The sequence below is a fragment of the Amycolatopsis sp. cmx-4-61 genome (genome assembly GCF_046548775.1).
Lineage (GTDB): Bacteria > Actinomycetota > Actinomycetes > Mycobacteriales > Pseudonocardiaceae > Amycolatopsis.
This window is the reverse complement of record NZ_JAEBEI010000007.1, coordinates 1-221,888: the sequence shown is the minus strand read 5'-3', so window position 1 is coordinate 221,888 and position 221,888 is coordinate 1. Positions and strand designations below refer to the sequence as shown.

At 71.8% G+C, this 221,888-nt stretch carries 226 protein-coding genes, 1 tRNA gene, 2 pseudogenes and 1 riboswitch (1 of these 230 running past the window's edge); of the genes and pseudogenes, 132 read left to right on the top strand and 97 right to left on the bottom strand.

Features of this window, described 5'->3' with window-relative positions; translation table 11 throughout:
• The 4 genes from ACLJOU_RS22035 to ACLJOU_RS22020 form a co-directional block, all read left to right on the top strand.
• Positions 1-76: the 3' end of a GH92 family glycosyl hydrolase gene (locus tag ACLJOU_RS22035; protein WP_410569540.1), read on the top strand. It extends 2,267 nt beyond the left edge of the window; only the last 76 of its 2,343 coding nucleotides appear in the window; its start codon lies beyond the left edge, outside the window; its stop codon occupies positions 74-76.
• 104 nt (positions 77-180) lie between these two features.
• Positions 181-375, top strand: coding sequence for a zinc finger protein (locus ACLJOU_RS22030; RefSeq protein ID WP_410569539.1), 195 nt, complete (start codon positions 181-183; stop codon positions 373-375).
• 23 nt (positions 376-398) lie between these two features.
• Complete coding sequence (locus tag ACLJOU_RS22025) at positions 399-815, top strand: hypothetical protein (RefSeq protein WP_410569538.1); 417 nt, start codon at positions 399-401, stop codon at positions 813-815.
• On the top strand, positions 812-1,288 hold the full coding sequence (locus ACLJOU_RS22020) for a DUF2127 domain-containing protein (protein WP_410569537.1): 477 nt from the start codon (positions 812-814) through the stop codon (positions 1,286-1,288). The genes ACLJOU_RS22025 and ACLJOU_RS22020 overlap by 4 nt, the downstream gene beginning before the upstream one ends.
• Here ACLJOU_RS22020 and ACLJOU_RS22015 read toward each other — a convergent pair.
• The 8 genes from ACLJOU_RS22015 to ACLJOU_RS21980 all read right to left on the bottom strand — a co-directional run bounded on the left by ACLJOU_RS22015 (position 1,275) and on the right by ACLJOU_RS21980 (position 8,273).
• The gene (locus ACLJOU_RS22015; protein ID WP_410569536.1) at positions 1,275-1,934 is read right to left on the bottom strand and encodes a class I SAM-dependent methyltransferase; all 660 of its coding nucleotides are present in this window, start codon (positions 1,932-1,934) and stop codon (positions 1,275-1,277) included. The genes ACLJOU_RS22020 and ACLJOU_RS22015 overlap by 14 nt on opposite strands.
• A gap of 52 nt (positions 1,935-1,986) precedes the next feature.
• Complete coding sequence (locus ACLJOU_RS22010; protein ID WP_410569535.1) at positions 1,987-2,697, bottom strand: PP2C family protein-serine/threonine phosphatase; 711 nt, start codon at positions 2,695-2,697, stop codon at positions 1,987-1,989.
• 124 nt (positions 2,698-2,821) lie between these two features.
• Positions 2,822-4,672 (bottom strand): ArnT family glycosyltransferase, encoded by a 1,851-nt coding sequence (locus ACLJOU_RS22005; RefSeq protein WP_410569534.1) that lies wholly within the window; start codon positions 4,670-4,672, stop codon positions 2,822-2,824.
• Complete coding sequence (locus ACLJOU_RS22000) at positions 4,672-5,928, bottom strand: glycosyltransferase (RefSeq protein ID WP_410569533.1); 1,257 nt, start codon at positions 5,926-5,928, stop codon at positions 4,672-4,674. The genes ACLJOU_RS22005 and ACLJOU_RS22000 overlap by 1 nt, the downstream gene beginning before the upstream one ends.
• A 64-nt stretch (positions 5,929-5,992) precedes the next feature.
• Positions 5,993-6,616, bottom strand: coding sequence for a hypothetical protein (locus tag ACLJOU_RS21995; RefSeq protein WP_410569532.1), 624 nt, complete (start codon positions 6,614-6,616; stop codon positions 5,993-5,995).
• Positions 6,613-6,885, bottom strand: a complete 273-nt coding sequence (locus tag ACLJOU_RS21990; protein WP_410569531.1) for a hypothetical protein — start codon at positions 6,883-6,885, stop codon at positions 6,613-6,615. Before ACLJOU_RS21990 ends, ACLJOU_RS21995 begins: the two co-directional genes overlap by 4 nt.
• Before the next feature lie 84 nt (positions 6,886-6,969).
• The gene (locus ACLJOU_RS21985) at positions 6,970-7,632 is read right to left on the bottom strand and encodes a Crp/Fnr family transcriptional regulator (RefSeq protein WP_410569530.1); all 663 of its coding nucleotides are present in this window, start codon (positions 7,630-7,632) and stop codon (positions 6,970-6,972) included.
• Positions 7,633-7,652: 20 nt separating this feature from the next.
• Positions 7,653-8,273: a hypothetical protein gene (locus ACLJOU_RS21980; RefSeq protein WP_410569529.1), complete on the bottom strand. Its 621-nt coding sequence runs from the start codon at positions 8,271-8,273 to the stop codon at positions 7,653-7,655.
• A 235-nt stretch (positions 8,274-8,508) separates the two neighbouring features.
• Between ACLJOU_RS21980 and ACLJOU_RS21975 the strand changes: the two genes are divergently transcribed.
• On the top strand, positions 8,509-9,576 hold the full coding sequence (locus ACLJOU_RS21975; protein ID WP_410569528.1) for a helix-turn-helix domain-containing protein: 1,068 nt from the start codon (positions 8,509-8,511) through the stop codon (positions 9,574-9,576).
• Positions 9,573-10,769, top strand: a complete 1,197-nt coding sequence (locus tag ACLJOU_RS21970) for a hypothetical protein (protein ID WP_410569527.1) — start codon at positions 9,573-9,575, stop codon at positions 10,767-10,769. Before ACLJOU_RS21975 ends, ACLJOU_RS21970 begins: the two co-directional genes overlap by 4 nt.
• Here ACLJOU_RS21970 and ACLJOU_RS21965 read toward each other — a convergent pair.
• The 3 genes from ACLJOU_RS21965 to ACLJOU_RS21955 all read right to left on the bottom strand — a co-directional run bounded on the left by ACLJOU_RS21965 (position 10,696) and on the right by ACLJOU_RS21955 (position 14,773).
• On the bottom strand, positions 10,696-11,253 hold the full coding sequence (locus ACLJOU_RS21965; protein ID WP_410569526.1) for a GNAT family N-acetyltransferase: 558 nt from the start codon (positions 11,251-11,253) through the stop codon (positions 10,696-10,698). The genes ACLJOU_RS21970 and ACLJOU_RS21965 overlap by 74 nt on opposite strands.
• Positions 11,254-11,361: 108 nt before the next feature.
• Complete coding sequence (locus ACLJOU_RS21960; RefSeq protein ID WP_410569525.1) at positions 11,362-13,230, bottom strand: glycosyltransferase family 39 protein; 1,869 nt, start codon at positions 13,228-13,230, stop codon at positions 11,362-11,364.
• A 4-nt stretch (positions 13,231-13,234) separates the two neighbouring features.
• The gene (locus ACLJOU_RS21955) at positions 13,235-14,773 is read right to left on the bottom strand and encodes a sensor histidine kinase (protein ID WP_410569524.1); all 1,539 of its coding nucleotides are present in this window, start codon (positions 14,771-14,773) and stop codon (positions 13,235-13,237) included.
• 166 nt (positions 14,774-14,939) lie between these two features.
• On the opposite strand from ACLJOU_RS21955, the gene ACLJOU_RS21950 reads away from it, so the two are divergent.
• Complete coding sequence (locus ACLJOU_RS21950; protein WP_410569523.1) at positions 14,940-15,452, top strand: hypothetical protein; 513 nt, start codon at positions 14,940-14,942, stop codon at positions 15,450-15,452.
• A gap of 112 nt (positions 15,453-15,564) precedes the next feature.
• Here the strand turns inward: ACLJOU_RS21950 and ACLJOU_RS21945 are convergent, their stop codons facing one another.
• Entirely contained in the window at positions 15,565-17,664 is a 2,100-nt protein-coding gene (locus ACLJOU_RS21945; protein ID WP_410569522.1) for a fatty acid desaturase, read from the bottom strand.
• A gap of 138 nt (positions 17,665-17,802) precedes the next feature.
• Between ACLJOU_RS21945 and ACLJOU_RS21940 the strand changes: the two genes are divergently transcribed.
• The 7 genes from ACLJOU_RS21940 to ACLJOU_RS21910 all read left to right on the top strand — a co-directional run bounded on the left by ACLJOU_RS21940 (position 17,803) and on the right by ACLJOU_RS21910 (position 24,369).
• Entirely contained in the window at positions 17,803-18,393 is a 591-nt protein-coding gene (locus tag ACLJOU_RS21940) for a TetR/AcrR family transcriptional regulator (RefSeq protein ID WP_410569521.1), read from the top strand.
• Between the two features lie 208 nt (positions 18,394-18,601).
• Complete coding sequence (tig, locus tag ACLJOU_RS21935) at positions 18,602-19,981, top strand: trigger factor (RefSeq protein WP_410569520.1); 1,380 nt, start codon at positions 18,602-18,604, stop codon at positions 19,979-19,981.
• A gap of 138 nt (positions 19,982-20,119) precedes the next feature.
• A complete protein-coding gene (locus ACLJOU_RS21930; RefSeq protein WP_013228512.1) occupies positions 20,120-20,725 on the top strand; it encodes a ClpP family protease in 606 nt (201 codons plus the stop codon).
• Positions 20,726-20,750: 25 nt separating this feature from the next.
• Positions 20,751-21,407 carry an ATP-dependent Clp protease proteolytic subunit gene (locus tag ACLJOU_RS21925; protein ID WP_043777576.1) on the top strand — a complete coding sequence of 219 codons (657 nt, stop codon included), beginning with the start codon at positions 20,751-20,753 and terminating at the stop codon, positions 21,405-21,407.
• A gap of 231 nt (positions 21,408-21,638) precedes the next feature.
• A complete protein-coding gene (gene clpX / locus ACLJOU_RS21920) occupies positions 21,639-22,934 on the top strand; it encodes an ATP-dependent Clp protease ATP-binding subunit ClpX (RefSeq protein WP_004562779.1) in 1,296 nt (431 codons plus the stop codon).
• 50 nt (positions 22,935-22,984) lie between these two features.
• Positions 22,985-23,395: a hypothetical protein gene (locus ACLJOU_RS21915; RefSeq protein ID WP_410569519.1), complete on the top strand. Its 411-nt coding sequence runs from the start codon at positions 22,985-22,987 to the stop codon at positions 23,393-23,395.
• Positions 23,396-23,448: 53 nt separating this feature from the next.
• Positions 23,449-24,369: an anti-sigma factor RsbA family regulatory protein gene (locus ACLJOU_RS21910; RefSeq protein ID WP_410569518.1), complete on the top strand. Its 921-nt coding sequence runs from the start codon at positions 23,449-23,451 to the stop codon at positions 24,367-24,369.
• A 21-nt stretch (positions 24,370-24,390) separates the two neighbouring features.
• Here ACLJOU_RS21910 and ACLJOU_RS21905 read toward each other — a convergent pair whose 3' ends face one another.
• Entirely contained in the window at positions 24,391-25,344 is a 954-nt protein-coding gene (locus ACLJOU_RS21905) for an alpha/beta hydrolase (protein WP_410569517.1), read from the bottom strand.
• 78 nt (positions 25,345-25,422) lie between these two features.
• On the bottom strand, positions 25,423-26,130 hold the full coding sequence (locus ACLJOU_RS21900; RefSeq protein ID WP_410569516.1) for a TetR/AcrR family transcriptional regulator: 708 nt from the start codon (positions 26,128-26,130) through the stop codon (positions 25,423-25,425).
• Positions 26,131-26,201: 71 nt separating this feature from the next.
• Between ACLJOU_RS21900 and ACLJOU_RS21895 the strand changes: the two genes are divergently transcribed.
• Positions 26,202-27,641 (top strand): carotenoid oxygenase family protein, encoded by a 1,440-nt coding sequence (locus tag ACLJOU_RS21895; RefSeq protein WP_410569515.1) that lies wholly within the window; start codon positions 26,202-26,204, stop codon positions 27,639-27,641.
• A 35-nt stretch (positions 27,642-27,676) separates the two neighbouring features.
• Here ACLJOU_RS21895 and fdhD read toward each other — a convergent pair whose 3' ends face one another.
• Complete coding sequence (fdhD, locus tag ACLJOU_RS21890) at positions 27,677-28,501, bottom strand: formate dehydrogenase accessory sulfurtransferase FdhD (RefSeq protein ID WP_410569514.1); 825 nt, start codon at positions 28,499-28,501, stop codon at positions 27,677-27,679.
• Between the two features lie 103 nt (positions 28,502-28,604).
• Here fdhD and ACLJOU_RS21885 point away from each other — a divergent pair, with 103 nt between their 5' ends.
• The 5 genes from ACLJOU_RS21885 to ACLJOU_RS21865 all read left to right on the top strand — a co-directional run bounded on the left by ACLJOU_RS21885 (position 28,605) and on the right by ACLJOU_RS21865 (position 33,173).
• Positions 28,605-29,954 carry an OFA family MFS transporter gene (locus tag ACLJOU_RS21885; RefSeq protein ID WP_410569513.1) on the top strand — a complete coding sequence of 450 codons (1,350 nt, stop codon included), beginning with the start codon at positions 28,605-28,607 and terminating at the stop codon, positions 29,952-29,954.
• The gene (locus tag ACLJOU_RS21880; RefSeq protein WP_410569512.1) at positions 29,954-30,079 is read left to right on the top strand and encodes a hypothetical protein; all 126 of its coding nucleotides are present in this window, start codon (positions 29,954-29,956) and stop codon (positions 30,077-30,079) included. Before ACLJOU_RS21885 ends, ACLJOU_RS21880 begins: the two co-directional genes overlap by 1 nt.
• Positions 30,076-30,828 carry an SDR family NAD(P)-dependent oxidoreductase gene (locus ACLJOU_RS21875; RefSeq protein ID WP_410569511.1) on the top strand — a complete coding sequence of 251 codons (753 nt, stop codon included), beginning with the start codon at positions 30,076-30,078 and terminating at the stop codon, positions 30,826-30,828. The genes ACLJOU_RS21880 and ACLJOU_RS21875 overlap by 4 nt, the downstream gene beginning before the upstream one ends.
• A 48-nt stretch (positions 30,829-30,876) precedes the next feature.
• Positions 30,877-32,301: an LCP family protein gene (locus ACLJOU_RS21870; protein WP_410569510.1), complete on the top strand. Its 1,425-nt coding sequence runs from the start codon at positions 30,877-30,879 to the stop codon at positions 32,299-32,301.
• Between the two features lie 257 nt (positions 32,302-32,558).
• Entirely contained in the window at positions 32,559-33,173 is a 615-nt protein-coding gene (locus ACLJOU_RS21865) for a hypothetical protein (RefSeq protein WP_410569509.1), read from the top strand.
• 6 nt (positions 33,174-33,179) lie between these two features.
• On the opposite strand, the gene ACLJOU_RS21860 is transcribed toward ACLJOU_RS21865, so the two are convergent.
• The 5 genes from ACLJOU_RS21860 to ACLJOU_RS21840 all read right to left on the bottom strand — a co-directional run bounded on the left by ACLJOU_RS21860 (position 33,180) and on the right by ACLJOU_RS21840 (position 38,773).
• Positions 33,180-35,486, bottom strand: coding sequence for an FdhF/YdeP family oxidoreductase (locus ACLJOU_RS21860; RefSeq protein WP_410569508.1), 2,307 nt, complete (start codon positions 35,484-35,486; stop codon positions 33,180-33,182).
• Entirely contained in the window at positions 35,483-36,832 is a 1,350-nt protein-coding gene (locus ACLJOU_RS21855) for an MFS transporter (RefSeq protein ID WP_410569507.1), read from the bottom strand. The genes ACLJOU_RS21860 and ACLJOU_RS21855 overlap by 4 nt, the downstream gene beginning before the upstream one ends.
• Before the next feature lie 65 nt (positions 36,833-36,897).
• Complete coding sequence (locus ACLJOU_RS21850) at positions 36,898-37,335, bottom strand: MarR family winged helix-turn-helix transcriptional regulator (RefSeq protein ID WP_410569506.1); 438 nt, start codon at positions 37,333-37,335, stop codon at positions 36,898-36,900.
• Between the two features lie 101 nt (positions 37,336-37,436).
• Complete coding sequence (locus ACLJOU_RS21845; RefSeq protein ID WP_410569505.1) at positions 37,437-38,429, bottom strand: hypothetical protein; 993 nt, start codon at positions 38,427-38,429, stop codon at positions 37,437-37,439.
• A 50-nt stretch (positions 38,430-38,479) separates the two neighbouring features.
• Entirely contained in the window at positions 38,480-38,773 is a 294-nt protein-coding gene (locus ACLJOU_RS21840) for a hypothetical protein (RefSeq protein WP_410569504.1), read from the bottom strand.
• Positions 38,774-38,831: 58 nt separating this feature from the next.
• On the opposite strand from ACLJOU_RS21840, the gene ACLJOU_RS21835 reads away from it, so the two are divergent.
• Complete coding sequence (locus tag ACLJOU_RS21835) at positions 38,832-41,453, top strand: valine--tRNA ligase (protein WP_410569503.1); 2,622 nt, start codon at positions 38,832-38,834, stop codon at positions 41,451-41,453.
• A 310-nt stretch (positions 41,454-41,763) separates the two neighbouring features.
• On the opposite strand, the gene ACLJOU_RS21830 is transcribed toward ACLJOU_RS21835, so the two are convergent.
• Positions 41,764-42,570 (bottom strand): hypothetical protein, encoded by an 807-nt coding sequence (locus ACLJOU_RS21830; RefSeq protein WP_410569502.1) that lies wholly within the window; start codon positions 42,568-42,570, stop codon positions 41,764-41,766.
• A gap of 2 nt (positions 42,571-42,572) precedes the next feature.
• Between ACLJOU_RS21830 and ACLJOU_RS21825 the strand changes: the two genes are divergently transcribed.
• On the top strand, positions 42,573-42,764 hold the full coding sequence (locus ACLJOU_RS21825) for a hypothetical protein (protein ID WP_410569501.1): 192 nt from the start codon (positions 42,573-42,575) through the stop codon (positions 42,762-42,764).
• Between the two features lie 48 nt (positions 42,765-42,812).
• Here the strand turns inward: ACLJOU_RS21825 and ACLJOU_RS21820 are convergent, their stop codons facing one another.
• A complete protein-coding gene (locus ACLJOU_RS21820; protein ID WP_410569500.1) occupies positions 42,813-43,709 on the bottom strand; it encodes a LysR family transcriptional regulator in 897 nt (298 codons plus the stop codon).
• Between the two features lie 70 nt (positions 43,710-43,779).
• On the opposite strand from ACLJOU_RS21820, the gene ACLJOU_RS21815 reads away from it, so the two are divergent.
• Together ACLJOU_RS21815 and ACLJOU_RS21810 are read left to right on the top strand one after the other, a co-directional pair.
• Positions 43,780-44,541, top strand: coding sequence for an alpha/beta fold hydrolase (locus ACLJOU_RS21815; RefSeq protein WP_410569499.1), 762 nt, complete (start codon positions 43,780-43,782; stop codon positions 44,539-44,541).
• Positions 44,542-44,550: 9 nt separating this feature from the next.
• Complete coding sequence (locus tag ACLJOU_RS21810; protein ID WP_410569498.1) at positions 44,551-45,327, top strand: alpha/beta fold hydrolase; 777 nt, start codon at positions 44,551-44,553, stop codon at positions 45,325-45,327.
• Here ACLJOU_RS21810 and ACLJOU_RS21805 read toward each other — a convergent pair.
• Together ACLJOU_RS21805 and ACLJOU_RS21800 are read right to left on the bottom strand one after the other, a co-directional pair.
• A complete protein-coding gene (locus tag ACLJOU_RS21805; RefSeq protein WP_410569497.1) occupies positions 45,311-46,243 on the bottom strand; it encodes an SGNH/GDSL hydrolase family protein in 933 nt (310 codons plus the stop codon). The genes ACLJOU_RS21810 and ACLJOU_RS21805 overlap by 17 nt on opposite strands.
• An 88-nt stretch (positions 46,244-46,331) precedes the next feature.
• Positions 46,332-46,952 (bottom strand): class I SAM-dependent methyltransferase, encoded by a 621-nt coding sequence (locus tag ACLJOU_RS21800; RefSeq protein WP_410569496.1) that lies wholly within the window; start codon positions 46,950-46,952, stop codon positions 46,332-46,334.
• 74 nt (positions 46,953-47,026) lie between these two features.
• Between ACLJOU_RS21800 and folC the strand changes: the two genes are divergently transcribed.
• Positions 47,027-48,682: a bifunctional tetrahydrofolate synthase/dihydrofolate synthase gene (folC, locus tag ACLJOU_RS21795; RefSeq protein ID WP_410569495.1), complete on the top strand. Its 1,656-nt coding sequence runs from the start codon at positions 47,027-47,029 to the stop codon at positions 48,680-48,682.
• Positions 48,683-48,720: 38 nt separating this feature from the next.
• Complete coding sequence (locus ACLJOU_RS21790; protein WP_410569694.1) at positions 48,721-49,077, top strand: DUF4233 domain-containing protein; 357 nt, start codon at positions 48,721-48,723, stop codon at positions 49,075-49,077.
• A gap of 8 nt (positions 49,078-49,085) precedes the next feature.
• Here ACLJOU_RS21790 and ACLJOU_RS21785 read toward each other — a convergent pair whose 3' ends face one another.
• On the bottom strand, positions 49,086-49,979 hold the full coding sequence (locus ACLJOU_RS21785) for an SDR family oxidoreductase (RefSeq protein WP_410569494.1): 894 nt from the start codon (positions 49,977-49,979) through the stop codon (positions 49,086-49,088).
• A gap of 88 nt (positions 49,980-50,067) precedes the next feature.
• Here ACLJOU_RS21785 and ACLJOU_RS21780 point away from each other — a divergent pair, with 88 nt between their 5' ends.
• Positions 50,068-50,637, top strand: a complete 570-nt coding sequence (locus ACLJOU_RS21780) for a TetR family transcriptional regulator (protein WP_410569493.1) — start codon at positions 50,068-50,070, stop codon at positions 50,635-50,637.
• Between the two features lie 22 nt (positions 50,638-50,659).
• Here ACLJOU_RS21780 and ACLJOU_RS21775 read toward each other — a convergent pair.
• A pseudogene (locus ACLJOU_RS21775) lies at positions 50,660-53,016 on the bottom strand (penicillin acylase family protein).
• A 124-nt stretch (positions 53,017-53,140) separates the two neighbouring features.
• Between ACLJOU_RS21775 and ACLJOU_RS21770 the strand changes: the two are divergent.
• The 7 genes from ACLJOU_RS21770 to ACLJOU_RS21740 all read left to right on the top strand — a co-directional run bounded on the left by ACLJOU_RS21770 (position 53,141) and on the right by ACLJOU_RS21740 (position 61,995).
• Entirely contained in the window at positions 53,141-54,706 is a 1,566-nt protein-coding gene (locus ACLJOU_RS21770; protein ID WP_410569492.1) for an alkaline phosphatase D family protein, read from the top strand.
• 59 nt (positions 54,707-54,765) lie between these two features.
• Positions 54,766-55,176 carry a nucleoside-diphosphate kinase gene (gene ndk / locus ACLJOU_RS21765; protein WP_043777641.1) on the top strand — a complete coding sequence of 137 codons (411 nt, stop codon included), beginning with the start codon at positions 54,766-54,768 and terminating at the stop codon, positions 55,174-55,176.
• Positions 55,177-55,246: 70 nt separating this feature from the next.
• Entirely contained in the window at positions 55,247-55,966 is a 720-nt protein-coding gene (locus ACLJOU_RS21760; RefSeq protein ID WP_410569693.1) for a maleylpyruvate isomerase family mycothiol-dependent enzyme, read from the top strand.
• Between the two features lie 111 nt (positions 55,967-56,077).
• The gene (locus ACLJOU_RS21755; RefSeq protein ID WP_410569491.1) at positions 56,078-59,383 is read left to right on the top strand and encodes a phosphodiester glycosidase family protein; all 3,306 of its coding nucleotides are present in this window, start codon (positions 56,078-56,080) and stop codon (positions 59,381-59,383) included.
• The gene (locus ACLJOU_RS21750; RefSeq protein WP_410569490.1) at positions 59,383-60,369 is read left to right on the top strand and encodes an ABC transporter ATP-binding protein; all 987 of its coding nucleotides are present in this window, start codon (positions 59,383-59,385) and stop codon (positions 60,367-60,369) included. Before ACLJOU_RS21755 ends, ACLJOU_RS21750 begins: the two co-directional genes overlap by 1 nt.
• Complete coding sequence (locus tag ACLJOU_RS21745) at positions 60,369-61,172, top strand: ABC transporter permease (RefSeq protein ID WP_410569489.1); 804 nt, start codon at positions 60,369-60,371, stop codon at positions 61,170-61,172. The genes ACLJOU_RS21750 and ACLJOU_RS21745 overlap by 1 nt, the downstream gene beginning before the upstream one ends.
• A 1-nt stretch (position 61,173) precedes the next feature.
• Positions 61,174-61,995, top strand: coding sequence for an ABC transporter permease (locus ACLJOU_RS21740; RefSeq protein WP_410569488.1), 822 nt, complete (start codon positions 61,174-61,176; stop codon positions 61,993-61,995).
• 9 nt (positions 61,996-62,004) lie between these two features.
• Here ACLJOU_RS21740 and ACLJOU_RS21735 read toward each other — a convergent pair whose 3' ends face one another.
• Positions 62,005-63,429 (bottom strand): S8 family peptidase, encoded by a 1,425-nt coding sequence (locus ACLJOU_RS21735; RefSeq protein WP_410569487.1) that lies wholly within the window; start codon positions 63,427-63,429, stop codon positions 62,005-62,007.
• Between the two features lie 550 nt (positions 63,430-63,979).
• Here ACLJOU_RS21735 and ACLJOU_RS21730 point away from each other — a divergent pair.
• From ACLJOU_RS21730 to proB, 5 genes are all read left to right on the top strand, one after another.
• Complete coding sequence (locus ACLJOU_RS21730; protein ID WP_410569486.1) at positions 63,980-66,964, top strand: translation initiation factor IF-2 N-terminal domain-containing protein; 2,985 nt, start codon at positions 63,980-63,982, stop codon at positions 66,962-66,964.
• 165 nt (positions 66,965-67,129) lie between these two features.
• Positions 67,130-67,444 (top strand): 50S ribosomal protein L21, encoded by a 315-nt coding sequence (rplU, locus tag ACLJOU_RS21725; RefSeq protein ID WP_003067132.1) that lies wholly within the window; start codon positions 67,130-67,132, stop codon positions 67,442-67,444.
• Positions 67,445-67,484: 40 nt separating this feature from the next.
• Positions 67,485-67,742 carry a 50S ribosomal protein L27 gene (rpmA, locus tag ACLJOU_RS21720; RefSeq protein WP_086846674.1) on the top strand — a complete coding sequence of 86 codons (258 nt, stop codon included), beginning with the start codon at positions 67,485-67,487 and terminating at the stop codon, positions 67,740-67,742.
• 121 nt (positions 67,743-67,863) lie between these two features.
• Positions 67,864-69,336, top strand: coding sequence for a GTPase ObgE (gene obgE, locus ACLJOU_RS21715; protein ID WP_410569485.1), 1,473 nt, complete (start codon positions 67,864-67,866; stop codon positions 69,334-69,336).
• On the top strand, positions 69,333-70,442 hold the full coding sequence (gene proB / locus ACLJOU_RS21710) for a glutamate 5-kinase (RefSeq protein ID WP_410569484.1): 1,110 nt from the start codon (positions 69,333-69,335) through the stop codon (positions 70,440-70,442). Before obgE ends, proB begins: the two co-directional genes overlap by 4 nt.
• 254 nt (positions 70,443-70,696) lie before the next feature.
• On the opposite strand, the gene ACLJOU_RS21705 is transcribed toward proB, so the two are convergent.
• The gene (locus tag ACLJOU_RS21705) at positions 70,697-71,410 is read right to left on the bottom strand and encodes an SDR family oxidoreductase (RefSeq protein WP_410569483.1); all 714 of its coding nucleotides are present in this window, start codon (positions 71,408-71,410) and stop codon (positions 70,697-70,699) included.
• 59 nt (positions 71,411-71,469) lie between these two features.
• Here ACLJOU_RS21705 and ACLJOU_RS21700 point away from each other — a divergent pair, with 59 nt between their 5' ends.
• Entirely contained in the window at positions 71,470-72,069 is a 600-nt protein-coding gene (locus tag ACLJOU_RS21700; protein WP_410569482.1) for a TetR/AcrR family transcriptional regulator, read from the top strand.
• Here ACLJOU_RS21700 and ACLJOU_RS21695 read toward each other — a convergent pair.
• The 4 genes from ACLJOU_RS21695 to ACLJOU_RS21680 form a co-directional block, all read right to left on the bottom strand.
• Positions 72,039-72,323, bottom strand: a complete 285-nt coding sequence (locus ACLJOU_RS21695) for a putative quinol monooxygenase (protein ID WP_410569481.1) — start codon at positions 72,321-72,323, stop codon at positions 72,039-72,041. The genes ACLJOU_RS21700 and ACLJOU_RS21695 overlap by 31 nt on opposite strands.
• Entirely contained in the window at positions 72,320-72,706 is a 387-nt protein-coding gene (locus tag ACLJOU_RS21690; RefSeq protein WP_410569480.1) for a PPOX class F420-dependent oxidoreductase, read from the bottom strand. Before ACLJOU_RS21690 ends, ACLJOU_RS21695 begins: the two co-directional genes overlap by 4 nt.
• 12 nt (positions 72,707-72,718) lie before the next feature.
• Complete coding sequence (gene argS / locus ACLJOU_RS21685) at positions 72,719-74,440, bottom strand: arginine--tRNA ligase (protein ID WP_410569479.1); 1,722 nt, start codon at positions 74,438-74,440, stop codon at positions 72,719-72,721.
• Positions 74,441-74,582: 142 nt separating this feature from the next.
• Complete coding sequence (locus ACLJOU_RS21680) at positions 74,583-76,694, bottom strand: RecQ family ATP-dependent DNA helicase (RefSeq protein ID WP_410569478.1); 2,112 nt, start codon at positions 76,692-76,694, stop codon at positions 74,583-74,585.
• A 196-nt stretch (positions 76,695-76,890) separates the two neighbouring features.
• On the opposite strand from ACLJOU_RS21680, the gene nadD reads away from it, so the two are divergent.
• From nadD to ACLJOU_RS21645, 7 genes are all read left to right on the top strand, one after another.
• Entirely contained in the window at positions 76,891-77,460 is a 570-nt protein-coding gene (gene nadD / locus ACLJOU_RS21675) for a nicotinate-nucleotide adenylyltransferase (RefSeq protein ID WP_233223333.1), read from the top strand.
• Between the two features lie 60 nt (positions 77,461-77,520).
• The gene (rsfS, locus tag ACLJOU_RS21670; protein WP_410569477.1) at positions 77,521-77,916 is read left to right on the top strand and encodes a ribosome silencing factor; all 396 of its coding nucleotides are present in this window, start codon (positions 77,521-77,523) and stop codon (positions 77,914-77,916) included.
• Positions 77,913-78,527, top strand: coding sequence for a histidine phosphatase family protein (locus ACLJOU_RS21665; protein WP_410569476.1), 615 nt, complete (start codon positions 77,913-77,915; stop codon positions 78,525-78,527). The genes rsfS and ACLJOU_RS21665 overlap by 4 nt, the downstream gene beginning before the upstream one ends.
• A gap of 3 nt (positions 78,528-78,530) precedes the next feature.
• Entirely contained in the window at positions 78,531-79,259 is a 729-nt protein-coding gene (octT, locus tag ACLJOU_RS21660) for a diglucosylglycerate octanoyltransferase (RefSeq protein WP_410569475.1), read from the top strand.
• A gap of 4 nt (positions 79,260-79,263) precedes the next feature.
• Positions 79,264-80,121: a DegV family protein gene (locus tag ACLJOU_RS21655; RefSeq protein ID WP_410569474.1), complete on the top strand. Its 858-nt coding sequence runs from the start codon at positions 79,264-79,266 to the stop codon at positions 80,119-80,121.
• A 140-nt stretch (positions 80,122-80,261) separates the two neighbouring features.
• Entirely contained in the window at positions 80,262-80,978 is a 717-nt protein-coding gene (locus tag ACLJOU_RS21650) for a helix-hairpin-helix domain-containing protein (RefSeq protein ID WP_410569473.1), read from the top strand.
• A 342-nt stretch (positions 80,979-81,320) separates the two neighbouring features.
• Positions 81,321-83,693: a ComEC/Rec2 family competence protein gene (locus ACLJOU_RS21645; RefSeq protein WP_410569472.1), complete on the top strand. Its 2,373-nt coding sequence runs from the start codon at positions 81,321-81,323 to the stop codon at positions 83,691-83,693.
• Positions 83,694-83,764: 71 nt separating this feature from the next.
• On the opposite strand, the gene thrC is transcribed toward ACLJOU_RS21645, so the two are convergent.
• Positions 83,765-85,030: a threonine synthase gene (thrC, locus tag ACLJOU_RS21640; RefSeq protein ID WP_410569471.1), complete on the bottom strand. Its 1,266-nt coding sequence runs from the start codon at positions 85,028-85,030 to the stop codon at positions 83,765-83,767.
• A 12-nt stretch (positions 85,031-85,042) separates the two neighbouring features.
• Positions 85,043-85,176: riboswitch (SAM riboswitch) on the bottom strand.
• A 148-nt stretch (positions 85,177-85,324) separates the two neighbouring features.
• Between thrC and holA the strand changes: the two genes are divergently transcribed.
• Entirely contained in the window at positions 85,325-86,305 is a 981-nt protein-coding gene (gene holA, locus ACLJOU_RS21635; protein WP_410569470.1) for a DNA polymerase III subunit delta, read from the top strand.
• A 183-nt stretch (positions 86,306-86,488) separates the two neighbouring features.
• Here holA and rpsT read toward each other — a convergent pair whose 3' ends face one another.
• Positions 86,489-86,749, bottom strand: coding sequence for a 30S ribosomal protein S20 (gene rpsT / locus ACLJOU_RS21630; RefSeq protein WP_013228460.1), 261 nt, complete (start codon positions 86,747-86,749; stop codon positions 86,489-86,491).
• A gap of 327 nt (positions 86,750-87,076) precedes the next feature.
• Between rpsT and ACLJOU_RS21625 the strand changes: the two genes are divergently transcribed.
• Both ACLJOU_RS21625 and ACLJOU_RS21620 read left to right on the top strand, forming a co-directional pair.
• Positions 87,077-87,940, top strand: coding sequence for a DMT family transporter (locus ACLJOU_RS21625; protein ID WP_410569469.1), 864 nt, complete (start codon positions 87,077-87,079; stop codon positions 87,938-87,940).
• 23 nt (positions 87,941-87,963) lie between these two features.
• Positions 87,964-88,338 carry a VOC family protein gene (locus ACLJOU_RS21620; protein WP_410569468.1) on the top strand — a complete coding sequence of 125 codons (375 nt, stop codon included), beginning with the start codon at positions 87,964-87,966 and terminating at the stop codon, positions 88,336-88,338.
• Here the strand turns inward: ACLJOU_RS21620 and ACLJOU_RS21615 are convergent.
• Positions 88,335-88,955 (bottom strand): class I SAM-dependent methyltransferase, encoded by a 621-nt coding sequence (locus ACLJOU_RS21615; RefSeq protein ID WP_410569467.1) that lies wholly within the window; start codon positions 88,953-88,955, stop codon positions 88,335-88,337. The two genes, ACLJOU_RS21620 and ACLJOU_RS21615, sit on opposite strands and share 4 nt — an antisense overlap.
• Before the next feature lie 115 nt (positions 88,956-89,070).
• On the opposite strand from ACLJOU_RS21615, the gene lepA reads away from it, so the two are divergent.
• Entirely contained in the window at positions 89,071-90,918 is a 1,848-nt protein-coding gene (lepA, locus tag ACLJOU_RS21610; protein ID WP_410569466.1) for a translation elongation factor 4, read from the top strand.
• A 292-nt stretch (positions 90,919-91,210) separates the two neighbouring features.
• Here the strand turns inward: lepA and ACLJOU_RS21605 are convergent, their stop codons facing one another.
• The 4 genes from ACLJOU_RS21605 to ACLJOU_RS21590 all read right to left on the bottom strand — a co-directional run bounded on the left by ACLJOU_RS21605 (position 91,211) and on the right by ACLJOU_RS21590 (position 94,599).
• Entirely contained in the window at positions 91,211-91,792 is a 582-nt protein-coding gene (locus ACLJOU_RS21605) for a hypothetical protein (protein WP_410569465.1), read from the bottom strand.
• A 27-nt stretch (positions 91,793-91,819) separates the two neighbouring features.
• Positions 91,820-92,266, bottom strand: coding sequence for a pyridoxamine 5'-phosphate oxidase family protein (locus ACLJOU_RS21600; protein ID WP_410569464.1), 447 nt, complete (start codon positions 92,264-92,266; stop codon positions 91,820-91,822).
• A 122-nt stretch (positions 92,267-92,388) separates the two neighbouring features.
• Complete coding sequence (locus ACLJOU_RS21595) at positions 92,389-92,739, bottom strand: HIT family protein (protein ID WP_410569463.1); 351 nt, start codon at positions 92,737-92,739, stop codon at positions 92,389-92,391.
• A gap of 99 nt (positions 92,740-92,838) precedes the next feature.
• Positions 92,839-94,599: a family 20 glycosylhydrolase gene (locus tag ACLJOU_RS21590; RefSeq protein WP_410569462.1), complete on the bottom strand. Its 1,761-nt coding sequence runs from the start codon at positions 94,597-94,599 to the stop codon at positions 92,839-92,841.
• Positions 94,600-94,708: 109 nt separating this feature from the next.
• On the opposite strand from ACLJOU_RS21590, the gene ACLJOU_RS21585 reads away from it, so the two are divergent.
• From ACLJOU_RS21585 to ACLJOU_RS21575, 3 genes are read left to right on the top strand one after another with little or no spacing between them, the layout of a single operon-like run.
• Positions 94,709-95,218: a MarR family winged helix-turn-helix transcriptional regulator gene (locus ACLJOU_RS21585; RefSeq protein WP_410569461.1), complete on the top strand. Its 510-nt coding sequence runs from the start codon at positions 94,709-94,711 to the stop codon at positions 95,216-95,218.
• Between the two features lie 51 nt (positions 95,219-95,269).
• Positions 95,270-95,626 carry a nuclear transport factor 2 family protein gene (locus ACLJOU_RS21580; protein ID WP_410569460.1) on the top strand — a complete coding sequence of 119 codons (357 nt, stop codon included), beginning with the start codon at positions 95,270-95,272 and terminating at the stop codon, positions 95,624-95,626.
• A gap of 17 nt (positions 95,627-95,643) precedes the next feature.
• Positions 95,644-96,693, top strand: a complete 1,050-nt coding sequence (locus tag ACLJOU_RS21575) for an NAD(P)H-dependent flavin oxidoreductase (protein WP_410569459.1) — start codon at positions 95,644-95,646, stop codon at positions 96,691-96,693.
• Positions 96,694-96,883: 190 nt separating this feature from the next.
• Here ACLJOU_RS21575 and ACLJOU_RS21570 read toward each other — a convergent pair whose 3' ends face one another.
• From ACLJOU_RS21570 to ACLJOU_RS21560, 3 genes are all read right to left on the bottom strand, one after another.
• Complete coding sequence (locus tag ACLJOU_RS21570) at positions 96,884-98,317, bottom strand: amino acid permease (RefSeq protein ID WP_410569458.1); 1,434 nt, start codon at positions 98,315-98,317, stop codon at positions 96,884-96,886.
• Between the two features lie 89 nt (positions 98,318-98,406).
• Entirely contained in the window at positions 98,407-99,486 is a 1,080-nt protein-coding gene (locus ACLJOU_RS21565; RefSeq protein WP_410569457.1) for an alpha/beta fold hydrolase, read from the bottom strand.
• Between the two features lie 136 nt (positions 99,487-99,622).
• The gene (locus ACLJOU_RS21560; RefSeq protein ID WP_410569456.1) at positions 99,623-100,588 is read right to left on the bottom strand and encodes a quinone oxidoreductase family protein; all 966 of its coding nucleotides are present in this window, start codon (positions 100,586-100,588) and stop codon (positions 99,623-99,625) included.
• Positions 100,589-100,647: 59 nt separating this feature from the next.
• Here ACLJOU_RS21560 and ACLJOU_RS21555 point away from each other — a divergent pair, with 59 nt between their 5' ends.
• From ACLJOU_RS21555 to ACLJOU_RS21545, 3 genes are read left to right on the top strand one after another with little or no spacing between them, the layout of a single operon-like run.
• Positions 100,648-100,851, top strand: a complete 204-nt coding sequence (locus ACLJOU_RS21555) for a hypothetical protein (RefSeq protein ID WP_410569455.1) — start codon at positions 100,648-100,650, stop codon at positions 100,849-100,851.
• Positions 100,852-100,862: 11 nt separating this feature from the next.
• Positions 100,863-101,330, top strand: coding sequence for a ribonuclease domain-containing protein (locus ACLJOU_RS21550; protein ID WP_410569454.1), 468 nt, complete (start codon positions 100,863-100,865; stop codon positions 101,328-101,330).
• Positions 101,327-101,695 carry a barstar family protein gene (locus ACLJOU_RS21545; RefSeq protein WP_410569453.1) on the top strand — a complete coding sequence of 123 codons (369 nt, stop codon included), beginning with the start codon at positions 101,327-101,329 and terminating at the stop codon, positions 101,693-101,695. The genes ACLJOU_RS21550 and ACLJOU_RS21545 overlap by 4 nt, the downstream gene beginning before the upstream one ends.
• Here ACLJOU_RS21545 and ACLJOU_RS21540 read toward each other — a convergent pair.
• Complete coding sequence (locus tag ACLJOU_RS21540) at positions 101,670-102,647, bottom strand: Lrp/AsnC family transcriptional regulator (protein ID WP_410569452.1); 978 nt, start codon at positions 102,645-102,647, stop codon at positions 101,670-101,672. The two genes, ACLJOU_RS21545 and ACLJOU_RS21540, sit on opposite strands and share 26 nt — an antisense overlap.
• A gap of 101 nt (positions 102,648-102,748) precedes the next feature.
• On the opposite strand from ACLJOU_RS21540, the gene ACLJOU_RS21535 reads away from it, so the two are divergent.
• The gene (locus ACLJOU_RS21535) at positions 102,749-104,038 is read left to right on the top strand and encodes an MFS transporter (RefSeq protein WP_410569451.1); all 1,290 of its coding nucleotides are present in this window, start codon (positions 102,749-102,751) and stop codon (positions 104,036-104,038) included.
• On the opposite strand, the gene ACLJOU_RS21530 is transcribed toward ACLJOU_RS21535, so the two are convergent.
• From ACLJOU_RS21530 to ACLJOU_RS21495, 8 genes are all read right to left on the bottom strand, one after another.
• Positions 104,035-104,802: an enoyl-CoA hydratase family protein gene (locus tag ACLJOU_RS21530; protein ID WP_410569450.1), complete on the bottom strand. Its 768-nt coding sequence runs from the start codon at positions 104,800-104,802 to the stop codon at positions 104,035-104,037. The genes ACLJOU_RS21535 and ACLJOU_RS21530 overlap by 4 nt on opposite strands.
• Positions 104,803-104,887: 85 nt before the next feature.
• Complete coding sequence (locus ACLJOU_RS21525) at positions 104,888-105,625, bottom strand: sirohydrochlorin chelatase (protein WP_410569449.1); 738 nt, start codon at positions 105,623-105,625, stop codon at positions 104,888-104,890.
• Positions 105,622-106,884 carry a sulfate adenylyltransferase subunit 1 gene (locus ACLJOU_RS21520; protein WP_410569448.1) on the bottom strand — a complete coding sequence of 421 codons (1,263 nt, stop codon included), beginning with the start codon at positions 106,882-106,884 and terminating at the stop codon, positions 105,622-105,624. The genes ACLJOU_RS21525 and ACLJOU_RS21520 overlap by 4 nt, the downstream gene beginning before the upstream one ends.
• Positions 106,884-107,804, bottom strand: a complete 921-nt coding sequence (gene cysD / locus ACLJOU_RS21515) for a sulfate adenylyltransferase subunit CysD (protein ID WP_410569447.1) — start codon at positions 107,802-107,804, stop codon at positions 106,884-106,886. Before cysD ends, ACLJOU_RS21520 begins: the two co-directional genes overlap by 1 nt.
• A gap of 20 nt (positions 107,805-107,824) precedes the next feature.
• Positions 107,825-108,520 carry a phosphoadenylyl-sulfate reductase gene (locus tag ACLJOU_RS21510; protein ID WP_410569446.1) on the bottom strand — a complete coding sequence of 232 codons (696 nt, stop codon included), beginning with the start codon at positions 108,518-108,520 and terminating at the stop codon, positions 107,825-107,827.
• Positions 108,517-108,672: an Insertion element protein gene (locus ACLJOU_RS21505; protein ID WP_410569445.1), complete on the bottom strand. Its 156-nt coding sequence runs from the start codon at positions 108,670-108,672 to the stop codon at positions 108,517-108,519. The genes ACLJOU_RS21510 and ACLJOU_RS21505 overlap by 4 nt, the downstream gene beginning before the upstream one ends.
• Before the next feature lie 34 nt (positions 108,673-108,706).
• Positions 108,707-110,395, bottom strand: coding sequence for a nitrite/sulfite reductase (locus tag ACLJOU_RS21500; protein WP_410569444.1), 1,689 nt, complete (start codon positions 110,393-110,395; stop codon positions 108,707-108,709).
• A gap of 106 nt (positions 110,396-110,501) precedes the next feature.
• Complete coding sequence (locus ACLJOU_RS21495) at positions 110,502-110,588, bottom strand: putative leader peptide (protein WP_350310667.1); 87 nt, start codon at positions 110,586-110,588, stop codon at positions 110,502-110,504.
• A 172-nt stretch (positions 110,589-110,760) separates the two neighbouring features.
• On the opposite strand from ACLJOU_RS21495, the gene ACLJOU_RS21490 reads away from it, so the two are divergent.
• From ACLJOU_RS21490 to ACLJOU_RS21480, 3 genes are all read left to right on the top strand, one after another.
• Positions 110,761-111,177 carry a VOC family protein gene (locus ACLJOU_RS21490; RefSeq protein ID WP_410569443.1) on the top strand — a complete coding sequence of 139 codons (417 nt, stop codon included), beginning with the start codon at positions 110,761-110,763 and terminating at the stop codon, positions 111,175-111,177.
• A gap of 61 nt (positions 111,178-111,238) precedes the next feature.
• Positions 111,239-112,456 carry a radical SAM family heme chaperone HemW gene (gene hemW / locus ACLJOU_RS21485; RefSeq protein ID WP_410569442.1) on the top strand — a complete coding sequence of 406 codons (1,218 nt, stop codon included), beginning with the start codon at positions 111,239-111,241 and terminating at the stop codon, positions 112,454-112,456.
• 60 nt (positions 112,457-112,516) lie between these two features.
• Entirely contained in the window at positions 112,517-113,437 is a 921-nt protein-coding gene (locus ACLJOU_RS21480) for an NADP-dependent oxidoreductase (protein WP_410569441.1), read from the top strand.
• Here ACLJOU_RS21480 and ACLJOU_RS21475 read toward each other — a convergent pair.
• On the bottom strand, positions 113,434-114,135 hold the full coding sequence (locus ACLJOU_RS21475; RefSeq protein WP_410569440.1) for a TetR/AcrR family transcriptional regulator: 702 nt from the start codon (positions 114,133-114,135) through the stop codon (positions 113,434-113,436). The two genes, ACLJOU_RS21480 and ACLJOU_RS21475, sit on opposite strands and share 4 nt — an antisense overlap.
• Positions 114,136-114,216: 81 nt before the next feature.
• Here ACLJOU_RS21475 and ACLJOU_RS21470 point away from each other — a divergent pair, with 81 nt between their 5' ends.
• From ACLJOU_RS21470 to ACLJOU_RS21455, 4 genes are all read left to right on the top strand, one after another.
• A complete protein-coding gene (locus tag ACLJOU_RS21470) occupies positions 114,217-114,624 on the top strand; it encodes an SgcJ/EcaC family oxidoreductase (protein WP_410569439.1) in 408 nt (135 codons plus the stop codon).
• Complete coding sequence (locus ACLJOU_RS21465; protein ID WP_410569438.1) at positions 114,621-114,956, top strand: hypothetical protein; 336 nt, start codon at positions 114,621-114,623, stop codon at positions 114,954-114,956. Before ACLJOU_RS21470 ends, ACLJOU_RS21465 begins: the two co-directional genes overlap by 4 nt.
• Before the next feature lie 63 nt (positions 114,957-115,019).
• Positions 115,020-115,832: a siderophore-interacting protein gene (locus tag ACLJOU_RS21460; RefSeq protein WP_410569437.1), complete on the top strand. Its 813-nt coding sequence runs from the start codon at positions 115,020-115,022 to the stop codon at positions 115,830-115,832.
• A gap of 98 nt (positions 115,833-115,930) precedes the next feature.
• Positions 115,931-117,160: a serine hydrolase domain-containing protein gene (locus tag ACLJOU_RS21455; protein WP_410569436.1), complete on the top strand. Its 1,230-nt coding sequence runs from the start codon at positions 115,931-115,933 to the stop codon at positions 117,158-117,160.
• A gap of 44 nt (positions 117,161-117,204) precedes the next feature.
• Here the strand turns inward: ACLJOU_RS21455 and ACLJOU_RS21450 are convergent, their stop codons facing one another.
• From ACLJOU_RS21450 to ACLJOU_RS21430, 5 genes are all read right to left on the bottom strand, one after another.
• A complete protein-coding gene (locus ACLJOU_RS21450; RefSeq protein ID WP_410569435.1) occupies positions 117,205-118,611 on the bottom strand; it encodes an alpha/beta hydrolase in 1,407 nt (468 codons plus the stop codon).
• Positions 118,612-118,682: 71 nt separating this feature from the next.
• Positions 118,683-119,681 (bottom strand): TIGR03842 family LLM class F420-dependent oxidoreductase, encoded by a 999-nt coding sequence (locus ACLJOU_RS21445; protein ID WP_410569434.1) that lies wholly within the window; start codon positions 119,679-119,681, stop codon positions 118,683-118,685.
• A 7-nt stretch (positions 119,682-119,688) separates the two neighbouring features.
• Positions 119,689-121,071: a dihydropyrimidinase gene (gene hydA, locus ACLJOU_RS21440; RefSeq protein WP_410569433.1), complete on the bottom strand. Its 1,383-nt coding sequence runs from the start codon at positions 121,069-121,071 to the stop codon at positions 119,689-119,691.
• Complete coding sequence (locus ACLJOU_RS21435; RefSeq protein WP_410569691.1) at positions 121,071-121,853, bottom strand: nitrilase-related carbon-nitrogen hydrolase; 783 nt, start codon at positions 121,851-121,853, stop codon at positions 121,071-121,073. The genes hydA and ACLJOU_RS21435 overlap by 1 nt, the downstream gene beginning before the upstream one ends.
• Positions 121,854-121,863: 10 nt before the next feature.
• Positions 121,864-123,417 carry an NCS1 family nucleobase:cation symporter-1 gene (locus ACLJOU_RS21430; protein ID WP_410569432.1) on the bottom strand — a complete coding sequence of 518 codons (1,554 nt, stop codon included), beginning with the start codon at positions 123,415-123,417 and terminating at the stop codon, positions 121,864-121,866.
• Between the two features lie 241 nt (positions 123,418-123,658).
• Here ACLJOU_RS21430 and ACLJOU_RS21425 point away from each other — a divergent pair, with 241 nt between their 5' ends.
• The 3 genes from ACLJOU_RS21425 to ACLJOU_RS21415 all read left to right on the top strand — a co-directional run bounded on the left by ACLJOU_RS21425 (position 123,659) and on the right by ACLJOU_RS21415 (position 127,138).
• Entirely contained in the window at positions 123,659-124,330 is a 672-nt protein-coding gene (locus tag ACLJOU_RS21425; protein ID WP_410569690.1) for a response regulator transcription factor, read from the top strand.
• Positions 124,327-125,319, top strand: coding sequence for an ATP-binding protein (locus ACLJOU_RS21420; RefSeq protein ID WP_410569431.1), 993 nt, complete (start codon positions 124,327-124,329; stop codon positions 125,317-125,319). The genes ACLJOU_RS21425 and ACLJOU_RS21420 overlap by 4 nt, the downstream gene beginning before the upstream one ends.
• Before the next feature lie 196 nt (positions 125,320-125,515).
• Positions 125,516-127,138, top strand: coding sequence for a DUF4153 domain-containing protein (locus tag ACLJOU_RS21415; protein WP_410569688.1), 1,623 nt, complete (start codon positions 125,516-125,518; stop codon positions 127,136-127,138).
• Between the two features lie 24 nt (positions 127,139-127,162).
• Here ACLJOU_RS21415 and ACLJOU_RS21410 read toward each other — a convergent pair whose 3' ends face one another.
• The 4 genes from ACLJOU_RS21410 to ACLJOU_RS21395 form a co-directional block, all read right to left on the bottom strand.
• A complete protein-coding gene (locus ACLJOU_RS21410; RefSeq protein WP_410569430.1) occupies positions 127,163-127,384 on the bottom strand; it encodes a DUF397 domain-containing protein in 222 nt (73 codons plus the stop codon).
• A 1-nt stretch (position 127,385) separates the two neighbouring features.
• Complete coding sequence (locus ACLJOU_RS21405; protein ID WP_410569429.1) at positions 127,386-128,222, bottom strand: helix-turn-helix domain-containing protein; 837 nt, start codon at positions 128,220-128,222, stop codon at positions 127,386-127,388.
• A gap of 69 nt (positions 128,223-128,291) precedes the next feature.
• Complete coding sequence (locus tag ACLJOU_RS21400; protein WP_410569428.1) at positions 128,292-128,624, bottom strand: SSI family serine proteinase inhibitor; 333 nt, start codon at positions 128,622-128,624, stop codon at positions 128,292-128,294.
• A gap of 58 nt (positions 128,625-128,682) precedes the next feature.
• Entirely contained in the window at positions 128,683-130,320 is a 1,638-nt protein-coding gene (locus ACLJOU_RS21395; protein WP_410569427.1) for a PucR family transcriptional regulator, read from the bottom strand.
• Positions 130,321-130,553: 233 nt separating this feature from the next.
• Between ACLJOU_RS21395 and ACLJOU_RS21390 the strand changes: the two genes are divergently transcribed.
• Positions 130,554-132,044, top strand: coding sequence for a CoA-acylating methylmalonate-semialdehyde dehydrogenase (locus ACLJOU_RS21390; protein ID WP_410569426.1), 1,491 nt, complete (start codon positions 130,554-130,556; stop codon positions 132,042-132,044).
• 40 nt (positions 132,045-132,084) lie between these two features.
• On the opposite strand, the gene ACLJOU_RS21385 is transcribed toward ACLJOU_RS21390, so the two are convergent.
• Entirely contained in the window at positions 132,085-132,852 is a 768-nt protein-coding gene (locus ACLJOU_RS21385; protein WP_410569425.1) for an SAM-dependent methyltransferase, read from the bottom strand.
• 143 nt (positions 132,853-132,995) lie between these two features.
• Here ACLJOU_RS21385 and ACLJOU_RS21380 point away from each other — a divergent pair, with 143 nt between their 5' ends.
• On the top strand, positions 132,996-133,847 hold the full coding sequence (locus tag ACLJOU_RS21380; RefSeq protein WP_410569424.1) for an aldo/keto reductase: 852 nt from the start codon (positions 132,996-132,998) through the stop codon (positions 133,845-133,847).
• Here the strand turns inward: ACLJOU_RS21380 and ACLJOU_RS21375 are convergent.
• Genes ACLJOU_RS21375 through ACLJOU_RS21360 form a run of 4 tightly spaced genes read right to left on the bottom strand, consistent with a single transcriptional unit; the run spans position 133,844 to position 136,219 of the window.
• Positions 133,844-134,338, bottom strand: coding sequence for a hypothetical protein (locus ACLJOU_RS21375; protein ID WP_410569423.1), 495 nt, complete (start codon positions 134,336-134,338; stop codon positions 133,844-133,846). The two genes, ACLJOU_RS21380 and ACLJOU_RS21375, sit on opposite strands and share 4 nt — an antisense overlap.
• Positions 134,335-135,525 (bottom strand): hypothetical protein, encoded by a 1,191-nt coding sequence (locus ACLJOU_RS21370; RefSeq protein ID WP_410569422.1) that lies wholly within the window; start codon positions 135,523-135,525, stop codon positions 134,335-134,337. Before ACLJOU_RS21370 ends, ACLJOU_RS21375 begins: the two co-directional genes overlap by 4 nt.
• Complete coding sequence (locus ACLJOU_RS21365) at positions 135,522-135,833, bottom strand: type VII secretion target (RefSeq protein ID WP_410569421.1); 312 nt, start codon at positions 135,831-135,833, stop codon at positions 135,522-135,524. The genes ACLJOU_RS21370 and ACLJOU_RS21365 overlap by 4 nt, the downstream gene beginning before the upstream one ends.
• Before the next feature lie 5 nt (positions 135,834-135,838).
• Positions 135,839-136,219 (bottom strand): YbaB/EbfC family nucleoid-associated protein, encoded by a 381-nt coding sequence (locus ACLJOU_RS21360; protein WP_410569420.1) that lies wholly within the window; start codon positions 136,217-136,219, stop codon positions 135,839-135,841.
• A gap of 240 nt (positions 136,220-136,459) precedes the next feature.
• Between ACLJOU_RS21360 and hrcA the strand changes: the two genes are divergently transcribed.
• From hrcA to ACLJOU_RS21265, 19 genes are all read left to right on the top strand, one after another.
• Positions 136,460-137,485 (top strand): heat-inducible transcriptional repressor HrcA, encoded by a 1,026-nt coding sequence (gene hrcA, locus ACLJOU_RS21355; RefSeq protein ID WP_410569419.1) that lies wholly within the window; start codon positions 136,460-136,462, stop codon positions 137,483-137,485.
• A 31-nt stretch (positions 137,486-137,516) separates the two neighbouring features.
• Positions 137,517-138,683, top strand: a complete 1,167-nt coding sequence (dnaJ, locus tag ACLJOU_RS21350) for a molecular chaperone DnaJ (RefSeq protein WP_410569418.1) — start codon at positions 137,517-137,519, stop codon at positions 138,681-138,683.
• Positions 138,684-138,685: 2 nt separating this feature from the next.
• Positions 138,686-139,438, top strand: coding sequence for a 16S rRNA (uracil(1498)-N(3))-methyltransferase (locus ACLJOU_RS21345; protein ID WP_410569417.1), 753 nt, complete (start codon positions 138,686-138,688; stop codon positions 139,436-139,438).
• Between the two features lie 468 nt (positions 139,439-139,906).
• Positions 139,907-140,275: a histidine triad nucleotide-binding protein gene (locus ACLJOU_RS21340; RefSeq protein ID WP_410569416.1), complete on the top strand. Its 369-nt coding sequence runs from the start codon at positions 139,907-139,909 to the stop codon at positions 140,273-140,275.
• A gap of 86 nt (positions 140,276-140,361) precedes the next feature.
• Complete coding sequence (locus tag ACLJOU_RS21335) at positions 140,362-141,429, top strand: PhoH family protein (protein ID WP_410569415.1); 1,068 nt, start codon at positions 140,362-140,364, stop codon at positions 141,427-141,429.
• Positions 141,426-141,995: an rRNA maturation RNase YbeY gene (gene ybeY / locus ACLJOU_RS21330; protein ID WP_410569414.1), complete on the top strand. Its 570-nt coding sequence runs from the start codon at positions 141,426-141,428 to the stop codon at positions 141,993-141,995. The genes ACLJOU_RS21335 and ybeY overlap by 4 nt, the downstream gene beginning before the upstream one ends.
• A 9-nt stretch (positions 141,996-142,004) precedes the next feature.
• A complete protein-coding gene (locus ACLJOU_RS21325; RefSeq protein WP_410569413.1) occupies positions 142,005-143,348 on the top strand; it encodes a hemolysin family protein in 1,344 nt (447 codons plus the stop codon).
• Entirely contained in the window at positions 143,341-143,679 is a 339-nt protein-coding gene (locus tag ACLJOU_RS21320; RefSeq protein WP_410569412.1) for a cytidine deaminase, read from the top strand. The genes ACLJOU_RS21325 and ACLJOU_RS21320 overlap by 8 nt, the downstream gene beginning before the upstream one ends.
• Positions 143,676-144,572, top strand: coding sequence for a GTPase Era (gene era / locus ACLJOU_RS21315; protein ID WP_410569411.1), 897 nt, complete (start codon positions 143,676-143,678; stop codon positions 144,570-144,572). The genes ACLJOU_RS21320 and era overlap by 4 nt, the downstream gene beginning before the upstream one ends.
• Before the next feature lie 176 nt (positions 144,573-144,748).
• A complete protein-coding gene (locus tag ACLJOU_RS21310) occupies positions 144,749-145,117 on the top strand; it encodes a CD225/dispanin family protein (protein ID WP_410569410.1) in 369 nt (122 codons plus the stop codon).
• Positions 145,118-145,143: 26 nt separating this feature from the next.
• Positions 145,144-145,485, top strand: a complete 342-nt coding sequence (locus ACLJOU_RS21305) for a CD225/dispanin family protein (protein ID WP_410569409.1) — start codon at positions 145,144-145,146, stop codon at positions 145,483-145,485.
• Positions 145,485-145,940 carry a DUF2752 domain-containing protein gene (locus ACLJOU_RS21300; RefSeq protein WP_410569408.1) on the top strand — a complete coding sequence of 152 codons (456 nt, stop codon included), beginning with the start codon at positions 145,485-145,487 and terminating at the stop codon, positions 145,938-145,940. Before ACLJOU_RS21305 ends, ACLJOU_RS21300 begins: the two co-directional genes overlap by 1 nt.
• A 180-nt stretch (positions 145,941-146,120) precedes the next feature.
• Positions 146,121-147,167 carry an RDD family protein gene (locus tag ACLJOU_RS21295; protein ID WP_410569407.1) on the top strand — a complete coding sequence of 349 codons (1,047 nt, stop codon included), beginning with the start codon at positions 146,121-146,123 and terminating at the stop codon, positions 147,165-147,167.
• A 67-nt stretch (positions 147,168-147,234) separates the two neighbouring features.
• Positions 147,235-147,714 carry a CD225/dispanin family protein gene (locus ACLJOU_RS21290; protein ID WP_410569406.1) on the top strand — a complete coding sequence of 160 codons (480 nt, stop codon included), beginning with the start codon at positions 147,235-147,237 and terminating at the stop codon, positions 147,712-147,714.
• A 49-nt stretch (positions 147,715-147,763) separates the two neighbouring features.
• Complete coding sequence (gene recO / locus ACLJOU_RS21285) at positions 147,764-148,573, top strand: DNA repair protein RecO (RefSeq protein ID WP_410569405.1); 810 nt, start codon at positions 147,764-147,766, stop codon at positions 148,571-148,573.
• Between the two features lie 116 nt (positions 148,574-148,689).
• Complete coding sequence (locus ACLJOU_RS21280; protein ID WP_410569404.1) at positions 148,690-149,505, top strand: isoprenyl transferase; 816 nt, start codon at positions 148,690-148,692, stop codon at positions 149,503-149,505.
• A complete protein-coding gene (locus tag ACLJOU_RS21275) occupies positions 149,502-149,927 on the top strand; it encodes a YbjN domain-containing protein (protein ID WP_410569403.1) in 426 nt (141 codons plus the stop codon). The genes ACLJOU_RS21280 and ACLJOU_RS21275 overlap by 4 nt, the downstream gene beginning before the upstream one ends.
• A 125-nt stretch (positions 149,928-150,052) precedes the next feature.
• Positions 150,053-151,057, top strand: a complete 1,005-nt coding sequence (locus ACLJOU_RS21270) for a permease (RefSeq protein WP_410569686.1) — start codon at positions 150,053-150,055, stop codon at positions 151,055-151,057.
• On the top strand, positions 151,054-151,773 hold the full coding sequence (locus ACLJOU_RS21265) for a TIGR03943 family putative permease subunit (RefSeq protein ID WP_410569402.1): 720 nt from the start codon (positions 151,054-151,056) through the stop codon (positions 151,771-151,773). The genes ACLJOU_RS21270 and ACLJOU_RS21265 overlap by 4 nt, the downstream gene beginning before the upstream one ends.
• A gap of 157 nt (positions 151,774-151,930) precedes the next feature.
• Here the strand turns inward: ACLJOU_RS21265 and ACLJOU_RS21260 are convergent, their stop codons facing one another.
• Together ACLJOU_RS21260 and ACLJOU_RS21255 are read right to left on the bottom strand one after the other, a co-directional pair.
• Positions 151,931-152,344, bottom strand: coding sequence for a Fur family transcriptional regulator (locus ACLJOU_RS21260; RefSeq protein ID WP_410569401.1), 414 nt, complete (start codon positions 152,342-152,344; stop codon positions 151,931-151,933).
• Positions 152,344-152,709: an ArsR/SmtB family transcription factor gene (locus ACLJOU_RS21255; protein ID WP_410569400.1), complete on the bottom strand. Its 366-nt coding sequence runs from the start codon at positions 152,707-152,709 to the stop codon at positions 152,344-152,346. The genes ACLJOU_RS21260 and ACLJOU_RS21255 overlap by 1 nt, the downstream gene beginning before the upstream one ends.
• A gap of 274 nt (positions 152,710-152,983) precedes the next feature.
• Between ACLJOU_RS21255 and ACLJOU_RS21250 the strand changes: the two genes are divergently transcribed.
• The 13 genes from ACLJOU_RS21250 (at position 152,984) to ACLJOU_RS21190 (ending at position 166,243) form a co-directional block, all read left to right on the top strand.
• Positions 152,984-154,072 (top strand): hypothetical protein, encoded by a 1,089-nt coding sequence (locus ACLJOU_RS21250; protein ID WP_410569399.1) that lies wholly within the window; start codon positions 152,984-152,986, stop codon positions 154,070-154,072.
• A complete protein-coding gene (locus ACLJOU_RS21245) occupies positions 154,073-154,714 on the top strand; it encodes a class F sortase (protein ID WP_410569398.1) in 642 nt (213 codons plus the stop codon).
• 80 nt (positions 154,715-154,794) lie between these two features.
• Positions 154,795-155,448 (top strand): class F sortase, encoded by a 654-nt coding sequence (locus ACLJOU_RS21240; RefSeq protein ID WP_410569397.1) that lies wholly within the window; start codon positions 154,795-154,797, stop codon positions 155,446-155,448.
• 89 nt (positions 155,449-155,537) lie between these two features.
• Entirely contained in the window at positions 155,538-156,926 is a 1,389-nt protein-coding gene (locus tag ACLJOU_RS21235; protein WP_410569396.1) for a glycine--tRNA ligase, read from the top strand.
• Positions 156,927-157,113: 187 nt separating this feature from the next.
• A complete protein-coding gene (locus ACLJOU_RS21230; RefSeq protein ID WP_410569395.1) occupies positions 157,114-158,046 on the top strand; it encodes an ABC transporter ATP-binding protein in 933 nt (310 codons plus the stop codon).
• On the top strand, positions 158,043-158,783 hold the full coding sequence (locus ACLJOU_RS21225; RefSeq protein ID WP_410569394.1) for an ABC transporter permease: 741 nt from the start codon (positions 158,043-158,045) through the stop codon (positions 158,781-158,783). The genes ACLJOU_RS21230 and ACLJOU_RS21225 overlap by 4 nt, the downstream gene beginning before the upstream one ends.
• A 23-nt stretch (positions 158,784-158,806) precedes the next feature.
• Positions 158,807-160,015 (top strand): sensor histidine kinase, encoded by a 1,209-nt coding sequence (locus ACLJOU_RS21220; RefSeq protein WP_410569393.1) that lies wholly within the window; start codon positions 158,807-158,809, stop codon positions 160,013-160,015.
• Positions 160,012-160,617, top strand: coding sequence for a response regulator (locus ACLJOU_RS21215; protein WP_410569392.1), 606 nt, complete (start codon positions 160,012-160,014; stop codon positions 160,615-160,617). Before ACLJOU_RS21220 ends, ACLJOU_RS21215 begins: the two co-directional genes overlap by 4 nt.
• A 24-nt stretch (positions 160,618-160,641) precedes the next feature.
• Positions 160,642-161,295 (top strand): YdcF family protein, encoded by a 654-nt coding sequence (locus tag ACLJOU_RS21210; RefSeq protein WP_410569391.1) that lies wholly within the window; start codon positions 160,642-160,644, stop codon positions 161,293-161,295.
• A gap of 92 nt (positions 161,296-161,387) precedes the next feature.
• A complete protein-coding gene (locus ACLJOU_RS21205; protein WP_410569390.1) occupies positions 161,388-162,662 on the top strand; it encodes a deoxyguanosinetriphosphate triphosphohydrolase in 1,275 nt (424 codons plus the stop codon).
• 142 nt (positions 162,663-162,804) lie between these two features.
• Positions 162,805-163,899 carry a serpin family protein gene (locus tag ACLJOU_RS21200; RefSeq protein WP_410569389.1) on the top strand — a complete coding sequence of 365 codons (1,095 nt, stop codon included), beginning with the start codon at positions 162,805-162,807 and terminating at the stop codon, positions 163,897-163,899.
• A complete protein-coding gene (locus ACLJOU_RS21195) occupies positions 163,896-165,707 on the top strand; it encodes a glycosyl transferase (RefSeq protein WP_410569388.1) in 1,812 nt (603 codons plus the stop codon). The genes ACLJOU_RS21200 and ACLJOU_RS21195 overlap by 4 nt, the downstream gene beginning before the upstream one ends.
• The gene (locus ACLJOU_RS21190) at positions 165,704-166,243 is read left to right on the top strand and encodes a DinB family protein (RefSeq protein ID WP_410569387.1); all 540 of its coding nucleotides are present in this window, start codon (positions 165,704-165,706) and stop codon (positions 166,241-166,243) included. The genes ACLJOU_RS21195 and ACLJOU_RS21190 overlap by 4 nt, the downstream gene beginning before the upstream one ends.
• A 106-nt stretch (positions 166,244-166,349) precedes the next feature.
• Here the strand turns inward: ACLJOU_RS21190 and ACLJOU_RS21185 are convergent, their stop codons facing one another.
• Positions 166,350-166,949 (bottom strand): TetR/AcrR family transcriptional regulator, encoded by a 600-nt coding sequence (locus ACLJOU_RS21185; RefSeq protein ID WP_410569386.1) that lies wholly within the window; start codon positions 166,947-166,949, stop codon positions 166,350-166,352.
• Positions 166,950-167,051: 102 nt separating this feature from the next.
• On the opposite strand from ACLJOU_RS21185, the gene ACLJOU_RS21180 reads away from it, so the two are divergent.
• Positions 167,052-167,756 carry a carboxymuconolactone decarboxylase family protein gene (locus ACLJOU_RS21180; RefSeq protein WP_410569385.1) on the top strand — a complete coding sequence of 235 codons (705 nt, stop codon included), beginning with the start codon at positions 167,052-167,054 and terminating at the stop codon, positions 167,754-167,756.
• Here ACLJOU_RS21180 and ACLJOU_RS21175 read toward each other — a convergent pair.
• Positions 167,753-168,202: a MarR family winged helix-turn-helix transcriptional regulator gene (locus ACLJOU_RS21175; RefSeq protein ID WP_410569384.1), complete on the bottom strand. Its 450-nt coding sequence runs from the start codon at positions 168,200-168,202 to the stop codon at positions 167,753-167,755. The genes ACLJOU_RS21180 and ACLJOU_RS21175 overlap by 4 nt on opposite strands.
• Before the next feature lie 24 nt (positions 168,203-168,226).
• Here ACLJOU_RS21175 and ACLJOU_RS21170 point away from each other — a divergent pair, with 24 nt between their 5' ends.
• From ACLJOU_RS21170 to ACLJOU_RS21160, 3 genes are all read left to right on the top strand, one after another.
• Positions 168,227-169,585 (top strand): MFS transporter, encoded by a 1,359-nt coding sequence (locus ACLJOU_RS21170; RefSeq protein WP_410569383.1) that lies wholly within the window; start codon positions 168,227-168,229, stop codon positions 169,583-169,585.
• Positions 169,586-169,607: 22 nt separating this feature from the next.
• Positions 169,608-170,174 carry a carboxymuconolactone decarboxylase family protein gene (locus ACLJOU_RS21165; protein ID WP_410569382.1) on the top strand — a complete coding sequence of 189 codons (567 nt, stop codon included), beginning with the start codon at positions 169,608-169,610 and terminating at the stop codon, positions 170,172-170,174.
• 63 nt (positions 170,175-170,237) lie between these two features.
• Positions 170,238-171,008 carry a hypothetical protein gene (locus tag ACLJOU_RS21160; protein WP_410569381.1) on the top strand — a complete coding sequence of 257 codons (771 nt, stop codon included), beginning with the start codon at positions 170,238-170,240 and terminating at the stop codon, positions 171,006-171,008.
• Here ACLJOU_RS21160 and ACLJOU_RS21155 read toward each other — a convergent pair.
• On the bottom strand, positions 170,980-171,930 hold the full coding sequence (locus tag ACLJOU_RS21155) for a sigma-70 family RNA polymerase sigma factor (RefSeq protein ID WP_410569380.1): 951 nt from the start codon (positions 171,928-171,930) through the stop codon (positions 170,980-170,982). The two genes, ACLJOU_RS21160 and ACLJOU_RS21155, sit on opposite strands and share 29 nt — an antisense overlap.
• 63 nt (positions 171,931-171,993) lie before the next feature.
• On the opposite strand from ACLJOU_RS21155, the gene dnaG reads away from it, so the two are divergent.
• Genes dnaG through ACLJOU_RS21140 form a run of 3 tightly spaced genes read left to right on the top strand, consistent with a single transcriptional unit; the run spans position 171,994 to position 175,237 of the window.
• Positions 171,994-173,898 (top strand): DNA primase, encoded by a 1,905-nt coding sequence (gene dnaG / locus ACLJOU_RS21150; RefSeq protein WP_410569379.1) that lies wholly within the window; start codon positions 171,994-171,996, stop codon positions 173,896-173,898.
• Position 173,899: 1 nt separating this feature from the next.
• Positions 173,900-174,421, top strand: a complete 522-nt coding sequence (locus ACLJOU_RS21145) for a hypothetical protein (protein ID WP_410569378.1) — start codon at positions 173,900-173,902, stop codon at positions 174,419-174,421.
• A gap of 48 nt (positions 174,422-174,469) precedes the next feature.
• Positions 174,470-175,237: a trans-aconitate 2-methyltransferase gene (locus ACLJOU_RS21140; protein WP_410569377.1), complete on the top strand. Its 768-nt coding sequence runs from the start codon at positions 174,470-174,472 to the stop codon at positions 175,235-175,237.
• Here the strand turns inward: ACLJOU_RS21140 and ACLJOU_RS21135 are convergent.
• Positions 175,227-175,397 (bottom strand): hypothetical protein, encoded by a 171-nt coding sequence (locus ACLJOU_RS21135; RefSeq protein ID WP_003097798.1) that lies wholly within the window; start codon positions 175,395-175,397, stop codon positions 175,227-175,229. The two genes, ACLJOU_RS21140 and ACLJOU_RS21135, sit on opposite strands and share 11 nt — an antisense overlap.
• Before the next feature lie 167 nt (positions 175,398-175,564).
• On the opposite strand from ACLJOU_RS21135, the gene ACLJOU_RS21130 reads away from it, so the two are divergent.
• From ACLJOU_RS21130 to ACLJOU_RS21120, 3 genes are all read left to right on the top strand, one after another.
• A tRNA-Asn gene (locus ACLJOU_RS21130) sits at positions 175,565-175,637 on the top strand.
• A gap of 167 nt (positions 175,638-175,804) precedes the next feature.
• Complete coding sequence (locus ACLJOU_RS21125; protein WP_410569376.1) at positions 175,805-176,332, top strand: hypothetical protein; 528 nt, start codon at positions 175,805-175,807, stop codon at positions 176,330-176,332.
• A gap of 15 nt (positions 176,333-176,347) precedes the next feature.
• On the top strand, positions 176,348-176,500 hold the full coding sequence (locus ACLJOU_RS21120) for a hypothetical protein (protein ID WP_410569375.1): 153 nt from the start codon (positions 176,348-176,350) through the stop codon (positions 176,498-176,500).
• Between the two features lie 52 nt (positions 176,501-176,552).
• On the opposite strand, the gene ACLJOU_RS21115 is transcribed toward ACLJOU_RS21120, so the two are convergent.
• Positions 176,553-177,050 carry an STAS domain-containing protein gene (locus tag ACLJOU_RS21115; protein ID WP_410569374.1) on the bottom strand — a complete coding sequence of 166 codons (498 nt, stop codon included), beginning with the start codon at positions 177,048-177,050 and terminating at the stop codon, positions 176,553-176,555.
• On the opposite strand from ACLJOU_RS21115, the gene ACLJOU_RS21110 reads away from it, so the two are divergent.
• The 3 genes from ACLJOU_RS21110 (at position 177,013) to ACLJOU_RS21100 (ending at position 179,434) form a co-directional block, all read left to right on the top strand.
• A complete protein-coding gene (locus tag ACLJOU_RS21110) occupies positions 177,013-178,062 on the top strand; it encodes an STAS domain-containing protein (protein WP_410569373.1) in 1,050 nt (349 codons plus the stop codon). The two genes, ACLJOU_RS21115 and ACLJOU_RS21110, sit on opposite strands and share 38 nt — an antisense overlap.
• Before the next feature lie 231 nt (positions 178,063-178,293).
• Positions 178,294-179,220 (top strand): ectoine hydroxylase, encoded by a 927-nt coding sequence (gene thpD, locus ACLJOU_RS21105; protein ID WP_410569372.1) that lies wholly within the window; start codon positions 178,294-178,296, stop codon positions 179,218-179,220.
• Positions 179,213-179,434, top strand: coding sequence for a DUF2188 domain-containing protein (locus ACLJOU_RS21100; RefSeq protein ID WP_410569371.1), 222 nt, complete (start codon positions 179,213-179,215; stop codon positions 179,432-179,434). Before thpD ends, ACLJOU_RS21100 begins: the two co-directional genes overlap by 8 nt.
• Before the next feature lie 583 nt (positions 179,435-180,017).
• Here the strand turns inward: ACLJOU_RS21100 and ACLJOU_RS21095 are convergent.
• Positions 180,018-181,685, bottom strand: a complete 1,668-nt coding sequence (locus ACLJOU_RS21095; RefSeq protein WP_410569370.1) for a sialidase family protein — start codon at positions 181,683-181,685, stop codon at positions 180,018-180,020.
• A gap of 213 nt (positions 181,686-181,898) precedes the next feature.
• Between ACLJOU_RS21095 and ACLJOU_RS21090 the strand changes: the two genes are divergently transcribed.
• Together ACLJOU_RS21090 and ACLJOU_RS21085 are read left to right on the top strand one after the other, a co-directional pair.
• On the top strand, positions 181,899-183,752 hold the full coding sequence (locus ACLJOU_RS21090; protein WP_410569369.1) for a sialidase family protein: 1,854 nt from the start codon (positions 181,899-181,901) through the stop codon (positions 183,750-183,752).
• A gap of 268 nt (positions 183,753-184,020) precedes the next feature.
• Positions 184,021-184,227, top strand: a pseudogene (locus tag ACLJOU_RS21085) (sigma factor); the annotation flags it as partial.
• 120 nt (positions 184,228-184,347) lie between these two features.
• Here ACLJOU_RS21085 and ACLJOU_RS21080 read toward each other — a convergent pair.
• Positions 184,348-184,818: a MarR family winged helix-turn-helix transcriptional regulator gene (locus ACLJOU_RS21080; protein WP_410569685.1), complete on the bottom strand. Its 471-nt coding sequence runs from the start codon at positions 184,816-184,818 to the stop codon at positions 184,348-184,350.
• Between the two features lie 78 nt (positions 184,819-184,896).
• Between ACLJOU_RS21080 and ACLJOU_RS21075 the strand changes: the two genes are divergently transcribed.
• On the top strand, positions 184,897-185,448 hold the full coding sequence (locus ACLJOU_RS21075; RefSeq protein ID WP_410569684.1) for an NADPH-dependent FMN reductase: 552 nt from the start codon (positions 184,897-184,899) through the stop codon (positions 185,446-185,448).
• A gap of 110 nt (positions 185,449-185,558) precedes the next feature.
• Here ACLJOU_RS21075 and ACLJOU_RS21070 read toward each other — a convergent pair whose 3' ends face one another.
• Together ACLJOU_RS21070 and ACLJOU_RS21065 are read right to left on the bottom strand one after the other, a co-directional pair.
• On the bottom strand, positions 185,559-186,737 hold the full coding sequence (locus ACLJOU_RS21070) for a metalloprotease (RefSeq protein ID WP_410569368.1): 1,179 nt from the start codon (positions 186,735-186,737) through the stop codon (positions 185,559-185,561).
• A gap of 404 nt (positions 186,738-187,141) precedes the next feature.
• The gene (locus tag ACLJOU_RS21065; RefSeq protein WP_410569367.1) at positions 187,142-187,783 is read right to left on the bottom strand and encodes a MarR family winged helix-turn-helix transcriptional regulator; all 642 of its coding nucleotides are present in this window, start codon (positions 187,781-187,783) and stop codon (positions 187,142-187,144) included.
• A gap of 174 nt (positions 187,784-187,957) precedes the next feature.
• Between ACLJOU_RS21065 and ACLJOU_RS21060 the strand changes: the two genes are divergently transcribed.
• Together ACLJOU_RS21060 and ACLJOU_RS21055 are read left to right on the top strand one after the other, a co-directional pair.
• Complete coding sequence (locus ACLJOU_RS21060) at positions 187,958-188,551, top strand: protoglobin domain-containing protein (RefSeq protein ID WP_410569366.1); 594 nt, start codon at positions 187,958-187,960, stop codon at positions 188,549-188,551.
• Between the two features lie 108 nt (positions 188,552-188,659).
• A complete protein-coding gene (locus ACLJOU_RS21055; RefSeq protein WP_410569365.1) occupies positions 188,660-189,199 on the top strand; it encodes a carboxymuconolactone decarboxylase family protein in 540 nt (179 codons plus the stop codon).
• Between the two features lie 1,025 nt (positions 189,200-190,224).
• Here the strand turns inward: ACLJOU_RS21055 and ACLJOU_RS21050 are convergent.
• Genes ACLJOU_RS21050 through ACLJOU_RS21035 form a run of 4 tightly spaced genes read right to left on the bottom strand, consistent with a single transcriptional unit; the run spans position 190,225 to position 196,455 of the window.
• Positions 190,225-190,980, bottom strand: coding sequence for a hypothetical protein (locus tag ACLJOU_RS21050; protein ID WP_410569364.1), 756 nt, complete (start codon positions 190,978-190,980; stop codon positions 190,225-190,227).
• A 25-nt stretch (positions 190,981-191,005) separates the two neighbouring features.
• Positions 191,006-195,574: an RHS repeat-associated core domain-containing protein gene (locus ACLJOU_RS21045; protein WP_410569363.1), complete on the bottom strand. Its 4,569-nt coding sequence runs from the start codon at positions 195,572-195,574 to the stop codon at positions 191,006-191,008.
• Positions 195,571-195,909: a type VII secretion target gene (locus ACLJOU_RS21040; RefSeq protein WP_410569362.1), complete on the bottom strand. Its 339-nt coding sequence runs from the start codon at positions 195,907-195,909 to the stop codon at positions 195,571-195,573. Before ACLJOU_RS21040 ends, ACLJOU_RS21045 begins: the two co-directional genes overlap by 4 nt.
• A gap of 18 nt (positions 195,910-195,927) precedes the next feature.
• Entirely contained in the window at positions 195,928-196,455 is a 528-nt protein-coding gene (locus tag ACLJOU_RS21035; RefSeq protein ID WP_410569361.1) for a YbaB/EbfC family nucleoid-associated protein, read from the bottom strand.
• A 259-nt stretch (positions 196,456-196,714) separates the two neighbouring features.
• Here ACLJOU_RS21035 and ACLJOU_RS21030 point away from each other — a divergent pair, with 259 nt between their 5' ends.
• The 3 genes from ACLJOU_RS21030 to ACLJOU_RS21020 all read left to right on the top strand — a co-directional run bounded on the left by ACLJOU_RS21030 (position 196,715) and on the right by ACLJOU_RS21020 (position 199,255).
• Complete coding sequence (locus ACLJOU_RS21030) at positions 196,715-197,539, top strand: DUF72 domain-containing protein (RefSeq protein WP_410569683.1); 825 nt, start codon at positions 196,715-196,717, stop codon at positions 197,537-197,539.
• Between the two features lie 103 nt (positions 197,540-197,642).
• On the top strand, positions 197,643-198,005 hold the full coding sequence (locus ACLJOU_RS21025; RefSeq protein WP_410569360.1) for a YciI family protein: 363 nt from the start codon (positions 197,643-197,645) through the stop codon (positions 198,003-198,005).
• 11 nt (positions 198,006-198,016) lie between these two features.
• Positions 198,017-199,255, top strand: a complete 1,239-nt coding sequence (locus ACLJOU_RS21020) for an RNA polymerase sigma factor (RefSeq protein ID WP_410569359.1) — start codon at positions 198,017-198,019, stop codon at positions 199,253-199,255.
• A gap of 1 nt (position 199,256) precedes the next feature.
• On the opposite strand, the gene ACLJOU_RS21015 is transcribed toward ACLJOU_RS21020, so the two are convergent.
• The 4 genes from ACLJOU_RS21015 to ACLJOU_RS21000 all read right to left on the bottom strand — a co-directional run bounded on the left by ACLJOU_RS21015 (position 199,257) and on the right by ACLJOU_RS21000 (position 204,094).
• A complete protein-coding gene (locus ACLJOU_RS21015) occupies positions 199,257-200,699 on the bottom strand; it encodes a family 43 glycosylhydrolase (protein WP_410569358.1) in 1,443 nt (480 codons plus the stop codon).
• Positions 200,700-200,752: 53 nt separating this feature from the next.
• Complete coding sequence (locus tag ACLJOU_RS21010; protein ID WP_410569357.1) at positions 200,753-202,513, bottom strand: DUF1996 domain-containing protein; 1,761 nt, start codon at positions 202,511-202,513, stop codon at positions 200,753-200,755.
• A 264-nt stretch (positions 202,514-202,777) separates the two neighbouring features.
• Complete coding sequence (locus tag ACLJOU_RS21005) at positions 202,778-203,506, bottom strand: cupin domain-containing protein (protein WP_410569356.1); 729 nt, start codon at positions 203,504-203,506, stop codon at positions 202,778-202,780.
• Positions 203,507-203,536: 30 nt separating this feature from the next.
• Complete coding sequence (locus ACLJOU_RS21000; protein ID WP_410569355.1) at positions 203,537-204,094, bottom strand: TetR/AcrR family transcriptional regulator; 558 nt, start codon at positions 204,092-204,094, stop codon at positions 203,537-203,539.
• A gap of 177 nt (positions 204,095-204,271) precedes the next feature.
• Here ACLJOU_RS21000 and ACLJOU_RS20995 point away from each other — a divergent pair, with 177 nt between their 5' ends.
• Both ACLJOU_RS20995 and ACLJOU_RS20990 read left to right on the top strand, forming a co-directional pair.
• Positions 204,272-205,153, top strand: a complete 882-nt coding sequence (locus tag ACLJOU_RS20995; RefSeq protein WP_410569354.1) for an RNA polymerase sigma-70 factor — start codon at positions 204,272-204,274, stop codon at positions 205,151-205,153.
• Between the two features lie 138 nt (positions 205,154-205,291).
• A complete protein-coding gene (locus ACLJOU_RS20990; RefSeq protein WP_410569353.1) occupies positions 205,292-206,992 on the top strand; it encodes a post-COAP-1 domain-containing protein in 1,701 nt (566 codons plus the stop codon).
• A 43-nt stretch (positions 206,993-207,035) separates the two neighbouring features.
• Here the strand turns inward: ACLJOU_RS20990 and ACLJOU_RS20985 are convergent, their stop codons facing one another.
• The 7 genes from ACLJOU_RS20985 to ACLJOU_RS20955 all read right to left on the bottom strand — a co-directional run bounded on the left by ACLJOU_RS20985 (position 207,036) and on the right by ACLJOU_RS20955 (position 213,601).
• Positions 207,036-207,839, bottom strand: coding sequence for a hypothetical protein (locus ACLJOU_RS20985; RefSeq protein WP_410569352.1), 804 nt, complete (start codon positions 207,837-207,839; stop codon positions 207,036-207,038).
• Entirely contained in the window at positions 207,836-208,465 is a 630-nt protein-coding gene (locus tag ACLJOU_RS20980) for a hypothetical protein (protein ID WP_410569351.1), read from the bottom strand. The genes ACLJOU_RS20985 and ACLJOU_RS20980 overlap by 4 nt, the downstream gene beginning before the upstream one ends.
• A 38-nt stretch (positions 208,466-208,503) precedes the next feature.
• The gene (locus ACLJOU_RS20975; protein WP_410569350.1) at positions 208,504-209,604 is read right to left on the bottom strand and encodes a hypothetical protein; all 1,101 of its coding nucleotides are present in this window, start codon (positions 209,602-209,604) and stop codon (positions 208,504-208,506) included.
• A gap of 173 nt (positions 209,605-209,777) precedes the next feature.
• The gene (locus ACLJOU_RS20970; RefSeq protein ID WP_410569349.1) at positions 209,778-210,335 is read right to left on the bottom strand and encodes a GTP-binding protein; all 558 of its coding nucleotides are present in this window, start codon (positions 210,333-210,335) and stop codon (positions 209,778-209,780) included.
• Between the two features lie 16 nt (positions 210,336-210,351).
• On the bottom strand, positions 210,352-210,723 hold the full coding sequence (locus ACLJOU_RS20965; RefSeq protein ID WP_410569348.1) for a DUF742 domain-containing protein: 372 nt from the start codon (positions 210,721-210,723) through the stop codon (positions 210,352-210,354).
• Entirely contained in the window at positions 210,720-211,145 is a 426-nt protein-coding gene (locus tag ACLJOU_RS20960; RefSeq protein WP_013228184.1) for a roadblock/LC7 domain-containing protein, read from the bottom strand. Before ACLJOU_RS20960 ends, ACLJOU_RS20965 begins: the two co-directional genes overlap by 4 nt.
• A gap of 53 nt (positions 211,146-211,198) precedes the next feature.
• Positions 211,199-213,601, bottom strand: a complete 2,403-nt coding sequence (locus ACLJOU_RS20955) for a nitrate- and nitrite sensing domain-containing protein (RefSeq protein ID WP_410569347.1) — start codon at positions 213,599-213,601, stop codon at positions 211,199-211,201.
• Between the two features lie 543 nt (positions 213,602-214,144).
• Between ACLJOU_RS20955 and ACLJOU_RS20950 the strand changes: the two genes are divergently transcribed.
• From ACLJOU_RS20950 to ACLJOU_RS20940, 3 genes are read left to right on the top strand one after another with little or no spacing between them, the layout of a single operon-like run.
• The gene (locus ACLJOU_RS20950) at positions 214,145-215,563 is read left to right on the top strand and encodes a fatty acid desaturase (RefSeq protein ID WP_410569346.1); all 1,419 of its coding nucleotides are present in this window, start codon (positions 214,145-214,147) and stop codon (positions 215,561-215,563) included.
• Between the two features lies 1 nt (position 215,564).
• Positions 215,565-216,194, top strand: a complete 630-nt coding sequence (locus tag ACLJOU_RS20945; protein ID WP_410569681.1) for a TetR family transcriptional regulator — start codon at positions 215,565-215,567, stop codon at positions 216,192-216,194.
• A complete protein-coding gene (locus tag ACLJOU_RS20940) occupies positions 216,191-216,370 on the top strand; it encodes a hypothetical protein (RefSeq protein WP_410569345.1) in 180 nt (59 codons plus the stop codon). Before ACLJOU_RS20945 ends, ACLJOU_RS20940 begins: the two co-directional genes overlap by 4 nt.
• A gap of 377 nt (positions 216,371-216,747) precedes the next feature.
• Here ACLJOU_RS20940 and ACLJOU_RS20935 read toward each other — a convergent pair whose 3' ends face one another.
• The 4 genes from ACLJOU_RS20935 to ACLJOU_RS20920 all read right to left on the bottom strand — a co-directional run bounded on the left by ACLJOU_RS20935 (position 216,748) and on the right by ACLJOU_RS20920 (position 219,675).
• Positions 216,748-217,578, bottom strand: coding sequence for a haloalkane dehalogenase (locus ACLJOU_RS20935; RefSeq protein ID WP_410569344.1), 831 nt, complete (start codon positions 217,576-217,578; stop codon positions 216,748-216,750).
• A gap of 10 nt (positions 217,579-217,588) precedes the next feature.
• Positions 217,589-218,026: a MarR family winged helix-turn-helix transcriptional regulator gene (locus ACLJOU_RS20930; RefSeq protein WP_410569343.1), complete on the bottom strand. Its 438-nt coding sequence runs from the start codon at positions 218,024-218,026 to the stop codon at positions 217,589-217,591.
• Positions 218,027-218,104: 78 nt separating this feature from the next.
• Positions 218,105-219,307, bottom strand: a complete 1,203-nt coding sequence (locus ACLJOU_RS20925; protein ID WP_410569680.1) for a kynureninase — start codon at positions 219,305-219,307, stop codon at positions 218,105-218,107.
• Positions 219,304-219,675 (bottom strand): DUF5997 family protein, encoded by a 372-nt coding sequence (locus tag ACLJOU_RS20920; protein WP_410569342.1) that lies wholly within the window; start codon positions 219,673-219,675, stop codon positions 219,304-219,306. Before ACLJOU_RS20920 ends, ACLJOU_RS20925 begins: the two co-directional genes overlap by 4 nt.
• A 42-nt stretch (positions 219,676-219,717) precedes the next feature.
• Here ACLJOU_RS20920 and ACLJOU_RS20915 point away from each other — a divergent pair, with 42 nt between their 5' ends.
• A complete protein-coding gene (locus ACLJOU_RS20915) occupies positions 219,718-220,410 on the top strand; it encodes a LysR substrate-binding domain-containing protein (protein WP_410569341.1) in 693 nt (230 codons plus the stop codon).
• 4 nt (positions 220,411-220,414) lie between these two features.
• On the opposite strand, the gene ACLJOU_RS20910 is transcribed toward ACLJOU_RS20915, so the two are convergent.
• On the bottom strand, positions 220,415-220,696 hold the full coding sequence (locus ACLJOU_RS20910) for an isoamylase (RefSeq protein ID WP_043776227.1): 282 nt from the start codon (positions 220,694-220,696) through the stop codon (positions 220,415-220,417).
• Positions 220,697-220,901: 205 nt separating this feature from the next.
• Here ACLJOU_RS20910 and ACLJOU_RS20905 point away from each other — a divergent pair, with 205 nt between their 5' ends.
• The 3 genes from ACLJOU_RS20905 to ACLJOU_RS20895 all read left to right on the top strand — a co-directional run.
• A complete protein-coding gene (locus tag ACLJOU_RS20905) occupies positions 220,902-221,420 on the top strand; it encodes a hypothetical protein (protein ID WP_410569340.1) in 519 nt (172 codons plus the stop codon).
• Between the two features lie 49 nt (positions 221,421-221,469).
• Positions 221,470-221,637, top strand: a complete 168-nt coding sequence (locus ACLJOU_RS20900) for a hypothetical protein (protein ID WP_410569339.1) — start codon at positions 221,470-221,472, stop codon at positions 221,635-221,637.
• A 40-nt stretch (positions 221,638-221,677) separates the two neighbouring features.
• Positions 221,678-221,888: hypothetical protein (locus tag ACLJOU_RS20895; protein WP_410569338.1), on the top strand; the 211-nt coding region annotated here is incomplete at its 3' end.

Sequence of the window (221,888 nt, the reverse complement as noted above, 5' to 3'; positions counted from 1 at the left end):
CGCGGGGAAGATCCGCTTCTCCCTGAGCGACACCCCCACGGCGTGGGGCACGCAGGCGCCGCCGCCCGCCGTGTAACCCGAGGTGGCCTTGCCGCCGCCCCGCCGCGAAGTCCCGGCCCGGCCGGACACCGACCTTTCGCGTGTTGGTGTCCGCCGGGCGGGACAGTTTCAATGGACATCATGTTGAGGTGGCAGCAAGCGGAGGGAAAGCGGCACGCGCTCGACGGGGTGTTCCCGCCGCGTCCGGAGGAACGGTTCGTGGCTTTGTGCGGGGAAGAGGTGACCGTCGCGGTGCGGGATGTTCCGCAGCTCGGCGGGAACTGGTTCGATCCGACCTGTACCGAATGCGAGGCGGCGTGGCTGGCGCGGTGCTGATCGGTGCCGATCGGGATCTCCGGTTGCTTGAGCGCCTCCGCGACCTGCACGCCTCGCTCGCCCCCGACGTGGCCTGGCTGGCCAGGACCGTCGGGGAGGAGGCGCCGCGGCCCGACATCCTCCGCGATCTCGGGGAGCGGCTCGCCGACCTCGGCGGGGACCTCGTCGCGCGGGCCGACGAGCTCGACGCCCAGGTCCGGGCCGGCCTCCCGGAGGACGGCTGGCTCCCCGAAGCGGGCGCACGGCGGCGCGCCCTCGCCGTCGCCCACCAGGTCGGCCCGCACCCCCTCCGGTGCGGGCCGATCTTCCTCGCCGTCTGCGGCGCGGCCTGTTTCCCCTTTTACGGGACGGACCCGACCGGGCGGACAGCGCGGCACGAACGGTGCGAAAAGTGCCTCCACGTGCGCTGCCCCGCCGTTTCTGCTGAGCTGGGGGTATGACCGAGCAGAAACCGACGGCGACCGAGCGGTTCTTCCGGATCGCGATCGCGATCAAGGGCCTCGACGGCGCCCTGCAGGTCGTCGGGGCCCTGATCCTCGCGTTCGTCCCGGCGGCGGCCGTCAGCGGGTTCACCCACGCCGTGATCACCCGCGACCTGCTCGGCGACCCGTCGGGCACGCTCGCGCGCCACCTCGAATCGGCGACCGAGAACTTCCTCCACGGCGACACGAAGACGTTCGCGGTGGCGTACCTGCTGGCCCACGGGCTGATCAAGCTCGGCCTGGTGTGGGCACTGGCCCGCAAGATCGTCCGCGCCTACCCGGTCGCGGCGGTCATCCTCGCCGCGTTCGTGGCGTACGAGATCTTCCGCGCGGTGCACACCCACTCGATCGCGTTGCCGTTCTTCGCCGCGCTCGACGTCGTGATCATCGTCCTGGTGCTGCGGGAGTACCGGCAGCTCAAGCGCGGTTAGGCCGGGTGCCGAGGACACACGCCACCGGCGGGTCGAGGTCGAGCGACTCGGTCCGGAGCTCCTCGAACCCGGCGTCGGTGAGCAGGCCCGACAGCTCCGCTGCGGCCGCCGCCGAGGTGGCCGCGGACGCCCCGGCACAACGCGGCTGCGACACCAGTGCCATCCGTCCGCCGGGCCGGAGCGCTCCGGCGATTTCGCGGAGCCGCACGGCCGCGTCGGGCCACATGCCGACCGTGTTGACCGCGAGGGCGGCGTCGAACGACTCCGCGTCGAAGGCCAGGTCCTCGACGGACGTGCAGACCAGGCGCACCCGGCCGGCCCGCACGGCGGCCCGGTTGCGGCGGCGGGCCTGGCGGATCATGACCGGAGAGTGATCGACGCCGACCACCGTGCCCCGGGTCGCGCGGGCAGCGAGGGCGGCGACCGCCACCCCCGGGCCGCACCCGACTTCGAGCACGCGGTCGGCCGGGCGGACATCGAGCAGCCCGGCCGCCCACCGGTTGCGCGCCACGTTCGACGAGCGGTGGCCCATGACCCAGCCGGCGACGTGCCCGGCGGCCCCCGCCGGCCGGTGGAACTGCGCGAGCCCGCCGTGCCGGCTCCACCACCGCAGGCCGCGGTCCAGCATTTTCTCCGTGAGTGCCATCAAGGCAGCGAAGCACTTCAAGTCGGCATCAAGTCAATACCCTGGACCGGGTTCACGCGGCGACCGGAAACCGGACCGTGGTGCTGTCGACCTCCAGGGGTTCGACGTAGAGGGCCGTCGCGTTGTCCGAGCCGCCGCGGGACAGCGCTGCTTCGACCAGTTCGGCCGCGCCCGTGCCCGGCTGGGCCAGTACCGCGCGGATGCCGCTGCCGGTGAGCGGTTTGTGGACGCCGTCGCTGGTCAGCAGCAGGCCCGCGCCCGCCGACTCCGCCGTGCCGATCTCGTGGGCACCGGCGGTGCGGACGCTCGTGGTGACGACGTGCTCCATCCGCGGCGTCACCGGCTGGTGGCGGGCGCGGAAGAACTCCGCGAGGGTGTGGTCGGTGGTCAGGCGGTTCAGCGTGGTGCCGTCCCAGCCGTACGCGCGGGCGTCGCCCACCCAGGCGATGCGGTAGCCGCCGCGCTCGCCCGGCATGGCGACGACGAGCACGGCGTCCCCCGCCGTCTGCTCCCGAACAGCCCGCTGGGCGGCGAGCACCGCTTCCACGGGTCCTTTGTGGACCGGAGTGCGCGCGGCGGCCGCGGCGGCGATCCGGGCGGCCCGCGCGGCGGCGGGGTCGTCCCCGACACCGTCGGCCAGCGCGAACGCGATGCCGGGGCCGCCCGCAGCGGCGTACGCCGCGACGGCATCGGCGTTGAGCGAGCGCGGCCCCTGCGCGCTCGCGGTGTGCCAGCGCGGGTAGCCCGAACGTGTCGTGATCATCGCGGCCTCCTCATCCTCTGCTGCCCATGATCCGCGCCGAACCTAAGGGGCGACTGAGACGTCAGCCCCCACCTGCGCACGACGAAGGGGCCGTGAGCGAACCCACGGCCCCTTCGCGGGACGTTCAGCTCTGCAGGTCGTACACCGTCTGCCCGTCCACCGTCGTCGCGGTGAAGGTGGCCGTCACCCACTCCGTGATGTCCGACGACCCGCCACCGGGACCGCCTCCGCGGCCACCCTCGACGTAGTACTTCACCTCACCGGCAGCCACGTACGCCTTGAACTCCGCCAGCGTCGGCGCCGGGTCGGAACCGCTCCAGCCGCCGATGCCGATCACCGCCTTGCCGCTCGCCAGCTCCAGCGATGCCGCGCTCTGCGAGCCCGTGGTCGCCGCGGCCCACTTCGTCGTCGTCTTCGCCAGCAACGCACCGACTGCACTCGAAGCGGAATCACCACCGCCGAAGCCACCACCGAAGCCGCCACCGAAGCCGTCCGACGCCGGGCCCGACGTCGGGATCGAGCCACTGTGCGCCACCGACGCCGTCTCGACGCCGTAAGCTGCGGACGACACGCCGATCGTCAGCACCACCGCCGTCGCCACGACCGCCACCACGCGGCGGGACGCCGGCACGCCCATCACCAACACGGTGCCCACCAGCACCCCGAGCACCGCGATGATCCACCGCAGCGCGGGGAACCACTCCGGGGTCCGGTCCAGCAGGATGAACGACCACACCGCCGTCGCCACCACCATCCCGGCCAGCACCGCCCGCGGCGCCGGGTGCGCCCGGCCCTGCCACAGCGCGCGGCCGGAGATCGCGACCAGCGCGGCGATCGCCGGGGCCAGCGCGACCGAGTAGTACGGGTGCACGGTGCCGCTCATGAAGCTGAACACCAGCGCCGTCACCACCAGCCAGCCACCCCACAGCACCAGCGCCGCCCGGGTGACATCCGTCCGCGGCGCCCGGCGCGTGAACCAGAGCCCGGCGACCAGGCCGATCAACGCCGCCGGGAGCAGCCACGAGATCTCCGTGCCGAAACTGGCGCCGAACATCCGGAACAGGCCGGTCGACCCGCCGAAGCCGGTGTTGCCGCCCATGCCGCCGCCACCCATACCGCCGCCGTTGCCTTCGCCGCCGAAGATGCGGCCCAAGCCGTTGTAGCCCAACGCGAGTTCGAGCAGGCTGTTCCCCTCGGAGCCGCCGATGTACGGCCGCGACGACGCCGGCCACAGGTCCACCAGCGCGACGAACCAGCCCGCCGAGACGACCAGCGCCACCACCGCGCCGCCGAGGTGCAGCAGCCGCTTGCCGACCGGCGCCGGTGCCGCGATCAGGTACACCAGGCCGAACGCCGGCAGCACCAGGAACGCCTGCAGCATCTTCGTCAGGAAGCCGAACCCGATCGCGACCCCGGCCAGCGCCAGCCACCGCGGGCTCGCCTTTTCCGTGGCGCGCACGACGAAGTAGGCGCCGGCGACCATCAGCAGCACCAGCAGCGCGTCCGGGTTGTTGAAGCGGAACATCAGCGCCGCGACCGGAGTGACGGCCAGCACCGCGCCGGCCATCAGCCCGGCGGCCGGACCGGAAGCCCGTTTCACCGTCAGGTACAGGATCCCGACGGACGCGACCCCCATCAGCGCCTGCGGGGCCAGCACGGTGAAGCTCGAGAACCCGAAGATCCGGGCGAACGCCGTGCCGACCCACAGGGCCGCGGGCGGTTTGTCGACGGTCAGCACGTTGCCCGAGTCCAGCGACCCGAACAGCCACGCCTTCCAGCTCTGCGTGCCGGACTGGACGGCCGCGGCGTAGAACGAGTTGCCGTAGCCGGAGGCGGTGAGGTCCCAGAAGTAGAGCACCGCCGTCGCGGCCAGCAGCCCGAACACCGCCGGGCGCACCCAGCGCGGTGGTGCGTGCGCGGCGGACTCCCTGCGGTGCCGGGGTTCGGAAACCGAGGCGGGCAGCACGGCGGTCATCAGTACTCCTTCTGGGTGGTGGCCTGGCGGCGCGGGTGGAACACCCAGCCGCGCAGGAGCAGGAACCGGAGCACCGTGGCGGCGAGGTTCGCCAGCACGAGCACGGTGATCTCCAGGACAAGGCCGGGGGTGGTGGATCCGTTGAGCAGGGCCAGCGATCCGCTGGTGAGCGCGAGCCCGAGGCCGAACACGAGCAGCCCTTCGAACTGGTGGCGCCCGGCGCCGGCGCGGCCGCGGATGCCGAACGTGAGCCGCCGGTTCAGCGCCGTGTTCCCGATCGCCGTCACCAGCAGCGCGGCGAAGTTGGCCGGCTGCGCGCCGACGACCGTGCGCAGCAACAGGAACAGCACGAGGTAGGCGGGCGTGCTGCTGACGCCGATCGCGGCGAACCGCACCAGCTGCGTCACCAGCCGCGGCGGCACGCCCGGCGCGTCCACCCCGATCGGCTGACGGCCGAGCTGCGCGCGCAGCCTGCTGATCGGGATTTCCCCGGTGAAGGTGGCTTTCGTGACGCGGGCGATGCCTTTGAGGTCCTCGGTGGCCGTCTTGACGATGTGGACCGAGGAGTCCGGGTCGTCGACCCAGTCGACCGGCACCTCGTGGATCCGCAGCCCGGCCCGCTGCGCCAGGACGAGCAGTTCGGTGTCGAAGAACCAGCCGGTGTCCACGACGTGGGGCAGCAGCTCGCGGGCGACGTCGGCGCGGATGGCCTTGAAGCCGCACTGCGCGTCGCTGAACTTCGCGGCGAGCGTCGAACGGAGGATCAGGTTGTAGCAGCGGGAAACGAACTCGCGCTTCGGCCCGCGCACCACTCGGGCCCCCCGGGCGAGCCTGCTGCCGATGGCCAGATCGGAGTGCCCGGACAGCAACGGCGCGACGAGCGGCCCCAGCGCGGCGAGATCGGTCGAGAGGTCGACGTCCATGTAGGCGAGGACGGCGGCGTCGGAGGCCTGCCACACGGCGTTGAGCGCGCGGCCGCGGCCCTTCTCGGCGAGGTGGTGGACGGCCACCTCGGGGAACTCGCGGGCGAGCCGTTCGGCCACCTGCAGCGTCGCATCGGTGCTCGCGTTGTCGGCGACGGTGATCCGGTACGGGTAGGAGACGTGCTCGGCCAGGTGCGCGTGCAGCCGGCGGATGCACGGTTCGAGGTCGGTCTCTTCGTTGTAGACCGGGATGACGACGTCGAGAACGGGGTGCGGGCCGGCCAGGTCGACCGGGCCGGTCCCGGGCCGCGATGCGGGGGCGGTGGCTGTCATGCCCCCACGATCGCGGCCGCCGCTTTGGTGATCGTGTGTTCTCTCTGTGCGGTTCCTGTGCGGCTCAGCTGTGCGCGCGCAGCGGGACCACGTTGCTCGGCAGGGAAGCACGGCCCGGCTCGCGCCTCGGAGCGGTCGGGCTGATCGTCAGCGTCACCAGGCTCGCGTACCTCGGGTGGCGGTCGACGTACACCTCGGGGACCGCGCAGGCGGCGGCCAGCACCGTGCGGTGGCGGTGCAGGTGCTCGAACGCTTCCCGGCCGTACAGCGAAACCACGATGTCGCCGCCGCGGGGACGGCTCCACAGGATGGCCGGGAGGCGGCCGCCGGGCAGGCGCAGGTGGGGGAACACCGCCCGCAGCCGGTGCTGCAGCCGGATCGCGTGGATCCGGGCCCGGAGCTGACGGCGTCGCAGCACGGCCAGTCCGAGCCCGGCGGCGACGACCGCCGACGCCCACAGCGGGCCGGCCCACAGTGCGAAGGTCACCACGCCGTAGGGGAGCAGCGTCACGGCCAGGATTTCCCACCGCCAGTGGTAGATCCGCAACGGGAAGGTCGGTGGCGCGCTGGTCATTTCCGAGCTCCTTTCGGTCGGACGGCGGCGCAGGGAGCCGCCGAGGTGGCGCAGCAGACGCCCGGCACCGGCGGCCAGCACGAGGGCGGCGACGATGACCGGCCCGGACGTCATGTCGGGATCCGGGTCTTCGGGGCGGGCTCGGGTTTGACGTCGCGGTCGCGGCCGAGCTGCCAGGTCCACCGCCAAGCGGCCCAGATGGCGACGGCGGAACCGAGCAGCACCAGGACGAAGGCCTGCCCCACGAGCCCGTCGAGCGGGGCGAGCCGCAGCAGCACCAGCAGGGCCCACAGCTGGGACGCGGTGAAGGGGATGACGAGACCGGCCGCGTAGACGCCGCGGCGCCAGCGGCTCGGGCCCGGAGCGGGGGTGTAGGGGTCCATGAATGCCCTCCTCAGTCATGCGGTGGATCCAGGAAACCTCCGGCTCGTCGTGTCCTGTGTGTCAGCTGACACAGAGCGCCGGATTCAGCTCGCCAGTCGGCGAAGTTCGGCCATGCGGTGGATGGTCACCTGTCTTCTGCCGGTGCTGATCACCCCGCGGCGCCGCAGTTCGCGCGTCGCGCGCGCCCAGGATTCGCGGGACATCGCGGCGGTCATCGCGAGTTCGGCCTGAGTGGCGGGGACGGCGATCCGGACGTCGGACCCGAAGGGCACGCCGTGCTGGACGGCCAGCTGCATCAGCTGCGCGGCCACCCGCCGCGCGGCGGCACCGCTGCCGACCTCCAGCCACTGCCGGGCCACCGACCGCAGGCGGTCGGAAAGCACGAGCAGCAGCGCCCAGGAGATCCGCGACCGCGTGCGGCACAGGTCGGCGAACCGGTCGCCGGGAACTTCCAGCACGTCGAGGTCGTCCAAGGCTTCGACGGTCGCCGAGCGGGGCAGGTCGTCGATCGCGGCGAGTTCCCCGATGACGTCCCCGGCTCCCCGCACGCCGACGACGACCTCGCGCCCGTCCGGGGTGCCGTGCACGATCCGCACGTGCCCGGACAGCAGCACCAGCGCGACCCGGGAGAGGTCGCCTTCCCGGCACACGGCCTGCCCGCGCCGGTAGGAGCGCCGCGCGCCGGCTTCGGCCACCTCGCGGCGATCGGCCGGGGTCAGCCCGGCCCAGAAGCCCGTCGGTTCCACCGTCCCCACCTCGTTTCGCGCTACGCGGGCATGTCCTCCTGGCGGCGGGCGGCCTCCGGGACGTGGAGCCAGCCGCGGAGCCGCTGGGTGCCGACCTTGATCGGCACGGTCTGGAAGTACGCCGTGTGGTCGATGCCCGGGTAGCCGTGCCGGACGACCGTCCGGTGCATCTCCGGCGAAATGACGAGCACGAGCGGAGCCACGGTGATACGCAGCTGCCGCCGGAGTTCGTTCGCGTCGACGAAGCGGCAGGTGATGTCGACGTCCTCGCCGTACGGGCCGCGGCTGTCGTAGTGCACCTCGCCGGCGTGCACGGCGACCCGCAGCCGGAAGGCGAGCTCCGGATGGCTCTCGGCGTGCCGTGCGAGCAGCTCCGCCAGGGTCGGGACGACGGTGGTGAGCAGGACCGGCTTCGGCGCCTGGTCGACGGGCCGGACCAGGCACAGCGCGCCGTCACCCCGGTCGACGAAGCCGTCGCGGAACTTCTTGGTGATCCCGCCGGCCAGGAAGGCCTCGTCCAGCAGCTCGAACAGGACGGTGCGGAGCCGGGCCCTGGCCGGGTTGGTCCGCGTCGTCGAGCCTTCGATGTCGACCGCCACCATGGCCCGGTGGAGGGGTACGTGCTGCGCTGGAGTACTCATGGCCCGCTCCTGCCTTCAGATCGAAACTGAAGTTCAGTCAAGGAGACTGTAAGGCGTGAAGTACCCGGGATCAACTGAGATGAATCGGTGTTATCTGTTCGGTGCGAGGAAGTTCCGCTGAGCGTAACGTTTCAGTCCCAGCTTCGGCAGGGCGCCGACTGCGGCGCTAGTGACGGGGAGTAGTATCGGTGCCCACATCGGGACTACTGAAATTTCCTGAAGGGCGGCCCGAGTCGTGTCCCCAGTCCAGTCGCCCCGGCCCGCGCTCGCTCACCGCCTGCGCGCGCTGCGCGAGACACAGTGGCCCGAGGCCGGGATCACCCAGGCTCAGCTCGCCCAGGCGCTCGGCGGGGCCAGGCCGCTCAGCATCTCGCTCATCTCGTCGTGGGAGAACACCGACAAGCCGGTCGCGCCGCCGAACCGGCGGCTCGAGGCCTACGCGACGCTGTTCGCGACCCGGCGGTCCCTGGACGGCGCCGCCCTGCGTGTCCTCCCCGTCGACCAGCTGACGGACGAGGAGCGGGCCCGGCGCGACGAGCTGCTCCAGGAACTGATGTGGCTGCGCGAAGGCGGGGGGTTCGTCCCGCCGGGATCGGCGACGGACATCTGGACCTTCGACGCGGACCAGAACATCACCATCGTCTGCGCCCGGCTACCGGAGAAGTACCGCGCGCACCTGTCCTACGCGGACCCCGACAGCGCCGACTTCGTCTCGCTGTACACCTACGCCGACCCGGACGCGTTGATCGAACTGTTCGGGCACATCCGCTCGCGCAACCCGGAAAACAACGTCAAGTTCTGCACCAGCGACGAACTGGCGGCCGACGACTACACGAGCCACCTGGTCCTGCTCGGCGGCGTCGACTTCAACTCGGTGACCCGGACCGTCATCGAACGGGTGAAGCTTCCGGTGCAGCAGGTCCCCCGGAAGGCGGACGCGGAGCACGGCGGGTTTCTGGTGGAGGAAAACGGCGACTCGAAGCTGTTCGAACCCAAGCTCGACAGCCGGGAGCACCTGTTGGAGGACGTCGCCCACTTCTACCGCGACGAAAGTCCGTTCAACCGAAAGCGCACCGTGACCGTGTGCAATGGTATGTACGGTCGTGGCACGCTCGGCGCGGTTCGCGCGCTGACGGACGTGCGCTTCCGGGACCGGAACACCGCATACGTGCGTGAGCGCTTCGGCGATCTGGAATCCTTCAGCATCATCAGCCGTGTGCCTGTCGTCGGGGGACAGGGGCTGACCCCCGACTGGACCCTCGAGGAGAACCGGTTGCACGAGTGGCCCGAGGCTGCCGGGTGAGCCCGCGGCAGCACGAGTCGCACCAGGATCTGCTGGCGCACTTCGACACCGAGGACGTTCCCGGCGCGGCGATGGACGCGATCATCATGCCCACCGCGCGTCCGGCTCCCTACCTGCGGCAGGCCATCGCGGCGGCCAAAGACCAAGGGGTGTTCCTGCTCTTCCTGTGCAGCAGGTTGTCGACGATCTCCGGCGCGATCCTGGAGGCGAAGAAAGCCGGGGTCCGCGCGCTCGCCATCGACACCGACCTGCTCGACCCGGGGCTGGTGCCCACGTTCGGCGCGGACGAGATCGTGCGCTTCACCCGGTTCCGGCGGCAGACCGACACGAGCTACAAGCGCAACCTGGGGCTGCTCATCGCGGTGCTCGCCGGCTGGCGGCGAATCCTCTTCCTCGACGACGACATCGAACTGCCGGACCCCGCCGACCTCGGGGTCGCGGCCGGCCTGCTCGGCGAATACCCCGTGGTGGGGCTGGCCAACGCGGGCATGCCGGACAACTCCGTCGTCTGCCACGCGATCCGGGACGCCGGGCAGAAGCAGGACACCTTCATCGGCGGCGGTGCCCTGGCAGTCGGTGAAGCCGCGTTCAGTTCGTTCTTCCCGAACATCTACAACGAAGACTGGTTCTTCCTGCTGGACGGCATGAAGTTGCGGCCGTCCGCGACCACGGGCACGGCGATCCAGAAGACCTACGACCCCTACCGGGACGCCCGCCGCGCCCGCGGCGAGGAACTGGGCGACACCCTGGCCGAAGGCGTGTTCGGGCTGTTCGACAGCCACCTGGGGCTGGCGCAGGCCGACCGGGCGTACTGGCAGGACTTCCTCGCCGACCGCCGCCGGATCATCCGGGACACCATCAAGCTGGTGCAGGCCGCGCCGATCGAGGCGGCCCAGCAGGGGCGGATGGTCGACTCGCTCAAGGCCGCGATCGGCCGCAGCGAACTGATCACGCCGGAGCTGTGCGTGCGGTACCTCAAGGCCTGGCAGGAGGACTGCGTGCGCTGGCGGCAGCGGATCACCGACCTCCGGCGCGATCACCACGGCGGTGCGGGCGTCGAGCACGCCGTCGCCGCGCTGGGGATCCCGCTGCTGGCTCAGGCCGGGGCCGACGTCCGGCTCAGCACGGGCGCGAAGCGGCGATCGAGTCCGCCTCGGTCCGCGGCGCCGGTGTGCTCGGCACCAGGTCCCTGACCAGCACGTAACACACTTCCTCCTCGGTCAGGACCGTGCCGTCCGGCGAGGTCGTCCGCGCCAGGCAGATGACCTCGCCGTGGCCCCAGTCGCGGTAGCCGAGGTGCTTGTACAGGCGGGCGGCGTCGTGGTTGTCCGTCTGCACCGCCAGCGCGACGCGGTAGCGGCCCTTCTGGAGGAGGCGGCGTTCGGCGGCGCGGACCAGTGCCGTGCCGACTCCCCGGCGCCGCAGGTCCGGGTGGACCTGCAGGTGCGTGATCAGCGGAACGCCGGGCAGGTGCCGGGCGATGTCGGGCTCCTCGGCCTCCTCCAGCCACAGGTACACGACGCCGGCGGCCCGGCTCCGCAGCCAGCCCAGGAAGAGCACGCCGTCGTTTTTCCGCTGTCGTTCGAAGCGGTCGGCGAAGAAAGCGCGGTCACCGAGCGCCGTGGCGAACGATTCCAGGTCTGCCGAATCGGCCGGCCGTACGTGAGGCTCGGTCATCAGCAGGAACTCCTGTTCGCCTGGGCACCACCAGTGTGCCGGAGTGAGCCGGTGCTTGACCAGGTTGCCCGGGCCCGGACCGGCGTCACACCCTGCTTTCGTCGTGTCTCACCCGGTCGCGGTCAGGTCGTACACCGTTACGCCGTCCACTGTGGACGATGCGAAGTGCGATGCCACCCAGTCGGTGATCTGCCGGGCCGCGTCCGAGCCGCTGGTGCCCGCCATCGCCATGCCTTCGCCCAGGAAGTAGTGGATCCGCCCGCTCGCCACGTACTGCTGGAACTGCTCCAGTGTCGGGTACGGGTCCGTCCCGTTGAAGCCGCCCACCGCCATCACCGGGGCGCCGCTCGCGAGCTGGTAGCCCGCGGCCGCGTTGGACAGCACCGTGGCCGCCGTCCACGTGTACTTCGACGCGTCCTGCTCGAGCAACGCGGTGAGATCGGCGCCCGGGGTCGTCGTGCCCAGGAGGGCGCCCGGGCCGCCGCCGCGGCCGCCGCCGAAGCCGCCCGGACCTCCGAAGCGGCCGCCGAAGCCGGACGAAGGCCCGGCCGACGGGATGGCTCCGCTGTGCGTCGTCGCCGCCGTCGCCAGGGTGTACGCACCGGTGCCCGCGAGCACCACGACCAGCGAAAACGCGGCCACGGACGAAGCCGCCGAGCGGGTCAGGTGCGGGGTGAAGAACAGCGCCACCGCCGCCAGGAGGCCGCCCACCAGGACCGTCGGGGCCAGCCACGGCTGCCACGACGAACCCAGCAGCAGGTACGCCGTCAAGGCCGTCACCGCCACGCCGCCGCTGAGCACGCCCGCCGCGGCCGGGTGGCCGCGCAGGCGCCACAACTGGACCGCCGCCGTGCCGACGAGCGCGGCCACCGCCGGCGCCAGCGCGATCGTGTAGTACGGGTGGATGATCCCGCCCATGTAGCTGAACACCAGCGCCGTCACCAGCAGCCAGCCGCCCCACAGCAGGAGGGCCGCCCGGGAGGCGTCCGTGCGCGGGGCCCGGCGCGTGAACCACAGTCCGGCGCCCAGTGCCAGCAGCGCGGCCGGCAGCAGCCAGGCGATCCCGCCCGCCATCTCGCTGCCGAACAGCCGGGTCAGACCGGTCGACCCCCAGCCGCGGCCCCCACCGCCGCCGACGCTGCCGACCTCGTCGCCGGTGATGCGGCCGAAGCCGTTGTAGCCGACGACCAGCTCCCACAGCGAGTTCGTCTGCGAACCGCCGATGTACGGCCGGTCCGCGGCGGGCCAGCGGGCCACGACGACGAGGTACCACCCCGCGGCGGCGATCGTCGCCGCGAGCGCGCCGAGCAGGTGCAGCAGCCGCTTGCCGAGCGGCGCGGGGGCCGCGACGAGGTAGGCGAGCCCGAACGCGGGCAGCACCAGGAACGCCTGCAGCATCTTCGCCAGGAACCCGAACCCGACCGCGACCCCGGCCAGCGCCAGCCAGCGCGGGCTCGCCTTCTCGCCGGCGCGCACCACGCAGTACGCCGCCGCCACCAGGAGCAGCACGAGCAGGGCGTCCGGGTTGTCGAACCGGAACATCAGCGCCGCGGCGGGCGTGAGCGCCAGCACCAGGCCCGCGACGAGCCCGGCGGCCGGGCCGGAGCTGCGGCGGACGGTCGCGTACAGCAGCCAGACCGAACCCACTCCCATCAGCGCCTGCGGCACCAGGATGCTCCACGCGTTCACGCCGAACAGCCGGGCCGACAGGCCCAGCACCCACAGGGCGGCCGGGGTCTTGTCGACGGTGATCGCGTTGGCCGCGTCGCTGGAGCCGAAGAACAGCGCCTTCCAGCTCTGCGCTCCCGCCTGGGCGGCCGCGGAATAGAAGGCGTTGGCCCAGCCGGAGGCGCCGAGGTCCCAGAGGTAGAGCACGGCGGTGCCCAGCAGGAGGAGGGCCAGGAGCGGCCGGTGCCAGGACCGGCGAGCGGGTGCGGCCGGGGACACGGCGGTTTCGCGGGACGCGAGAACGGTCATGGGCTCAGCTTCCGGTGCCCAGCTGGGGCCGGGTTGTGCCGATGCTGTGCACCCGCTGTGCGGGCACGGCCACCGGCAGGCGCACGGCGAACTCCGTCCGGCCGGGCCTGCTGTGCACCTCGATCGTGCCGTGGTGAGCCACCACGACGGCGGCCGCGATCGCCATCCCCAGCCCGGTGCTGCCGGCGTTCCGCGACCGTGACGAGTCGCCGCGGGCGAACCGCTCGAAGACGTCCGGCAGCAGGTCCGGCGCGATGCCCGGGCCGTCGTCGGTCACCGTGAGCACGGCGCTGCGGGTGTCCTTCGCCCGGGTCAGCGCCGTCACGACCGTGGTACCCGGCGGGGTGTGCGTGCGGGCGTTCGCCAGCAGGTTGGCCAGCACCTGGTGCAGCCGCTGGACGTCGCCGAACACGAGCACCGGGTCCGGCGGCAGCTCCAGCAGCCACCGGTGCTGCCGTCCGGCGACCTGCGCGTCCCCGACGGCGTCGGCGACCAGGCGCGTGAGGTCGACGTCCCGCACGTCCAGCGGCCGCCCCGCGTCGAGGCGGGCGAGCAGCAGCAGGTCCTCGACCAGCGCCGACATCCGGACGGCCTCGGACTGGATCCGGCCCATCGAGTGGGCGACGTCCGGCGGCACCAGCGCGCTGCCGCGGGCGGCCAGCTCGGCGTACCCGCGGATCGCCGCCAGCGGCGTGCGCAGCTCGTGGCTGGCGTCCGCGACGAACTGCCGGGCCCGGATCTCGCTCTCGTGGCGCGCTTCGAGGGCCTGGGCGACGTGACCCAGCATCAGGTTCAGGGCCGAGCCGACCTGGCCGACCTCCGTGCGCGGATCGGTGTCGCCCGCCGGGACGCGGATGGACAGCGCCACCTGGCCGCGGTCGAGCGGCAGCTCGGTGACGCGCCCGGCGGTGGCCGCGACGCGGTCGAGCGGGCGCAGCGTGCGGCGGACCGCGAACGCGCCGAGGAAGGCCGCGCCGAGCACGCCCGCCGCGGCGACGCCGAACAGGATCAGCCCGACGGTGAGCAGCGTGTCCGTCACCGGCTTCAGCGGCAGGCCGGTGACCACGACTTCGGGCGTCCCGGCGACCGGCAGCGCCATCAGGCGGTACTCGCCGAGGTCGGCGAAGGACAGCGTGTGCGGCTTGCCGTCGGCGGGCACCGAGAGCATGACGGCCTGCTGCTCCGCGGTCAGGTCCAGCCGTCCGCCGTGCTCGGAAATGCTGTCGTCGCGGACGAGTGCCCGCCCCGAGAAGGTGGCGCTCACCGTGCCGACGTTCTGCCCGAGCGGGTGCTGGCCCTGGTTCTCCGGCGGCGGACCGCCGTCCGGCGGCGGGGCGTTGCTCGCGAACACCAGCGAGCGGTTCGCCGCGGCCGAGAGCTGCTGGTCGATCTGGCGGGTGAGGAACAGGTCGAGCGCGAATTCGCTGACCACGCCGACGATCAGGCACACCACGGTCAGCAGCACGACCATCGAGCCGGTCAGTTTCGCGCGCAGCGAAAGCCGCCCCCGGCGGGGACGTGACGGGACGGTTCGCGCGGCCATGGACCCAGCGTCCGTCCGCGCCGTGTGTGCCGGTTGTGCGCTGCCTGTGAAGCGGCTGTGGGGGTGCGCCCGCGGTCACAGCGACGGCTGACGGCGGGCACAGTCCGCGCACAGCGTGCGGCTCCACCGTGGACTTCGTCCGAACAGCCACGTCGAGGAGCGACACATGACGACACCGCAGGCATCGTCCACACCGGACCAGACGTGGGGCGCGACGCCGGCGCCCGAGCGGGCTCGGTCGCCGCGTAAGAAGATCGCGGCGGGCGCCGTCGCGGCGATGATCGTGGCCGGCGGGGGAGCGGCGATCTGGGCCGCGTCGTCGTCGGCGGCCACCGACACCCAGGCCGGACCGGGCGCCCCCGGCGGCACGCGGGGCGGCCTTGGCGCGGCGTTGCACGGCGAGTACGTCTCGTTCGACGGCAACGGTGGCTACGTCACGAAGTTCATGCAGACGGGTGAGGTGACCGAGCTCAGCGCGACGTCCCTGACGGCGAAGAGCGACGACGGGTTCTCGAAGACGTACACGATCACGGCGGCACAGGCGACCGGCCTGGCCACGGGCGACACGGTGACGGTGGTGGCGACGGAGTCCGGCAGCACGGCGACGGCGACGTCGGTGACCGACGGCGAAGCAGGCCCGGGCGCCCCGCCGTCCGGCGCGCCCACCCGGACCGGCTGACCCCAGTCCCCAAGCGCCCCAATGTGGCCTTGGTTGCGTCTGACGCACCCAAGGCGGCCTTCGGTGCGTCTGACGCACCGAAGGCCACATTGGGGCGCTTGCGTCCGGGAGGTCAGCGGCGGTCGTAGTCGACCGCGACCTCCGCGGTCGTCGCGCGGGAGCGGCACGTCAGGATCCGGTTCGCCGCGACGTCGTCCTCCGTCAGCGCGTACCGGACGTCCATGTCCACCTGGCCCTGCAGCAGCGTCGCCCGGCACGTGCCGCACGCGCCGCCCGTGCACGAGTACGGCACCTCGTACCCGGCCCGCAACGCCGCGTCCAGGACCGTTTCCCCGGCGTGGGCCGTGACGCACGTCGTCGTGCCGCCCAGCGTCAGCGCCACCCGCGCCGGCGTGCCCGCCGGGTCGCGCAGGGGTGCCGCGCCGCGGAACAGTTCGAAGTGGACGTTCTCCTCCGGGACGTCCGCGTCGGCCAGGGTCCGGCGGGCCAGCTCCAGCAGGCCGCGTGGGCCGCACAGGAACCACTCGTCGACCTTCGCCGGGTGCAGCCGGTTCTGCAGCAGCGCGCGCAGCCGCGTCCCGTCGAGCCGCCCGCGCTGGTAGCGCACGTGCGAGATCGCGAGCGCCTCGCCGACCGTGTCGAAGTGCCGGGGCCGGTGGGCGTGCAGGTCCGGATCGCGCTCGTCGGTGCGGTAGTGGACGACGTGCAGCCGTCCGCCGAACCCCTCGGCGAGCGCGCTCAGCTCCGCCGCGAACAACGTCGTCGCACCCGAAGTGTTGACGTACAGCAGCGTCGCCCGGCTGTGCGGCTCCGCCCGCAGCGTGCTGACCAGGATGGACAGCACCGGCGTGATACCGCTGCCCGCGGCGAGCGCCACGTAGTGCGCGGTCCGCGCGGGATCCGGTGTGAGCGTGAACGCGCCGGACGGCGGCAGGACCTCGAGGTGGTCGCCCGCGGCCAGCGCCGTCGTCGCGAAGCCGGAGAACGCGCCGCCGGGCCGCCGCTTCACCGCGATCCGCAGCTCGCCGGTGTCCGCGGCCGCGCAGATCGAGTACGTCCGCCGCACGGGACGGCCGTCGACCACCGCGCGGACCGCCACGTGCTGGCCGGGCGAGAACCGGAACTCCGGCGCCAGGTGCGGCGGGACGTCGAAGGTGATCGCGACGGCGTCCGCGGTCAGCGGCCGGACTTCCCGCACCCGCAGGCGGTGGAACCGGCTCGGGCGCGGGAGGTCCGGTGGCTTCGGGCCGGGCTCGCGGTCGCCGAGGTCGTCGGCCAGCCGCCGCCACGCGCGGTACTCCGCCGGCGTCAGCTCGCGGCCCCAGGCCGTGATGATCGGGACGTCGCGGGCGAGGTAGGCGTCCCGGTTGTCCCGCCACGCCCGCAGGTAGCGGTAGAACGGCACGGCGGGGTGCAGGTGGTGCACCAGGTGGTAGTTCTGGAACAGCATCATCGGCGTCATCAGCCACTCCAGCCCCACCCGCACCCGTGTGGTGCCGTACTTGTCGCGCGGCTTCGCGGCGGGCAGGCCGTGGTGCGGCAGCCAGTCGAACCACCACGCGAGCACGGCCAGCCCGATCCGCTGCGGCAGCAGGTACCCGAGCAGCAGTTCCCGGCCGTGGCCGCAGGCGATCAGCGTCGCGGCCGCGGCGCACGCCAGTGACAGCAGGACGATCGTCTCCGCCCGCTCCGGCGCCGGGCGGGTGCGCACGCGGGCGGTGTAGAACCGCGCGTACCAGAAGTCGATGGTGAGCCAGCGGAACGGCAGCGACCACCAGGCTCCCTGAGACGTCCAGGCGTCGGGATCGGTGTGCGAGTCCGCATTCGTGTTGCGGTGGTGTTCACTGTGGATGAACCGGAGCAGCGGAAACGACGCGTACGCCGCGACGAACGGCATCGCCAGCCGGCCGAGCAGCTCGTTGACCCATGTCAGCTTTCCTGCGGCGTGGTGCGCGGATTCGTGCACCACGGTGAACATGGTGAAGGTGACGATCGCGTGCAGCGGCACGGTGTACACCGGCGGTGCGATCCCGGCCAGCAGCAGCCACGTCGCGGTGGCCCACAGCGCGGCACCGCCGGCGAACAACAGCAGCGTGGGCACCGAAAGACGCGGCAGCGGGATGCGGGGCGAGGGCACCGAGCGCGGCGCGGGCGCGCCGGCCGGGGTTCCGGACGTCCGGGAGCCACGCGGCGAGGTATCGACGACGGGCATCGAGCGGTCTCCTCGGTCGAGAAGCTCCTGGCGAGGCGGGAGTCACCGTAGACAACCCGGCGGGGTTTGTAAACGTCGCACCACGCTTCGAAAAAAGGTCTGGGCCAGCCGAACGCAAGCGGCAGGTAAGCTGCGCCTGTGAAGGCCGTCACCCCACCCGCGTCGGCGCGCACCCGGGAGAAGCTCCTCGACGCGGCCGCCGAACTCATCGCCGGGGACGGCTGGGCCGCGGTGACGATGGGCAAGCTGGCCGCGCACGTCGGCGTCAGCAGGCAGACCGTCTACAACGAACTCGGGTCCAAGGCCGAGCTGGCCGAGGCGTTGCTGCTGCGGGAAACCGAGCGCTTCGCCGAGCGCGTGGCCGAGGTCGTGGCCGCCCACCCGGGCCGCCCGGTCGACGGCGTCACCGCCGCGTTCCGCGGAACCCTCGAAGCCGCCAGGACCAACCCGCTGCTCCTGCTCGCCCTCGGCTGCCCCAAGGGCGGCCGCGACGACTTCCTCCCGCTGCTGACCACCCGGCCCGAAGGCGTGCTCGGGCGCTCGGTCGACGCGGTGGCGGCCCTGTTCGCGCGGTGCTACCCGGAGGTCGGGCTGACGCCGTCGGAGTGGACGGTGGCGGTCGAGGCGATGGTCCGGCTGCTGCTGTCCCACCTCGTCCAGCCGAGCGGGTCGGTGGCGCAGGCGAGCGGTCGGATGCGGTGGGTGATCGGCCGGATGCTGGGGGCTTGACCGCGCTGGGGCCCTTCGGCTCGGGGACGCGTCAGGGCGGCCGGAGGCGCCGGCGGATCGGTCCGGGGCCGGGCGCCTTGCCCCGCAGGTGGCCCCCGGCCCGGTCACGAACGCCACTGGCCTAGACTCGGATGTCCCGGTCTGCAGGTGACCGGGGGCATTTCCGCAGGATTGCCCACCACCTTCGTTACCGCTCGAGGAGAAGACCTTGAAGAGCACCGTCGAGCAGCTGAGCCCGACGCGAGTCAAGATCAATGTCGAGGTGCCGTTCGACGAGCTCAAGCCGAACTTCGACCGCGCCTACCGCAAGATCGCCCAGCAGGTGCGCATCCCGGGCTTCCGGCCCGGCAAGGCGCCCGCTCGCGTCCTGGAAAGCCGGATCGGGCGCGGCCCGGTGCTCGACGAGGTCGTCAACGAGGCCATCCCGGCGAAGTACATCGAGGCCGTCCGGGAGAACGAGGTCCGCACGCTCGGCAACCCCGAGTTCGACGTGACCAAGCTCGAGGACCGCGACGTGCTCGAGTTCACCGCCGAGGTCGACGTGCGCCCGGAGATCGAGCTGCCCGACCTGGACGGCTTCGCCGTCACCGTCGACGACGTCGAGCTGACCGACGCGGAGGTCGACGAGCAGCTCGACGAGCTGCGCGCCCGCTTCGGCACGCTGACCGGCGTCGAGCGCCCGGCCGAGAACGGCGACTTCGTCTCGATCGACCTGTCCGCCACCGTCGACGGCGAGGCCGTCGAGGAGGCGAGCACCTCCGGGCTGTCCTACGAGATCGGCTCCGGCCAGCTCGTCGACGGCATCGACGAGGCCATCGTCGGCGCCACCGCCGGCGAGACCAAGACGTTCACCACCCAGCTCGTCGCCGGGGAGCACGCCGGCAAGGACGCCGAGGTGACCGTGACCGTCCAGTCGGTCAAGACGCGCGAGCTGCCCGAGGCCGACGACGAGTTCGCCCAGATGGCCAGCGAGTTCGACACGATCGAAGAGCTCAAGAACGACCTGCGCGAGCGGCTCGGCCGCGTCAAGAAGATGCAGCAGGGCGTCCAGGCCCGCGACAAGGTGCTCGACGAGCTGCTGGAGCGCACCGAGGTCCCGATCCCGGAGAAGGTCCTCGACGCCGAGATCGAGAACCGCAAGCACGACGCGATCCACCCGTTCGACCACGACGAGGCCCAGTTCGCCCAGGCGCTCGAGGCCGAGGGCCGCACGCTCGAGGAGTTCGACGCCGAGACCCGCACCGAGTCGGAGAAGGCCGTCCGCACGCAGCTGCTGCTGGACACCATCGCCGACAAGGAAGAGGTGTCGGTCAACGACGGCGAGCTCACCGAGCGGATCATCTACCAGGCCCAGCGCTTCGGGATCAGCCCGGACGAGTACGTCCAGCGCGCCCAGCAGTCCGGCCAGCTGACCGCGATCTACGCCGACGTGCGCCGCGGCAAGGCCCTCGCCTCGGTGGTCCGCAAGACCACCGTCACCGACGGCTCCGGCGCCGAGGTCGACCTTTCGGAGCTGTTCGGCACCGACGAGCCGGCAACCGAGGAGACGCAGGTCACCGACGAGACGGCGAAGACTCCGGCGGAGTGAAGCTGTGAGCGAACTTGGGCGGTGTCAGGCATTCTGCACCGCCCGAGTTCGTTAGGGTCGGATACAAGATCTCAAGCATCTGAAACGACAGCGGCGGCCGTCAGCACGGGGCCGCCGCCGGCGAAAAGGCAGGCAGACGTGACGCAGCACACGCCCGAGGCGCGGACCGGCACCGCAGGGCTCACCCTCACCGACTCGGTGTTCGAGCGGTTGCTCCAGGAGCGCATCGTCGTCCTCGGGTCCGAGGTCAACGACGAGATCGCCAACCGGATCACCGCGCAGCTGTTGCTGCTCGACGCGGACGACGCCGAGTCCGACATCCGCTTCTACATCAACTCGCCGGGTGGGTCGGTCACCGCCGGGTTCGCCATCTACGACACCATGCAGCTGATCCGCCCGGACGTCGCGACCTACGCGATGGGCATGGCGGCCTCGATGGGGCAGTTCCTGCTCTCCTCGGGCACCCCGGGCAAGCGCTACGCGCTCCCGCACGCGCGCATCCTGATGCACCAGCCCTCGGCCGGGGTCGGCGGCACGGCGTCGGACATCGCGATCCAGGCGGACCTGTTCAACAAGTGGAAGCGGGAGCTGGCGCAGATCACCGCGGACCAGACCGGCCAGACGGTCGAGCAGATCATCAAGGACGGCGACCGCGACCGCTGGTTCACCGCGCAGGAGGCGAAGGACTACGGCTTCGTGGACCACGTCCTCACCGCCGACATCGCCCGCCCGGGCTCCCGCTGAGCCCGAAGCACCAAGGAGACTTTCGATGAGCAACTTCAGGCTCCCGGGTGATGACTTCCGGGCTCCGAACCTCCCCCAGTCGCGGTACATCCTGCCGTCCTACGTCGAGCGCACCAGCTACGGCGTCAAGGAGTCGAACCCGTACAACAAGCTGTACGAAGAGCGGGTCATCTTCCTCGGCGTGCAGGTGGACGACGCGTCGGCCAACGACGTGATGGCCCAGCTGCTGCACCTCGAGCACGAGGACCCGGACCGCGACATCCTGGTCTACATCAACTCGCCGGGTGGCTCGTTCACCTCGCTGATGGCGATCTACGACACCATGCAGTTCGTCCGCCCGGACATCCAGACGTACTGCCTCGGCCAGGCCGCCTCGGCCGCCGCGGTGCTGCTGTCGGCCGGCACGCCGGGCAAGCGCTACGCGCTGCCGAACTCACGCGTGCTGATCCACCAGCCGGCCACCGAGGGCACGTACGGCCAGGTCTCGGACCTGGAGATCCAGGCGAACGAGATCCAGCGCGTGCGGCGCCAGATGGAGGTCATCCTGGCCAAGCACACGAACAAGGACCCGGACCAGATCCGGACCGACATCGAGCGCGACAAGATCCTCACGGCCGAGGAGGCCAAGGCGTACGGCATCATCGACGAGGTGCTGCCGTACCGCAAGGCGTCGGCTCTGTAGATCCGCCAGGCCGGTGTGTGTCGAGAAGACGACACACACCGGCATCCTGGTTTAGGGTCGTCCTCTGACGTGCTCCCGACAGCTCGTGGGTGTTCCCGCTCGCGGCATCGGACGGGTACCGTCAGTGGCAATGCGTGAGGCTCCGCTCGGTCACCCCGTGACCGCGGGTCGCACCGTCGCAACACACGTCAGGCGCGGAAACCCGCGCCGGAGGGGACGAGGTCAACGGCCATGGCACGGATCGGTGACGGCGGAGACCTGCTGAAGTGTTCTTTCTGCGGGAAGAGCCAGAAGCAGGTGAAGAAGCTCATTGCCGGCCCCGGGGTCTACATCTGCGATGAGTGCATCGACCTCTGCAACGAGATCATCGAGGAGGAGCTGGCCGAGGCCGGCGACGTCAAGCTCGACGAGCTGCCCAAGCCCGCCGACATCCACGAGTTCCTCGAGCAGTACATCATCGGGCAGGAAGACGCCAAGCGGACGCTCGCGGTGGCGGTGTACAACCACTACAAGCGGATCCAGGCGGACGACAAGGCCGGCCCGAAGGACTCCAAGGAGGAGTCGGTCGAGCTCGCCAAGTCGAACATCCTGATGCTCGGCCCCACCGGGTGCGGCAAGACCTACCTGGCGCAGACGCTCGCGAAGCTGCTGAACGTGCCGTTCGCCATCGCGGACGCCACGGCGCTGACCGAGGCCGGGTACGTCGGCGAGGACGTCGAGAACATCCTGCTCAAGCTGATCCAGGCGGCGGACTACGACGTCAAGCGGGCCGAGACCGGGATCATCTACATCGACGAGGTCGACAAGATCGCCCGCAAGAGCGAGAACCCGTCGATCACCCGGGACGTCTCCGGCGAGGGCGTCCAGCAGGCGCTGCTGAAGATCCTCGAGGGCACCACCGCCTCGGTGCCGCCGCAGGGCGGCCGCAAGCACCCGCACCAGGAGTTCATCCAGATCGACACGACGAACGTGCTGTTCATCGTGGCCGGTGCGTTCGCCGGGCTGGAGAAGATCATCAACGAGCGGGTCGGCAAGCGCGGCCTCGGCTTCGGCGCGGAGATCCGCACGAAGTCCGAGATCGAGGAGAGCGACGTCTTCTCCGACACCATGCCCGAGGACCTGATCAAGTTCGGGCTGATCCCGGAGTTCATCGGCCGCCTTCCGGTCGTGGCGACGGTCAACCACCTGGACAAGGACTCGCTGGTCAACATCCTGACCCAGCCCCGCAACGCCCTGGTGAAGCAGTACAAGAAGCTCTTCGAGATGGACAACGTCGAGCTCGAGTTCACCAAGACCGCGCTCGAGGCCATCGCCGACCAGGCGGTCCTGCGGGGGACCGGGGCCCGCGGGCTGCGGGCCATCATGGAAGAAGTGCTCCAGCCGGTCATGTACGACATCCCGAGCCGCGACGACGTGGCGAAGGTGGTCATCACCGAGCAGACCGTCCGGGAGAACGTGAACCCGACGATCGTCGCCCGGCAGCCGACGCGGCGCGCGCGCAGCGAGCGCGGCGAAAAGTCCGCCTGAGCCGGGCGTCTCCGGGCCGCGCCGGCCCGGAGACCCGACAGGAAAGCTGAATGACTGCTGATTCCCTCCCGGGTTCCGGGGCCGCTCCGGGCGGCGGCGTCCAAGCGCCGCCGCCGCCGGCCCCGGAACCCGCCGGAACTGCCCCGGCCGCGCCGGTCCTGGGGTTCCGCGAGCTGAGCGAACGCGTGATCGCGTCCGTCGCCGGCCGGTACCCGTGGCTGAACCGCGTGCTGATGGGCGTGCTGGCCGTGTTCACCGGCACGTGCGTCGTGGCTGTCGTGGCCCGGCTGTCGCCGTTGCCGCTGATCCCCGTGCCGCTGTTCGTCGTCGCGGCGTACGCGCTGCGGCAGACCCGCGGCGTGACCGAGCGTCGTCAGCTGGTCAACTGGGTGCTGCTGTTCGCCTTGGCGACCGTGGTCGGCTTCTGGCTGATTTCGGTCGTCGGCCGTTGGGTGGAGTGACTTCCCGACGTTCGCAGGGTTTGGCGTGCGGGCGTCTTGGGTATGCGCATCTAGTGGTAGATGCCCTCAGACCGTTCCGGCATCCGGCACTCTTCTATCGCGGTGACACCGAGTACCTCGACGGTGTCATCCCGTTCCTGCTCGAAGGCCTCGACCGGGGCGAACCCGCAGCGGTGGCCGTTCCCGGCCGCAACCTGCTGCTGATCGAGAAGGCCCTGGAAGACCGGGCCGGCGACGTCCGCCTGATCGACATGCAGCGGGCGGGCCGCAATCCCGGTGCCATCCTGCCGTCGGTGCTGCACGCCTTCGCGGCCGAGCACGACGGTCCGGTGCGCATCGTGGGGGAGCCGATCTGGGCCGGGCGCACGGACGCGGAGTACCCGGCGTGCGTGGTGCACGAAGCCCTCATCAACACCGCCTTCGCCGGGCGTGACCTGGCGGTCCTCTGCCCGTACGACGTCGGGGCGCTGGCCCTGCCGGTACTGGCCGACGCCGAGCGCACCCACCCCGAGCTGTGGGGCCTGGCCGGGCCGTTCACCAGCCCGCGGTTCGACCCCGACGGCGTGCGCGCGGACTTCACCCGGCCGCTCGAGCCGCCGCCCGGAGCGGTCGAGCGCGGCTTCGACATCGCGCAGCTGGCCTCGCTGCGCGGCTTCACGGAGATCTGGGCGGCCCGGCACGGCCTGCGCCGCCCCCGCCGCGACGACTTCGCGCTGGCGATCGCCGAACTGACGACGAACAGCGTCCTCTACGGCGGCGGCGCCGGCGTGCTGCGCCTGTGGACGGAAGCGGCGGCGGTGGTCGCCGAGGTCAGCGACGACGGCACGATCGCCGAGCCGCTGGCCGGCCGCATCCCCCCGACGGCCACCACCCTGGGCGGCCGGGGCCTCCTGCTGGTCAACCGCCTGGCCGACCTGGTCCGCACGTACTGGATCCCGGGCCGCACCACCACCCGCATCCACTTCGCCCGCTGAGGGAGCCGCGACCCACCCGAATCAGACGGCGCGGGGGACGTGCTTGCCGAGGAAGCTCACCAGGCTCGGCACCACCGTGCGGTTGAACGGGTCGCCGTGCTTGCCGTGGGCGGTGTGCGCGACCGCCGGGTGGGCCGCCTCGATGTAGCGGCGGACGCCGGTGATGAACGAGTCCTCCGTGCCGCACCAGATGCCGTTGGCGACGCCCTTGGTCTCGTCGACGTGGCGCAGCGGGTCCAGCGCCGTCCAGTCCTGGATGCCGGTGAAGATGTGCCGCTTGGCCATCTCCGGCCACGACGTGATCAGCGCCGGGGCCAGCGTCGCGACGGCGGCGGGCGGCTGGCGCCGCTCGACCCGGCGGCGCGTGTACACCAGGGCGCCGAACCCGCCCATCGACGCGCCCGTGCAGGCGAACGGCAGCCCGGTCGGCCCGGCGAAGCCGCGGGCCCGCAGCCACTGCGGGACCTCCTCCAGCAGCATCGCCATCGGGTCGTCCCCGGGGTGCACCTGGTGCCAGTAGTTGTCGCCGCCGTCGACGGCCACGAAGCCGTACGCCGGCACCGCCTTGCGGGCGACGTCGCTGGCGAGCTGCTTCATCGTGCCGGTCGGGGCCGCGCTGCGGGCGTTGCCGTGCAGGCCGTGCAGCATCAGCGACATCGGCAGCCCCTTCGGCGGGGTCTTCGACGGCAGGATGAACACCAGGTCGACCATCCGGCCGCGCGCCGCGGAGTACACCCGCTCGACGCGCGTGCTGCCCAGCTGGGTCGTCGGGTTCGACGACGTCACGCCAAGCGTCCGCTGCAGGGCCGGGGTGAACGGCAGCTTGCCGGTCGCGGTGCCGACGGCGAGGCCGGTCACGGCCAGCCCGGACGCGCCCGCGATCAGCACCGACCGGCGGCCGATCCACCGCCGGGCACCCTGGACCGCGTCGGCGACCCCGCCGGCCGGCTCCGCGTCCCCGTGTTGCTCGTTCATCCCGTTCTCCGTCCCCCTGCCCCTCTTCAAGGACGCCGCGCACCCGCTCCGCGTTCCCTCGCGTCCCCGCTCACCGGGTTATTCGTTCTCACCCTGCCCGGCGTTTCCGGTCCTCGCCCGCCAAGCCGCCCGCGCGGCCTCGGCCGAGCGACCGGCCTCCTCCACAGTGTCCCCGAGACCCACCGCCATGGTGATCCCGAGGGGGATCAAAATGTGGTCTATGCCCTGTTCACCGGGGCCGAAGTGCCCCGACGCCTCCAGTGTGACGAATCCGTGCAGCGCACTCCAGAGCTGCGCGGCGGCCTGGTACTCGTCGGTGGGCCGGAACCGGCCGGCCGCGATGGCCCGCTCGGTCGCCCGGACGATGTAGGTGAACGCCTCGAGCCCCTCCCGAGCGCCTTCGCGGCCTTCCTCGGTGGTCAGGTCGAACAGGGTCGCCCGCTTGCCGCCGGGCGCGGACTGGCCGAACGTCACGGCGAACAGCTGCGGCTGCTCGGCGACCGCCTGCCGGTAGGAGCGGGCCAGGCTGAAGATGTCCGCCACCGGGTCGCCGGTCTCCCCGACCTCGGCCAGCCGGCCGCTGAGCCGCACGAAGCCGGCCCGCGCGACCTCGTCGACCAGCGCGGCCATGCCCCCGAAGTGGGTGTACACCGCCATCGTCGAGACACCCACCTCCGCGGCCAGCTTGCGGGCCTGCAGGGCCTCGGGACCGTTCTCGTCGAGCAGCCGGATGGCCGCCTCGACGAGCCGGGCCTTCACGTCGGTCGCGCGCGGTTTGGGGCTCATGCTTGCCAGTATTCCATAACCCTGTTATACCTGGTTCTATAACCGAGTTATGGAAACCGTGGAGGGGTCACATGGGCAACAAGTTCCTCGAAGGCAACTTCGCCCCGGTCAGCCGGGAGCACACGATCACCGATCTCGCCGTCACGGGTGCGATCCCGGAGTTCCTCGACGGCCGGTACCTGCGCAACGGCCCCAATCCGCTGTCCGAAGTCGACCCCGCGGCCTACCACTGGTTCATGGGCGACGGCATGGTCCACGGCGTGCGCCTGCGCGACGGGAAGGCCGAGTGGTACCGCAACCGGTGGGTCCGCAACCCCGCCGTCGCCGCGGCGCTGAACGGCGAGGACGCGAGCCGGTTCTGCGGGCTGGACGCGCTCGGCGCCAACACCAACGTCATCGGCCACGCGGGCAAGACGCTCGCCCTGGTCGAGGCGGGTGCGCCGATCTACGAGCTGACCGACGAGCTCGACACCGTCGGCCGCTGCGACTTCGACGGCACGCTGCCGGGCGGCTACACCGCCCACCCCAAGCGCGACCCGCGCACCGGCGAGCTGCACGCGGTCTCGTACTTCTTCGGCATGGGGAACAAGGTCCAGTACTCGGTGATCGACACCGAGGGACGCGCCCGGCGCACGGTCGACGTCGAGGTCACCGGGTCGCCGATGATGCACGACTTCTCGCTGACCGAAACCCACGTCGTGTTCTACGACCTGCCGGTCACGTTCGACGCCGAGATGGCGGTCGCGGCCAGCGTGCCGACCGCCCTGCGGACGCCGGCGAAGCTCGTCGTCTCGGCCATGGTCGGCAAGGTCCGCGTGCCGGACCCGGTGACCGCGATGATGGCCCGCAAGATCGGCGCGAACGGCGGCCTGCCGTACCGCTGGAACCCGAAGTACCCGGCGCGGATCGGCGTCATGCCGCGCGAAGGCGGCAACGGTGACGTCCGCTGGTTCGAGGTGGAGCCGTGCTACGTGTTCCACCCGCTCAACGCCTACGACGACGGTGACAGCATCGTGCTCGACGTCGTGCGCCACCCGAGGATGTTCGACACCGAACTGCACGGCCCGGGCGAAGGCGGCCCGACGCTGGACCGCTGGACGGTCGACCTGGCCGCGGGCAAGGTGCTGGAGGAGCGGCTCGACGACCGCGGCCAGGAGTTCCCGCGCGTCGACGAGCGCCTGGTCGGCCGCCGCCACCGCTACGGCTACGCGATGTCGGCCGACGGCGGCGCGGAACCGGGCGGCGCGCTGTACAAACACGACTTCCACACGGGTTCCCGGGCCGAGCGCGCGTTCGGCGCGGGCAAGCAGCCGGGCGAGTTCGTGTTCGTCCCGCGCCACGAGGACGCGGCCGAAGACGACGGCGTCCTGCTCGGGTTCGTGTTCGACCCGGCGACGCAGCGCAGCGACCTGACGATCCTGGCCGCGGAAACGCTCGAAACGGTGGCGGCGATCCACCTCCCGGACCGCGTGCCGCACGGCTTCCACGGCAACTGGGTCGCCTCTGCTTAGGTGTACTGCTCAGGTGCACGGCCTAGGGGTACGGCCTAGGTCAGGATGCGGTGGTCGCCGGTGTAGAGGTTCATCGAGTCGCCGCGCAGGAACCCGACCAGGGTCATGCCGTTCTCCTCGGCCAGCTCCACCGCCAGCGAGGACGGCGCCGAGACCGCGGCCAGCAGCCCGATGCCCGCCATCGCGGCCTTCTGCACCAGCTCGAACGACGCGCGCCCGGACACCAGGAGGCCGTGGCCGGGTGCCGGGATCCGGCCGTCGAGGACGGCCCAGCCGAGGACCTTGTCGACCGCGTTGTGCCGTCCGACGTCTTCGCGGACGACGTCGAGCTGGCCGTCCGGGGTGAACAACGCGGCCGCGTGCAGGCCGCCGGTGGTGGCGAACACCTTCTGGCGGGCGCGCAGCGCGTCCGGCAGGCCGGCCAGGGTTTCGCTCTTCACGGCGAAGGCGGCCGAAGCGGGGGAGAAGCGGGTGCGGAGCTTGACCGCGTCGAGCGCGGCCTTGCCGCAGACGCCGCACGACGACGTCGTGTAGAAGTTGCGCTCGACGCCGGTGTCCGGCGGCGGCACGCCGTCCGCCAGCGCGATGTCCAGCACGTTGTAGGTGTTGCGGCCCTGGTCGTCGACGCCGTCGCAGTAGCGGGCGACCGCGATGTCCTCGCGGCCCCCGATCACGCCTTCGGACAGCAGGAAGCCGTGCGCCAGTTCGACGTCGTGCCCCGGCGTGCGCATCGTGACGGCCAGCGCCCGGCCGCCGACGCGCAGCTCCAGCGGCTCCTCGGCGGCCAGCGCGTCCGGGCGGCGCCGGTCCCCGGTCGCGGAGATCCGCCGCACCGGCCTGCGCACGGTCACCCTGCCCATCGGCACACCTTTCCCTGCCCGGAAGTTTGACACTCGCATAGTGCAACACCGGCTATTTAGTAATACATTCCCTTCACCACCCCCACTCTAGGAGAGGGTTCCGATGGCTCTCGGCTTCCTGGACCGTTCCCGCATCGTCGCACCCCCCGGCTGGACGCGCTGGCTGGTGCCGCCGGCGGCCCTCTCGGTACACCTGTCGATCGGGCAGGCCTACGCGTGGAGCGTCTTCAAGACCCCGCTCGAGAAGACGATGCACCTGAACGGCACCCAGAGCTCGCTGCCGTTCCAGCTCGGCATCGTCATGCTCGGGCTCTCCGCCGCGTTCGGCGGCACGCTCGTCGAAAAGAACGGCCCGCGCTGGGCGATGTTCGTGTCGATGTGCTGCTTCGCCAGCGGATTCCTCATCTCCGCCCTCGGCGTCGCGACCGGCCAGTTCTGGCTGGTCGTCGCCGGTTACGGCGGGATCGGCGGCATCGGGCTCGGCATCGGCTACATCTCGCCGGTGTCCACGCTGATCAAGTGGTTCCCCGACCGGCCGGGCATGGCCACCGGCATCGCCATCATGGGCTTCGGCGGCGGCGCGCTGATCGCCTCGCCGTGGTCGTCCTCGATGCTCGGCACCGCCCCCACCGCGAGCACCATCGCGACGGCGTTCCTGATCCACGGCCTCGTCTACGCGGTGTTCATGTCGATGGGCTGGCTGTTGATTCGGGTTCCGGCCGACGACTGGAAACCCGCGGGCTGGGAACCGAAGACCGACCACGGCCGGGCGATGATCAGCACGGCGAACGTCTCCGCCGCCAACGCCATCAAGACGCCGCAGTTCTGGTGCCTGTGGGTCGTCCTGTGCTTCAACGTGACGGCGGGCATCGGCATCCTGGAAAAGGCGTCGCCGATGATCCAGGACTTCTTCAAGGGCACGTCGACGCCGGTGGGCGTGGCCGCGGCGGCCGGGTTCGTCGCGCTGCTCTCGCTGTGCAACATGCTCGGCCGGTTCGTCTGGTCGTCCACTTCGGACATCGTCGGCCGCAAGAACATCTACCGCACCTACCTCGGTGTCGGCGCGCTGCTGTACCTGGTGATCGCGCTGACGCAGAACTCGTCGAAGGTGGTGTTCATCCTCTGCGCGATGGTGATCCTGTCCTTCTACGGCGGCGGGTTCTCGACCGTCCCGGCCTACCTGAAGGACCTCTTCGGCACCTACCAGGTCGGCGCGATCCACGGCCGGCTGCTCACCGCGTGGTCGGTCGCCGGTGTGCTCGGCCCGCTGATCGTCAACCGGATCGCGGACAGCGAAAAGGCGGCGGGCAAGTCCGGCCCGGACCTCTACCAGCTGTCCTTCTACATCATGATCGGCCTGCTCGTGGTCGGGTTCGTGGCCAACGAACTGGTCCGCCCGGTCAAGGAGAAGTACCACGAGCCGGTTCCCGAGGCCGTGAGGAGTGAGGCGTGATGACCGAACCGTCGAGCAAGCCCGGCCGGGTGCCGCTGATCGTGCTGGCCTGGGCGTGGGTGGTGATCCCCTTCGGGTACGGCGTCTACCAGCTGTTCCTGAAGCTGGTCCAGCTGTTCGGATGAGCCGCGGGGTGCTCGTCACCGGCGCGTCCCGTGGCATCGGGCGCGCCGTGGCCGAAGCCTTCGCGGCGCGGGGCGACCGGATCGCCGTCCACTATGGACACCGGGCCGCGGACGCCGAAGCCACGCTCGGCGCATTGCCGGGCGAAGGCCACCTGCCGATCGGCGGCGACCTCGCCGACCCGGAGGCCGCGCGGCGCATCGCCGACGCGGCCGAGGCCGGGCTCGGCGGGGTCGACGTGCTGGTCAACAACGCGGCCGTCGCGCCGTCGGCCGACACCGCGCACCGCGTCGCCGACGTGTCCTATGCGGACTGGCAGCGGATCTGGCGGCGCACCGTCGACGTCAACCTCCTGGGCGCCGCGAACCTCAGCTACTGCGTGGCCCGGCACCTCATCGGGCGCGGGGCGCCGGGCCGGATCGTCAACGTCGGCTCGCGCGGGGCGTTCAAGGGCGAGCCGGACCACCCCGCGTACGGCGCCGGCAAGGCCGCGTTGCACGCGCTCGGCCAGTCGCTCGCCGTCGCGCTGGCCCCGCACGGGATCGCCGTGACGTCGGTGGCGCCCGGCTTCACCGCCACCGAGCGGGTGGCGGACCGGATCGACGACACGCTGCGCGCGCAGAGCCCGTTCGGCCGGGTCGGCACGCCGGCGGAGGTCGCCGCGGCCGTCGTCTACCTGGCCTCGGCCGAAGCGACCTGGGCTTCCGGGGCGATCCTCGATCTCAACGGAGCCTCGTACCTGCGGATGTGACCCCGCTCACCCGTGCAGCGGATCCGGGTGCCCGTGCGTCGAGGGAGCGTGCATGTTCTGGGCAGGATCGCCGTCGCCGGGCTGGCCGTGGTCGTCTTCGGCGGCACGGCGTACGGCTACGCGAACCTCCACGCCCTCGACCAGGTCTCGCGCGACAGCGTCATCGACGCCGACGGCGAGACGAAGCCGGGCGAGCAGCCGGCCGACGGCTCGCTCGACATCCTGCTCGTCGGCCGGGACTCGCGTGCCGACCAGCAGGGCAACCCGCTGCCCGCGGACGTGCTGCGCGAACTGCGGGTGGGGGCCAACGGCGACGACCTGACCGACACCCTGATCGTGCTGCGCATCCCGAACGGCACCAAAGAGGTGAAAGCGTTCTCCATCCCGCGCGACAGCTACGTGTCGATGCCGGGCGGGAAGGGAAAGATCAACGCCGCTTTCGGGCGGGCCAAGGCCACCGAAGCACGACGGCTGCGCGAAGCGGGCGAGACCGACAAGACCAAGATCAACCAGAGTGCGGTCACGGCCGGGCGGCGCGCGACGCGGCAGGCGGTCGAGGACCTCACCGGGGTGAAGATCGACCACTTCGCCGAGGTCAACCTGCTCAGCTTCTACGAGATCAGCAAGGCCGTCGGCGGCGTCGACGTCTGCCTGAAGCGAGCCACCAAGGACGAGAACTCGGGCGCCGACTTCCAGGCCGGACCGCAGCGCGTCTCGGGCGCGGACGCGCTCGCCTTCGTCCGGCAGCGCGACGGCCTCCCGGGCACCGACCTCGCGCGCGTCCGCCGCCAGCAGGTGTTCCTGGCCGGCCTGGCCCGGCAGGTGCTCTCGGCGGGCACGCTGGCCGACCCGGGGAAGCTGTCGGACCTGATCGACGCGGTGAAGCGCTCGGTCGTGCTGGACGACTCGTGGAACCTCCTCGACTTCGTCGCGCAGATGCGCGGGGTCAGCGGTGGCGGGATCCGGTTCGCGACGATCCCGGTCGGCAACGTCGACTACCGGTACGACCCGGCGAACCCCAAGGCGACGGCGGTGCAGGTCGATCCGGCCGCGGTGAAGGCCTTCGCGGCGAGCCTGGTCGGGAGCCCGGCCCCGGCCGCACCGACCGCACCGGCCGAGCCGGCCGGCGCGGTCACCGTCGACGTCTCCAACGCGAGCCCGAAGGAAGGCCTCGCGGTCCGCGTGGCCGGGGTCCTGCGGGACAAGGGGTTCACCGCCCGCGCGGCGGGCAACGCGGACCGGCGGCGGACGTCGCTGGTCCGGTTCGGCCCCGACCTGGCCGGGCGCGGCGCCGAGGTGGCGAAGCTGCTGGGCGGCCTGGCCGCGCAGCAGTCGGCGTCGGTGCCGGCCGGGCACATCGAAGTGGTGCTCGGGACGGTCTACTCCGGCCCCGGCGTCGCGGGCGGCGGGGGCGCTCCCGCGGGCGCCGCGGACGACCCGATCACGTCGAACGGCGTCGTCTGCGTGGACTGACCCGCCCGCGAATTGCTCCGCGGCGAAGTGTCGGATTTTCCGCCCGATCCCGGAAATGCGCGGGAATTTCCCGCACGCACCGGCCGGGACCGGACCACGGTGGACCACCAGGGTCATTGGTCTTGACGCTGCCGCACTGGTGAGGCAGGGTGCGGTGACCGTCGGCGGATCAAGACCACGTCGCGGCCGGAAAGTTCACCCGATCGGTGCGCGATCCGGAAACTCAATTTCAGGGAATACGGAAAGTCCGGGAATTTATGCGCAGCAGCGTTGCCCGGGGTGGGTGGATCCTGCCCGTCCTCGCGTCAGCCGTTCTTTGTGCCGGGTGCCAGTCGGCGTCCGCTTCGGTGCACTACCCGGGCGCGATCGACGCCTGCCGGCTGCCCGGGCCGAACGCGCAGGCGCAGCTCGCGCCCGCGACCGTCGAGATCCCGCCCGACTCGGTGAAGACCGCCGAGCCCCGGGTGATCCCCGACGACCACGCCAGCGACGGCAACGAGGTCACCACGTGCCGCCGCCTGTTCGCCCGCGCCCTCGGGGGCGGGAAGCCCGACCTGCAGGACTACCGGCTCGTCACGATCGCCGTCGTGCGGTTCACGCAGTCCGACGCCGACGAGGCCGCCGCCAAGGCCACCCAGCTGATGACCGACGCGCTCGGCGACCACTCGGGCGTCCGGCTCGCCACCGGGGTCGGTGACGAGGCCGGGTTCTCCGAGCAGTGGGCCGCCGTCCGGACCGGGAACGTGGTGCTGGGCCTGGCCATCGCCGACGGCGGGACCGAGGCCGCGCTGATCCCGGCCGCGACGCTGGACAACGTGCAGGCCGTGGTCACCGACATGACCGGCACGCTGCAGCGCGACTACCAGGGCTGAGGTTCCTCAGGCCGGGACTTCGAGCCGCACGACGACGGCCTTCGACACCGGCGTGTTCGACCGGTCCGCCACCGAGTCCAGCGGCACGAGCGCGTTCGCCTCCGGGAAGTACGCCGCCGCGCAGCCGCGCGCGGTCGGGTAGGCCACGACCCGGAACGCCGGGGCCCGGCGGTCGCCGTCGCGCCATTCCGAGACGAGGTCGACCAGGGCCCCGTCGGCCAGGCCGAGCGCGGCGAGGTCGGCCGGGTGCACCAGCACCACGCGGCGGGCGTTCTCGATCCCGCGGTAGCGGTCCGAGAGCCCGTAGATCGTGGTGTTGTACTGGTCGTGGCTGCGCATCGTCTGCAGCAGCAGCCGGCCCTCGGGGGCCTGCGGGTACTCCAGGTCCGACACCGTGAAGTTGCCCTTGCCGTTCGCGGTCCCGGTGAACTCGCGGGAGTCGCGCGGGGCGTGCGGCAGCACGAACCCGTCCGGCTCGCGGACGCGGCGGTTGTAGTCCCGGCAGCCCGGCACCACCCGCGAGATCCGGTCGCGGATCAGGTCGTAGTCGGTCTCGAACGTCCGCCACGGGACGGCGTGGGCCGCGCCGAACAGCTTTTCGGCCAGCCGGCAGACGATGGCCACCTCGGAGAGCAGGTGCTCGCTCGCCGGCTCCAGGCGTCCGCGTGAGGCGTGGACCTGGGACATCGAGTCCTCGACCGTGACGAACTGCTCGCCGCTCGCCTGGACGTCGCGTTCGGTGCGGCCCAGCGTCGGCAGGATCAGGGCGCTGCGGCCGGGCACGACGTGCGACCGGTTCAGCTTCGTGGACACGTGCACGGTCAGCGAGCACGAGCGCAGGGCCTTCCCGGTCAGCTCCGAGTCCGGCGTCGCCGAGGCGAAGTTGCCGCCGACGGCGAAGAACACCTTGCCGCGGCCGTCGCGCATCGCCCGGATCGCGTCGACGGTGTCGAAGCCGTGGTCGCGCGGGACCTCGACGCCGAACTCGGCCGAGAGGGCGTCCAGGAAGGACTGCGGCATCTTCTCCCAGATGCCCATCGTCCGGTCGCCCTGGACGTTCGAGTGCCCGCGCACCGGGCACAGGCCGGCGCCGGGCTTGCCGATCATGCCGCGCATCAGGGCGAGGTTCGCGATCTCGGAGATCGTCGGCACCGCGTGCTTGTGCTGCGTGAGCCCCATCGCCCAGCAGTAGATCGTGCGCTCGGAGGAGGCGATCATCCGAGCGACCCGGTCGATCTGCGGGCGCGGCAGGCCGGTCGCGCGCTCGATCTCGGGCCAGTCGATCTCCCGGAGGTGCCCGGCGTAGTCGGCGAAGCCGTCGGTGAGCCGCTCGACGAAGTCGCGGTCGACGATCGTGCCCGGTGCCTGCGCGTCCCAGGCCAGCAGCAGGTGCCCGACGGCCTGGAACAGCGCGAGGTCCCCGCCGAGGCGGATCTGCGCGAATTCGTCGGCCAGCGGCGTGCCCTTGCCGACGACGCCGCGGACGTTCTGCGGGTTCTTGAACCGCATCAGCCCGGCTTCCGGCAGCGGGTTGACGGCGATGATCTTCGCGCCGTTGCCCTTGGCTTGCTCGAGCGCCGAGAGCATCCGCGGGTGGTTGGTGCCCGGGTTCTGCCCCACGACGACGATGAGGTCGGCCCGGTGGATGTCGGCGAGGCTCACCGAGCCCTTGCCGACACCGGTGGTGGCCGACAGCGCCGCGCCCGAGGACTCGTGGCACATGTTGCTGCAGTCCGGCAGGTTGTTGGTGCCGAAGGAGCGCACCAGCAGCTGGTAGAGGAACGCGGCTTCGTTGCTGGTGCGCCCGGAGGTGTAGAAGATCGCTTCGTTCGGGTCGGTCAGCGCCCTGAGCTCGCCCGCGACGAGCTCGAACGCGTCGTCCCAGGAGATCGGCTCGTAGTGCGACGCGCCCTCGCGCAGGACGAACGGTTCGGTGATCCGGCCCTGCTGGCCCAGCCAGTAGTCGGTCCTGGTCTCGAGCTCGCCGATCGGGTGCTTCGCGAAGAACGCGCGGTCGACCCGCCGTTTCGTGGCTTCCTCGGCGACGGCCTTGGCGCCGTTCTCGCAGAACTCCGCCAGTTTGCGCTTCTCGCCGTCGGCTTCGCGGGGTTCCGGCCACGCGCAGCCGGGGCAGTCGAAGCCTTCCCGCTGGTTCAGCAGCCGCAGCGCCTTGATCGTCCGCCCGGTGCCCAGCTGCTCGACGCTGCGCGCGAGCGACACGGCCACCCCGGGCACCCCGGCGGCCCACCCCTTCGGCTTGCCCACTTCGAGGCGGGTTTCGTCGACGTCCTGCACCGGCGCATCACGGGTCATGCGCCCATCGTGCGCCCTGATGATCGCCGGACGCCACGAGGGGGCCAGGCCGTTTCCGCCCGCAGTCCGCGGTCGGCGACGGTGACCACCAGCAGCAGTCCGCTGATCACCACCAGGGCGACGGCCAGCCGGTGCAGGCCCGCGGAATCCGCGTGCGGGCCGTAGCACAGCGCGATGAGCGTCGAGGCCACGATCGCCCCCAGGTACTGGGCCGTGCGGAACAAACCGCTCGCCGTGCCCATCTGGTCCGCGGGGGCCTCGCGGTAGAGCGTCGTCTGGTTCGCCACGCTGGTCAGGCCCTGGGCCAGGCCGAACAACGCCGCCAACGCGAGCAGCGCGCCCACCCACGTGCCGTCGTGGACCAGCAGCAACAGCGCCGAACCGCCGGTCAGGGCCACCGCCACCGTCACCAGCCGGGCCTTGATGCCGGACGCGCGCCCGGAAAACGCCGCGGCGCAGACGGCCGTGCCCGACATCGGCAGCAGCATCAGCCCGGCCGCTTCCTCGGACAGCTGCCGCGCTGTTTCGAGCCACTGGACGTACCCGAACATGATCGCGTAGATGGCCATGAAGCTCAGCGCCTGCCGCAGGTAGGTCCGCAGGATCGCGCGGTTGGCCGCCAGCATCCGCAGGTCGAGGAACGGCGTGTCGCGCCGCAGCTCCACCAGCGTGAAGGCGGTCCCGAACGCGGCGACGACGGCGAGCAGCCACCCGTCGGCACCGGGGTCCATCAAGAAGAACAGGAGCGCGAGCAGGGTCGCCGAAAACAGCGCGATGCCCAGCACGTCGATCCGGGTGGCGGTGCGTGCGCCGCGGTCGTCCTTCGGCACCCACAGCAGGGCCAGGACCAGCGACAGCCCGGCCAGCGGGATGTTCACCGCGAAGATGGCCGGCCAGCCGAAGAGGCCGATCAGCACGCCGCCCAGCGTCGGCCCGATCACCATCACCGTCTGCGCCGACATCGACAGCACCGACAGCACCCGCGCGGGGACGCCTTGGCCGTGCGCCTCGGCGTGGTGGCGCAGCACGGCCATCGCGGCCGGGAACCCGGCGCACGTGCCCAGGCCGAGGACCACGCGGACGCCGGTCAGCCAGCCGACGGAGAGCGGGAGCATGCCCGCGACGCCGGCCACGATCACCAGCGAAGCCCCGCCGAGCAGGACGCGGCGGGCACCGTGGCGGTCCACCAGCAGGCCGACGACCGGCTGCCCGACCGCGGTGGCCAGGTACAGCGCCGAGATCAGCCAGGCGGTCTGGCCGGGGCCGGCGCCGAAGCTCCGCCCGATGGGCACGAGCGCGACGGCGATGAGCGTGGAGTTGATCGGGTTGAGCACCGCGCCGGCCACCAGCGGGGTGACCAGGCGCGCGCCGAACTTGGCGGGAGCGGTGAGGGTGGTCGTGAGGAGCTCCTTCAGTGTTCTGCGACGCGCTGCAGCAACGGCAGCGCGCGGGTGACGGCGTCGAGCTCGGCCGGGGACAGCTCGTCCAGCAGCGCCTGCGCCAGCCACTCGTCGCGGTTCTGCTGGATCCCGCGCACGGTGTCGCGGCCGGCGTCGGACAGGCTGATCACCACGCGGCGGCGGTCGGCCGGGTCGGGCGTGCGGGCGAGGTAGCCGAGCTCGTCGAGGACGCCGAGGGTGGCGGCCATCGACTGCTGCCGCACGTGCTCGGCGGCGGCGAGCTCACCTTGGGTGGCCGGGCCTTCACGGTGGAGCCGGTGGAGCACGGCGGACTGCGACGGCGTCAGGATCCCGGCGTTGTCGACGTGGCGCAGCCGGCGGTGCAGCTGCCCGACGACCCCGCGGATCCAGCCCGCGCTCTCGGCCACGTGCGGAGGTACTTCGCCCATGCGCACAGTTTAACTGTGCAGTCCAGACTGTGCATCTGGCTGTGATCGAACGAGGCTGTGATCGAACGAGGCTGTGATCGAACGAGGTTGTGATCGAACGATCAGTTGCATCCGTCGAGCGAGGGCATCGGGTACTTCGGGTCGTAGTAGCCCGGCGCGTCCTGGTCGCCGGTCGGCGGTGTGGACGACGACGGGTTCGCGTAGCCGGGGGCCAGGTAGCCTTCCTTGGCGGCGGCGCAGCCCACCGACGAGAGGGCGCTCTGACCGCCGTCGAGCCACAGGCCCAGGCTGGACTTCGCGACCCGGGAGCCGGTGACCACCACGTAGGTCTCGTCGACGCGCAGGAAGCTCACGATCTCGTTCGGGCTGGTCAGCGACCTGGGGTGGGCGTTGTCGAAGGCGTAGGCGACGACGTACTTCGCGTCCACGGCCAGCTCGCCGGGCTTGTCGCCGGCGCGCGCGGTGAGCGTGCCGAACGTGCGGGGGCCCGCGTCGAGCAGGTGGTAGCCGTCGGCGATCTCGGTCACGTAGGCGTCGAAGCCGCCGTCCTTCGAGGGCTTTTCGGCGAGCCTCGGCACGAGCTGATCGCGCTGGTCGGGAGCGAACCCGGCGAGGAAAGCTGCGGTGTCGTGCCGGTAGAGCACGGCCGGGTCCAGGTTGGCGGCGAAGATGGCTTGGCGCACCTTCGCGTAGGCGTCCGCGACCGCGTCGGCCTTGAAGGCCCCGACGGCGGCCGGGGCGGGTGACGTGATGCCGTCGAGGCCCTTCGGCCAGACGTCGGCGGGGGTGTGCGCGTACGGCCGGGCCAGGTCGACCGGAGCGACGTCCGGCACCGACGTCGGGTTCGGCGGGGCGGCGTCCTCGGCGGGCCGCCGGCCGAGCAGGACGATCGCCGTGGTGACCACCGCGAGGACCAGCACGAACACGGCGAAGCCCCACCAGCGGCGGCGTGGGCCGCGCGCGGCACGCCGCTGCTGCCTGCGGAACTGCTTGCGGTCCTGCTTCGAACCCAGCCAGGCGTCGGTCTGCGCGTGCTTGCGCCACTCCGGGTCCATCAGGTCCGGGTGCCTGTCGAGCAGGTTCTCTTCGTCCACGTGCTTCCCCCCAAGGTCGACGCCTGATCATCGACGGGGGCACGCGAGTGTTACCCGAAATACGCGAATTCGTTGACGCCGACGCCCTGGAGCTGGTGCACGATGATCGCCGCGGCGACCAGCCCGACCACGATGAGCAGGGCCAGCACGCCCGGCCAGCGGCTCTGCCCCGGCTGCCGGTAGCCGCCCGCACGGCGCTCGCGCTTGCGGCGCTTCTTGAGGTCCTTCTTCGCGCCCAGCCAGGCGTCCCGTTCGGCGTAGCGCTGCCAGTCCGGGTTCACCAGGTCCGGGTGCGTCTCGATGCGCCGGTCGTCCGGCTCCTGCGGCTGCTGAGGCTCTGCCATCGTCCGAGTGCCTTCCCCCTGGGTGACCCGCCGTGACGGGTTCGTAGACTTGTCCATTGTGACCGAGAACGCTCCGCAGCAGACCACCGACCTTCCGGGTGCCTGGGACCCGGCCGCCGAGGAAGCACCGATGTACGACCGCTGGGTAGCGGCCGGGTACTTCACGGCCGACGCCTCGTCGGGGAAGCCGCCGTTCTCGATCGTACTGCCGCCGCCGAACGTCACCGGCTCGCTGCACATGGGCCACGCCCTCAACCACACCCTGATGGACGCGATGAGCCGCCGCCGTCGCATGCAGGGCTACGAGGTGCTGTGGCTGCCGGGCATGGACCACGCCGGCATCGCGACGCAGAACGTCGTCGAACGGCAGCTGGCCGGCGAGGGCCTTTCGCGCCACGACCTGGGCCGGGAGAAGTTCGTCGAGCGCGTCTGGGAGTGGAAGGCCGAGTACGGCGGCAAGATCCTCGGCCAGATGAAGCGCCTCGGCGACGGCGTCGACTGGTCGCGCGAGCGCTTCACCATGGACGAAAACCTGTCGAAGGCCGTCCAGACGGTGTTCAAGAACTTCTACGACGAGGGCCTGATCTACCGGGCCGAGCGGATCATCAACTGGTGCCCGCGCTGCCAGACGGCGCTGTCGGACATCGAGGTCGACCACAACGACGACGACGGCGAACTCGTCTCGATCCGCTACGGCGACGGCGACGGCGCGATCGTGGTGGCGACGACCCGCGCGGAGACGATGCTGGGCGACACCGCGGTCGCCGTCCACCCCGACGACGAGCGGTACGCGCACCTGGTCGGCACCGAGGTCGAGCTGCCGCTGACCGGCCGCCGCATCCCGATCGTGGCCGACAAGCACGTCGACCCGGAGTTCGGCACGGGTGCGGTGAAGGTCACCCCGGCGCACGACCCGAACGACTTCGAGATCGGCCGCCGCCACGACCTGCCGATGCTGACGATCATGAACGAGCGCGCGGAGATCACCGCGCCGGGCCCGTTCGAGGGCCTCGACCGGTTCGAGGCCCGTCCGGCCGTGGTCGCCGCGTTGCGCGAGGCCGGCCGGATCGTCGCGGAGAAACGGCCGTACGTGCACGCGGTCGGGCACTGCTCCCGGTGCGACACGGTCGTCGAGCCGCGGCTGTCGCTGCAGTGGTGGGTCAAGGTCGAGGAACTGGCCAAGCTGGCCGGCGACGCGGTGCGCGACGGCCGCACCAAGATCCACCCGCCGGAGCTGGGGAAGCGGTACTTCGACTGGGTCGACAACATGCACGACTGGACGATCTCGCGCCAGCTGTGGTGGGGGCACCGCATCCCGGTGTACTACGGCCCGGACGGTGAGGTCGTGTGCGTCGGCCCGGACGAGCAGCCGCCGTCCGGTGAAGGTTGGACGCAGGACCCGGACGTGCTGGACACGTGGTTCTCGTCGGGCCTGTGGCCGATGTCCACGCTGGGCTGGCCGTCGTCTTCGTCGGATCTGGAGAAGTTCTACCCGACGAGCGTGCTGTCGACGGGCTACGACATCCTGTTCTTCTGGGTCGTCCGGATGATGATGTTCGGCGTGCACCAGATGGGCGGCAAGCAGCCGTTCGACCACGTGTACCTGCACGGCCTGATCCGCGACGCGCAGGGCAAGAAGATGTCGAAGTCGCGCGGCAACGTGATCGACCCGCTGGAGTGGATGGACGCGTACGGCGCGGACGCGACCCGCTTCACCCTGGCCCGCGGCGCTAACCCGGGCGCGGACATGGCACTGGCCGACGAGTGGGCGGCGGGCTCCCGCAACTTCTGCACGAAGCTGTGGAACGCGACGAAGTTCGCGATGATGAACGGCGCTTCGGTCGCTGACCCGTTGCCCGCTGCTTCTTCGCTGACCGAAGCCGACCGCTGGATCCTGGGCCGGCTGAGCGCGCTGGTGTCCGAAGTGGACGGCCTGTTCGAGGACTTCCAGTTCGCCAAGGTGGCGGGGGCGCTCTACCAGTTCACGTGGAACGAGCTGTGCGACTGGTACCTGGAGCTGGCGAAGGTCCAGCTTTACCAGGGCGACGAGGCGCGGGTTTCCGCGACCCGGTCGGTCCTGGGGCACGTGCTGGACACGGTGCTGCGGCTGCTGCACCCGTTCATCCCGTTCATCACGGAGAAGCTCTGGACGGCGTTGACGGGCGGTTCTTCGGTGGTGGTCGCGGCCTGGCCGGTCGCGGTCGAGGGTTACGCGGATCCCGCGGCGGACGCCCGGATCGCGGACGTCCAGAAGCTGGTGACGGAGATCCGCCGCTTCCGCGCGGACCAGGGCCTGAAGCCGGGCCAGAAGGTGGCGGCCCGGCTGGCGGGGTACACGGGTGGTCACGAAGAGGCGGTCCGCTCGCTGGTGCGCTTGACGGCGCCCGCTGACGACTTCGCGGCGAGCGCGTCACTGGAGGTGGCCCTGGCGGACGGCGTGGTGACGGTGGAGCTGGACCTGTCGGGCACGGTCGACGTGGCCGCGGAGCGCAAGCGGCTCCAGAAGGACCTCGCGGCGGCGGAGAAGGAGCTGTCGCAGACGGAGGCCAAGCTGGGCAACGAGGCGTTCATCGCGAAGGCCCCCGAGCAGGTGGTGGCGAAGATCAAGACCCGCCGCGAGACGGCGGTGGCGGACATCGACCGGATCACCGCGCGGTTGGCGGCGCTCCCGGCTTCCTGAGGTAGTCCCTGACGAGCCCGGCACTTTCACGTGGAAGGTGCCGGGCTTTGTCGTGAAGGCTGAACCGGATGCGTCGAGGGGTGGGCCGGCATTGCCGCCGTTCGGCGCGTTGACAACTCGCCGCGCACCGGGGGACAGTCGGTCGGTGGTCGATGACCGGCTTCCAGGGGAGTCCGAGCTGCGCGAGAAGCAGTATCGGTGCCCGGTCCCCGGCTGTCGGCAGAAGCGTCGTTCTTTCAGCCGGCCTGATTGTCCCCGGCATGGCTTGCCGATGGAGCCGGTTGGAGGCGGCAAAGGCTGAACAGGTTGCTCAGTCGGCGGGAGTGGAGAAGATAACCTTCAGGGTCGTGCAGTATCCCCGTGCGCTCGTGATCGCGGCCGAGTAGCTCGCGAGCGCGAGCAGCAAGAACACCATGGTGATGACGGCCGTGCCGAGCAACGAATTGCGGGCAGGCGCGAGTAGCGCAACCGTAAGCGCCGCCAGTCCGAGATTGACGAAGATCAAGGTGCAGTACATGTCCAGGCGGGTGCGGAACTGGTCGTGGTGGAGCCTGAGCCGAGCCGGGATCGCATCGCCGCGCCGCAGAACGAGATCTTGTGTTTCCTGACCACGGTTGATCGAGTCTTCCGTCGCCCGAAGGATGTTGCCGAGCTTAGTGGGCAGCGTTCGGTGAGGAGCGGGGTAATCCTCTCTGGCTTGCTTGATCCGCGACAGCTTGCCGACTGCGTCGGGAGGGAGAACCTGCTGCCAGTCGAATGCGGCGGCCTCCCGCTGTTCGCGCGTGGTCGGCCCCTCTTTCTCGCGGCGGGCCTCCACGATCGCGCGGATGAGCGGCCGGGGGAAGTCGCGTAGGAGCATCCTCAAGATCGCCCGCTCGAACGCGTAGTCTTCTTCATGCTTGAGCTTGGCGTCGAGATTGGCTCGTCTCTTCGTCTTGCGTCGCACCATGAGGCGGTAGATGCCCAACCACACGAGCGGGCCCTTCCAATAGCCCTCGAAGAACCGGATCGCCGAGAACGAGAAGGCCTGGCTGACCAACGCGGCCAGGACGAGCGCGAACAACAGCACGACGAGGATGCCCAGCGGCTTCGCGGTCAGCCCCGACCACCGCGGCACCGATGTCGAAGTTGCCCTGGCTCCGTAGCTGGAGCAGGACGGCGCCGCAGCCGACCAGCATGGCGGCCGGCATCCAAGCGCTCAAGCTCAGCTGGTCGAGCACCTTGCCGATGAACTGGGACAAGCCCTCGGGCGGCTTCTGCTCCTTCTCGGCGGGCTTGCTGCCCGGCTCGGCGTCGGCCACCCGGACATGATGGCCCATCGGCGACCTCCGATCCGGGCAACGCGCCGAAACTGGCGACTCAGTCCGCTTCTATCGTCCGGGCCGCCTCGATCAACGCCACCAGTTCCGTGGTCAACCGCCGGTCCGAGAGTGTTGCCAGGTACGTCTGCATCCGTGGTGCCGGCTCCCGCAGCGGGCGGAACACCACCCCCGGCACCGGCAGCAGTTTCGCGTGCGCCCGGTAGAACACCGTCCAGTGTGGACGGCCGAACCCCAGCGTTCCCAGCGTGTCCTGCGCCGTCGTGAAGTCCGCACCCAGCAACGGCTCGAACCCCGCCGAACGGCAGGAGGACACCACCAGTTCGTACAACGGCCGATTGCGCGACGGAGGGCTCAACCGCGCCGGAAGCGATGCCAGTGAAGCGAACGAGACCTCCGGCGCAGCGGCCAACGGGTGGGAAGCCGGCAGCGCGACCCAGACGTCGTCCATCCACAAAGGAGTGAAGTCCAGCCCCGCGGAAGGCCAGGACCCCCGCACGATGGTCGCGTCCAGGGAGCCGTCCCGGACCCGCTGCAGGCGCTGCACAGTCGGGGCGTGGACCAGCTCCAACGACGCCGAAGGCGCCAGCCGGGCGAACGCGCGCAGCAACGCGTCCAGCCGGTCGCCCAGGCCTTCGCTGGTCCCCAGCCGGACCAAACCGCCGGATGGCGCCACCGCTTCGCGGGCGCGCTCGGCCGCCGCCAGCACCGCCCGTGCCTCCGGGAGGAACCGGCGGCCCGCCTCCGTCAGCGCCACCGATCGCGTCGTCCGCGAAAACAGCGGCACGCCCAGCGACCGCTCCAGCCGCCGGACCTGCTGGCTCACCGCCGGCTGGACGATGTGCAGGCGCTCCGCCGCGCGGCCGAAGTGCAGCTCCTCCGCCACCGTCACGAAGTACTTCAGCTGACGCAGCTCCACCGGCCGCCCCCCATTCATCAGGCTTCGTGATCAGTGTAGGAGCGGACTGCTCATCGAAAACAGCGGACCGGAAGGCTTCCATGAACCCATGCCGATCATCGAAGTCAACGGGATCCGCCTCCACTACGAAGACGCCGGGGCCGGTCCCGCCCTGCTGTTCCTGCACGGGTGGGGGACCAGCGGCCGCGTCTGGCAGTCGTGCCTGCCCGATCTCGTGCGCGACCACCGCGTCGTCACCCTCGACTGGCGCGGCTGCGGCCGCTCGGACCACCCCGCCGAGGGCAACACCATCGACGGCGTCACCGAGGACCTCGCGGCCGTCGTCAAGGCGCTGGCCATCAAGCCCACCGTCGTCGGGTCGAGCATCGGCGGCGTCTTCGCCACCGAGCTGGCCCTCGCCCACCCCGATCTCGTCGAACGCGTCGTCGCCGTCGACAGCCCCGGGTACTGGCCCAGCACCGGCATGCGGAAACTCGTGCAGGACCTGCGGGTGCGGCTCGTCGACGACCGGGCCGGCGCGCTGGCGGGCTGGGTGCCGAACTGGTTCGCGCCGGGCGCCTCACGCGAGCTCGTCGACTGGACGGTCCGGCAGCTGCTCGACTCCGGCGTCTACATCGACGCCCTGTTCACCGAGTGCACCACCTACGACCCGCGGCCCCGGCTGGCGGGCCTCGCCGTCCCGATCACCTACCTGCACGGCGAACTCGACGCCGAAATCCCGCTCGAAGTGCCGCGCGCCTGCGCCGCCGAGACGCCCGGCGCCCGCGTGCACGTCCTCGCCGGCTGCGGGCACCTGCCGCACCAGGAAAACCCGCGCGCGTTCACCGCCGCCCTCCGCGAAATCGCCTGAAGGAAGACCATGCCGAAAGTGACAGTGGACGACGCCGTCGTCCACTACGACCGGACCGGTGACGGTCCCGCCCTGCTCCTGCTGCACGGCACCGCCGCCTCCCGCGAGCAGTGGGCACCGCTGACCGCGCAGGCGACCGGCTTCACCGTCCTCGCTCCCGACTTCCCCGGCTCCGGCCTGACCACCGACGACGGCGGCCCGCTCACCGTCGAAGGTCTCGCCGCCCAGGCCGAAGCGGTTCTCGACCACGCCGGCATCGAGAAAGCCCACGTAGTCGGGCACTCGCTGGGCGCGGTCGTGGCGGCCCACCTCGCCGGCACCCGCCCGGACCGCGTCCGGAAAGCCGTCCTGCACGCCGCCTGGCCCGTCACCGACGTCCGGCAGGACGCCGAATTCCGCTACTGGCTGGATCTGCTGGAAACCGGGGCCTTCGCCCGCATGCTCCCGCTGATGGCCTTCGGCCCGCGCTACTGGGAGCAGGCCACCGCGGAGAGCAACGAACAGCTCGTCAAGACGCTGGAGACGGTGATCCAGCCCGGCGCGGACCGCCAGATCGGCACCGACCGGGCCGTCGACCTGCGGCCGGTGCTCGGCCGGATCACCGCGCCGGTGCTGGTGCTCGGCAGCGCGCACGACCGGATCGTCACCGCGGCCCAGCAGGGCGAACTGGTCGCCGCCATCCCGGACGCGCGCGCCGCCGAGATCGACGCGGGGCACGGCGCCCCGGCCGAGCTGCCGGCCGAGTTCGCCCGGCTCGTGCTGGACTTCGTCAGCGCAGCGTTTTGAGCACCACCGTCTTGAGCGCCACCGTCTTGAGCACCACCGCGGCCATGCCGGCCATCCCGGCCTTCAGGGGGTGGTAGGCGGCCGCGGCGAAGACGTTCAGGTCCTTGCCGTTGATCCACGCCGAGCCGCCGCGGGCGCAGGCGTCGTGCCCGCGGGACGGGCCGAACGTGTCGACGTAGTCCGCGTCCCCGCTCGCCGCCGCGTCTTCGAGGGCTGCGTTGAGGTCGCTCTGGACGCGGTTCAGCCAGGCGTAGTCGCCGTCGGCGAACGGGAGGATGTCCGGGCAGTAGCCGCTCTCCGGCGCGATCCGCGGGTAGCCGACGACCAGCACCCGCGCGCCGGGTGAACGCTGGTGGATCGCGGCCAGCACGGCGCCGATCCGCGGCTGGATGGCGGTGATCGCCGTCGTCACCGTGTCGACGCCGTTGGTCGTGAAGTGCTTCTCGCAGGGGTTGCCCGTCGGGTCGCCGGCCCGCAGCCCCGGGCACGTCTTGGTCAGGCTGCCGAACAGGCCGTAGTCGTTGCCGCCGAGACCGAGGGTGACGAGGTCGGTGTCGATCCGGAGGGCGTCCAGCTGCGGGGCGTTGGTGCCGTTGAGCGGGACCTGCTGGGCGCGGGTCATCGAACCCGTGTCGGCGCCGGCGCAGCTGACGTCGGTGAACGCGGCGGGCTTGAGCGCGGCCGCCACGACCGACGGGTAGTTCGCCGTCGACCGCGCGCAGCCCAGCGGGTCGTACCGCTGGGCCGGGATGAACGGCCCCGAGGTGTAGGAGTCGCCGAGCGCGACGTAGTGGTGGAGCTGCCCGGCGGCCGACGCGGCGGTGGTGGCGGCGGCGGTGGTGGAGGTGGCGGTGGTGGTGGCGGTGAGCAGGATGGCTGCCGAGGAGACGGCGACGAGCAGCCGGGTGGTGCGCATGGAGACCCCGATCTCGCTGGTGGAACTGCCGCCACCAGATCTAGCGAGCCGGGGCCGCCGAGGGGACGGACTTCACCCGCCAGTCGGGTCACCGCCGCTCATGCTCACGGTAAGTGATCAACGTGCGCCAGAAGAGCAGCGGCCGGACGGTGCTGCCGGGCAGCAGCCGCGCCGACTCGCGGCGCAGCTCGGCCAGCGTCGGGTAGTCGTCGACGACGGGGGCCTTCGGGCCCTCCTCGGGGCCGCCGTTGAGCCGTTCGCCGGCGTAGACGACCAGCCGCGCGAGCGCGTTGACCGGGAACGCCGCGAGGGCGCGCGCCCAGTCCGCGGGGGTGCTCGGCCGGGCCAGGCCGAGCACCACGAGCACCCCGCCCGGCACCAGCGCGCGGCGGAGCTTGGTGACCGTCTCGAACGGCATGTGGTGCAGCGACGCGAGGCACGAGATGTAGTCGTAGTGCGCCTCGGGCAGCGGGTCGGTGGTGACGTCGGCCTGCCGGTAGACGATTTCGCCGGGGCCCGGCGACCCCAGCCCGGAGGCGGCCTCGACCATCGCCGCCGAGACGTCGACGGCCTCCACCGCCATCCCGGTCGCGGCCAGCCGCCGGGCGAACCGCCCGGTGCCGCAGCCGACGTCCAGCGCGATCCCCGGGCCCGGCGGCAGCAGGTCCAGCAGCAGCGGGTGGTAGTGGTCGTTGTGGTTGAACGGCATGCGTCGAGAGTGCCACCTCCGCACGCACGTAGACTCGGAAGGCAAGTGCGAAACCCCAGGCCGGAGGAGATTCAGTGCCGCAGGATGAGACAGGTCGCAGGCCGGACCTGTCGGATCTGGACAGCTTCGCGGGCGTCGACGAACTGGGGACGTCGGGGTACGAGGAGTCCGACGACCACGACCCGGAGCTGGACGTCCGCGACACCGCGTTCGAAGCCGGCGGCGGCTCGCGCGGCGGCATCGGCGGTGTCGGCCAGCTCGGGGACAACCTCGCCACCGGCCCGGTGCCCGACCTCACCGTGCCCGAGGACACCGAGCTGCACGAGCTCGACGACCAGGGCGAGCAGGCCGAGTACGGCGACCCGGACGGCCCCGAGGCGCGGCGCGAGCTGCTGGCCGTCGAGGCCGAGCTGAACCAGCGGTGGCCGGAGACGAAGATCGAGCCGTCGCTGACCCGGATTTCGGCGCTGACCCAGCTGCTGGGGGAGCCGAACCGCGGTTACCCGGTCCTGCACGTGGCGGGCACGAACGGCAAGGGCTCCACGGCCCGGATGATCGACGCGCTGCTGACCCGGATGGGCCTGCGCGTCGGCCGCTACACGAGCCCGCACCTGCAGCTGGTCACCGAGCGGATCGCGCTCGACGGCCGCCCGATCTCCGCCGCGCGCTACGCCGAGCTGTGGCACGACATCGCGCCGTACGTGTCCATGGTGGACGGTGCGTCCGCGGACGGCGTCGAGCTGAGCAAGTTCGAGATCCTCACCGGGATGGCGTTCGCCGCGTTCGCCGACGCCCCGGTGGAGGCCGCGGTGCTCGAAGCGGGCCTGGGCGGTGCCTGGGACGCCACGAACGTCGCGAACGCCGACGTCGCCGTCATCACCCCGATCGGCCTCGACCACGTCGAGTACCTCGGGCCCGACGCGGTGAGCGCGGCGCGCGAGAAGGCGGGCATCATCAAGCCCGGCTCGGTCGCGGTGATCGCCGAGCAGGACCCCGAGGTGCTGAAGGTGCTGCTGGAGCGCGCGGTCGAGGTCGACGCCGCGGTGGCGCGCGCGGGCAGCGAGTTCGGCGTGCTCGAAAAGGAGATCGCCGTCGGCGGGCAGCTGCTGAAGCTGCAGGGCCTCGGCGGCGTGTACGACGAAATCTTCCTCCCGCTGCACGGCGCCCACCAGGCCGCGAACGCCGCGCTCGCGCTGGCCGCGGTCGAGGCGTTCTTCGGCGCGGGCAAGGACAAGCAGCTGGTCGTCGAGGCCGTGCGCGAGGCGTTCGCCGAGGTCGAGACGCCGGGACGGCTCGAGCGCGTCCGCTCGGCCCCGACGGTCCTGCTCGACGCGGCGCACAACCCGCACGGCGCCCGCGCGCTGGCGGCGACGGTGTCCGAGGAGTTCGCCTTCCGCCGCCTGGTCGCGGTGGTCGGCGTGATGGCCGAGAAGGACGCCCACGGCATCCTCGACGCGCTCGAGCCGGTGGTCTCCGACATCGTCGTGACGCGCAACTCCTCACCGCGGTCGATGCCGCTGGAGGAGCTGAACGAGCTGGCGATCTCGGTGTTCGGCGAGGATCGCGTGGTCGCCGAAACGGACCTGGAGACGGCGATCGAGACGGCGATCGCGCTCGTGGAGACGAACGACGACCCCGAGGAACCCCTGGCGGGTGGCGGCGTGCTGGTCACCGGCTCGGTGGTCACGGCGGGCGAGGCGCGCACGCTGTTCGGGAAGGAGCCGGCGTGACGTCGCAGCCTCCGGAGAAGCCCAAGCCCAAGGACCCGATGAAGGGCTTCCGCGGCGTGATGTCGGGGACGCTGATCATGGAGGCGATCACGGTCGCCCTTGCCCTCCCGGTGGTGAACAAGCTGGGCGGCGGCATCTCGACGGGCACCGGCTGGACGGTCATCGCGGTGGCGGTCCTGCTGGTCGTGACGTGCGGGTTCGTGAAGCGCCCGTGGGCGGTGCCGGTGATCCTGGCGCTGCAGGTGGTGCTCGTCGCGCTGGTGTTCTGGCTGCCGGCGATCGCGGTGCTGGGCGTGATCTTCCTGGCGGTCTGGCTGTGGCTGCTGTGGCTGCGCCGGGACGTCGCCCGCCGGATGGCCGCGGGGACGCTGGCGAGCCAGCAGCCCCAGCCCTGACCTCCTCCTCAGAGGTAGTCGCCGTCGGCCACGTCGTCGAGCAGCGACGGGTGGCGGGGTGACCAGCCCAGCGCTTCCCGCGTCCAGGCGCTGGAAACCGGCGCGTTGAAGCCGTACACCCGGGCCATGAACGGGCTCGCGTAGTGCCCGGCGGCCTCCTCCGGCGTCAGGGAGACCACCGGCAGGTCCAGGCCACGGCCGATCGTCTCGGCGATGCTCCGGAACGGGACGTTCTCCGCGGCTCCGTGCAGGACGCTGCCGGCCGGCGCCTGCTCCAGCGCCAGGCGGAACAGGACGGCCGCGTCGAGCCGGTGCACCGCGGGCCACCGGTTGCCGCCGTCGCCCACGTAGGCGGACTTCCCGGTTTTGCGGGCGGTGTCGACGAGCATGCCGATGAAGCCGTGGTCCCCGGGGCCGTGCACGGTGGGTGCGAGCCGGACGACGCTCGCCCGCACCCCGCGATCGGCGAAGTCCAGGCAGGCCCGCTCGCCGGCGATCCGGAACGCGGCGAGCCCGGACGTATCCGGTTCGTCCCGCTCGGTGCTTTCCCGGCCGGCGGGCATGACCAGCGTGCCGGACGTGCTGACGAAGGGCTTGCCCGTGTGCTCCAGCCCGCCACCGAGGGCTTCGATGGCGGCAGTGTCGCGCCGCATCATGTCGTCGGGGTCGCTGAAGTCGCCGCCGAAGGCCATGTGCAGGACGCCGTCCGCGGCTTCGGCGCCGGCGCGCAGGCTGTCGAGATCGGTGAGCGAGCCGGGGTGCGGGGTGGCGCCGAGCGCGGCCAGCCGGGCAGCGGCCGCGGCCGAACGCGCCAGGCCGGTGACGGTGTGGCCGGCCGCGAGCAGCTCGGCGACGACGGCGGGGCCGGTCAGGCCGGAGCCGCCGGTGACGAACACGTGCATGGGAGTCTCTCCGGGGTAGTGACAGTGACTGACGCTACCGACTCTACCGCGTAGTGTCAGGCGCTGTCGCTACCGGTAGGCTGACGCCGTGCCCCGCAGTGGAGAAGATGCCCGCCGCCGCCTTCAGCAGGCGGCCCTGGAGCTGTACGGCGAACGTGGGTTCGACCGGACGACGACGGCCGAGATCGCCGCCCGGGCCGGCGTCACCGAACGCACGTTCTTCCGGCACTTCCCGGACAAGCGCGAAGTGCTGTTCGACGGCGAAGCCGACCTGCGCGCGGCCCTGACCCGGTCGGTGGCCGACGCGCCCGCGGGCCTGCCGGCGCTCGAAGTGCTGGTCCGCGCTTTCCGGGCGGCCGGGCGGATCCTGGCGGCGAACCGGCCGTTCGCCGAACCGCGGCTGGCGGTCATCGCCGCGACCCCGGCGCTGCGGGAGCGCGATCTGGCCAAGGCCGCGGCGATGGCCGAGGCCCTGGCGGCGGCGCTGCGCGAGCGGGGGGTCGGCGACCGGCCCGCCGCGCTGGCCGCCCACGTCGGCTGGATCACCTTCCACCACGCGGCGGGCGCCTGGATCCGGGAGTCCGCGCGCAGCCTGGACGAGCACCTCGACGAGGCGTTCGCCGAGCTGCGGGCGCTGTCGGCGGAGACGAGCGGCTGAGCGCCCGCCTCCGCCGGGGCCGTCAGCGCAGCACGACGATCCGCAGCGCGGGGGAGCGCACGATGTCGGCCTCGCAGAACCGTTCCTTCACCCAGGCACCACGGCTGAAGAGCTTCGTCTGGTCACTGAAGTACGGCGATGCCGGGTTGGCCGACTGCGAGTACGTCAGCAACGTCGAGGCGTCCGGGCACGCGCGCCCGCCGAACCCGACCACCTGGATGTAGCTGGAGCCGTGCGCCACCTCGGTGTTGCCGCGCGCCGGGTCCCACACCGGCGTGATCACGTTGAGCACGCCGAGCTGGCCCTGGCTGCCGTGGATCGGGATGCGGTCGCCGTTGCGGGTGACGGACTGGCCGTCGCGCAGCGGCGCGTCCGGGGCGAGCCCCGCCGCACGCAGCTCGGCAAGCGCGTTCCCGAACGCCCGCTGAACGTCCGCGTTCCCGACGTTCAGCGTGTTCGGCGTGGTCAACGGTGCTTTCGGGTCGAACGGCACGGTGAACCGGGGCAGGCCGCCGAGCCGCGCGGCGAACCGCTGGAACAGCAGCGAACCCCGGCTGTCGAGCGAATACGTGTGGTCCCAGTTCGCCAGCGCGGTGCACGCCGGGCCGACCGGCACCGGGCCGGACGACGACGGCGCCCGCCCGTCCGGGAACGATGCGCACAGCTTCGCCAGGTCCGCCGCCGCGAGGTCGGCGAACAGGCTGTGGTCGGCGAAGAGCATCGTCTTCACCGACTCCGTGCTGAACCCGCCCTTTTCGGCCGTGAGCAGCGCTTCCCGGGTGCGTGGGCTGCGCTCGGTGGCCTGGTCTCCGACGATGTGCGGGTACCCCGTGATCGGCGCCTTCGCGTTCGCCAGCCAGGCGCTGTCGTTCGTGTTCAGTTCGTAGTCCCGGCGCTGCTGCTGCGGCAGGCGGGCCGGCGCGAAGATGCCCGGTTCCACGGCTCCGGGGTCGGAACCCCACCGGCAGGACGACTTCCCACCGTCCAAAATGGCCAGTTGATCACCGGGGAATGTCTGCTGCCCCAGTGGAGTGCTGCACGCCTTCGCCAGCTCGTCGGTGACGTGGGGGACGACCTGGATGTCGGCGTAGAGCGCGTTGCCCGCCCGGTCGGTGGCGATCGTGTTGACCCACGGCACGCCCTGCGTGCGGCTCAGCGTCTTGACGATGTCGGCCGTGCTGCGGGCCTGGTCGAGCTCGAACCAGGTGTTCAGCCCGCGCAGGTTGGTCGCGTTGGCGTCGCGCAGCGCGTACGCCGACTTCGCCGTCCACGGCACCGAAAAGCCGCCGACGTCGTTCAGCACCGGGCCGTACCGCGTCGCCCAGAAGGTCCGGTGGACCGGCTGCAGTGAGCCGTCCGCTTGGCGGACCTCGACCGTGACCTCGCGGGAGGTCATCTTCTCGGCCTTGCCGTCGACCAGGTACGTCGTCGGGTCGCCGGCCGTCAGCGGCACCTCGAACAGGCCGAACGTGACCGGCGTCGACACCGTGTGCGTCCAGGCCGCGTCGGCGGTGTGCCCGATCATCACGAACGGCATCCCGAGCAGGCTCGCCCCGGCCACGTCCACCCGGCCCGGGACGGTCAGCTGGCTCTGCCAGAACCGCCGCCCGTCGTGCCAGGGTAGTGCGGGTTGCCCAGCAGCACGCTGCCCTGGCCCGCCGCGGTCCCGTCGCTGCCGATGGCGATGCCGTTGCTGCCGAGCCCGCCCTTGCCGAGCCCGTCGCGCAGGCTCGCGGACAGCTGTGCGGCCGTGCCCGGGCTCGCGGTCGCCGTACCGGACGGCGGAGTCGCGAAGAGGCCTTCGGTGACGAAGCCGAGGCCGCCGGTGACGGCGATGGCGTAGAAGTGCCGGTAGAAGTCCTGTTCGGTGATCGGCCGGACCCAGTCCGCGCCGCGGCAGGCCGGATCGGTGATCCCGGTCCGGCCGGTGCGGGCCAGGTAGGCGTTGAAGCCCTTGACGTAACCCGAAACGACCTGCCGGACCTCGGGCCGCGGCCCCTGCGGCGCGGGTTGCGCGGCCAGCCGGTCGGCCACGCCGGAGTCGTTGAGCTGCTGGAAGAACAGGTCGCTGTGCAGGTTGGTCTTCGCTTCGGACAGCGACCGGTAGCCCTCGCCGTCCGGGCCGAAGTACCGCGACCGCTGCGCGCTCACGGTGACGTAGATCTTCGCGAGCTCGCAGACGTTGTCGGTCGCCGCCGCGAAGCCGTACCCGTAGCCGAGGCCCGCGAAGTCCTTGGCGACGATGTGCGGGATGCCGTGTTCGGTGTAGCGCAGAACGGCTTTCGCGCCGTCTTCCCCCGCCGTGGCGACCCCGGTGGAGAGCGTGGTGACGGCCAGCGCGGCCGAGAAAGCAGCCAGCGCCTTGCGGATGTGTCCCATTCGAACCCCCTTGTCGTGATCGCCACGCTACCGACGGCGATGACGTCCGCACATGGGGGAAACCCCCGGTATTCGTTCACCCGCGCGCAAACCGGCGTTGGCCGCGGCGGGATAGAAACCGCGCATGACCGAACCGACCCACCATTCCCGCCGCACGCTCCTGAAGGCCGGGCTCACCGGCGCTTCCGCCGTCGCCGCCGCCGGCGCCGGTCTCGTCGTGCCCTCGGCGGCCTTCGCCGCGGTCCCGCTCGTCCGCCGCGACCGGCCGGTGCTCACCCACGGCGTCCAGTCCGGCGACGTCACGCCGGGCTCGGCCATCGTCTGGTCGCGGGCGGACCGCCCGTCGCGCCTGGTCGTCGAGATTGCGCGGGACCCGTCGTTCCGGCACGCCCGCCGCGTGCCGGGCCCGCTGGTGGGTCCCGACAGCGGCGGCACCGGCCGCGTGCGCGTCCCCGCCCTGCAACCGGGCACCGAGTACCACTACCGCGTGACGGCCGAAGCCCTCGACGGGCGTGCGGCGAGCGAGCCGCTGACCGGCCGGTTCGCCACCGCGCCGGTGGGCCGCCGGGACGCCCGGATCCTGTGGTCGGGTGACGTCGTCGGCCAGAACTGGGGGATCAACCCGGGCCTGGGCGGCATGACGATCTTCTCGGCGATGGCGGCCCGCTGCCCGGACCTGTTCCTGCACAGCGGCGACACGGTGTACTCCGACGGCCCGCTGACCGAAACCGTGCCGCTGCCCGGCGGCCGCACCTGGCGCAACGTCGTCACGCCGGAGAAGTCGAAGGTCGCCGAGACGCTCGACGAATTCCGCGGCCAGCACGCGTACAACCGCCTGGACGACAACTTCAAGCGCTTCGCCGCGCAGGTGCCCGCCTACGTCCAGTGGGATGACCACGAGGTCCTGAACAACTGGTACCCGGGCAAGATCCTGGACAACCCGGCCTACACCGAGAAGCGCGTCGACGTCCTCGCGCCGCGCGCGTACCAGGCGTTCCACGAATGGCATCCGATCGACTCGCGCCGGGCCGTCGACGGCCGCGTCTACCGCAGCTTCACCTACGGCTCCCGCGTCGAGATCTTCGTGCTGGACATGCGGACCTACCGCAACGCCAACACGGCGGACCGGACGAAGCCCGGCTACATCCTCGGTGACGCCCAGGTTCGCTGGCTGGCCGACGCGCTCGGCCGCAGCACGGCGACCTGGAAGATCGTCCAGGCCGACATGCCGCTGGGCTTGGTCGTCCCGGATGGCGCCAACATCGAGGCCGTGGCGAACAACCTGCCGGGCGCGCCGGGCGGCCGCGAGACCGAGCTGGCGTGGGTGCTGCGGGAGATCCAGCGCCGCCGCGTCCGCAACGTCGTCTGGCTGACCGCCGACGTCCACTACACCGCGGCGCACCACTACTCGCCCGATCGGGCGGCCTTCCAGGACTTCGACCCGTTCTGGGAGTTCGTGTCCGGGCCCCTGAACGCGGGTGCGTTCGGGCCCAACACGCTCGACCCGACGTTCGGCCCGCAGGCGGTGTTCGTGCACGCCCCGCCGGCGGCGAACACGGCCCCGATCGACGGCTTCCAGCACTTCGGCGAGCTGAACGTCGACGGCGCGAGCGGCGACCTCACGGTGGACCTGCGCGCCGCCACCGGGGCGTCCCTGTGGTCGAAGACACTGCACCCGCAAGGCCGCTGAGCAGGGTCGGCTAGGCTCGCGCGCACCGAAACCCACCTTAATCAAGGAGAAACACCGTCGTGACTGAACGCACGCTGGTCCTGGTCAAGCCCGATGGCGTCGCGCGCGGCCTCGTCGGCGAAGTCGTCTCGCGGATCGAGCGCAAGGGCCTCAAGCTCGCTGCGCTCGAGCTGCGGACCGTTCCGCAGGCGCTGGCCGAGGAGCACTACGCCGAGCACAAGGAGCGGCCGTTCTTCGGCGACCTGCTGGAGTTCATCACGTCGGGCCCGCTGGTCGCGCTCGCCGTCGAGGGGCCGCGCGCCATCGCCGCGTTCCGCCAGCTCGCCGGCGGCACCGACCCGGTCGAGAAGGCCACCCCGGGCACTATCCGCGGCGACTTCGCGCTGGAGACCCAGTACAACCTGGTCCACGGCTCCGACTCGCCCGAGTCGGCCGAGCGCGAGCTGAAGCTCTGGTTCCCCGACCTGTGATGCCCGTGGACCGGGGCCACGTCCGCGTGGCCCCGGTTCCCTTTTTCCCGGAGCCCGCATGACAGCCCGCATGACGACGATGCCGTTCGCACCGCGCGACTACCTCCCGGTGCTGGCCGAGCTGACCGGCGCCTTCACCGAGGCGCTGCGCACCACCGACCCGGCCGCGCCCGTCCCGGACTGCGGGGACTGGACCGTCGCCGACCTCGCGACGCACCTGGGCAACGTGCACCGCTGGGCCGCGACCGTCGTCCGCACCGGCGAGGTCCAGCCGCAGGACTTCGCCGCCGAGGCGAGCGCCGACCTCGTGGCGTGGTACGCCGAAAGCGCGCAGCTGTTGCTCGGCGAGCTCGAGGTCGCCGACCCCGCAGCGCCGTGCTGGCACTTCGGCGGCACCGGGAAGACCAAGGCGTTCTGGTTCCGCCGTCAGGTCCACGAAACCGCCGTCCACCTGGCCGACTCGGGAAGCGGGCACGCGCTCGACCCGGCCGTCGCCGCGGACGGGGTCGACGAGGTCCTGACCGTCTGGCTCCCGCGGGTCACCCGCTGGCACCCCGCGCCGTCGCTGGCCGCGCCACTCGCGCTGCGCGCCACCGACACCGGCGACGCCTGGACGCTGCACCCGGGGCAGCCGCCCGCCCTCGGCCCGGCCGTCGAGCCCGCCGCGACCGCGGAGGCGCCGGCCCGGGACCTCCTGCTGCGCCTGTGGAAGCGAACGGCCACCCCGCCGCGCCTGTCCGGCGACACCGCGCTGGCCGGACAGTTCCTCCGGGCGCCGGTCACGGCCTGAGCCGGGAGCTGTTCTAGACCATTCAGGCGGCGTTCACCGGGAAGCCTTCCCCCGGCCGTGCCGCTGCGCTGTGCTGGTCCGGTTCACTCTCACGCGATACTGGGGTACCCGGTGAAGAAGTCACGCTCAGCGCTGCCGCTCGTCGCCCTGTTCTCGACCGTGTTCGTCGTCCCCGCCCACGCCGACCCCTTGGCCGCACCGCTCGGCACGCCGCCGGTCGAGGCCGCGCCCGCCGCGTCGTCGGCCCGCGAAGGCGTCACCACCTTCGCCGCCGCGGACCCCGGCGACGGCCTGGTGACCGGCAGCGCGACCACCGAGGTCGCCCCCGGGCTCCGCCTCACCCAGTTCGACCGGTTCGACCCGGCCGGCTGGATCCGCGGCGACACCCTCGCCGTCGACCTCGGCAGCAAGGTGCTCGAACCGACGTACCTGAGCCCCGGGACGGTTTCCGCGCGCACGCCGCTGTCGCAGCAGCTCGCGCGGGCGGGCGCGGTGGCCGGCGTCAACGGCGACTTCTTCGACATCAGCGCCACCGGCGCCCCGATCGGCGTCGGCATCGACCGCGGGCAGCTGCAGACCGCCCCCGCCGCCGGGCACAACCTCACCGCGTCGATCACCGACGCGGGCAAGGCCGCCCTGGCCTCGGTCTTCCTCGAAGCCACCGTGACGCTGCCCGGCGGCACCGTGCCGGCGACGAACTTCAACAGCCCGGTCCTGGGCACGGACGCGATCGGCGTCTACACGCCGTTGTGGGGTGCGTCGAGCCGCCGGACGTCGGTCGCGGGCGCCACCCGGGTGCGCGAGGCCGAACTGCGCGACGGCGTGGTCACCGCCGTGCGGGAGCAGCCCGCCGACGGGCCCATCGCGGCGGGGACGACGGTGCTCCTGGCCCGCGAAGCCGGCGCGGACGCGCTCGCCGCGGTGAAACCGGGTGACAAGGTCGGCGTCACCTACGCACCGCGCTCGGACGCCGGGAAGATCGCGGTCGCGGTGGGTGGCAACGAAGTCCTCCTCCGCGACGGCGTCGTCCAGCCGGTCGACAACGTCGCCATGCACCCGCGGACCGCGGTCGGCTTTTCCGCCGACGGCCGGAAGCTGTGGCTGGCCACGGTGGACGGAAGGCAGGCCGACAGCCGCGGGATGACCGAGCTCGAACTCGCCCGGCACATGAAGAGCCTCGGCGCCGACGACGCGATCAACCTCGACGGCGGTGGGTCGTCGACGCTACTGGCGCGCAACGAAGGCGAAGCGGCGCCGAGCGTCCGGAATTCGCCGTCCGACGGCGGGGAACGCCTGGTGCCCAACGGGATCGGCTTCACGACCGTGCCGGGCAGCGGCCGGCTCACCGGCTTCGCACCCGTGCCGGCCGTGGCGGCCGACGGCGCGGACCGCGTGCTGTCCGGCCTGACCCGGCACCTGGTCCCCGACGGTCACGACGAAACCGGCGCCGCCGTGGCCGCCGAGCCACGCTGGAGCACGTCGGACCTCCGGCGGGCGACCGTGACCCGCGGCGTGGTCACCGGGCACAGCGCGGGTGCCGTCGACGTCGTCGCGCGGTCGGGCCGGGCTTCCGGGAAGACGGCGCTTTCGGTGCTCGGCAAGCCGGTCCGGCTCGGCACGAGCACCGAGCAGGTCGCGCTGTCCGGCGCCGGCGCGCGAAGCACCTTCAAGGTCTACGGCTACGACGCCGACGGCTACGGCACCTGGCTGGAGCCCGACGACGTCAAGCTCGACTACGACCATTCGGTGGTGCGGGTCGAACCGTCCGGCGACGGGTACGCGGTCACGGCGCTGACCTCCTCCGGCGCGTCGGCGATCACCGCGTCGGCGGCCGGCCTGACCACGCACCTGGCTGCTTCGGCCGGCACCGTGGCACAGGTGGCGTCCCCTTTGGACGGTCCGGCGGGCTGGACGGCCACGGTGTTCCCGGCGGTCGTCGGCGCGGCGCTGTCCGCCGCGCCCGGCCGCGACGGCGGCGCGGGCCTGGCGCTGGACTACCGGCTGACCGGCACGACGGCCACCCGCGCGGCGTACGTGACGCCGTCGTCCCCGCTGCCCGTCCCGGAGGGCACGCAGAAGATCGGGCTGTGGGTGAACGGCGACGGCAAGGGCGCCTGGCTGCGGGCGGAACTGCGCGACGCGGCCAACGTGGCGTCCATTGTGGACCTCTCGCTGAGCGTGGACTGGACGGGCTGGCGGTACGTCACGGCGGCGATCCCGGCGGGACTGCCCGCCGGACAGCGCCTGGCGCGCTTCTACGCCGTCGAAAACGTGCCGGACCAGCAGTACGAGGGCCGGCTGGTGTTCGACGACCTGACCTTCGAGGTGGCGCCGACGACGACCGTGCCCGCCGATCCGGCCCCGCACGACCCGGCGCTGGTCACCGACGGCGTCCTGGCCGGCGGCCTGCGGGTCGCGGTGGTCAGCGACGCCCAGTTCACCGCGGACGACCCGGCGGGCCCGCTGGTCGCCCAGGCCCGGCGGGCGCTGCGCGAAGCCGTCGCGGCGAAACCGGACCTGGTGCTGATCAACGGAGACTTCGTCGACCGCGGCACGGCACCGGACTTCGCGCTGGCCCGGCAGGTCATCGCCGACGAGCTCGACGGCAAGGTGCCCTGGTACTACGTCCCGGGCAACCACGAGGCCGAAGCCGGCAACGGCCTCGCGAACTTCCAGGCGGCGTTCGGCGTGCCGTACCAGGTCGTCGACGTCCACGGCATCCGGCTGGTGCTGCTGGACTCCTCGCGCGGCTCGCTGCGGGCCGGCGGCTTCGACCAGGTCCGGATGCTGCGGTCGGCGCTGGACTCCGCCGCGGCCGACCGGTCGGTCCGCGGGGTCGTCGTCGCGATGCACCACCCGGTCAAGGACCCGAGCCCGACCGGGAACTCCCAGCTCGGCGACCGCAAGGAAGCGACCCTGCTGACGCAGTGGCTCACCGGGTTCGAGCAGGCGTCCGGCAAGCCGGCCGCCGCCGTCGCCTCGCACGCCGGGGTGTTCTCGCTGTCCCGGGTCGACGGCGTGCCGTACCTGGTCAACGGCAACTCGGGCAAGGCGCCCGCGGCCGCGCCGGGCGACGGCGGGTTCGTCGGCTGGACGCTGCTGCGCGTCGACCCGGCCGACCGCGCCCAGCCGGTGCGGTTCGAAACGCGCCCGAACGTCGACTCGCTGACGCTGACGCTGACCGGGCCGTCGTCGCTGGCGCCCGGTGACCGGGCGCAGGTGCGCGCGACCCTGCGGCAGGGCACGCGGGACGTGCCGGTGGCCTACCCCGTGAGCGCCGACTGGACGGTCGGCCGGGGGGTCGTTTCGTTCGACCCCGCTTCGGGCGTGCTGACGGCGGTGCGGCCCGGGGTCGCGCGGCTGTCCGTGCTGGTGAACGGCGTCTCGCAGACATTGGTGGTGACGGTCCGCGGCTAATGCGTTCGGTTTTGTCGGTGGTGGGTCCTAGGGTGCGAAGGGTGGACGAATCGGAGGACCGGGAACCGGCACTGGTGCAGGCCAAGGCACTGGTGAAGCGCTTCGGCGGGTTCGAAGCCGTGCGCGGGATCGACGTCGAGGTGCGGCGCGGGGAGGCGTTCGGCTTCCTCGGCCCGAACGGCGCCGGCAAGTCGTCGACCATGCGGATGATCGCGTGCGTGTCGCCCCGCACCGACGGTGACCTCCGCGTGCTGGGGCTGGACCCGGAGGTCGCCGGCCCGCGGATCCGCGCGCGCCTCGGCGTGGTGCCGCAGCAGGACAACCTGGACGTGGAGCTGACGGTCCGGGAAAACCTGCTGATCTACGGCCGCTACTTCGGCCTGTCGCGGGCGGCGGCGCGGCGCAAGGCCGCGGAGCTGCTGGAGTTCGCGCAGCTCACGGACCGGGCCGAAGACAAGGTGGACCCGCTGTCGGGTGGCATGAAGCGGCGGCTGACGATCGCCCGCTCGCTGGTCAACGACCCCGAGCTGCTCCTGTTGGACGAGCCGACGACGGGCCTCGACCCGCAGGCCCGCCACCTGCTGTGGGACCGGTTGTTCCGGCTCAAGGCCCAGGGCACGACGCTGATCGTCACGACGCACTACATGGACGAAGCCGAGCAGCTGTGCGACAGGCTGGTGGTGATGGACCGCGGCCGCATCGCGGCGGAGGGCTCCCCGGCCGACCTGATCCGGCGGTACTCGACGCGCGAGGTGGTCGAGCTGCGGTTCGCGCCGGGGGAGCAGGTCGCGGCGGCCCAGCACGTGCAGGGGCTGGTCGAGCGCGTGGAGGTGCTCCCGGACCGGGTCCTGCTCTACAGCGACGACGGTGAGGACACCTTGGAGCACGTCCATTCCCGCGGGGCCCGGCCGCTGTCGAGCCTGGTGCGGCGGAGTTCGCTGGAGGACGTCTTCCTCCGGTTGACCGGCCGGACGCTGGTGGACTGATGGCGACGATCTCGACCGGCCGGGTGGTCGGCACGTGGCAGGGCGCCTGGCTGCAGGTCGAAGGCCGCTGGACCTGGTACCGCCGCCATTGGGTGTCCACTTTGTACTCCACCGGCCTCCAGCCGGTGCTCTTCCTCGCCGCCATGGGGCTGGGTTTCGGCTCGCAGGTGCGGCCGGGCGCGGTCACCGGCGGCCTGTCGTACCTCCAGTACATCGCGCCCGCCCTGCTGGCCGCGGGGGCCGCGCAGCAGGCCGTCGGCGAGTCGAGCTACCCCGTCCTGTCCGGCTTCAAGTGGCAGAAGGACTACCTGGCCGTCACGGCGACGCCGGTCTCGCCGGGCCAGGTGTTCGGCGGGCACCTGATCTGGTCGGCCCTGCGCCTGACGCTGGCGGGGGCGATCTACGCGTTCGTCGCGCTGTTCTTCGGCGCGTGGACCGGGCCGGGCGTGCTGCTGGTCATCCTGGCCGGCACCGTCACCGGCCTCGCCTGCACCACGCCGATGGCCGCGTTCGCGGCACGCACCTTCGACGAGGGCCAGCGGTTCGGGCTGATCTTCCGGTTCGTCGTGATGCCGATGACGTTGTTCTCCGGCACGTTCTTCCCGATCTCCCAGCTGCCGGCGGCGATCCGCTGGCTGGCCTGGCTCTCCCCGCTGTGGCACGGCACGCAGCTGGCCCGCGGCGTGAGCGTCGGCGGCGTCGGCGGCTGGGCGATGCTCGGCCACTTCGCGGTGCTGGTGGCGCTGTTCGCGGCCGGGTGGGTGCTCGCGCACCGGGCCTTCTACCGGAGGCTGGTGGTCTGAGATGACGACCGTCGAGGCCCGTGCCGGGCTCCTGCTGCGCATCCTCCCGCCGGCGTTGTACGCGGGCCGCGCCCGCATGCTCGTCGAACGCTCGGTCATGGTGTCCCGCGCCAACTGGCTGCTGTTCCTGGCCGGTGCGGTCGAGCCGTTCCTCTACCTGCTGGCGTTCCAGCTCGGGTTCGGCAAGCTGGTCACCGAGGTGGCCGGCCCGGACGGGCACCCGATGAGCTACGTGGCGTTCGTGGCGCCGGCGCTGCTGGCGACGTCGGCGATGAACGGCGCCGTGTTCGAATCGACGTACAACCTCTTCTTCAAACTGCGCTACGCGAAGCTGTACGACGCGATGCTGGCGACCCCGATCGGCCCGCTGGACGTGGCCCTCGGCGAGATCGGCTGGGCGATCACCCGCGGCGGCATCTACGCGGTGGCGTTCCTCGCGATCTCGGGGGCGATGGGACTGCTGGCGTCCTGGTGGGCCCTGCTGATGGTCCCGGCGGCGCTGCTGGTGGGCCTGGCGTTCTCGGCGATCGGCATGGCCATGGTGACGTTCCTGCGGTCGACGGCCCAGTTCGACTACATCCAGCTGATCCTGACCCCGATGTTCCTCTTCGCGACGACGTTCTACCCGCTGTCGGTGTACCCGGAGCCGCTGCAGTGGGTGGTCCGCTGCCTCCCGCTCTACCACGCGATCGAGCTGATGCGCGGATTGGCGACGGGCATCCTGTCGGCCGGCATGCTGGTCAACCTGGCCTACCTGCTGCTGCTGGGCGCGGTGGGCCTGTGGGCCTCGACCCGCCGGATCGCCAAGCTCCTGCTGACGTGACGCCGGGGGTCAGCGGGCCTGGTCGGGCGGCCCCTCCGGCACCGCGGCCGGCACCGGGACGTGCACCATCCCGTGCCCGTAGAACCCGTTGTAGCCCTCGTACCCGGCGCAGTAGGCGTCCTGCAGCCCGTCCCCGGTCAGGTCGTAGTCGGCCGGGCACGCCATCGGCGCGGCCTGCGCCTCGAGCGTCCGCTGCAGCTGCCGGGGCCCGGCCTCCGGAGCCGCGGACGCCAGCAGCGCCAGCACCCCCGTGACGTGCGGAGCCGCCATCGACGTCCCGCACAGCGGCGCGTACCCGCCCGGCACCGTCGACAGCACGCACCCGCCCGCCTCCCCGCCCGGCGCCGTGAGGTCGATCACGCCGAGCCCGTAGGAGCTGTAGCCCGCCTTCACCCGGTCCGGGCCGACGGCCGACACCGCGACGACGTCCCGCAGCCCGGCCGGGAGGGCTTCGCAGCCGCTGCCCGCCCCGCGGGTCCCCGACCGCGCCGACGGCGTCAGGTCCACCGCTTCGTTCGTCGCCGCGGCGACGTTCAGCGTTCCCGCCGAGGTGCTGTACTCGACCGCGCGGGCCAGCGCTTCGCGCACCACTCCGCGGTCGTTGCCGCGGATGCAGGACAGCGTCCACGGGTTGACGAAGAAACTGCTGTTCGTCAGCCGCATGTGCCGGGTGGCGGCCCACATCAGGCCGCACACCGCGGCCTCCGGATCGGCGTACCCGCGGTCGTCGATCACCTTCACCGAAGCCACGCTGACCCCGGGCGCCACACCTGTCACGCCGTGCCCGTCGTCGGCCGCCGCGATGATCCCGGCCACGTGCGTGCCGTGCACCGACGTCGTCGGCGCCCACGCCGACGGGGACCGGTCGGGGGCACCGGTCAGGCAGCCGGCGGAGTCGCCGCGGTCGAGCGCGCCGGTCAGGTCCGGGTGGTCCGGGTCGATCCCGGAGTCGAGGACCCCCACGACGACGTCCCGGCGGCCGGCCGGGGCGTCGGGGCCGTGCGCCGCGCCGATCATCCGCATGTCCCACTGCTGCCCGCCCAGGTCCGCGGTGGGTACCTTCGCGGGGTCGGTCGCGGGCAGCGCGGCCCGCACCGGCTGCGGTTTGACGTCGGCGCGCTGCGCGGCCAGCCGCTCGGCCTGCGCGCTGAACGCCCGGTCGAGCCCGATCCGCCGGCCGAAGCCCGGGTCGCCGGAGGTGGCGACGGCGACGGCGATCTGCGGGTAGTAGACGGTGGTGGTCCCGCAGGCGCCGTCGATCTCCGCCCGGGCCGCGCCCTCCGACGTGCCGCGGTCGAACGTGACGACGTAGCGCAGGGCCCGCCCGTGGGCGCAGCCGGACTCGCCTGCCGCCGCCGGACCGGCGATGACGCACCCGGAAAGCAGCAGGACGGTGCACACGGCCGCCCGCAGCGGCCGCGCCAGCAGGGACACCGGACCTCCCACCGGATGCAGGAACCGCGGGGGCCGGTGCGCGAGATCCCGGTCACCCCGAGCCGCACCGTAGCCACCGCGTGCCCGGCGGACAAGCGCTGCGGCGAAGTTCCCCCGGCCGTGGGGTGGCCGGGGGCGGTACGGCGCGCCCGGGTGCCTGCGGTGAGGTACCGAGTACACCGGAGTGGTCACCCGGTGTGGGATACTCGGGGTGGCCGCTGGGCCGCGGGGCGCACGTGAGAGGTGCTGCCTGCGGCGTTGTGGCCCGGTGATGTGCGTGGACTCCCGCGGCGCGTCGCCGCCCGCGAACCGGGCGGCTGGACGACGTGGCGGGCGGCCCGGGGGCCTCGAGTGCCTTGCGCACGCCGCCGAGCAGACCTTTGACCGGGTTGCGCCCCACCGGAAGCGGTGGTGCGGCGCCCGGTTGCCGGGCAAGGATTCCCGCCGCTGGTGACCACCACGGCGGAACGAACAGAAGAAAGGGGCCCCTGCGCGGCCGCGTCCCTGCCGGTGCGAACCGGCAGACGCGCCCGGGGGCGGAAGGTGCCACATGTCGAACGCGGAAACACCCGCCGAGCACACCGGCGGGAATCCCGCCACACCCACGAGCGGCCCGCTGGCCGACCTGCCCGCCCGGATCCGGGTGCACGCGCTGGCCAAGCTGCTCGAGTCGCACAGCCGGGACATCCTCGCGAAGCTCGCGGAGCTGGGCGAAAGCGTGCGCAGCGCGCAGTCGAGCGTGACCAGGGAAGTGGCGCTCAAGGTCGCCGAGGCCTTCGCACCGGGCGAAGCCGCAGAGCCGGCCGCCGAGCCGGAGCCGGCGCCCCAGCCCGCCGAGACCCGCCCGCCGGTGCCCGAGGTGCCGGTCGCCGAGGCGGAGAAGCCGCGGCCGCGCCAGAAGACCCGCGCCCACCTGCCGGTGTTCGCCGCGCCGTCGCCGGTCTTCCTGCCGCCGGAGCCGGCCGAGCCCGCGGTCAAGCCGGCCCGCAAGCCCGCCGACCCGTTCGCGGAGCCGCCGTCGCGGCCCGAGCCGAAAGCCGTCGAGGAAGCCGAGGAAGAGGCCGAGGACACCGTCCCGGGTCTCGACTCCGGCGTCGACGAAGACGGCGAGGACGCCGGCAGCCGCCGTCGCCGCCGCCGGGGCCGTCGCGGCCGTGGCCGTGGCAAGGGTGCCGAGGGCGGCGACGAGACCGCCGAAACCGAGGACGACCAGGCCGAGGAACCCTTGCCACGCCGCAAGGGCCGCAACGGCGGCGAAAAGCCCGAAGCGGACACCGAAGAAGCCGAGGACGCCGCTGAGTCGTCTGAGTCCGAGTCGTCTGAGTCCGAGTCGTCTTCGGAGTCCGAAAGTGACGCCGACGAGGGCGAAGGCGGCAGCCGCCGTCGTCGCCGCCGTCGCCGCCGCAAGGGCTCGGACGGCGAAGACGCCGAGACGACCGACGACCCGCCCAACACGGTCACGCACGTCCGGCAGGCGAAGGCCGAGCAGCCCGAGCGCCCGGCGCGCGACGAGGTGCGCAGCGTCCGCGGGTCGACCCGCCTGGAGGCCAAGCGCCAGCGCCGCCGTGACGGCCGCGAGGCGGGCCGCCGCCGCGCCCCGATCCTGTCCGAGGCCGAGTTCCTGGCCCGGCGCGAGTCGGTCGAGCGCACGATGGTCGTCGCCGAGCACGGCGACTCCACCCAGATCGCGGTGCTCGAGGACGGCGTCCTCGTGGAGCACTTCGTGACGCAGTCGGGCTCCGGCTCGATCGTCGGCAACGTCTACCTCGGCCGCGTCCAGAACGTGCTGCCGAGCATGGAGGCCGCGTTCATCGACATCGGCCGCGGCCGCAACGCCGTGCTCTACGCCGGCGAGGTGGACTGGGACGCCGCCGGCCTCGAGGGCAAGGCCCGCAAGATCGAGCAGGCGCTGTCCACCGGCGACTCCGTGCTGGTCCAGGTCACGAAGGACCCGGTCGGGCACAAGGGCGCCCGGCTGACCACGCAGATCTCGCTGCCCGGCCGCTTCCTGGTGTACGTCCCCGCGGGCGGCGCCACCGGCATCTCGCGCAAGCTGCCCGAGAACGAGCGCCGGCGGCTCAAGGACATCCTCAAGCGGATCGTCCCGGAGGACGCGGGCGTCATCATCCGCACCGCCTCCGAGGGCATCGGCGAGGAGGAGCTGGGCCGCGACGTCGACCGCCTGAAGGCGCAGTGGGACGTCATCAAGGAGAAGGCCGCCGCCGGTTCCGGCAAGAAGGGCGGCGCCCCGACCATGCTCTACGAAGAGCCCGACCTGCTGGTCAAGGTCGTGCGCGACCTCTTCACCGAGGACTTCACCAAGCTGGAGGTCCAGGGCAACCGGTCCTGGGAGACCATCAACGGCTACGTCAGCCACGTCGCGCCGGAGCTGACCGACCGGCTCAAGCGCTACACCGGCACCGGCGACGCGTTCGCCGACCACCGGATCGACGAGCAGATCACCAAGGCGCTCGACCGGAAGGTCTGGCTGCCCAGCGGCGGTTACCTCGTCATCGACCGCACCGAGGCGATGACGGTCATCGACGTCAACACCGGCAAGTTCACCGGTTCGGGTGGCAACCTCGAGGAGACGGTGACCCGCAACAACCTGGAGTCGGCGGAGGAGATCGTCCGCCAGCTCCGGCTGCGGGACATCGGCGGCATCATCGTCATCGACTTCATCGACATGGTGCTCGAGTCCAACCGCGAGCTGGTGCTGCGCCGCCTCACCGAGTGCCTCGGCCGCGACCGCACGCGCCACCAGGTCGCCGAGGTGACCTCGCTCGGCCTGGTGCAGATGACCCGCAAGAAGATCGGCACCGGCCTGCTGGAGGCGTTCTCCACGCCGTGCGAGCACTGCAAGGGCCGGGGCGTGGTCGTCTCGACCGAGGTGCAGCGCACGGCCGGTAACTCGGCGCAGTCGCACGGTGGGAACGGCAACGGCGGCAACAGCGGTGGCAACAGCGGTGGCAACAGCGGTGGCAACAGCGGCGGCGGGGAGAAGAGTTCCCGCCGGTCGCGCGGCCGCGGCCGGGGTGACGAAGCCGCCAAGGTGGAAACCGAGAGCGCCGCCAAGGCCGAGGTGCACGCGGTCCCGCCGCCCGAGAAGCGCGAGTCGATCGCGTCGGCGGTGGCGGCGATGGCGAACGCCTCGAAGGCCGCCAAGGAGCACGACCACGGCGCGCTGAACGGCAACGGGCCCGCTCCGGAGCCGGCCAGGGAGGTCGCGGGCGTTCCGGCGACCACGGAAGCGGACGAGATGCCGGTGACGGCCGAGGCGCCCGCCGAGCCCGCCCAGGAGGTCGCCGGTACCCCGGTGACCACCGAGGCCGACGCGGTGCCGGTGCCGCAGGACGACGAGGAGCCCGAGGTCGAGCGCTCTTCGGCGCCGGAGCCGGCGGAAGAGCCGGTCACGGTCGCCGACCCCGGGGTCAGCGTGCCCGAACCGGCCGGCCGCTCCACCCGGCGCCGTCCGCGCCGGGCGGCGTCGCGGCCGGCGGGCCCGCCGGTGCACGCCTCCGACCAGAGCCAGTGAACGACTAGGGGGACCCCGGTGGTAACGCACCGGGGCCCCCCACGTAACCTGTAGTACGGCCTGCCACCAGAGCAGGTCGCCTGCGCGAGTCCAGGACCGCCGTTCCCCAAGGTGGGCCGGTCGCGCGGAGCCCCCACCCATTGTCGAGTAATGCAGGAGACTTCCGTGTCGGCGTACGCGATCGTCAAGACCGGCGGCAAGCAGTACAAGGTGGCCGTCGGCGACGTCGTCGAGGTCGAGAAGCTCGAGGGCGAGCCGGGCACCGAGCACATCCTCCCCGCCGTTTTGTACGTCGACGGTGGCGATGTCACCACGGACGCGGACGCGCTGGCGAAGGTCTCGGTCACCGGCAAGGTCGTCGAGCAGACCAAGGGTCCGAAGATCCGGATCCACAAGTTCAAGAACAAGACGGGCTACCACAAGCGCCAGGGTCACCGGCAGAAGCTGACCCGCGTCGAGGTCACCGCCATCTCCCTGTAAGGGCTTCTCCGGATCTTCGTTTCAGAAAGAGGATTGAGCTATGGCTCACAAGAAGGGTGCGTCCAGCTCCCGCAACGGTCGTGACTCGAACGCGCAGCGCCTCGGCGTCAAGCGCTTCGGCGGCCAGGAAGTCAACGCGGGCGAGATCCTGATCCGTCAGCGCGGCACCAAGTTCCACCCCGGCGTGAACGTCGGCCGTGGCGGCGACGACACGCTGTTCGCGCTGGCCGCCGGTGCGGTCCAGTTCGGCGAGAAGCGTGGCCGCAAGACGGTCAACATCGTGCCGTCGGAAGCCTGAGTCTCGGCTTCTGTCTAGACCTCTGACGAGGGGTGGGGCCGGAATATCCGGTGCCACCCCTCGTTTGTTTTGCCCTCGTTTGTTTTGTCAGTACCTTTCCGCGAGTGAAGTGAGGCAAGTCATGGCGTCCCGGTTCGTGGACCGCGCGGTCATCCACCTGACCGCCGGTGACGGGGGCAACGGCTGTGCCTCGGTGCACCGCGAGAAGTTCAAGCCGCTCGGCGGCCCCGACGGCGGCAACGGCGGCAACGGCGGTGACGTCCTGCTGGTCGTCGACCCGAACGTCCACACGCTGCTCGACTTCCACTTCCGCCCGCACGCCAAGGCCGGCAACGGCAAGATGGGCCAGGGCAGCAACCGCGCCGGCGCGGCGGGGGAGACGCTGGTGATGAAGGTGCCGTCCGGCACCGTCGTGTTCACCGAAGACGGCGAGATGGTCGCCGACCTCATCGGCCCCGGCACCACGTTCGTCGCCGCCCAGGGCGGCCGCGGCGGGCTCGGCAACGCCGCGCTCGCGTCGAAGGCCCGCAAGGCCCCCGGGTTCGCCCTGCTGGGCGAGCCGGGCGAGGCCCGCAGCCTGACGCTCGAGCTGCGGTCGGTCGCCGACGTCGGCCTGCTCGGGTTCCCGTCCGCCGGGAAGTCGTCGCTGATCTCGGTGCTCTCCGCGGCCAAGCCGAAGATCGCCGACTACCCGTTCACCACGCTGGTGCCGAACCTCGGCGTGATCACCGGTGGTGACACCGTGTTCACCATGGCTGACGTGCCGGGCCTCATCCCCGGCGCGTCCGAGGGCAAGGGCCTTGGCCTGGACTTCCTCCGCCACATCGAGCGCTGCGCGGTGCTGGTGCACGTCGTCGACTGCGCGACACTGGAGCCCGGCCGGGACCCGGTGTCCGATGTGGACGCGCTGGAGGCGGAGCTCGCCAAGTACACGCCGAGTCTCGGCGGCAAGCTCGAAGAACGTCCGCGCGTGGTCGTCCTGAACAAGATCGACGTCCCGGAGGCGGCCGAGCTCGCCGAGTTCGTCCGCCCCGACTTCGAGGCCCGCGGCCTGCAGGTCTTCGAGGTTTCGACGGCGTCGCGCAAGGGGTTGCGGGAGCTGACGTTCGCGCTGGCCGCCATCGTCGAGAAGTACCGCGAGGCGCAGCCGGTGCTGGAGCCGGAGAAGATCGTCCTGCGGCCGCTGGCCGTCGACGACTCCGGGTTCACCGTCGAGGTCGACCCCGAGGAGGAGGGCGCGTTCATCATCCGCGGCGCGCGCCCGGAGCGGTGGATCCGCCAGACCGACTTCGCCAACGACGAGGCCGTCGGCTACCTCGCCGACCGGCTCAACCGCCTCGGCGTCGAAGAGGAGCTGGCCAAGCTCGGCGCGAGGCCGGGCAGCCCGGTCACGATCGGCGACGTCCAGTTCGAGTGGGAGCCCTCGACGCCCTCGGTGGCGGTGCACCTGTCCGGGCGCGGCACCGACGTCCGGCTGGAGCGCACCGACCGGGTCGGCGCGGCCGAGCGCAAGGAGGCCCGCCGGATCCGGCGGGCGGGCTCCGGCGACGACTTCGAGGACGAGCTCGAGGACGACTTGGACATCGAGGAGTGAGCGGCACCCGGGAAGCCATCGCCGCCGCGCGGCGGCTGGTCGTCAAGGTCGGGTCGTCGGCGCTGACCACCGCGGGCAGCGGGCTGGACGCGGCCCGGCTGGACGCGCTGGTCGACGCGATCGCCGAGCGCGTCGCCCGGGAGACCCAGATCGTCCTGGTGTCCTCGGGCGCGATCGGGGCCGGGCTCGCCCCGCTCTCGCTGGGCAAGCGCCCGCGTGACCTGGCGACGCAGCAGGCGGCGGCGAGCGTCGGGCAGCTCGCGCTCGCGCACGCGTACGCCGAGTCCTTCGGGCGGTACTCGCTGACGGTCGGGCAGGTGCTGCTCACCTCCGACGACGTCGTCCGCCGTTCCCACTACCGCAATGCGCAGCGCACGTTTTCGCGGCTGCTGGCGCTCGGCGCGGTCCCGGTGGTGAACGAGAACGACACGGTGGCGACCGAGGAAATCCGCTTCGGCGACAACGACCGCCTGGCGGCACTGGTGGCGCACCTGATCGGCGCCGACGCGCTGGTCCTGCTGTCCGATGTGGACGGCCTGTACGACGGAGACCCCCGCGGCGGCGCGACCCGCAAGCTGACGGAAGTCCTGTCGGAGTCCGATGTGGACGGGATCTCGGTCGGCATGTCCAGCTCCGGCCTGGGCACGGGCGGCATGGTGTCCAAGCTCGCGGCGGCCCGCACGGCAGCGGGCGCCGGCATCCCGGTGCTGCTGGCGGCGGCCTCGGAGGCTTCGGCGGCGCTGACCTCGGCGTCCCCGGGCACGGCGTTCGCCCCGGCGGACACGCGCCTGTCGGCCCGCCGGTTCTGGCTGGGCTACGCGGCGGACACGACCGGCAAGCTCCGCCTCGACGACGGCGCGGTGACGGCGGTGGTCCGCCGTCGCCGATCGCTGCTGGCGGCGGGCATCACGGGCGTGGACGGCGAGTTCCAGGCCGGCGACGTGGTCGACCTGGTGGACGCCAAGGACCGCCCGGTGGCCCGCGGAGTGGTCGCCTTCGACGCGACGGAACTCCCGGACCTGATCGGCCGCTCGACCCCCGACCTCCCGGCGGAGCACCGCCGCGAGGTCGTCCACGCCGACGACCTGGTCCCCCTCCGCCGCTGACCCACCCGTGATCAGCCGGGCATCACCCGTGCGCCAAGAGGCATCACCGTGTCGTCCCTCCAATCACGAGTGTCGTCCCTCCAATCACGCGAGATGGCCTCCCAATCACGCGAGATGTCCCTCCAATCACGCGAGATGGCCTCCCAATCACGTGTGATGCCCCTTCAATCACACGAGATTCGTCCCCAAGCACGCGAGATCCGCTCTCGATCACGCGAGATCCGGTTCTGATCACGCTGGAGGCCCGGCCGGGTTCAGCCCAGCGAGACCAACCGGGCTCCGCCGTCGGCCTCCAGGACCGTGCCCGTCAGGTTCGGGTTCGTCGCCGCCAGCGTCACCACCTCCGCCACGTCGTCCGCCGTCGCGATGCGGCGGGCCGGGATCGAAGCCGCCGTCTGCGCGAAGAACCCCTCCCGCACCTCCGCCGGGAAGCCGCTCCACCACGCCGTGTCGACGACGCCCGGCGATACCGCGTTCACCCGTCTCGGCGCCAGCTCGACCGCCAACGGCTTGACGAGCGCTTCGATCGCCGCGTTCAGCGCGCCGATGCCGGCCGTGCCGGCCATCGCCGCCCGGGCCGTGATCGCGCTGAGCAGGGTGATCGACCCGTCCGCGGCCAAGTGCGGCAGGACGGCCTGGATCGTCGCGAGGTGCGCCCAGAACTTCGCGTCGAACGCCCGCCGCAGCATCGCCAGGTCCAGCGAATCGATCGGCCCCATCCCTTCGGCGCCGGACAGGCTCACCACCAGCACGTCCACCGTCCCGAGCGAGCCGGCCAGCGCGGCCATCGCCGTGGTGTCGCCGCCGTCGGCCTGGTGCCCGGTCAGTTCCGGATCGCTCGAAGCGACGTCGTCCAGGCGCTCCTTGCCGCGCCCGGTGACGTGCACGTCGTATCCCCGCCGCTGCAGCTGCCGCGCGGTCGCCAGGCCGATGCCGGAGGTGCCGCCGGCCACGAGAGCGATGCTCATCTTGTCCCCATTTCGAACCGGTACGTCTCGTTTCGAATTCGACGCTACCATCGGAACCCATGAGCGACCAGTCCCGTCCCGGCCGCAAGCGCAGCGAACAGAGCCGGCTGGCGATCCTCGCCGCGACGCTCGACCTGGTCGGCGAGGCCGGCTACGGCGCACTGACCATCGAAGGCATCGCCGCGCGCTCGGGCGTCGGCAAGCAGACGATCTACCGCTGGTGGCCGTCGAAGGCCGACGTCCTGCTCGACGCGCTCGCGACGAAGGCGGATTTGCAGATCCCCGTCCCCGACACGGGGTCGTTCCGCGCCGACCTGGCGGACTTCCTCGCCGGCACCTTCGAGCTGGGCGGGAAGTCGCCGGTCGCGGACACCCTCCGGGCGCTGATGGCCCAGGCGCAGATCGACCCGGAGTTCGGCAACCGCTTCCGCGAGGAGTTCCTCTTCCGCCGCCGCGAGGCGCTCGGCGCGCTCGTCGACCGCGCCCGGGAGCGCGGCGAACTCCCGGCCGGCGTGCTGCCCGGCACGGTGATCGACGTCGTGTTCGGGACGCTCTGGTACCGGCTGCTGGCCACACGCGAACCGGTCGACCGCGGCCTGGCGGACGAATTGGTGACGCTACTGGCGGATCACGGCGCTTCGACCGCCGATATCCGGTAGCGCGCCACCGCCGCGTCGACGATTTGCGCCGCCTGCTCGTCCGACGGCCCGGAGCCACGGAAACGCGCCAGGTCTTCGTCGGACTCCCAGCGCTCGTAAACGGTGATCCGCCCGGGGTCCAGCAGGTCGGCACCCAGCGCGTACTCGAGACACCCCGGTGCCTCGCGCGCGAGCCGCACCGCTTCGGCACAGCTGTCGAGGTAGGCGTCACGAGCCTCGGGGGCGACCTCGAGCCAACCGGCGACGATGATCACGACGCGATCCGATCCGCCTCGATCGTGAGCAGCAGCCTCGTCTGGTCACGCCCGCCCCACCACGGGTACGGGCCGCCGAGGTAACGCTGCGCCAGTTTTTCGATGTGCTCGACCGCGCCGTCCTGCGTGGCGGCGACGACCCGTCCGCGGACCGCGTAGTAGCGCGACGGCCGGTCGCGGTCGGCGACGTTGAGCGCCACCCGCGGGTCACGCTCGATGTTGCGCTGCTTCTGGTGGCCCACCACGGTGTTGACGAGGATGTGCGTGCCGTCGGTGTCCACCCAGGTCTGGGTGAGCTGCGGCGAGCCGTCCGGCATCACCGTCGACAGGAAGCAGAGGCTGGGCTCGCGCAGCAGCGCGAGCAGGTCGCCGGGCAGTTCCACAGTGGTCTCCCGCTAGAGCCGGTCGGGCGCTTCGATGCCGAGCAGGGAAAGCCCGAGCGCGAGCGCGGTCGACGTCAGCGTAGTCAACTTCAGCCGCGAGGCTTGCAGCTCCGGCGAAGGCGCCTTCAAAACCGGACATTCCTCGAAGAACCGCGAGAAAGCCACCGCGGTCTCGTACAGGTACGTACAGAGCTTGTGCGGCGCGTAGGCACTGGTCGCCGCCTTCAGTGCATCGCCGAAGCCAAGCAGCTTCAGCGCCAACGCCCGTTCCGCCGGCGCTTCGAGCCGGATTTCGGTGCCGCCGGGGAGACCGCCCGCCTTCCGGAGGATCGACTGCGTCCGCGCGTACGCGTATTGCAGGTACACCGAGGTGTTGCCCTCCTTGGCCAGCATCCGGTCCCAGGCGAAGATGTAGTCGCGCTCGCGGTCGCCGGACAGGTCCGCGTACTTGACCGCGCCGATGCCGACCGCCCGCGCGACCTCGGCCTGCCCGGCCGGGTCGAGCTCACTGCGTTCGGCGACGACCGCCGCGGCCTGCGTCACGGCTTCGGTCAGCAGGTCGGCCAGCTTGACGGTCTCGCCGGCCCGGGTCCGCATGGCCTTGCCGTCCGCGCCCAGTACCGTGCCGAAGCCGATGTGCTCGGCGTGCCCGGTCAGCCAGCCCGCCGCGCGGCAGGTGGCGAACAGCATCGCGAAGTGCTGCGCCTGTGGCGTCCCGACGACGTAGAGCAGGTCGGTCGCGCCGCGCTCGGCCGTCCAGTACCGGACCGTCGCCAGGTCGGTGGCCGCGTACCCGTACCCGCCGTCGCGCTTGCGGACGATCAGCGGCAGCCGGTCGCCTTCGCGGTTGCGGAAGCCTTCGGGGAACACGCAGATCGCGCCGTCGCTGACTTCGGTCAGCCCGGCTTTCTCGAGGTCGTCGACGACCGCGGCGAGGTACGGGTTGTAGAAGCTCTCGCCGTAGATGTCCGTGCCGGTCAGGGAAATCCCGAGGAGCGCGTAGACCTCGTCGAAGTGTCGTGTCGACTCGTCGACGAGCTCCTGCCAGACGGCCAGGGTGTCCTCGTCGCCGCTCTGCAGCTTGACGACGCGCGTGCGCGCCCGCGTCGCGAACGCTTCGTCGCTGTCGAACTTCCGGCGGGCGTCGCGGTAGAAGGCGTCGAGGTCGGCGATCGCGCGCTGCCCGGCGGGGACGTCGAGGAGGTGCTCGATGAGCATGCCGAACGGCGTGCCCCAGTCGCCGAGGTGGTTGTGCGGCAGCACTTCGTGCCCGGCGAACCGGAGCAGGCGGGCGAGCGCGTCACCGATCACGGACGAGCGCAGGTGTCCGACGTGCATTTCCTTGGCCACGTTCGGGCTGCTGTAGTCGAGGGCGATCCGCCGGGGCTCGGTGGTGGCCGGTACGCCGAGACGCGGATCGCCGAGCAGTGCGCCGACGCGCGCTTCGAGCCATCCCTTGCGCAGCACGAAATTCAGGAAGCCGGGCCCGGCGACTTCCGGCGGATCGGCGATCCCGTCGAGTTCGAGCGCCCCGGCGATGCGCCCGGCGACCTCGCGCGGCGGCCGGCCGAGCCGCTTGCCCAGGCTCATCGCGAGGTTGGCCTGGTAGTCGACGCCGTCCCGCGGTGACGCCTGGACCAGCGCCTGCTCCGGCGTCAGTGCCACGTCCAGTGCCCGGCCGGCGGCGGTCACCACGCGGCGCGCCAGCTCCTCGGTAACGTCGGCGGTCTGCACGGTGTCCCTCCTTCGGCTCGGTCACGGCGAGCCCGGAGCGTAGCGATCGTGACCGGCCGATGACGAAGGGTTTACCGCGGTTCGCTTTCCTGCGGCTCGAGGAGCTCGACGCAGCCCAACAGCGCGCCGAGGCCGCCCCTTCTTACGCCGTGCTGGCCAACGCGAACGGCAGGACCGCGGGCGCCCCGGCCCGCCGCAGCAGCCGCGCGGCCAGGGTCATCGTCCAGCCGGTGTCGATGACGTCGTCCACCAGCAGCACCGGTCCGGACGGCAGGATCCCGGCCAGGTCCGCCGGCATGCTCAGGCGCCGCCACAGGTCGGCCAGCCGCTGCGCGCTGTTCGCCTGGCGGGGTGGCGGCCCGTCCGCGTCGAGCGCGCCGAGGAAGTCCAGCCTGCCGATCTCGGCCAGCCGCGTGGCCAGGCTGTACACCAGCTGCGGCCGCGTCGACGACGGCACCGCCACCACCGCCACCGGCCGCTGTGCCCACTGCCACCCGGCGAGCACCTGCACGCAGGCCTTGAACACCGAGTCCGGTACCTCGGCGTCCGCCGCCTGCGGGCCGACGAGCTCCCGCAGCCGGTTGCCCCAGCCGACGTCCGTGAGCCGCCCGAGCACCTGACCCGGCTCGGCCTGGTCCTCGGCCGAGATCCGGCCGGACACCGGAACGTCCAATGAGGACATCCCGGTGGGCCACTGCTTCCGCGGCGCCACCTCGACACCGGGCCGCTGCAGGCGTTCCCGGGTCGCGTCGACGACTTCGTCCGCCACCGTCGTGTCCCAGTACTGCCCGGTGCAGTTGTCGCACCGCCCGCACGGCGCCGCCTCGGGATCGTCGAGCTGACGCCGCAGGTACTCCATCCGGCAGCCCTCGGTGGCGAGGTAGCCGAGCATCGCCTCCTGCTCGCGATCCCGCGCCTCCGCCACCCGCCGGTACCGCCCGCGGTCGTACTGCCACTCCGCACCCGTGCTCGTCCAGCCGCCCTTCACGCGCCGGACCGCGCCGTCGACGTCCAGGACCTTGAGCACCATTTCCAGCCGGGACCGCGAAAGCTCCACCGACGGCTCGAGCGCCGCCGTCGACAGTGGACGGTCGGCGTACTCGAGGGTGTTCAGCACCTGCGTCACCCGCAGTTCGTCGGGGAAGGCCAGCGACCCGAAGTACGCCCAGATCGCCTTGTCCTCCTCGCCGGGCAGCAGCACGACCTCGGCGCGCTCCACCCCGCGCCCGGCGCGGCCGACCTGCTGGTAGTAGGCGATCGGCGACGACGGGGCACCGAGGTGGACGACGAACCCGAGGTCCGGCTTGTCGAACCCCATGCCCAGCGCGGACGTCGCGACCAGCGCCTTGACGCGGTTGCCGAGCAGGTCGTCCTCGGCCGCCTGCCGGTCCGCCGGGTCGGTCTTGCCGGTGTAGGCCGCCACCGGATAACCGCGGTCCTTCAGCAGCGACGCGACGTCGTGCGCCGCCGCCACGGTCAGGCAGTAGATGATCCCCGAACCGGGCAGCTCGGCCAGGTGCTCCGCGAGCCAGGCCAGCCGCGCCTGCGACGTCGGCAGCCGGCACACCGACAGCCGCAGGCTTTCCCGGTCGAGGCTGCCGCGCAGCACCAGCGTGTCCCCGCCGGTGCCGAGGCCCAGCTGCTCGGCGACGTCGGTGACCACGCGGTCGTTCGCGGTCGCCGTCGTCGCCAGCACCGGCACGCCTTCCGGAAGGTCACCCAGCAGGGTGCGCAGCCGCCGGTAGTCCGGCCGGAAGTCGTGGCCCCAGTCCGAAATGCAGTGCGCCTCGTCGACCACCAGCAGCCCGGTGCTCGCGGTCAGCTTCGGCAGCACGGTGTCGCGGAAGTCCGGGTTGTTCAGCCGCTCGGGGCTGACCAGCAGGACGTCCACTTCGCCGGCCGCGACCGACGCCTGGACCTGGTCCCACTCCTGCGGGTTCGCGGAGTTCATCGTCGCCGCGTGGATCCCGGCCCGCGCCGCCGCCGAGATCTGGTTGCGCATCAGCGCCAGCAGGGGCGAGACGATCACCGTCGGCCCGCTGCCCTGCTCCCGCAGCAACGCCGTGGCCAGGAAGTACACCGCCGACTTGCCCCACCCGGTGCGCTGCACGACCAGCGCCCGGCGCCGCTGCGCGACCAGGGCCTCGATGGCGGTCCACTGGTCTTCGCGCAGCCTCGCCGAATCGCCGGCCAGTGCCCGGAGGAGGGTCTCGGCGCGGTCGCGGAGGGCTGAGGTGGTGCTGGTCGTGTCCACGTCCCACGTCTACCCCATGGCACCGACAGATCGGGAATCGGCGGCGTCGCGAACGGACCGTTCGCGACGAATACGGGCCGTTATGTGACCTGAATCACAACCGATGCCCGGTCGAGCGAGGTGTCCCACAGGACCCGGCCGGCGGGCCGCGCGCTGTATAGGCTCTGCGGTCATGTCACCACGGCGGATCGGGGTCATGGGCGGCACCTTCGACCCCGTGCACCACGGCCACCTCGTCGCGGCCAGCGAGGTCCAGTCCCGGTTCGGGCTCGACGAAGTGATCTTCGTCCCCACCGGCCAGCCGTGGCAGAAGACCGGCCGCGAGGTCACCCGGGCCGAAGACCGCTACCTGATGACGGTGATCGCGACCGCGTCCAACCCGGTCTTCTCCGTCAGCCGCGTCGACATCGACCGCGGCGGCCAGACCTACACCGTCGACACCCTGCGCGACCTGCACGCCGAGTACCCCGAAGACGAGCTCTTCTTCATCACCGGCGCCGACGCGCTCGAGCAGATCCTGACCTGGCACAAGGCCGACGAGCTGTTCGACTTCGCGCACTTCATCGGGGTCACCCGGCCCGGCTACCGGCTCAACTCCCACCACCTGCCCAGCGGCAAGGTGAGCCTCGTCGAGGTCACCGCGATGGCCATTTCGTCCACCGGCTGCCGTGATCGGGTCGAGCGGGGGGAGCCGGTCTGGTACCTCGTTCCCGACGGCGTCGTCCGCTACATCGCCAAGAAAGACCTGTACCGGAAGAGCGACTGAACCGCTGTCGGTCCCGGCGGGTACCCTTCTCGGGCGAACCCGATCTGGAAAAGGAGCACCGTGGCAGCCACGTCCGAGGCTCGAGAGCTGGCCGTAGCGGCCGCCCACGCGGCGGCGGACAAGAAGGCCAGCGACGTCGTCGTGCTGGACGTGTCCGAACAGCTCGTCATCACCGACGCCTTCGTCATCGCCTCCGCGTCCAACGAGCGCCTGGTGGGCGCCATCGTCGACAACGTCGAGGAGAAACTGCGGGAGAGCGGCCACAAGCCGGTCCGCCGCGAAGGCGCCCGCGAGGGGCGCTGGGTACTGCTCGACTACGTCGACGTCGTCGTGCACGTCCAGCACGTCGAAGAGCGCACGTTCTACGGCCTCGAACGGCTCTGGAAGGACTGCCCCCGCATCGAGGTGGCGGGTCTCGAGGAGCCACCCGCCGACGAGGACCCGGACGTCTCGTGAGCCCCCGGCGGCTGGTGCTCTGGCGTCACGGCGAGACGGACTACAACGCCGCCGGGCGGATGCAGGGTCACCTCGACTCGGCGCTGACGCCGCGCGGCTGGAACCAGGCCCGGTTCGCGGTGCCCGCACTGGCCCGCTTCTCCCCGGACCTCGTCATCGCCTCCGACCTGCGCCGGGCCACCGACACCGCCACCGTGCTCACCGACGCGATCGGCGTCCCGCTGCGGATCGACAAGCGGCTGCGCGAGACGCACCTCGGCGAGTGGCAGGGCATGACCGGCGCCGAGGTCGACCAGGCCTACCCCGGTGAACGCGACCGCTGGCGCACCGACGCGACCTGGGCCCCGCCGGGTGGCGAGAGCCGCGTCGACGTCGCCGACCGCGCGGGCGAAGTCGTCACGGACCTGCAGCAGGCCAACTCCGCGGCGGGCGACACCGTGCTGCTGGCCGCGCACGGCGGGCTGATCACGGCGTTGACCGCGCGGCTGCTGGCCCTGCCGGTCGAGACCTGGCCCTCGCTGGGCGGGATCTCGAACTGCCACTGGGTCGAGCTGGGCCGGCGCGACGGCAAGTGGCGGCTGCAGGCCTACAACGCGGGGATGCACGGCTAGCCGATGGGGCCCCGCCTGCTGGTGTTCGGCGATTCGCTGAGCTTTCACGGTCCCGAGGGACCCTGCGCCGCGGACGAGCCGCGGCTGTGGCCGAACGTCGCGGCCGCCACGCTGGGTGGCACCGCCGACCTGGTCGCGGGCATCGGCTGGAACGCGCGGGACGCCTGGTGGTCGCTGACCGGCGACCCGCGTGTGTGGGCCGACCTGCACCACGTCGACGCGGTCGTGTTCGCGATCGGCAGCATGGACACCCTGCCCTCGCCGCTGCCGACCTACCTGCGCACCGGGCTGCGGTACCTGCGGCCCGACCCGGTGCGGCGCGTCGTGCGGAAGGCCTATCTCGCGGCGCAACCGCGGCTGGCCGTGGCGCTGCGCGGGCGGCCCGCGGTGCTGCCGGCCAAGCTCACCGTGCACTACCTCGACACGGCCGTGGGCGCGTTGCGCGTCCTGCGGCCCGAGCTGCCGATCTTCGGCTGGCTGCCGTCGGTCCACCGCGCCGCGGCCTACGGCGGCGTGCACACCGCGCGCCCGGCCGCGGCGGCGGCGATGGCGGCCTGGAGCACGCGAGCGGACGTTCCGTTGCTCGACCTCGAAGCCGTCGTGGGGGAGCACGTGCTCAGCGGCGCGGGCAATCCGGACGGCATGCACTGGGGCTGGCCGGGACACGCCGCGGTGGGGGCGGCGATGTCCGTGTTGATGGCTCCGGTGCTGGCCCCGGGCCCCGTAGGCTGAGGGCGTGTCGGTCGCCGTAGTCACGGATTCCACCGCCCACCTGCCGGAGGGCTTCGCCGAACGGCACGCGGTGCGGGTGGTCCCCCTGCACGTCCTGGTCGACGGCGTGGTTTCCCTCGACGGCGTCGAAACCGGACCGGCGGCGGTCGCGGAGGCGATGAAGCAGCGGAAGATCGTCACGACGTCGCGGCCGACCCCCACCGAATTCGTGAAGGAGTACGAAGCGGCCTTCGCCGAGGGCGCCGAAGAAATCGTGTCGGTGCACCTGTCGAGCGAGCTGTCGGGCACCTGGGAAGCGGCGGTGCTCGCGGCCCAGGAAGTGGGGCCGGACCGGGTGCGCGTCGTCGACTCCCGGACCACCGCGATGGGCCTCGGGTTCGCCGCTTTGCACGCTGCTTCGGCCGCTTCCGCGGGAGCTTCCGCCGAAGCCGTCGAGGCCGCGGCGGTGACGGCGGCCGGCTGCTCGTCGACGATGTTCGTCGTGGAAACCCTGGACCACCTGCGCCGCGGCGGCCGGATCGGGCCGGCGGCGGCGTTGCTGGGCACGGCGCTGGCGGTGAAGCCGGTGCTGCACATGTCCGACGGCCGGATCCTGCCGCTGGAGAAGGTCCGCACCATGAACCGGGCGATCGCGCGGCTGGTCGAGCTCGCGGCCCAGGCGGCGGCCGAGGACGACGTCGAGCTCGCCGTCCACCACCTCGCGTCGCCGGAACGGGCGGTCGAGCTGGCGAACCGGCTGGAGGAGGCGGTGCCGCGCTCGGCGGGCTGCGTGGTTTCCGAGCTGGGCGCGGTGATCGGGGCGCACACGGGCCCCGGGGTACTGGGCGTGGTCGTCCAGCGGACGGTCCCGTCCCGGAGCTGACCCACCAGTATGGCACCGGGGTACGACGGAAACGGCTGGTCCCGGGCCCGGCCCGCCAATCCATCCACAACACCCCGGTTGTCCACAGGTCGCGGCGCCACCCCTGTCGGACACTCCCCGTGGGCCCTAACGTCGATCGTGTGTTCGAGCAGACCGCCCGGAACCCGGGCTCACCCGTCAACGACCGGCTCGCGTGGCTGGCCGACCAGCTCTCGCCCGACGCGAGCACGGTCGGCCCCGGCGGCCGGCTGATCCGGCGCTGGCTGCCGGCCGGGCCGGCCGGTCCCGCCCGGCGCCGGTGGGCACTCGCCGGCGTCCTCGCCGCGGTCGTGATGATCCTCCTCGGCGCGGTCGCCCTGCTGGGCGGCGGCCGTCCGGCGCCCGAGCCGCCACCGGCGCTGCCCACGGCCAAACCGGCGGCCGAGGCGCGCGCGGCGCCCCAAGCGGGGCTCGTGGTCAGCGTGATCGGACGCGTCCGCTCGCCGGGCTTGATCACGGTGCCGCAGGGCGCCCGGGTGGCGGACGTGCTGCGCGCGGCCGGCGGTCCCGAGCCGGGAGCGGACCTGAGCACGCTGAACCTCGCCCGCAAGGTGACCGACGGCGAACAGCTCGCGGTCGGCATCCCGGCGGCGGCGCCCGACCCGGGCGCCCCGGCGGCCGGCGGAAAGGTCGACCTGAACACGGCGACCCCGGACCAGCTGGACACGTTGCCCGGGGTCGGCGAGGTGATGGCCAAGCGCATCGTCCAGTGGCGCACGGACCACGGCGGGTTCACCAAGGTCGAGCAGCTGAGGGACGTCGACGGGATCGGGGAGAGCAAGTTCGAGAAGCTGCGGGAGCAGGTGACGGTCGGATGAGCACGTTCCGCCTCGACCAGCGACTCCCCGGCCCGCCGACTCAGGGATACACCGGTCCATCCCGCTCCGCGCGAGTTCCGCCTCCAGTCACGCGAATGACGGATTCCGGACCGGCGCCATCCCGGAGGTTCGCGGCCACAGCCGAGGCGGCGACCAGCGCGGCCACCGCGCGCGTGTCGGGGGTGCAGTGTTCGAACGCGGCCACTCCCGCGGTGGCGGGCTTCAATCGCGTGGCGGTGACGATCGGATGAGCACCTTCGCGGAAAGAGCGGCCCGGCCCGAGACGGCGACCAGCGGGCGTATCCACGACCGCTGGCTAAGCCGGGTGGGGGTGCCGGCCTGATGAGCACTGTCCCTGTTCTCGACACCCGGCAGGACATGCGGCTGGTCCCGGCGGCCGCGGCGTGCTGGCTGGCGGCGTTGGCCGGCCTGCTGCTCGGCTGGTGGACCGCCGTCGCCGCCGGACTCGCCTCGGCGGTGCTCGCCGGGCTGGTGTTGTGGCGAGCCCGCGGCCGTCCCCGGGCGCGGGAGGCAGCCGCAGCCCTGCTGATCCTCGGCCTACTCGCCGCTGGTCCCATTGCCTGGCGGATCCGTGACGCCCAGCGCGACGAGCTTCGTGTCTCCGCCGAGCAAGGCCTCCCGGCGGTGCTGCGGGTCGTCGTCGCGGAACGCCCGAAGCCCGTGCGCAGCGCGGGGTACGCCGATCGCCAAGCCGGTGCCCGGTCGGTGGTCCTCGCGGCCGACGTGCGCACGGCGGCGGTCGACGGGCGGCCCGTCCCGACCTCCGGCCGGGTGCTGCTGCTGGCGCCGGTCGAGCAGTGGGCGTCGCTCCTGCCAGGCCAAGAAGTGGCCGCGGCGGGCCGGTTGATGCCCCCGCGCGGCTCGGACCTGACCGTGGCCGTCCTGTCGGTCCGCGGCCCGCCGGGCGAGCCCAGCCAGGCGCCGTGGTGGCAGCAGGCGGCGGCCGTGCTGCGCACCGGCCTGCACGACCTCTGCCAGGTCCTGCCGGAGGAGCCCGCCGGCCTGCTGCCGGGGCTGGTCCTGGGCGACACGAGCGCCTTGTCACCCCGCGTCGAGCAGGAGTTCGTCGCCGCGGGCCTCACGCACCTCACCGCGGTCAGCGGCGGCAACCTCGCGGTCGTCTGCGGGGCGGTGCTGCTGCTGTTGCGCCTGCTCCGGCTCGGTCCCCGGCTGTCGGCCGCGGCCGCCGGGGCGTGCCTGGCGGGGTTTCTCGTCCTGGTCGGCCCGGAGCCGAGCGTCCTGCGGGCCGGGGTCATGGCGGCCGTGGCGTTGCTGGCCTTGGCGCTGGGACGGCGGGGTTCGGCGCTGCCCGCGCTGGCCTTCGCGGTGTGCGTGCTGGTGGTCGCTGATCCGGCGATGGCCACGGAATTCGGCTTTGCGCTTTCGGTGTGCGCCACCGGCGGGCTGGTCCTGCTCGCACCCCGCTGGGCCGGTGCCCTGGTCCGCCGCGGCATCCCACCGGGGTTCGCGGAAGGGCTGGCGGTCCCGTTGGCGGCCTTCCTGGTGACGGCGCCGGTGCTCGCGGGCATGGCGGGTTCGGTGAGCCTGGTTTCGGTGCTGACCAACGTCCTCGCCGCACCCGTGGTGGCCCCGGCGACCGTGCTGGGCGTGCTGGCGACCGTCACCGGCCCGTGGTGGCCGGGCGCCGGGAACGTCCTGGTGCACCTGGCCGATCCGGAAGCGCGGTGGCTGATCACCGTGGCCCGGTACGGCGCCCGGGCGCCGGGCGCGGTCATCGCGTGGCCCGGTGGCTGGGTGGGCGGTCTGCTGGCCGCCGGCGTCCTCGTGGTGCTGGCGCTGGCGGTGCGGCACCGGCGGGTGCGGGTCCTGATGGCGCTGCTCGTCGTCGGCGGTCTGCTGGTGTTCGTGCCGGTCCGGGTGCTGGCGCCGGCGTGGCCGCCGCGGAACTGGGCGATGGTCGAGTGTGACGTCGGCCAGGGCGACGCGGTCGTGCTGGCGACCGCCGATCCCGGGCGGGCGGTCGTCGTGGACACCGGACCCGAGCCGGGGCCGGTCGACGAGTGCCTGCACCGGCTGGCGGTCGACCGGATCCCGCTGCTGGTGCTGAGCCACCTGCACGCCGACCACATCGGCGGCCTCGCCTCGGTCTTCGACGGCCGCGCGGTCGGCGCGATCGCCGTCGGCCCGGGACGGTCGCCGCCGTGGGCGTGGCGCCAGGTCGCTGCGGAAGCCGCCCGGCAGTCGGTGCCGCTGGTCGAGCTGAACCCGGGCGAGCGGCTGGACTGGCCCGGCCTGGCGCTCGACGTCCTCGGGCCGCGCTACGTCCCGGCCCGGGCGGCCGAGCAGCCGGACGGGACGACGATCAACAACAGTTCGGTGGTGCTGCGCGCGGAAACGCCCGCCGGCCGGATCCTGCTGACCGGCGACGTCGAACTGGCCGCGCAGTCGGACCTGCTGGCCGACGTCGGAGACCTGAGAGCGGAGGTGTTGAAGGTGCCCCACCACGGCAGCCGGTACTCGCTGCCGTCGTTCCTCGCGGCGGTGGCCCCACGGGTGGCCATGGTCAGCGTGGGTGCGGGAAACACGTACGGGCACCCGAGCAAGTCCACAATAGACACTCTGGCGGCGCTGGGCGCGCGGGTCACCCGCACCGACGTGGACGGCGACACCGCGGTGGTCGCCGGACCGGCGATAGTCCGCCGTGGCGAGCCCCGAGGTCCGCCGCGCCGCTGAGGGCCCGGGGCGGGCCGAGCGCCCGCCCCGGGCTGGGTCCCAGTAGCCGAGCGCCCGCCCCGGGCCGGAGCTCAGTAGCCGAGCGCCTCGTTCACGGCCGCGGCCGAGGGCGGCAGGGTGGCCTTCGGACCCACGTGGTTCTCGATCGCGTCGAGGGTCTTGAGGCCGTCGCCGGTGATCAGCAGCACCGTCTCGGCGTCCGGGTCCAGCTTGCCCGTCTCGACCAGCTTCTTCGCCGTGGCGACGGTGACCCCGCCCGCCGTCTCGGTGAAGATGCCCTCGGTGCGGGCCAGCAGGCGGATGCCCTCGACGACCTCTTCGTCGGAGACGTCCTCGATCGCACCGCCGGTGCGGTTGACGATGTCGAGCACGTACGGGCCGTCGGCCGGGTTGCCGATCGCCAGCGAGCGGGCGATCGTGTCCGGCTTCACCGGCTGGACCACGTCCTGGCCCGCGCGGAACGCGGCCGACACCGGCGAGCAGCCGGTGGCCTGTGCGCCGAACACCTTGTACGGGCTGGCGTCCACCAGGCCGAGCTGGCCCAGCTCGCGGAAACCCTTGTCCACCTTGGTCAGCTGCGAACCGGAGGCGATCGGGACGACGATCTGCGGCGGGATGCGCCAGCCGAGCTGCTCGGCGACCTCGAAGGCCAGCGTCTTCGAGCCCTCCGAGTAGTACGGCCGGACGTTCACGTTGACGAACGCCCACTTCGGGTGCTCGCCGGCGAGCTCGGTGGCGAGGCGGTTGACGTCGTCGTAGTTGCCGTCGATGGCGAGGAGGTCGCCGTCGTACACCGCGGTGGTGAGGATCTTGGCGCGCTCGAGGGTCTTGGGGATCAGCACGACCGACCGCCAGCCGGCGCGGGCCGCCGCGGCGGCCGTCGCGTTGGCCAGGTTGCCGGTCGACGGACAGGCGAGCACCTCGAACCCGAACTCGCGGGCCGCGGCCAGCGCGACGGCGACGACGCGGTCCTTGAACGAGTGCGTCGGGTTGCCGGTGTCGTCCTTGACCCACACGCGCTTGAGGCCGAGTTCCTTGGCGAGGCGGTCGGCGCGGACCAGCCGCGTCGCGCCCGGCTCGGTGTTCGGGATCTCTTCGACGTTGGACGGAACGGGAAGGAGCTTCTTGTAGCGCCAGATGTTCTTGGGGCCGGCCTCGATGTCTTCGCGGCGGACGCGGCCGAAGTCGTAAGCGACCTCGAGCGGCGAGAAGTCTTCGGCGGAGACGAATTCGGGGGCGAGCGGCTGCCGGTGGCCCTCTTCCTTCGACACCAGCTCGACGGCGGGACCGAGATCCGGGGTCTTGGTGGTGGAGGTCGTGCCGAGGGTGGCGGTCATCGCGAGGTTCCTTCCTCATCTGCCCCGCCGAAGCGGGCCGGAATTGGCACCGTGGTCGTCAGCTATCCCGCGATCGCGGGATGACAGGCTGTACGCCGGTTGCCGGGGCTTCGTCGGGCCGTTCCCTCTGCCCCTCTGGATGAGCGGTATTCGGTTGTCGGTGCGCGCACGCCGGAAACTTCCGGGGCGGGCTGCCTCGGGTACACCGTACGACATCGCGCGCGCCCCGTGCCACGGTGGCCGCCCGACATCACCGGAGCGGGCGCACGGGAGCGCAAGTGAGAGGATTCCCGGGTGACCGCGCAAGCCACCGCCCCGGCCCCGCTGCAGCTGGTGCTGGGGGAGGAAGAACTGCTGATCGAGCGCGCCGTCCGCGAGACGCTCGCCGCCGCCCGCGCGATGGACGCGACCGCCGAGCTGACCCGCGCCCGGGTGTCCGATCTCACAGCCCCCGAGCTGGCCGAACTGGTCAGCCCGTCGCTGTTCAGCGAGGGCCGGGTGATCGTCCTCGAGTCGGCGCAGGACATCTCGCAGGAGCTGGCCGACGCCGTCGCGGCCTACTTGAAGGACCCGGCGGACGGGGTCGTGCTCGTCGTCGTGCACACCGGCGGTGGCCGCAGCAAGGCGGGCAAGACCCTCCCGGCCGCGCTGAAGAAGGCCGGCGCCGAGGTCACCGAGTGCCCGAAGCTGACCAAGCCGGCCGAGCGGGAGCAGTTCGTGCGCCACGAGGTGCGCCGGGTGGGCGGCAAGATCGACCCGGCGGGCGTGGCGGCCCTGCTCGACGCCGTGGGCTCCGACCTGCGGGAACTGTCGTCGGCGGCGACGCAGCTGGTCGCGGACACGGGCGGGACCGTCGACGCCGACGCGGTCCGCCGCTACCACCGCGGCCGCGCCGACGTGACCGGGTTCGCGGTCGCGGAGAAGGCAGTCGGCGGCGACCGCGCGGCGGCGCTGGAGTCACTGCGCTGGGCGATGCAGCTGGGTGTCCCGCACGTCCTGGTCGCCGACGCGCTGGCCGACGCGGTCCGCACGATCGCCCGGGTCTCCGGCGCGGGCCGCGGCAACCCCAACCAGCTGGCGGGCGAGCTCGGCATGCCGCCGTGGAAGATCCGGAAGGCGCAGGGCCAGTCCCGCGGCTGGAACCCCGACGGCCTGGCCACGGCGATGCGCGTGGTCGCGCGGCTGAACGCCGAGGTCAAGGGCGTGGCGGCGGACCCGGGCTATGCGCTGGAGCGGGCGGTGCTGGAGGTGGCGGCAGCCAAGGGCGACCGCTGATCGCCGTGGTCGACGGTGTGGCGGCGGACCGGGCTACGCGCTGGAGCGCGCGGCGGCTGCGACGCTGATCGCGGCCGACACGACGCACGGGTGTCACCCGCCCGGTCGCACGCCGGACATGAAGCACGCCGGACACGAAGAAGGCCCCGGCCGAAGCCGGGGCCTTCTCGGAAATCAACCAGCTCAGAGCGCGTTGACGCGCTTCGCGAGCGCCGACTTCTTGTTGGCGGCCTGGTTGGCGTGGATGACGCCCTTCGAGACGGCCTTGTCCAGCTTCTGGGCGGCGTCGCGCTGCAGCTCGACGGCCTTGGCCTTGTCGCCGGCCTCGGCGGCTTCGCGGACCTTGCGGATCGCGGTCTTCACCGAGGACCGGATCGCCTGGTTGCGCTGACGCGCCTTCTCGTTCGTCGTGATGCGCTTGATCTGCGACTTGATGTTGGCCATAGGGCAACTCCTGTTTCACTCGGTGAGATCGCCGCCGCGCTGAAGTGGCCCCGCGAGAAGCGGGTTTCCTCCATGACGGAATGCCGCACGGGCAGCGAGCGACCACTCTAACAGCCGGTCCACGAGCGTCCGGAGCCGGGAGTACGGTGGGTGACGGTAGTGCCTAGGGTTCCGTCGCCGGTCCGCGTTCCAGCTCCTCACAACCAGGGCCGGCGGGACTGGTCCGAGCGGCACCGTCGGCGGGCCCGGACGGCCGGTCGTTCATCTGACGGGGCAAAAGCCTGGAGGACCCGGTTCTCGCGCGCGCGAGAACCCCGAAGGGGTCCCGTGAACGCCACCGCCTTGTCCCTCGTCCTCGTCGCCGCCGTCGTGCACGCCGCCTGGAACCTCGCCGCCAAGCGGATCTCCTCCGGGGGCACCCAGTTCGTCTGGCTCTACTACACCGTCTCCGCCGTGTTCCTGCTGCCGGTGACCGTGGTGCTGGTCGTCGTCGAGGACGAGCGTCCACAGTGGAGCTGGCTGCTCGCCGCCGTGGTCACCGCCGTCCTGCACGTCGCCTACGGCGTCGTGCTGCAGCGCGGGTACCGCGTCGGCGACCTCTCCGTCGTCTACCCCGTCGCGCGCGGGACCGGGCCGTTGCTGTCGGTGCTGGCCGCCGTCCTGGTGCTCGGCGAACACCCCGGCCCGCTGGGCCTGCTCGGCGCCTTCCTGGTCGTCGCCGGGGTGCTGGTGATCAGCACCGGCCGCCGGGCGACGGACCCGAAAGCGGTGAAAGCCGGCGTCTTGTACGGCCTGCTGACCGGCGCCGTCATCGCCGGGTACACGCTCTGGGACGCCCACTCGGTGACCGGCCTGGGCGTGCCGCCGGTCGTCTACTTCGGCCTCGGCTCGGTCCTGCAGAGCCTCCTGCTCTTCCCCCGCGCCCTGGCCGATCGGGGCGAAGTGACGCGGATCTGGCGTGACCAGCGCCGCGAGGTCTTCGTCGTCGCGGTCCTGTCGCCGATCGCCTACGTCCTCGTGCTCTTCGCCCTCACCATGGCGCCGGTCAGCCTGGTCGCGCCCGCCCGCGAGCTGAGCATCGTCATCGGCGGGATCGCGGCGTGGCTGGTGCTCGGCGAGCGCGACGCCGTCCGGCGGCTCGTGGGGTCGGTGATCGTGTTGTCCGGCATCGCGGCGATTGCGGCCGCCTGAGCCCGTCCGGTAGGGATGGTCGGATGGAGATCCTGAAGAGCCGGCTGCTGATCCGCCCGCGTGACGCCGCCGCGTCCACGGCGTTCTACCGCGACACGCTCGGCCTGGCCGTGGAGCGGGAGTTCCCGGGCGGCACCGTCTTCTTCCTCGGCCACGGCTCGCTGGAGGTCTCCGGTTCCGGCGAGACCGGTGCGTCGCCCGATCTGGTGCTCTGGCTGCAGGTCCGGGACCTCGCCGGCACCCTCGCCGACCTCAGGGCCAAGGGCCTCGAACCGGTGCGGGACGCGCAGCGCGAGCCGTGGGGCCTCGACGAGGCCTGGATCGCCGATCCGGACGGCACGCGCATCGTGCTGGTCGAGGTGCCCGAGGGCCACCCGATCCGCACGGACACCCGCTAGGCGGGCTTGACGGCGCGCAGCTGCGCGGCGAGGGCGGCGAACCCCGGCGGCTCCCAGGTCCACGTCTGCAGGTCGGCGAACCCCGCGGCGGCGGCTTCGTCGGCGAGCACGTGCCTGCTCACCGGCAGCCACTTCTCGTGCGCGGACAGCAGCAGCCGTCCGCCCGGGCGCAGTACCCGAAACAGCTCGGCGAACGCGGCCGCGCGGTCGTCCCACAGCATGACGTTGTTCACGCTCAGGACGACGTCGACGGAGTCGTCGGGCTCGCCGGTGTGCGCCGCCGAGCCTTCCCGCAGCTCGGCGCGGTCGCCGCAGCGCTCGTGGCAGAGTCCGAGCATCTCGGGCGAGGGGTCGACGCCGACGGCTCGCCCGGCCAGGCGCGCGGCGGCGTCCAGGCCGACGCCGGGGCCGGGCCCGACGACCAGGACGGTCTCGTCCGGCTCGATCTTCGCGAGGTCGACGACGCGGTGTTCGGTCGCGGCGTTGCCGCGGGCCATGGCCCAGCCGCCGAGGCGGCCGAGGACGCCGGAGGGGTGACCGAACGTCCGGTCGAGGACGCGGGCGAACCCGCTGGTCCCGGGCTGGGGAGGGGGTGCCGGCTGGTGCGGAGTGCTCATACTTCGAGGGCACCACGGATCGTGAAAGCCCGCATCGGGGATGACCCCCACCCGCACCCGGAGGGCCATGGGAACATAGAGGTGGCCATCCCCGACTTTCCGAGGACTCATTCGAGTGACAGCGCCCAACAAGTTCGCCGACACCACCTTCACGCCGCCGGAGCTCATCCGGAACTTCTGCATCATCGCGCACATCGACCACGGCAAGTCGACCCTGGCCGACCGCATGCTGCAGCTCACCGGCGTGGTCGAAGAGCGCGCCATGCGGGCCCAGTACCTCGACCGGATGGACATCGAGCGCGAGCGCGGCATCACGATCAAGGCGCAGAACGTCCGGCTGCCCTGGCGGGTCGACGGGCAGGACCACGTCCTGCACATGATCGACACGCCCGGCCACGTCGACTTCACCTACGAGGTCTCCCGCGCCCTGGAGGCGTGCGAAGGCGCGATCCTGCTGGTCGACGCCGCGCAGGGGATCGAGGCCCAGACGCTGGCCAACCTGTACCTCGCGCTGGAGAACAACCTCCAGATCATCCCGGTGCTCAACAAGATCGACCTGCCCTCGGCCGACCCCGACAAGTACGCGGGTGAGCTCGCCCACATCATCGGCTGCGAGCCCGACGACGTGCTGCGGGTCTCGGCCAAGACCGGCATGGGCGTCGGCGAGCTGCTCGACGAGGTCGTGAAGCAGGTGCCCGCGCCGCAGGGCGACGCCGACGCGCCGGCGCGGGCGATGATCTTCGACTCGGTGTACGACACCTACCGCGGTGTGGTCACCTACATCCGGGTGGTCGACGGCAAGATCACCCCGCGCGAGCGGATCCGGATGATGTCGACCGGCGCGACCCACGAGCTCCTCGAGGTCGGGATCATCTCGCCGGAGCCCAAGCCGAGCAAGGGCCTCGGCGTCGGCGAGGTCGGGTACCTGATCACCGGCGTGAAGGACGTCCGCCAGTCCAAGGTCGGCGACACCGTGACGTCGGAACGCCGCGGCGCGAAGGAGCCGCTGGCCGGCTACCGCGAGCCGAAGCCGATGGTCTACTCGGGGCTGTACCCGGTCGACGGCTCCGACTACCCCGAGCTGCGCGAGGCCCTGGACAAGCTCCAGCTGAACGACGCGGCGCTGGCGTACGAGCCGGAGACGTCGGTGGCGCTCGGCTTCGGCTTCCGCTGCGGCTTCCTCGGCCTGCTGCACCTGGAGATCACCCGCGACCGCCTCGAGCGCGAGTTCGGCCTCGACCTGATCTCGACGGCGCCGAACGTCATCTACCGCGTGGTCCTGGAGGACCGCAGCGAGGTGGTCGTGACCAACCCGTCGGACTGGCCGACCGGGCTGAAGATCGCCGAGGTGCACGAGCCGGTGTCGAAGGTGAGCATCCTCGCGCCGTCGGAGTTCGTCGGCACGATCATGGAGCTGTGCCAGACCAAGCGCGGCACCCTGCTCGGCATGGACTACCTGTCCGAGGACCGCGTCGAGCTGCGCTACAACATTCCGCTGGCGGAAATCATCTTCGACTTCTTCGACACGCTGAAGTCGCGTACGCGTGGGTACGCGTCTCTCGATTACGAAGAGGCCGGCGAGCAGATTTCGGATCTCGTCAAGGTGGACATCCTGCTGCAGGGCGAAACCGTGGACGCGTTCTCGGCGATCGTGCACAAGGACGCCGCCTACGGCTACGGCAACCGGATGGCGACGCGGCTGCGCGAGCTGATCCCGCGCCAGCAGTTCGAGGTCCCGATCCAGGCGGCGGTCGGCTCGCGGATCATCGCCCGCGAGACGATTCGCGCCATCCGCAAGGACGTGCTGGCCAAGTGTTACGGCGGTGACATCTCGCGGAAGCGCAAGCTGCTGGAGAAGCAGAAGGAAGGCAAGAAGCGGATGAAGACCGTCGGCCGGGTCGAGGTGCCGCAGGAGGCCTTCGTCGCCGCACTGTCCACTGAGGACACCGGAAAGAAGAAGTAACTGTTCCGTTGATGTGACAGCGGCGCCCATATTCACGCTGGGGTGTGAATATGGGCGCCGAACTCGCGTTCGATCCCGTTTTTGTCGGTGCTCTCTGGTTTCCTCTGGTGCGAAGAGTGAAAGGAGAGCACCATGACAGTCAGAGCAGACATCGAGCACCCCGCCGATTCGGGCCCCCTGACGGTGCACGACCTCGGGGGGATGCCGTATGACAGCCGACGCTACGAGCTCATCGACGGGGATTCCGGTGCGGATCGTGCCCCGCGCGCTGCCGGGCAGGCTGGCCTGCCCCTCAGCGGTCCCGGAGCCGGGGTGCGCCGCGGAGCTGGGCGTGCAGCTGCCGGTGGCGCAGCTCCTTCCGGAGCCGGTCGAGCACCGCGTCGAACAGGGCCGGCGGGAGGATCGCCGTCTGCTCGAACTGCCTCCGCTGCGGCGGCGCCGGCTCGAGTTTGCCTCGCGGCGCATAGCGCTGCACCGAGCTCTCGACGCCGCCGCCGGTGACCAGGTCGACCCAGAGGGCGTCGCGCAGGTAGCCGTCGCCGAAGCGGGCCGAACGGCGGACGGTCACCTCCGCGATCTCCGGCCAGGGGACCAGGCGCGTGCTGAGCGTCCCCGCGGGCAGGCGGATGCCCTCGTCGCCGATGGTGAGGTCGCGCAGGCCCTCGAAGCCGCGCTTGAGGTCGCGGGCGCGGGACACGCGGTAGGCGACGACGGCGGCGAGCACGGTCGCCGCGTAGGCGCCGCCGATCAGCCACGGCGAGAGGCCGCGCACCAGCCCGGTGGCGAGCGCCGCGCCGAACCCGGCGTCGGCGACGACGAGCAAGCCGACGAGGACCTTGACCGGCGTGGTGACGCGGAGGGAGGACTCGGACAACGGGACGACTCCTGGGGCCGGGCGGGGTCAGGGATTGCCGATTATCCGGTCCGCCCGGACGAACACCGCGACCCGCCGCTCTTCGGCCATGACACGGTCGTACTCGGCCCAGTCGTCATGGGTGCCGGTGGCGGCGATGAAGACGTCCCGCAACAGCTGCGGCAGGCCCGCCGGGTCGAAGGCCGGATCGGGATCGTCGGGCCCGATGAGGTGGGTGGCCCCGGTGACGGAGAGCCAGTTCCACCCACGCCGGAAGGTGAGGGTGGCGTGCCCGGTCCGCCGCAGCAGCGCGAGCTTGTGCGCCCGGCCGACGGCGACGTAGGCGACCCCCGGCGCCCCGGTCACCGGATCGTCGAAGACACCGGCGTTGACGACGGAAGCGTGCACGGTCCCGTCGGCCCGCGTCGTGGCCACGGTGGCGAGGCCGTGCTCCTGCAGCGAGAGGGTGCGAACCTGCTCCAGATCAGCGCTCATGGCCCCAACCTAGCCCGCGGCCCCGGCCGGACGCCCGGGTTTCACGGCGCGAAGTACGGCGCTAACCGTCCGCACAGGAGGCCGACGTCGGCTCGAGGAGCTCCCGGCCAGTCGACATCCATCTACCCCAGCTCGGCCGGAGTGCCGCGATGACGCACGAAGACGTGCTGGTGGAAGTGCGCCCGCGCCACTCCGCGCCCGGCAAGGGCGGAGTGCACGGACTCGGGATCGAGTTCGGCCCGCAGCGCGCGAGCGCCGACCCAGGCGGCCCGCGCCACCCCCAGCGCCTCGGCTTCGGTGAGCCCGTCGAGGTTCGCGACGTGCCGCCGCGTCTCGACGAAGAGGTAGCCGGGGAAGGTCCCGGCCCGATGACTGACGACGACGAGGTCGTCGGCCCAGACGACCGGGCTGGCGAGCGGCCCGGCGCCCTGGTGCCCGGCGCCCTGGTGCTTGGCGCAGACCGGGCACGACATGACCGAAGGCTAACGGTGCAGGGCGTCTTTCGGGAACTGCCCGAAGCGACGAACATGGCCGGGCCCGGAGCCCGAAGACGCCGGGCCCGGCCACTCACGTCAGCAGGTGCCGTTGTCGGTCCACACTCCCCACTGGCCCGTCGTTCCCGGCTCCTCGCCCTGGGTCCACCACCTCGCCGTCCACTTGTGAGCGTTGTGGGACACCACGTTCCCGCCCGTGTACACCTGCGTGGCGCTCCACTCCGGGTCCGTGCACGTGCCCGGGTTCGTCGTTCCGCCCGTGTCCCAGGCCACCTGCGCCGACCGGTAGAAGTTGAGGCCCTGGGCCACCCAGCGCGGGGCCTGGGCGCCCAGGCGGGTGCGGAACGCCGTCCAGTCGTGCGTCGACCACGGGGACCAGCCCAGCTCCGCGTGGGCCGTCAGCCGGGGGAACGCCAGGTAGTCCACATCGGACGGCGTCACCACCGTTTCCGACCACAGCGGGGATTCCACGCCGCGGACCGCCGATTCGCCGACGCCCGACAGGTAGGCTCCCGGGTTCCAGTCGTACGCGTCCTGGACCTCGATGTAGCCCGCCCACGACAAGCCGATCGGGGTCGAGCTGTTGTACTTCATGTCCAGGTACGCCTTGTTCGCCGGCGACAGGATCACCTTGCTGCCGCGGGAAACCGCCGTCGAGACACCCGCGTCCGACGTGGACGTCCCCCAGAACTGCGGGGACGCCGAAGCCGGCAACGTCGCCTTCGCGATGTCGTGCCAGCCCACCACCGACTTGCCCGTGGCCGCCACCAGGGGGAGGACCTTGTTGACGAACGTCAGGTAGTCCGCCGCCGACGTCGACGAGGCCTCGTCGCCGCCGATGTGCAGGTACGGGCCCGGGGTCAGCGCCGCCAGCTCGCGCAGGACGTCCGCGATGAACGTGTACGTGATGTCCTTCGAGATGCACAGCGAGCTGTAGCCGACCTCCGTGTCCGTGCGCAACGCCGGGGCCACCCCGTTGCAGTTCAGCTCCGCGTACGACGCCAGGGCCGCGTTCACGTGCCCCGGCATGTCGATCTCCGGGATGATCGTGATGTGCCGCGAAGCCGCGTAGTTCACGATGTCCGTGTACTGCGCCTTCGTGTAGTAACCACCCGCGCCGCCGCCGACCTGGGTGCTGCCGCCGACCGTCGTCAGGCGGGGCCAGCTGTCGATCTGGATGCGCCAGCCCTGGTCGTCCGCCAGGTGCAGGTGCAGGTGGTTGATCTTGTACTGGGCCAGCTGGTCGAGGTACCGCTTGACCGTCGACACCGGGTGGAAGTGCCGGGCGACGTCGAGCATCGCGCCGCGGTAGGCGAAGCGCGGGTAGTCGACGATCGTCGCGCCCGGGATGCTCCACGGCCCGGGCTGCGCGGAAGGACTCTCTACGCGGCCCGGCAGCAGTTGCCGCAGCGTTTGGACGCCCGCGAAGAGCCCGTCCGCGGTGGCCGCCCGGAGGGTGACCGAGGACGCCGTCGACACCAGCTGGTAGCCCTGCGTGCCGACGGACGCGGGTGCGCCGCTCAGCAACAGCGCGATGCTGCCGGACGGCACGGTCGCCGGCGCGTCGGACACCGGCAGCGCGAAGCCGGTGGACGGCCGTAGCACGCCGGCCAGGTAGTCGCCGACCTGCCGCGCCGCGGCCGAACCGGCTTCGGTGACGATCGAAGTCGTCGAGACCAGCGGGAACGCGACACCGGCCGCCGGGGTCACCGAGACCGGCACCGGCACGATCGACTGCACCGCCGGCGTGGCCGCCGCGGCCGGCGTGACCTGGGTACTGGCGCCGGCCAGGGCCAGCACGGCGAGCGCGCGGCCGAGCCTCGCGAACGTTTTCTCCACCGGGGGACCTCCTGGCGTGAAGGGCGCGACCTCGCCGTCGCACCTGCCGGGGATCGTCGCACTTCCGGCGGCCATGGTCTAGACCAGTCTGGGTGGTTAAGCTCGCGCGGTGACGCGGGACTTCGTGCCGGGATCGCCGTTCGCGCTGCTCTCGGAGGCCGAAACGGCCGCCTGGTACGCCTACATGAAGGTGCACCTGCGGCTGGAGTACGAGCTGAACCGGCAGCTGCGCGCCGACAGCGGGATCTCGCTCGCCGACTACCACGTGCTGGTCGCGCTGACGAGCGTGCCCGGCGGCCGGATGCGGGTCACCGACCTCGCGATCCGCATCGGCTGGGAACGCAGCCGGCTGTCGCACCACCTCAAGCGGATGCGGGACCGCGGGCTGGTCGAGACCGGGACCGCCGCCGACGACCGCCGGGTGACCGAGGTCGTGCTGTCGGACGCGGGCTGGGAGACGTTGCGGCAGGCCGCCCCCGACCACGTCGGCTTCGTGCGCGAAGCGTTCCTCGACGCCCTCGGCGTCGACGAGCAGGCGCAGCTGACGACGCTGCTCGAACGCGTCTACGACACGCTCGTCGAAAAAGGCAGCCTGCCCCGGCCGGACGACCACCCCTGACGTTTACGTGACATGTCACGTAATATGGCGGCGGACCCGAGGAGGACGCGCATGGCGACGGTGGCCGAGCTGATGGAAGCCAATCTGCTCAAGGTGTTCAACGAGCGCGACGACGAACGCCGCGCGAAGGCGATCGCCGGGACCTACGCGGCCGACGTCGAGTTCGCCGATCCGGAAGGGGTCGCCAGAGGCCACGAAGAGCTGAACGCCAAGGCCCGCGGGCTGCTCGAACAGGCACCGGGCTTCGTGTTCTCGCCCGACGGCCCGGTGCTCGTCAACCACGACCTTGGCCACCTCGCGTGGCAGTTCGGCCCCGAAGGCGCCCCGCCGGTCGCGCGGGGGATCGACATCGCGCTCGTCGAGGACGGGGTGATCAAGAAGCTCTACACGCTGTTGCTGCCCGCCTGAGTACTACGCTCGGTGGCATGTTCGACGAGCTGACGTTCCCGGTCGTCGCCGCGCCGATGGCCGGCGGTCCCACCACCCCGGAGCTGGTCGCGGCGGTGTCCGAGGCGGGCGGCTTCGGCTTCCTCTCCGCCGGCATGCTCACACCCGCGGCGCTGGCCGCGCAGATCGACCGCACCGCCGAGCTCACCGGCCGGCCGTTCGGCGTCAACCTCTTCGTCCCGCAACCGGACACCGGCGCCGACATCTCGGGCCACCGGACCCGGCTGGAAGCGTTCGCCCGCGAGTACGACGTCGAGCTCGGCGAACCGAAGTGGGACGACGACAACTACCCAGCGAAGCTCGACATCGTGCTCGAGAAGCGGGTCCCCGTGGTGTCGTTCACCTTCGGCCCGCCGACGCCGTCGGACGTGGTGCGCCTGAAGGACGCCGGCAGCGAGATCGTCATCACCGTGACCACGCCGGAGGCCGCCCACCGGGCCGCCGACCTGGGCGCCGACGCGCTCGTCGTCCAGGGTTTCGAAGCCGGCGGGCACCGGAGCCTGTTCACCGACGACCCGAACCTGCCCGGCGGCGGCGCGGAATACGGCGTGCTCGCGCTGCTGAGGCTCGTCGCCGCCCGCGTCGACCTGCCGCTGATCGCGGCCGGCGGGCTGGTGCACGGTGCCGACGTCGCGGCCGTGCTCGCCGCCGGGGCGGTGGCCGCCCAGCTGGGCACCGTCTTCCTGCGTGCGGACGAAGCCGGGACGTCGGAGGCGCACCGCAAGGCCCTCGCTCTCGCCGAGCGCGAGACGGCGTTCACCCGCGCCTTCAGCGGCCGCCCGGCGCGGGGGCTGGTCAACAGGTTCATGGACGCGCTGTCCGAGGGCGCGCCCGCCGCCTACCCGCAGCTCAACCACCTGGCCGGGCCGGTGCGCAAGGCGTCGGCGAAGGCGGGTGACCCCGAGGCGATCTCGCTGTGGGCGGGCCAGACCTACCCGCTCGCGTACGACGCCTCCGCCGCGGTGATCATCGAGCGGCTGAAGGTCGAGGCGCGCGAAGCCGCCGCGCGCCTCGACCGGATCCGCTAGCGCTCGCGCGTCGCAGGTTCGTCGCCCCTCACCGAGCCTGGCGCGGGCGCGGGTGCACGTCCAGAGCGCCCCAAGGCGGCCTTCGGTGCGTCAGACGCACCCAAGGCGGCCTTCGGTGCGTGAGACGCAACCAAGCCCGCCTTGGGGCGCTTGAGCCGGGCCGCTGTCAACGAACCTCGGACGCGCGACCCTAGCGCTCGCGGTTGAGCAGCGAGTGCCGGCGGCTGTACAGGAAGTAGATGACCAGGCCGATGACGAACCAGACGGCGAACCGCAGCCAGGTCGCCGGCTGCAGGAACGTGATCAGCCAGATCGAGAACACGATCCCGATCGCGGGGACCACCGGCATACCCGGCGTCTTGAACGTCCGGGGCAGGTCGGGCTGCTTGTAGCGCAGCACGATCACCGCGACGCAGACGACGACGAACGCCAGCAGGATGCCGATGTTCGTCAGCTCGGCGGCTTCGCCGATCGGCAGCACCCCGGCGATGATCGCCGACGCGCCACCGAGGATCCACGTCATCCGGCTCGGCACCTGGCGCTTCGCGTTCGTCTTGCCGAACCACGGCGGCAGCAGGCCGTCGCGGCTCATCGAGTAGCCGACGCGGGTGGCGCCCATCAGGAACGTGAACAGCACGGTCAGGATGCCGACGATGGCGCCGATCGCGATCACCGTGGCCAGGCCGGACAGGCCGACCGACTTGAACGCCGTGGAGAAGCCGCTCTTCGGGTCGATCTCGGTGTACTTCTGCATGCCGGTCAGCACCAGGCAGGCCAGCACGTACAGCACCATCGAGATGGCCAGCGAGTAGAGGATCGCCTTCGGCATGTGCCGCTGCGCGTCCTTGGATTCTTCCGCCGCGGTCGACATGGCGTCATAACCGAAGACGGCGAAGAACACGGTCGCCGCGCCGGTCACCGCGCCGCCGAAACCGGCGGGCGCGAACGGCGTGTAGTTGCCGGTCTTGACGTAGAAGAAGCCGACCAGGATGACCACCAGCACGATCAGGACCTTGATCCCGACCATCGCCGTCTCGAACCGGGCGGCGCTGCGGATGCCGCGGTTGAGCAGGTACGCGATCAGCAGGCACAGCAGCGCGGCGAACAGGTCGACCTTGTGGCCCGGCCCGGTGCCGGGCGCGCCGAGCATCCACGCGGGCAGGTCGAGGCCGAGCTGGCCGAGCAGGAAGCTGAAGTAGCCGGAGATGCCGATCGCCACCACCGCCACGATCGCGGTGTACTCCAGGAGCAGGTCCCAGCCGATGAACCAGCCGACGATCTCGCCGAGCACCGCGTAGCCGTAGGTGTAGGCCGAGCCGGCCTTCGGGATGAGACCGGCGAACTCGGCGTAGGAGAACGCCGCCGCGGCGCTGGCGACGCCGGCGATGAGGAACGAGATCAGCACGGCCGGGCCGACGCCGGGGATGCCCGCCGCGTCGTCGCCGTGCGCGACGCTGCCGGCGAGGGCGAAGATCCCGGCGCCGATGATGCCGCCGATGCCGATGGCGGTCAGCTGCCACAGGCCCAGGGTGCGTTGCAGGCCGCCGCTTTCCGGCGTGTCCTGGATCTGGTCGATCGGCTTGCGCCGGAAGATGCCGGAGCCGGCACCCACTGGAGCGGACATCATCGTCTCCCGAACGGTCGGTGGAAGGCCCGGATCACGGGCCTTCGCGGAACCTACCGCCATCCGCGCGTGAAGACAGCGTGAGCCGCTCAGCCCGCCGCGGTGTCTTCGCTCACGGCCTGCGGTGCCGTCGCGGCGGCCCGTTTGGCCTGCGTCGTCCGGACCGCGCTCGCCGCGAAGTAGGTGAGCAGCTCGGCGATCTCCACCGGGTCGTCCAGCTGCGGGCAGTGCCCCCAGTCCTCGCGGACCAGCAGCCTGCTGTGGGGGACCAGCGTGTGCAGCTGCCGCCCCGACGCGGCGGTGACGAGCTTGTCCTTGCCGCAGGCGACGACCAGCAGCGGGACCTCGACCGAATCGAGGCGGTAGGCGTCGGCGAGCTCCGCGACGAGCTGCCGGGCCTCTTCGAGCCGGCTCTTGGTCGCCCGGTAGTCCGGGAAGAGCGCGGTGAAGCGCTGCACCTGCACGGCGTCGGCGACACTCGAGTCGGCGTACAGCAGCCGCGGGACGAGCTGCTCGGCGACCTTGCGCACCAGGAACCCCGGCACCGGGACGGGCAGGGACGAGTACAGCCGCAGCGGCAGCGGGTACCGCGCGACCGCGCGGATCAGCCACGAGTCGACGAACCCCGGCGCGGCGATGGACACCACCCCCGAGATCGGCAGGCGGCCCTTCGAGGCACTCTTTCCCGCCGAGGAGGGATTCGCTGCATTCTGCGCCGCGCGCAGGCTCATCGTGCCGCCGAGGGAGTTGCCGGCCAGCACGACCGAGCCGAGCACGGCCTGTTCGCGGACGACGGCGGTGGTGAACGCGTCGAGCTGCGGCAGCATCGGGCCCGGCCGCAGCGGCTGGGCGTCGCCGAACCCGGGCAGATCGACCGCGACCGCCGGGATCCCGGCGGCCGCGAGCTGCTCGAGGGCGGGGCGCCAGGTGTCGGCGCTGTCGCAGTAGCCGTGCAGGAGCACCAGGCGCGGTGCCGACGGCTTCACGTGCGGTGCGGCCGCCCGGCGACGCAGGGACCGCCGGGGAAGCTCCGGCTCGGGGACGGTGTCGCCGACCTCGAGCACGCGGGTGCGGACGCCGGCGTAGCGCCGGAAGGACACCCGGATCGGGTCCTCGTCACTGGGCCGGCCGCCCGGTTCGGCCGGCACGGGCCGCTTCGTCGCGGTCATGACTACAGATTAGCTGGCCGGAGTGGGGTTTTGGTCGAATTTCGGTGCTAACGACCAGGTCTCGAAGTGAACACGTCAAAAATTCACGAGATACCGGAGCTGGGCGGAGCCGGTGATCCGCCCAGCTCAAGCGGGTCTAGTGGGTGAAGACGATCTTGCCGGCGGTGTCCCCTTCGAGCATCGCCCGGAAGCCCTGGGACGCCTCGGAAAACGGCAGTTCCGCGCCGATCTGCGGCCGGACGCCGGTCAGGTCCAGGTAGGCGAGCAGATCCGCGAGCTCGTCGCGGGTGCCCATGGTCGAGCCGGCGACACGCAGCTGGAGGAAGAAGACGCGCTGCAGCTCCGCGTGCGCGTCCGGGCCGCTGGTCGAGCCGGAGACCACGATGATCCCGCCCGGCTTGAGCGACTTGACCGAGTGCGACCAGGTGGCCTTGCCGACGGTCTCGAACACGGCGTCGACGCGCTCGGGCAGCCGCGCGCCCGATTCGAACGCCTGGTGGGCGCCGAGGCTGGTGGCCAGCGCGCGCTTCTCCTCGGTGCGGCCGGTGACCCAGACCCGGAACCCGGCCGCGCGGCCGAGCTGGACCAGCGCGGTCGAGACGCCGCCGGAAGCGCCCTGCACGAGCATCGTCTGCCCGGGGCGCAGCCCGGACTTCACGAACAGCATCCGGTAGGCGGTCAGCCAGGCCGTGCCCATGGTGGCGGCTTCGGCGTAGCTGAGCGCCGCGGGCTTCGGGACGACGTTGCGGGCGGGCACGACGACCTGGTCGGCGAAGGTGCCCTGGTGCTTCTCGGTGAGCAGCGTGCGCTTCGGGTCGAGCGTGTCGTCGCCCTGCCAGCCCGGCGCGTTGATCACGGAGTGGATGACGACTTCGGAGCCGTCGTCGAGGGTGCCGGCGCCGTCGCAGCCGAGGATCATCGGGAACTGGTCCGGCTTGATCCCGACGCCCCGCAGCGTCCAGAGGTCGTGCATGTTGAGGCTGGCCGCCTTGACGTGCACGCGGACCCAGCCGTCGGGCACTTCCGGTTCGGGGCGCTCGCCGACGACGAGCGAGTCCAGCGGGCTGTCGGCGTTGGGTTCCTGCGCGTACACGGCGAACATGTCTCGCAACGTACCGCCCCAGGGGCGCGCAGGCAGCAGAGCGCGCGTAGGCTCACACCGTGTTCAACGGGCTTGCCGACTGGTGGGACGGGGTCGAGCTGTGGCTCGCCCAAGCCTGGTTCCCGGTGCAGTTCGTGCTGGTCATGGTGGTCGTCGTCCCGCTGTGCCTCGCCGCCGCGTGGGTGCTCGACAAGGTGGTCGGGCTGTTCGCCCGCCGGCTGGCTCCGGGGAGTGACGACGAGTCCGCCGACGGGTCGGCATAGGCTCGCGCACCATGTTCAACCGAAGGCGGATCACCGCCGCGCTGATCGGGCTCCTCGTGCTGGTGCTGGGGGGCTGGCTGGTCAAGGACGTCGTCAGCGGCGGCTCGTCGTCGCCCGCCCCGAGCACCTCGTCGAGTGCGAAGAGCAGCACGCCCGCGAAGGGCGGCGCCGCCGTGCCGGGCGCGGACTCCGGGTTGCCGGTGAAGGCGCTTTCCGCGCTGCCGCCGCAGGCGTCGGACACGTGGAAGCTGATCGAGGCGGGCGGCCCGTACCCGTACCCGCGCAACGACGACGTCGTGTTCGAGAACCGCGAGAAGCGCTTGCCCGCCAAGAAATCCGGCTACTACCACGAATACACGGTGAAGACGCCCGGCAGCCCCGACCGCGGTGCGCGGCGGCTGATCACCGGGCAGGCGCACGAGCTGTACTACACCGGCGACCACTACGCGTCGTTCGTCGTCGTGGACCCGGCCCGATGAGCGCCGGCGAGCAGGCGAAAGCGGCCGCGGAGGAGGCTTTCGCCCGGGGCGCGTACCCGCACCTGGTGAACTCCCGGCCCACCGTCGACAAGGCCAGCACGCTCGAGGCCTTCGCCCATGCACTGTCCTTTCCGGACTACTTCGGCCACAACCTCGACGCGCTCTACGACTGCCTGACCGACCTGTCGTGGCTGCCGCCGGGCGAGCACGTGCTGATCTGGCCGGGCTCGGACGCGCTGCGCAAGGCCGAACCCAAGACGTACCTCGCCATCCGCAGCGTCCTTTCGGACGCCCAGCGCGCGCTGGGCCCGAGCGGCCGCAGCGCCGGTTCGTGGCGGCTCACGGTCGTGCTGCCGGACGCCTGATCGGCGTCCCCGCGCGTTTGACCGTGCGGATCACCGGCGCGCTTTCGAGGGTCTGCACGCCGCGGATCCCGGCGACGCGCTCGGTGAGGTAGCGGTAGAGGTCGCCGCCGTCGCGGCAGTTCACCATGGCCGTGAGGTTCGTCGTGCCGGTGGTGGCGACGGCGAACGACGTCTCGGGGTGGCTCGCCAGCGTCTCGCCCGCCTCGGCCAGGTGCGCGGGCGAAACCGTCAGCCACAACCGCGTCTCGGAGCGGAAGCCGAGGCGGGACGGCGAGACGTCGAGGTGGTAGGTCAGCGTGCCGTGCCGCCGCAGCACGTCCATGCGGCGGCGCACGGCGGTGTCGGACCAGCCGGTCGCTTTCGCCAGCGCGGTGTAGCTCGCCCGGCCGTCGAGGGCCAGCGCGTCGAGGAGCGGCTGGTCGGCGGGGTCCGGCGGGAGGCCGGGGCCGGTGGGGTCCGGCGGCCGCAGCCGGTCGACCTGCGCGGGGGAGAGGCAGTGCAGCCCGCCCCACCCGTCCGGGAGCGCGAACGTGTGCAGCAGTTCGTGCGCCGAAACAGCGGTGACGCGGTTGGCTCGCGGCAGTTTGTGCAGCAGCAGGTCGTCGCGGCCCGCGGTGTCCGGCGCGTGGACGGTGCAGGAAAGCTCGGTCCCGCCGGAGAGCAGGTGAACCCAGGAGACGTCGGGGCGGTCGGCGAGCGCGTCCGCGACGGCGGCGCCCGCGTCCGGCGTCGTCCGCAGGCGGAGCGTCCACGTCGTGTAACCGGCTTCGCCGCCGCTCACCGCGCCGGTGACCCGCGCGACGCCGGCGGTCCGCAGCCGCTGGTAGCGGCGGGCCACGGTGTTCTCCGAGACGTCGAGCACCTGGCCGAGCGTGCGCATCGAGGCTCGGCCGTCGAGCTGCAGCGCGTGGAGCAGGCCGCGATCGACGTCGTCGAGCGTGACGGTTTCCATGCTCTCAGCCTAGATGATGACGGTATCCGGCATATTTGTCGACCTACCTGGTGACGATCGGCGCACGGCCCACACCCTTCGGGCAACGAAGGGAGATTTCGATGCGCAAGTGGTGGCCGCTGGCGGTGGTCTGCGCGGGCTCGTTCCTGTTCCTGCTGGACACCACCGTCGTCACGGTGGCACTGCCCCGGATCGGCGCCGACCTGGCGGCGTCGGTCGGGCAGCTGCAGTGGGTGCCGGACGTCTACACGCTCGTCCTGGCGGTGCTGATGCTCGCGGCGGGCTCGCTCGCCGACCGCATCGGCCTGCGGCGGGTGTTCCTCGGCGGCCTCGCGGTGTTCGGCCTGGGTTCCCTGGCGTGCGGGTTGTCCGCGGACATCGGGACGTTGATCGCCGCCCGCGGGGTGCAGGCGGTCGGCGCTGCGGCGCTGGCCGTGACGGGGTTCGCGTTGCTGACCGCGTGCTACGAAGGGCGGGCGCGGGGGACGGCGATCAGCGTCTTCTTCGCGGTGAGCGGGCTCGGCGCGGCGGCGGGCCCGGTGGTCGGCGGGGTGCTGACCGAGTACTTCGGCTGGGCGGCGATCTTCTTCGTCAACGTGCCCTTGGCGGTGGTGACGGCGGTGTGCGCGGTGGGGGCGTTGCGGCCGGGCACGCCCACCCGGCGGGGCCGGTTCGACGTCGCGGGCGCGGTGTGGTTCGCGGTGTTCGCCGCGAGCCTGGTGCACGGCCTGACCCTGGGCGGCTCGGGACCGGTCGCGGGAGGCGCGCTGGCGGTGTCGGCGATCGCACTGGCGGGGTTCGTGGTCGTGGAGCGGCGCCGGGCCGAGCCGATGCTGGACCTGCGGCTGTTGCGCGACGGTGGGTTCTCGACGCTCATCGCCTGCGTGGCGGCATCGACGCTGACGTTCGCGGCGCTGGTCCACATCTCGCTGTGGCTGGGACTTTCGCGGTCACCGGTCGCGGCCGGGTTCGCGCTGGCGCCGCTCGCGGTGACGTCGTTCCTGACTTCGACGCTCCTCGGCAAGGTTCTGCCCCGGGTCCCACCGCGGGTCCTGCTCGGGACCGGGGTGCTGGTCGGCGCGCTCGGCTGCTTGTCGCTGCTGGTCGTGGCGATCCCGCTCGGGCTGGCGGTGACCGGCGTCGGCGTGGGCGTCGCGGGTCCGGCGACGGGCGCGGCGATCGCGGCCGCGGCGCCGCCCGGGCGGGCCGGGATGGCCGCGGGGATCCTCACGACGACCCGGCAGTTCGGGCAGACCCTCGGGGTCGCGGTGCTCGGGATCGCCTACCAGGCCGGCGGGTTGGCGCCGGTGTACGTGGTCGCCGCGGTCTGCGGCGGGGTGACGGGCCTGCTCGCGCTGCTCCCGCGCAGGCAGGCCCGCGTCCCGGCTTAGTCCTGCGGGACCCAGTTCGGCTTGCGCTTCTGGGTGAAGGCCAGGATGCCCTCCTGGCCTTCCTCGCTCGCGAAGAACCTGGCCGACAGGCCGAGCATCTCCTCGAAGCCGTCCGACGGCGTGGCCGGGCGGGGGCGGCTCAGCAGCGCCTTGGTCTCGGCCAGCGCCTTCGGCCCACCCGCGGCCAGCGCCTTGACGTACCGGGCGACCTCGCCGTCGAGGTCCTCGGTCGCCGAGTTCAGCAGGCCGATCTCCACGGCCCGGCGGGCGTCGAACGTGTCACCGGTCAGGAACAGCTCGTGCGCCGCGCGGGGGTTCAGGCGCGGGAGGACGGTCAGCGAGATGATCGCCGGGACCACGCCGATGCGGACCTCGGAGAAGGCGAACGTCGCTTCCGGTACGGCCACGGCGATGTCGCACGCGGCCACCATGCCGATGCCGCCGGCGCGGGCGGGACCGGCCAGGCGCGCGACGACCGGCTTCGGGCTGGTCCACAGCTGGTCGAGGATCTTCGGGAACTCGTTCACGCCCTGGTCGCCCGCGCCGGCCCCGCGGGCCTCCTTGAGGTCCATCCCCGCGCAGAACACCGGCCCGGTGTGGGTCAGCACGATGACGCGCACGGCGTCGTCGGCGGCCGCCCGGGTCAGCGAGTCCGAGAGTTCGCGGCGCAGCTGCGCCGAAAGGGCGTTGCGGTTGTGCGGGGAGTCCAGGGTGATCGTGGCGGTGCCGCCCACCACGTCGTAGTGCACCAGTTCGTCAGCCATGTCCGACACCCTTGCACATCCACCCCGCGCCGCCGGTGTTACGCGGGCCACCCCGCCGGCGCCTCCCGCGGCCGCGGACCGCGGTTCAGGCGTACTGGCGGAGCAGTCCGCTGACCGCGGACGCGTACCGGGCGACCACCACGTCGGCCACCCGCGGGTCGTCCGCCAGCGGCTCCGCGAGGAACGCCTGCGGATCCGCTTCGCGGGCCAAGCGGGCGATCCGGTCCGGCAGCAGGCCCGGGGCCAGGAACCACGACGCCACGACCAGGTGCCGCGCGCCCCGCGAGCGCAGGGCGGCCGCCGCGGTGGGGATGTCCGGCCCGGTGGCGGATGCGAACGCCTCGCTCACCGGGAGCCCCAGCCGCGCTTCCCAGCGCGAGGCCAGCGAGGCGACGACGGCGTTCGCGGCGGCGTTCGACGAGCCGACCGCGCTGACGAGCACGCCCGTGCCCCGGCGCTGGGGTGCCGACGCCAGCCGGTCCAGGGCCACCGCCTCCAGGGCCGGGTCGGCGCCGAGGACGTCGGACGTCCGCACGACGAAACCCGGGCACGACGACACGACGTCCTCGATCAGCGCCGGCAGGTCGACGCGGGCGTGGAACGCGCTGCCCAGCAGCAGCGGCACCACCACCGCCGTCCGGTGGCCCGCCGCGTACAGCGAGCGCAGCACGTCGGTGACGAGCGGCTCCGACAGGTCCAGAAAGGACTCGTGCACCGCGACGCCCGGTGCCCGAGCGCGCACGACGTCGACGAGCGCCCGCACGGTCGCCGCCGAGCGGGGGTCGCGGCTGCCGTGCGCGACGGCGACCAGGGGTGGCGTCACGAGAAGCGCTCACCCACCAGCCCGGCGGCCAGCGTGTCGCCGTCCTTCGGGTCGATCACCAGGAACGCGCCGGTGCGCGGGCTGACGCCGTAGTCGTCGACGCCCAGCTCCTCGGCCAGCCGCAGGGAGACGCGGCCGATGTCGTTGAGCTCCAGTGACGCCGGCGATTCCACACTGGACAGTGTCTGCTCGTCGAACCGCGCGTGCAACTCGTCCACCAGCGCCTGCACCGTGCGGGTGCCGTGCTTGACCAGCACGCGCGCGCCCGGCTTCAGCGGTTTGGCCGACAGCCAGCACAGCGTGCCGGTGATCTCGTCGGTGACCCGCGGCGGCGCGTCCGCGGCGGCGATCAGGTCGCCGCGGGAGATGTCGATGTCGTCGGTGAGCAGCAGCGTCACCGACGTACCGGCGCCGGCTTCCTCGAGCGGGCCGTCCGCGGTGTCGATGCGCTCGACGCGGCTGCGGATGCCCTGCGGCAGCACGACGACCTCGTCGCCGGGCCGCACGGTGCCCGCGGCGATCTGGCCCGCGTAGCCGCGGTAGTCGAGGTACTCCGGCGTCCGCGGGCGGATCACGTACTGCACCGGGAACCGCAGCGCCGAGTCGTGCGGGTCGGGCGCGACCGGCACCTCCTCGAGGTGCTCCAGCAGGCTCGGGCCGGTGTACCACGGCGTCCGCCCGGAGCGCGCGGCCACGTTGTCGCCTTCCAGCGCCGACACCGGGATCGCGAGGACCGAGCCCCGCGCGTACCCCAGCGACTCCGCGTGCGTGGCGAACTCCTCGGCGATCACCGTGAAGGTGGCCTCGTCGTAACCGACCAGGTCGATCTTGTTCACCGCCAGCACCAGCTGCGGCACGCCGAGCAGGGCCAGCACGGCAGCGTGCCGCCGGGTCTGCTCGATCACGCCCTTGCGCGCGTCGACCAGGAGCACGGCCAGCTGCGCGGTGGACGCGCCGGTCACCGTGTTGCGCGTGTACTGCACGTGCCCCGGTGTGTCGGCCAGCACGAACGACCGCTTCGGGGTGGCGAAGTAGCGGTAGGCGACGTCGATGGTGATGCCCTGCTCGCGCTCCGAGCGCAGGCCGTCGACGAGCAGCGACAGGTCCGGAGTGGACAGTCCCTTGTCGACCGACGCCCGGGTGACCGCGTCGAGCTGGTCGGCGAGCACCGACTTCGTGTCGTAGAGCAGCCGGCCGACCAGGGTCGACTTGCCGTCGTCGACGCTGCCGGCGGTGGCCAGGCGAAGCAGCGAACTCATCAGAAGTACCCCTCACGCTTGCGGTCTTCCATGGCCGCCTCGGACATCCGGTCGTCGGCCCGGGTCGCGCCGCGCTCGGTGAGGCGCGAGGCCGACACCTCGGCGATGACCTCCTCGACGGTGGCCGCGGTGGATTCGATCGCGCCGGTGCACGAGCCGTCGCCGACGGTCCGGTAGCGGACGGTCAGCTCCCGGACCTCCTCGCCCGGCCGCGGGCCACCCCACGGGCCCTCGGCCAGCAGCATCCCGTCGCGCAGGTACACCTCGCGCCGGTGGGCGTAGTAGATCGACGGCAGTTCGACCTTCTCGCGGGCGATGTAGTCCCAGACGTCGGCCTCGGTCCAGTTGGACAGCGGGAAGACGCGGACCTGCTCGCCGGGGCGGTGCCTGCCGTTGTAGAGGTTCCACAGCTCGGGCCGCTGGCGCCGCGGCTCCCACTGGCCGAAGGCGTTGCGGAGGCTGAAGATCCGCTCCTTGGCGCGGGCGCGTTCCTCGTCGCGGCGCCCGCCGCCGAACACGGCGTCGAACTTGTGCTCCGCGATCGTGTCGAGCAGCGGGGTGGTCTGCAGCGGGTTGCGCATCCCGTCGGCCCGCTCTTCGAGCCGGCCGTCGTCGATCCAGTCCTGCACCTTCGCGACGACCAGCCGCAGGCCGTGGCGCTCGACGACGCGGTCGCGGAACTCGATGACCTCGTCGAAGTTGTGCCCGGTGTCCACGTGCAGCAGCGGGAACGGCACCGGCGCCGGCCAGAACGCCTTGATCGCCAGGTGCAGCAGCAGGGTCGAGTCCTTGCCGCCGGAGAAGAGGATCACCGGCCGGTCGAACTCGCCCGCCACCTCCCGGAAGATGTGGATGGCCTCGGACTCGAGCGCGGCCAGGTTGTCCTGTGCCGCGTCGGTGGCGGGTTCCAGTGTCGTCATGCGTCCCTCGGTATCTGACATCAGCCGTGCAGTCCGCACTCGGTCTTGCTCTGCCCCGCCCACCGGCCGCTGCGCGGGTCCTGCCCCGGCTCGACGCGGGCCGTGCAGGGCGCGCAGCCGATCGAGAGGTAACCGATGGACACCAGCGGGTTCTCCAGGATCCCGTGCTCGCGGATGTAGCCGTTGAACTCGTCGTCGGTCCACGCCGCGATCGGGTTGACCTTCACCAGGCCGTTGCGGTCGTCCCAGGTGACGATCGGGGTGTTCGCGCGGGTCGGCGCGTCCACCCGGCGGACGCCGGTGACCCACGCGGAGTACTTGGCGAGGGTCTTGCGCAGCGGCACCACCTTGCGCAGGTTGCAGCACAGCGTGGCGTCGCGGGCGTGCAGCTTTTCGCCGTACTCCGCGTCCTGCTCGGCGACGCTCTGCTCGGCCTGGGCGTTGACTATGCGGACGTCCGGGTACACCGTCTGCACGGCGTCCCGGGTGCCGATCGTCTCCGGGAAGTGGTAACCGGTCTCCAGGAACAGGATGTCCACATCGGACTTCACCTTGGTGGCGAGGTCGATGAGCACGGCGTCCTGCATGTTGGACGCGACGATGAAGTCGTCGCCGAACGTGTCGACGGTCCAGCGGATCGCCTCGTCCGCGGTCGCGTCGGCGAGCTCCTTCGAAGCGCGTTCGGCGAGGGGCTTGTAGTCGGCGGTGGCGGTCATCGGGAAACCTCCGGGAGGGACAGGCCGAGGAACTTCACCGAGAAAACCCGGCGACAGGCCGAACACAGCCAGCCGCCGTTCTCTTCCGGCCGCAGGTCCTCGTCTCCGCAGTACGGGCAGTAGAACGGGGTCGCGCGCTCGTCGGTGCTCATCGGCGCCTCCGCGGGAAAGAGTGCGTCGGCGCTGTCACTGCAGGGCGCTTTCCTCGGCGCGCGCGGCCCACTGCGCGAACCGTTCGCCGGGCTGCCGTTCGGCGACGTAGTTGCGCACGACGCGCTCGACGTACCCGGTCAGCTCGCTCGAAGTCACCTTGTGCCCCCGCAGCTTCCGGCCGAACCCGGAGTCGAGGCCGAGGCCACCACCCAGGTGCACCTGGAAGCCTTCGACCTGGCGGCCGTCGGCGTCGGTGACGATCTGGCCCTTCAGCCCGATGTCCGCGGTCTGCACCCGCGCGCAGGAGTTGGGGCAGCCGTTGAGGTGCACGGTGACCGGCACGTCGAGCTGCGCGTTGATGTCGGCGAGCGACTTCTCCAGGTCCGCCACGAGCTCCTGCGCGCGGGCCTTCGTCTCGACGATGGCCAGCTTGCAGAACTCCAGTCCGGTGCACGCCATCACGCTGCGGCGCCACGGCGACGGGTCGACCTGCAGGCCCAGCTCGGCCAGTTCGGCCTTGAGCCGGTCGACCCGGTCGGCGGGCACGTCCAGCACGACCAGCTTCTGCAGCGGGGTGAGCGCGACCCGGCCGGAGCCGGCCCGTTCCGCGGCGTCCGCGACGGCGACCAGGGTGCTGCCGGACACGCGGCCGGCGATCGGTGCGGCGCCGACGTAGAAGCTGCCGTCCTTCTGCGCGTGCACGCCGACGTGGTCGATCGGGGCCGGCGGGTCCACCGGCGGCGGCCCGTCGATCAGCTTGCGCTTGAGGTATTCGTTCTCCAGGACGTCGCGGAACTTCTCCACGCCCCAGTCCTTGACCAGGAACTTCAGCCGGGCCCGCGACCGCAGCCGCCGGTAGCCGTAGTCGCGGAAGATCGAGACGACGGCCTCCCACACGTCGGGCACCTCGTCCAGCGGGATCCACGCGCCCAGCCGTTGCGCGAGCATCGGGTTGGTGGACAGCCCGCCGCCGACCCACAGGTCCAGGCCGGGGCCGTGTTCGGGGTGGTCCACGCCGACGAAGGAGACGTCGTTGAGCTCGTGCACGATGTCGGGCAGCCCGGAGATCGCGGTCTTGAACTTGCGGGGCAGGTTCGCGTACTTCGGATCGCCGATGTACCGGCGGCGGATCTCGGCCAGCGCCCAGGAGGCGTCGAGCACCTCGGCCGCGGCGATCCCGGCGACCGGCGAGCCGAGCATGCCGCGGGGGCTGTCGCCGCACGCCTCCATGGTGGTCAGGCCCACCTCTTCGAGGCGCTGCCAGATCGCCGGCACGTCCTCGATGCGGATCCAGTGGTACTGGATGTTCTGCCGGTCGGTGATGTCGGCGGTGTCGCGGGCGTAGTCCGTCGACAGTTCGCCGAGCAGGCGCAGCTGCGCGGTGGTGAGGCCGCCGCCGTCGGTGCGCACGCGCATCATCAGGTAGCGGTCGTCGAGCTCTTCGGGCTCCAGCGTCGCGGTGCGGCCGCCGTCGATCCCCGGCTTGCGCTGGGTGTAGAGGCCGAACCAGCGGAACCGGCCGCGCAGGTCACCCGGGTCGATCGCGTCGAACCCGCGGTGGGCGTAGATGTTCTCGATGCGCGCCCGCACGTTGAGCGGGTGGTCGTCCTTCTTCGACCGCTCGTTCGGGTTCAGCGGCTCCCGGTAACCGAGTGCCCACTGGCCTTCGCCGCGCTTCTGCTTGGCCCGGGTGGGGCGGGCGGGGGTTTGGGGCGTGGCCATGGCGGCGTCCTCCGGGAGACGGTTCGTGGCGGCGGAGGACCGCCGGCTCGCGGGTGTCCTCCGGCGCCGGCTGTCCAGGTTCGTGGCAGGTGGTGGCGATCGGGAGTCAGCGAACGGGTACGCAGAGGGCGCTGGCGACCCGCAGGAGGTCGACGTGGCGGCGGGCCACGAGGAGAACACCGGCATGAGTCACGGCGTCAGCGTGCCACGCGTCCACAATGTGGTCCAGGCCCGCCCGGATGGTGGGAGAAGGGTCACTTACCTGCGGAAATCGTGTCAACCGCCTTGCGCAGGCCCCTGTTGCGCGACGAAACCACTACGTCTAGAGTACTTCGAACATAGTGGTTTGCGAGAGGGGACTGGGGATGCAGGTCAAGGGTTTCGGGGCGGGTTACCTGGTCGACGACGTCGCGGCCACGACCCGCTTCTACGCGGACGTCGTCGGCCTGCCGGTCACCGTGGAGCTCGACTGGTTCGCCAGCGTCAACGCCGGTGCGCCGGGGTTCGAGATCAGCTTCGTGCAGCGCGGGCACGAGTCGATCCCGCCCGGCCACCGCGGGCAGGAGGTGTCCGGGTTGTCGTTCGGGCTCGTCGTCGACGACGCCCGCGCGGAAGCGAAACGGCTGGAAGAAGCCGGTGTCGAGCTGGTCGCCCCGGTCGTCGACGAGGTCTACGGGCAGCGGCACTTCTACGTCGCCGACCCGAACGGCGTGCTGCTCGACGTCATCGAGATGATCGCGCCCGACCCGGACTGGGCCGCGGCCAACCTCCCGGTGTCGTAACGGGGGTTAACCCGAACCGCCCCTTGAGGCGACCCAGCGTGGCCGGGTGGACAATTCGAGTGTGCCCCAGCTGCGTTCCGACCCCGCCACACCGATCGATCCGGCGTTGCCGGAGAGCGCGCTGGAGGAACTCGGCAGCAGAGCGTTCGGGGTCTACGTGCACGTCCCCTTCTGCGCCACCCGCTGCGGGTACTGCGACTTCAACACCTACACCGCCGGCGAGCTCGACTCGGGTTCCTCGCCGCAGTCCTGGCTCGAAGGGCTGCGCCGCGAGCTGGAGCTCGCCGCGCGCGTGCTCGTCGTGCCCCCCGCCGCCGACACGGTGTTCGTCGGCGGCGGCACGCCGTCGCTGCTGGGCGCGGACGGGCTGCGTTCGGTGCTCGACGCCGTCCGCGACGTCTTCGGGCTGGCGCCCGGCGCCGAGGTGACGACGGAGTCGAACCCCGAGTCGACGTCGCCGGAGTTCTTCGCCGGGATCCGCGAGGCCGGCTACACGCGGGTGTCGCTGGGCATGCAGTCGGCCGCGTCGCACGTGCTGAAGATCCTCGACCGCGTGCACACCCCGGGCCGTCCGGGCCAGGCCGCCGCCGAAGCGCGCGCGGCCGGGTTCGACCACGTGAACCTCGACGTGATCTACGGCACGCCCGGGGAGCGTCCCGACGACCTCCTCGCGACGCTCGACGCCGTGCTGGCCGCCGGCGTCGACCACGTCTCGGCGTACGCGCTGATCGTCGAGGAAGGCACGGCGCTGGCCCGCCGCGTCCGCCGCGGCGAGCTGCCCGCGCCGGACGACGACGTGCTGGCCGCGGACTACGAGATGATCGACGCCGCCCTGTCCGCGGCGGGTCTGCGCTGGTACGAGGTGTCGAACTGGGCGGCGTCCGACGCCGCCCGCTGCCGCCACAACCTCGGCTACTGGCGGGGGGACGACTGGTGGGGCGCGGGTCCGGGCGCGCACAGCCACGTCGGCGGGGTGCGCTGGTGGAACGTCAAGCACCCGGCCCGGTACGCCGCACTGCTCGCCGAGGGCAACTCGCCGGCGGCCGGGCGGGAGGTGCTCACCGACGACGACCAGCACCTCGAGCGGATCATGCTCGAGCTGCGCGTCGCGGACGGCCTCCCGCTCGACGTGCTGGACGAGCCGGGGCTGGCCGAGGCGCGCGCGGCCGCGGCCGAAGGGCTGCTCGATCCGTCCGCCTTGGACTCGCGGGGCCGGGCGGTGCTGACCGACCGGGGCCGGCTGCTGGCCGACGGCGTGGTCCGGCGCCTCGCCGGTTAGGGATTAAAACCGGGGACCGGGCGGTTGCTTGTATTGAGCAACGACTTTCGAGGAGGCCCCATGGCGCGCGCGATCAGGTTCGACGAATACGGCGACGTGGAGGTCCTGCGGGTCGAGGACGTCCCCCGTCCGGTCCCCGGACCGGGTCAGGTGCTCGTCGAGGTGCGGGCCGCGGGGATCAACCCCGGCGAGGCGTCGATCCGGAAGGGACTGCTCCACGACCGGTTCCCGGCGACGTTCCCGTCGGGCCAGGGCAGTGACTTCGCGGGGGTGGTCGCCTCGCTCGGCGAAGGCGTCTCGGACGTCGCGGTCGGCGACGAGGTGATCGGGTTCGTCGACACGCGGTCGAGTCACGCCGACTTCGTCGTCGCGGAGGCCGCGAACCTCACGCCGCGGCCCGAGAGCGTGCCGTGGGAGGTGGCCGGCTCGCTGTTCGTGGCCGGTACCACCGCGTACGCCGCGGTCGAAGCGGTGTGCCCGCGCGAGGGCGAGACCGTCGTCGTCTCGGGGGCGGCGGGCGGGGTGGGTTCGCTCGCGGTGCAGCTGGCGAAACTGGCCGGGGCCACGGTGATCGGCCTGGCCGGCGAGGCGAACCACGAGTGGCTGCGCGAACTCGGCGTCATCCCGGTGTCCTACGGCGACGGCGTGCTGGAGCGGATCCGCGAAGCCGCGCCCTCCGGCGTGCACGCGTTCGTCGACACCTTCGGCTCCGGCTACGTCGAACTGGCTCTGCACCTGGGCATCCACCCGGGGCGGATCGACACGATCATCGATTTCGCCGCGGCGCAGAAGTACAACGTGAAGATCGACGGCAACGCGGCCGCGGCGTCGGCCGACGTGCTGCGCGAGCTGGGCCTGCTGCTGGACAAGGGATTGCTGACGCTGCCGATCGCCCGCGTCTACCCGCTGGCCGAGGTCCGGGACGCCTACCGCGAGCTGGAACAGCGGCACACGCGCGGCAAGATCGTGCTGCGGCCCTAGTTCTTCACCAGCACCTTGAGGCCGGCGAGGTACGTCTCGAGCGCGAACTCGAGGCGTTCCTCCGCCGTCTCGGCGGAGAAGAACTCGCCGACGTGCAGCAGGTTCGGGAACGACTCGGCGGGCAGTGACCGCATGTACGCCACCATCTGCTTGCCGCGTTCGCCGACTTCGGCCTGGTCGATCTCGCCCCAGGTCCAGCCGCTGGCTTCGTAGGCGTACGCCTTGGCGTAGAGCGCCAGTGCGTCGCCCGCGAAGGTCGCCTGCTTGAGGCTCAACCCGCCCGCGCGCAGCAGGGCGAGCGTCGCCTCGCCCAGCTTCAGCGAATTCGGCGTGACCGGCACGGGGATGTCCCACGCGATGCGCGCGATGCCCCGATGCGCGGCCATCACCCGGATCTGGTCGCGGACGAGGTCCTTGACCTGCTCGTCCCAGCGCGCGGGGTCCGGTTCGGGAACCTGGATGTCGGCGAGCACGGCGTCGAGCATCAGCTCCGCCAGTTCGTCCTTGTTGGAGACGTGCGCGTAGAGCGACGCGGGCCCGGTCTCCAGCTCCTGCGCGATCCGCCGCATGGTGACCGCGTCGAACCCCTCGTCGTCCAGGACGATCAGGGCCGCTCGGACGATCGAGGCCTGGGAGAGCGCGGGTTTCGCGGCCCGGCGGCGGGGAGCGCTGCGCCACGGCGGTGGGGGAACGGTCACCCGAACACTGTACTTGACGCGAACAGCGTTCGAGAGTAGAACGGTGTTCGTGAGACGAACGACGTTCGAAGGGGGATTGTCATGACTGCCGAAGTCGAGGTTCGTGCGGTGCTCGAGCGGCTCACCGACGCGTGGAACTCCGGGGATGCCGCCGCGTACGGGCGGCTGTTCACCGAAGACGCGGACTACGTGACGTACTTCGGGCTGAACCTGCCGGGCCGGGAGACGATCGAAAGCTCGCACCGGGCGCTGTTCGAGGGACCGTTGCGGGGGTCCAAGCTGACCGGGCAGCTCGGCGGGGCGGCGAAGGTGCGGTTCGTGCGGCCCGACGTCGCCGTGGCCGTGGTCGGCGGCGGCTCGTCGCTGAGCGGGGCCGACACGACCGATGTGGGGCGCGAGTCGACCGTGTCGTTCGTCCTCGTCCGGGAGGGAGGCGAATGGCTGATCACGGCGTTCCAGAACACGCGGGTTTCGGATCCGCGCGGGTGAAAACGCTTGCGGAAGCGGCCGGGGTGGTCGCGCGGCCGCCTGGCGAGGTGTTCGAACGGCTGTGGCGGCGGCTCGCCGGCGGGGGTCACCCGATGCGGATGGACGTCGACCGGGAGCGGAGGTTCGTCGCGGTGCAGGGCGGCTGGTGGTACCGCGGCGAGTACCGCGTCACGGCCGATCCGGCCGGGGCGCGCGTCGAGCACCGGGTCGTGAACGCCGCGTCCTGGGGGCGGTGGGGCGTGCCGTTGGCGAACCGGTTCTTCGTCGGGTTCCGGGGAAAGGTCAAGGTGGGATTCGGGAGGTTGCTGGAAGATCTGGGTACACCGGAGTAGCCGCGCGCCGATTCCGGCGCGTAGGGTGACTTAGGTAAGCCTTAGTGATGGTTGGAGTGGTCGATGGCTGAAGCACCCCGGCGGTCCGGGCGTCCCGCGGTGCGGCTGCGGGTGCTGCGGACCGAGCGGCTGACCCCGCACATGATCCGGATCGTCGCGGGCGGCGAGGGCATCGCGGAGTTCACGCCGAACGACTTCACCGACGGCTACGTGAAGGTGCTGTTCAAGGTGCCCGGCGTCGAGTACCCGGAGCCGTTCGACGTGCAGGAGTGCCGGGCGACGATGCCGCGGGAGCACTGGCCGCGGCAGCGCTCGTACACCGTCCGCGGGTTCGACCCGCAGGCCGGGGAGCTCGTCCTGGACTTCGTCCACCACGGCGACGAGGGCATCGCCGGTCCGTGGGCGGCGTCGGCCCAGCCGGGTGACGAACTGCTGGTGCTGGGGCCGGGCGGCGCGTACGCGCCCGGCGCCGAGGCGGACTGGCACCTGCTGGCCGGGGACGAAAGCGCGTTGCCGGCCATCGCGTCTTCGCTCGAAGCGCTGCCGGCCGGGGTCCCGGCGCAGGCGGTCATCCTCGTCGAGAACGCGGACGAGCAGCAGCCGCTGGTCACGAAGGCGGACGCACAGATCACCTGGCTGCACCGGGCGTCCGGCGGCGATGTCGCCGCGGCGGTGCGCGAACTGCCGTGGCGCGAGGGCGTCGTCCAGGCGTTCGTCCACGGCGAGGCCGGGTTCGTGCGCGAGCTGCGGCGGTACCTGCTCGAGGAGCGCGGGGTGCGGCGCGAGCTGCTGTCGGTTTCGGGCTACTGGCGCGAAGGCAAGAACGACGAAGCGTGGCGCGAGGAGAAGGCGGCCGAGCGGGCGCGGGAGAAGTAACAAGCAGGCCACCCCCACGGCGCGAAACCGTGGCCACGGAGTGATTCGGCCGTGGCTGTGGTCGGCTTGGTACTCATCGGCACAGTAGCCTTCGCCGCATGGCGGATTTCGAGGTGGACGTCGACCCGGCCGAGGCCGGCTTCGACGCGGCGCGGCTGGCCCGGATCGACGCGCATTTCGACCGGTACGTCGAGGACGGCCGGTTGCCGGGCTGGCTCGCGGTGGTCAGCAGGCACGGGCGCATCGTCCACGTGGGGCGCGGCGGGCACCGGGACGTCGAGGCGTCGCTGCCGGTCGAGACGGACACGCTGTGGCGGATCTTCTCGATGACCAAGCCGATCACCTCGGTGGCGGCGATGATGCTGGCCGAAGAGGGCCTGCTGGAGCTGGACGACCCGATCTCGCGGTGGCTGCCGGAGTTCGAGTCGCCGCGGGTGTACGTCAAGGGATCGGCCCTGGCGCCGTCGACCGAGCCGGCGCGTTCGCCGATCCGCGTGTGGCACCTGCTGACGCACACGGCGGGCCTGACGTACGGCTTCCACCACGGCCACCCGGTGGACGCGATCTACCGCGCGGCGGGCTTCGAGTGGGGCACCCCGCCGGGCCTCGACCTGGCCGCCTGTACGGAGAAGTGGGCGTCACTGCCGCTGCTGTTCCAGCCGGGCGCGGAGTGGAACTACTCGGTGGCCACGGATGTGCTCGGCCGGGTCGTTGAGGTGGTGTCGGGCCAGCTGCTGGACGAGTTCTTCGCGTCGCGGATCTTCGCGCCGCTGGGCATGACGGACACGGGTTTCGTGGCTCCATCCCCGTCCCGCTTGGCGGCGATGTACGTACGCAACCCGGCATCGGGCCGCGCAACCCGCAACGACGCATTCGGTCGCCTGGGCACGGCAACCCCGGACTGCCTCTCCGGCGGCGGAGGCCTGGTGTCCTCGGCACCGGACTATTGGCGCTTCACGGAGATGCTCCTCCGCGGCGGCGAACTGGACGGCGTGCGGTTGCTGTCCCCGCGCACGGTGGCGCTGATGGCCAGCAACCACCTGCCGGGCCACGTGGACCTGGAACAGTTCGGCCGCCCGTTGTTCGCCGAGATGCCGTTCGACGGCCACGGCTTCGGCTTGGGCTTCTCGGTCCTGGAAGACCCGGTGAAGGCCCGCACCCTGTCCTCGGCAGGCGAGTACGCCTGGGGCGGCGCAGCATCAACGGCGTTCTGGGTGGACCCGGACGAGGACCTGACGGTGGGCTTCTACACGCAACTGCTGCCGTCGAGCACGTACCGCCTGCGCCCCCAGCTGCGGCAGCTGGTCTACCAGGCCCTGGTGGACTGAGCGGGAAGGAGCGCGACGGCAACCGTTGACAGGACGTCGGGTCTTCAGCCGAACGGGCCCCGATCCGGTGCGCAGAGCGTGCCCGGGGCGGGCAGTGCGCCCGTGGTGAAGTAGTCGTCCAGGCGGCGGTCGATACACGCGCTCTTGCCGCGGGAACCGTGGCCGTACGTGTCCAGGGTCAGCAGACGTGCGTTGCCCAGCAGGCGCTCTGTGCGCTGGGCCCCCGCGTACGGTGTCTCCAGGTCGCCCTGGCGGTTGGCCAGCAGCAGGATCGGCGCCGTCGGGCGGTTCCACGGCCCCGTGTACCGGCCCGGGTCCGAAAGCTCCCACGTCGCGCACGGCAGCGTCTTGTAGACGTCGTAGGGACCGAAGCTACGGGCGATGCGGTCTGCTCGCTCGGCGTAGTTCCACCAGACCGCCGGGTTCCGGGGGTTTGCCGCGTCCGAACAGAGCGTGGCGCCGCCGCCCAGGAGGGAGTCGACGTCCGGTGGTTCACCGGCGGATGGCGGAGCGGGTGACGCCGGGTCGGCCAGCGACCGGAGGAATGCCGCCAGCTCGGGCGCCGCTTGGGCGTCGGTGAGGTAGTTGTGGATCCGGGCGATCGCGGTCTGGTAGCTCACTGTGGCCGGGGCGGCTTCGAGACGGTCCAGGATCGCGTTGTAGTCGAACGGGCAACGCGTACCGCAGGCGTCCAAAAAGGACTCCAGTGCGCGCGGTGCGTCGGCGAAGCCCTGCAGGCGGTAGCTCATCGGGCCCGGGCCGGCCGACCAGCGGGTCGGGTCGTCGACCGCGTCGAGGGCCAGCGTTCCGGTGGCGCCGGGGAACAGGTTCGCATACGTTTCGCCGAGATACGTGCCGTACGACTTCCCGTAATACCGGAGCTTCCGTTCGCCGAACGCGACGCGCAGCCGGTCCAGGTCGCGGGCGATCGTGCCCGTCGACAGGTGGTTCGCCAGCGGGCCCGCGTTCTGCTCGCAGAGGTCCGTCACCGTGCGCGTGTCCGCGATCTGCTGCTGCTCGGCCGCCCGGGTCAGCGGGAACGTGCCGAGAGCCCGTTGCAGGACCGCGGTCTGCGCCGGATCCGTGAAGCAGTGGATCTTCGCACTCGCCCCGACGCCGCGCGGGTCGAACCCGACGATGTCGAAGCGCGCGTGCAAGGTCGGGGTCAACGCGGGTGCGAACCGGCCGGACGAGCCGGGGCCGCCCGGGTTGGAGAAGATCGTGCCCAGCTTGTGCGCTTGGTCGGTGGCGGGCAGCCGCGCTATCGCGAGCCGAACCGTACCCAGCGACGGGTCCTGATAGGACAGCGGGACGTCGAGGTGGCCGCAGTCGTACCCGGGGGCGCAGGAGGCTTCCCAGACGATTCCGGCCGGGCCGGCCGCGGCCGCGGGCGCGAGGGCGCCCACCGCGAGCGTGGCCGTTCCCAGTGCCAGCGCAACACGAAGGTTCATCGCCCGATCGTCCCGGCACCGGGACCGGGGGCGCGCTGGGGCGCGCCCCCGGAACCGGGGTAGGGCGGGCCCTACGCGGTGAGCTTCGGGATGATCTGCGACCCGTACGACGCGAGCGTCGCCTCGCGGTCGTCGTGCATCAGGTACAGCGAAAACTGGTCCACGCCCAGCTCTGCCAGCTCCTGCAGCCGTTCCACCTGCGCCGATGCCGGACCCAGCAGGCAGAAGCGGTCCACTATCTCGTCCGGGACGAACTCCGTCGACGGGTTGCCCGCCTTGCCGTGGTGGCTGTAGTCGTAGCCTTCGCGCTCGCGGATGTAGTCCGTCAGCTCCCGCGGTACCGCGCCCGATGAGCCGTACCGCGCCACCAGGTCCGCCACGTGGTTGCCGACCATGCCGCCGAACCAGCGCAGCTGTTCGCGCTGGTGTGGCAGGTCTTCGCCGACGTACGCCGGGGCCGCCACGCAGATCGTGATGCCGCCCGGGTCGCGGCCGGCCGCGCGGGCCGCGTCGCGGACCGCGGCGATCGTCCAGCGGGCGATCGCCGGGTCGGCGCACTGCAGGATGAAGCCGTCCGCGTGCTCGCCCACCGTCTGCAGCGCCTTCGGGCCGTAGCCCGCCATCCACATCTCGAGCCGGCCGTTGCGGACCCACGGGATCTGCACCGTCTTCTCGTTCATCGTCACCGAGCGGCCTTCGGCCAGGTCCTTGACCACGCGCATGCAGTCGCGCACGGTGGCCAAGGTGGACGGTGGCTTGCCGATCACCCGGTGCGCCGAATCGCCGCGGCCGATGCCGCACACCGTCCGGTTGCCGTACATGTCGTTCAGCGTGGCGAACGTCGACGCCAGCACGGACCAGTCCCGCGTGCCCGGGCTGGTCACCATCGGTCCCACGACGAGCGACGAAGTCGCGGCCAACACAGCCGAGTAGATGACGAAGGGCTCCTGCCACAGCACGCACGAGTCGAACGTCCAGCCGTACCGGAACCCGCAGTCTTCGGCGTCCTTCATCAGCCGCACGACGTCCCGCGCGGGCGGGTCCGTCTGCAGCACGATGCCAAAGTCCATCGCTACCTCAATTCAGATATTGATTCAGCGAGCGGGACAGGAACCTGCCGTGGGACGTCGACCCCGTGAACCCGTCAGGCGACACCACAACGCGCCCTCGGGACAGCACGGTGTGCACCCGGCCGGTGATCTCGAACCCCTCGTACGCCGAGTAGTCGACGTTCATGTGGTGCGTCGACGCCGACAGCGTCTGCCGGGCGGAAGGGTCGTAGATGACGATGTCCGCGTCCGAACCGGCCGCGATCACGCCCTTGCGCGGGTACAGCCCGAACATCCGCGCCGGCGTTGCCGAGCACGTCTCGACCCAGCGGCCGAGCGTGAGCTGCCCCGCGACGACGCCCTGGTGCAGCAGGTCCATCCGGTGCTCGACACCCGGCATCCCGTTCGGGATGGCCCGGAAGTCGCCGCGCCCCAGCTCCTTCTGGTCCTTGAAGCAGAACGGGCAGTGGTCGGTCGACACGACGGACAGATCGTTCGTCCGCAGCCCGCGCCACAGGTCGGCCTGGTGCGACTTCTCCCGCAACGGCGGTGAAGCCACGTACTTCGCGCCCTCAAAGTCCGGCTTCGCCAAGTCCTCGATGGACAGGTAGAGGTACTGCGGGCACGTCTCCGCGAAGACGTTCTGACCGTCGTTGCGCGCTTCCGCCACCGCCGCAAGCGCTTGCGACGCCGACAGGTGCACGATGTACAACGGCGAGCCCGTCACCTTCGCGAGCTGGATCGCCCGCGACGTCGCTTCTCCTTCCAGTTCCGGCGGCCGCGTCAGGCCGTGCTGCACGGGATCCACCTTGCCCGCGGCGAAGGCCTGCGCCGCCAGCTGGTCGATCGCGATGCCGTTTTCGGCATGCATCATGATCGTAGCGCCGATTTCGCGGGCTTTCTGCATCGCCAGCAGGATTTCCCCGTCCGTGGAGTAGAACACCCCCGGATACGCCATGAACATCTTGAAGCTGCCGACGCCGCCGTCGATGCAGGCTTCCATCTCCTTCAGCGACTGGTCGTTGACGTCGGAGACGATCATGTGGAAGCCGTAGTCGATCGCGCAGTTGCCGTCCGCCTTGGCGTGCCACTTGTCCAATGTGGACAACAGGGACGTGCCCTTGGCCTGCACGGCGAAGTCGATGATCGTGGTCGTGCCGCCCCACGCGGCCGCCGTCGTCCCGGTCGAGAACGTGTCCACCGAATGGGTGCCGCCGAACGGCATCTCCATGTGGGTGTGGGCGTCGATGCCGCCGGGCAGCACGTACTTCCCGGTGGCGTCGATCGTCTCGTCGCCGGTCAGCGTTCCGGGCGCCCCGACGGCGGCGATGGTCTCGCCGTCGACGAGGACGTCCGCGGGAATCGCGCCCGACGGCGAGACGACCTGCCCGCCACGGATCAGCGTGGTCATCAGGCCTCCGCGAGCGGGCCGTAGGTGTCCGGCCGGCGGTCGCGGTAGAACGCCCACGTGTTCCGGACCTCCTCCAGCAGCGAGAGGTCGAGGTCGCGCACGACCACCTCGTCGTCGGTGTCGGACGCCGCGTCCCCGACCAGCTGCCCGCGCGGGTCGACGAAGTACGTCTGGCCGTAGAAGTCGTTGTCGCCCAGCGGTTCCACGCCCACCCGGTTGATCGCGCCGACGAAGTACTCGTTCGCCACCGCGGCCGCCGGCTGCTCCAGCTTCCACAGGTACTGCGAGAGGTTGCGGCTGGTCGCCGACGGGTTGAACACGATCTTCGCCCCGGCCAGGCCGAGCGCGCGCCAGCCCTCCGGGAAGTGCCGCTCGTAGCAGATGTAGACGCCGATGCGGCCCACGGCCGTGTCGAACACCGGGTAGCCGAGGTTGCCGGGCCGGAAGTAGAACTTCTCCCAGAACCCCTTGACCTGCGGGATGTGGTTCTTCCGGTACTTGCCGAGGTAGGTGCCGTCGGCGTCGATCACCGCGGCGGTGTTGTAGTAGACGCCCGGCTGTTCGACCTCGTACATCGGCACGATCAGCACGACGCCGTGGCGCTCGGCCACCTCCTGCATGAGTTTCGTCGTGGGGCCGTCCGGGATGGCCTCCGTGTAACTGTAGTAGTCGGCGTCCTGCACCTGGCAGAAGTACGGCCCGTAGAACAGTTCCTGGAGGCAGACGACCTGGGCGCCCTGCGAAGCGGCGGTGGCGATGTGGTCGACCGCCGCCTTGGTCATGGACTCCTTGTCACCCGTCCACCGCTGCTGGATCAATCCGGCTCGGACGACGCTCACTTGCTACCTCCTTGGTTGACGGAACGGAAAGGGCGGCGAAGACGACGAAGGCGCCGACCAGGCCGATCACCCAGTTGTAGTCGTAAAGCGGCTTGAGGAACGGGATGATGCCGTCGGCGGGGAACGGCCCGCCGTACGCGCCGCCGACCGCGAGCAGCGCCCCCACCAGGGTGGCGACCAGGGCGCGCCAGTTCCAGCCGCCGCTGAACCAATACACCCCATCGGGTGTGTAGAGGTCCTTCAGCCGCAGCTTCGTGCGGTGGACGACCCAGTACCCGGCGACGAGCACGCCGGCGACCGCGCCGAGCAGGCCGCCGTAGAAGCCGAGCCACGCGAAGATGTAGATGTTCGGGTCGGAGTACAGCCGCCACGGCTGGATGAGGATCCCGATGACGCCGGTGATCCCGCCGCCGACCGCGAAGGTGATCTTCTTCGGGAAGGCGTTCGAGAAGTCGTAGGACGGGCTGACGACGTTGGCCGCGAGGTTCGCCGAGATCGTCGCCAGGACCAGTGCGACCAGGGCCACGACGACCACGACCGGGCTGGTGAACTTGTCCGCCAGCTGCGCCGGGTCCCAGATGTCCTCGCCGTAGAGGACGTGCCCGCCCGAGGTGGTCAGGATGGCCACGATCGCGATGAACGTCATCGTCGTCGGCAGGCCGAGGACCTGGCCGCGGACCTGCTTGCGCTGGCTGCCGCCGAAGCGGGTGAAGTCCGGCATGTTCAGCGACAGGGTCGACCAGAACGCGATCATCGCCATCAGGGACGGCGCGAACACCTTCCAGAAGCCCGGGCCCCAGCCGAGCTTGCCGCCGTCGGACAGGATCGGGCCCAGCCCGCCCGCCTTGACCAGCACGTACCCGAGCATGATCAGGAAGCCGACGGACACCAGCGGTGCCGTCCAGTTCTCGAACCGGCGGACGGCCTCCATGCCGCGCCAGATGATGAGCATCTGGCCGATCCAGAAGACCACGAAGGACAGCCACAGCGTCCAGTGCTGCCCGGCGACGACGGCCGAATCGCGCCACCACGAGCCGAGCAGCCGGCCGAGGATGACGTGGATGGCCTCGCCGCCGACCCACGTCTGGATGCCGAACCAGCCGCACGCGATGAACGCGCGCAGGAGCGCGGCCAGGTTGGCGCCCCGCAGGCCGTAGAACGCCCGGGCGAACACCGGGAACGGGATGCCGTACTTCGTGCCGGCGTGGCTGTTGAACAGCATCGGGGCCAGCACGATCAGGTTGCCGATCGTGATCGTGAGCAGCGCCTGCACCCAGTTCATGCCGAGCGCGATCAGCGACGCGGCCAGGGCGTAACTGGGGATGTTGTGGGCCATCCCCATCCAGAGCGCGAAGTAGTTGTAGGTGGTCCAGGTCCGCTTTTCCACGGGGACGGGGGCCAGTTCCTCGTTGAAGAACCGGCTGCCTTCGAGAGACCGGACGGCGGTGGGGTCGAGCTCGACCCGGCCGTCGTCGTGCACGCGCTGGTCTGCGGGTGTCGGCGCCATTGCGGAATCCTGCGCGCCAGGTCAGGGCCGGGGCAACGGCAGACTGTTCACTCTTCCGAGATCAGGAGTGCAGTCTGTCGATTGCGCGAAGCGGCCCCGGAGTGCATGACCTGCGTCACACATCCGGCCGTCACGAACCGGCAAAGTGGGTGAAACGTCTCCACAGGATCTTCACACTTCACGCGAACCGTCTCCACCGGGGGTGCTTAGGGTCGTGGTCATGGAACTGGGTGGACGGCGGGTGCTCGTCGTCGAGGACGACGTCACGATCGCCGCGTCGATCGCGGCCCGGCTGCGGGCCGAGGGGTTCACCGTCGACGTCGTCCACGACGGCCCGGCCGCCGTCGAAGCGGACGCCTCGGGCGAGCCGGACCTGGTGGTGCTCGACGTCATGCTGCCGGGGTTCGACGGGCTGGAGGTCTGCCGCCGCATCCAGGGGCGGCGCCCGGTGCCGGTGCTGATGCTGACCGCGCGCGCCGACGAGACGGACCTGCTGGTCGGGCTGGGGGTCGGCGCCGACGACTACCTCACCAAGCCGTTCTCGATGCGGGTGCTGACGGCTCGGGTGCACGCGTTGCTGCGGCGGGTCGAGCGGTCGGCTTCGGTCGTGGGCACCCGGATCGTGCTGGGTGATCTCGAAATCGACGTCGACCAGCGGCGCGTCGCCCGGGCGGGGGTCGCGGCGCAGCTGACACCGATCGAGTTCGACCTGCTCGTGCACTTCGCGCGGCGGCCGCGGGTGGTGCAGCCGCGCGAACGGCTGCTGTCGGAGGTGTGGGACTGGGACGTCCACGGCACGTCCGCGGGCACGCGCGCGGTGGACAGCCACATCAAGGCGCTGCGGCGGAAGCTCGGCGCGGACCTGATCCGGACCGTGCACGGCGTCGGCTACGCGTTGGAGGCGGGCTCGTGAACCTCGTGCCGCGGCCGCTCGACCGGATCCGGTCGATCAAGCTGAAGCTGGCGATCCTGATGGTGGCCTCCGGCGGGGTGGCGTTCGCCTTCTTCAACTGGCAGATCGGCTGGCTGCCGCCGAAGACGACGATCACCGCGATGGTGCTCGCGCTCGTGTTGTCGCAGGTACTGGCCCACGGCATGACGCGGCCGCTGCGCGAGATGACGGCGGCGGCGCGGGCGATGGCGAAGGGCGACTACACCCGGCGGATCCGGGCGACCACGCGGGACGAGGTCGGCGTGCTGGCGCAGGCGTTCAACCAGATGGCCGGGGACCTCGGGAACGCGGACCGCCAGCGCCGGGAGCTGATCGCCAACGTGTCCCACGAGCTGCGGACGCCGATCACCGCGTTGAACGGCGTGCTGGAGAACCTGGTCGACGGGGTCGAGGACGCCGATCCGGCCACGTTGAAGACGGCGCTGCAGCAGACCGAGCGCCTGGCGAACCTGGTGGACGAGCTGCTGGACCTGTCGCGGCTGGACGCGGGGGCGCTGCCGCTGCACAAGACGTCGTTTTCGCTGTGGTCGCTGTTGTCCGAGGTGGTCGGGGAGGCGGCGTTCGCGGGCCGCGGGGTGACGTTCGAGGTGGCGGTGTCCCCGGAAGGCGCGGTGGTGACGGCGGACCGCGGCCGGCTGTTCCAGGTGGTGGCGAACCTGCTGGAGAACGCGGCCCGCCACGGCCCGGCGGGCGGTCAGGTCCGGGTGGTGGCGCAGGTGCGGCCGGGGGAGGTGCGCATCGACGTGTGCGACGAAGGGCCCGGGATCGCGCCGGCGGACCGGGAGCGGGTGTTCGAGCGGTTCACCCGGGGCGAGCGGCCGTCGGGCGGGGGGACGGGGCTCGGCCTGGCGATCGCCCGGTGGGCGGTGGAACTGCACGGCGGGACGATCGAGGTGGTCGACCCGTCGCCGGGGACGGGGAGCCGGATCCGGGTGACGCTGCCGGCTTAGGACCGGCCGGTCTGGGTGCCGTGGGTCCGCGCGGACGGGTGGATTTGCGAAGGGGAAGTGAGCGGAGATGCCGAAGAGCAGTGTGGGTGGGCCCGGGGAGCGGGTGCCGCGGGGCAAGCGGGCGGTGCGGGAGGCGGGGGTCGGCTCGGCGGGAGCGGAGCCGGGTGCGGGGGCGGGTGCACCGCGGGGCCCGCGAATGGGGACGGCCGGGATTCGGGAGGCGGGGGTCGGCTCGGCGGGATCGGAGCCAGGTGCACCGCGGGGCCCGCGAATGGGGGCGGCCGGGGTTCGGGAGGGGTCCGGTGCCGGCGTGGGAGCCGTTGCGGCGCCGGGGGCTTCGGCCGTGGGCGGTGGGGTGGCCGTTGCTGCTCCGCCGGTTTTCCTCCACCCGCTGCCGCCGCCGAAATCAGCCGTTGTTCCGCTGCCCGCGGCCGTTCTTCCGGCTTCGGGGCTGGCCGGGGTTGCGGGTGCGCTTCTGGTGCCCGTCGATCGGCCCGGGGTCGGCTGGCTGCTCTCCGGGCTGGGGGTCGTCGGCGCGGTCGTCGTGGCCGACCGGCGTTCGCGGGGTGGAGCGCCGGGCGATTTCACCTGGCGCAATGCCGCGTGGGCGGCCCTCGCCCTGGCGCTGCTCGCGATGGGGACCGTGCGGGCGTCGGGGTGGCTGTTCGTCCTCTGCGTCATCGGCGCCGTCGTCAGCGGGTCGCTCGCCGTCGTCGGGGAACGGACCGTGCACTCCGTTCTCTACGACATGCTCGCCGTCCCGATCGAGGCCGTGCGGGCGATCCCGTGGGTCGGGCGCGGGGCCGGGCGCTTCACCACCCGCCGCGACGGCGTCGCCCGGCGGATCGCGCTCGCCGTGCTGGCCGCCGCCGCGCTCGTCGGGGTCTTCGTGCCGCTGCTGGCCAGTGCCGACGCCGCCTTCGCCGCCGTCGTCGACGCCCTGATCCCCGATCTCAGCGTCGCGACGCTGGTGCGGTGGTGCTCGGTCTTCGCGGTCGTCACGCTGGTCGCCGCCGGGGCCTGCTACTTCCTCGCCGCGCCGGCGCCGCGGGCGCCAGGCGAACGTCCACACCGGACCAAATATGGTCTGGAATGGACGGTGCCGCTCGTGGTGCTGATCCTGGTGTTCGCGGCTTTCGTCGGGGTGCGGCTGGTCGTGTTGTTCGGGGGTACCGAGTACGTCCTGCGCACCAGCAACCTGACGTCGGCGGAGTACGCCCGCGGCGGCTTCTGGCAGCTGTGCGCGGTCACGGTGCTGACCTTGGCCATCGTCGCCGCGGCGCTGCGGTGGGCGCCGAACGCGACGAAGGCCGACCGGCTCCGGCAGCGTGTCCTGCTCGGGACGCTCAGCGCACTGACCCTGGTGCTCGTCGGCTCGGCGTTGAGTCGCATGTGGACGTACCAGGAGGCGTACGGCTTCACGGTCCTGCGGCTGCTGGTCGAGGTCTGCGAGCTCTGGTTCGGCGCGCTGTTCGTACTGGTCGGCGCGGCACTGGTCCGGCTGCGCTCGGCGTGGCTGCCCCGCGCGGCGATCGGCACGGCCGCGGCGGCGCTGCTCGTGCTGGCCGTCCTCGACCCGGAACGCCTGATCGCCGACGCCAACCTCGACCGCGCGGCCGCGGGCAAGCCCCTGGACGACCGGTACCTGGCCCGGTTCTCGGCCGACGTGGTCCCGGTGGTCTCCGCCCGCCTGCCGGAACCGCTGCGCACGTGCGTGCTGCGGCAGGTCCTGCGCGACGACACCCCGGACACCTGGCCGGCGTGGAACCTCAGCCGGGCCTCGGCCCGTGACGTGCCTCTCGCCCCCGGCTGCGGCTGAACCGGACCGGTGAGCAGCACGTGCTCAAGAGTTACGCGGAGCCACCGGACCGTCGTGGGGGCGGCCCGGCGGCTTCCGCGCGCTCACGCCGGCGAGCAGCGCTTCCCACGATCGGGTGGTAACGGAGAGTGTGCCGCCCGCGCGGTCTTTCGTGTCGCGGATCTGCGACAGCCCACCGAGCCGCACTTCGACGCAGTTGGTCTCCTCACCGCTGTAGGACGACTTCCGCCAGGTCGCATCCGGCATTTCAGGCCTCCAGTTCCGCGATCACCCCCTGGACGAGCTGGAGCGATTCGGGTTCGCCGAGCGCCAGGGCGGACAAGTCCTGCATGGCCGCGCGGTAATCGGCCAGGTGACTCTGATCGTAGACATAACCGCTGCCGCGATAGTGCTCGAGATGCACGATCGGCGGCAGGTCGTGGAAGTCGAAGATGACGAAAGGCCCGTAGAGACCGGGGTGGTAGCCGAGGCCGCCCGGAACGATGCGCACCGAAACATTGCGGGCGCGGGCGACGGTGAGCAGGTGGCGAAGCTGCTCGGCCATCACCTGCGCGCCGCCGATGTTCTGGCGCAGCACGGATTCGCTGAGCAGGGCCCGGTATTCGAGGGGCGCACGGCCGGTCAGCACCTCACGGCGGGTGATCCGGATCATCACCCGGGTCTCGATCTCGCGCGGGGGCAGCGCCGTGGAGGTGAAGAGCGCCCTGATGTAGGCGGGAGTCTGCAGGAGCCCGGGCATCAGCCCGGTCGCCCATTCCGCCATCGCCGCGGCGGTCTGCTCGTACTCGACGAAGGTGGCCAGCTTAGGCGGCGCGTGCTGCTCGAGCCAGTTGGGCTCGTTGGCGTTGCGGGCCAGTTCGAGGAGCCGGTTGCGTTCACCCACGTCCACCCGCAACGCGGCGAGGATCGTGGCGACCTCTTCCGGCTTCGGGATGCGCTTGCCGCTCTCCCAATTGGAAATGTTCTGCGGCAGCACGTCGACCAACCGGCCCAGTTCCCGGACTTTCAGGTTCCGCGCCTGCCTGGCTCTCTTCATCCCGAACCCCAGCGCACGGGCCCGCGGGGTGGCGATCGGTGGTGGCATGGGGCACAGCCTGCCCCGCGGCAGGCCGTGCCCCGTCGGGTGATGCCGTTCAGTTGTCGCAGATCAGCGTCAGAACGCGAAGACGTCGTCCGAATTGCGGTCGGCTTCGCACCGGTTCGCGTACGTCGTGTGGAACGACACCGGTTTTCCGTGCCAGGTGCCGAGCGCCGTCGCGTCCACCGGGGCGTAGATCAGCGTGCACGCCTGGTGTCGCGCGGTGATCCGCGAAAAATCACCGTCGACGTCCGACAGCACCGCGCACGCCTTGTCGTGCTTGGGGTGCGTGCCGCCCGCCGGGTCGCACGTCAGGACCACCGAGCCGATGCGGTTGGCGGTGTCGTGGGTGGTCAGCTGCAGCGTGGAGGCCGGGGGTTGCGCCGGCGCGAGACAGCTGAGGCTCATCAAGCAGGCTGCGAGGGGGAATAAGGCCATATCGGTGTCATCGGCCGTCCGGAGCCGATCACTGTGCTGCACGTCCGGGTGAGTCTTCTTCGCTCGGCCGGGTGAGGTCCCACGCCAGCAGGGCCACGTACAGCGACAACATCGACTCCGGGTCCTCCAGCCGCACCCCGAGGACCTGCTCGATCCGGGCGAGCTGCTGGTAGTACGCCGTCCGGGAAGTGTGCGCCGCCGCGGCCGCCGCCGACTTGTTGCCGCCCTGCTCGCAGTAGTGCCGCAACGCCTGCAGCAGGCGGCTGCCGGTCGCGGCGTCGCGCTGCAGCAGCGGGCCCAGCTCGCGGAAGGCGAACGCCGTCACGCGCTCGTCGCCGGACAGCAGGTGCAGCAGGCCGCGCAGGCGGACGTCGGACAGGCGGTGCACCACCCGTTCGGTGCCCGTGCCCAGTGCCGCGGCCGCGACCTGGCTCGCTTCGAGCAACGTCCGGCGGGCTTCGGCCGGGGACGTCACCGTCGTGCCCACCGCGAGCACGCCCGGGGCGCTGCCGCGGGCCTCGTGGACGTCGGTGGCGAGGCGGTGCAGGACGGCGTCGGCGTTGGCCTCCGGGGACAGCGCGATCAGCGCCCGTACGCCGAGGTCGTCCGTCGCCACCAGCGCCGACACCTTCGCGCGGCGCGCCGCCAGCACCGTCGCCTCGGCCAGTTCGCGCAGCACCGGCGGGGTCGACAGGGCCGGGCGCGCGGTCCCGGTCAGCCGCGGCCGGACCGCCAGCCCGACCAGCTGCCGTCCGGGCAGCGGCACGGCCAGGGCCGAGGCGCGGGCCAGCAGCTCGGCCGTCGGCGCGGGGGAGGCCAGCAGCTCGGCGAGCACCGCGCGGTGGGCCTGGCGTTCGAGGCCGTCGGAGTCCTTGGCGACCAGCCGGTGCACGGCGAGTGCGGACGCGGCCCGCTCGGCGACCACCCGGTGGCGGTGCGGCGGCTGGTCGGCGCAGACGACGATCAGCCGTCCCCAGTCGTGCCCGCGCGCGCCGACCACGGTCACCAGCCAGCCGGAAGCCGCGTGGTACCCGGTCCGCTCGCCGACCTGGACCACCCGCGACCGGGCCGGCCAGCCGGTGAGCAGCTCGGCCGGGTCGGTGCCGGCCGCGTCGTAGGCGAGGACCTCGTGCGACAGCGTCTCCAGCACCACCGGCTGCTCGGTGAGCCGGGCGACCTCGCCGAGGACGACGCCGGGTTCGGCGCCCGCGACCGTCAGGGCGGTGAACGTCTCGTGGACGCGCTCGGCGGCGCGCAGCTCGGCGACCTGGGCGTCGACGATCTGGCCGTTCACCGCTTCGGTGACGCTGACGAACCGCGTCTCGCGCGAGAGCGTGACAAGCGGCAGGCCGTGCTCCTCCGCCGCTTCCACGAGCGCGGCGGGCAGCTTGTCGCTCCAGTGCCGGACCAGCTCGACCACGACGCCGGCCGCGCCGACCCCGGCCAGGTCGGCGACGTACCGGGCGAGCGCCGGGCCGTCGTCGGGCAGGGCGACGCCGGTGGTCAGCACCAGCTCGCCGCCGCGCAGCAGGTGCGCGATGTCGGCCACCTCGGCCACGTGCGCCCAGCGCACCGGCGCGTCCAGCCCGGCGGCGCCGGCGACGACGTGCGGACGGCCCTGGCGCAGCACCGGCAGCGCGAGCACCTCGGCGACGGTCGGGTACATGGCTCCTCGCGTGTTACCAGTCCGACCAAAAGCAGGCCGCCCCCGAACGGAACGTAACCGGAGATACGAAGCCATTCGGCCGTGGCTGTGGTCGGAGTGGTAACCATCGGCAGAGTCGGCAGGGACAGACTGTACGGCCGGGAGGCAAGTGGCGTACACGTTGCCGATGGCCTGGCGCGGCACCGGCCCGGAGACTCGGGTCGGACGTTGCCGCCAGCGAAGGAGTGCCCGCCGTGACCGACCGCATCAGCCACTGGATCGACGGCAAGCCGTTCGGCGGGACCGCCGCGCGGTCCGGCGAGGTCTTCGACCCGGCCACCGGACAGGTCAGGGCGCACGTCGACTTCGCCGGCGAGGCCGAGGTCGAAGCCGCCGTCGCCGCGGCCAAGGCGGCGCTGCCGGGCTGGCGCGGGACGTCACTGCCCGGGCGGACGCGGGTGCTGTTCGCCTTCCGCGAGCTCCTGTCCGCTCGCAGGCACGAGCTGGCGAAGATCATCACGAGCGAGCACGGCAAGGTCGAGTCCGACGCGGCCGGCGAGATCGCCCGCGCGATCGAGAACGTCGAGTTCGCCTGCGGCGCCGCCCAGCTGCTCAAGGGCGGGTTCAGCGAGAACGCCTCCACCGGCGTCGACGTCCATTCGATCGCCCAGCCGCTGGGCGTGGTCGGGGTGATCTCGCCGTTCAACTTCCCGGCCATGGTGCCGCTGTGGTTCGTGCCCAACGCGCTGGCCTGCGGGAACACCGTCGTGCTGAAGCCGAGCGAGAAGGACCCGTCGGCGGCGGTGTTCATCGCGGAACTGTTCGCCGAAGCGGGGTTGCCCGCGGGCGCGCTGAACGTGCTGCACGGCGACAAGGTGGCCGTGGACGGGCTGCTGGCGCACCCGGACGTCAAGGCGATCTCGTTCGTCGGGTCGACGCCGATCGCGCGGTACGTCTACGAAACCGGCACCCGGCACGGCAAGCGCGTCCAGGCCCTCGGCGGGGCGAAGAACCACATGGTGGTGCTGCCGGACGCGGACCTCGACCTGGCGGCGGACGCCGCGGTGTCGGCCGGGTTCGGCTCGGCGGGGGAGCGGTGCATGGCGGTGTCGGTGGTCGTGGCCGTCGACCCGGTGGGTGACGCGCTCGTGGCGAAGATCACCGAGCGGATGTCGAGGTTGAAGGTCGGTGACGGCCGCGACCCGGCGTCGGAGATGGGCCCGCTGGTGACGGCGGCGCACCACGCCCGCGTTTCGTCCTATGTGGACGCCGGGGTGTCGGAAGGCGCCTCGCTGGTCGTCGACGGCCGGGGCATCGAGGTGGCCGGGGACGGCTTCTGGCTCGGGCCGACGCTGTTCGACCACGTCCGCCCGTCGATGTCGATCTACACGGACGAAATCTTCGGGCCGGTGCTGTCGGTGGCGCGCACGGCCTCGTACGACGAGGCGTTGGCGCTGATCAACGCCAACCCGTACGGCAACGGAGTGGCGATCTTCACCGGCGACGGCGCGGCCGCGCGGCAGTTCTCCAGCGAGGTCGAGGTCGGGATGGTCGGGGTCAACGTCCCGATCCCGGTCCCGGTCGGGTACTACTCGTTCGGCGGCTGGAAGGACTCGCTGTTCGGCGACAGCCACGCGTACGGGCCGGAGGGGTTCCACTTCTTCACGCGGACGAAGGTCGTGACGTCGCGGTGGCCGGACCGGTCGCACGCGGGCGTGAACCTGGGCTTCCCGCACAACTCCTGAGCTCCGGGATCCGTCTCGCCGGGGGACGACCGTGCTCCGGCTAGGACGGGAGCGCTGCGACGAGGACCATCCGCCGGTGGTCCGCGGTCAGGCGTGTCCCGTCTTCGCCGAAGCCGGCCACCTCGGCGAAGCCCGCGGCGATGAGCCAGTCGCGCAGTTCCGGGAAGCCGAACAACCGCTTGACGAAGCGCGTCCGCCGGGCCCGGCCGTCGCGGACGACCGTGCGTTCCGCTTCGAGCCGTCCGGTCAGCGCGTCCAGCCGGTAGCGGTCGACGAGCAGATCGCCGTCGTCTCGTGCGGCCACGACTCGCGAGGGCGTGAACGCGGCGAGGAAAGCGGGGAGGTTGTCCAGGTCCATCGCCAGCCGGCCACCGGGCCGCAGCGCGACGGCGATGCCGCGCAGGACGTCGCGGTTGGTGTCGTCGTCGAAGTACCCGAAGGCGGTGGACCAGTTGACGACCCTGTCGAAACGGGCTGTCCACGGCAGCCGGCGCATGTCGCCCGCCACGTACTCGACGTCGGTACCGGCTGCGGCCGCGTCGGCGCGGGCCCGGTCCAGGAAGACCGCCGAGGAGTCCAGGCCCGTGACCCGGCAGCCGCGCGCGGCCAGGCGGTGCGCGAGGTCGCCGTGTCCGCAGGCCAGGTCCAGCACCCGCAGGCCCGGGCGCAGGTCCAGCAGCCGCCACGTCAGCTCGGCGGCGGCTTCGCCCCCGAGCGTACCGGCCGGCCGGCTCGTTTCCGCCGGCGAGGCGAAGAAGTGCAGGTAGTCCTCGTCGTACATCCCGGCGGCGTCGAACAAGTCAGCCATGGGAAGAACCGTAGTGGGCGCGGGCCGGGTCGTCGCCGGCTCGCCGATCGGGCAGGTTCCGCGGCTCACGGCGTTTCCGGGAATCGCCGGGGGTACTCCGGGGGTTCACCCTCCGAACACCCCGGACGAAGATGGGACGAACCATGAGCGCGAAGAACTCCGGCACCTTCACCATCGGCGGCGACCTCCCGGTCACCCGCCTCGGGTACGGCGCCATGCAGCTCACCGGACCGGGCGTGTGGGGCGATCCGAAGGACCCCGACGAGGCCGTCCGCGTGCTGCGGCGGGCCGTCGAGCTCGGGGTGAACCTGATCGACACCGCCGACGCCTACGGCCCGTTCGTCGCCGACCTGCTGATCAAGAAGGCCCTGCACCCCTACGCCGACGACCTGGTCATCGCGACCAAGGCCGGTTTCACGCGCACGGGTCCGGGCGAGTGGGTTCCGGTCGGGCGGCCCGAATACCTGCGCCAGCAGGTCGAGCTGAGCCTGCGCCACCTCGGCGTCGACCGGATCGACCTGCTGCAGCTGCACCGGATCGACCCGAAGGTGCCGGTGGCCGAGCAGGTCGGTGAGCTGAAGAAGCTGCAGGACGAGGGCAAGATCCGGCACATCGGCCTGTCCGAGGTCGAGGTCGGCGACCTCGTCGAGGCCCAGAAGACCGCCGAGATCGTCTCCGTGCAGAACCTGTTCAACCTGGCCAAGCGGGACGCCGAACCGCTGCTGGAGCACGCCACCGAGCACGGCATCGCGTTCATCCCGTGGTTCCCGCTGGCCACCGGTGCCCTCGCGGGTTCCGACAGCCCGCTGACCGCGCTCGCGAAGGAGCACGACGCCTCGCCGTCGCAGCTCGCGCTCGCGTGGCTGCTCAAGCGGTCGCCGGTCGTGCTGCCGATCCCGGGTACGTCCTCGGTCGCGCACCTCGAGGACAACGTCGCCGCCGCGGACATCGAGCTCACCGACGCCGAGTTCGACGCCCTCACCCAGGCCGTCTAAGCCGGAAGGACGTTGATCAGCCGCTTGGACCGCGGCGCGATCAGGACGGTGTTGACGCGGTCCGGCCGGATCCGCTCGCGGAGCTGCCGCTCCAGCGGGTAGGTCCGGCCGCCGGCGCGGAGGCTGAACGACTCGAGGCTCTTGAACCCCTCCGGGCTGCGGTGCAGGCCGATCGGGTACTCGTCGGTGAGGCGGGCGGTGCCGAAGTCGTGCGTCCAGCCCGTGACCGCGGTCAGCCGGCCGCCGAAGGCGTCGGCCAGCCGGCGCCAGCAGACGAACGCGAACCAGCCCGTGATCGCCAGGAGCGGAAGCACGGTGCCCAGCACCTCGCCCGCGGTCTCGGCCACCAGGGCGAGGCTCACCGCCACCACCAGCCCGGCGACGACGAGCGCCGCGGCCGCCCAGAAGTTCAGATCGAGCAGCGCGCCGCGCTGCGCGGGGTGGAGCCGGCCGGTGCGGTTGGCCAGCTCCACCTCGGGCCGGTCGTTCACTCGGGGTGCTCCTTCTCGTGGGCCTCGTGCGCCTCTTGGGCCTCGTGGTAGCGGTCGTACTGCTCGTTCTCCTGGCGGCGGCCCTCGGTCGCCACGCCGACGGTGTCGGCGGTGTTCCAGTGCACCTTTTCGTCCGGGTCGAGGAGCTTGTGCTGGTTCAGGACGCTGCGGCCCTCCTCGGAGTACCTGCCCGGCCCTTCCAGCTTCTCGCGACCCGGGACGCGCTCCTTGGCGGCGTCGCTCCAGCCCTTCGCCGTCTCTTCGGCGGACTTCGCCTCGCGACCGGCCTGCTTGAGCTCGTTCGCCTTGCGTTCGATGCCCGCCGCCGTCTCGACGCTGCGGTCGACGATCCGGTCGGCCGCCTTGCCTGCCTTCCGCAACGCGTTCGCCGCCCCTTCGAGGGCCGCCTTCGACCGGCCCGCGCCCTTCGCCAGGCCCTCCAGCTTCTCGACGATCTTCGCGATCCGCGTGCTGATCTTCTCCGCCAGCACCCCGCCCTCGATGACGGTGTCCGCGATGAACGCCGCGATCGTGCCGCCGAAGGTGCACCAGGACGCCGCCAGCGCGGCCAGCGCCTTGACGATCAGCTCGCCGACGAACGACGAGATCATGTCGCGGATCAGCCCGCGCTCGGTCCCGACCAGCGCCGCGCCGATGTTCATCGCCGTCGACGCGCCTTCGGCGTGGGACGCGGCGCCGCGCAGGACGCCGACGTAGCTCTCGGCGGTGCGCTGGTAGGCCTCCGCGGACCCGCAGTCGCTGAACGACTGCTGGATGCCCTTCGCCTTCTGCTCGTAGGTCTCGGCCGTCTCGGTGAGCTGCTTCGCGATGTTCGTCCAGGTCACAGCCTTGGCGGTGATCGCCTCCGGCTTGCCGGCGAGCTTGTCGAGACCGTCCTTGAGGAAGCTGATGTGCTCGATCAGCCAGCCGACGCCCGCGCTCGCGAGGGTGCCGAGCGGGTCCATCGCCGCGCCGAGCAGGTCGAGGGCGTCCGTGCCGACGTCCATGGCGAGGTTGCCCCAGTCGCCGTTGCGCGCGTCGGTGAGCGTCGAGGCGGCGTCGTTGAAGATGCCCGCGCCGCCGGTCTGGGCGCCCAGGTTGTTCAGCTCGCCCTTCGAGCCGTCGCCCATGCCGCTCCAGAAGCCGCCGGGTGCCTCGGCCGTCGCGACCAGTGAGTTCTCCGTCATGCCGGCAGCTCCTTGCCGATGCCTTCGAGCAGGCACTTCGTCTGGTGCTCGTGTTCGCTGAACGCCGTGTGCGCGGCCTTCACCCGGTCCGCGACCTCGTGGCCGGCCTCGACCGCCGCAGCGAGGAAGCCGTCGGCCGTGGTCAGCCACGCCTGGATGGGCAGCGCGAAGACCTGCCCGACCAGCCCGAACGCGTCGAAGTCGAGCGCCTGTGCGGTGCCGGCGGCGTCGAGCGCCTGCTGGACCTTGGCGGCGATCTCGCGGATCTCGTCCTCGTGGCCGCCGAGGACGTCGAAGTCGACCCTCATCGCGATCAGAGCTCCCGGCGCAGGATCGGGCCGCCGAAGTCGTCGTCGGACGGCGGTTTCCGGCGCGGTTCTTCCCGCGGTGCTTCCGGTGCCGGAATCTGTTCCTTGAGGAATTCCATCGCCTCGCTGCGCTCGCCGATCACCGGCGCCATGATGCCGGTGAGCTGCTGCGCGGCGTCGAGCTGCGCCCGGCGGGCGGCGGCCAGGACGGCCTGGGCCAGCCTGGTTCGCGGCAGCTCGTCCGCGCGCGGGCCGAAGGTGAGTTCCTGCAGCGCACCGGCGGTGTTGACGGTGACCGTGACGGCCCCGTCGGCACTCGTCGCGGTCGCCGAGACGCGCTCGAGCCGCGCCTTCGCCTCGGCCGCGCGCCGGACGATTTCGGGCATACCGGCCGAAGCCGGGTCAAAATTGTTCACGGCGACCTCGGGAGTCGGGGAAACTGGCCTGGATCAGAGGGAGCAAACCGGTTTTCGGTTCCCGGTTCAAGCCGGAAAAGTATTGGTAGAAGAATGCATGGGTTCCGGTTTGCGTGCCCTTTACCCCGCCCGGATCGCCCGTGTTGAGCGCGACCGGCTCAGGCTTCCGTAAACTCGGAGCGAGCAGCGAGCGAGGTAGGTGAGGAACCGGTGGCCAACGCGGAGGAACGCCGCTTCGAAGTGCTGCGCGCGATCGTGGCCGACTACGTGTCCAACCAGGAACCGGTCGGCTCCAAGGCGATCGTCGAGCGGCACAACCTGGGTGTGTCGAGCGCCACGGTGCGCAACGACATGGCGACGCTGGAAGAAGAGGGCTACATCACCCAGCCGCACACCAGTGCCGGCCGGGTCCCGACCGACAAGGGCTACCGCCTCTTCGTCGACCGGCTCTCCGAGATCAAGCCGCTGAGCACGGCCGAGCGCCGGGCCATCACCACCTTCCTCGACAGCGGCACCGACCTCGACGACGTCCTCAAGCGCTCGGTCCGCCTGCTCGCGCAGCTGACCCGGCAGGTCGCCGTCGTCCAGTACCCGATGCTGACCAACGCCAAGGTGCGCCACCTCGAAGTGGTGCCGCTCACCCCGGCGCGGCTGATGCTGGTGCTGATCACCGACAACGGGCGCGTCGACCAGCGCACGGTGGACATCGGCGACGTCCTCACCGAGGACGACGTCGCCCGGCTGCGCACCGTGCTCAACGCGGCCATGGCCGGACGGCGGCTCAACGACGCCGCGGCGCGCGTCGCCGAGCTGCCCGACAAGTCGCCCGGCGAGCTGCGGGACGCGCTCATCCGCGTCACCACCGTGCTGGTCGAGTCGCTGGCCGAGCACCCGGAGGAACGCCTGGTGCTCGGCGGCACCGCGAACCTCACCCGCAACGTCGCCGACTTCCCCGGTTCGCTGCGCCAGGTGCTCGAGGCGCTCGAGGAACAGGTCGTCGTGCTCAAGCTCCTGGCCGCCGCGCGCAACCCCGGTGCGATCACCGTGCGCATCGGTGAGGAAAATGAAGACGAGCAGATGCGCAGCACCTCGGTCGTCTCGATCGGCTACGGCCGCGACGACGTCGTGCTCGGTGGCATGGGAGTCGTCGGCCCGACCCGGATGGACTATCCGGGCACGATCGCCGCGGTGCGCGCGGTCGCCAACTACGTGGGGCAGATCCTGGCCGGCCGCTGAGCCGGGCAGAGCAGAAGGAGAAGCAGAGACGGTGGCGAGGGACTACTACGGCATCCTCGGGGTGGCCAAGAACGCGAGCGATCAGGAGATCAAGCGCGCGTACCGGAAGCTGGCCCGGGAGCTGCACCCCGACGTCAACCCGTCGGACGACGCCCAGCACAAGTTCGCCGAGGTCACCACGGCCTACGAAGTGCTGTCCGACCCGCAGAAGCGCAAGATCGTCGACCTCGGCGGCGACCCCATGGACAACGGGGCCCGCGGCGGCGGGGGCGGCGACCCGTTCGCCGGCTTCGGCGGCCTCGGCGACATCATGGACGCCTTCTTCGGCGCGGCCGGCGGTGGCGGCGGACGCGGGCGCGGCCCGCGCAGCCGCGTCCAGCCGGGCTCCGACGCGCTGATCCGGCTCGGCCTCACCCTCGAGGAGTGCGCCACCGGGGTCGACAAGGAGATCGCCGTCGACACGGCCATCGTCTGCGACCTCTGCCGCGGCGCCGGCACGGCCGAGGGCACCTCGGTCAAGACCTGCGACACCTGCGGTGGTGCCGGCGAGGTCCAGTCCGTCCAGCGGTCCTTCCTCGGCCAGGTCGTCACCGCCCGCCCCTGCCCGGTCTGCCGCGGCTTCGGCGAGGTCATCCCCGACCCCTGCCGCCAGTGCGGCGGCGACGGCCGCATCCGCGCCCGCCGCAACGTCACCGCGAAGATCCCGCCGGGCGTCGGCGACGGCATGCGCATCCGGCTCTCCGGCCAGGGCGAGGTCGGCCCCGGCGGCGGCCCGGCCGGCGACCTGTACGTCGAAATCGACGAGACCCCGCACGAGGTCTTCGTCCGGCAGGGCCACGACCTGCACTGCAACTTCCGCATCCCGATGACCACGGCCGCGCTCGGCGCCACCGTGCCGATCTCGACCCTCGTCGACGGCGACTACGACCTCGACATCGAACCGGGCACCCAGCCCAACGCCGAACTGGTCCTGACCGGCAAGGGCATGCCGCGGCTGCGGTCCTCCGGCCGCGTCGACGGCCGCGGCGACCTGCACGTCCACATCGACGTCGTCGTCCCGACCAAGCTCGACGACGCCCAGCGCGAACTGCTCGTCGAGCTCGCGCAGCAGCGCGGCGAAGAGGTCCCGACGCTGGCGTCCAACGGCACCAAGCACGGCGGGCTGTTCTCCAAGCTCCGCGCCAAGAACCACCGCTGACCGTGCCCGACACCACCCTGCCGGTCTTCCTCGCCGCGTCGGTGCCGGCTTCGGGCCGCGCCGTCCTCGACGGCGAGGAAGCCCGGCACGCGGCCACCGTCCGCCGCCTGCGTGCGGGGGAGCGGCTCGTGCTCTCCGACGGCGCCGGCGCGATGGCCCGCTGCGTGGTCGACTCCGTGCAGGCCGGGCGGGATGCTTCGCTCACCCTGACGGTCGAGTCGTTCTGGACCGAGGAGCCGCCCGCGCTGCGGGTCCTGGTCGCGCAGGCGCTGGCCAAGGGCGACCGCGGCGAGCTCGCAGTCGAACTCGCCACCGAAGCCGGCGTCGACGCGATCGTGCCCTGGCGAGCGGCCCGCAGCGTCGCCAAGTGGGAAGACGGCGGCCGCGGCGAGAAAGCCCTCGCCCGCTGGCGGGCCACCGCCCGGGCCGCCGCCAAACAGGCCCGGCGCGCGCACGTCCCGGACGTCACCGAGCCCGTCACCACCGGCGAACTCGCCGGGCTCATCGCGACCACGTCCCTGGCGATCGTCCTCGAGTCGGACGTCCCCGACCGGCTCACCGACCTGCCCCTGCCCGACACGGGGGACGTGCTGCTCGTCGTCGGACCCGAAGGCGGGATCACGGACGAGGAGCTTCGCGTGCTTCGCGAGGCGGGCGCACGGGCGGTTCGCCTGGGGACGACCGTGTTGCGGACATCCACGGCCGCCGCCGTGGCCCTCGGCGCGCTGGGTGCGCTCACCACTCGCTGGCGGTAGAGCGCGGCGAAAAATCGGCACGATTTTGCGCCCAGTTATGGCGCGATCACGCTCCGACCGGTTACCCTCATTTACTAACGCACCGTGCATCGTCCGGGTGCGCCACTGGGAAGAAAGACTCCGCCGGGCACCTCCCCCCTCGGTCCGGCGGCCGCCGCGGTCGCGGTGAGGCGACCCCCAGGCTTCACCGCCACCGCGGCTTCTCCAGCTCGCTTCGCTCGCTGTCGGGCCGCGGTTTCGGCTTCGTTGTGTTTTTCTGGGGGTCAAACCCCCAGACCCCCAGCCGGGGCAAGCCCCGGACCCCCGCGAGTTGGGTGGCTCCCGGGTTGGGTGGGGCGACTTGGGGGCTCGGGCGGCCTTCGGCCTTCTCACTTCGTTGGGTGTCTTGGGTTGGGTTGGGTGGGCTGGGGGGCTGCCTTTGGTCTTCTTGCTCGTGTGGGTCCCTGGTTCTGTCGATAGGGTGCTCGCATGAGTGGTGCTGAGGATGAGACTCTCTTCGAACGGATCATCGGTGGGGAGGTTCCTGCTGACGTCGTCTATCAGGATGCGAGCACCTTTGCCTTTCGGGATATCCGGCCGCAGGCTCGGGTTCATGTGCTTGTGGTGCCTCGGAAGCGGTACCGGAACGTGGGGGAGCTCGCTGCTGCCGATCCGCAGCTGCTGAGTGAGGTTGTTGCTACCGCTCGTAAGGTCGCCGAGCTCGAGGGCATCCTCGAGAGCGGATATCGGGTCGTCTTCAACACCGACTCCGATGCCGGGCAGACCGTCTTCCACGTGCACGCCCACGTTCTGGGCGGGGAGCCGCTGGGGTTGTTCGGGGCTCCGGAGCAGGACTAGGGAAACCGGCCTGCGTCCTGTCGGGGGGTGCCAGTAGCATCGGTGGGGTCCGTTCTCCCTCACCGAGAAAGCAGGCCTGAGGCCACGTGGCCGGAACCGTACCGGGTGGTGCCGCCCGACCCGACGTCCCCGGGGACGTCGCCAAGACCGAGGATGCCTCCGCCCAGGCTGCGCAGTCCCGGTTCCCCATTCCCGACGCCGCCGCGCTCAGCCTGCTCGGCTCCCGCGACGAGAACCTGCGCGTCGCCGAGGAGCTCCTCGCTGCCGACGTGCACGTTCGCGGCAACGAGGTCACGCTGACCGGCGCGCCCGCCGACGTCGCCTTCGCCGAACGCGTCTTCGCCGAGCTCGTGCAGCTCGCCACCGGCGGCCAGCAGGTCGGGCCCGACACCGTCCGCCGCACCGTCGGCATGCTCTCCACCGGGGACGCCTCGCCGGCCGAGGTCCTCAGCCTCAACATCGTCTCGCGCCGCGGCAAGACCATCCGGCCCAAGACGCTCAACCAGAAGCGGTACGTCGACGCCATCGACAAGCACACCGTCGTCTTCGGCATCGGCCCCGCCGGCACCGGCAAGACCTACCTCGCCATGGCGAAAGCCGTCCAGGCGCTGCAGGCCAAGCAGGTCACCCGCATCGTGCTGACCCGCCCGGCCGTCGAAGCCGGCGAGCGCCTCGGCTACCTGCCCGGCACCCTCAACGAGAAGATCGACCCCTACCTGCGGCCGCTCTACGACGCGCTGCACGACATGGTCGAGCCGGAGTCGATCCCGCGGCTGATGCAGGCCGGGACGATCGAAATCGCGCCGCTGGCCTACATGCGCGGCCGCACGCTGAACGACGCCTTCATCATCCTCGACGAGGCCCAGAACACCACGCCCGAGCAGATGAAGATGTTCCTCACCCGGCTCGGCTTCGGGTCCAAGATCGTCGTCACCGGCGACATCACCCAGGTCGACCTGCCCAGCGGGCAGCGCAGCGGCCTGCGCGTCGTGCGCGACATCCTCACCGGCGTCGATGACCTCCACTTCGCCGAGCTGACCAGCCAGGACGTCGTCCGGCACCGGCTCGTCGCGAGCATCGTCGACGCCTACGAGAAGTGGCAGGCCGTGCAGGACGCCCAGCAGAACGACGGCTGGAAGGGCAACCGGCGGTGAGCATCGAAATCGCCAACGAGTCCGGCGTCGACGTCGACGAGACGTCCATCGTCTCCGCCGCCCGCTACGCCCTCGACAAGATGGAGGTCAGCCCGCTCGCCGAGCTGTCCATCCTGCTGGTCACCCTCGACGTGATGGAAGACCTGCACGAACGCTGGATGGACCTCCCGGGCCCCACCGACGTCATGGCCTTCCCGATGGACGAGCTCGACTCCTCCCGCCGCCCCGACGCGCCCGACGCGTCACCGGCCCTGCTCGGCGACATCGTGCTCTGCCCGGCGTTCGCCAAGGACCAGGCCAAGACCGCGGGGCACTCCCTCATGGACGAGCTGCACCTGCTCACCGTGCACGGGTGCCTCCACCTCCTCGGCTACGACCACGCCGAACCCGCCGAGGAACGCGAGATGTTCGGCCTCCAGAAGCGCATCCTCGGCGAGTACCAGGACGCCGTCGCGGCCCTGGAGAAGCGGGACGCCCAGCGCAACACCGACGACCGCGTCCTCGGCATCGCCGGCCTCGACGCCCCCACGGTCCCCGCCGAGCCACCCGCCGGGGAAACGCCCTAGGCGTCAGCCATGGAACAGCTCTTCTTCGCGATCGCGCTCGTCCTCCTGGCGGGCGTGTTCGCGGCGGCGGACGCCGCGATCAGCACCGTCTCGCAGGCCCGGGCCGAAGGCCTCGCCCGGCTCGGGCTGCCCGGCGCCCGGCAGCTCGCCGCCGTCGTCGCCGAACGACGCCGGCACATCAACCTGCTGCTCCTGCTGCGGCTCGGCTGCGAACTCACCGCCACCGTGCTCGTCACGGTCTTCGTGGGCACCCGGCTGGCGCCGCTCGGCCTTGCCGTGCTGGTCACCGCGGTCGTGATGGTCGTCGTCAGCTACGTCCTGATCGGCGTCGGCCCCCGCACCCTCGGCCGCCAGCACCCCTACCGCATCGGCCGGTACGTCGCCGGGCCCGTCCGGGTCCTCGGCTCGGTCCTCGGGCCGCTGTCGCGGCTGCTCATCCGCATCGGTAACGCCATCACCCCCGGCCAGGGCTTCCGCGAAGGCCCGTTCACCTCCGAGGTCGAGCTGCGCGAGCTCGTCGACCTCGCCCAGGAACGCGGCGTCGTCGAGGACTCCGAACGCGAGATGATCCACTCGGTGTTCGAGCTCGGGGACACCGTCGCCCGCGAGGTGATGGTGCCGCGCACCGAGATCGTCTGGATCGAGCGCACCAAGACCGTCCGGCAGGCGCTCGCCCTCGCGCTGCGCACCGGCTTCACCCGGCTGCCGGTGATCGACGAGTCCGTCGACGACATCGTCGGCGTCGTCAACATCAAGGACCTGATGACCGGCTACCTCGACCCCGACGGGCCGAGCACCGTCGTCGACTCCGTCATGAACCCCGCCTCCTTCGTCCCGGACTCGAAACGGCTCGACGAGCTGCTCAAGGAGATGCAGCGCTCGCACAACCACATGGCGATCGCCGTCGACGAGTACGGCGGCACCGCGGGCCTGCTCACCATCGAAGACGTCCTCGAGGAGATCGTCGGCGAGATCACCGACGAGTCCGACGCCGACGAACGCCCCGACGTCGAAGAGCTCGACGACGGCGCCGTCCGCGTCACGTCCCGGATGAGCGTCGACGACCTGGGCGAACTGTTCGGCATCGACCTCGAAGACCACGACGTGGAGACCGTGGGCGGGCTGCTCGCGGAACGACTGGGTAGGGTCCCGCTGCCGGGGGCCGAAGCCGAGGTCGCCGGTCTTCGGCTGTTCGCCGAAGGGGGCAAGGACCGGCGCGGCCGCATGCGGATCACGTCCGTGGTCGTGCACCCGGCCGACGCCGAAGCGATGACGGACCCCGTCGACCGGACGCGCCGCCGCACGCGCGTGCCCCACACCGACGAACGCGACAGGAGCGTCGAACATGCCTGACCTCGAGGCGGACGACCGGAAGCTGGTCACCCTCGCCCGGTCCTCACGCGCCCGCATCCAGGCCGCCGAGGGCGCCGCGGTCCGCGACACCGACGGCCGCACCTACGCCGCCGCCACGGTCGACCAGCCGTCGTTCAAGCTCACCGCCCTGCAGGCCGCCGTCGCCGCCGCGGTGTCCAGCGGCGCCGAAGGCATCGAAGCCGCCGCCGTCGTCAGCGGCGAAGGGCTGCTCAAGGAAGCGTCCGTGCACGCGGTCCGCGACCTCGCCGCGCGCGCCCCGATCTTCCTCGCCGCCCCGGACGGCGAGGTCCTCAAGGTGCTGGACCGATGAGCGAACACCGGTCCGGCTTCGCCTGCTTCGTCGGACGGCCCAACGCCGGCAAGTCGACGCTGACCAACGCCCTTGTCGGCACCAAGGTCGCGATCACCTCCAGCAAGCCGCAGACCACCCGGCACGCCATCCGCGGGATCGTCCACCGCGAGGACGCCCAGCTCGTCCTCATCGACACCCCCGGCCTGCACCGGCCGCGCACCCTGCTCGGCGAGCGGCTCAACGACATCGTGCACACGACGTGGTCCGAAGTGGACGTCGTCGGCTTCTGCGTCCCGGCGAACGAGAAGATCGGGCCCGGCGACAAGTTCATCGCCGCCGAGCTGCAGAAGATCGCCAAGCGCACGCCGGTGATCGGCATCGTCACCAAGACCGACCTCGTCCAGCCGCAGCAGGTCGCCGAACAGCTGCTCGCCCTGCAGCAGGTGATGGACTTCGCCGAGCTGGTCCCGGTGTCCGCAGTGGACGGCTTCCAGGTCGGCACGCTGGCCGACCTGCTGGTCCGGCGGCTGCCCGAGGGCCCGCAGCTGTACCCGGGCGGCGAGCTCACCGACGAGCCCGAGCAGACCCTGGTCGCGGAGCTGATCCGCGAGGCGGCGCTGGAAGGCGTCCGCGACGAGCTGCCGCACTCGATCGCCGTCACCGTCGAGGAAATGCTGCCCCGCGAAGGCCGCGACGACCTCATCGACGTGCACGCGTTCCTCTTCGTGGAACGGCCCAGCCAGAAGGGGATCATCCTGGGGCACAAGGGCGAACGGCTGCGCGAGGTCGGCGCCGCCGCGCGCCGGAACATCGAGCGGCTGCTCGGCTCGAAGGTCTACCTCGACCTGCACATCAAGGTGGCCAAGGAGTGGCAGCGCGACCCCCGTCAGTTACGCCGGCTCGGTTTCTGACGCATCCGGCGAGCGGCGGCCGAATTCCTGGTCTCGATTCGGTCGCGGCGTGACGAAACGCGGGGCGCGAGATGATCTCGCCCCCTACAGTCGCGCTTCGACCACACCGCGGCCGATCGGGGCGGCGGCGGACCCGGTGGTCGTCTGTGGAGCACGACGAAGGGGAACGACCGACCATGACCGACAGCCAGGGCATGCCCAACTACCCCGGCGACCAGCCGAACCAGCACGGTGGGCAGCCGAACTACCCCGGCGGGCAGCCGGGCGGCTACCAGCCGGGCCCGCCCCCGAGCAACAACCTCGTGTGGGCGATCCTCACCACGATCCTGTGCTGCCTCCCGTTCGGCATCGTGTCGATCGTCCAGGCCGCCAAGGTGAACGGCCTGTGGGCGCAGGGCCAGACCGCGGCCGCGCAGGAGGCCGCCAACGCCGCGAAGAAGTGGGCGATCATCGCCGCGGTCACGGGCATCGTCCTCAACGGCCTGTGGATCATCCTGCTCATCACGGGCGCGTTCACGTTCAGCACGACGACGTCGCCATACTGATGTAGCCGAGCAGCAGGAGGATCCCGGTGACCGACCAGTACCCGCCGCCGTACCCGCCCCCGGGCGGGCCGGGCTACGGCTACGGCTACCCGCCGCCGAACTACGGGCCACCGCCGGACAACAACCTCGTGTGGGCCATCCTGAGCACCGTGTTGTGCTGCCTGCCCTTGGGGATCGTCGCGATCGTCAAGGCGAACCAGGTGCACACGCTGTGGTTCCAGGGCTTCCCCGCCGAGGCGCAGAAGGCGGCCGCCGACGCCCGCAAGTGGGCGATGTGGTCGGCCATCTCGACCGGGATCCTCCTGCTGCTCTACGTGATCTTCTTCGTCGTGCTGGCGGGAGTCGGCCTCTTCTCGGGGGGCCGGTGATGACCACGACGACCGTCTACACGGGAATCCCCGCCCGCGGGGCCCGGGAGAAGCTGCGGGCGCTCGGCGCGCCGCTGGCCGTCGTCGCCGGGGCCGGCGTGTGCTGCGTGGCCGTCTGGGTCGGCGACCCGACCACCCCGGGCGGCTTCCTGCCCGTCTGCCCGACGAAGGCGCTGCTCGGCATCGACTGCCCGGGCTGCGGCGGCATGCGCATGGCCTACAGCGTCATGCACGGGAACATCCCGGCGGCCCTGCACTACAACGCCGTGTCGTTCGTCTTCATGCTCCTGTTCGTGTGGAGCATGGCCGCGTGGACCCTCGGGCGGCTGCGCGGCCGCGCGATGAACAGCTGGCTCCACTGGCGGTGGACGCCGCTGGCGTTTTCCGTCGTGTTCGTCGTCTGGTTCGTCGTTCGCAACCTGCCGTTCGCGCCGTTCACGGGCTTGCACGTCTGATTTCCGGCGGACGGGAACCGGCCGGTCACGCAGCGCGTCCGACCGGCGTCCGGTTCACTCGGACAGCTGAAGCCTGGGCGCCGCGGCCGAAGGTGAACCGAGTACGCTCCCGCGGACCGGACCGACGAGGGCGGATCCGTTTCCGCGTGTCGGGGAAGTGACCAGCGAGGGGAAGACCCGATGACCGATCCCTACGGGCAGCAGTCTTTCGGGCAGCAGCCCGGTGGCCGGCAGCCGTTCGGGCAGCCGCAGCCGGGGCAGGCGCCGTTCGGGCAGCCCGCGCCCTACGGCCAGCCCGCCCCGTACGGCCAGCCTGCGCCGTACGGGCAGCAGGGCAACCCGTTCGGGCCGCCGCGCAACTACGCGAGCTGGGGGCAGCGCGCCCTGGGCTGGCTCGTCGACATGGGACCGATCGTCCTGCTCTACCTGATCCTCATCCCGGTCGCCTTCACCGGGAGCAGCCTCTTCTCGATCCTGTCCCTGCTCGCTTCGCTCGCATGGATCGGCTGGTCCGTCTACAACCGGTGGATCCAGCAGGGCAACACCGGCCAGTCGCTCGGCAAGCGGATCGCGAAGATCAAGCTGGTCCGCGAAGACACCGGGCAGCCGATCGGCGCCGGCATGGCGTTCGTGCGCGATCTCGCCCACTTCGTCGACAGCGTCATCTGCTACGTCGGCTGGCTGTGGCCGCTGTGGGACGACAAGAGCCAGACCCTCGCCGACAAGATCATCGGCACCGTCGTGGTCAACGCCGACGACGCGGCCGCGCCCGGCCAGCCGGGCGCGCAGGCCTTCGCCGGCGGCTTCCCGCCGGCGGGCCAGTTCGGCCAGCCGTCCTCCGGCGGTTTCCCGCAGCAGCCCGCGTCCGGCGGTTTCCCGCAGCAGCCGCAGTCCGGTGGCTTCGAGCAGCAGCCGGCGCCGGGTGGCTTCGGCCAGCCGCAGCCCGGCGGGTTCGGCCAGCCGCCGTCCTCCGGCGGCTTCGCGGCCCAGCCCCCGCAGCCGGGTGGCTTCGGCCAGCAGCCGCTCGCCCCGCCCCCGGGCGGCAGCGCGTTCGACGAGCAGGCGGAGCGCACCCAGATGCTGCGCCCGGGCGGTGGAGGCGGTTTCGACGAGCAGGCCGAGCGCACGCAGATGCTGCGGCCGGAGGCCCAGGACCAGGACCAGCCCGAGGCGACCCAGAAGATCCAGCCGGGCCAGTTCGGCCAGCCGCCGAACGAGCAGCGCTGACCAGTTCCTCCCGCACCACCGCCGGCGTCTCCCGGCGGACGTTCACGAATAGTTGGGGTACCACGTCATGACCAATCCCTACGGCCAGCAGCAGCCCTACGGCCAGCAGCCGCAGCAGCCCGGCTACGGCCCGCCGTCCGGCGGCATGCCCGCGCCCTACGGGCAGCAGCCGGTGCCGTACGGGCAGCCGGCGCCGTACGGGCAGCCCGCGCCGTACGGCCAGCCGCCCTCGGGCGGGTTCGGCGCCCCCGGCTACGGCGGCATGCCCGGCGGCGACCTCAACGCCATCAAGGACTACAAGGGCTGGGCGATCGCCTCGCTCTTCCTCGGCGGCATCATCCTCGGGATCTTCGCGATCATGAAGTCCAACGAGGTCGGCACGTACAAGATGCAGGGCAACTACATGATGGCGGAGCAGGCGTCGCGGACGACCAAGACGCTCTGCCTGATCTCCTCGATCCTGGGTGGCCTCAGCTGCGTCATCCTGCTGTTCGCGGTGATCATCCCGCTGATTGCGTTCAGCGCGTCCTGCGGCCGCTACTGCTGAACCCGGGTCGGTCCACCCCGGCATCACCCCGAAGTGGGACGATGTCGGGGTGGTGAACCTCTACCGCGACACCGGGGTGGTGTTGCGCACGCACAAGCTGGGTGAGGCCGACCGGATCGTCACCCTGCTGACCCGGCGGCACGGCAAGGTCCGCGCCGTGGCGAAGGGCGTGCGGCGGACGTCGTCGCGCTTCGGGGCGCGGCTGGAGCCGTTCGGCCACGTGGACGTGCAGTTCTACACCGGGCGCACGCTGGACGTCATCACCCAGGTCGAGACCGTCGACGCGTTCCAGCTGCCGCTGGTCGCCGACTACCAGAGCTACACCGCGGCCAGCGCGATCGCCGAAACCGCGGACCGGCTCTCGGCCGAAGAGGGCGAGCCGGTGCTCAAGCTGTACCTCCTCGTCGTCGGCGCCCTGCGGGCGCTGGCCGACGGGCAGCGGGATTCGTCACTGGTGCTCGACGCGTTCTTCCTCCGCGCAATGTCGTACGCCGGCTGGGCGCCGGCGCTCACCGAGTGCGCCCGCTGCGGCCTGCCGGGCCCGCACGTCGCGTTCAGCGTCCCGGCCGGCGGCTCGATGTGCCAGGACTGCCGCGTCCCGGGCTCCGTGCACCCCGCGCCCGAGGTCCTGGACCTGCTCACGGCGCTGCTGCACGGCGAGTGGACGCTGGCCGAGTCGACCCTGCCCGGCACCCGCCGCGACGCGAGCGGCCTGGTCGCGGCGCACCTGCAGTGGCACCTGGAGCGTCAGCTGCGGTCCCTGCCCCTGGTCGAGCGACGCGCCCGGGAGGCGGTGACGCCCGGAGCTTCGCCCCGGACCGGGGGCTCCGCCACCCGGACCCCCGAAGGACAGGGGTGACATCCGTGGCTTCGCCCCGGACCGGGGGCTCCGCCACCGGAACCCCCGAAAGTCAGGTGGTGCCCGGCCAGTAGGGTCGGGCCCGAACCGGTTTCACCCAGCCAGGGAGGCTCGCAGTGCTGCGCAGGGGACGCGAGAACAAGGCGTCGCGATACGAGCTGCGGGCCCCGGATCCGCACCCCTCGGGCGCGAAGCCGCCGGAAATCCCGCGCGAGCTGCTGCCCAAGCACGTCGCGCTGGTCATGGACGGCAACGGCCGCTGGGCCAACCAGCGCGGCCTTCCGCGGATCGAGGGCCACAAGCGCGGCGAAGCGGTGATGATCGACGTCGCCAGCGGGGCCGTCGAGCTGGGCGTCAAGTGGCTCTCGGTGTACGCGTTCTCGACCGAGAACTGGAAGCGCAGCCCCGAAGAGGTGCGGTTCCTGATGGGCTTCAACCGCGACACCATCCGCCGCCAGGTCGACTACCTCGGCTCGATCGGCGTGCGCATCCGCTGGGCCGGGCGGCGGCCGAAGCTGTGGGCGTCGGTGATCAAGGAGCTGCAGGCGGCCGAAGAGAAGACCAAGCACAACACAGCGCTGAACATGACCATGTGCGTCAACTACGGCGGCCGCGCCGAGCTGGCAGACGCGATGCAGCGGATCGCCCAGGACGTCGCCGCCGGGAAGCTGAACCCGGACAAGGTCAACGAGAAGACCATCGGGAAGTACCTGTACCAGCCGGAAATGCCGGACGTGGACCTGTTCCTGCGGCCGTCGGGGGAGCAGCGGACGTCGAACTTCCTGCTGTGGCAGTCGGCCTACGCCGAGATGGTCTACCAGGACACGCTCTTCCCGGACTTCGACCGGACCCACCTGTGGCGGGCCTGCCTGGAATTCGCGAAGCGGGATCGCCGGTTCGGCGGCGCCGTCGACCAAGCGGCTTCTTCGTGAGCGCCACGGAAGCGGTCGAGACCGCGGAGCTGCTGACCCGGGCCCGGGAAGCACTGGAGCGCTACCTCGAGGTCCACGTCGACGACGACGGCGCGCTGACGTTCTCCCACGGCGGCGTCCCGTGCGTGATCCAGGCGACCCGGCTCGGCGAGGGCCTCACCGTGCTCACCCTGACCTGCGTGGTCGGCTGGGACCTCGCCGACACCCCGGAGCTGTCGATCGCCGTCGCCGAGCGGGCGGGGCAAGGCCTGTTCGGGACGCTCGGGATCGGACATTCGGACAACGGCGCCGACGTGACGCTGCGGTACGCGTTCCCGGCGGCCGGGCTCGACGCGGCCGCGCTCGGGACGTTGCTGATGCTCGTGGTGTCGACGGCTTCGCAGCTGCGGACCGATCTGCCCGGGATCGTCCCCGGCGACTGACCCGTCCGGGGTGGATTTCCGCCGCGAACGGAGAATTCCGTACCGAAACGGACCGTGATCCTCCGTTCGCGGCCCGTGCCGCTCCCGTCTTGTCGGACGGTCCTGGCATCATCGCCGTCGTGAACATCGTTTCCGACACCGACACCGAGCCCGGCCGGCGCACGCGCCGGTTCCGGATCAGCTCGGTCGAAGTGCTGTGCGCGATCCTGCTGGTCGCGATCCTCGCCCAGAGCCGGCTGCAGCAGCTGTTCGACGTGCCCGCGTTGCGCACCGGCTCGACCGTGTTCGTCGCCGTCTGCGTGCAGGCGCTGCCGTTCCTCGTGCTGGGCGTGCTGATCAGCGGGGCCATCGCCGCGTTTGTGCCCGCGCGCGTGCTGGAGAAGGTGCTGCCGCGGCGAGCCGGGGCGGCCGTCGGCGTCGCCGGGCTGGCCGGGGTGGCGCTGCCGGGGTGCGAGTGCGCCTCGGTGCCGGTGGCGCGGCGGCTGATGGGGCAGGGCGTGGCCCCGGCGGCGGCGCTGACGTTCCTGCTCGCGGCGCCGGCGGTGAACCCGGTGGTGCTGGTGGCCACCGCGGTCGCGTTCCCGGGCAAGCCGGAGATGGTGCTGGCGCGGTTCGCCGGCTCGCTCGCCACGGCGATGGTGATGGGCTGGCTGTGGGCCCGCTGGGGCAAGCTCGAGTGGATCACCTCGCGGGCGCTGCGGCGTCTCCCGGACGTCGCGGGCGGGCAGCGGTGGCGGGTGTTCGCCGAGACCGCGCGCACGGACCTGGCCGAGGCGGGCGGTTTCCTGGTGCTGGGGGCGTTGATCTCGTCGGCGCTGAACGTGCTCGTGCCGGCTCGGTGGTTCGGCGTGCTGGGTGGCCAGCTCGTGCTCGGCGTGGTCGTGATGGCGGTGCTCGCGGTGGTGCTGGCCCTGTGCAGCGAGGCGGACGCGTTCGTCGCGGCGTCGCTGACGGCGTTGCCGCTGCTGCCCAAGCTCGTGTTCCTCGTCGTCGGGCCGGCGATCGACGTGAAGCTGTTCGCGTTGCAGGCGGGCACGTTCGGCCGGTCGTTCGCGGTGCGGTTCGCGCCGGCGACGTTCGTGGTCGCGGTGGCCTGCGCGCTCGGGGCCGGGTTCCTGGTGGTCGCGTGAAACGGGAAACCCAGAACATCCTGCTGATCCTGCTCGGCGGGGCACTGGTGAAGATCGCGGTCAACGGCGACTACCTGAGGTACGTCAAACCGGCGCAGCAGCCGTGGATCATCGCGGGCGGCGGGGTGATGGTGCTGCTGGGCGCGGTCGCGATCGTCCGCGACCTCGTGACGGCGCGGCAAGCCGTTCCCCACGAGCACGACGGCCACACGCACTCGGCCCGCCCGGCGTGGCTGCTGCTGGTGCCGGTGCTGGCGGTGTTCCTCGTGGCGCCACCGGCATTGGGCGCGGATTCGGTGCTCCGCACGGAGGCCCGCGCCCCGGCGAGCGCGGCGGTGGCGAACGCGGTGGCGTTCCCGCCCCTGCCGGCGGGGAACGTGGTTCCGTTGCCGGTGAACGAGTTCGTCAGCCGCGCGGGCTGGGACGCGGCCGGCACGCTGAACGGGCGCACGGTGTCGCTGACCGGGTTCGTGGTGCACACCGGCGGCAGCACGTTGCTGGCCCGCTTGGTGATCAGCTGCTGCGCGGCGGACGCGTTCCCGGTGACGGTCCGCCTCCGCGGCGGCGAAGCCGGCCACTTCGCCAGCGACGCCTGGATCCGGGTGACGGGCCAGGTGGTCCCGGGCACGGCCACGAAGGACAACAGCTACACCCCCGACTTCGCGCCGGTTTCCGTGACGCCGGTGCCGACCCCCAAGGACCCGTACGAGTACTGAGCCTTCCGCACCCCGGCGGGCGACCCGCGTACGCAGGCGGCCGGACGGGCAGCCGACAGTGGGGGAATGCAGGCCGACTTCCGGGGGCGCGGGCCGACCAGTCCGGCGCGGTCCCGTGCACGGGGAAGTCCGCTTTGGACCGCGGGGGGATCCCGCGTCAGTGTTCGGCGCAGGTGCCGGTGATCTCCACCGTGTGCGAGATCTGCGAAAAGCCGTGCTCGGCCGCGATCTTCTCCGCCCAGCGCTCGACCGCCGGGCCCTCGACCTCGACCGTGCGGCCGCACAGGCGGCACACCAGGTGATGGTGGTGGTGCGCCGAACACCGGCGGTAGATGGCCTCGCCGGAATCCGTGCGCAGGACGTCGATCTCGCCGGCCTCCGACAGCGACTGCAGCGTGCGGTACACCGTCGTCAGGCCGATGCCGTCGCCGCGCTTGCGCAGCTCGTCGTGCAGTTCCTGGGCCGACCGGAAGTCGTCGATCGTGCTCAGCAGCTCGACGACCGCGGCTCGCTGCCGGGTGGACCGGCGCCCGGGGACCGGGGCCTGGCTGCGGGACGCGGCGGTGCTCATCACTTTCCTTCCTGCACGTGGGCGACGGCGTCGACCACGATGTGCGCCAGGTGGTCGTCGGCGAGCCGGTAGACGACCTCGCGGCCGCGGCGCTCGCCCTGCACCACCCCGGCCGTCTTCAGCACCCGCAGGTGCTGGCTGATCAGCGGCTGCGCGACGTCGAGGGCGTCGACCAGCTCGTGCACGCACCGGTCGGCCGCCCGCAGCTGGAGCACGATCGCGATCCGGACCGGCGCCGCGAGCGCGCGCAGCAGGTCGCCCGCGTCGGTCAGCACCGACTGAGCGGGGCGGACGGCCGCCGCGTCGGCCGCCGGGGTGCAGTCCGCGAGCCCCGGCTCGGCGCCACTGCCGGTCACCGTCGCCATTCCCGCCTCCACGCTGCTCGTCGCACCGCCTGCGACCATGAATTCCGTAGTCATTGCCGATAACGGTCCCGCCCATCCTAGTGTTCCCTCGTCCGAGACCCCGCCGCGGCGCCGAGCTGCGGGGTACGGCCGGTTGTATTACCCCGAACGGGTGAGTTCGTGGGATATTGGCCCGGCGACTTCGCATGTCGTGGCGGACGGTGCAAGGTTGTCGCGGAGCGTTTTCGCCGTGGCCGGACGCCGGCGACCCGCCCGAGCAGAGCAGTGGGGAGACATGACGCGTTTCGTGACGAAGGCAGCCGTTCTGGCCGCCGCGGTGTTTCCGCTGGTCGGCGTGGGTGTCGCCGGGGCGCAGACCCAGGCGGTCGACGAGCAGACCGGCCCGGTCTCGTTCGCGAACATCGCCTCGGTGCGCATCGGGGCCGACGGCCAGCGCGGCGGCGCCCTGATCACCGAAACGCAACGATCGCCGCTGCTGCCCGGCCAGTCCAAGCTGAGCGCGGACCGCGTCTCGGTCCCCAAGGACGACGGCGAGCGCGCCACCTTCGGCGGCCACTACCGGATCGACCTCGGTCGTTACAGTGCGTCACAAAATCCGTACCCGCCCGGCGTGCCGAGCCGCGACCACGACGTCTTCGCCGCGCTGCAGGCCACGACCGTGCCCACCGCCGCCGCGGAGACGAACTACGCGCTGCTGGACAGCTGGCAGGGCGGCACCAAGCCGTCCGACAACACCGTGCTCGTGCTGGAGGGCGCCAAGACGTCGGTCGAGTGCGCCGGCCCGGCGAAGCTCGCCTCGGCCACCACGGTCGCGCGGCTGTGGGTGCGCCAGGCCGGCGGCGGGCTCGGCATCGTCCCGGTGCCCGGCGGCACCGCCGGCCTGCAGCTGAAGAACCTGCGGCTCGGGCCGCCCGGCGACATCGCGAACGCCGACCGGGCGACCACGGTCTCCGACGTCGCGCTGACCCGCGTCACCGCCTTCGACCAGCTGATCCGCCAGGACGGCTGGCGCGCGGGCGACTTCACCGCCGTCGCCGGCTGGCGGGTCGAGATCACCACGCACGTCAAGGACGCGCAGGGTGCCGCGCTGCCGGACGTGAAGACGAACATCGTGCTCGGCGGGGTCAGCTGCTCGATCCCGAAGGGGTTCGCCGCGAAGGCCGCCGCCCCCGCGGGCGGCCCGACGGCGACGCAGGCCGCCGTGCCGACCCAGGTCCCGGCCGGTTACCTCGGCGCGGCCGCGCCGGCCACCGGCAGGGACGGCTCACGCGTCCCGCTCGGCATCGGGCTGCTCTTCGGCGGGGTGTTCTTCGCCGCCGTCGCCCTGCTGCTGGGCCGCCGGCGCCGGACCGGGTCGGACTAGGTGCTGCGCACCGCACTGGCCGCGGTCTCCGCGGCGCTGGCCGTGGCCGCCTTCGCGGCCGGGATCATCGTGCTGACCTGGCTGCCGCCGGCCACCACCACTTCGCTCGCCGCCCCGCCGCCCGGCACGCTGCCGGGCGAGAACGCGGCCCCGGCCGTGCTCCCCGCGGACAGCGAGTCCGCCGCCCAGCAGCGGCCGGGCACGGTCCGGCTGCCCGGCGGCGCCACCGCGCGGCTGGTCCGCACGGAGCTCACCGGCACCGGCGTGCTGCCGATCCCGCGCGGGCTCGGCGACGCCGCCTGGTGGGGCGCCAAGCTGGGCGCGGCCCAGGGGGCGGCGCTGCTGTCCGGGCACGTGAACTGGGAAGGCCGACGCGGGCCGTTCGACGAGCTGTGGCGGATGCGGGCCGGCGACGAGGTCAGCGTCGTCGACGCCCGCGGCGGCCGGTGGGTCTACCGCGTCGACGAGGTCGTGACGCTGCCGAAGGAGGCGCTGCCGTCCCAGGCCGCCCGGTGGTTCGGGCAGGACGGCCCGCACCGGCTGGTGCTGGTGACCTGCGGCGGCGACTACGTCGGCGGCACCGCGGGCTACGACGAGAACCGCCTGGTCACGGCCTCGCTGGTCACGCGCCCCACCGGCTGATCGAGTTCGCTGCAACCTCATGCGCCGCCACCGGCATGTCTGTCCGTGCACTGGTCACGACAGCGAAGGAGCGCAAGCCCATGCAGGAGCGGAACCCGGCGGAGCCGAAGAAGGGCTCCGGCCGCTGGTGGATCGTCGGCGTCGCCGGGGCGTTCGTGGTCGCGGCACTGGTCGCGACCCTGCTCGTCTTCACCGGAAAGGGTGAACCAGCGGTCGCGAACGGCGCCGGGACGCCGGTGCCGGCCGCGAACCAGCCGGCTCCGCAGAACCCGGCCCAGGACACCGGCAAGGCGCCGGCGCAGCTGTCCCTGCCCGGCGGCGGCACCGCGAAGCTGGTCCAGGAGGACCTGGACGCCGCGGGCGCGCTGAAGATCCCGGAGGGCCTCGACGAGGCCGCCTGGTGGGGCGCGAAGCTGGGCGCCGACCACGGTGTCGCGCTGCTGTCCGGGCACGTGAACTGGAAGGGCAAGAAGGGGCCGTTCAACGAGCTCTGGCAGGTCAAGGCGGGGCAGGAGGTCAAGCTGACCGACGCCGCGGGCGGGGCGTGGGTGTACCGGATCGACGGGACGGAGACCGTGCACAAGACCGACCTCGCCGGCCGCTCCGAGCAGCTGTTCGACCCGGACGGCCCGCACAAGCTGCTGCTCGTCACCTGCGGCGGCGAGTACGTCGGCGGCAGCGAGGGGTACGAGGACAACCGCGTCGTGACGGCGTCGCTGGTGTCGCGGCCGTAGGCTCACCTGCGCGAAAAGCGGTGGGCCCCGGCGGATACCCTTGACGTTCTAGTCCGATGACCGTCCCCGCAAGCTTTCCGGAGCGTGGAGTGCCCACGAACACCATTGAAACCGTAGTCAGCCTGTGCAAACGCCGGGGTTTCGTCTTCGCCAGCGGCGAGATCTACGGCGGTACCCGCTCGGCGTGGGACTACGGACCGCTCGGGGTCGAGCTCAAGGACAACATCAAGCGCCAGTGGTGGAAGACCGTGGTCCAGGGCCGTGACGACGTCGTCGGCCTCGACTCCTCGGTGATCCTGCCGCGTGAGGTCTGGGTCGCGTCCGGGCACGTCAACGTGTTCACCGACCCGCTGATCGAGTGCCTGTCGTGCCACAAGCGGTTCCGCGCCGACCAGCTCGCCGAGGAGTTCGCGGCGCGCACCGGCAAGGAGACCAGCGAGGACGACCTGTCCGAGGTGCCGTGCCCGAACTGCGGCACGCGCGGCAAGTACACCGCGCCGCGGGACTTCAACATGATGCTGAAGACCTACCTCGGCCCGGTGGAGTCCGAAGAGGGCCTGCACTACCTCCGCCCGGAGACCGCGCAGGGCATCTTCGTCAACTTCTCCAACGTCCAGACGACCTCGCGCAAGAAGCCGCCGTTCGGCATCGGCCAGATCGGCAAGTCCTTCCGCAACGAGATCACGCCGGGCAACTTCATCTTCCGGACGCGCGAGTTCGAGCAGATGGAGATGGAGTTCTTCGTCGAGCCGGGCGAAGACGAGCGCTGGCACCAGTACTGGATCGACGAGCGCACGAAGTGGTACACCGACCTCGGCATCAAGGCCGAGAACCTGCGCCACTACGAGCACCCGAAGGAAAAGCTTTCGCACTACGCGAAGCGCACCGTCGACATCGAGTACCGGTTCGCGTTCAACGCCGGCCAGGAGTGGGGCGAGCTCGAGGGCATCGCCAACCGCACCGACTTCGACCTGACCACGCACTCGAACCACTCGGGCCAGGACCTGTCGTTCTTCGACCAGGCGTCGGGCCAGCGGTACCGGCCGTTCGTCATCGAGCCGGCGGCGGGTGTCGGCCGGTCGATGATGGCCTTCATGGTCGACGCCTACCACGAGGAAGAAGTGCCGAACGCCAAGGGCGGCACCGACACCCGCGTGGTGCTCAAGCTCGACCCGCGCCTGTCGCCGTTCAAGGTCGCGGTGCTGCCCCTCTCGCGCAACGCCGACCTGACGCCGAAGGCGAAGGAGGTCGCCGCGACGCTCCGGAAGTACTGGAACGTCGACTTCGACGACGCCCAGGCGATCGGCCGCCGCTACCGCCGTCAGGACGAGATCGGCACGCCGTACTGCGTCACGGTCGACTTCGACTCGCTCGAGGACCAGGCCGTGACCGTCCGCGAGCGCGACACGATGTCGCAGGAGCGGATCGCGATCGACAAGCTGGAGTCCTACCTGGCGGCCCGCCTCATCGGCTGCTGACCCCCGGCTTCAAGCGCCCCAAGGCGGCCTTCGGTGCGTCACACGCACCGAAGGCCGCCTTGGGTGCGTGTGACGCACCCAAGGCCACATTGGGGCGCTTGGGGCTCGGGTACCCCTGACACCTGTCACGGCCAGGTCGTGACGCACGGTCTGGGGACCCGGGGCGCCCGGGCGGCAGCCTGAGGGCATGCGAGAAACAGAGACCCAGGCGGTGGCGGCGGGGGCCGCGATCCACCTCACCGGCCTGCGCAAGCACTACGGCGAAGTCCACGCGGTCGACGGCGTCGACCTGACGATCGCCCCGGGCGAGGTCGTCGCCCTGCTCGGCCCGAACGGGGCGGGCAAGTCCACCACCGTCGACATGATCCTCGGGCTGACCAGCCCCGGCGCCGGCGACGTGCGCGTGTTCGGGCGCACGCCGATCGACGCCGTCCGCGCCGGGTTGATCGGCGCGATGCTGCAGGGCGGCGCCCTGATGGACGACCTGACCGTCGGGGAAACCGTCGGCATGGTCGCGGCCCTGCACCGGCGGCCGATGCCGGTGGCCGACGCCCTGCGCGCCGCCGGGATCGAGGAACTGGCCGGCCGCCGCGCCAACAAGCTCTCCGGTGGGCAGAAGCAGCGCGTGCGGTTCGCCGTCGCCCTCGTCAGCGACCCCGACCTGCTGATCCTCGACGAGCCGACCGCGGCGATGGACGTCGGCACCCGGCGCGAGTTCTGGCAGTCGATGTACTCCTTCACCGAATCCGGGCGCACGGTCCTGTTCGCCACGCACTACCTCGAAGAGGCCGAGGAGTTCGCCGACCGGGTGGTGCTGATGCGCCGCGGCCGGATCGTCGCCGACGGGTCCGTCGCCGAGGTCCGCGCCCTGGCCGGGGGCCGCACCCTGCGCGCGGCCGTCCCGGGGGCCACCGACGCGGTCATCGCCGCGCTGCCCGGTGTCAAGGAGTTCGAGCTGCGCGGTGACCGCGTCGCCATCTCCACCGCCGACTCCGACGCCACGCTGTGGGCGCTCAAGGCCGCGGTCCCGGTCGTGCACGACGTCGAAATCAGCGCCGTCGGCCTCGAAGGCGCCTTCCTCTCCCTGACCGCCGACGAGACCCCGGAGTCCGTGCGATGAACGCCACCTACCTGCTCACCGAGATCCGCCGGAACTTCCGGGCGCCGCGGTTCCTCGTCTTCGTCGTCGCCTTCCCCGTCATGATGTTCCTGTTGCAGGCCAACGTCTTCACGAAGGCGAGCGATCCCGACCACGTGCACATCGCGGCCGTCATCATGATCAACATGATGACGTTCGGGACGTTCGCCGCGGCCAACACCAGCGGCGGGCGCCTCGCGCTGGAACGGGCCCTCGGCTGGCAGCGGCAGCTGCGGCTGACCCCGCTGACCGGGTTCGGCTACCTCGGCGGCAAGGCGCTGTCCGGGATGCTCGTCGGGCTGCCCGCGCTGATCCTGGTGCCCCTGCTGGCCGTGACCGTCGAGGGCGTGACCCTGGACGCCGCCGGGTGGGTCCGGGTGCTGGCCGGCGTCTGGCTCGGCACCCTCCCGCTGGTGCTGCTCGGCCTGCTGATCGGGCAGTTCGGCACGCCGGACTCGATGCAGCCGATCAGCATGATCGTCACCCTCGGCATGGGCTTCCTCGGTGGCCTGTGGATCCCCCTCGAAGGCATGCCGGCGTGGATGCACGACGTCGCCCAGATCATGCCGACGTACTGGGTGCTGCAGGTGGCACGGCCCGCGGTGACCAGCGAAATGGTGGTGTCGCTGCCCAAGGCCGTCGGCGTGCTCGGGGCCTGGACGGTCGTGCTCGGGGCGCTGGTGATCAGGCGTTACCGTAAGGACAGCGCCCGCGTCTGAGGGCCGGAGAAGGGCGAAGAACGATGGCGAAGGCCGAGGGCGCGGAGCACCGGTTCGGGCTGAACACGCGGGAAGCCTGGTGGGCGGACCCGCCCCCCGGCCCGCAGGGTGGCGGGCCGGACAAGCTGCGGTGGCCGATCTTCGCGATCGGCTTCACTCTGCCTTACCTGCTCCCGGTGACGAAGACGCTGCTGAAGGCGGAGTCGGTGACCCCGCTGGTGATCGTGATGTGGTTGCTCGTCTACGGCTACGCGCTCTCGTACGCGTTCTTCCCGCTCGCGTTCGAGCGGCGCCGGCCCGCCCGGTTCGCCTACGGCGCCGGGATGCTCGCCCTCGGTCTCGCCGTCGTCGGTGTGGTCGGCGCCAACCCGTTCGTCATGCTGTACGGCACCGCCGCCGTGGTCTTCCTGATCCCGCCGGCGTGGGTGGTGATCCTCGACAGCGCGGCGCTGGTCCTGGGCGCCGTGGTCCTGCTGCTGACCGGCCGGTTCCTGGACAACTACGGCGACCTGATCACCGTCGCGTCGGTGACACTGGCGATGTTCTTCATGTCCAGCCTGGTCCGGGCGGTCCGCCGGCTGGAGGCGGCCAACCAGGAGATCGCCACGCTGGCCGTGGCGAACGAGCGGGAACGGCTGGCTCGCGACCTGCACGACCTGCTCGGGCACAGCCTCACCACGATCACGGTCAAGGCGGGGCTGGCCCGGCGGGTGCTGGAAAGCGCCGGCGACATCCCCCGCGCGGTCGAGGAGATCCGGGAGGTCGAGAGCCTGACCCGCAGCGCGCTCTCCGACGTCCGCGCGACCGTCTCGGCGAACCGCGAGGTGTCGCTGTCGGTGGAACTCGTCGGCGCCCGGGCGGCGCTGCGGGCCGCGGAGATCGACGCCGACCTGCCGCACGCCGTCGACAACGTCCGGCCGGAGTTCCAGAACACCTTCGGGTACGTGCTGCGGGAGGCCGTCACGAACGTGCTGCGGCACTCCGGCGCCAAGCGGGTGCGCGTGCGGCTGGGCGGCAACTGGCTGGAGATCGAGGACGACGGCACCGCCACCGACGTCGTCGCGGGCAACGGCCTGCGCGGGCTCGCCGAGCGGCTGACCGCGGCGGGGGGCACGTTGCGGACGTCCGTGCGGCCCGGGGGAGGATTGCTGGTGCGGGCGGAGATCCCGCGACCGGAACCGAGCCCGGCCACCCCGGCCGTGCGCGCCGAACCCGCGGGAGGACTCGCTTGATCCGGGTGCTGCTGGCCGACGACCAGGCCATGGTCCGCGGGGCGCTGGCCACCGTGCTGGGCCTCGAAACCGACATCGAAGTGGTCGGGCAGGTCGGCTCCGGCGACGAAGTCGTGGCCGCCGCGCGGGAGACCCAGCCCGACGTCGCCCTGCTGGACGTCCAGATGCCGGGCAAGGACGGCCTGGCAGCCGCGGCCGACCTGCGGGCCGCGCTCCCGTCGTGCCGGGTGATCATCTGCACGACGTTCGGCCGGCCCGGCTACCTCGCCCGCGCGATGGCGGCGGGCGCGGCCGGGTTCGTCGTCAAGGACGCGCCGCCGGAGCAGCTCGTCGAGGCCGTCCGGCGGGTCCACAGTGGACTTCGCGTGGTGGATCCGGCGCTGGCCGCGGAATCGCTCGCCACCGGCGCCAGCCCGCTCACCGGGCGGGAGCGGGATGTCCTGCGGGCGGCCAAGGACGGCAGCACGGTGGCCGACGTGGCCCGCGCCCTGCACCTTTCGGAGGGCACCGTCCGCAACCACCTGTCGGCCGCGATCGGCAAGACCGGGGCGCGGACGCGGGCCGAAGCGGTGCGGGTCGCGGAGGAGCGTGGCTGGCTCTGAGCGGCTTCTGAAAGAATGGGCCGGGTGGGTACCGCTGAACGCAGCAAACCGTCGCTCGCGAGCTGGGCGCGCCGGATCGCCTTCGGCACGGTCCTCGTGCTGCTGGCGCTGGTCGGCGGCACGGCGTTCCGGGTCTGGCAGGTCGCCCGCGAAAACGACCGGACGCCCGCCGACGTCATCGTGGTGCTGGGTGCGGCCCAGTACAACGGCAAGCCGTCGGACATCTACGCCGCCCGGCTGGTGAAGGCCAAGCAGCTGTACGACGCCGGTGTCGCGAAGACGATCGTCACCGCGGGCGGCAAGAAGGCCGAGGACAACTTCACCGAGGCCCGGGCCGGCCAGCTCTGGCTGACCCGGCGTGGGGTGCCGGCGTCGGCGACGCTCGCCGTCGGCGAAGGCAGCGACACGCTGCGGAGCCTGCGCGCGGTCGCCCTGCAGGTCGAGGCCCGCGGGTGGCGGACGGCGGTGCTGGTCAGCGACCCGTGGCACTCCTTCCGCGCCCGGACCATGGCCGCCGACCTGGGACTGGAGTCGTGGACGGCGCCGACGCACAGCGGCCCGATCGTCCAGGAGCGCGTCACCCAGGTGCGGTACATCGTCCGCGAGACGGGCGCGCTGCTGTACTACCGGCTGACGAAGACGCCCGCGGACGACCTCTTCGCGACGTTCTTGGGCTGAATCATGTCGGTGACTTCTGGGCTTCGCCCCAGGTCGGGGGCTTCGCCACCAGAACCCCGAAGAATGTCGGTGGGCGCGTTTACGCTGGTCGGGTGAACTACACCGAGCACGACACCGCCCGCCTGCTGCCGGAGCCGGCCAAGGGCGCCGCGCTGCCCGGCGCGCGGGCGGACGGGCGCAGCGCCTTCTCCCGCGACCGGGCCCGCGTGCTGCACTCCGCGGCGCTGCGGCGGCTGGCCGGCAAGACCCAGGTGGTCGGGCCGGGGGAGGGCGCCGAGGTCACCGGCGTCCCGCGCACGCGGCTGACGCACTCCCTGGAAGTCGCGCAGATCGGCCGGGGCATCGCCGACGAGCTGGGCGCCGACCCGGACCTGGTGGACACCGCGGGGCTGGCGCACGACATCGGGCACCCGCCGTTCGGGCACAACGGCGAGCGCGCGCTCGACGAGGTGGCGAGCGTGTGCGGCGGGTTCGAGGGCAACGCGCAGACGTTGCGCATCCTCACCCGGCTGGAGCCCAAGCTGCTGTCCCCGGAAGGTGACCCGGTGGGGCTCAACCTGACCCGCGCGTGCCTGGACGCGACCACGAAGTACCCGTGGCCGCGCCGGCCCGGGCAGGCGAAGTACGGCGTGTACGGCGACGACGTCCCGGTGTTCGAGTGGTTCCGGGCGGGGGCGCCGCCGGAGCAGCGGTGCCTGGAAGCGCAGATCATGGACTGGGCCGACGACGTCGCGTACTCGGTGCACGACGTCGAGGACGGGGTGCTGGCCGGCCGGATCAGGCTGCGCGTGCTGGCCCACCCGGACGAGCGTGCGGCCGTCGCCGAGGCCGCCGCCAAGCACTTTTCCGCGCAGTCGGTGTCCACTTTGGAGGATGCGGCGGCGGAACTGCTGGCGCTGCCGGTGGTGTCGGCCCTCGTGTCCGCCGAGCCGGACGGGTCGCCGGGCGCCCAGGTCGCGTTGAAGAGGCTGACGAGCGAGCTGGTCGGCCGCTTCAGCACGGCGGCGGTCACCGGGACGCGCGAGCAGTTCGGCGAGGGGCCGCTGAACCGCTACCGGGCGGACCTGTGCGTCCCGGAGCAGGTGGCGGCCGAGGTGGCGCTGCTGAAGGCGCTGGCCCTGCGGTACGTGATGAGCGACCGCCGCCGGCTGGTGATGCAGGAGGGCCAGCGCGAGCTGCTGATCGAGCTGGTCCACGCCCTCGCCCAGCGAGCACCGGAGTCCCTCGACCCGCTGTTCGTCCCGGCCTGGAACGAGGCCGCGGACGACGCGGCCCTGCTCCGCGTGGTGGTCGACCAGGTGGCCTCCCTCACCGACGCCCAGGCCCACGCCTGGCACTCCTGGCACGTGACCCGCCACCACCGCTGACGCCCGTGATGCCCCTCGGAGCACGGGAAATGCCTGTTGACGTACGGCCGGTTGCCGCGAAAGTTTCGCCGGTTTCGTCATCCTCGGGTGGAGTTGCGCGCGGAGGGCCGGTGGGGTGGCCCGTTCCGGTACTCTCGCCCGCATGGCCACGGACAGCCACCTCCGGTTCGCCCTCGCCGTCCATTCGGCCCTCGGTGCCGGGGGCGGGAACACCTGCTTTTCGCCGTATTCGGTGGCCAGTGCGCTGACCCTCGCCGCGCGCGCCGCGCGGGGGCGGACCCGGGACGAGCTCGTCGCGCTGCTCGGTGACCCCGGCGAACAGACCGTCCTGCTGCGGGACGCCGCCCGGCTCGCCGAAGAGTCCCACAGCAAGGAGCAGCCCGCGCTGGCCGTCGCCAACACGCTGTGGGCCGACGACCGGCTCCCGCTCGAGGACTCCTTCAAGGCCGAACTGGCCGAGTGGCCCGGGGCCGCCGTCGCGAGCGCGCCCTTCGAAAAGCGGCCCGAAGCCGCCCGCGCGCTCATCAACGACGACGTCGGGCGCACCACGCGCGGCCTGATCCCGGCCCTGCTGCCGCCCGGCTCGATCGACGCCGACGTCGCTGCCGTGCTCGTCAACGCCCTCTACCTGAAGGCCGCCTGGAAACTGCCGTTCCGCGAGGCCAACACCAGCGACACGCCGTTCCACGCGCCGTCCGGCACCCGGGACGTGCCGACCATGTGGCTCGGCGAAAACCTCGGCTACGCCCGCGCCGGCGGCTGGCAGGCGGTACAGCTGGCCGCGGCCGGGGGCCTGCAGGCCGTCGTGCTGCTGCCCGACGGCGACCTCGCCGAGGCGGAAAGCGGCCTCGACCAGGCGAAGCTGACGGGCCTGCTCGACCAGGTCCGGTTCAAGCGGGTGGAACTCTCGCTCCCCAAGATCTCGCTCGACGTCCCCAGCACGCTCACCGGCGTGCTGCGCGACCTCGGTGTGCGCACGCTGTTCACCGACCGAGCCGACCTGACCGGGCTCTCGCCGGATCCGCGGCTGACCGTGTCGGAGGTGCTGCACCAGGCCGTGCTGCGCGTCGACGAACAGGGCTTCGAGGGGGCCGCGGCCACCGCGCTGACCATGCGCCTGACCTCGATGATGATCGACGACCCGGTCGCCGTCACGGTCGACCGGCCGTTCCTGCTGCTGGTCCGGCACGCCGGCACCGGGGCGCTCTACTTCCTCGCCAGGGTGGTCGAACCGTGAGCCTGAAGTCCGAAGCCGTTCCCGAGCTGGTGCCGCCCGCTCCCGAACCGCCCGAAGGCCCGAAGCGCTGGGCGTGGCCGGACTCCGCGATCGCCGGCGGGTTCCTGCTCTTCACGATCCTGCTCTACAACGGCCTGTGGTTCGACCTCAAGCGCGGCTACCTGTGGAACGGCGGCGCCGACCAGAGCCAGTGGGAGTGGTACTCGACGGTCGTCGCGAAGGCCGTCCTGCACTTCCAGAACCCGTTCACCACGGACCTGCAGAACTACCCGCTCGGCGTCAACATGGCCGCGAACGCGGCGATGTTCGGCCTGAACATCCCGCTCGCCCCGATCACCCTGACCTTCGGCGCGACGCTGACCTGGGCGATCGTGCTCACCGCGGGCCTCGCCGGCACCGCGACCGGCTGGTACTGGGTGTTCTCCCGCCACCTGGTGCCGAACCGCACGGCGGCCGCGATCGGCGGCGCGTTCTGCGGCTTCGCGCCGCCGATGATCTCCCACGGCAACGCGCACCCGAACTTCGTCGTGCTGTTCGTGCTGCCCTTCATCGCGCTCAAGACGATCCAGATCGCGCACGGCGAACGCCCGGTGCGCAACGGCATCGTGCTCGGCCTGCTCGTCGCCTGGCAGATCCTGCTCGGCGAAGAACCGCTGATGATCTTCGCGCTCACGTTCCTCGTGTTCGCGATCGCGTACCTGATCCCGCACCGCGCCCAGATCCGCGGGATGCTCGCGCCGCTGGCGAAGGGCATCGGGATCGGCGCGGTCGTCGCCCTGCTGATCGCCGGATTCCCGTTGTACTGGCAGTTCTTCGGCCCGCAGAGCTTCCACTCGCTGCTGCACGGCCCGGCCGGCAACGACACGGCGGCGTTCACGCGCTTCGCCACGCAGTCGATCGCCGGCGCGCCCGAGGCGGCCGCGGACGTCTCGATGAACCGCACCGAGGAGAACGCGTTCTTCGGCTGGCCGCTGATCGTGCTCATGGTGGTGCTGACGATCTGGCTGTGGCGGGACGTCGTTTCGCGGGCGCTGGCGATCACGATGTACGTGCTGGCCCTGCTTTCGCTCGGTGTCGAGATCACGGTGGCCCACGACGACACCGGTGTCGCCGGCCCGTGGAAGTGGCTGGGCCAGCTGCCGCTGCTGGACTCCCTGCTCGAATCGCGGCTCGCGATGGGCTGCATCCCGGTGGTGGGCGCGCTGCTGGCGATCGCGACGCACCGCGTCTGGACGGCGGCGGCCCAGCAGCCGGCGCCCCCGGACGGCAAACCCGCGTTCCCGCTGCGGATGATCTGGATCGGCGCGGTGGTGGCGGTGCTGCTCCCGATCGCACCGACGGAACTGGTGACGCACCAGCGTCCGCTGTCGCCGCCGTTCTTCGCCGACGGGATCTGGCGCCAGTACATCGCGCCCGGCGGTTCGCTGGTGCCCGTGCCGCTGCCGAGCACCGGCGAAGCCGAGCCGCTGCACTGGCAGGTCGACGCGGGTCTCGGCTACCCGATGCCGGAGGGCTACTTCGTCGGCCCGACGTCCCCGGACGACCGCCGCGGCCGCTACGGCGCCGTCCCGCGGCCGACATCGGACCTGTTCGCGCAGGTCGAACGCACCGGCCAGGCCGCGGAGGTCACCGAGGCGGACCGCACCCAGGCGCTGGCGGACCTGCGGTACTGGAACGCGGACGTGCTCGTGGTCGGCCCGCGCCAGAACCAGGAAGCCCTCAAGTCCACAGTGGAACTGCTGCTGCGGAAGCCGGCGGAGTTCGTCGGCGGGGTGTGGATCTGGGACGTCCGGGCGCTGACGTCATGACCACTGTGGACGAACAGGGCCGGCCCGAGCCGCCCCTCGACGGCGACGAGACCACGACGCTCCTCGGCTTCCTGGACTTCCACCGCGCGACGCTGGCGTGGAAGTGCGCGGAGCTGGACACCGCGGCCCTGCGCGCGACGCACCCGCCGTCCACGATGACGCTCGGCGGGCTGCTCAAGCACCTGGCCTACGTGGAGGACTACTGGTTCTCCTACATCCTGGCCGGCCGCCCACGCGTGGCCCCGTTCGACGCGGTCGACTGGACGGCCACGCCGGACTGGGACTGGGACTCCGCCGCGGAGGACACCCCGGACCAGCTGCGCGAGCTGTGGGCGGCCACCGTCGAGCGCTCCCGGGCGGTGGTGACGGAAGCGCTGTCGACCGGCGACCTGGCGCAGCGCGCCCGCCGGCCGCGGCTGGACGGCAGCGCGCCGACGCTGCGCTGGATCCTGGTCCACATGGTGGAGGAGTACAGCCGCCACAACGGCCACGCGGACCTGATCCGCGAGTCGATCGACGGCCGCACGGGAGAGTGACCGGCGCGGTCAGGTGCCGCGCCGGGCGATCCGGAAGAAGTTGCCGAACGGGTCGCGGACCATCGCGCGCCGGTCGCCGTGGGCCAAGCCGGTGGCGGCGCGCAAGCTAGAGCCGCAGGCCCACCAGTTTGACCAGGAACCGGTCGAGCTGCTCGACCGCGGGCGGCCACGGCAGGTCGGGCTCGTTGATCCGCTGCGCCAGCATGCCGTTGACGGCGGTCCGCAGGTCGATGGCGACGGTCGCCGCGTCGCCGGCCGGGGCCGCGCCCGCGTCCATGCAGCGCTGGACCGCTTCGACCGTGCGGGCCACCATCACCTCCTTGAACGGCATCCCGTGCCGCCGGTGGACCTTGCTCTCGTGCAGCACCTTGTAGAGCCCCGGGTGCTCCTGCGCCCACGCCGCCTGCGCGAGGATCCGGGCGCGCAGGGCGGCCGCCGGGCCGGGGGCGGCGGCCGCGGCCTCGTCACCGACGCCGACGAGCTGTTCGTGGCAGCGCTGCATCGCGGCCAGCACCAGCGCGTCTCGGTCGGGAAAGTGCAGGTAGACCGACGTCGCCGCGATCGAGACCGCCCGCGCGACGGCCCGCAGGGACAACGCCTCGTCGTCGGCCAGCTCGTCGAGCATCCGGACGGCGGCCGTGACGATCTCTTCGCGCAGCAGCTCGCCCCGGCCGCGGGCGTTCGGGCGGCGTCTGGTCTCTTCCATCGTCGCCGAGTGTAGCTGGACACGCTTTGCGCTACAGGTGTAGCGTCGTTCGCGCTACAGCTGTAGCGCTACGAACGTTCAGCAAACTGAGGGAGCACGAACTTGACCACCACCGAAACCCCCACGAGCCTGGGCCGGCTCGCCGCGTTCGACCCGGTGTTCGCCCAGATGACCGGGGCCACGGCGAAGTACGTCCGGGCCGTTCCGGAACTGACCGACCGCGAGAAGACCTTCCTGTGCGTCACGGCCGACGTCTGCCAGGCGTGCCTCGGCCTGGCGTTCGCCGCGCACGTCAAGGCCGGCCTGGCCGCCGGGGTGTCCACCGCCGACGTCCGCGAGCTGCTGCGGTTCGTCTCGTACGACTGCGGCTACCACGCCGCGAGCGCCGGCATCGAGCGGATCGCCGAGCTCGAGGCGGAGCTCGGCCTGCCCCGGCCGGACGCCGAACCCCTGGCCCCGGAACTGGTCTCGACCGGACCGGACGCGGCCCCCAGCCCGCTGCCGGACCCGGTGCGGGCCCGGTTGACCGAGCTCGACCCGCACTTCACCGGCTACTTCGACCTGCAGTCGCGGATGCGCACCGGCCACGGGCCGGGCACGCTCACCGAACGCGAGCGCGGCCTGGTCAGCCTCAGCGTCGACGTCCACTACCAGACGCTGGCCGACACGTTCCGCACGCACGTCGGGCGCGCGCTGCGGGGCGGCGCGGCACCGGAGGACGTCCGCGCGGCCCTGCGGTTCAACGCCCAGTTCGGCGTCACCCGCGCCTGGCACGCGTGGGAGGCGCTGAACGAAATCCTGGACTAACCGAGGACTTCGTCCGCGAGCCGGCTCAGGTAGCCGGCGAACCGCTCGCGGTCTTCGGCGGGCCAGTGGCCCACCAGTGCCTCGAACGCCTGGCGCTGGTGGGCCCGCGAAGCGTCGAGGAACTCCTTCGCGGCGTCAGTCAGCGTCAGGACCGCGCGTCGCGCGTCGCGGGTCGACGTCGCGCGCACGACGAAGCCGTCTCTTGCCGCTTCGCCCACCATCCGGCTGGCCACCGAGCGGTCGATGCCGAGCTGGCGGGCCACGTCGGCGACGGTCACCTCGTCGACGGCCGCGCCGTCGACCGCCTGGATGACGAACAGGTTCGGCACCGTCCACGACGGCGGTGCGTCGGCGGCGAAGCGCTCGACGACGTCCGGGGCCCACTGGCGCGACCAGTGGCGCACCAGGCGGAACAGGGCCGGGCCGCCGTCGCTTGATGTGTGCACAAGACACGTTATAACGTGTGCTTTATGCACGCATCTCGGAACCTCGCCTACGTCGGGCTCCTGCTCGGCATGGCCATGGCCCAGCTGGACGGCCTGGTCCTCACCGCGGCCCTGCCGTCGATCGGCGCCGATCTCCACGCCCGCACCGGGCTGGTCGCGGTCACCGCCGCCGGGCTGCTGACCCTGACCGTCGCGACTCCGCTGCACGGCAGGCTCGGTGACCTCTACGGCCGCCGGGCGTGCTTCGCCGGGGCGGTCGTCGTCTTCGCCGCCGCTTCCGCGTGGTGCGCCGCCGCACCCGGCCTGGGCTCGCTGATCGCCGCCCGCGCGCTGCAGGGGCTGGGCGGCAGCGGCCTGATCGTCACGGCGATGAGCGCGCTCGGCGAGCTCTTCGACCGCGACGAGCTGCTGCGCCGCCAGGCCTGGCAGACCGCCGTCTTCGCCGCGGCCACGCTCGGCGGGCCGCCGCTGGGCGGCCTGCTCGCGGCGGGCCCCGGCTGGCGGTGGATCTTCCTGGTCAACCTGCCGCTGAGCGTCCCGGCCCTGGTGCTCGGGTTACGCGGGCTACCCGGAAAACGGCGGCGGGACAAGGAGAAGTTCGACGTCCCGGGCAGTGTGCTGCTGACCGTCGCGGGTGCCGCCGTCGTCGCACTCGGCACGGCCGACGCGCTCGCTCGCAGTCCACTGTGGACGCCGATGCTGCTCGGCACGGCGGTCGTGGCGGGGTGGCTGTTCGTCCGGCGGCAGCGCCGCACCCCGAGCCCGCTCATCTCGCCGAAGGTGTTCGCCGACGCCGTCCTCAAGCGCGCGGTGGTGGTCAACGGCCTGGCGGGCGCCGCGCTCTACGGCACGTTCACCTACGTCGCGCTGGTCGCCGCCCGGGGAGCGGGCGCGGCGGGCACCGGGCTGCTGCTGGTGGCCATGACCGCCGGGCAGCTCGCGTTGTCGGCGTCCTTCGCCGCGCTGGCCCGCCGGCACCCGGACATGACGGCCTGGGGCCGGGCCGCCTGCCTGCTCGGCACCGCGGGACTGGCCGCGATCGCCGTCGCCGCCGCGTCCGGGAGCACACCGTGGCTCCTGGCCCCGGGCCTGTTCGCGATCGGCGCGGCCTTCGCCGTCTGCACCGCCGCCTACACCGTGCTCGGCCAGACCCGGGCCGACCGGGCGCTGCTGGGCGTCACGCTGGGGTCGCTGACCTTCGCCCGGCAGGCCGGCGGCCTGGCCGGGGCCGCGGTGTTCGGCTGGCTCGCGCTCGCCACGACCGGCGGGCTGGCCGCCCCGGGCCTGACGGTCGTGTTCGCCGCGGCCGCGGCGACGATGCTGGTGGCGTGGCTCACGTCGCCGGGTGTCACGTCGGCCGCCGCCGTCTCGTCCAGCTCGTAGCCGCCAGACGAAGGAGACCGAAATGCCGCGCATCCCCGCCAAGAAGACGTCCGAGGCCGGGCTGTTCCTCAAGCTCGTCTACCGGATCGCCGGCCGCCGCTTCGGCGCGGTGCCCGAGCCGATGGCCGTCGCCGCGCACCACCCCGGCCTGTTGCGGACCTACCTGGTCCACGAGCTGCTCGCCGAGCGGGCGTCGAAGAAGCTGCCGACGAACGTGCGGGAACTCGCCGTCTACCGGGTGGCGACGCGGATCGGCTGCTCGTGGTGCGTCGACTTCGGCGCCATGCTGCAGAAGCACGACGGCCTCGACATCGAGCGGCTCACGAAGATCGGCGACTACGCCACCTCACCGGCGTTCAGCCACCAAGAGCGGCTCGCGATCGCCTACGCCGACGCGATGTCGGCGGACCAGGTCACCGTGACCGACGAGCAGGTCGCCGAGCTCGAGCGTGAATTCGGCCGCGAGGGCGTGCTCGAGCTGACCTACCAGATCGCGCTGGAGAACTCCCGGGCCCGGATGAACAGCGCGCTCGGCATCGCGGACCAGGGCTTCACCTCCGGCGACGCCTGCCGGGTCCCGCTCCCGTAGGACCCCGCGAACCCGACCCCGGTGGGACGCGCCACCGGGGTCCGGCGCGGGACCGTTCTGCCCATGCACCTCGTCGCCAGTGAACGAATCAAGCTCTTCAGCATCGCCACGCCCTGGGTGTGCGGCGTCTTCACCCTGGTCGCACTGGCCTTCCCGGCCGCGATCAGCGCACTCGGCGCCGGGGAGGCCCACCTGCCGCCCACCGTCGCGAGCACCCAGTTCGGCTCCCAGCTCGCCCTGGTCGCCGTGCTGGTGCTGGCCGCACTCGCGGTGACCGGCGAGTACCACTCCGGCACGATCCACGGCACCTTCCAGGCCGTGCCGAGCCGGACGCCGGTGCTGCTGGCCAAGGCCGCGCTCGTCGCCGGCTATGCCTTCCTGCTCGGCGAAGCCGCCGCCTTCACGGCCTGGCTGGTGGCCCGGATCCTCGCACCGGACGCCGACCTGGCCCTGGACAGCGCCGCGGACTGGCGGATCGTCGCCGGGACCGGCCCGGCGTTCGCACTGGCCGCCGTCTGCGGGGTCGGCGTCGGTCTCCTCCTGCGCCACACCGCCGGCGCGGTCGCGCTGCTCGTCGCCTACCCGCTGATGGCGGAGAACGTCGTCCAGCTGATCCCGCGGGCCGGCCAGGCGATCCACCGGTGGCTGCCGCTGAACGCCGTCGCGAAGTTCCTCGGCGGGGACGGGGAGGCGAACGCGGGCCGGGACGGCGGCAACGCCGCGGTCCTGTCCGACTCGCCGCTGAGCCCCGGCTGGGCGCTGGCCTACTTCGGGGCCTTCGCCGCCGTCCTGCTGGCCGCCGGCATCACGAAGGCGAAGCGGCGGGACGCGTGATCCGCGTCAGCTTGTCCGGGTTGACGAGGTCGTAGATCGCCACGACCTTCCCGTCGCGGACGGTGAACGACTGGACGTGCTCGTCGAGGGCGAAGAAGCCGTCCTCGCCCGGCTGCGGGGCGAGGTACACGCCCAGGTCGCCGTTGACGAGCACCGGCGTGCCGCCGACGAGCACCCCGGGCGCGTACTTGCGGGTGAGGCCGACGAAGAACCGGGCGATCTTGTCCGGGCCGAGGATGAGCTGGCGGGCGGTGCGGCCCTTGCCGTTCGAGTCGCCGATGAGCACGACGTCCGGGGCCAGCAGCTCGGTCATCGCCCGGATGTCGCCCGCCTGCAGCGCGAGCACGAACTTCTCGAGGAGCTTCGCCTGGTCCTCGAGCGGGACGCGCGGGGCCGGATCGGCGTCGGCGAGGGCCTTGCGGCCCCGGGAGGCGTACTGGCGGGCGGCGTCGGCCGAGACGCCGAGCGCGTCCGCGATCTCCGCGAACGGCACCGAAAAGGCGTCGTGCAGCACGAAGGCGACGCGCTGCTCCGGCGTCAGCCTGTCGAGGACGACCAGCGCGGCCATCCGCAGGCCGTCGTCGCGCACCGCGGCTTCGAGGGGGTCGTCACTCGCCGGCTGCCCGAACGGCGTGACGACCGGCTCGGGCAGCCAGTTGCCGACGTACTTCTCCCGCCGCGCGGCGGCCGACTTGAGCCGGTCGAGGCAGATCCGGCCGACGACCGTGGTCAGCCAGCCCCGCAGGTCGCGGATCGCCGCGCGCCCCGCGTCGTCCAGGCCGGCCAGCCGCAGCCACGACTCCTGGACGGCGTCCTCGGCGTCGGCCCGCGTGCCGGTGAGCCGGTAGGCCACCCCGATCAGGTGACTGCGGTGCGCGGCGAACTCCGCGGCGAGCGTGTCCAGTGCGGTGGGTGTGGCCATCCCCCGAGTGTGCCGGATGAGGTCGCATCGTCCACCGGACGAGGTCCGATCTATTGTGGTGGTGTGGCAGGACGGATTCGGGAGAGCGACATCGCGGAGGTGCGCGAGCGGAACCGGATCGACGAGGTCGTCGGGGAGTACGTGGCGCTGCGCCGCGCCGGTGGGGGCAGCCTGAAGGGCCTCTGCCCGTTCCACAACGAGAAGACCCCGTCGTTCAACGTCCGCCCGGCGCACGGCACCTTCCACTGCTTCGGCTGCGGCGAGGGCGGCGACGTCATCAAGTTCGTCCAGAAGATCGACCTGATCTCGTTCGTGGAGGCCGTCGAGCGGCTGGCCGACCGGGTCGGCATCCGGCTCACCTACGAGGGCGGCGGCGCGACGATCCAGCGCGACCGCGGCAGCCGCACCCGGCTGGTCGAGGCGCACCGCCTCGCGCAGGAGTTCTACGCGGAGCAGCTGGTCACCGACGAGGCCCGGCCGGCGCGGGACTTCCTGTCCGAGCGCGGGTTCGACGCGGCGATGGCGAAGACGTTCGGCTGCGGGTACGCACCCGGCGGCTGGGACAAGCTGACGAAGTTCCTGCTCAACCGCGGGTTCGAGGTCAAGGAACTGCTCACGGCGGGGCTGTCCAAGGAGGGCCAGCGCGGCCCGATGGACCGGTTCCACCGGCGGCTGGTCTGGCCGATCCGCGACGTCGGCAACGACGTCGTCGGCTTCGGCGCGCGGCGGCTGTTCGACGACGACCGGATCTCGGCGAAGTACCTCAACACCGCCGAGTCGCCGATCTACAAGAAGTCCCAGGTCATGTTCGGCCTCGACCTGGCCAAGCGCGAGATCGCGAAGCGGCACCAGGTGGTCGTGGTCGAGGGCTACACCGACGTGATGGCGATGCACGCGTCGGGCGTGCCCACGGCCGTGGCGTCGTCCGGCACGGCGTTCGGCGAAGACCACATGAAGGTGCTTCGCCGGCTGATGATGGACGACGACGCCTTCCGCGGCGAAGTGATCTTCACCTTCGACGGCGACGAAGCGGGCCAGAAGGCGGCGCTGAAGGCATTCGAAGGCGACCAGACGTTCGCGGGCCAGACGTACATCGCGGTGGCGCCGGACGGCATGGACCCTTGCGAGCTGCGGCTGGCCAAGGGCGACAGCGCGGTGAAGGACCTGGTCGCGCGGCGGACGCCGCTGTTCGAGTTCGTCATCCGCAGCACGCTCAAGAACTACGACCTCGACTCGGTCGACGGCCAGGTGGCCGCGCTGCAGAAGACCGTGCCGATGGTGGCGTCGATCAAGGACCGCGCGGCCCGCGACGGCTACGCGTCCAAGCTCGCCTGGTGGGTGGGCTGGCAGGACGTCGCCCAGGTCGTCAACCGCGTCCGCGGGGCCGCGGGCGTGACGGACAAGCGCGGCGGGGCACCCCTCCGGCAGCCGGCGCGGGCCCAGGCGGCGCCGGCCGCGCCCACCCAGGACGCCGCCCGCCCGGCCCCGAAGGACCCGCGGTTCGCCGTCCAGCGCGAGGCTTTGAAAGCGGCGCTGCAGCAGCCCGCGATCGCCGGGCCGGAGTACGACGCGCTGCCGCTGGAGGCGTTCACGCACCCGGTGTACGTCGCCGTCCACGAAGCCGTGCTCAAGGCCGGTGGCGCGGGTTCGGGCCTGACCGGGCCGGCGCTGCTGGACGCGGCCGCCCCGCACTGTCCGGAAGGGACGGTCCGGCGGGTGCTGTCCGAACTGGCCGTGGAACCGTTGCAGGCCAAGGACGAAGTCGACTCCCGGTACATCTCGTCGATCCTCGCGCGGCTGCAGGAGAGCCTCGTCGGGCGGCAGATCGCGGAGATCAAGGGCAAGCTGCAGCGGCTGTCGCCGGTCGAAGCGCCGGACGACTACCGCGCGTTGTTCGGCGATCTCGTCGCGCTGGAGCAGTACAAGAAGTCGCTGGGCGAGCAGGCCGCCGCCGGCGCGTGGGGCTGAGATGGGCTTCCTGCGGCGGTTGCTGGGCGACCGCACACCGGAGGGGTTCGCCGGTTCCCTGTCCCCGGGCGAAGAGGTCGTGGACAGCGCCCCGGTCGAGGGCGGCGGCCACCTGGTCGTGACGGCACTGGGCCTGTGGATCCCGGACGGCGACGGGGCGCGCCGGATCGGCTGGCACCTGGTCGGCAAGGCGGCCTGGGCGGACGGCGTGTTCACGCTGACGGAGTCGTCCGAAGTGGGCACGGCGGGTGCGGCGGTCGTCCTGGCGGACCGCCCGCCGGTGCGGTTCCGGCTGCCGTCGCCGGGCAAGGTGCCGCGCGAGGCCTACCAGCGCGTCGAGGGCTCGATCCGCTCGCGGCACCGGCAGGACATCGGCGCCGGGGGAGCGTGGTTCGTCCAGCGCAAGGTGCCCGGCCGCGACGGCACGGTGCTGCAGGTCCGGCCGGACCCCGGCACCGACCCCGCGCTGGTCGAGGCCATCGCCGAGCAGGTCTCCGCGAAGCTGGTCAACCCGGCGGAGTAGCAGTACGCTCGTACTCAGTACACGCGTACTGTTATCTGGGAGGCGACCGTGTGGGATCCGGGCAAGTACCTCGACTACGCCGACCTGCGGGCCCGGCCGTTCGACGACCTGGTCTCGCGCATCGGGGCGTCGGCGCCGCGGCGCGTCGTCGACCTCGGCTGCGGCCCGGGGAACCTGACGGTGTCCCTGCGGGACCGCTGGCCGTCGGCGGCCCTCGAGTGCGGCGACAGTTCACCCGAAATGGTGGCCGCGGCGCGGTCCCGTGGGCTGGACGCGACGCTGCTCGACGTCCGCGACTGGACGCCGGCACCGGACACCGACGTCGTGGTGTCGAACGCCGTCCTGCAGTGGGTCCCGGACCACGGAGCGTTGCTGCGCCGGTGGGCCGCCTCGCTGCCGGCGGGTGCCTGGCTGGCGGTCCAGGTACCGGGCAACTTCAACGCGCCGTCACATGTGCTGACGCGTGAACTGGCGGCGTCCCCGGCCTGGGCGTCCCGCCTGGCCGACGTGGTCCTGCGCGAGGACGACGCGGTGTCGACCCCGCTGGAGTACGCGAACCTCCTGGCCGACGCGGGCTGCGGCGTCGACGCGTGGGAGACGACGTACGTGCAGCCCCTGCAGGGACCGTCCCCCGTGCTGGAGTGGATCACCGGCACGGCGTTGCGCCCGATCCGCGCGGCCCTGTCCGACGCCGAGTGGGCGCAGTTCCGCGCCGCCCTGGCCCCGCGGCTCGACGCGGCGTACCCGGCCCGCGCCGACGGCACGACCTGGTTCGAGTTCCGCCGGGTGTTCTTCGTGGCCCGCGTCAGCGCTTGAGCTTCTCCCCGATCTTGGCCCGAGCAACCCCGGCGGCGCCTTGGACCATGGGGTGGTCGACGACCCGGCGGTAGGTGCGCACGAGCTGCTCGTACCGCCCCCGGCCTGCCTTGGCGCCCAGTACGTACCCCAGGCCTGCCCCCAGCAGGAACTTCTTCATCCGAGTCCACGCCTTCCGTCGTTAGGTCGTCCGACTGTCCATTGTCCAGGAAAACCGGCCGGACGGGGGCGGTTGCGCTAAGTGGGGGGTGGTGTGAGGCGTCACGGAGGCATGGGCTAAAGTTCTTCTCGTCGGTCGGAGAGACCGGCACCGGAAGTGAGCGACATTCCCCTGTAGCTCAACTGGCAGAGCATTCGGCTGTTAACCGGAGGGTTCTTGGTTCGAGTCCAAGCGGGGGAGCGCAGGCCCAGGTCATCGACCTGGGCCTTCTTCGCGTCTTGGGGCGAATCCAGTGTCTGTTTCGACGATCTTCCAGTGAGCCGTCACGTGTGGCTGCCGCGTGGTGCGCACCGACCGGACGGTAACCGCGGCGGCGTAGCCCCGGCGGGCCGGGGTACTCGGCCGTGATGATGAAACGCGCACTGTGGCAGGGCCTGGTCGCCGGGGCCGCCGGCGTCACCGCGATGACGATCGGGGAGAAGCTGGAGCAGCGCCTGACCGGCCGGCCGGACTCGCACGTCCCGGCCCGGGTCCTGCGTCGGCTGACCGGTCGTCCGGACGACCCGGGGCGGCCGCAGCCGGCGAACTGGGTGATGCACTTCGGCCAGGGCGTGGTGCTCGGTGTGCTGCGGTCGGTGATGGCGCAGGCGGGTCTGCGTGGTCCGTGGTCGTCGGCGAAGTTCGCCGTGGTGCGGCTGACCAACGACCAGATCCTCGAGAACGCCACCGGTGTCGGGGCGCCGCCGCCGACCTGGCCGCGCGGTGAGCTCGTGGTGGACCTCCTGCACAAGGGCGTCTACGCCGCGGTCACCGGGGTGGTCGCCGACGCCCTCGCCGCGCGGTCCGGCCCCGGGCCGGGGCAGCGGCACGCCGCGGTGCTGCCCGGTCGGCACTCCGACGTCGGCCCCCTGCCCCGATCCGCCGCGAAGCACTGAACGGAACAACCGGGGATGACGGCCGACGCCGACATCGTCCTCAACACCGCCGGCGAGATCCGGCACACTTTTCGGCGCGGCTCGGGCTTCTGGATGCCGTCCGCCGCTCGCGATCAAGGGGATACCGCCTTCGGAACGCATGATCGCTGCGGCGAAGGAACACGGTGAGCTGGTCGCCTTCTGCTGTCGCGGACGCACCGCCCAGTACGGCTCGACGGCCCTAAAAGGCTCGCTGGAGGCGGTGGGCGCGGGGTTCCGGGCGGCAGGCGGTGCAGACCATTGTCCGTCCCAGCAAGGAACCCTCTTCTGACAGCACTCGCGCGACGCGGAGAGCCTGCCGTCCGCATCGCTCGCAGGGCAGTGGGTCCGGCCCGCGTGTCGATGCCGGAGATCCGCAGCGGGACGAGGACCGCGCGGGCCGCGGAGACGATCCCGATCCGGCGCCGGCCCGGCCCACCGCGCCCTCGAGCGCACGCACGCCCGCCGACCCGAAGTACGTCACCTCGGACAGGTTGAGCACGAGGCAGGCCGGCAAGTCCTGCCACAGGGCCCGCTGCAGCAGCCGGACCGAATCGGTGTCGACGTCTCCGGCGGCGGAAACGATCACCAGGTCGTGGCGCCACGGAATTCGCCGTACGGCCAGTGCCTTTTCTGCGTAATGAGGGGTGGATTCCCGTGGGGTGGATGAATGGGCGGAATTCGAAAAGAGTGAAGACATGCTTGGGTGCTCCCGAACATTTCGGGGCGAAGCGTCGGTGCGGCCACCGGAAGAGTACAGCGCAACAGACGCTTTTGCGCCGGCTGTCGCGTCCAGTGCAGGAAGTGAAATTCGCCTTTGGCTGGTCATCACATTGAACGCGTCGATCACGGTTTCTCCGGGTGCCAGGGCAGACCGAGGAGGCACCGTGTCCGGTCGCGAACTCCCGCTCCCCGATTTCGACCAGACCCCGGCCGGGCGTCGATGGGCCCTGGTTCGCCGGCGCGCCGATCGGGCCGGCCGCTGGCAGACTGGCCGCATGGGTGACGGGGGCGATGAGCTCGCTTGGGCGATCACGATGCCACCTGCGCAGACCGCCTCCGGCGTGGTGCGGGTGGTGATGTCCGGGGCGCTCGGTCCCGCAGCTCATGCGCGGCTGCGCGAGACCCTGCGGATCGCGCTGCTGACCGCCTTGTCACCCGAACCGGCGGCGCTCGGTGTCACGTTGACCGCGGTGACTTCGTGCGACGGTGTGCTGGCGGCGGAGATGCAGGAGCTGGCGATCACCTGCGCGCGGGAAAACGTCGCGCTGCGCGTCGAAGTCACGCCGGCGCTGCTGCCCTGGCTGGGTAGCCGTGAGCTGGCGCCTTGTTTGCACCTTTCCGATGCGACGGTCGCAGGCACGTCGGAAGTCGCGGTCGTTCCGACGTGGCTCGACCCGGCCACGCTGGTCATCGCCCTCACCGGCGAGCTCGACCTGGAGACCACTGCGCGCACGCGGGACGCGATCGCGGTGATCCTCGCGGGGCAGCCTCGGCGGCTCGTGCTCGACCTGGTCGGCGTGAGTTTCCTGGCTTCGACCGGCGTGAACGAGATCGTCCGGCTCGCTCACGCCGCCGCCGATGATGCCGTGGCCCTGCACGTCGCGGCGGGCGGGCACAACCGGCGGACCTTCGAGCTGCTCGGTCTCACCGGCACCTTGCTGCGCGTCTTCGACACCCGGGCCGACGCGCTGGCGGCGTTCGGCGGATGAGAACCCGCCCGGCGAAAGCACCGGGCGCTGGGGGGTCTCGCCGGTTGATCTTCCGACTGAGCCCGCCGGTCCGGGGCGCACGTCTGCCCTGCCTCCGCCCCGTTTCGGCGCTGCCGGGTACCCACCTCCGGCTCGATCATCACACCGGGAGCCCGGAGCCGGTGAATGCTCCAGGGTTTACCGTCCGTTTGCCTGGGAAGCCATGGAGAACGAGCCGCGCGAGGAGTCCTCATGGCCATGACCGCGAGACCGACCGCCGACCGTTACCCGACCAGGCTGCCGCACGCCGTCGATCCGGTGCCGCGGGCCGAGCCCGTGGTGTGGCCGGGCGGCCCCCGTGGCCCGATCGCCCCGGCGGATCTCCGCAGCTACGACCGCAAGGGCCACCTGGCGGTGCGCGGCTGGCTGCGGGAAGCGGAAGTCGCGTCGCTGCGAGACGAGGTGGCGAGGCTGACCGACGATCCCGCGCTGCGTTCGGATCCGCGGGTCGTCCGGGAAAAGCGGTCCGGCGCGGTCCGGTCGATCTTCCAGGTGCACCGGCTCAGCCCGCCGGTCGCCGAGCTGCTCGGCGATCCGCGGGTGCTGGACCGGGCCCGGCAGATCCTCGGGTCGGAGGTGTACCTGCACCAGAGCCGGGTCAACTGCATGCCCGGGTTCACCGGCAAGGGGTTCTACTGGCATTCCGATTTCGAAACCTGGCACGCCGAGGACGGCATGCCGGCGCCGCGTGCGGTGAGCATGTCGCTGGCGTTGCGTGACAACTTCCCCTTCAACGGCGGCCTGATGCTGATCCCCGGCTCGCACCGCACGTTCGTTCCGTGCGTCGGCGAGACCCCGGCCGGGCATTACCGGGAATCCCTGCGGGAACAGCAGATCGGCGTGCCCGGCGAGGCGGAGATCCGGAGCCTGGCCACCGACCACGGGATCGACCAGTTCACCGGACCGGCCGGGAGCGCGTTGTGGTTCGACGCGAACATCCTGCACGGCTCGGCCGACAACATCACGCCGTTCCCGCGCTCGAACCTCTTCGTGGTCTTCAACAGCGTGGAGAACACCTTGACCGAACCGTTCGCCGCCCCCGCGCGACGGCCGGAACACGTCGCTGAGCGGGACTTCACCCCGCTGCGCCGAACTGACCAGAGGAACGATCGTGGCTGAAGGAGACGTGCACACCGTCTACGAGGACGGTCTGTGGAAGAACCGGGTCGAAGGCGGCACCCGCGCCTCGAACACCTCCCCGCGCCGCGTCGACGCCGTGGTCGCGGGCCGCCAGGCCGCGAAGAAGCGCCACGTGGGTCACGTGGTCCACACTCCTGACGGCGACATCGAGAGCGAACGCGACTACCGACCGCGGTCCCACCCGGCCCGCTGAGCCGGTCGTCCCGAGTGACACGTCGCGCGACGGACGTCACGTTCGCCGGCCGGAACACCGGCGGAGGCGCGACGTTGTACAGGGTGTCGGTACGGCGGTGTCCCCGGGCCTCACCCCTTGCCTTCACGGAATACCAGTCCGGCTGGAGCCGTGTCGTGCCTTTCGCCGCGAGGCGACCCCCGTACCGGCCTCGTTCTCCCGCTTCCGCTCGCAGGTCGACCCCCCTCAGACCTCCGCTGAGCGGAAGCGGGACTGTTCCGGCGTCTGCGCAGCCGCGGGCGCGGGACATCCTCGTCCGGCTTCGACCGTGCTTGATGGTGGCCGGACCGCTTCCGCCGGCACGGCCTGCGCCGCTGCGCACACCGGACTGGTCCGTTTGCCGGGCCCGGGGGTGGGTAAAGGGTCGGTACAACCTGCCATCGCAGGCCACCCGCCGGTGACGGTGGGTGGGGCAGTCCTCGCTGGTCAAGCAGCTGGCCGGCGAGGACTGCCGCCGGGCTTCGTCTTCGGCGCGAGGCCCGCTCGAGCACAGGTCGCGGTGGTGCTCGACCAGCCGAACGGCGACCTGCTCAGCGGACTGCGGTCAGAAAGCGGTCAGCGCGGATTCCGCGGTGCCGGCCGGCGATACGGGAGCTTCGGCCGTGCGGCGGGCGCCGCCGGTGATCGGCAGGCCGCCGGTCGGGGCGAACATGCCCATGGTGAACGTCGAGCCGCTCGGCGCCGACGCGATCGGGACGACCGGGAAGGCATTGCCACCGGCCCGGACCGACGTGGAGATGTAGTCGCCGAACATCCGCCCCTGGGAGGTGTTCGGAATCCACGACAGGTTCATCGGCCCGGCCACCTGGGTGGGGGTGCTCCAGCTGGTGCCGCCGTTGGCCGACGAGATGAACCCGACGTCGAGCTGGCAGGTCGCGGCGGTGCAGTTGGCGGTGGGGTAGAAGTAGTAGGTCAGGCCGATCCGGGCGCCGGCGCCGGAGGTCGACGGGTCGACGCCGATGCCGGGGACGAAGTGGTCGACGGTGCTGGTGGTGGCGTCGATCGGCACCCGCGTCGGGGCACCCCAGGTGGTTTCGCTGGTGGACTTGCTCAGCACGATGTCGTTGCCGGGACAGCCGGCGCGGAAGCGGCAGTCCGACCACGCGACGTAGGCGGTGCCGTCACCGTCGATTTCCGCGCTGGGCAACGCTTCCTCCCGCAGGCCGCCGGCGGCGTCGTGGTGGCTGACGCTCGAGACGAGGACGGTGGAACGCCAGCCGGCGCCGCCATCGATGGAGCGGAACGAGCGGATCTGGTCGTTGAGCGAGAGGTAGGGCACGAGGACGGTGCCGTTCGGCCGGACGACGGGCTGGCCGCCGAGGCCGGTGGCGCCGTCGCCGGTGGCGCGGGCCGGGCCCCAGGTGAGGCCGCCGTCGCTGGAGGTCTTCATCCGGATGGCGTCGCCGGAGCTGGTGATGTCGTATTCGGTGTAGCAGTTGCCGTAGAACGGGCTCGACGCGGTGTTGTCGCAGACGATCCAGTTCTTGTCCAGTGAACCGGTTGCGGTCGTGATGGGGTTGCCGAAGGTTTTGCCGCCGTCGGTGGAGCGGCTGGTGAGCACCGGTTCGCCGCTGGGGCAGTTGACGCCGAGGGAGGAAATGAGCCAGACGTTGTGTTTGGCGTCGAAGGCGACGGCGGCGTCGCTGATCTGGCCGCAGGGTCCGCCGGTGTTGGCCGTGGTGCCGGGCAGGAAGCCGGAGGTCCAGGTCGCGCCGCCGTCGGTGGAGGTGGCGAAGCCGATGTCGGAGGAGCCACCGCCGGAGACGCGGCCGACCTGGAAGGCCGAGACGATCGTGTTGCCGAACGCGAACGTGTCGGGTTCGACCTCGGTTCTGTGCTGCGCTTGCGCGTCGGTGAACGGATCGGAGCTGACCTGGGTCACGGCGACGTTCGCGGACGCGGACGTCGCGGAGACCAGGAGCCCGCCGACGACGACGGCAGGCAGCAGGGTGGCGGTGACGAGTTTTCCGGATAGTGGCATGGCGCGTTCACCTTCTGACGTTGAGGTGAGGCAGTGAGGCGGGCAGCGGGGGTCGCCGCTGCGGGCCATGACGACTGTCGATCCAGCCACCCGAATCCGCCGCGGTAAATCCGCCATGTGGAGGACCCCCTGATCAAGTATCCCGAATGGACATTTATGGGCGAATTCGCGCAATTGCTGACGCGTGACAAATATTTCAACGACGCCGAGGGCTCGAACGATCCAGAACATTCGACGGCGGCCGAACGGGCGACGAGTTGGCCGTCCCCTTACCTTGTCCCCAATAGACAGTCGACCCATCGGTAACGATTCGGCTTTGCCCGGCGACGATCCGAGCGGCGGCCAAGGCACGGCGAGTTCCGTGTGGCTGGCCGCGCACCGGACAACCGGTCAACCAAAGGGAGTACGCCTGTGTCGCGTCCCCGCACCATTTCCGCGATCAGTGTGACGATTCTGAGTACCGCCGCGTTCGGCGTGTTCGCCGGGGCCCCGGCCACCGCGCAGCCGTTCGGCTATCACCGGCTCAACCCCGTGCAGCAGCGCCACGTCTCCGGGCTGCTGTCCACGGTCCTCAACGGCGAGGACCCGGCGAACGCCGCCAGAGCGTTGGCTCCCAACCGGGGCACGCCCTCGGCCGCCGCGCCGTGCGCGAACCGCTTCGGCGCGAACGTCAAGGTCAACCAGAACTGTCTGAACCTCACCGACCCCGATCTGCAGGGCCGCGCGCAGGCCCAGAACGAGACCTGGGCCGCCGCCGACCCGAACCACCCCGGCCACGTCATCGCCACCTACAACGACTACCGCCGCGGCGACGGCACCTGCGGTGTCAGCTATTCCCTCGACGGTGCCCGGACGTGGGCCGACGCGACCACGCCGAACGGCTTCAGCCGCGGCACCGACTTCGGCGGCGTGCCCCGGGAGTACTGGCAGTCCGGCGGCGACACGTCGGTGGCCTGGGACTCCCGCGGCAACGCCTACCTCTCGTGCCAGGTGTTCAACCGCGGCAACACCGTCTCGCCGAACCCGGACCAGTCCAGCGCGTTCCTGGTCTTCCGCTCGACCGGCACCGACGGCGCGTCCTGGAACTTCCCGGGCCGTCCCGTCGCCACCCACGACGACACCGCCGGCGCCGGGAACTTCCTGCTGGACAAGCAACTGCTGACCGTCGACAACAACCCGCGCAGCCCGTTCCGCGATCGCGTGTACGTGTCCTGGACGACCTTCGCCGACGACGGAACCGGCTACATCTACGAGGCCTACTCCGCCGACTACGGCGAAACGTTCTCCGCGCCGGTGCTGGTCAGCTCCGACACCGCGCTGTGCGCCAACCCGCTCGGGTTCCCGACCCCGCGCGGCCGGTGCAACCAGAACCAGGACTCGCAGCCGTTCGTCGGCCCGGACGGCGCGCTGTACGTGGTGTTCAACAACTTCAACAACGCGGTGGCGGGTCCGGCGGACAACCACAACCAGGTCCTGCTGGCCCGCTCGGCCGACGGCGGCCAGACCTTCTCGGCCCCGGTGCTGGTCGGCAACTACCACGAGCTGCCCGACTGCGCGACCTACCAGAACGGACAGGACCCCGGCCGCGCGTGCGTCCCGGAGAAGGGCCCGTCGGCGAACTCGATCTTCCGCGCGAGCAACTACCCGATCGGCGGCGTCGACCCGCGCAACCCGCGCCGGATCCTCGTGACCTACGGCTCGTACATCAACCGGAACTCCAACGAGACCACCGGTTGCACGCCGACCGGGTTCAACCCCGCCACGGGCATCAACACCTACACCGGCGTGAAGAACGGCACCTGCAACAACGACATCGTGCTGTCGGCCTCGACGAACGCCGGTGCCTCCTTCGCCGGTGGCACCACCGACGTCCGGCAGCTGCCGGTGATCACCAACGCCCCCGGCCAGGCGAGGACCGACCAGTTCTGGCAGGGCGCCGCGTTCAGCCCGGACGGCACCTTCGCGGTCAGCTACTACGACCGCCAGTACGGCGCCGACGAGACCACCGGCTTCTCCGACATCACGGTGTCGGCCGGGTTCACCCACACCCGGGCGACGTCGAGCAGCATGCCGCCGCCGACCCAGTTCAGCGGCACCTTCTACGGTGACTACGCCGGGATCGCCGTCACCGCCCGCACCGCCTACCCGGTCTGGTCGGACACCCGCCCGCCGGAGCTGTTCCTCTGCCCCGGCACCGGAACACCCGGCACCCCGCCGCGCACCTGCCAGGCCGGCGCGCCGAACGCGTCGATCGCCAACGACCAGGACGCCTACACCACCAGCGTCGGCATCCGCTGACCACGCCCCGAGCGGGTCACCTGCGGCCGTGCAGGTGACCCGCTCGGGTGGTCCCCGCGGTTGACCATCAGCAGGCAGCACGTAACGGCCGGCCGGGTGGAGAGGCCGAGCACCCGGTGCGGGATGTGCAGACCGGCGACCTCGCCGAACCAGCCGTTGAGCTGTGAAGTCGGCGTCCGGCGGGAATCGCCGCGGGCGTCGGCCGCGGTTCGTAAGAAAGTTCTGCGTGGCGGTACACGGATCGTGCGCGGCAGCAGTCTTCAGGGTGATGGCTGACTACGAGAACTTCGTCCGGGCGCACCTGCCGCGGCTGCCGCGTTACGCGACGATGCTGACCGGGGAGCGGGAAGAGGCCGCTGACCTCGTGCAGGACGTGCTGGTCAAGGCGTATCGACGGTGGTCGCGGGTCAGCGACGCCGAGCACCCCGACCGCTACGTCCGGCGGATGGTGACCAACGACTACCTGTCCTGGCGCCGCAGCCGGTCGGCGCGGCTGATCGCCGTGGGCGACCCGCCGGACGCGGCGCGGCCGGATGACTTCGTGTCGGACCACGCGGCGCGCAAGGACATGTGGCAGCGCCTGGGGCGGCTTCCGTCATTCGGCTGGGGCATCGACGCGGGCCAGCACCTTGTCCGCGATCCGGCGCAGCGTGCGCAGCTCCGCCACGGTCAGTGCGTCGGCGAACAGGTCCCGCACCCGCTCGACGTGCCCGGGTGCCACGGACTCCAGGTGCGCGAAGCCCGCGTCCGTCAGGATCGCCTGCGTGTACCGGCCGTTGTCCGGATCCGTCTCCCGGCGGGCGAAGCCGCGCTTCTCCAGACGGCTGATCAGGTGGGACAGCCGCGACAGCTCAGTGTTCGCCAAGCCCGCCAGATCGCTCATCCGCGCCCGGCGCCCGGGTTGCTCCGACAGGTGGGCGAGCACGTAGTACTCGAGGAAGCTCAGGCTCGCGTCGCGCTGCAGTTGCGTTTCCAACGACGCCGGCAGGCGCTGGGCGAGCCGCATGAAGCCGCGCCACGCCGACAGTTCGTCGGTGGTGAGCCAGCGCTTCCCGGGTTCCGTCATCGACCCAGTCTAGCTGACTTGAAAATTCACGTCAGCGTGCTAGCGTCTCACTTGAACATTCAAGTGAGAGGACTTCCCGTGAAGATCGCCGTCATCCTCGGCAGCACCCGTCCCGGCCGGAAGGGCGAAGCCGTGGCGAGGTGGGTGCTGGCCAAGGCCAAGGAGCGCCCGGAAGCCGACTACGAGCTGATCGACCTGCTCGACCACCCGCTGCCGCACCTCGACGAAGCGGTGTCCGCCAGCCGGGGTGTCTACGCCAACGACCACACCAAGGCCTGGTCGGCCAAGATCGCCGGATTCGACGGCTTCGTCTTCGTCACCCCCGAGTACAACCACTCCACCTCGGGTGTGCTGAAGAACGCCATCGACTACCTCTACGCCGAGTGGAACAACAAGGCCGCGGCCTTCGTCTCCTACGGCGCGCTCGGCGGCGCCCGTGCCATCGAGCACCTGCGGGCGATCTGCAGCGAGCTGCAGATCGCCCACGTGCGTCAGCAGTTGTCGTTCTCGCTCTTCACCGACTTCGAGAACTTCGCCGAGTTCACGCCGTCCCCGATGCACGACGACGCCGCGTCGGTGCTGTTCGACCAGCTCGAATCCTGGGCCGGCGCGCTCAAGACCCTCCGGTGAGGCACGACCCGCGCTCGCCGCGCCGATGGTGAGCCGGGCCGGCGACGCCGCGCCGTGTCCGGGCGCGCTTCCCCGGAAGCGCCGCCCGGACTCGGGGTGAACACCGATGGTCAGTACGTGATGGTGTGGCCGTCGATGATCGTCTTCGCCGTGCCGGTCGTGCTCAGCGCCGGGACGGCGCTGGGGCGGGCGACGGTGAAGTAGTCCTTGAAATCCTGGCTCGATTGGCGGGACATCAGGTCGATGTCGCGGTTCCAATTACCCCCGTCCGGGCCGTTGACGGCCCAGAAATCGAGCAGTGAGGCGCCGACCCGGCCCTGGACCGTGTCGCCCTGGTCCCAGCCGGCCGAATTCTTGTCGTTCGCGATGCTCGTTTCGTTGCCGTCGTCGTAGACGTACCGGTAGTCGCCCATCGAATAGGCGGCGACGGCGTCGGCGAATCCCTCGGTCCAGGCGCACGACGTCGAACTCGCTTTGGTGATGTAGTGCGGGTTGCAGTTGGTGACTGCGGGGAACGAGCGGTTGTAGAGGCGCCACATGAACCAGTGACCGGCCTCGTGCAGGATGAAATGCCGGGAGTCCGGCTGGTTGCCGTTCATGATCACGTACTTGGTGCCGGGGTCCCAGTAGCCGCCGCTGGCCGCGTTCTGGCTCCAGACGTAGGTGAGCATGTCGCACGCGCCCCAGACCTGGTGCCGCGTCCAGCATTCGGTCGACGGGTTCGCCCGTTTCGACCACAGCTGGTTCACCGTGTCGATGATGCTCCAGGCGCGCTGCATCTCCGCGGGTACCTTCACCGTGCCGATGTCCTGGCTGGCACCGAGCGAAGCGATGTGCGTGGTGTCGAAGGAGTACTGCGACTGGTCGGTCGTGCTCTTGATGACCTGCCACAGCCAGCTGGTCGACCGGAAGCGGATGAACACGTCCTGCAGCGGCGCCGCGGCGTCGTAGCAGGCGTTGAAATGGCCGTCGTCCGTCCAGGTGGTGCTGCCGGTCAGCCACTGGCTGGAACCCGTCGAGCCGGTGCGGCCCCACAGGTCCCAGGCCGCGCCGCGTGCGGGCAGCGTCACCACGGGTTTCGCCGTGCCGCCCTCGGCGTCGGCGTGGTCGAAGACGAGCTTGCCGTTGAGGCAGATCGAGGTGGCCGCCACGGCCTCCCCGGTCGTCGCCGGAACCGCGGCGAACAGCCCGGCGACGAGCAGGAGCGCGACGGCTGCCCGCCGTCCCGCCCGCCGGACGCGCGGGATGTCCGGACCATCGGTGAATCTCGGGAATAAGTGCGTTGTCACCCTGACCTCCTTGGGGTTACTGCACGGTTGGGCAGGCCCAATGCGACTCGGTGATCACGCCGCCGGAAGAGTTCGACGATTTCCGGAACGGCGAAAAGTGCCGGTGCCCGCCACAACCAAGGCTGGCAGTTGTGGGTGGACACCGAAACCCAAGTCATCCGGGTGGCGCGGTTGTTCGGGATTCGCTACCCGGTTGAGTGAGCACCCTCCAGCTGTTTCTGTTGCGATGGCCCCGGCGTACGGCCGTTGGCGCACCGATACGTCAGCCATCACGGTGAAGCCCGCCGGAACAAGTCGGCCGAGCGGGAACGGACTGGACAAATGCCGGCCAATTGGTGGACATCGTGCCCGGGGCGTGCAGTGTCGATTCCGGCGTCGTCGCGGTTGCGCAACGCTGACCGGCGTCACAGGGCGGTGCTGCGCTGCTTCCGCCGCGGCGCCGGCGCGTCGGCCGGTTGGTGCTCCGGGCAGTCCGTGCGCAGCTCGGCCAGTGGCAACGGGGTGCGCAACAGGTGACAGTGGTGCGGCACGGCCGGGTCCGGGTACTCGTCGCGGCCGAAGAACCGGCACGTCGTGCACATGTGGGTCACGCTCACCACGCCGGTCCGGTGCAGATCGCCGATCACCCTCAGCAGGGTGTGCAGGGTGATCGCGCGGTCGGCTTCAGGGATCCCGGTGAGCGCGGCCGTCAGCGGATCGTCCCATGAGGACAGTCCACGGGCGACCGCCGCGCCGGCCTCGGTGAGCGACAGCACCCGGCGGCGGCCGTCCGTGCCGGGGGAGCGCGACACGATTCCCTTGCGCTCCAACGCCGTCACGGCGTCGGACATGGTCGGCGTGGTCACGTCGAACTCGGCGGCGAGCGCGCCCACCTCGTGGCGCGCCTGCGGGTGCCGGGCCAGCGCCAGCACCGCCTGTTGCTGCAACGGCGACAGCCCGTGCTCCCGCGCCGTGCGCTGCGCGAGCGACCGCAGGCCGTGCCCGAGCCGTTCGAGCGCATCGGCCAGCCGCCGGTCGAGACCGGCCGTGCCGTCGGTGTCAGTCATGCGATCCGCCTCGCCGGTGAAGGACTTCCCAAGGTGATCGTACGTGCATGACGAAGTGAGACGTGGGTCACCCTGACCAAACAAGCTAGGACTCCTACCTAGTTTGTGGCAGACTGGCGGTCACCTCGCCGGGGACGCACCCGGCGGCGGGTCTTCGATCGCGGAGGAAGCGACATGACGTCTCCCGGACAACCACCGCCGGGCTACACCCACGACGACTCCGATCTCGCGCCGTCACCCGTCACACCCGCCGACCTCGACGGGCTGCTGGCGAGCGTCCTCTTCGGACCGGCCGACCGGGCGGCGTTGCGCACCGCCGGTGAAGTCCTGAGTGGACAGATCGACGCCGTCCTCGACGTGTGGTACGGGTTCGTCGGCTCGCACCCGCACCTCGTGGCCTACTTCGCCACCCCGGACGGCGTGCCGATCGCCGGCCACCTCGCCCGCGTCCGCGCCCGGTTCGGCCGCTGGATCCTCGACACGTGCACCCGCCCGTATGACGAGCGCTGGCTGGCCTACCAGCAGGAGATCGCGTTGCGGCACACCGAGCCGAAGAAGAACCGGACCGACCACGCCGACTCGGTGCCGCACATCCCGTTGCGCCACATCATCGCGTTCATCCACCCGATCACCGCGACGATCCGCCCGTTCCTCGCCGCGGGCGGACACGACGAGGAGGAGGTCGACGCCATGCACCAGGCCTGGTCCAAGGCCGTCACCCTCCAGGTCGCGCTGTGGTCATTGCCCTACGCCGGCCGGGCGTGGTGACGTCCTGAGCCGGCGCGTGTCCCCGCCGAGCGGACCGCCGCGACCCGCGCCACTCCGCTGCGGCGCCCCGAAAACCCGCACATCGACAACACCCTGAGGAGAACCACCATGTCCCGCATCGAGCTCACCGACCCCGACCGGATCACCGACGAGCGCGCCGAAACCCTCGCGCAGGTCAAGGGCGCCTTCGGCCTGGTGCCGAACATGTTCAAGGCCGTCGCCAACTCACCCGCCGCCCTGCGGAGCATGTGGGCCCAGTTCGGCGCGCTCGGCCAGGGCACGCTGGGCGGCAAGATCGGCGAACTGATCGCGGTGGCGGTCGCGGACCGGAACCGCTGTGACTACTGCCTGTCCGCGCACACCCTCCTGGGCAAGAAGGCCGGTGCCACCGCCGAGGAGCTGAGCAACGCGCAGAGCGGCGAATCCGACGACCCGCGCACCGCCGCCGTGCTGACGCTCGCCACCACGCTCGTCGAGAAGCGCGGCCAGATCGCCGACTCCGACGTCCGGGCCGCCCGCGACGCCGGGTTGACGCAGGAGGAGATCGTCGAGACGGTGGCCCACGTCGCGCTGAACGTGTTCACCAACTACATCAACGTGGCGCTCGACGTCCCCGTCGACTTCACCGGCGTGGCGCTCACCCGCTGAGCGCGGAGCCCGGGGTGGTGGCGGCGGTGCCGCGCCGCCACCACCCGGCTCTTGTCCGAACTGTGGTGGGCGGCCGTCGGGCTGCTGGCGTTCGGCGCCGCGCCGGCCACAGCGAGCGCCGCCGGCCTCGTCGCCGAGCCCACCGTGACTTCGGCCGAGTACCCCGATGACGGTGCGTGGCACCCCGGTGCCGGCGTGCCGGGCTCGTTCACCTTCGGCGCCGGCGGCGATGACGCCGTCGTGGGGTTCTATTACGGGGACAGCGATCCGGCGACCACCTTCGTGGCGGCGGACCACCCCGGCGGGTCGGCGACGGTTTCCTACACGCCGCAGGCTTACGGCCCCGATGACCTCTACGTGGCGAGCGTCGACGGCGCGGGCAACCGGTCGGCTCAGCACGTCCACCACTTCTACGTGCAGTCGACCGAGCCGCTGGTCGACGGGCCCCGGGAGACCGGCGTCGGCGTGCCCGCCGAGTTCCGGTTCTCGCCCGGCATGACCGATGTCGTCTCCTACACCTACCGGATCGACAACGGGCCGGAGACCACCGTCGCGGCTTCGGACGGCACCACGACCGCCGACATCGTCACGGCGAACCTCGGGTACCACCAGCTCAAGGTGTGGAGCACGAGCGGTGCCGGTCTGCGGTCCGGTACCGCCGGCACGAGCTACACGGCCAGTGACGCTCCCCTCGTGGCGAGCACCGTCTACCCGGACTCCCGGGCCGGTGGCGGCCCCGGTGTCGCCGGCGTCTTCACCCTGGCCCCCCGCTCGCCGGGCGTCGTCGAGTACGTCTACTACCTCGACTGGGACTACGACAACCCGATCGTGGTCCCGGCCGGCGCCGACGGCAGGGCGAGCTTCACCTTCACGCCCGACGCGTCGGGGTTCCACGACCTGGAGGTCCACAGCCGGACCGCCGGTGGCAGCCGGTCGAGCCTCGGCCGCGAGTACTACATCCTGGTCGCGAGTGACCTCCGCCCGCCCGCCGGTCGCGTACCGGCGGGCGAGCCGCGGGACCCGCGTCAGCCCGGGAAGTCCGCGTGCCCGGCGTTCGGGCCGTACAGCGCCGCCTTGACCGCTTCCCGCAGTTCGTCGAGGCTGACCCGGGTGGCGTCGCCGTCCGGCCCGGTGAGGGTCCAGGTTTCGGTCCAGGTGATCGTGCGGACCTCGTGCCGGTAGTTCTCGAACTCGACGAACAGGTCGTCCCGGCCCTCGCCGCGGGTCACCGTGCTCACCATGGACTTCAGCCCGGCGAACCCGCGCTTGGCCTGCACCGAACCGGTGGCGCCGCGGTAGCGGTACTTCAGGTACGGGGACGGCGGGCGGTCCCAGCGGGTGCCGCGGATGCCGCTGCCGCGGCTGTAGCGGTACTCGGCGTCCTGGAGGCTCTCGTCGCCGGCCACCTCGCAGCGGTAGACCGGGATGACGGCCCGGACGGCGTCGTTCAGCTCGGTGTCGTCCGGGTACAACCGGTGCAGGGGCGGGGCGGCCGCCGCGACCGCGTCGAAACCGTATCCGGGGTGGGCGAAGCCTTCGGCCAGGGCCAGCGGGGCGTCGGTGGTCAGTTCGGTGCTGTGCGAACGGGCGAAGGACAGCAGCGCGACGGCCAGGCCTTCGTCGTAGGAATCCAGTGCGTAGGCCTGGAACGCGCGCCGGCCGTCGGCGTACAGGGCGGCGCTGGAGTCGAAGCCGGGGGCGGTCGCCCAGTGCCAGGCGTCGGGCAGCTCGCCGAGCGCGGTGACGCCGGGCATCGCCGCGTAGGTTTCGCGTGGATCCACTGTCCGCCTCCCGATCCGGCCCTGGTCAGTGCAAGGTACACGGATGCCGCGGTCCTGGCTCCGTGTCCGCGTAGCGCTCGGTGAGCTGCGCCCCTTCGGACGAGTTCTGCGACCGGCCCATGGCCTCCATGTCGTCGGTGTTGTTGTACCAGTCCGCCCGCTCCGCGTCGGTCATGTTGTGGCCCTCGTCGCGCCAGTGCTCCACGACCGGCGGGACGTGTTCGTAGGTCAGGTTCCGGTTGCCGTTCGCGTCGTAGTACGGGACCGGGCGGCCCTGCGCGTCGACCCAGCTCAGCTGGTCGTGCGGGATACGGGCGCCGGACGCGTCCCGCGGGACGTCGCCGAGGGCCCGGCCCTCCAGGGTCCACTTCGTCGCCATCGCGTCGTGGGTCGACTGCCGGTAGTTGCCGGGGTATTCGGTGCCGCGGTTGTGGACGTGGTCGGCGGGCGGCAGCGACGGGTTGCGTGCCCAGCGGCCGGTCGCCGGGTCCTGGTAGCCGGCCAGGCCCAGCGGGTCGGCCACGGCCAGCGGGTTCGCGACGTACGTGTAGTGGTTCGCGGACGGGGCCAGCCCGATCGGGTCCGGCGACAGGTACCGCGCGGTGTGCGGGTCGTAGTAGCGGTGCACGTTGTAGTGCAGCCCGGTTTCGTCGTCGTGGTACTGGCCGGGGAAGCGCAGCGGGCAGGTGGTGCCGTCCGAAGTCGACATGCCGATGGTGTTGCCCCACAGGCCGCTCGTCCGGTACCAGGCGACCCGGCCGGCCGCGTCGACCAGTTCGGTCGGCGCGCCGATCAGGTCGGCGACGATGGCGTGGAACCGCGTGTCGACCACGGCGGCGGGAGCGTCGGCGAGCCAGGAGCGGGTGGTCTGCGCGATCGGTTCGGCCGACCCGCCGCGGTAGTCCCACGACGTGACGGTGGTCCGGCCGTCGACGGTGCGCGCGGCTTCGGCCAGCACGGTGCCGTCCCAGGAGAACGTGGTCTCTTCGGCAACGCCGCCGTCGGGGGCGAGGCGCTGTTTGGCGATCCGGCGGCCGAACGGGTCGTAGCGGTACCGCCAGCGGGTGCCGTCCGGTGTGGTGACGCCGATCAGCTGGTCGCGCTCGTCCCAGGTGTACTCGCGGATCCGCCGCCGCCCGGACAGGCTGCGGCGGACTTCCCGGACGAGGCGGCCGGAAGCGTCGTAGGAGTAGGAAGTCCGGCCGGCGCTGCGCAGCAGCAGGCCGTCCACCGCGCGCGGGCCGGCCACGTCCGAACCGTCCTCGGTGGCGGGACCCGGCTGCGCGGAGACCAGGTTCCCCAGCGCGTCGTAGGCGTACTGCTCGGTCCAGCCGGCGGCTTGCACGCCGGTGACCCGGCCGCCCGGGGTGAGCGCGAAGACGCGCGGGCCGTGCACCCGGTCGTCGATCGCGAGCACCTGACCGTCGGCGCGGTACCGGAAACTGCGTTCCTGCAGCGCGCGATCCGGGTCGTCGGCGGCAAAGAGCCGTAGACCGGTGAGGCGGCCCAGCTCGTCGTGCGTCCGGGCCAGGCTCGCGTGTTCGCCGAGGCGGCGCAGCACCTCCCGGCCGTCCCGGTACTCGAAGGCGACCGTCCCGGCGGTCCCGGTCATCGCGGTTTCCCGCCGCAGCCGGTCGTAGTGCCACCGCGCTTCGACGCCGGACGGGGTGATCCGGCGGACGCGGCGGCCGGTCAGGTCGTACTCGCTGCGCACCACCCGGCCGTCGACCGATTCGGCGACCGGGCGGCCGAGCAGGTCGCGTTCGTAGGTCACTTCGACGGCGTCGCCGACGACCCGGCGCAGCCGGCCGCCCGCGTCGTAGTCGTAGGCGACGGTCGTGCCGCCGGAGGTCCGCCGGGACACCCGGCCGCGGACGTCGCGGGTCAGTTCGGTCACCGAGCCGCCCGCCTCGGTGCGCGAGATCAGCGCGCCCGTCGCGTCGACGCGGTAGTCGAGCGTGCGGCCGGTGAAATCCTGCTCGCCGATCAGGTTCCCGGCGGGGTCGTAGCGGTAGGACCACGTCTGCCCGGCCGGGTTGCGGACGCCCGTGAGCCGCAGTTCGGTGTCGTGGGTGAAGGTGTGCCGGATGCCGTCCTGGCCGGTGCGCCCGGTGAGCAGGCCGAACGGGCCGCGCTCGAAGACCGTGGTGGCGCCGGTGGCCGAGCGGGCGCGGACCAGGCTGCCTTCGAGGTCGTAAAACCGTTCCTCGCGGTCGCCGTTGGCGGCGGTTCGCCAGGCCAGCGCGCCTTCCCGGGTCCAGCCGTACCGGGTGGTGCGGCCGCGCGGGTCGGTCGCTTCGACCGCCCGGCCGAAGCCGTCGAGCCGGAAGGTGGTGGTTTCGCCGTCCGGCGAGGTGATCGACAGCGGGCGGCCGGCGTCGTTGCTGGTGTAGGTCCAGCGGGCGCCGTCCGGTTCGACGGTCGCGGCCAGGTGGCCCCGCTCGTCCAGTTCGCTGGTCACGACCGCGCCCATCGGGTCCACTGTGGACACGATGCGGCCGGCGTCGTCGTAGGTGTGCCGCCAGACCGCGCCGTTCGGCTGGGTGACGGTGACCGGCAGCCGGAACCGCGGGTCGTACTCGATGGTGAGCGCGGTGCCGTCGGGGTAGGTGATCCGCGTCGGGTCGCCGTTGCCGTCGCGTTCGTAGCGGGTGACCGCGCCGTTCTTGTCCGTGAACGACAGCAGCCGGTGGAACCGGTCGAACTCGGGGCGTTCGGCGAAGCCGTTCGGGTCGACCACCGCGGTGATGTGGTTGTGCTCGTCGTAGTGGTACCCGGTGCGCTGCCCGAGGCTGTCGGTGACGACGGTGACGCGGCCGGCCAGGTCGTAGGTGAAGGTCGCGTCGAGGTGGCCGCCGAGGCCGGCGCCGCGGACGACGCGTCCGTCCGGGCCGTATTCGTACTCGTAGCGGTAGCCGGTGCGGTCGGTCCAGGCGACGATCCGGTCGGCGTCGTCGTAGTCGTACCGGTAGGGCGCGCCGGTCGAGTTCACGATGCCCGAGAGCCGGCCGCGCCGGTCGTAGCGGAACGACACGATCGGCACGTCCTCGCCGTGTTCGCCGCCGCCGAGCAGGCGGTACCCGGTGATGCGGAGGCCGCCCGCGCCGTCGGCGGTGTCGATACCGACCCGGTAGCCGCCGGAATGGGCGACCGCGAGCGGACGCCCGGTTTCGTCGCGCAGGTAGTCGACGCGGTGCCCGCTGCGGTCCGCCAGCGAGCTGAGCTGCCATTCCCCCGCCGCGGTGGGGTGCGGGACGAACCGCCGGGTCCAGCCGGATTCGGCGTCGGCGAGCAGGTAGGTCTCGGTGGTGGCGTCCCAGCTCAGCGGCCAGCGGGCGCCGAAGCTCGGCAGCACCGGGGAGCCGTCGCGGGCGGGGTGGATGTAGCTGAGGACCTCCGCGTCCATGCCGTAGTACCGGACGAAGTCGTCGGTCAGCACCAGCCGCTGGTCCACAGTGGACGCCCAGCCGGGGCCGAAGGACCGGCCTTCGGCGTAGCCGGAAGCGTACGCGCGGTTCAGCACCAGCGGCAGCAGCCCGGGCAGCTCGACGTCGGTGCCCGCGGTGATCATCTGGCCGGACACCGCGTCGACCGGGTCGCCGCCCTTGCCGTCGCAGCCGCCGGTGCCCTCGGACTTCTGCCCGCCGGCCGCCTCCGGATCGGCGCGGCCGGGCGCGCCCGGCTCGGCGCCGTGGTTGCCGGACGGCGTCCCGTCGGGGACGCCGCCGTCCGGCTCCGGCGCGGACGACGGCGAGGTGCCGTCGTGCGGGGCGCCGGGTTCGTGCGGGGCGGCGTGGCCGGGCTCGGCCGACGAGACGTGCGTGCCGCCTTCGCCGGGACGTCCGTGCACTTCGGACATCACCTTCTTGACCGCGGCGAAGATCTCCTCGAGCTTCGCCATCAGGGGCCGCAGCTTTTCGACCGAGTTGATCAGCTTCTTGACCAGTGTGCCGATCTTTTCGATCCACGCCGACACCTGCTCGACGACCTGCGCCACCACGACCGGCGTGCCGAGCCCGAGCGAGCAGACCTCCTCCAGCGCGTCCTGGATGAAGTCGCCGACCGCCTGGGTGATCATGTCGCGGACCATCGCGCGCACCGCGGCGGTGATCACCCCGACGACCTCCACCACGGTGCTGATCCCCTTCGCGCAGGTCGCGGCCGCGTTGAGGTGGTCGATCTTGTCCTTGACGTTCGCGCGGTAGGCGTCCGCGGCCCGGCCGGTCCAGTGGGCGGTGTCCTTCCGGACGCTGTCGCCGAGGTCCTTCGCCGCTTGTTCGACGGCCTTCGCGATGTTGGCCCAGGTCTGCGAGTAGGCGGTGATCTGGTCGGCGTCGCCTGCCAGCTGGTTCAGCGCGTCCTGCAGCGGCTGGACGTGCTCGATCAGCCAGTTGAGCCCGTAGGAGATGAGCGTGCCGACCGGGTTCATCGCGATGGTCAGCAGGTCCATCGCGGTGCCGAGCGCGGCGATGCCGCCCTCGATCCAGGAACCGGACTTGATGCCGTCGTAGGCGCCGATCGCGTCGTCGAGGACGTTGATGCCGGTGTGCCAGGTCGTCGAGTCCGGTTTGCCGGCGATCAGCGGATTGCTCACGCGAGGTCCTTGCCGAGGCCGGTGATCCGCTGCGAGTGCGCTTGTTCGGCGTCCTCGTAGGTCTTCGCCGCCTGCCGGATCGACTGCGACAGCGTGCCCATGGCCTGCTGCGCGGCCCCCAGGGTGAGCAGCCCGGGCGTGCTGACGCCGAGCACCATCGGCACGAAGAGCGGGCCGCAGATCAGGCCGTACGCCTGCACGCCCATGGTGACCTGCTCGGCCGCGGCGAGCGCCTGGCCCAGCGTCTGCCCGACCTGGTCGACCGCTTTCGCGTGGGTGAGCAGTTCGTCCGGGCGGACCTGGTAGCCGCCGCCGTTCGTCGTCCCGTCCGGCATGGTCGCCTCCCGTCCCGGTTATTCGCGGATCATGACCGGGCCGCCGAAGCCCTCGTCGTCATCGTCGGGCGGGGCCGGGCGCCGCGGCGGGCGCGGCGGCGTGGCTTCGGGCTCGTCGGGGAGCCGGCCGATCCGGGCGGCCGGCGGCGTTCGGTCCGGCTCGGGTTCCGGTTCCGGGAACTTCGCCCGGTAGCTGCCGAGGATGACGTCGCGGGTCCGCGGATCGTCGGCGATCGTGTCCGCCATGACCTCGCCGAGCCGCTCCGGCAGCTTCGACTGGGCGGTGCGCAGCGCCGACAGCACCGCCTTCGCGACCTGATCGCCGGACATCTCCCGGACGCGGTCGGTGATCCGCAGGCCGGTGACGTTGCCGGCGGAGTCGACGGTGACCGTGGCGGTGCCGTCCTTGCTGGCGCCCGACACCGAAACCTGCTCGATGGCCTGCTGCATCGCGCGGTAGCGCTGCGCTTTCTCCTTCGCTTGCGCGACCAGTTGATCGACGCGGGCCACTGCGGTTTCTGCTTTGTCCGATATCGGGTCGCTCATCCGGTTTTTCTCGCCCCCTCGCCGAGTCGGTACGAGGAAACCACCGAATTCCGGCCGGGGTGGGGCGGATGTCCGGGAATTAAGCCGAATGGCCCACGGCCGTGTCGTGCTGCCTTTCGCGGGTAAAAGCGCGCGTGGCGTGGCGAAAGGCAAAATGGCCGAGCACCGGCAGCGCAGCGCCACTGGTTCGCCGAGGTGGCGGCCGCGTAGTAGTTTTCCCCTCATGACCGAGGTGGCACGGCTGCACGTCGGCTGCGCGATGTGGACGCACAAGGCGTGGCCCGGGCGGTTCTCGCCGCCGTCGCTGCCGGCCAAGGAGCGGCTGCGGGCCTACGCCGGCTGGTGCAACGCGGTCGAAGGCAACACCACCTTCTACGCGACGCCCGCCCGGGACACGGTCGCCGTGTGGGCCCAGCAGACCGGTCCGGATTTCCGGTTCGTGCTCAAGCTGCCCAAGGTCGTCACGCACGAGCGGCGGCTGACCGGGGTCGAGGGGCCGATGCGGGCGTTCCTCGACGCGATCGAACCGCTCGGCGAGCGGGCGGTCCTGTGGACCCAATTGCCCGGCTCGTTCGGCCCGTCGGAGGTCGACAGCCTGGGCCGCTTCCTGCGCCGCCTGCCGGCCGGGCTCCGGCGCGCGGTGGAGGTCCGCCACCCGGAGTTCTTCACCGACGCCGGCTCGACGGCGCTGCTGGAGAGCGCGCTCGCCGCGGCGGACGCCGAGTGGGTGCCGTTCGACACCACGGTGTTCTTCGGGCACCCGCCGGTCACCGAGATGGAACGGGAGACCTGGACGATGAAGCCGCGCCTGCCGCGGCGGACCCGGGCCCTCACCGACCGGCCGATCGTCCGCTACCTGGGCCGTGATTCGGCGGCGGAGACGGCCGAGGGCTGGCAGCCGTGGACGGAGGTGGTCGCCGCCTGGCTGCGCGAGGGCCGGACGCCGACGGTGTTCGTCCACACCCCCGACAACGTCGACGCACCGGCGCTGGCCCGCCGGTTCCACGCCGACGTGCGGGCGTCGGTCCCGGGGCTCGAGGCGCTGCCCGAGCCGGAACCGGTCGAACCGGCGACCCTGTTCTGACGCAGCCGGGAACCCATCCCAGGACCGTGTCGATCCGCGCGCCGCCCGTTCGACCTGGGGGCGCAGGGGCCGGAAGGCGGCCCGCCGGAGGAGGAGACCCGAGTTGCCGAAATACATGCTGATCATGCGGGGGACCGACGAGTCGAACGCGGCCATGATGGCGGACATCGACGAAATGATGGCCACCAGCCGCCGGTTCATCGAAGACCTGTTCAAGGCCGGTGTCTACGTCGCCGCCGAAGGGCTCGACGATCCCGCCACCGGGGTCGTCGTCGACTTCGGCGGGGAGACGCCCGTGGTCACGGACGGGCCGTACGGCGAAACCAAGGAGCTCTTCGGCGGCTTCTTCCTGATCGACGTCGCTTCGAAGGAAGAGGCCGTCGAGTGGGCCAAGCGGGTGCCCGCCGCGCCCGGGGCCAAGGTCGAGGTGCGGCGGGTGCCCGGCAGCGACGAAACCCCGCAGTGAGCACCGTCGCAGTGAGCACCGTCGTGAGCACCGTCGACGTCGAAGCCGTCTGGCGGATCGAGTCGGCGCGGATCGTCGCCGCGATGACCCGGTTCACCGGGGATTTCGGGCTGGCCGAGGACGCGGCCCAGGAGGCGGTGGCCGAGGCGCTCGTGGCGTGGCCGCGCACCCCGCCGGCCGATCCGGCCGGCTGGCTGATGGCCACGGCCCGGCGGCGGGCGATCGACGTCATCCGCCGCCGGGCCGTCCTCCGGGACCGCTACGCCGTGCTGGCCGCCGACGCGGCCCGGGAGGCGGTGGCCGACGAGGTCGATCCCGACCGGATCGGCGACGACGTCCTCGCGCTCATGTTCATCAGCTGCCACCCGGTGCTCTCGCCCGAGGCGCGGGTGGCGCTGACCCTGCGGGTCGTCGCCGGCCTGTCCAGCCAGGAGATCGCCCGGGCCTTCCTGGTCCCCGTGCCGACCGTGCAGGCGCGCATCACCCGCGGGAAGAAGGCGATCGCGGCCGCCGGGGTGCCGTTCGAGCTGCCGCCGCCCGCCGAACGCCGGGAGCGGCTGGGCGGCGTGCTCAGCGTCGTTTACGTGGTCTTCACCGAGGGGTCCACGGCCACCTCGGGTGACCGGCTGGTGCGGCCCGAGGTGGCGTACGAGGCGATCCGGCTCGCCCGCACCCTGGCCGCTCTGCTGCCGGACGAGCCGGAGGTGCACGGCCTGCTCGCGTTGTTCGAGCTGACGGCCGCGCGCTTCCCCGCCCGGACCGCCCCCGACGGTTCGCCGATCCTGCTGGCGGACCAGGACCGGGGCCGCTGGGACGTCTCGGCCGTCCACCGCGGGCTGGCGGCGCTGGCCGCGGCCGCCGCCGCGGGCGGCCTCGGCCCGTACGGCCTGCAGGCCGCGATCGCGGCCACGCACGCGGCGGCGCCCTCGGTCGAGGCGACCGACTGGGACCGGATCGTGGTGCTGTACGAGGCACTGGGCCGGGTCGCGCCCTCGCCGGTGGTCGAGCTCAACCGGGCCGTCGCCGTGGCCATGGCCTCGGGGCCGGCGGAGGCGCTGGCCATCGTGGACGACCTGGTCGTCTCCGACCGGCTCTCCGGTTCGCACCTGGTCCCGGCCGTGCGCGGGGAGCTGCTGGCCCGCCTCGGCCGTCGCCCGGAGGCGCGTGCCGAGCTGGACCTGGCGGCGCGGCTGTGCGCCAACGAGCAGGAACGTTCGGTCCTGCTGCGCAAGCGGGCCGCGCTGGACTGACTCAGCCGCCGGTCGCGTACCGGAATTCGCGCAGGGTCACGGTTCCGTCGAGGACTTCGACGCCGATCATGCGGCCGGTGAAGCCGGCGGCCACCTCCGTGGACAGGTAGCGCCCGTCGACCGCGCCGAGTACCTGCGCCCGGTCGTCCTCGCCCAGCACGGACAGTTCGACGAGGTCCGGCTCGGTGACCTCGTGGAGCGGTCCCGAAGGACCCGGCCGCCGCGCCCGGATCCGCAGGGACACCAGGGGACCGGCGGGGACGGTGGTGACGACCTGGCGAGCCGGGCCGATGGCGAGGGTGGCCGTGACCGTCCGGCCGTCGGCGGTGAGGCCGTACCAGTGCCGGTCGTCGATGCGCACGACGACCGCCGCGGTGCCCCGCGAGACGTCGAGGCGCGCCACCGCCGTCCAGTACTCGTCGAGCGCCCGCGTCAGCAGGGGACGCCCGGCGGTGAGGACCAGCTCGCCCGGCGCCGCCCAGCGGGTGAAGGTCTCCGGCCCGGCGCCGGGTGCCACCCACCGCGGGTGCAGCTGCGGGCCCGCGAAACCGTCCGTGAAGCCGTGGTCGGCGGGCTCGACCGGGAACCGGTCCTCGGCCACGACCGGCCAGCCGTCCACCCAGTCGACGCCGGCGAGGAAGGTCTCGCGGCCGTTGACGTGGAACTGCGGTGTCTTGCCCCGCGGGCGGACGCCGAGGTAGACCATCGCCCAGCTGCCGTCGGGCCGCTCGACCAGGTCGGCGTGCCCGGTGTTCTGCACCGGGTGCGTGGTGCTGCGGTGGGTCAGGACCGGGTTCGACGGCGCGGGCTCGTAGGGCCCGTCCAGCGTCCGGGCGCGCGCGACGGTGACGGCGTGGCCGCGTTCGGTGCCCCCTTCGGCGAGCAGCAGGTACCACCAGCCGTCGACGCGGTACAGGTGCGGGCCCTCCGGCGCGGCCAGGCCGGTGCCGTTCCACAGCAGCCGCGGCTCGGCGAGCACCGCTCCCGTGGCCGGGTCGACCGGCACGCTGGTGATGCCCGGGCGCTCCGGGTCGAACGACGTCCACGTGAGGTGGCAGACGCCGGCGTCGTCCCAGCAGAGGTCGGGGTCGATGCCGTCGGTGCCGGGCACGCGGACCGGGTCGGACCACGGCCCGGCCGGGTCCTCCGCCGTCACGATGAGGTGGCCCGGCCGCGGGATGTCCGTGGTGACCAGGTGGAAGCGGCCGTCGTGGTGGCGCAGTGTCGGCGCGAAGACGCCGGTGTTCGCCGCGCCCTCGCTCGGCGGCAGCTGGCTCGGCCGGGTCAGCGCGTGCCCCACCAGCTCCCAGGAGACGAGGTCGGTGCTGCGCCGGATCGGGACGCCCGGCACGTACTCGAAGCTCGAGTTCGCCAGGTAGTACGTGTCGCCGACCCGGCAGATCGACGGGTCGGGGTGGAACCCCGGAACGATCGGGACCGTCATCGTGTCTCCTCGCGGGTACCCGCCGCCGTCCGCGGCGGGCACCCGCGGGCGGGTCAGGCGGTGCAGCTCTTGTTGCGGTTGATGCAGTTGACGACCTGGTTCATGATGCTCTGCGACATCACGTTCGCGAAGTCGTCGTGGTCGGACAGCGGGTTGTGCTCTTCGGACGGGAACGAGTCCACTTTGTACTGCTTCTTGACCTGGATGTCGTGCGGGATGTCGTAGACGAGCGTGGTCCGCAGCTGCGGCACCGCCTTGAACCCGGCCGCGCAGCGCCCGGCCGCGTCCGGGAACACGATGTGCGTGCGGTGGTTGGCGCTGTCGGTGTTCTTCCCGTCCCAGCAGCTCGGGAAGTCGTGGATCCGCTCCACCTTGCTGCCTTCGGGGCAGATCGGGTACTTGTCGGTCAGCCGGTTCTCGAAGCCGGTGCAGGTCCACGCGGCCCGGGTGTTCTTGGTGCCGTTGATCGACGGCTTGGCGTCGCCGCTGAGGGCGCGCAGGAACTTCGGCATCGCGGTGACCTTGCCCGCCGCGCTGCCGCGGAAGGTGATGCCGACCTTGGCCGGCCGCTGGATCCGGCCGTCGTTGTCCGGCAGTTCGTTGTTGGCGTCCGGGCCGGGCAGCGGCGGTGCCGTCGTCGCGCCACCGGTGCCCGCCGCCTGGCCGAGGGTGCAGGGGGCGAGGGCGTCGAGGCCCTGCGGGCGCGCGGCGGTGCGGCCGATGGCGATGGCCATCCGGTCGATGGTGGCGACGCGTTTGTCCTTGAGGGGACCGAGGATGGCGTTTTGGACGAAGTTGGGGCCGCCCTGACCCTGCGTGCTGATGAGCCGCTGGTTCGCCTCCTGCAGCTGGGTGGTCAGCAGCTGCAGGTTGCGGTCCACTTCGGCCTTGGCCGACGCCGGGACGGCGGGGAGCTTGCCCGCGACGTCCGGGCAGCTGATCTGCTGGGCCGCGCCGCCGGGGGCGCCGCCGCCGTTGCCCGCGGGGTTGCCGCCGGTGCCGGCCTGCTCCTTGAGCGCGCAGGGGGCGAGGACGTCGAGGCCCTGGGGGCGCGCGGTGGTGCGGCCGATGGCGATCGCGATGCGGTCGATGGTGGCGACGCGTTTGTCCTCGAGGGGACCGAGGATGGCGTTCTGGACGAAGTTCGGGCCGCCCTGGCCGCGGGTGCTGATCAGCCGCTTGTTGGCCTCGTCGATCTGCGTGTCGAGCAGGTCGAGGTTGCGGTTCACCTCGGCCATCGCCGAGTCGGGGACGTCGGGGAGCCGGCTGGCGACGTCCGGGCAGGTGATGACCGGCGAGGCGCCGTCCCGGGCCGCTTGGCCCCGGTCGCCGTCCGGCGACTTCGCCGGCGGGTTCTTCTCGTCGTCACTGGTGTCGATGCGGACGACCGGCCAGAAGTAGGCGGACTTGTCCCCGTTCTTGCAGGTGGTCCCGGCGGCTTCGAGGCTCTTGTTGTTGGAGTCCGCGTTCGACGAAAGGTTGCCGACGTAGTCGTGCAGGTGCTGCGCGCCGTTGTGGATTCCGGGCTGGGCGACGAAGTTGTCCGGGTTGAAGTGCTGGTTCTCGTTGCGGCCGCAGTCCACGGTGAAGGTGCCGGTGGACGCGCCGCGCGAGTTCGCCGGCTCCCGGTTGTTCGGCGGGACCTTGAGGATGTCGATGTAGAGCGCCGGGTCGGCCGGGTCCGCGCTGGCCTGGCCGGGAGTGCCGAACGTCGTCGACACCGCGATGCCGCCGGCGGCCACGGCCAGTGCGAGGACGCCGGTGGCGATCTTGGTTCGTCGGGAGATGCGGTGCTTTCCCGCGTTTCCGGGCATGACGTGACTCCGTGGGGTTCGAAGGCGGAGAGACAGTCCACTGGCCCGACACCAGTGGAGCAGTTCGCTGTTAGCGATAACAATGTCCGCGTCGTGGAGCGTCCACCGATTCTTTCCGGGGGATCAACGGGTGGCGGGCACGGCGTAATCGTGACCCGCGCGCGTCCCGTTGTCCAGTGCTTTGTCTGTGAGGAAAGAGTTCGGAAATGTGGTGAACCGCGATGAACCGGGAGCCGTGTACTCGAGTGGAGCGTGGAGTGCGGGTCAGTCGTCCAGCATGGTCAGGCTCGGTGTTTCCCCCGGCCCGACCGGGAAGTAGGCGAGGAACGTGACGCCGTCGCCTTCGGGGTCGAACCGGGCGATCCGCGCCGATTCGGGCTCGTGGAAGACGTCGCCGGGGGTGAGCACGGTTTCGGTCCCGCCTTCGATTTGGTAAACGGCCGAACCCGTTTCGATGCTGCCGAACACGGGTCCGTTGTGGACGTGCCGGCCGAGGTGTTCGCCCGGGGCGATGGTGATCCGGCGGATTTCGACGTGATCGATGACGCGGGGCGCCGGGAGCTGCTGGTCCAGCAGCAGCGTGCGGGTGATCGCCGGGACGGCCGCGGGCTCGCCTTCGCCCACCGCGTCGCCGAGCTCGGTGGGCGTGCCGTCGGCGGGCAGTTCCTCGATGGCCAGGTGGGTCATCGGCGTCGTGTCGGTGGCGCCGTGCCAGTGCCACTCGCCGGCGGCGACGCGGACCGTGTCGCCCGGCCGGATCAGCTGGGCCGGGCCACCGCGGCGCTGGACGTAGCCGGTGCCTTCGGTGACGACGAGGACCTGCCCGAGCGGGTGGCGGTGCCAGCGGGTGCGGGCGCCGGGAGCGAACTGCACGCGGTCGACCCGGGTGCGGGACGGGCCTTCGGGGACGGCGAGCGAGGTGATCCACGCGCGGCCGGTGACGGCTTCGGCGGGCGCGGGCACGCTGGTGGACGGAACGTGGCGGACGTGCACGGCGAGGTCTCCTCGAGGTTTCAGCGGGGGTCAGCGGGCGGTGAGCAGGGCGAGCACGCCGGAAACGGCCTGGTCGAACGGTTCGGAGGTGTTCGCGGCGCGGGCGAGCACGTAGCCGCCCTGCAGGACGGCGACGATCGTGGCGGCCAGCGCGGCGGTGTCCGGTGCCGCGGGCAGCTCGCCCGCGTCCCGGCCCTCGGCGAGGACTTCGGCCAGCCGGGCGCGCAGCCGGGTGAGGGTCTCGTCCACCGGGGCGCGCAGGACGGGGTCGGCGACGACGTCGGGATCCTGGGCGAGGCGGCCGATGGGGCAGCCCTTGAGCACTTCGCGTTCGCGCCGCAGGTAGGCGGTGATGCGTTCGACGGCGGTGCCGGGCGTGCGCAGCTGCGCCTCCGCGGCGGCCAGGAGTTCTTCGGCGCTGCGCCGGACGGCGGCCAGCGCGAGGTCCTTCTTGCCGGCGAAGTGGTGGTACATGCTGCCCTGACCCGCGCCCGCCCGCTGCTGGATGGCCTTGGGGCTGGTGCCGACGTAGCCGCGTTCCCACAGCAGCTCGCGGGCGCTGTCGACGAGCTGGTCCCGGGTTCCCATGGGAGCAGACTGTACATACCAGTAGGTACAGAAGCAACGTGTCACAGGTTTCCGCCCGGCGGTGTCTTGAGGGCCGGACACCGTGGGAAGGGAGAATCCGGTGGAGCTGGCCCTGTTGCCGATGGTGGGTGCGATGATCACGCACGTGCGGTTCACCGCGTGAACGAGGGAGCCGTCATGAGCGATCCGACCGAGGCGTTCGTCGCCCACCGGAACCTGCTGTTCACCGTCGCCTACGAGATGCTGGGCTCGGCGGCCGACGCGGAGGACGTCCTCCAGGAGACGTGGCTGCGCTGGGCCGAGGTCGACCTGGCGGAGGTGCGCGACGAGCGCGCGTACCTGGTCCGCATCACGACCCGGCTGTCGCTGAACCGGCTGCGCACGATGCAGCGCCGCAAGGAGGCGTACGTCGGGCCGTGGCTGCCCGAGCCGCTGCTCACCACCCCGGACGTCGCCGAGGACGTCGAGCTGGCGGAGAGCGTGTCGATGGCGCTCATGTTGGTCCTGGAGACGCTGGCGCCGACCGAACGCGCGGTGTTCGTGCTGCGCGAGGTGTTCGAGGTCGGCTACGACGAAATCGCCGAAGCGGTGGGCAAGAGCCCGGCGGCGGTCCGCCAGATCGCCCACCGCGCCCGCCGCCACGTGGCCGCGCGCCGGCCGCGCGAGGCGGTTTCGGCGCGCGAGACGCGGGCGGTGCTGGAGTCGTTCCAGCGGGCACTGGAGGGCCAGCACCTGCAGGGACTGCTGGATCTGCTGGCCCCGGACGTGGTGCTGCTGAGCGACGGCGGCGGGGTGAAGCAGGCGGCCCTGCGCCCGGTGACCGGAGCGGACAAGGTGACACGCTTCATCATCGGCGGCATCGGCAAGACGGCGCTGGCCGTGACCGGCGCCCCGGTGACGGTGAACGGCAACCCGGCGTTGGCGTTGCACGTGGACGGAGCCTTCGACGGCATCATGGCGGTCCGCGTGGAGGGCGGCCGGATCAGCGGGCTGTACTTCGTGCGGAACCCGGAGAAGCTCACCCGGGTGACGGCGGAGACGCCGCTGACGTTGCGCTGAGGGGGAAAGGCGCCGGTTCCCGTAACGGGAAGCCGGCGCGGCGCGACCCTGGCTGCGCACCGCAAACGGCGGTGCACGACGGCTCGTCCCCGGCCGCGGCGGAGCAGGATCCTGGCGTGCCAGGGGAAGGGTTGACCCATGCGAAGAATCTCCGGGGTGCTCCGCATCCCGTTGGTGGTGTTCTCGGTGGCCGTGCTCGCCGTTTGCGGCTTCGCGCCGGCAGCGTCGGCGGACGTGCTCTGGCCCGACGAACAGGCGATGATCACCACCAGCACCTTCCGATCCACCTACATCTACGACGTCGGTGCGGGGAACGCCATCTCCGCCGAGCAGTTCGCGCAGCCCGCGGTCGCCGCGTTCTACGGTTCGAAGGGCGGTTTCGACCGCAACTTCATGGTCTGGGCGCCGATCGTGGCGATCGACCGGCCCCACGACCTTTGGACCAGGTGCGTTGGGAACACCGGCGGTCTCTGCACCGACGTCCGGCCCGGTAGCCAGCCGATCGACGAGGAGATCGGCGCCGGGCAGATCCACGTCAAAGCCTGGAACGGCTCGTTCATCGGTGTGGCCTGCGGCAACTGGAACCGCGGCGGCGCCGGCCCGATCCCGGTGATCAGCGGGACGAAGTACGAGGACGTCAACGGCGACGGCGTCCGGCAGGGGACGGAACCGGCTCTGCCCGGCTGGACGATCGACCTGTCCTACAACGGGACGGTGGTCGCGACGGCCGTCACCGATGCCGGTGGTGCCTACGCGTTCTCCCTCGACGCCGACACCATGCCGGTCGGGGCCGGGACGTACACCCTGGCGGAACGTCCGCAGCCCGGCTGGGTCTCCTCGCACGCTCCCGCGCCCGTGACCGTCGGGTACGGCGTGGGGCCGGCGCACTTCGATGGGAACGACTTCGGGAACTACCGGCCGGCGACGATCGGGGGCCGGAAGTTCGACGACCACGGGGCCGACGGCAGCGGAACCGGCGATCCCGGGCTGGCGAACTGGACGTTCGACCTGGACAACGGCACCACCGCGGTCACCGGGGCCGACGGCGGATACGGCTTCACCGGCCTGCGCCCGGGAACCTACACCGTCCGTGAACGCCAGCAGCCCGGGTGGCGCCGGACGACGCCCGCCTCCGGGAGCACGACGGTCACCGTCGCCAGCGGCCAGGTGGCCGGGGGCGTCGACTTCGGCAACGTCTGCCTCGGCTCCATCGCGGTCACCGCTCCGGACGGCGTCGCCGTCCGGGTCGACGAGGTGAGCGTGCCGGGTGTCCTCGCGAACGATCCGCCTGCCCCGCGCAGCGCGTCGGGCACCGCGACCGTCGGCGGGCTCCTGCCCGGCACCTACCGGCTGACGCTGGTCCTGCCGGACGGCGTCTTCACCACCGATCCGGATCTCACCTCGCTGGACGGGAAGTTCGCCATCGTCAAGACGGTGACCGTCCCCGAGTGCGGGACGGCACCCGTCGCTCCGCCGTTCGTCACCTCCCAGCCGGGCAAGATCACCGGCGGGGTCCGGATCCTCGTGCCCGGGGGTGTCGCGACCGCCGGGTTCGAGTTCGTGCAGCGCAAGGAGGGCCCGCGCGGCACGCTCGAATACAACGACCACGGCAACGGCATCGACCTGCACACCTCGGACATCACCGGGATCTCGGTCTCCGGACCGGACGCCTACGTGTTCGGGCACGTCGTGCTGAACGGGACCGCGACGGGCTTCCGGCTCCACCTCGTCGACGCGGGTGAACCCGGGCGGGCGGACCGGTTCGAGCTGCTGCTGGCGACCGGCTATTCGGGGGGCTACGGCCAGACGCTCGACGGCGGTAACGTCCAGATCCACTGAGGGGCTCCGGCGGTGTGCTTCCCCGCACACCGCCGGACCCGCCTCACCCCAGCCGCTTCTCCCAGTCGGCGAACGCGGTGATCAGGTCCTCCGGGGCGCCCGACTCCCGCAGACGGCGGGTCTCCGCCTCGATGTAGTGCCGGTACAACGGAACCAGCCCCGCCGCCAGTTCCGGCTCCACCTCCGCCGGGTCCAGCGGATGGCCCTCGCGGACCCGCTGTGCCAGCCGCACCAGGGACGCCGCCGGTGCCGCCGGCCGGGTCAGGTACCACTCGATCGCTTCGTCGTTGTTCGCCGCGCGGCCCGTCGGGGTCGTTCCCGAATACAGGAAGCGCACCGGGAACAGCACCGCCTTCGTGAACCACACCTTGTCCGCCAGCAGCCGCTTCGGCGAACGGAACTCCGCCGTCACCTCGTCCGTGGCCAGGACCGCGATCGCGAAGCCCGCGCTCTCCAGCAGCAGCTCCGCCGCCGGCGGGCGGGCGACCTCCGCGCGGACGTCGTCGCCGAGGAGCAGGCGGCCCTCGTCGGCCAGCTGGAGGCGGTCCAGGGCCGGGAAGCGGCCGTCGTCGCGACCTTCGCGCAACGCCGGGAGGGAGGCCCAGAACACCGAAAGCTTGCGGTGCAACGGGCTTCGCTGCTGCAGCGCCTCTGTCGTGGCTTCGACCGGAGACCGGTCGCCGGCGTCGGTGAGCACGAGGGCCACGTCGATGTCGCTCGCCGCCGGGGAGTAGCCGCCGTAGGCCAGGCTGCCCAGCAGGTACGCGCCGATCAGGCGCTCTCCCAACGCTTCCCGGTAGGCACCGGCGGCTTCGACGGCGATCTCACGCGCCTCGGTGGTCGTCATGCCGCCACGGTGTCGCGGCGGGCGCACTCGGCGATGCGGTCGGAGACCACCCCGATCACCTGCCACGCCCGGTCCAGCACCTCGATCACCGCTTCCGGCGTCCAGTCGGTGCGCCGCCGCAGGACGTCGTACCCCATTTCTAGGTGCTCGACGTCGGCTTCGTCGTGCAGCTCGAAGTACTCGTCGTCGGAGAACGCTTTCGTGCCCGCCTGGCTGAACACCAGGCTGCCGGCCTCGAGGGCCAGGTGCGCCAGGGCCGCGCGCTGCACGCCGGGCAGGATCGCGAACTGGTCGACGAACCAGGACGCGCCCATCTCGATGACCGGGTCCCAGACCAGCTCCCGGTCGTCCGCGCGGCTGCGGGCCAGGATCTTGTCGTGCCCGACCTCTTCCGCCTGGTGTTCGCACGCGAGCGCGCGCAGCTCCGGGTCGCTCTCGAAGGTCACCCGGGCGCTGATCATCCGCTGGAAGGCGTTCGACCACGGCTGGAGGTAGGTGAGCACCGCTTTCTTCGTCTCGGCCGTGGTGTGCTCGTCGGTCAGCAGCCGGATCAGGTCCGACGCCTCGTACTCCCGCTGCCGCTGCTCGTTGTGGCGGGCGACGCGCTCGACGTCCTGCTCGGTCACGATCTGCTCCTTTGAGGTGGTGCTGCGCGGAAACATCCTCACCCGAGATCGACGGGCGAAAGGGGAGCGGGCGGCGGCCGCTCGTAGACGGGGAGCCGGAAGTACGTCGTCACGTCGCCGGTCCGGCCGGCCGCGCGGAAGCTCACCAGCTCCAGGACACCCCGGCTGCCGGCCAGCGGCCCCGGGGCCAGCGCGGCGGCGACGGCGCGGAACCGGCCGGGGTCCACGCCTTGGGCGTGCAGCAGCGCGGCCGTGCGCTCCACGGCTTCACGGTCGTCCGGGGCGAGTGCGGGCAGCCGCAGGTACGTCGTGGACTCCGCGGCCCGGTCCACACCGGACCGGAACGCCAGGCAGCTCAGGGCGGCCTCGCCGGCGTCGGCGCCGGCCCCGGCCAGCGCGCGGTAGGCGGCTCGCGCCCGCTCGGCGTCGTGGTGCAGCGCCACCGCGGCGACGCGCTCGACCTCGGCGAGGCCGGCGTCGTGGTTGCGGTAGTAGATCTTCACCCGGGCGTGCGCCTCGTCGGCCAGGTCGACCGCGAAGAACTCGATCTCGCGGTCGCCTTCGACGGATTCGACACGACGGCGGGCGTCCTCCCAGGCCGCGGCCATGCCGAGCCGTTCCATGGCTTCGGCCACGGCGGTTTCGCGGTGCGCGTGCGGCCACGAGTACAGCCCGAAGTAGGTCTTGTGGACGAACCCCGACGGCGGCCGCCAGGCGATCGAGTGCCACAGCGGCGCCGGTGACGGCCGGCCCGCGCGCGGGGTGAACGTCTCGGAGACGTGCTCGAACCGGCGGGCCCGGAAACCGCTCTCACCAGGCCAGACGATCTCGTGGCCGAGGCTGTCGAACAGGATCCGGAGCTCGGCGACACCGCCCGACCAGTTCACCGACATCTCGGCCGGGAAGCCGTCGTCCGCCACATAGGACGGCTGGGCGGGCGCGCTCCCGATTCGTTCGTGCGCCCACGGCGGCAGCAGGGCCCGCAGCAGCCGGGTGGTCCGGACGGACTGCTCCAAGGGGACGTCGAGCGCTTCACACGCGGACGACCACAGTCCACCCAGGAAGTCGCCGAAGAGACGACCCTGCGCCGGATAGTTTTCCCTTATATATTCAGGAAACTCCGGCACGCGACTCGTCACGAGCGGATGCTATCAGTTGGATGCTTGCTCAACTAAAAGTCTGCACCCGGGTGGTCCAGTCAATTGGGCCATGTGGGTTCGCCGGTGCCCGCCGCAGCCACGGAGGGCCACAGCGGACACCGGCAATGTCCAGAAAAGACAAAGGCGGACAACGAACGGACAACGCGCAGGTCTCAGACCCGGGCGGCCGGCACCACCGTCATGGCGTGCTTGACGAGCCGGATGAGCGCGAGCTTGCTGGAATCGCGGTCGCGTGCGTCACACATGACGATCGGCACACGGTCCGGGACCACCAGGGCCTCGCGGATCTCGTCGGCGGTGTAGCGCGGCGCGTTGTCGAAGCAGTTCACCGCGACGATGAACGGGATCTTCCGGCGCTCGAAGAAGTCGATCGCGGCGAAGCTGGTCTCCAGCCGCCGGGTGTCGACCAGCACGATCGTCCCGATCGCCCCGCGGGCCAGGTCGTCCCACATGAACCAGAAGCGCGCCTGGCCCGGCGTTCCGAACAGGTACAGCACGTGCCGCGGCGAGATGGTGATCCGGCCGAAGTCCAGCGCGACCGTCGTGGTCGTCTTCCGTTCGACGCCGGACAGGTCGTCGACACCGGCGCTCGCCTCGGTGAGCACCTCTTCGGTCGTCAGCGGCGGGATCTCGCTGACCGAGCCGACCATCGTGGTCTTCCCGGCGCCGAAACCGCCCGCGACGATGATCTTGACCGGCGTGGGGACCATGTCCGCCCCCGCGGGGTCAGTACTTGATGAGGCCATCGAGAACCGCCTGGAGTGTTTCGAGGTCCGGCGACTGCGCCGGGTTGTGGGCAGGGGAGCGCGTGATGACGAGGCCGCGTTCGATCAGGTCGCCGACGAGCACCCGCACGACCCCGAGCGGGATCTTGACGTAGACGGCGATCTCGGCGATCGACACCGGGTGGCGGCACAGCTGCACGATCGCCACGTGCTCCGGGCCGAGCCCGGTCGGCTCCTGCTCCGACCGCAGTGTCATCACCTGGGTGGACAGGTCCAGCCGCGCGGTGCCGGCCGGCGTCCGGCCGCTCGTGATCGTGTATGGCCGGACCAGCGGCCCGGCGGCCTCGTCGTACCAGCCGTCGTCGGAACTCATGTGGCCTCCCGCAGCACCGACGCCGCTTCCCGCGGCGCGGACGCCATGTAGTCACCGACGCGCTTGACGAGCCGGCTCATCTCGTACGCGATCATTTCCACGTCGACGTTGTCCGCGGCCAGCACGGCGAGGCACGCGCCCTGGCCCGCCGCGGAGACGAACAGGTAACCGCGCTCCATCTCGATCATGTTCTGCAGCACCGGGCCGCGGTTGAACTGCTTGCTCACCCCCTTGGCGAGGCTCTGCAGGCTGGAGGCGATGGCCGAAAGCTGGTCCGAGTCGTCCTTGCTCATCCCGGCCGACTTGCCGATCAGCAGCCCGTCGGCGGACAGCACGATGGCGTTCTGCGCGCCGACCACGCGGTTGACCATGTCGTCGAGCAGCCAGTTGAGATCGGGTTTGGGGCTCCCGTACTCGTTCATTCGACTTCAGACCCTGACTTTCCTGTGTGGACTTCCGTTGTGTGGCCGGGGATTTACGAGATGTCGTCCGGTCCGCCGCGCCCGCGGCGGGTGCCCTTGTGGAACGCCGCCAGCGTGCGCGCGGTGCCTTCGCCCGGCGCCACGACGTCGTCGGCGCTGTCGTCGGGTTCGGCCTCGAGCTGGGCGACGAGGTTCTGCTGGGGTTCGCGCCGGGGCAGCCGCGGCCGGTCGTCGGTCGGCTGCACCTCGGTGGCCGGTGTGACGACCGCCGGCTCCGGTGCCGCGGCGGGCACGGACGGCAGGGCGTCGGGCGGGGTCAGGGCGCGTGCCGGGTACGGCCTCGGTTTGGTGTCCCGCTTCATCGGGATCTGGCCGCTGAACGAGCTGGGCGTGTCCATCGTGTTGAGCGGGCTTTCTGCGGCCTGCGGTGCGGGGGCGCCCACCGGGGCGAGGACCGCGGTGTCCTCCGCCGGCGTGGACCCGATGCCGTCGGCCTGGTCGGCGTCCTCGCCGGCCAGGTGCTGGGTGGGGAGGAGCACGGTGGCGCGCAGGCCGCCGTAGCGGGACGGGTCGAACGTGACGGTGATGCCGAGCCGGGCGGCCAGGCGCGCGACCACGAACAGGCCGAGGCTGGAGTCGGCCCGCAGCGCCATCGCGTCGAACTCGGGGGCTTCGGCCATCATCGCGTTCGCCCACTCGCGGACGCCGTCCTTCATGCCGAGCCCCTGGTCCGACACGTCGACGACGACACCGCGCGCGACCATCCGGCTGGTCACCTCGACCGGCGAGCCGGGCGGCGAGAACGACGTCGCGTTGTCGACGAGCTCGGCGACGAGGTGGATCGTGTCGGCCACGGCGGCGCCCTTGATCGCGACGTCGGGCACCTGCTCGACCTGGACCCGCGCGTACTGCTCGGTTTCCGAGACGGCCGCGCGCAGGACCTCCATCAGCGGCACCGGCTTGCGCCAGCGGCGGCCGGGCTGCTTGCCGCCGAGGATGATCAGGTTCTCGGTGGTGCGCCGGGCGCGGGCGGCGAGGTGGTCGAGCTGGAACAGCGACGCCAGCTGCGTCGAGTCGTCCTCGCGCGCTTCCATCTCGTCGAGGATCTGCAGCTGCTGGTGGACCAGGACCTGGTTGCGGTGGGCGATGCCGAGGAACACGTTGTGCACACCGCTGCGGGCCTTGGCCTCACTGGCCGCCGCGTTGACCGCGGTCAGCTGGGCGACGTTGAACGCCTCCGCCACCTGCCCGATTTCGTCGCGGCCGTGGTCGAGCCGGGGGAGTTCTTCCTTCAGGTCGACGGGTTCGCCGCTCTTCAGCCGCTCCACGATGTCCGGCAGCCGGTTGCGGGCGAGGTCGAGCGAGTCGTTGCGCAGCCGCGCGAGGCGCGTCATGAGGGCGCGGTCGACCAGCGAGCGGGACACCCGCACCGCGACGATGATCGCGGCCAGTGACGCCAGCAGGGCCACGATGCTGCCGATGATCACGTTGCGCAGCTGGGCGTCCCCGGCGTCGATCGCGGCCGCGGAAACCTTGTCCGCCTGAGTGATCGCCAGGTCGTTGAGGCCCTGGGCGACCTGGTTCGTCGCGTTCTGCCAGTCCGTTTCGGACACCGGCACGGAGTTCTGCTCGCCCGTCGACCACGGGCCGTGCTTGACCAGCGCTTCTTCGGCGGTGGCCAGCTGCCGCCAGGCCGTGCCGGTGGTCAGCGCCTGGTACCGCTGGCGGACACCGGGGTCGAGGAACGGCGCGATCTGCGCCAGCTGCGTCCGGTAGATCCCGGACAGCTGCGCGAACTGGGCGAAGTCGTCCGGTGCGAACGTCCCGGCGGAGAAGGCCGTCGACACCAGCGACGTCTCGCGCGACATCATGTCGCCGGCGCGGAACACCGAGGTGGCGGTGATCCCGCCGGTGGCCGCTTCGGCGTCGGGGACGATCCGGGCCTGGGTGTCGAAGAGGTTGGACGCGGTGTCCATCACGCCGTTGTAGTAGGAGTTGACCTGGGCGCGGTCGATGCTGCGGAAGCTGATCTGCGAGCGCAGCACGGGCAGCTGGTCGAACTGCGCCTTCAGCGCGTTCACCTTGGACGCGATCTCGTCCGGCGCGGTCGAGATCGTCGCGGCGAAGGCGTCCTTCAGCGCGGAAAGCTTTTCGTCGGTGGCTTTCTGCTGCTGCTGGAGCCGGGCCGGGCCGAGGGCGGGGTCGTCGAGGTACTGCAGCGCGGTCTGGCGTTCCTTCTGGAACTCGGCCAGCGCGGTGGCGGCCGGGATCGACACCTCACGCACGGAGGCGGCGACGAGCCGGACGTAAACGCCGTTGAAGAGGAAGTAGGACGAGACCGCGATCCACAGCACCAGCAGTGTCACGCTGGGAATGAGAACGGTCCTGGTCAGCCTTTTGCGGATCGACTTGTCGTACGGCTTGTCCGACTCGTCCCGGGGGTCTTTGTTCAGCACGGCGGTTCACGAACTCCTGAGTGACGGTCGGCGAGGAAAGGGGACCCGGACGAGGAAGCGGACACGACGATGGGACACAGCGGCCGCCGTCACCCGTCTTCGCCTCACCCTCCGTGTTGCCGCAGAATCGATCAGGGTCCGTTTTTTACCACGAACCCCTGACACCTGGTCGGTGCGACCCGGCTTCCGGACACTCGTCCGCCCGGCGGCGAACGGCGTTTACTGTGTGCTTCGGGGCGATTACGGGCATTTCCTCAGGTACTGGCGCTGTGCGTGAATTCGGGACGCCGATCACTGGGCCGAACGGGTGAAAGTCAATTCCGCCGGTTCGCGGCCGGGACTGGTTCGCGGCGTGGGAAAGAAGGGCAATGCCCTTGCCTTGACAGGCGTGCCGAGAAGTACGGATCCCGCAAGCTGCGCGTCACCTCGCGTCAACCTTGCCGGATGAGCGGCGGCTTTCCGTGCTTTACATTGAAGGAGATGTTGTCAAGATTGATGTACATCCTCTAGCATCCTGTCCACTCAGGCGCCAAGGAGGGTGTGATGAGCGAAGCGACCGGGACCCTGCCCGCCGGCTCCACGGAACGGTGGCGCGACCGCAAGCGGTACCTCTGGCTGATCGGCCTGGTCGTGCCCTCGCTGGCGTTCCTGGCCATCGGGCTGCACGCCGCCACCGGGTGGGGTGGCTGGTTCTGGATCGGGCCGGTGGTGATCCTCGTGGTCGTGCCCCTCGTCGACCTCGTCGCCGGGCTGGACCGGAGCAATCCGCCCGACGACGTCATCGCGCGGCTGGAGAACGACCGCTACTACCGCTGGATCACCTTCGCCTTCCTGCCGGTCCAGTACCTCGGCTTCGCGGCGGCGTTCTGGCTGATCGCCCGCGGCGACCTCGCCGTCGTGGACAAGATCGGGCTCGCCGTGTCCATCGGGTGCATCGGCGGGATCGGCATCAACACCGCGCACGAACTGGGGCACAAGAAGGAAAGCCACGAGCGCTGGCTGTCGAAGATCGCGCTCGCGCAGAGCTGGTACGGCCACTTCCACATCGAGCACAACCGCGGCCACCACGTCCGCGTGGCGACACCGGAGGACCCGGCGAGCAGCCGCGTCGGCGAAAGCTTCTACCGCTTCTGGCCGCGGACGGTCTTCGGGTCGCTCGAGTCGGCGTGGCGGCTGGAGCGCAAGCGCTACGCCCGGCGCGACCGCCACCCGTACCGGCTCGGCAACGACGTGCTCAACGCCTGGCTGATGTCCGCGGTGCTGTGGGCGGCGATGGTGCTGTGGCTCGGCGCCGGTGTCCTGCCCTACCTCGTGATCCAGGCCGTCGTCGGGTTCTCGCTGCTGGAGGTGGTCAACTACATGGAGCACTACGGCATGCTGCGGCAGCGGGTCGGCGAGCCCGGCCGGCGCCGGTACGAGCGCGTCGATCCCAGCCACAGCTGGAACTCCAACAACATCGCCACCAACGTCCTGCTCTACCACCTGCAGCGGCACAGCGACCACCACGCCAACCCGGTCCGCCGGTACCAGACACTGCGCGACTTCGCCGAGTCGCCCGTGCTGCCCACCGGGTACGCCGGGATGATCGTGCTGGCGCTCGTCCCGCCGCTGTGGCGCCGGGTGATGGACCCGCGGGTGCTCGCCCACTACGGCGGGGACATCTCGCGCGCCAACATCCAGCCGGGCAAGCGCGCGAAGGTGCTGGCCCGCTACGGAACCCGCGTCACGGCGGTCACGCGCGAGGTCGCCGACACGCGCGGCGACGCCACCGAAGGCGGCATGTGCCCCGGCTGCGGGTACGTCTACGACGAGCGGCGCGGCGATCCGCGGGAGGGCTTCCCGGCCGGCACGCCGTGGGCGGTGATCCCGGACTCCTGGTGCTGCCCGGACTGCGGCGTGCGCGAGAAGGTCGACTTCGTCGCGCCGGGGCGGGCCGGGCCGCCCGGGGCGGGCACGATCTAGAATACCGACCATGAGCAGGGCGGTCCCGGTGCCGGCGGAGGGCGGTCAGCACCGGCGGCCGATCATCGCCGCGGCGATCGAGCTGACGGCGAAGTCGGGGTGGCCGGCGGTCACGATGGCCCGGCTGGCCGAGCTGGCCGGCGTCAGCCGCCAGACGGTGTACAACGAGATCGGTTCCAAGGCCGCGCTGGCCGAAGCGATGGTCGCGCACGAGCTCGACCGGTTCCTGTCGGTGGTCGCCGCCGCGTTCGACCGCCACCCGGACGACCTGGTCGAGGCGATCTACGACGCGGTCCGCGCGGTCCTCGAGCTGGCCGACGACAACACGTTGCTGCGCGCGATCGCCTCCGCGACGCACGGCACGGCCCCGGAGCTCCTGCCGCTGCTGACCACGGACGCGAGCGCCCTGCTGACGCAGGCGAAGACGGTACTGGCCGCCCGCGTCGCGGCGTACCACCCGCCACTGGCCGACGACCGGATCGCGGTGGTGATCGACCTCGTCGTCCGCGCGGTCCTCAGCCACGTGATGCAGCCGTCGGACACACCGGCCCGGACCGCGGACGCCTTGGCGTGGGTCGTGGCCCGGGTCCTCGGGGTCCCGGCGGACCCGCCGCTGCGACACACCTGGTGACGCGCGTCGCAGGTTCGTCGACACTCACCGAGCCGGCCGCGGGTGCGGGTCCCGAGCGCCCCGATGTCTACACGATGGTCGAGACCCGCAAGAAACGCCGCCGCGCACACCGCGAAGCCCGCCGCACCCCGGCCCAGGCCCCCGAATCGGAGTCCCTGAACCCCGAACTCGCGTGACCCGAGGGTCGACACGCGTGATCCAAAGGTCGACACGCGTGATCCAAAGGTCGACACGCGTGATCCAAAGGTCGACACGCGTGATCCGAAGGTCGACACGCGTGATCAGGAGGACGACACGCCGGAGCCGGACCAGACCCGGCGTGTCGTCCCTCCAATCACGCGTGTCGACTCCGCAATCACGTGTGTCGACTCCGCAATCACGTGTGTCGACCCTTCCGTCACTGGTGGAAGCGGTAGGTCTTGAGGCTGCTGGGTCCGTCGGACGCGCAGAGTAGGCGGGTCGCGGTCTGGAAGTCGCAGCCCTGGACGTCGCGGACCGGCTTTGCGGCCCGCGGCAAGGCGCCCACCCCGGTCAGTCTCCCCGCGCACCGCGTCTAGCGCAGCCCGTGGCGGTCCAGCCATCCCGCGATCTCCGCGGCGATCTCCTTCGGGCGGTCCTCCTGGGCGTGGTGCCCGGCCTCCCCGCAGGCGACGACCTCCAGCGCCGCGATGTGCTCGGCGCACCACTGCGCCATCTTCTCGCCGATGAGCAGGGTCGGTGAGCCTTCGAACGTCATGAGCAGCTTCGGCGTGCGCTCGCTGCCCGCCAGCCACTCGTCGTAGGCCTCGATGCGCGCGACCAGCTCGGCCGGGTCGCCGCCGAGGGGGAGCTGGCGCGCCCAGGCGAGCACCGGGCGGCGGCTTTCCGGTGTCGGGAACGGGGAAAGGTGGGCGGCCAGGTCGGCTTCGGCCACCGGCGTGCGCACGCCGCCGGTGAACGCCTGGCGGATGAACAGGTCCTGGGTCAGCACCATCTCTTCGCCGACGCCGGGGGTGCGGATCTTCCGCGAACGCTCGGCCGCCTGCGGGCTCAGGTCGTCCCAGGCCATCGGCTTCACCATGGTTTCGAAGAACGCCAGCCCGCGGACCCGGCCGGGGTGGCGGGCCGCCCAGTCGAAGGCGAGGGCGCCGCCCCAGTCGTGGCCGACGAGAACGGCCTCGTCCAGGCCGAGCGCGTCGAACCAGGCGTCGAGGTGGCCGGCGTGGTCGGCGAAGGTGTAGGCGATGTCCGGCTTGGGCGAGCGGCCCATGCCGATGAGGTCGGGGGCCAGCAGCCGCCCCGGACCGACGTGCGGGAGGACGTGCCGCCAGCTGTAGGACGAGCCGGGATTGCCGTGCAGGAAGACGATCGGGACGCCGGCGCCGGTTTCTTCGTGGTGCAGCATGACTTTCCCTTCAGGGATCCAGCGGGGTGTCGAGGAGGACGGTGAGCTCGCGCGCCAACGCCGCCGTGCGCTCGCCGTGCCGGCCGCCGAGCGGGGCGAGCAGCCGGTCGAGCAGCTCGGCCACGGTGGCGATCGCCGGCTCGGTCAGCTCGCGCCCGCGCGCGGTCAGGCGCAGCCGGACGGTCCGGGTGTCGGCCGGGTCGCGGGTGCGCTCGACGAGCCCGTCGGCGTCGAGCGTGCGGGCGAGCTTGGAGACGTAGAGCGCTTCCAGCCCGGTGTGGTCGGCCAGCTCCCGCTGGCTCGGGCTCGCCCCGGCGCGGTCCAGCCCGGAAAGGGAGGACAGGAAGACGTACTGCGCGTGCGTCAGCCCGATCGGGGCGAGCGCGCGGTCGACGGCGACCCGCCACTTCGTGGAGAGGCGCCAGACGAGGTGTCCCGGGGTGCTCATGTCAGAAACTGTACATGGCTACTAAGTACATGGCTACTAAATCCGGCGGCGCCGAGCACCGCGTGGCGCGGGTGCCGGTCAGCCGGCGAGCTCGCGGATGCGCTCCATGGCCCGCCGGACCTCGGCGAAGCCGGTGGTGAGCGGGCTCAGCCCGATGCGGATGCCGTCGGGACGGCGGAAGTCGATGAGCACGCCGTTCTCGATGAGCACGCGCGAAAGCCGCTCGGCGTCCGGGTGGCGGAGGGTGACGTGCCCGCCGCGGCGGGCGTCGTCGCGCGGGGAGGCGACCGTGAACCCGAGCGGGACGAGCCATGCGTCGGCGAGGGCGAGCACCCACCGGCCCAGCGCCACGGCCTTGGCCCGCACGCGGTCGATGCCCGCTTCCGCCAGCAGCGCCACGCCTTCCTGGACGCCCACCATGCCGAGCACCGGCGGCGTGCCCGACAACGCCCGCCGGATTCCGGGCGCGGGCACGTACTCCGCGGCCATGCCGAAGGTGTCGGCCGCGCCCATCCAACCGGTGATGGGCTGGCCGAACGTCTCGTGGTGGCGCGCGTTGACGTAGAGGAACGCGGGCGCGCCGGGCCCGGCGTTGAGGAACTTGTACGTGCAGCCGACGGCGAAGTCGGCTTCCGCCGCGTCGAGCTCGACGGGGATCGAGCCGACGCTGTGGCAGAGATCCCAGACGACGAGGCCGCCGCGTTCGTGCACCAGCCGCGTGACGGCGGCGAGGTCGGTGATCGCGGCCGTCCGATAGTCCACATGGGACAGGGTGACCACCGCGGTCCGCGGCCCGGTGACCGCGGCGACGTCGTCGCTGCCGGCCCACCGGACGGTCAGGCCGAGTTCGGCCGCGACGCTCTCGACGAGGAACCGGTCGGTGGGGAAGTTGGCGGTGTCGGTGACGATCTCGTCGCGGCCGGGCCGCAGCGCGACGGCCGCCCGCAGCGCTTTGTAGAGGCAGACGGACGTCGAGTCGGCGACGATGGTCTGCCCCGGTGCGGCCCCGAGCGCGACGCGGCCGAGTTCGTCCCCGATTTCCTCGGGCAACGTGAGCCAGCGTTCGTCCCACGACCGGATCAGCCGGGCACCCCACTCGTGGGTGACCAGCTCCTGCAGCCGGTCCGCGGTGGCCCGCAGCGGACGGCCGAGCGAGTTCCCGTCGAGGTAGGCGACGACGCCGGGATCGGTGATCGGGACGAACCGGTCGCGAAAGGCGGCGAGTTCGTCTTCGGCGTCGAGGCGGTCCGCTTCCTCCGCCGAGATGTCCGCGGCGGTCAGCGGTTCTGCTCCTTGACCCGCACCGCTTCCTTCCGCACCTCGGCCTGGGTGGCGCGCTCCCGCACCAGCCAGTCCGGGCTCTCCGCCTTCAGCGCGTCGATCTGCTCGGTCGTCAGCGGCTCGGTGATCCCGCCGCGGGTGAGGCCGCCGATGGAGACGCCCAGCTTCGCCGCGACCACCGGGCGCGGGTGCGGGCCCGTGCGGCGCAGCTCGCGCAGCCACTCCGGCGGGTCGGTCTGCAACGCGTTCAGCTCGTCGCGCGTGACCACGCCCTCCCGGAACTCCGCGGGGGTGGCTTCGAGGTACACACCCAGCTTCTTCGCCGCCGTCGCGGGCTTCATCGTCTGGGCGGTCTTGTGCGACGTCATGCCGTCCAGGGTAGCCAGCGTCACTCCCGGTAACCTGACCCGGTGACCTCTTTCAAGCTCGCGTACGTCCCGGGAGCGACGCCCGCCAAGTGGGTGCGGACCTGGGGCGAGCGGGTGCCGGAGGTGCCGCTGACCCTCGTCCCCGTCGCCGCCGCGGACGCCACCGGGGTGCTGCGCGCCCGGGAGGCCGACGCGGCGCTGCTGCGGTCGCCGATCGACCGGGACGGCCTGCACGCGATCCCGCTCTACACCGAGACGACGGTCGTCGTGGTGCCGAAGGACCACCTGGTCGCGGCGGCCGACGAGGTGTCCACGGTGGACTTGGCGGACGAGGTCGTGCTGCACCCGCTGGACGACACGCTGGAGTGGCCGGCGCGGCCCGGCCGTCCCGCGGTGTCGCGGCCCGAGACGACGGCGGACGCGATCGAGCTGGTGGCGGCCGGGGTCGGGGTGCTCGTCCTCCCGCAGTCGCTCGCCCGGCTGCACCACCGCCGCGACCTCACCTACCGGCCGGTCGAGGACGCGCCGCAGTCGAGCGTCGCGCTGTCGTGGCTGGAGGAGGAGACGACGGACCTGATGGAGCAGTTCATCGGGATCGTCCGCGGCCGGACGGTGAACAGCACCCGCGGGCGCCCGCAGGCGCCGGTCGAGCGCAAGCGCCCGGAGCGCAAGCCCGCCGCGGCGAAACCGGCCCGGCGGGGCGGCGGCGCGGGCAAGCGGCGCCGGCGGGGCTGAGCCGTTACGACGTCGTGCAGACGCAGTTGCCGTCGGCGCGGTCGGGCAGGTCGGGGTCGTCGAACCAGTGGCCGTCCTCGCCGAGGTAGCGGAACTGCAGGACCGTGCCGGGCGCGACGTCGACCGACGCCGAACGGCGGCCGTTGGACCGCGGGGTGAGGTGGTGGCGGCCGGGCGTCCAGTCGTTGAACGAGCCGACGACGCTCACCCGGCCGGGCGGCGCGCCGACCGGGAGGCTGAAGGTGACGCGCTGGGTGCCGGCCCGGCTCTTGCTGATCTTGATCACTCGTGGGCCTTTCGGGGAACGGGTTTTCGGAGGGCGTGCTCGGCACTGAGCGCCGACATGATGACACACCTGTGACGATTCGGTCACGCCAAGTGCCCGATCGGGTTACGGCGCGGCCCAACGGTTCGCCACCGACCGGGTGGTCCTCGGGTGAACCATGATCATCTTGGGGTTGCTTCGGTGTGGCGGTGGGAAACTGACTGCCGTGACCGTCACCGCTGATCGTCAAGTCAAGGACCCGTGTGCCTGGCTCAGCGCTGTCACCCACGAGCTCGCCGACGCCCATCCGGCCGACACGCGAGCGGTGCTTCTGACGGTGTGGGACGGGTTGGTCGCCGCCCGGCTGGCCGGGCTGTACGCCGCTGCTGCTTCGCCCCGCTGGCGGGCCAGACAGCGGCACGCCGAAGCCGTCGAGTTCGACCTCGCCGTGCAGCTGGCGCGCAACTGCACCGTCGGCACCGGCCTGGCCATCCCGGCCCGGCTGCCGCGAGCCGCGGTCCCCTGGCCTGCCGAGCGGGCCGACGCGGCGATCGCGGCGGTGGTTTCCTTCTGCGGCACGGCGGAAGCGGTGCTGCGCCGGGCGGGCGAGCTGACGCCGGTGTGGGAGGACAGCCTGCTCGGGCCGGTCGCGCTGGCCCGCTGGCTGGCGGACTGCTGGACGGGCCGCCACACCGGCGGCTGCCCCCTGCAGCTCCCGGTCCCGCCGCCGCGGTGGTGGCGCTGACGGGCGTGTCCGTCAGCAGAAGGCTGGTGCGCCGGAGAGGAGGCCGAGGGTGACCGACCCGAGTTCGAGACTCCCGGAGGCCACCCGCGCAGCGGTGCGCGCCCTCCTGCTGGCCGAGCTGACGGCGGCGGGAAGACGAGCTCGGGCGGCGGGCTGCTCACCCGAGGTGCTGACGGCACTCTTCGAGGCCCGGCGCCGTTCGGTGGAAGAAGGCTGAGCCGGTTCCGGCCCACATCTTCGGCCCCCAGCGCCCCAAGGTGGCCTTCGGTGCGTGGGACGCACCCAAGGTGGCCTTCGGTGCGTGGGACGCACCCAAGGTGGCCTTCGGTGCGTGGGACGCACCCAAGGTGGCCTTCGGTGCGTGGGACGCACCCAAGGTGGCCTTCGGTGCGTGGGACGCACCCAAGGTGGCCTTCGGTGCGTGGGACGCACCCAAGGTGGCCTTCGGTGCGTGGGACGCACCCAAGG

Excerpts from the sequence above, each read along its gene's own strand:
- ACLJOU_RS22030 (WP_410569539.1), top strand. The coding sequence starts at position 181 with ATGTTGAGGTGGCAGCAAGCGGAGGGAAAGCGGCACGCGCTCGACGGG.
- ACLJOU_RS22020 (WP_410569537.1), top strand. The coding sequence starts at position 812 with ATGACCGAGCAGAAACCGACGGCGACCGAGCGGTTCTTCCGGATCGCG.
- ACLJOU_RS22015 (WP_410569536.1), bottom strand. The coding sequence starts at position 1,934 with ATGGCACTCACGGAGAAAATGCTGGACCGCGGCCTGCGGTGGTGGAGC.
- ACLJOU_RS22010 (WP_410569535.1), bottom strand. The coding sequence starts at position 2,697 with ATGATCACGACACGTTCGGGCTACCCGCGCTGGCACACCGCGAGCGCG.
- ACLJOU_RS22005 (WP_410569534.1), bottom strand. The coding sequence starts at position 4,672 with ATGACCGCCGTGCTGCCCGCCTCGGTTTCCGAACCCCGGCACCGCAGG.
- ACLJOU_RS22000 (WP_410569533.1), bottom strand. The coding sequence starts at position 5,928 with ATGACAGCCACCGCCCCCGCATCGCGGCCCGGGACCGGCCCGGTCGAC.
- ACLJOU_RS21995 (WP_410569532.1), bottom strand. The coding sequence starts at position 6,616 with ATGACGTCCGGGCCGGTCATCGTCGCCGCCCTCGTGCTGGCCGCCGGT.
- ACLJOU_RS21990 (WP_410569531.1), bottom strand. The coding sequence starts at position 6,885 with ATGGACCCCTACACCCCCGCTCCGGGCCCGAGCCGCTGGCGCCGCGGC.
- ACLJOU_RS21980 (WP_410569529.1), bottom strand. The coding sequence starts at position 8,273 with ATGAGTACTCCAGCGCAGCACGTACCCCTCCACCGGGCCATGGTGGCG.
- ACLJOU_RS21965 (WP_410569526.1), bottom strand. The coding sequence starts at position 11,253 with ATGACCGAGCCTCACGTACGGCCGGCCGATTCGGCAGACCTGGAATCG.
- ACLJOU_RS21960 (WP_410569525.1), bottom strand. The coding sequence starts at position 13,230 with ATGACCGTTCTCGCGTCCCGCGAAACCGCCGTGTCCCCGGCCGCACCC.
- ACLJOU_RS21955 (WP_410569524.1), bottom strand. The coding sequence starts at position 14,773 with ATGGCCGCGCGAACCGTCCCGTCACGTCCCCGCCGGGGGCGGCTTTCG.
- ACLJOU_RS21950 (WP_410569523.1), top strand. The coding sequence starts at position 14,940 with ATGACGACACCGCAGGCATCGTCCACACCGGACCAGACGTGGGGCGCG.
- ACLJOU_RS21945 (WP_410569522.1), bottom strand. The coding sequence starts at position 17,664 with ATGCCCGTCGTCGATACCTCGCCGCGTGGCTCCCGGACGTCCGGAACC.
- ACLJOU_RS21925 (WP_043777576.1), top strand. The coding sequence starts at position 20,751 with ATGAGCAACTTCAGGCTCCCGGGTGATGACTTCCGGGCTCCGAACCTC.
- clpX (WP_004562779.1), top strand. The coding sequence starts at position 21,639 with ATGGCACGGATCGGTGACGGCGGAGACCTGCTGAAGTGTTCTTTCTGC.
- ACLJOU_RS21915 (WP_410569519.1), top strand. The coding sequence starts at position 22,985 with ATGACTGCTGATTCCCTCCCGGGTTCCGGGGCCGCTCCGGGCGGCGGC.
- ACLJOU_RS21905 (WP_410569517.1), bottom strand. The coding sequence starts at position 25,344 with ATGAACGAGCAACACGGGGACGCGGAGCCGGCCGGCGGGGTCGCCGAC.
- ACLJOU_RS21900 (WP_410569516.1), bottom strand. The coding sequence starts at position 26,130 with ATGAGCCCCAAACCGCGCGCGACCGACGTGAAGGCCCGGCTCGTCGAG.
- ACLJOU_RS21895 (WP_410569515.1), top strand. The coding sequence starts at position 26,202 with ATGGGCAACAAGTTCCTCGAAGGCAACTTCGCCCCGGTCAGCCGGGAG.
- fdhD (WP_410569514.1), bottom strand. The coding sequence starts at position 28,501 with ATGGGCAGGGTGACCGTGCGCAGGCCGGTGCGGCGGATCTCCGCGACC.
- ACLJOU_RS21885 (WP_410569513.1), top strand. The coding sequence starts at position 28,605 with ATGGCTCTCGGCTTCCTGGACCGTTCCCGCATCGTCGCACCCCCCGGC.
- ACLJOU_RS21880 (WP_410569512.1), top strand. The coding sequence starts at position 29,954 with ATGACCGAACCGTCGAGCAAGCCCGGCCGGGTGCCGCTGATCGTGCTG.
- ACLJOU_RS21875 (WP_410569511.1), top strand. The coding sequence starts at position 30,076 with ATGAGCCGCGGGGTGCTCGTCACCGGCGCGTCCCGTGGCATCGGGCGC.
- ACLJOU_RS21865 (WP_410569509.1), top strand. The coding sequence starts at position 32,559 with ATGCGCAGCAGCGTTGCCCGGGGTGGGTGGATCCTGCCCGTCCTCGCG.
- ACLJOU_RS21860 (WP_410569508.1), bottom strand. The coding sequence starts at position 35,486 with ATGACCCGTGATGCGCCGGTGCAGGACGTCGACGAAACCCGCCTCGAA.
- ACLJOU_RS21850 (WP_410569506.1), bottom strand. The coding sequence starts at position 37,335 with ATGGGCGAAGTACCTCCGCACGTGGCCGAGAGCGCGGGCTGGATCCGC.
- ACLJOU_RS21840 (WP_410569504.1), bottom strand. The coding sequence starts at position 38,773 with ATGGCAGAGCCTCAGCAGCCGCAGGAGCCGGACGACCGGCGCATCGAG.
- ACLJOU_RS21825 (WP_410569501.1), top strand. The coding sequence starts at position 42,573 with ATGTCGAAGTTGCCCTGGCTCCGTAGCTGGAGCAGGACGGCGCCGCAG.
- ACLJOU_RS21820 (WP_410569500.1), bottom strand. The coding sequence starts at position 43,709 with ATGAATGGGGGGCGGCCGGTGGAGCTGCGTCAGCTGAAGTACTTCGTG.
- ACLJOU_RS21815 (WP_410569499.1), top strand. The coding sequence starts at position 43,780 with ATGCCGATCATCGAAGTCAACGGGATCCGCCTCCACTACGAAGACGCC.
- ACLJOU_RS21810 (WP_410569498.1), top strand. The coding sequence starts at position 44,551 with ATGCCGAAAGTGACAGTGGACGACGCCGTCGTCCACTACGACCGGACC.
- ACLJOU_RS21805 (WP_410569497.1), bottom strand. The coding sequence starts at position 46,243 with ATGCGCACCACCCGGCTGCTCGTCGCCGTCTCCTCGGCAGCCATCCTG.
- ACLJOU_RS21800 (WP_410569496.1), bottom strand. The coding sequence starts at position 46,952 with ATGCCGTTCAACCACAACGACCACTACCACCCGCTGCTGCTGGACCTG.
- ACLJOU_RS21790 (WP_410569694.1), top strand. The coding sequence starts at position 48,721 with ATGAAGGGCTTCCGCGGCGTGATGTCGGGGACGCTGATCATGGAGGCG.
- ACLJOU_RS21785 (WP_410569494.1), bottom strand. The coding sequence starts at position 49,979 with ATGCACGTGTTCGTCACCGGCGGCTCCGGCCTGACCGGCCCCGCCGTC.
- ACLJOU_RS21770 (WP_410569492.1), top strand. The coding sequence starts at position 53,141 with ATGACCGAACCGACCCACCATTCCCGCCGCACGCTCCTGAAGGCCGGG.
- ACLJOU_RS21760 (WP_410569693.1), top strand. The coding sequence starts at position 55,247 with ATGACGACGATGCCGTTCGCACCGCGCGACTACCTCCCGGTGCTGGCC.
- ACLJOU_RS21750 (WP_410569490.1), top strand. The coding sequence starts at position 59,383 with ATGCGTTCGGTTTTGTCGGTGGTGGGTCCTAGGGTGCGAAGGGTGGAC.
- ACLJOU_RS21745 (WP_410569489.1), top strand. The coding sequence starts at position 60,369 with ATGGCGACGATCTCGACCGGCCGGGTGGTCGGCACGTGGCAGGGCGCC.
- ACLJOU_RS21740 (WP_410569488.1), top strand. The coding sequence starts at position 61,174 with ATGACGACCGTCGAGGCCCGTGCCGGGCTCCTGCTGCGCATCCTCCCG.
- ACLJOU_RS21730 (WP_410569486.1), top strand. The coding sequence starts at position 63,980 with ATGTCGAACGCGGAAACACCCGCCGAGCACACCGGCGGGAATCCCGCC.
- rpmA (WP_086846674.1), top strand. The coding sequence starts at position 67,485 with ATGGCTCACAAGAAGGGTGCGTCCAGCTCCCGCAACGGTCGTGACTCG.
- obgE (WP_410569485.1), top strand. The coding sequence starts at position 67,864 with ATGGCGTCCCGGTTCGTGGACCGCGCGGTCATCCACCTGACCGCCGGT.
- ACLJOU_RS21705 (WP_410569483.1), bottom strand. The coding sequence starts at position 71,410 with ATGAGCATCGCTCTCGTGGCCGGCGGCACCTCCGGCATCGGCCTGGCG.
- ACLJOU_RS21700 (WP_410569482.1), top strand. The coding sequence starts at position 71,470 with ATGAGCGACCAGTCCCGTCCCGGCCGCAAGCGCAGCGAACAGAGCCGG.
- nadD (WP_233223333.1), top strand. The coding sequence starts at position 76,891 with ATGGGCGGCACCTTCGACCCCGTGCACCACGGCCACCTCGTCGCGGCC.
- octT (WP_410569475.1), top strand. The coding sequence starts at position 78,531 with ATGGGGCCCCGCCTGCTGGTGTTCGGCGATTCGCTGAGCTTTCACGGT.
- ACLJOU_RS21645 (WP_410569472.1), top strand. The coding sequence starts at position 81,321 with ATGAGCACTGTCCCTGTTCTCGACACCCGGCAGGACATGCGGCTGGTC.
- thrC (WP_410569471.1), bottom strand. The coding sequence starts at position 85,030 with ATGACCGCCACCCTCGGCACGACCTCCACCACCAAGACCCCGGATCTC.
- rpsT (WP_013228460.1), bottom strand. The coding sequence starts at position 86,749 with ATGGCCAACATCAAGTCGCAGATCAAGCGCATCACGACGAACGAGAAG.
- ACLJOU_RS21620 (WP_410569468.1), top strand. The coding sequence starts at position 87,964 with ATGGAGATCCTGAAGAGCCGGCTGCTGATCCGCCCGCGTGACGCCGCC.
- ACLJOU_RS21615 (WP_410569467.1), bottom strand. The coding sequence starts at position 88,955 with ATGAGCACTCCGCACCAGCCGGCACCCCCTCCCCAGCCCGGGACCAGC.
- ACLJOU_RS21600 (WP_410569464.1), bottom strand. The coding sequence starts at position 92,266 with ATGAGCGCTGATCTGGAGCAGGTTCGCACCCTCTCGCTGCAGGAGCAC.
- ACLJOU_RS21595 (WP_410569463.1), bottom strand. The coding sequence starts at position 92,739 with ATGTCGTGCCCGGTCTGCGCCAAGCACCAGGGCGCCGGGCACCAGGGC.
- ACLJOU_RS21580 (WP_410569460.1), top strand. The coding sequence starts at position 95,270 with ATGGCGACGGTGGCCGAGCTGATGGAAGCCAATCTGCTCAAGGTGTTC.
- ACLJOU_RS21575 (WP_410569459.1), top strand. The coding sequence starts at position 95,644 with ATGTTCGACGAGCTGACGTTCCCGGTCGTCGCCGCGCCGATGGCCGGC.
- ACLJOU_RS21570 (WP_410569458.1), bottom strand. The coding sequence starts at position 98,317 with ATGTCCGCTCCAGTGGGTGCCGGCTCCGGCATCTTCCGGCGCAAGCCG.
- ACLJOU_RS21565 (WP_410569457.1), bottom strand. The coding sequence starts at position 99,486 with ATGACCGCGACGAAGCGGCCCGTGCCGGCCGAACCGGGCGGCCGGCCC.
- ACLJOU_RS21560 (WP_410569456.1), bottom strand. The coding sequence starts at position 100,588 with ATGTTCGCCGTGTACGCGCAGGAACCCAACGCCGACAGCCCGCTGGAC.
- ACLJOU_RS21550 (WP_410569454.1), top strand. The coding sequence starts at position 100,863 with ATGTTCAACCGAAGGCGGATCACCGCCGCGCTGATCGGGCTCCTCGTG.
- ACLJOU_RS21545 (WP_410569453.1), top strand. The coding sequence starts at position 101,327 with ATGAGCGCCGGCGAGCAGGCGAAAGCGGCCGCGGAGGAGGCTTTCGCC.
- ACLJOU_RS21540 (WP_410569452.1), bottom strand. The coding sequence starts at position 102,647 with ATGGAAACCGTCACGCTCGACGACGTCGATCGCGGCCTGCTCCACGCG.
- ACLJOU_RS21535 (WP_410569451.1), top strand. The coding sequence starts at position 102,749 with ATGCGCAAGTGGTGGCCGCTGGCGGTGGTCTGCGCGGGCTCGTTCCTG.
- ACLJOU_RS21530 (WP_410569450.1), bottom strand. The coding sequence starts at position 104,802 with ATGGCTGACGAACTGGTGCACTACGACGTGGTGGGCGGCACCGCCACG.
- ACLJOU_RS21520 (WP_410569448.1), bottom strand. The coding sequence starts at position 106,884 with ATGAGTTCGCTGCTTCGCCTGGCCACCGCCGGCAGCGTCGACGACGGC.
- cysD (WP_410569447.1), bottom strand. The coding sequence starts at position 107,804 with ATGACGACACTGGAACCCGCCACCGACGCGGCACAGGACAACCTGGCC.
- ACLJOU_RS21510 (WP_410569446.1), bottom strand. The coding sequence starts at position 108,520 with ATGACCGCCACCGCCGACTACAAGCCCCTCGCCGAACGCGCTTCGAAG.
- ACLJOU_RS21505 (WP_410569445.1), bottom strand. The coding sequence starts at position 108,672 with ATGAGCACCGACGAGCGCGCGACCCCGTTCTACTGCCCGTACTGCGGA.
- ACLJOU_RS21500 (WP_410569444.1), bottom strand. The coding sequence starts at position 110,395 with ATGGCCACGCCCCAAACCCCCGCCCGCCCCACCCGGGCCAAGCAGAAG.
- ACLJOU_RS21490 (WP_410569443.1), top strand. The coding sequence starts at position 110,761 with ATGCAGGTCAAGGGTTTCGGGGCGGGTTACCTGGTCGACGACGTCGCG.
- ACLJOU_RS21480 (WP_410569441.1), top strand. The coding sequence starts at position 112,517 with ATGGCGCGCGCGATCAGGTTCGACGAATACGGCGACGTGGAGGTCCTG.
- ACLJOU_RS21470 (WP_410569439.1), top strand. The coding sequence starts at position 114,217 with ATGACTGCCGAAGTCGAGGTTCGTGCGGTGCTCGAGCGGCTCACCGAC.
- ACLJOU_RS21460 (WP_410569437.1), top strand. The coding sequence starts at position 115,020 with ATGGCTGAAGCACCCCGGCGGTCCGGGCGTCCCGCGGTGCGGCTGCGG.
- ACLJOU_RS21455 (WP_410569436.1), top strand. The coding sequence starts at position 115,931 with ATGGCGGATTTCGAGGTGGACGTCGACCCGGCCGAGGCCGGCTTCGAC.
- ACLJOU_RS21450 (WP_410569435.1), bottom strand. The coding sequence starts at position 118,611 with ATGAACCTTCGTGTTGCGCTGGCACTGGGAACGGCCACGCTCGCGGTG.
- ACLJOU_RS21445 (WP_410569434.1), bottom strand. The coding sequence starts at position 119,681 with ATGGACTTTGGCATCGTGCTGCAGACGGACCCGCCCGCGCGGGACGTC.
- hydA (WP_410569433.1), bottom strand. The coding sequence starts at position 121,071 with ATGACCACGCTGATCCGTGGCGGGCAGGTCGTCTCGCCGTCGGGCGCG.
- ACLJOU_RS21435 (WP_410569691.1), bottom strand. The coding sequence starts at position 121,853 with ATGACCAAGGCGGCGGTCGACCACATCGCCACCGCCGCTTCGCAGGGC.
- ACLJOU_RS21430 (WP_410569432.1), bottom strand. The coding sequence starts at position 123,417 with ATGGCGCCGACACCCGCAGACCAGCGCGTGCACGACGACGGCCGGGTC.
- ACLJOU_RS21415 (WP_410569688.1), top strand. The coding sequence starts at position 125,516 with ATGGGGACGGCCGGGATTCGGGAGGCGGGGGTCGGCTCGGCGGGATCG.
- ACLJOU_RS21410 (WP_410569430.1), bottom strand. The coding sequence starts at position 127,384 with ATGCCGGATGCGACCTGGCGGAAGTCGTCCTACAGCGGTGAGGAGACC.
- ACLJOU_RS21405 (WP_410569429.1), bottom strand. The coding sequence starts at position 128,222 with ATGCCACCACCGATCGCCACCCCGCGGGCCCGTGCGCTGGGGTTCGGG.
- ACLJOU_RS21400 (WP_410569428.1), bottom strand. The coding sequence starts at position 128,624 with ATGAGCCTCAGCTGTCTCGCGCCGGCGCAACCCCCGGCCTCCACGCTG.
- ACLJOU_RS21395 (WP_410569427.1), bottom strand. The coding sequence starts at position 130,320 with ATGTACCCGACCGTCGCCGAGGTGCTCGCGCTGCCGGTGCTGCGCCAG.
- ACLJOU_RS21385 (WP_410569425.1), bottom strand. The coding sequence starts at position 132,852 with ATGGCTGACTTGTTCGACGCCGCCGGGATGTACGACGAGGACTACCTG.
- ACLJOU_RS21380 (WP_410569424.1), top strand. The coding sequence starts at position 132,996 with ATGAGCGCGAAGAACTCCGGCACCTTCACCATCGGCGGCGACCTCCCG.
- ACLJOU_RS21370 (WP_410569422.1), bottom strand. The coding sequence starts at position 135,525 with ATGACGGAGAACTCACTGGTCGCGACGGCCGAGGCACCCGGCGGCTTC.
- ACLJOU_RS21365 (WP_410569421.1), bottom strand. The coding sequence starts at position 135,833 with ATGAGGGTCGACTTCGACGTCCTCGGCGGCCACGAGGACGAGATCCGC.
- ACLJOU_RS21360 (WP_410569420.1), bottom strand. The coding sequence starts at position 136,219 with ATGCCCGAAATCGTCCGGCGCGCGGCCGAGGCGAAGGCGCGGCTCGAG.
- ACLJOU_RS21340 (WP_410569416.1), top strand. The coding sequence starts at position 139,907 with ATGAGTGGTGCTGAGGATGAGACTCTCTTCGAACGGATCATCGGTGGG.
- ACLJOU_RS21325 (WP_410569413.1), top strand. The coding sequence starts at position 142,005 with ATGGAACAGCTCTTCTTCGCGATCGCGCTCGTCCTCCTGGCGGGCGTG.
- ACLJOU_RS21320 (WP_410569412.1), top strand. The coding sequence starts at position 143,341 with ATGCCTGACCTCGAGGCGGACGACCGGAAGCTGGTCACCCTCGCCCGG.
- era (WP_410569411.1), top strand. The coding sequence starts at position 143,676 with ATGAGCGAACACCGGTCCGGCTTCGCCTGCTTCGTCGGACGGCCCAAC.
- ACLJOU_RS21310 (WP_410569410.1), top strand. The coding sequence starts at position 144,749 with ATGACCGACAGCCAGGGCATGCCCAACTACCCCGGCGACCAGCCGAAC.
- ACLJOU_RS21300 (WP_410569408.1), top strand. The coding sequence starts at position 145,485 with ATGACCACGACGACCGTCTACACGGGAATCCCCGCCCGCGGGGCCCGG.
- ACLJOU_RS21295 (WP_410569407.1), top strand. The coding sequence starts at position 146,121 with ATGACCGATCCCTACGGGCAGCAGTCTTTCGGGCAGCAGCCCGGTGGC.
- ACLJOU_RS21290 (WP_410569406.1), top strand. The coding sequence starts at position 147,235 with ATGACCAATCCCTACGGCCAGCAGCAGCCCTACGGCCAGCAGCCGCAG.
- ACLJOU_RS21260 (WP_410569401.1), bottom strand. The coding sequence starts at position 152,344 with ATGAGCACCGCCGCGTCCCGCAGCCAGGCCCCGGTCCCCGGGCGCCGG.
- ACLJOU_RS21255 (WP_410569400.1), bottom strand. The coding sequence starts at position 152,709 with ATGGCGACGGTGACCGGCAGTGGCGCCGAGCCGGGGCTCGCGGACTGC.
- ACLJOU_RS21250 (WP_410569399.1), top strand. The coding sequence starts at position 152,984 with ATGACGCGTTTCGTGACGAAGGCAGCCGTTCTGGCCGCCGCGGTGTTT.
- ACLJOU_RS21240 (WP_410569397.1), top strand. The coding sequence starts at position 154,795 with ATGCAGGAGCGGAACCCGGCGGAGCCGAAGAAGGGCTCCGGCCGCTGG.
- ACLJOU_RS21230 (WP_410569395.1), top strand. The coding sequence starts at position 157,114 with ATGCGAGAAACAGAGACCCAGGCGGTGGCGGCGGGGGCCGCGATCCAC.
- ACLJOU_RS21225 (WP_410569394.1), top strand. The coding sequence starts at position 158,043 with ATGAACGCCACCTACCTGCTCACCGAGATCCGCCGGAACTTCCGGGCG.
- ACLJOU_RS21220 (WP_410569393.1), top strand. The coding sequence starts at position 158,807 with ATGGCGAAGGCCGAGGGCGCGGAGCACCGGTTCGGGCTGAACACGCGG.
- ACLJOU_RS21200 (WP_410569389.1), top strand. The coding sequence starts at position 162,805 with ATGGCCACGGACAGCCACCTCCGGTTCGCCCTCGCCGTCCATTCGGCC.
- ACLJOU_RS21190 (WP_410569387.1), top strand. The coding sequence starts at position 165,704 with ATGACCACTGTGGACGAACAGGGCCGGCCCGAGCCGCCCCTCGACGGC.
- ACLJOU_RS21185 (WP_410569386.1), bottom strand. The coding sequence starts at position 166,949 with ATGGAAGAGACCAGACGCCGCCCGAACGCCCGCGGCCGGGGCGAGCTG.
- ACLJOU_RS21170 (WP_410569383.1), top strand. The coding sequence starts at position 168,227 with ATGCACGCATCTCGGAACCTCGCCTACGTCGGGCTCCTGCTCGGCATG.
- ACLJOU_RS21165 (WP_410569382.1), top strand. The coding sequence starts at position 169,608 with ATGCCGCGCATCCCCGCCAAGAAGACGTCCGAGGCCGGGCTGTTCCTC.
- ACLJOU_RS21160 (WP_410569381.1), top strand. The coding sequence starts at position 170,238 with ATGCACCTCGTCGCCAGTGAACGAATCAAGCTCTTCAGCATCGCCACG.
- ACLJOU_RS21155 (WP_410569380.1), bottom strand. The coding sequence starts at position 171,930 with ATGGCCACACCCACCGCACTGGACACGCTCGCCGCGGAGTTCGCCGCG.
- ACLJOU_RS21145 (WP_410569378.1), top strand. The coding sequence starts at position 173,900 with ATGGGCTTCCTGCGGCGGTTGCTGGGCGACCGCACACCGGAGGGGTTC.
- ACLJOU_RS21135 (WP_003097798.1), bottom strand. The coding sequence starts at position 175,397 with ATGAAGAAGTTCCTGCTGGGGGCAGGCCTGGGGTACGTACTGGGCGCC.
- ACLJOU_RS21125 (WP_410569376.1), top strand. The coding sequence starts at position 175,805 with ATGATGAAACGCGCACTGTGGCAGGGCCTGGTCGCCGGGGCCGCCGGC.
- ACLJOU_RS21120 (WP_410569375.1), top strand. The coding sequence starts at position 176,348 with ATGACGGCCGACGCCGACATCGTCCTCAACACCGCCGGCGAGATCCGG.
- ACLJOU_RS21115 (WP_410569374.1), bottom strand. The coding sequence starts at position 177,050 with ATGTCTTCACTCTTTTCGAATTCCGCCCATTCATCCACCCCACGGGAA.
- thpD (WP_410569372.1), top strand. The coding sequence starts at position 178,294 with ATGGCCATGACCGCGAGACCGACCGCCGACCGTTACCCGACCAGGCTG.
- ACLJOU_RS21095 (WP_410569370.1), bottom strand. The coding sequence starts at position 181,685 with ATGTTCTGGATCGTTCGAGCCCTCGGCGTCGTTGAAATATTTGTCACG.
- ACLJOU_RS21080 (WP_410569685.1), bottom strand. The coding sequence starts at position 184,818 with ATGACGGAACCCGGGAAGCGCTGGCTCACCACCGACGAACTGTCGGCG.
- ACLJOU_RS21065 (WP_410569367.1), bottom strand. The coding sequence starts at position 187,783 with ATGACTGACACCGACGGCACGGCCGGTCTCGACCGGCGGCTGGCCGAT.
- ACLJOU_RS21060 (WP_410569366.1), top strand. The coding sequence starts at position 187,958 with ATGACGTCTCCCGGACAACCACCGCCGGGCTACACCCACGACGACTCC.
- ACLJOU_RS21055 (WP_410569365.1), top strand. The coding sequence starts at position 188,660 with ATGTCCCGCATCGAGCTCACCGACCCCGACCGGATCACCGACGAGCGC.
- ACLJOU_RS21040 (WP_410569362.1), bottom strand. The coding sequence starts at position 195,909 with ATGCCGGACGGGACGACGAACGGCGGCGGCTACCAGGTCCGCCCGGAC.
- ACLJOU_RS21035 (WP_410569361.1), bottom strand. The coding sequence starts at position 196,455 with ATGAGCGACCCGATATCGGACAAAGCAGAAACCGCAGTGGCCCGCGTC.
- ACLJOU_RS21030 (WP_410569683.1), top strand. The coding sequence starts at position 196,715 with ATGTGGACGCACAAGGCGTGGCCCGGGCGGTTCTCGCCGCCGTCGCTG.
- ACLJOU_RS21015 (WP_410569358.1), bottom strand. The coding sequence starts at position 200,699 with ATGACGGTCCCGATCGTTCCGGGGTTCCACCCCGACCCGTCGATCTGC.
- ACLJOU_RS21010 (WP_410569357.1), bottom strand. The coding sequence starts at position 202,513 with ATGCCCGGAAACGCGGGAAAGCACCGCATCTCCCGACGAACCAAGATC.
- ACLJOU_RS21000 (WP_410569355.1), bottom strand. The coding sequence starts at position 204,094 with ATGGGAACCCGGGACCAGCTCGTCGACAGCGCCCGCGAGCTGCTGTGG.
- ACLJOU_RS20995 (WP_410569354.1), top strand. The coding sequence starts at position 204,272 with ATGAGCGATCCGACCGAGGCGTTCGTCGCCCACCGGAACCTGCTGTTC.
- ACLJOU_RS20990 (WP_410569353.1), top strand. The coding sequence starts at position 205,292 with ATGCGAAGAATCTCCGGGGTGCTCCGCATCCCGTTGGTGGTGTTCTCG.
- ACLJOU_RS20985 (WP_410569352.1), bottom strand. The coding sequence starts at position 207,839 with ATGACGACCACCGAGGCGCGTGAGATCGCCGTCGAAGCCGCCGGTGCC.
- ACLJOU_RS20970 (WP_410569349.1), bottom strand. The coding sequence starts at position 210,335 with ATGGTCCCCACGCCGGTCAAGATCATCGTCGCGGGCGGTTTCGGCGCC.
- ACLJOU_RS20965 (WP_410569348.1), bottom strand. The coding sequence starts at position 210,723 with ATGAGTTCCGACGACGGCTGGTACGACGAGGCCGCCGGGCCGCTGGTC.
- ACLJOU_RS20960 (WP_013228184.1), bottom strand. The coding sequence starts at position 211,145 with ATGAACGAGTACGGGAGCCCCAAACCCGATCTCAACTGGCTGCTCGAC.
- ACLJOU_RS20950 (WP_410569346.1), top strand. The coding sequence starts at position 214,145 with ATGAGCGAAGCGACCGGGACCCTGCCCGCCGGCTCCACGGAACGGTGG.
- ACLJOU_RS20935 (WP_410569344.1), bottom strand. The coding sequence starts at position 217,578 with ATGCTGCACCACGAAGAAACCGGCGCCGGCGTCCCGATCGTCTTCCTG.
- ACLJOU_RS20930 (WP_410569343.1), bottom strand. The coding sequence starts at position 218,026 with ATGAGCACCCCGGGACACCTCGTCTGGCGCCTCTCCACGAAGTGGCGG.
- ACLJOU_RS20920 (WP_410569342.1), bottom strand. The coding sequence starts at position 219,675 with ATGACGTCGCACAAGACCGCCCAGACGATGAAGCCCGCGACGGCGGCG.